General features: G+C 70.6%; 196 protein-coding genes and 2 pseudogenes (2 of these 198 only partly in view). 102 read left to right on the top strand and 96 right to left on the bottom strand.

Annotated elements, in window-relative coordinates:
* Positions 1-3,241: the 5' portion of a M28 family peptidase gene (locus OG707_RS01390; RefSeq protein WP_329113408.1), read on the bottom strand. 257 nt of this gene lie to the left of the window's left edge; 3,241 of the gene's 3,498 nt are visible here — the first part of the coding sequence; its start codon is at positions 3,239-3,241; its stop codon lies off the left edge, out of view.
* A gap of 73 nt (positions 3,242-3,314) precedes the next feature.
* Here OG707_RS01390 and OG707_RS01385 point away from each other — a divergent pair, with 73 nt between their 5' ends.
* Positions 3,315-4,355, top strand: coding sequence for a LysR family transcriptional regulator (locus OG707_RS01385; protein ID WP_329113406.1), 1,041 nt, complete (start codon positions 3,315-3,317; stop codon positions 4,353-4,355).
* Between the two features lie 25 nt (positions 4,356-4,380).
* Here the strand turns inward: OG707_RS01385 and pgm are convergent, their stop codons facing one another.
* From pgm to OG707_RS01350, 7 genes are all read right to left on the bottom strand, one after another.
* Positions 4,381-6,021: a phosphoglucomutase (alpha-D-glucose-1,6-bisphosphate-dependent) gene (gene pgm / locus OG707_RS01380; protein WP_329113404.1), complete on the bottom strand. Its 1,641-nt coding sequence runs from the start codon at positions 6,019-6,021 to the stop codon at positions 4,381-4,383.
* A gap of 121 nt (positions 6,022-6,142) precedes the next feature.
* Positions 6,143-7,891, bottom strand: a complete 1,749-nt coding sequence (locus OG707_RS01375) for a glycosyl hydrolase family 18 protein (protein WP_329113401.1) — start codon at positions 7,889-7,891, stop codon at positions 6,143-6,145.
* Positions 7,892-8,027: 136 nt separating this feature from the next.
* On the bottom strand, positions 8,028-10,043 hold the full coding sequence (locus tag OG707_RS01370) for an ATP-binding protein (protein ID WP_329113399.1): 2,016 nt from the start codon (positions 10,041-10,043) through the stop codon (positions 8,028-8,030).
* Positions 10,044-10,159: 116 nt separating this feature from the next.
* On the bottom strand, positions 10,160-11,185 hold the full coding sequence (locus tag OG707_RS01365) for a cobalamin B12-binding domain-containing protein (RefSeq protein WP_329113397.1): 1,026 nt from the start codon (positions 11,183-11,185) through the stop codon (positions 10,160-10,162).
* Positions 11,182-12,801: a PP2C family protein-serine/threonine phosphatase gene (locus OG707_RS01360; RefSeq protein ID WP_329113394.1), complete on the bottom strand. Its 1,620-nt coding sequence runs from the start codon at positions 12,799-12,801 to the stop codon at positions 11,182-11,184. Before OG707_RS01360 ends, OG707_RS01365 begins: the two co-directional genes overlap by 4 nt.
* Positions 12,802-12,982: 181 nt before the next feature.
* Positions 12,983-13,312 (bottom strand): branched-chain amino acid transporter permease, encoded by a 330-nt coding sequence (locus OG707_RS01355; protein WP_329113392.1) that lies wholly within the window; start codon positions 13,310-13,312, stop codon positions 12,983-12,985.
* Entirely contained in the window at positions 13,305-14,015 is a 711-nt protein-coding gene (locus OG707_RS01350) for an AzlC family ABC transporter permease (RefSeq protein WP_329113389.1), read from the bottom strand. Before OG707_RS01350 ends, OG707_RS01355 begins: the two co-directional genes overlap by 8 nt.
* 63 nt (positions 14,016-14,078) lie before the next feature.
* Between OG707_RS01350 and OG707_RS01345 the strand changes: the two genes are divergently transcribed.
* The 3 genes from OG707_RS01345 to OG707_RS01335 are packed head-to-tail and all read left to right on the top strand — an operon-like array spanning position 14,079 to position 15,886.
* Positions 14,079-14,537: an Lrp/AsnC family transcriptional regulator gene (locus tag OG707_RS01345; RefSeq protein WP_329113387.1), complete on the top strand. Its 459-nt coding sequence runs from the start codon at positions 14,079-14,081 to the stop codon at positions 14,535-14,537.
* Positions 14,538-14,562: 25 nt separating this feature from the next.
* On the top strand, positions 14,563-15,171 hold the full coding sequence (locus OG707_RS01340) for a phosphoribosylanthranilate isomerase (RefSeq protein WP_329113384.1): 609 nt from the start codon (positions 14,563-14,565) through the stop codon (positions 15,169-15,171).
* Between the two features lie 40 nt (positions 15,172-15,211).
* The gene (locus tag OG707_RS01335) at positions 15,212-15,886 is read left to right on the top strand and encodes a YoaK family protein (protein WP_329113382.1); all 675 of its coding nucleotides are present in this window, start codon (positions 15,212-15,214) and stop codon (positions 15,884-15,886) included.
* A 3-nt stretch (positions 15,887-15,889) separates the two neighbouring features.
* On the opposite strand, the gene OG707_RS01330 is transcribed toward OG707_RS01335, so the two are convergent.
* The 9 genes from OG707_RS01330 to OG707_RS01290 form a co-directional block, all read right to left on the bottom strand.
* Entirely contained in the window at positions 15,890-16,087 is a 198-nt protein-coding gene (locus OG707_RS01330; protein WP_329113380.1) for a DUF4236 domain-containing protein, read from the bottom strand.
* 97 nt (positions 16,088-16,184) lie between these two features.
* Positions 16,185-17,468, bottom strand: a complete 1,284-nt coding sequence (locus OG707_RS01325) for a CAP domain-containing protein (RefSeq protein WP_329113379.1) — start codon at positions 17,466-17,468, stop codon at positions 16,185-16,187.
* A 35-nt stretch (positions 17,469-17,503) separates the two neighbouring features.
* On the bottom strand, positions 17,504-19,441 hold the full coding sequence (locus OG707_RS01320) for an ABC transporter permease (RefSeq protein WP_329113377.1): 1,938 nt from the start codon (positions 19,439-19,441) through the stop codon (positions 17,504-17,506).
* Positions 19,442-19,531: 90 nt separating this feature from the next.
* Positions 19,532-20,329 (bottom strand): molybdate ABC transporter substrate-binding protein, encoded by a 798-nt coding sequence (modA, locus tag OG707_RS01315; protein WP_329113375.1) that lies wholly within the window; start codon positions 20,327-20,329, stop codon positions 19,532-19,534.
* Between the two features lie 78 nt (positions 20,330-20,407).
* Positions 20,408-20,803, bottom strand: coding sequence for a TOBE domain-containing protein (locus OG707_RS01310; protein WP_329113373.1), 396 nt, complete (start codon positions 20,801-20,803; stop codon positions 20,408-20,410).
* Between the two features lie 98 nt (positions 20,804-20,901).
* On the bottom strand, positions 20,902-21,363 hold the full coding sequence (locus OG707_RS01305; protein ID WP_329113371.1) for a molybdopterin-dependent oxidoreductase: 462 nt from the start codon (positions 21,361-21,363) through the stop codon (positions 20,902-20,904).
* Between the two features lie 155 nt (positions 21,364-21,518).
* On the bottom strand, positions 21,519-22,685 hold the full coding sequence (locus tag OG707_RS01300) for an NAD-dependent formate dehydrogenase (RefSeq protein ID WP_329113369.1): 1,167 nt from the start codon (positions 22,683-22,685) through the stop codon (positions 21,519-21,521).
* A gap of 112 nt (positions 22,686-22,797) precedes the next feature.
* On the bottom strand, positions 22,798-23,739 hold the full coding sequence (locus tag OG707_RS01295; protein ID WP_329113367.1) for a LysR family transcriptional regulator: 942 nt from the start codon (positions 23,737-23,739) through the stop codon (positions 22,798-22,800).
* 53 nt (positions 23,740-23,792) lie between these two features.
* Entirely contained in the window at positions 23,793-25,763 is a 1,971-nt protein-coding gene (locus OG707_RS01290; protein ID WP_329113365.1) for an amino acid transporter, read from the bottom strand.
* 403 nt (positions 25,764-26,166) lie between these two features.
* Between OG707_RS01290 and OG707_RS01285 the strand changes: the two genes are divergently transcribed.
* A complete protein-coding gene (locus OG707_RS01285; RefSeq protein WP_329113363.1) occupies positions 26,167-26,787 on the top strand; it encodes an LAETG motif-containing sortase-dependent surface protein in 621 nt (206 codons plus the stop codon).
* A 69-nt stretch (positions 26,788-26,856) separates the two neighbouring features.
* On the opposite strand, the gene OG707_RS01280 is transcribed toward OG707_RS01285, so the two are convergent.
* From OG707_RS01280 to OG707_RS01260, 5 genes are all read right to left on the bottom strand, one after another.
* Positions 26,857-27,606 carry an SDR family NAD(P)-dependent oxidoreductase gene (locus OG707_RS01280; protein WP_329113362.1) on the bottom strand — a complete coding sequence of 250 codons (750 nt, stop codon included), beginning with the start codon at positions 27,604-27,606 and terminating at the stop codon, positions 26,857-26,859.
* Positions 27,607-27,705: 99 nt separating this feature from the next.
* Positions 27,706-28,116 carry a PTS-dependent dihydroxyacetone kinase phosphotransferase subunit DhaM gene (locus OG707_RS01275; RefSeq protein ID WP_329113361.1) on the bottom strand — a complete coding sequence of 137 codons (411 nt, stop codon included), beginning with the start codon at positions 28,114-28,116 and terminating at the stop codon, positions 27,706-27,708.
* Positions 28,113-28,709: a dihydroxyacetone kinase subunit DhaL gene (gene dhaL, locus OG707_RS01270; protein WP_329127571.1), complete on the bottom strand. Its 597-nt coding sequence runs from the start codon at positions 28,707-28,709 to the stop codon at positions 28,113-28,115. The genes OG707_RS01275 and dhaL overlap by 4 nt, the downstream gene beginning before the upstream one ends.
* 46 nt (positions 28,710-28,755) lie before the next feature.
* Positions 28,756-29,748, bottom strand: a complete 993-nt coding sequence (dhaK, locus tag OG707_RS01265) for a dihydroxyacetone kinase subunit DhaK (protein WP_329113360.1) — start codon at positions 29,746-29,748, stop codon at positions 28,756-28,758.
* Between the two features lie 107 nt (positions 29,749-29,855).
* Entirely contained in the window at positions 29,856-31,613 is a 1,758-nt protein-coding gene (locus OG707_RS01260) for a histidinol-phosphate transaminase (protein ID WP_329113358.1), read from the bottom strand.
* A 209-nt stretch (positions 31,614-31,822) separates the two neighbouring features.
* Here OG707_RS01260 and OG707_RS01255 point away from each other — a divergent pair, with 209 nt between their 5' ends.
* Entirely contained in the window at positions 31,823-33,085 is a 1,263-nt protein-coding gene (locus OG707_RS01255; RefSeq protein WP_329113356.1) for a cytochrome P450, read from the top strand.
* Positions 33,086-33,094: 9 nt separating this feature from the next.
* Here OG707_RS01255 and OG707_RS01250 read toward each other — a convergent pair whose 3' ends face one another.
* Both OG707_RS01250 and OG707_RS01245 read right to left on the bottom strand, forming a co-directional pair.
* Entirely contained in the window at positions 33,095-33,652 is a 558-nt protein-coding gene (locus OG707_RS01250; protein WP_329113355.1) for a DUF421 domain-containing protein, read from the bottom strand.
* Positions 33,653-33,718: 66 nt separating this feature from the next.
* Positions 33,719-34,813: a phosphatidylinositol-specific phospholipase C domain-containing protein gene (locus OG707_RS01245; RefSeq protein WP_329113354.1), complete on the bottom strand. Its 1,095-nt coding sequence runs from the start codon at positions 34,811-34,813 to the stop codon at positions 33,719-33,721.
* Positions 34,814-34,991: 178 nt separating this feature from the next.
* On the opposite strand from OG707_RS01245, the gene OG707_RS01240 reads away from it, so the two are divergent.
* The 3 genes from OG707_RS01240 to OG707_RS01230 are packed head-to-tail and all read left to right on the top strand — an operon-like array spanning position 34,992 to position 38,183.
* Positions 34,992-35,891, top strand: coding sequence for an alkaline phosphatase family protein (locus OG707_RS01240; protein WP_329113353.1), 900 nt, complete (start codon positions 34,992-34,994; stop codon positions 35,889-35,891).
* Between the two features lies 1 nt (position 35,892).
* Complete coding sequence (locus OG707_RS01235) at positions 35,893-37,164, top strand: MFS transporter (protein ID WP_329113351.1); 1,272 nt, start codon at positions 35,893-35,895, stop codon at positions 37,162-37,164.
* On the top strand, positions 37,161-38,183 hold the full coding sequence (locus tag OG707_RS01230) for a TolB family protein (protein ID WP_329127569.1): 1,023 nt from the start codon (positions 37,161-37,163) through the stop codon (positions 38,181-38,183). Before OG707_RS01235 ends, OG707_RS01230 begins: the two co-directional genes overlap by 4 nt.
* A gap of 2 nt (positions 38,184-38,185) precedes the next feature.
* Here OG707_RS01230 and OG707_RS01225 read toward each other — a convergent pair whose 3' ends face one another.
* On the bottom strand, positions 38,186-38,833 hold the full coding sequence (locus OG707_RS01225; RefSeq protein ID WP_329113349.1) for a fasciclin domain-containing protein: 648 nt from the start codon (positions 38,831-38,833) through the stop codon (positions 38,186-38,188).
* Between the two features lie 150 nt (positions 38,834-38,983).
* Here OG707_RS01225 and OG707_RS01220 point away from each other — a divergent pair, with 150 nt between their 5' ends.
* The 3 genes from OG707_RS01220 (at position 38,984) to OG707_RS01210 (ending at position 41,677) form a co-directional block, all read left to right on the top strand.
* Positions 38,984-39,460 carry a peroxiredoxin gene (locus OG707_RS01220; RefSeq protein WP_329113346.1) on the top strand — a complete coding sequence of 159 codons (477 nt, stop codon included), beginning with the start codon at positions 38,984-38,986 and terminating at the stop codon, positions 39,458-39,460.
* Positions 39,461-39,508: 48 nt separating this feature from the next.
* Complete coding sequence (locus OG707_RS01215; RefSeq protein WP_329113344.1) at positions 39,509-41,095, top strand: molybdopterin-dependent oxidoreductase; 1,587 nt, start codon at positions 39,509-39,511, stop codon at positions 41,093-41,095.
* 72 nt (positions 41,096-41,167) lie between these two features.
* Positions 41,168-41,677, top strand: a complete 510-nt coding sequence (locus tag OG707_RS01210; protein WP_329113342.1) for an SRPBCC family protein — start codon at positions 41,168-41,170, stop codon at positions 41,675-41,677.
* A gap of 4 nt (positions 41,678-41,681) precedes the next feature.
* Here OG707_RS01210 and OG707_RS01205 read toward each other — a convergent pair whose 3' ends face one another.
* Positions 41,682-43,478, bottom strand: a complete 1,797-nt coding sequence (locus tag OG707_RS01205; protein ID WP_329113340.1) for a coagulation factor 5/8 type domain-containing protein — start codon at positions 43,476-43,478, stop codon at positions 41,682-41,684.
* Between the two features lie 352 nt (positions 43,479-43,830).
* Between OG707_RS01205 and OG707_RS01200 the strand changes: the two genes are divergently transcribed.
* The 4 genes from OG707_RS01200 to OG707_RS01185 all read left to right on the top strand — a co-directional run bounded on the left by OG707_RS01200 (position 43,831) and on the right by OG707_RS01185 (position 50,447).
* Entirely contained in the window at positions 43,831-44,928 is a 1,098-nt protein-coding gene (locus OG707_RS01200; RefSeq protein WP_329113338.1) for a DUF1996 domain-containing protein, read from the top strand.
* Between the two features lie 106 nt (positions 44,929-45,034).
* Positions 45,035-46,783, top strand: a complete 1,749-nt coding sequence (locus OG707_RS01195) for a discoidin domain-containing protein (protein WP_329113336.1) — start codon at positions 45,035-45,037, stop codon at positions 46,781-46,783.
* Between the two features lie 191 nt (positions 46,784-46,974).
* A complete protein-coding gene (locus OG707_RS01190; RefSeq protein ID WP_329113334.1) occupies positions 46,975-49,410 on the top strand; it encodes a glycoside hydrolase family 3 C-terminal domain-containing protein in 2,436 nt (811 codons plus the stop codon).
* The gene (locus OG707_RS01185; RefSeq protein WP_329113332.1) at positions 49,407-50,447 is read left to right on the top strand and encodes a LacI family DNA-binding transcriptional regulator; all 1,041 of its coding nucleotides are present in this window, start codon (positions 49,407-49,409) and stop codon (positions 50,445-50,447) included. The genes OG707_RS01190 and OG707_RS01185 overlap by 4 nt, the downstream gene beginning before the upstream one ends.
* Positions 50,448-50,454: 7 nt before the next feature.
* On the opposite strand, the gene OG707_RS01180 is transcribed toward OG707_RS01185, so the two are convergent.
* The 3 genes from OG707_RS01180 to OG707_RS01170 all read right to left on the bottom strand — a co-directional run bounded on the left by OG707_RS01180 (position 50,455) and on the right by OG707_RS01170 (position 51,902).
* Positions 50,455-50,817, bottom strand: coding sequence for a (2Fe-2S) ferredoxin domain-containing protein (locus OG707_RS01180; protein ID WP_329113330.1), 363 nt, complete (start codon positions 50,815-50,817; stop codon positions 50,455-50,457).
* A gap of 82 nt (positions 50,818-50,899) precedes the next feature.
* A complete protein-coding gene (locus OG707_RS01175) occupies positions 50,900-51,664 on the bottom strand; it encodes a CbtA family protein (protein ID WP_329113328.1) in 765 nt (254 codons plus the stop codon).
* A 19-nt stretch (positions 51,665-51,683) separates the two neighbouring features.
* On the bottom strand, positions 51,684-51,902 hold the full coding sequence (locus tag OG707_RS01170; RefSeq protein WP_329113326.1) for a CbtB domain-containing protein: 219 nt from the start codon (positions 51,900-51,902) through the stop codon (positions 51,684-51,686).
* Between the two features lie 263 nt (positions 51,903-52,165).
* Here OG707_RS01170 and OG707_RS01165 point away from each other — a divergent pair, with 263 nt between their 5' ends.
* The 5 genes from OG707_RS01165 (at position 52,166) to OG707_RS01145 (ending at position 57,259) form a co-directional block, all read left to right on the top strand.
* A complete protein-coding gene (locus OG707_RS01165) occupies positions 52,166-52,744 on the top strand; it encodes a histidine phosphatase family protein (protein WP_329113324.1) in 579 nt (192 codons plus the stop codon).
* Positions 52,745-52,850: 106 nt separating this feature from the next.
* Positions 52,851-54,494 carry a GMC oxidoreductase gene (locus OG707_RS01160; protein ID WP_329113322.1) on the top strand — a complete coding sequence of 548 codons (1,644 nt, stop codon included), beginning with the start codon at positions 52,851-52,853 and terminating at the stop codon, positions 54,492-54,494.
* A gap of 226 nt (positions 54,495-54,720) precedes the next feature.
* A complete protein-coding gene (locus OG707_RS01155; RefSeq protein WP_329113320.1) occupies positions 54,721-55,806 on the top strand; it encodes a ferredoxin reductase in 1,086 nt (361 codons plus the stop codon).
* Between the two features lie 16 nt (positions 55,807-55,822).
* Complete coding sequence (locus OG707_RS01150) at positions 55,823-56,905, top strand: fatty acid desaturase family protein (protein WP_329113318.1); 1,083 nt, start codon at positions 55,823-55,825, stop codon at positions 56,903-56,905.
* A 102-nt stretch (positions 56,906-57,007) separates the two neighbouring features.
* Entirely contained in the window at positions 57,008-57,259 is a 252-nt protein-coding gene (locus OG707_RS01145; RefSeq protein WP_329113316.1) for a hypothetical protein, read from the top strand.
* 13 nt (positions 57,260-57,272) lie between these two features.
* Here OG707_RS01145 and OG707_RS01140 read toward each other — a convergent pair whose 3' ends face one another.
* The gene (locus tag OG707_RS01140) at positions 57,273-58,571 is read right to left on the bottom strand and encodes a diacylglycerol/lipid kinase family protein (RefSeq protein ID WP_329113314.1); all 1,299 of its coding nucleotides are present in this window, start codon (positions 58,569-58,571) and stop codon (positions 57,273-57,275) included.
* Between the two features lie 64 nt (positions 58,572-58,635).
* Between OG707_RS01140 and OG707_RS01135 the strand changes: the two genes are divergently transcribed.
* Positions 58,636-59,145: a mycothiol transferase gene (locus tag OG707_RS01135; RefSeq protein ID WP_329113311.1), complete on the top strand. Its 510-nt coding sequence runs from the start codon at positions 58,636-58,638 to the stop codon at positions 59,143-59,145.
* 113 nt (positions 59,146-59,258) lie between these two features.
* Positions 59,259-60,437, top strand: coding sequence for an acyl-CoA dehydrogenase family protein (locus tag OG707_RS01130; RefSeq protein ID WP_329113309.1), 1,179 nt, complete (start codon positions 59,259-59,261; stop codon positions 60,435-60,437).
* 4 nt (positions 60,438-60,441) lie between these two features.
* On the opposite strand, the gene OG707_RS01125 is transcribed toward OG707_RS01130, so the two are convergent.
* From OG707_RS01125 to OG707_RS01090, 8 genes and pseudogenes are all read right to left on the bottom strand, one after another.
* The gene (locus OG707_RS01125) at positions 60,442-60,876 is read right to left on the bottom strand and encodes a YdeI/OmpD-associated family protein (protein ID WP_329113307.1); all 435 of its coding nucleotides are present in this window, start codon (positions 60,874-60,876) and stop codon (positions 60,442-60,444) included.
* A 42-nt stretch (positions 60,877-60,918) separates the two neighbouring features.
* The gene (locus OG707_RS01120; protein ID WP_329113305.1) at positions 60,919-61,332 is read right to left on the bottom strand and encodes a VOC family protein; all 414 of its coding nucleotides are present in this window, start codon (positions 61,330-61,332) and stop codon (positions 60,919-60,921) included.
* 89 nt (positions 61,333-61,421) lie between these two features.
* A pseudogene (locus tag OG707_RS01115) lies at positions 61,422-61,652 on the bottom strand (AraC family transcriptional regulator); the annotation flags it as partial.
* A gap of 24 nt (positions 61,653-61,676) precedes the next feature.
* A complete protein-coding gene (locus OG707_RS01110) occupies positions 61,677-62,087 on the bottom strand; it encodes a VOC family protein (protein ID WP_329113303.1) in 411 nt (136 codons plus the stop codon).
* A 52-nt stretch (positions 62,088-62,139) separates the two neighbouring features.
* The gene (locus OG707_RS01105; protein ID WP_329113301.1) at positions 62,140-62,625 is read right to left on the bottom strand and encodes an NUDIX hydrolase; all 486 of its coding nucleotides are present in this window, start codon (positions 62,623-62,625) and stop codon (positions 62,140-62,142) included.
* A 7-nt stretch (positions 62,626-62,632) separates the two neighbouring features.
* A complete protein-coding gene (locus OG707_RS01100; RefSeq protein WP_329113300.1) occupies positions 62,633-62,899 on the bottom strand; it encodes a metal-sensitive transcriptional regulator in 267 nt (88 codons plus the stop codon).
* A gap of 17 nt (positions 62,900-62,916) precedes the next feature.
* Positions 62,917-63,483: a rhodanese-like domain-containing protein gene (locus OG707_RS01095; protein WP_329113298.1), complete on the bottom strand. Its 567-nt coding sequence runs from the start codon at positions 63,481-63,483 to the stop codon at positions 62,917-62,919.
* 38 nt (positions 63,484-63,521) lie between these two features.
* Positions 63,522-65,141 carry an FAD-dependent oxidoreductase gene (locus OG707_RS01090; protein ID WP_329113296.1) on the bottom strand — a complete coding sequence of 540 codons (1,620 nt, stop codon included), beginning with the start codon at positions 65,139-65,141 and terminating at the stop codon, positions 63,522-63,524.
* 128 nt (positions 65,142-65,269) lie between these two features.
* On the opposite strand from OG707_RS01090, the gene OG707_RS01085 reads away from it, so the two are divergent.
* From OG707_RS01085 to OG707_RS01075, 3 genes are read left to right on the top strand one after another with little or no spacing between them, the layout of a single operon-like run.
* On the top strand, positions 65,270-66,196 hold the full coding sequence (locus OG707_RS01085; protein ID WP_329113294.1) for an oxygenase MpaB family protein: 927 nt from the start codon (positions 65,270-65,272) through the stop codon (positions 66,194-66,196).
* Entirely contained in the window at positions 66,178-68,454 is a 2,277-nt protein-coding gene (locus OG707_RS01080) for a serine/threonine-protein kinase (protein WP_329113291.1), read from the top strand. The genes OG707_RS01085 and OG707_RS01080 overlap by 19 nt, the downstream gene beginning before the upstream one ends.
* 39 nt (positions 68,455-68,493) lie before the next feature.
* Positions 68,494-70,056 carry a phytoene desaturase family protein gene (locus OG707_RS01075; protein WP_329113289.1) on the top strand — a complete coding sequence of 521 codons (1,563 nt, stop codon included), beginning with the start codon at positions 68,494-68,496 and terminating at the stop codon, positions 70,054-70,056.
* On the opposite strand, the gene OG707_RS01070 is transcribed toward OG707_RS01075, so the two are convergent.
* The 11 genes from OG707_RS01070 to OG707_RS01020 are packed head-to-tail and all read right to left on the bottom strand — an operon-like array spanning position 70,053 to position 83,885.
* Positions 70,053-71,024, bottom strand: a complete 972-nt coding sequence (locus tag OG707_RS01070; protein WP_329113287.1) for an acetylxylan esterase — start codon at positions 71,022-71,024, stop codon at positions 70,053-70,055. The two genes, OG707_RS01075 and OG707_RS01070, sit on opposite strands and share 4 nt — an antisense overlap.
* Before the next feature lie 2 nt (positions 71,025-71,026).
* The gene (locus OG707_RS01065; protein WP_329113285.1) at positions 71,027-73,408 is read right to left on the bottom strand and encodes a polysaccharide lyase 8 family protein; all 2,382 of its coding nucleotides are present in this window, start codon (positions 73,406-73,408) and stop codon (positions 71,027-71,029) included.
* Positions 73,409-73,418: 10 nt separating this feature from the next.
* Positions 73,419-74,549 carry an SGNH/GDSL hydrolase family protein gene (locus OG707_RS01060; RefSeq protein WP_329113283.1) on the bottom strand — a complete coding sequence of 377 codons (1,131 nt, stop codon included), beginning with the start codon at positions 74,547-74,549 and terminating at the stop codon, positions 73,419-73,421.
* Entirely contained in the window at positions 74,546-75,622 is a 1,077-nt protein-coding gene (locus OG707_RS01055; protein ID WP_329113281.1) for a right-handed parallel beta-helix repeat-containing protein, read from the bottom strand. The genes OG707_RS01060 and OG707_RS01055 overlap by 4 nt, the downstream gene beginning before the upstream one ends.
* Positions 75,619-76,203, bottom strand: coding sequence for a DUF624 domain-containing protein (locus OG707_RS01050; RefSeq protein ID WP_329113279.1), 585 nt, complete (start codon positions 76,201-76,203; stop codon positions 75,619-75,621). The genes OG707_RS01055 and OG707_RS01050 overlap by 4 nt, the downstream gene beginning before the upstream one ends.
* A 1-nt stretch (position 76,204) precedes the next feature.
* Entirely contained in the window at positions 76,205-78,175 is a 1,971-nt protein-coding gene (locus tag OG707_RS01045) for a hypothetical protein (RefSeq protein WP_329113277.1), read from the bottom strand.
* A 1-nt stretch (position 78,176) separates the two neighbouring features.
* A complete protein-coding gene (locus OG707_RS01040) occupies positions 78,177-79,961 on the bottom strand; it encodes a heparinase II/III domain-containing protein (RefSeq protein ID WP_329113275.1) in 1,785 nt (594 codons plus the stop codon).
* Positions 79,949-80,713 (bottom strand): SDR family NAD(P)-dependent oxidoreductase, encoded by a 765-nt coding sequence (locus tag OG707_RS01035; RefSeq protein WP_329113273.1) that lies wholly within the window; start codon positions 80,711-80,713, stop codon positions 79,949-79,951. Before OG707_RS01035 ends, OG707_RS01040 begins: the two co-directional genes overlap by 13 nt.
* 27 nt (positions 80,714-80,740) lie before the next feature.
* Entirely contained in the window at positions 80,741-81,649 is a 909-nt protein-coding gene (locus OG707_RS01030; protein ID WP_329113271.1) for a carbohydrate ABC transporter permease, read from the bottom strand.
* The gene (locus tag OG707_RS01025; protein ID WP_329113269.1) at positions 81,636-82,598 is read right to left on the bottom strand and encodes a carbohydrate ABC transporter permease; all 963 of its coding nucleotides are present in this window, start codon (positions 82,596-82,598) and stop codon (positions 81,636-81,638) included. Before OG707_RS01025 ends, OG707_RS01030 begins: the two co-directional genes overlap by 14 nt.
* A 12-nt stretch (positions 82,599-82,610) precedes the next feature.
* The gene (locus OG707_RS01020) at positions 82,611-83,885 is read right to left on the bottom strand and encodes an ABC transporter substrate-binding protein (protein WP_329113267.1); all 1,275 of its coding nucleotides are present in this window, start codon (positions 83,883-83,885) and stop codon (positions 82,611-82,613) included.
* A 239-nt stretch (positions 83,886-84,124) separates the two neighbouring features.
* On the opposite strand from OG707_RS01020, the gene OG707_RS01015 reads away from it, so the two are divergent.
* Complete coding sequence (locus OG707_RS01015; RefSeq protein WP_329113265.1) at positions 84,125-85,177, top strand: LacI family DNA-binding transcriptional regulator; 1,053 nt, start codon at positions 84,125-84,127, stop codon at positions 85,175-85,177.
* A gap of 5 nt (positions 85,178-85,182) precedes the next feature.
* Here OG707_RS01015 and OG707_RS01010 read toward each other — a convergent pair whose 3' ends face one another.
* Positions 85,183-86,982: a serine hydrolase gene (locus tag OG707_RS01010; protein ID WP_329113263.1), complete on the bottom strand. Its 1,800-nt coding sequence runs from the start codon at positions 86,980-86,982 to the stop codon at positions 85,183-85,185.
* A gap of 156 nt (positions 86,983-87,138) precedes the next feature.
* Here OG707_RS01010 and OG707_RS01005 point away from each other — a divergent pair, with 156 nt between their 5' ends.
* The 4 genes from OG707_RS01005 (at position 87,139) to OG707_RS00990 (ending at position 92,542) form a co-directional block, all read left to right on the top strand.
* Positions 87,139-88,245: a nitronate monooxygenase gene (locus tag OG707_RS01005; RefSeq protein WP_329113261.1), complete on the top strand. Its 1,107-nt coding sequence runs from the start codon at positions 87,139-87,141 to the stop codon at positions 88,243-88,245.
* A 2-nt stretch (positions 88,246-88,247) separates the two neighbouring features.
* Complete coding sequence (locus OG707_RS01000) at positions 88,248-89,798, top strand: acyl-CoA synthetase (protein WP_329113260.1); 1,551 nt, start codon at positions 88,248-88,250, stop codon at positions 89,796-89,798.
* A 76-nt stretch (positions 89,799-89,874) separates the two neighbouring features.
* Positions 89,875-90,981, top strand: coding sequence for a calcium:proton antiporter (locus OG707_RS00995; RefSeq protein WP_329113257.1), 1,107 nt, complete (start codon positions 89,875-89,877; stop codon positions 90,979-90,981).
* A gap of 46 nt (positions 90,982-91,027) precedes the next feature.
* Positions 91,028-92,542: an acyl-CoA synthetase gene (locus tag OG707_RS00990; RefSeq protein ID WP_329113255.1), complete on the top strand. Its 1,515-nt coding sequence runs from the start codon at positions 91,028-91,030 to the stop codon at positions 92,540-92,542.
* Here OG707_RS00990 and paaK read toward each other — a convergent pair.
* Entirely contained in the window at positions 92,496-93,797 is a 1,302-nt protein-coding gene (gene paaK / locus OG707_RS00985; protein ID WP_329113253.1) for a phenylacetate--CoA ligase PaaK, read from the bottom strand. The genes OG707_RS00990 and paaK overlap by 47 nt on opposite strands.
* A gap of 165 nt (positions 93,798-93,962) precedes the next feature.
* Between paaK and OG707_RS00980 the strand changes: the two genes are divergently transcribed.
* A complete protein-coding gene (locus OG707_RS00980; RefSeq protein ID WP_329113251.1) occupies positions 93,963-95,486 on the top strand; it encodes an alpha/beta fold hydrolase in 1,524 nt (507 codons plus the stop codon).
* Positions 95,487-95,501: 15 nt separating this feature from the next.
* Here OG707_RS00980 and OG707_RS00975 read toward each other — a convergent pair whose 3' ends face one another.
* Positions 95,502-97,127: an acyl-CoA synthetase gene (locus tag OG707_RS00975; protein ID WP_329127568.1), complete on the bottom strand. Its 1,626-nt coding sequence runs from the start codon at positions 97,125-97,127 to the stop codon at positions 95,502-95,504.
* 165 nt (positions 97,128-97,292) lie between these two features.
* Between OG707_RS00975 and OG707_RS00970 the strand changes: the two genes are divergently transcribed.
* The 10 genes from OG707_RS00970 to OG707_RS00925 all read left to right on the top strand — a co-directional run bounded on the left by OG707_RS00970 (position 97,293) and on the right by OG707_RS00925 (position 107,880).
* Complete coding sequence (locus OG707_RS00970; RefSeq protein ID WP_329113249.1) at positions 97,293-98,093, top strand: crotonase/enoyl-CoA hydratase family protein; 801 nt, start codon at positions 97,293-97,295, stop codon at positions 98,091-98,093.
* Between the two features lie 18 nt (positions 98,094-98,111).
* The gene (locus tag OG707_RS00965) at positions 98,112-99,053 is read left to right on the top strand and encodes a Zn-ribbon domain-containing OB-fold protein (RefSeq protein WP_329113246.1); all 942 of its coding nucleotides are present in this window, start codon (positions 98,112-98,114) and stop codon (positions 99,051-99,053) included.
* A complete protein-coding gene (locus tag OG707_RS00960; protein WP_329113243.1) occupies positions 99,053-100,108 on the top strand; it encodes a thiolase domain-containing protein in 1,056 nt (351 codons plus the stop codon). The genes OG707_RS00965 and OG707_RS00960 overlap by 1 nt, the downstream gene beginning before the upstream one ends.
* Positions 100,105-101,271, top strand: a complete 1,167-nt coding sequence (locus tag OG707_RS00955) for a thiolase domain-containing protein (protein WP_329113241.1) — start codon at positions 100,105-100,107, stop codon at positions 101,269-101,271. Before OG707_RS00960 ends, OG707_RS00955 begins: the two co-directional genes overlap by 4 nt.
* Before the next feature lie 153 nt (positions 101,272-101,424).
* Positions 101,425-101,667 (top strand): DUF397 domain-containing protein, encoded by a 243-nt coding sequence (locus OG707_RS00950; protein ID WP_329113239.1) that lies wholly within the window; start codon positions 101,425-101,427, stop codon positions 101,665-101,667.
* 110 nt (positions 101,668-101,777) lie between these two features.
* Complete coding sequence (locus tag OG707_RS00945) at positions 101,778-102,371, top strand: CGNR zinc finger domain-containing protein (protein ID WP_329113235.1); 594 nt, start codon at positions 101,778-101,780, stop codon at positions 102,369-102,371.
* Positions 102,372-102,380: 9 nt separating this feature from the next.
* Entirely contained in the window at positions 102,381-102,779 is a 399-nt protein-coding gene (locus OG707_RS00940) for an ACT domain-containing protein (RefSeq protein ID WP_329113233.1), read from the top strand.
* Between the two features lie 117 nt (positions 102,780-102,896).
* Positions 102,897-105,758, top strand: coding sequence for an ATP-binding protein (locus OG707_RS00935; protein ID WP_329113231.1), 2,862 nt, complete (start codon positions 102,897-102,899; stop codon positions 105,756-105,758).
* Positions 105,759-105,825: 67 nt separating this feature from the next.
* Positions 105,826-106,326, top strand: a complete 501-nt coding sequence (locus OG707_RS00930; protein WP_329113229.1) for a hypothetical protein — start codon at positions 105,826-105,828, stop codon at positions 106,324-106,326.
* Between the two features lie 216 nt (positions 106,327-106,542).
* On the top strand, positions 106,543-107,880 hold the full coding sequence (locus OG707_RS00925; protein WP_329113227.1) for an N-acetylmuramoyl-L-alanine amidase: 1,338 nt from the start codon (positions 106,543-106,545) through the stop codon (positions 107,878-107,880).
* A gap of 90 nt (positions 107,881-107,970) precedes the next feature.
* Here the strand turns inward: OG707_RS00925 and OG707_RS00920 are convergent, their stop codons facing one another.
* Positions 107,971-109,113: an aminoglycoside phosphotransferase family protein gene (locus tag OG707_RS00920; RefSeq protein ID WP_329113225.1), complete on the bottom strand. Its 1,143-nt coding sequence runs from the start codon at positions 109,111-109,113 to the stop codon at positions 107,971-107,973.
* A gap of 233 nt (positions 109,114-109,346) precedes the next feature.
* Between OG707_RS00920 and OG707_RS00915 the strand changes: the two genes are divergently transcribed.
* Positions 109,347-110,837, top strand: coding sequence for a DNA-binding protein NsdB (locus OG707_RS00915; protein WP_329113223.1), 1,491 nt, complete (start codon positions 109,347-109,349; stop codon positions 110,835-110,837).
* A gap of 26 nt (positions 110,838-110,863) precedes the next feature.
* Here the strand turns inward: OG707_RS00915 and OG707_RS00910 are convergent, their stop codons facing one another.
* Positions 110,864-112,315, bottom strand: a complete 1,452-nt coding sequence (locus tag OG707_RS00910) for a PP2C family protein-serine/threonine phosphatase (RefSeq protein WP_329113221.1) — start codon at positions 112,313-112,315, stop codon at positions 110,864-110,866.
* A 183-nt stretch (positions 112,316-112,498) separates the two neighbouring features.
* Between OG707_RS00910 and OG707_RS00905 the strand changes: the two genes are divergently transcribed.
* The 4 genes and pseudogenes from OG707_RS00905 to OG707_RS00890 all read left to right on the top strand — a co-directional run bounded on the left by OG707_RS00905 (position 112,499) and on the right by OG707_RS00890 (position 113,664).
* Positions 112,499-112,768 (top strand): hypothetical protein, encoded by a 270-nt coding sequence (locus OG707_RS00905; protein WP_329113219.1) that lies wholly within the window; start codon positions 112,499-112,501, stop codon positions 112,766-112,768.
* Positions 112,769-112,792: 24 nt separating this feature from the next.
* Positions 112,793-112,972, top strand: a pseudogene (locus OG707_RS00900) (GNAT family N-acetyltransferase); the annotation flags it as partial.
* A 158-nt stretch (positions 112,973-113,130) separates the two neighbouring features.
* Complete coding sequence (locus OG707_RS00895; protein WP_329113217.1) at positions 113,131-113,361, top strand: hypothetical protein; 231 nt, start codon at positions 113,131-113,133, stop codon at positions 113,359-113,361.
* A gap of 33 nt (positions 113,362-113,394) precedes the next feature.
* A complete protein-coding gene (locus OG707_RS00890) occupies positions 113,395-113,664 on the top strand; it encodes a hypothetical protein (RefSeq protein ID WP_329113215.1) in 270 nt (89 codons plus the stop codon).
* Here OG707_RS00890 and OG707_RS00885 read toward each other — a convergent pair.
* Together OG707_RS00885 and cynR are read right to left on the bottom strand one after the other, a co-directional pair.
* Positions 113,661-114,830 (bottom strand): alanine--tRNA ligase-related protein, encoded by a 1,170-nt coding sequence (locus tag OG707_RS00885; protein ID WP_329113214.1) that lies wholly within the window; start codon positions 114,828-114,830, stop codon positions 113,661-113,663. The two genes, OG707_RS00890 and OG707_RS00885, sit on opposite strands and share 4 nt — an antisense overlap.
* Positions 114,831-115,094: 264 nt before the next feature.
* Positions 115,095-116,000: a transcriptional regulator CynR gene (gene cynR / locus OG707_RS00880; protein ID WP_329113212.1), complete on the bottom strand. Its 906-nt coding sequence runs from the start codon at positions 115,998-116,000 to the stop codon at positions 115,095-115,097.
* A gap of 124 nt (positions 116,001-116,124) precedes the next feature.
* On the opposite strand from cynR, the gene OG707_RS00875 reads away from it, so the two are divergent.
* From OG707_RS00875 to OG707_RS00865, 3 genes are read left to right on the top strand one after another with little or no spacing between them, the layout of a single operon-like run.
* Positions 116,125-116,694 carry a carbonic anhydrase gene (locus OG707_RS00875; protein WP_329113210.1) on the top strand — a complete coding sequence of 190 codons (570 nt, stop codon included), beginning with the start codon at positions 116,125-116,127 and terminating at the stop codon, positions 116,692-116,694.
* Positions 116,695-116,721: 27 nt separating this feature from the next.
* Positions 116,722-117,192, top strand: coding sequence for a cyanase (gene cynS, locus OG707_RS00870; protein ID WP_329113208.1), 471 nt, complete (start codon positions 116,722-116,724; stop codon positions 117,190-117,192).
* Positions 117,193-117,220: 28 nt separating this feature from the next.
* The gene (locus OG707_RS00865; protein WP_329113205.1) at positions 117,221-117,718 is read left to right on the top strand and encodes a nucleoside deaminase; all 498 of its coding nucleotides are present in this window, start codon (positions 117,221-117,223) and stop codon (positions 117,716-117,718) included.
* A gap of 68 nt (positions 117,719-117,786) precedes the next feature.
* Here OG707_RS00865 and OG707_RS00860 read toward each other — a convergent pair whose 3' ends face one another.
* Positions 117,787-118,143 (bottom strand): hypothetical protein, encoded by a 357-nt coding sequence (locus tag OG707_RS00860; RefSeq protein ID WP_329113204.1) that lies wholly within the window; start codon positions 118,141-118,143, stop codon positions 117,787-117,789.
* A 155-nt stretch (positions 118,144-118,298) separates the two neighbouring features.
* On the opposite strand from OG707_RS00860, the gene ligA reads away from it, so the two are divergent.
* The gene (ligA, locus tag OG707_RS00855) at positions 118,299-120,386 is read left to right on the top strand and encodes an NAD-dependent DNA ligase LigA (protein WP_329113201.1); all 2,088 of its coding nucleotides are present in this window, start codon (positions 118,299-118,301) and stop codon (positions 120,384-120,386) included.
* Here the strand turns inward: ligA and OG707_RS00850 are convergent.
* Genes OG707_RS00850 through rhaI form a run of 6 tightly spaced genes read right to left on the bottom strand, consistent with a single transcriptional unit; the run spans position 120,358 to position 127,946 of the window.
* Positions 120,358-121,011 carry a LutC/YkgG family protein gene (locus OG707_RS00850; RefSeq protein WP_329113199.1) on the bottom strand — a complete coding sequence of 218 codons (654 nt, stop codon included), beginning with the start codon at positions 121,009-121,011 and terminating at the stop codon, positions 120,358-120,360. The two genes, ligA and OG707_RS00850, sit on opposite strands and share 29 nt — an antisense overlap.
* Positions 121,008-122,426, bottom strand: a complete 1,419-nt coding sequence (locus tag OG707_RS00845; RefSeq protein WP_329113197.1) for a LutB/LldF family L-lactate oxidation iron-sulfur protein — start codon at positions 122,424-122,426, stop codon at positions 121,008-121,010. Before OG707_RS00845 ends, OG707_RS00850 begins: the two co-directional genes overlap by 4 nt.
* A complete protein-coding gene (locus OG707_RS00840) occupies positions 122,423-123,178 on the bottom strand; it encodes a (Fe-S)-binding protein (RefSeq protein ID WP_329113194.1) in 756 nt (251 codons plus the stop codon). The genes OG707_RS00845 and OG707_RS00840 overlap by 4 nt, the downstream gene beginning before the upstream one ends.
* Positions 123,179-123,218: 40 nt before the next feature.
* Complete coding sequence (locus OG707_RS00835) at positions 123,219-124,685, bottom strand: rhamnulokinase (RefSeq protein ID WP_329113192.1); 1,467 nt, start codon at positions 124,683-124,685, stop codon at positions 123,219-123,221.
* Positions 124,682-126,727, bottom strand: a complete 2,046-nt coding sequence (locus OG707_RS00830; protein WP_329113190.1) for a bifunctional aldolase/short-chain dehydrogenase — start codon at positions 126,725-126,727, stop codon at positions 124,682-124,684. Before OG707_RS00830 ends, OG707_RS00835 begins: the two co-directional genes overlap by 4 nt.
* Positions 126,728-126,785: 58 nt before the next feature.
* Positions 126,786-127,946, bottom strand: a complete 1,161-nt coding sequence (rhaI, locus tag OG707_RS00825) for an L-rhamnose isomerase (protein WP_329113188.1) — start codon at positions 127,944-127,946, stop codon at positions 126,786-126,788.
* Between the two features lie 265 nt (positions 127,947-128,211).
* On the opposite strand from rhaI, the gene OG707_RS00820 reads away from it, so the two are divergent.
* From OG707_RS00820 to surE, 7 genes are all read left to right on the top strand, one after another.
* Complete coding sequence (locus OG707_RS00820; protein ID WP_329113186.1) at positions 128,212-129,729, top strand: sugar ABC transporter ATP-binding protein; 1,518 nt, start codon at positions 128,212-128,214, stop codon at positions 129,727-129,729.
* The gene (locus OG707_RS00815; protein ID WP_329113184.1) at positions 129,726-130,784 is read left to right on the top strand and encodes an ABC transporter permease; all 1,059 of its coding nucleotides are present in this window, start codon (positions 129,726-129,728) and stop codon (positions 130,782-130,784) included. The genes OG707_RS00820 and OG707_RS00815 overlap by 4 nt, the downstream gene beginning before the upstream one ends.
* On the top strand, positions 130,777-131,772 hold the full coding sequence (locus OG707_RS00810; protein WP_329113182.1) for an ABC transporter permease: 996 nt from the start codon (positions 130,777-130,779) through the stop codon (positions 131,770-131,772). Before OG707_RS00815 ends, OG707_RS00810 begins: the two co-directional genes overlap by 8 nt.
* 28 nt (positions 131,773-131,800) lie before the next feature.
* Positions 131,801-132,883: a rhamnose ABC transporter substrate-binding protein gene (gene rhaS / locus OG707_RS00805; RefSeq protein WP_329113180.1), complete on the top strand. Its 1,083-nt coding sequence runs from the start codon at positions 131,801-131,803 to the stop codon at positions 132,881-132,883.
* 34 nt (positions 132,884-132,917) lie between these two features.
* Entirely contained in the window at positions 132,918-133,940 is a 1,023-nt protein-coding gene (locus OG707_RS00800; RefSeq protein WP_329113178.1) for a LacI family DNA-binding transcriptional regulator, read from the top strand.
* 133 nt (positions 133,941-134,073) lie between these two features.
* The gene (locus OG707_RS00795) at positions 134,074-137,283 is read left to right on the top strand and encodes an alpha-L-rhamnosidase (protein WP_329113176.1); all 3,210 of its coding nucleotides are present in this window, start codon (positions 134,074-134,076) and stop codon (positions 137,281-137,283) included.
* A gap of 165 nt (positions 137,284-137,448) precedes the next feature.
* Positions 137,449-138,498: a 5'/3'-nucleotidase SurE gene (gene surE / locus OG707_RS00790; protein ID WP_329113174.1), complete on the top strand. Its 1,050-nt coding sequence runs from the start codon at positions 137,449-137,451 to the stop codon at positions 138,496-138,498.
* Positions 138,499-138,541: 43 nt separating this feature from the next.
* Here the strand turns inward: surE and OG707_RS00785 are convergent, their stop codons facing one another.
* On the bottom strand, positions 138,542-141,166 hold the full coding sequence (locus OG707_RS00785; RefSeq protein WP_329113172.1) for an alpha-L-rhamnosidase-related protein: 2,625 nt from the start codon (positions 141,164-141,166) through the stop codon (positions 138,542-138,544).
* A 150-nt stretch (positions 141,167-141,316) separates the two neighbouring features.
* Here OG707_RS00785 and OG707_RS00780 point away from each other — a divergent pair, with 150 nt between their 5' ends.
* The 3 genes from OG707_RS00780 (at position 141,317) to OG707_RS00770 (ending at position 143,682) form a co-directional block, all read left to right on the top strand.
* Complete coding sequence (locus tag OG707_RS00780; RefSeq protein WP_329113171.1) at positions 141,317-141,694, top strand: VOC family protein; 378 nt, start codon at positions 141,317-141,319, stop codon at positions 141,692-141,694.
* A 123-nt stretch (positions 141,695-141,817) separates the two neighbouring features.
* Positions 141,818-142,879, top strand: a complete 1,062-nt coding sequence (locus tag OG707_RS00775; protein ID WP_329113169.1) for a Dyp-type peroxidase — start codon at positions 141,818-141,820, stop codon at positions 142,877-142,879.
* A 5-nt stretch (positions 142,880-142,884) separates the two neighbouring features.
* Complete coding sequence (locus tag OG707_RS00770; RefSeq protein ID WP_329113167.1) at positions 142,885-143,682, top strand: family 1 encapsulin nanocompartment shell protein; 798 nt, start codon at positions 142,885-142,887, stop codon at positions 143,680-143,682.
* 54 nt (positions 143,683-143,736) lie between these two features.
* Here the strand turns inward: OG707_RS00770 and OG707_RS00765 are convergent, their stop codons facing one another.
* Positions 143,737-144,234 carry a peptidylprolyl isomerase gene (locus tag OG707_RS00765; protein WP_329113165.1) on the bottom strand — a complete coding sequence of 166 codons (498 nt, stop codon included), beginning with the start codon at positions 144,232-144,234 and terminating at the stop codon, positions 143,737-143,739.
* 235 nt (positions 144,235-144,469) lie between these two features.
* On the opposite strand from OG707_RS00765, the gene OG707_RS00760 reads away from it, so the two are divergent.
* Positions 144,470-144,823, top strand: a complete 354-nt coding sequence (locus tag OG707_RS00760; protein WP_329113163.1) for a DUF6355 family natural product biosynthesis protein — start codon at positions 144,470-144,472, stop codon at positions 144,821-144,823.
* 47 nt (positions 144,824-144,870) lie between these two features.
* Here OG707_RS00760 and OG707_RS00755 read toward each other — a convergent pair whose 3' ends face one another.
* Entirely contained in the window at positions 144,871-147,195 is a 2,325-nt protein-coding gene (locus tag OG707_RS00755) for a discoidin domain-containing protein (RefSeq protein ID WP_329127566.1), read from the bottom strand.
* A gap of 395 nt (positions 147,196-147,590) precedes the next feature.
* On the opposite strand from OG707_RS00755, the gene OG707_RS00750 reads away from it, so the two are divergent.
* The 3 genes from OG707_RS00750 to OG707_RS00740 all read left to right on the top strand — a co-directional run bounded on the left by OG707_RS00750 (position 147,591) and on the right by OG707_RS00740 (position 153,474).
* On the top strand, positions 147,591-151,886 hold the full coding sequence (locus OG707_RS00750) for a discoidin domain-containing protein (protein WP_329113160.1): 4,296 nt from the start codon (positions 147,591-147,593) through the stop codon (positions 151,884-151,886).
* 76 nt (positions 151,887-151,962) lie between these two features.
* Positions 151,963-152,424: a DUF5990 family protein gene (locus tag OG707_RS00745; RefSeq protein ID WP_329113159.1), complete on the top strand. Its 462-nt coding sequence runs from the start codon at positions 151,963-151,965 to the stop codon at positions 152,422-152,424.
* A 54-nt stretch (positions 152,425-152,478) separates the two neighbouring features.
* The gene (locus OG707_RS00740) at positions 152,479-153,474 is read left to right on the top strand and encodes a GNAT family N-acetyltransferase (RefSeq protein ID WP_329113156.1); all 996 of its coding nucleotides are present in this window, start codon (positions 152,479-152,481) and stop codon (positions 153,472-153,474) included.
* A gap of 18 nt (positions 153,475-153,492) precedes the next feature.
* On the opposite strand, the gene OG707_RS00735 is transcribed toward OG707_RS00740, so the two are convergent.
* The 4 genes from OG707_RS00735 to OG707_RS00720 form a co-directional block, all read right to left on the bottom strand.
* Positions 153,493-154,644: a D-alanyl-D-alanine carboxypeptidase family protein gene (locus tag OG707_RS00735; protein WP_329113154.1), complete on the bottom strand. Its 1,152-nt coding sequence runs from the start codon at positions 154,642-154,644 to the stop codon at positions 153,493-153,495.
* Between the two features lie 58 nt (positions 154,645-154,702).
* Positions 154,703-156,883 carry an FUSC family protein gene (locus OG707_RS00730; RefSeq protein WP_329127564.1) on the bottom strand — a complete coding sequence of 727 codons (2,181 nt, stop codon included), beginning with the start codon at positions 156,881-156,883 and terminating at the stop codon, positions 154,703-154,705.
* Positions 156,884-157,051: 168 nt separating this feature from the next.
* Entirely contained in the window at positions 157,052-157,585 is a 534-nt protein-coding gene (locus OG707_RS00725; protein ID WP_329113152.1) for a GNAT family N-acetyltransferase, read from the bottom strand.
* A 43-nt stretch (positions 157,586-157,628) separates the two neighbouring features.
* Positions 157,629-157,820: a hypothetical protein gene (locus tag OG707_RS00720; RefSeq protein WP_329113150.1), complete on the bottom strand. Its 192-nt coding sequence runs from the start codon at positions 157,818-157,820 to the stop codon at positions 157,629-157,631.
* Between the two features lie 212 nt (positions 157,821-158,032).
* Between OG707_RS00720 and OG707_RS00715 the strand changes: the two genes are divergently transcribed.
* On the top strand, positions 158,033-160,801 hold the full coding sequence (locus OG707_RS00715; RefSeq protein ID WP_329113147.1) for a helix-turn-helix transcriptional regulator: 2,769 nt from the start codon (positions 158,033-158,035) through the stop codon (positions 160,799-160,801).
* 75 nt (positions 160,802-160,876) lie between these two features.
* Here OG707_RS00715 and OG707_RS00710 read toward each other — a convergent pair whose 3' ends face one another.
* The 4 genes from OG707_RS00710 to OG707_RS00695 all read right to left on the bottom strand — a co-directional run bounded on the left by OG707_RS00710 (position 160,877) and on the right by OG707_RS00695 (position 164,998).
* On the bottom strand, positions 160,877-162,634 hold the full coding sequence (locus OG707_RS00710) for a putative Ig domain-containing protein (protein WP_329113145.1): 1,758 nt from the start codon (positions 162,632-162,634) through the stop codon (positions 160,877-160,879).
* A 109-nt stretch (positions 162,635-162,743) separates the two neighbouring features.
* Positions 162,744-164,090 (bottom strand): serine/threonine-protein kinase, encoded by a 1,347-nt coding sequence (locus OG707_RS00705; protein WP_329113143.1) that lies wholly within the window; start codon positions 164,088-164,090, stop codon positions 162,744-162,746.
* A gap of 64 nt (positions 164,091-164,154) precedes the next feature.
* On the bottom strand, positions 164,155-164,361 hold the full coding sequence (locus tag OG707_RS00700; protein ID WP_329113140.1) for a cold shock domain-containing protein: 207 nt from the start codon (positions 164,359-164,361) through the stop codon (positions 164,155-164,157).
* Positions 164,362-164,542: 181 nt separating this feature from the next.
* Positions 164,543-164,998, bottom strand: coding sequence for a MarR family winged helix-turn-helix transcriptional regulator (locus OG707_RS00695; protein WP_329113138.1), 456 nt, complete (start codon positions 164,996-164,998; stop codon positions 164,543-164,545).
* A gap of 106 nt (positions 164,999-165,104) precedes the next feature.
* Between OG707_RS00695 and OG707_RS00690 the strand changes: the two genes are divergently transcribed.
* On the top strand, positions 165,105-166,562 hold the full coding sequence (locus OG707_RS00690; protein WP_329113136.1) for an MFS transporter: 1,458 nt from the start codon (positions 165,105-165,107) through the stop codon (positions 166,560-166,562).
* A gap of 72 nt (positions 166,563-166,634) precedes the next feature.
* Here the strand turns inward: OG707_RS00690 and OG707_RS00685 are convergent, their stop codons facing one another.
* The 3 genes from OG707_RS00685 to OG707_RS00675 all read right to left on the bottom strand — a co-directional run bounded on the left by OG707_RS00685 (position 166,635) and on the right by OG707_RS00675 (position 172,824).
* The gene (locus OG707_RS00685; protein ID WP_329127562.1) at positions 166,635-168,728 is read right to left on the bottom strand and encodes a galactose-binding domain-containing protein; all 2,094 of its coding nucleotides are present in this window, start codon (positions 168,726-168,728) and stop codon (positions 166,635-166,637) included.
* Between the two features lie 159 nt (positions 168,729-168,887).
* A complete protein-coding gene (locus OG707_RS00680; protein WP_329113134.1) occupies positions 168,888-171,086 on the bottom strand; it encodes a discoidin domain-containing protein in 2,199 nt (732 codons plus the stop codon).
* Between the two features lie 226 nt (positions 171,087-171,312).
* Positions 171,313-172,824: an MFS transporter gene (locus OG707_RS00675; RefSeq protein WP_329113132.1), complete on the bottom strand. Its 1,512-nt coding sequence runs from the start codon at positions 172,822-172,824 to the stop codon at positions 171,313-171,315.
* A 67-nt stretch (positions 172,825-172,891) separates the two neighbouring features.
* Here OG707_RS00675 and OG707_RS00670 point away from each other — a divergent pair, with 67 nt between their 5' ends.
* Positions 172,892-173,686 carry an AraC family transcriptional regulator gene (locus tag OG707_RS00670; RefSeq protein ID WP_329113129.1) on the top strand — a complete coding sequence of 265 codons (795 nt, stop codon included), beginning with the start codon at positions 172,892-172,894 and terminating at the stop codon, positions 173,684-173,686.
* Here OG707_RS00670 and OG707_RS00665 read toward each other — a convergent pair.
* Entirely contained in the window at positions 173,676-174,428 is a 753-nt protein-coding gene (locus OG707_RS00665; protein WP_329113127.1) for a DeoR/GlpR family DNA-binding transcription regulator, read from the bottom strand. The genes OG707_RS00670 and OG707_RS00665 overlap by 11 nt on opposite strands.
* A 221-nt stretch (positions 174,429-174,649) precedes the next feature.
* Here OG707_RS00665 and OG707_RS00660 point away from each other — a divergent pair, with 221 nt between their 5' ends.
* The 8 genes from OG707_RS00660 to OG707_RS00625 all read left to right on the top strand — a co-directional run bounded on the left by OG707_RS00660 (position 174,650) and on the right by OG707_RS00625 (position 183,187).
* Complete coding sequence (locus OG707_RS00660) at positions 174,650-175,486, top strand: endo alpha-1,4 polygalactosaminidase (protein WP_443071251.1); 837 nt, start codon at positions 174,650-174,652, stop codon at positions 175,484-175,486.
* Between the two features lie 66 nt (positions 175,487-175,552).
* Positions 175,553-176,887: an ABC transporter substrate-binding protein gene (locus OG707_RS00655; protein WP_329113125.1), complete on the top strand. Its 1,335-nt coding sequence runs from the start codon at positions 175,553-175,555 to the stop codon at positions 176,885-176,887.
* An 11-nt stretch (positions 176,888-176,898) separates the two neighbouring features.
* Complete coding sequence (locus tag OG707_RS00650) at positions 176,899-177,858, top strand: carbohydrate ABC transporter permease (RefSeq protein ID WP_329113123.1); 960 nt, start codon at positions 176,899-176,901, stop codon at positions 177,856-177,858.
* Positions 177,855-178,742 carry a carbohydrate ABC transporter permease gene (locus tag OG707_RS00645; RefSeq protein WP_329113121.1) on the top strand — a complete coding sequence of 296 codons (888 nt, stop codon included), beginning with the start codon at positions 177,855-177,857 and terminating at the stop codon, positions 178,740-178,742. Before OG707_RS00650 ends, OG707_RS00645 begins: the two co-directional genes overlap by 4 nt.
* 49 nt (positions 178,743-178,791) lie before the next feature.
* Positions 178,792-179,745 carry a carbohydrate kinase family protein gene (locus tag OG707_RS00640; RefSeq protein WP_329113119.1) on the top strand — a complete coding sequence of 318 codons (954 nt, stop codon included), beginning with the start codon at positions 178,792-178,794 and terminating at the stop codon, positions 179,743-179,745.
* Positions 179,742-181,079 carry an alpha-glucosidase/alpha-galactosidase gene (locus OG707_RS00635; protein WP_329113117.1) on the top strand — a complete coding sequence of 446 codons (1,338 nt, stop codon included), beginning with the start codon at positions 179,742-179,744 and terminating at the stop codon, positions 181,077-181,079. The genes OG707_RS00640 and OG707_RS00635 overlap by 4 nt, the downstream gene beginning before the upstream one ends.
* A 66-nt stretch (positions 181,080-181,145) precedes the next feature.
* Positions 181,146-182,303 carry a hypothetical protein gene (locus OG707_RS00630; protein ID WP_329113115.1) on the top strand — a complete coding sequence of 386 codons (1,158 nt, stop codon included), beginning with the start codon at positions 181,146-181,148 and terminating at the stop codon, positions 182,301-182,303.
* 311 nt (positions 182,304-182,614) lie between these two features.
* Complete coding sequence (locus OG707_RS00625; protein WP_329113113.1) at positions 182,615-183,187, top strand: transcriptional regulator; 573 nt, start codon at positions 182,615-182,617, stop codon at positions 183,185-183,187.
* A gap of 140 nt (positions 183,188-183,327) precedes the next feature.
* Here the strand turns inward: OG707_RS00625 and OG707_RS00620 are convergent, their stop codons facing one another.
* On the bottom strand, positions 183,328-183,732 hold the full coding sequence (locus tag OG707_RS00620; protein ID WP_329113111.1) for a DUF6009 family protein: 405 nt from the start codon (positions 183,730-183,732) through the stop codon (positions 183,328-183,330).
* A 282-nt stretch (positions 183,733-184,014) separates the two neighbouring features.
* On the opposite strand from OG707_RS00620, the gene OG707_RS00615 reads away from it, so the two are divergent.
* Positions 184,015-185,217 carry a ParB/RepB/Spo0J family partition protein gene (locus OG707_RS00615; protein WP_329113109.1) on the top strand — a complete coding sequence of 401 codons (1,203 nt, stop codon included), beginning with the start codon at positions 184,015-184,017 and terminating at the stop codon, positions 185,215-185,217.
* Positions 185,214-186,107 (top strand): ParA family protein, encoded by an 894-nt coding sequence (locus OG707_RS00610; protein ID WP_329113107.1) that lies wholly within the window; start codon positions 185,214-185,216, stop codon positions 186,105-186,107. Before OG707_RS00615 ends, OG707_RS00610 begins: the two co-directional genes overlap by 4 nt.
* A gap of 28 nt (positions 186,108-186,135) precedes the next feature.
* On the opposite strand, the gene thpR is transcribed toward OG707_RS00610, so the two are convergent.
* Genes thpR through OG707_RS00595 form a run of 3 tightly spaced genes read right to left on the bottom strand, consistent with a single transcriptional unit; the run spans position 186,136 to position 188,185 of the window.
* Positions 186,136-186,720: an RNA 2',3'-cyclic phosphodiesterase gene (gene thpR, locus OG707_RS00605; protein ID WP_329113105.1), complete on the bottom strand. Its 585-nt coding sequence runs from the start codon at positions 186,718-186,720 to the stop codon at positions 186,136-186,138.
* Positions 186,721-186,723: 3 nt separating this feature from the next.
* Positions 186,724-187,059 (bottom strand): cystatin domain-containing protein, encoded by a 336-nt coding sequence (locus OG707_RS00600; RefSeq protein ID WP_329113103.1) that lies wholly within the window; start codon positions 187,057-187,059, stop codon positions 186,724-186,726.
* A gap of 31 nt (positions 187,060-187,090) precedes the next feature.
* The gene (locus OG707_RS00595; RefSeq protein WP_329113101.1) at positions 187,091-188,185 is read right to left on the bottom strand and encodes an NAD(P)/FAD-dependent oxidoreductase; all 1,095 of its coding nucleotides are present in this window, start codon (positions 188,183-188,185) and stop codon (positions 187,091-187,093) included.
* 535 nt (positions 188,186-188,720) lie between these two features.
* Between OG707_RS00595 and OG707_RS00590 the strand changes: the two genes are divergently transcribed.
* The 4 genes from OG707_RS00590 to OG707_RS00575 all read left to right on the top strand — a co-directional run bounded on the left by OG707_RS00590 (position 188,721) and on the right by OG707_RS00575 (position 192,203).
* Complete coding sequence (locus tag OG707_RS00590; RefSeq protein WP_329113099.1) at positions 188,721-189,824, top strand: bifunctional DNA primase/polymerase; 1,104 nt, start codon at positions 188,721-188,723, stop codon at positions 189,822-189,824.
* Entirely contained in the window at positions 189,821-191,350 is a 1,530-nt protein-coding gene (locus tag OG707_RS00585) for a DNA primase family protein (protein ID WP_329113097.1), read from the top strand. The genes OG707_RS00590 and OG707_RS00585 overlap by 4 nt, the downstream gene beginning before the upstream one ends.
* Positions 191,347-191,748 (top strand): DUF6009 family protein, encoded by a 402-nt coding sequence (locus OG707_RS00580; RefSeq protein WP_329113095.1) that lies wholly within the window; start codon positions 191,347-191,349, stop codon positions 191,746-191,748. The genes OG707_RS00585 and OG707_RS00580 overlap by 4 nt, the downstream gene beginning before the upstream one ends.
* A gap of 131 nt (positions 191,749-191,879) precedes the next feature.
* A complete protein-coding gene (locus tag OG707_RS00575; protein ID WP_329113093.1) occupies positions 191,880-192,203 on the top strand; it encodes an acyl carrier protein in 324 nt (107 codons plus the stop codon).
* Positions 192,204-192,273: 70 nt separating this feature from the next.
* Here the strand turns inward: OG707_RS00575 and OG707_RS00570 are convergent, their stop codons facing one another.
* The gene (locus tag OG707_RS00570; protein ID WP_329113090.1) at positions 192,274-192,399 is read right to left on the bottom strand and encodes a hypothetical protein; all 126 of its coding nucleotides are present in this window, start codon (positions 192,397-192,399) and stop codon (positions 192,274-192,276) included.
* Between the two features lie 183 nt (positions 192,400-192,582).
* Between OG707_RS00570 and OG707_RS00565 the strand changes: the two genes are divergently transcribed.
* A complete protein-coding gene (locus OG707_RS00565) occupies positions 192,583-193,824 on the top strand; it encodes an ATP-binding protein (RefSeq protein ID WP_329113087.1) in 1,242 nt (413 codons plus the stop codon).
* On the opposite strand, the gene OG707_RS00560 is transcribed toward OG707_RS00565, so the two are convergent.
* Positions 193,816-194,820, bottom strand: coding sequence for a ScbA/BarX family gamma-butyrolactone biosynthesis protein (locus OG707_RS00560; RefSeq protein WP_329113085.1), 1,005 nt, complete (start codon positions 194,818-194,820; stop codon positions 193,816-193,818). The two genes, OG707_RS00565 and OG707_RS00560, sit on opposite strands and share 9 nt — an antisense overlap.
* 365 nt (positions 194,821-195,185) lie before the next feature.
* Here OG707_RS00560 and OG707_RS00555 point away from each other — a divergent pair, with 365 nt between their 5' ends.
* The 14 genes from OG707_RS00555 (at position 195,186) to OG707_RS00490 (ending at position 210,953) form a co-directional block, all read left to right on the top strand.
* Positions 195,186-196,430 (top strand): cytochrome P450 family protein, encoded by a 1,245-nt coding sequence (locus tag OG707_RS00555; protein WP_329113083.1) that lies wholly within the window; start codon positions 195,186-195,188, stop codon positions 196,428-196,430.
* Positions 196,431-196,676: 246 nt separating this feature from the next.
* The gene (locus OG707_RS00550; RefSeq protein WP_329113081.1) at positions 196,677-197,354 is read left to right on the top strand and encodes a ScbR family autoregulator-binding transcription factor; all 678 of its coding nucleotides are present in this window, start codon (positions 196,677-196,679) and stop codon (positions 197,352-197,354) included.
* A gap of 441 nt (positions 197,355-197,795) precedes the next feature.
* Entirely contained in the window at positions 197,796-198,428 is a 633-nt protein-coding gene (locus OG707_RS00545; protein WP_329113079.1) for a ScbR family autoregulator-binding transcription factor, read from the top strand.
* Between the two features lie 198 nt (positions 198,429-198,626).
* Positions 198,627-199,466, top strand: a complete 840-nt coding sequence (locus OG707_RS00540) for an AfsR/SARP family transcriptional regulator (protein ID WP_329113077.1) — start codon at positions 198,627-198,629, stop codon at positions 199,464-199,466.
* Between the two features lie 97 nt (positions 199,467-199,563).
* A complete protein-coding gene (locus tag OG707_RS00535) occupies positions 199,564-200,520 on the top strand; it encodes an SRPBCC family protein (protein WP_329113074.1) in 957 nt (318 codons plus the stop codon).
* A complete protein-coding gene (locus OG707_RS00530; RefSeq protein WP_329113072.1) occupies positions 200,517-201,884 on the top strand; it encodes a hypothetical protein in 1,368 nt (455 codons plus the stop codon). Before OG707_RS00535 ends, OG707_RS00530 begins: the two co-directional genes overlap by 4 nt.
* 28 nt (positions 201,885-201,912) lie before the next feature.
* Positions 201,913-202,755, top strand: a complete 843-nt coding sequence (locus OG707_RS00525; protein ID WP_329113070.1) for a 4'-phosphopantetheinyl transferase family protein — start codon at positions 201,913-201,915, stop codon at positions 202,753-202,755.
* Entirely contained in the window at positions 202,752-204,803 is a 2,052-nt protein-coding gene (locus OG707_RS00520) for a condensation domain-containing protein (protein ID WP_329113068.1), read from the top strand. Before OG707_RS00525 ends, OG707_RS00520 begins: the two co-directional genes overlap by 4 nt.
* Before the next feature lie 82 nt (positions 204,804-204,885).
* On the top strand, positions 204,886-205,086 hold the full coding sequence (locus OG707_RS00515; RefSeq protein ID WP_329113066.1) for an acyl-CoA carboxylase subunit epsilon: 201 nt from the start codon (positions 204,886-204,888) through the stop codon (positions 205,084-205,086).
* A 29-nt stretch (positions 205,087-205,115) separates the two neighbouring features.
* Positions 205,116-205,769, top strand: coding sequence for a phosphopantetheine-binding protein (locus OG707_RS00510; protein ID WP_329113064.1), 654 nt, complete (start codon positions 205,116-205,118; stop codon positions 205,767-205,769).
* Between the two features lie 21 nt (positions 205,770-205,790).
* Positions 205,791-207,479, top strand: a complete 1,689-nt coding sequence (locus OG707_RS00505) for a beta-ketoacyl synthase N-terminal-like domain-containing protein (protein WP_329113062.1) — start codon at positions 205,791-205,793, stop codon at positions 207,477-207,479.
* Positions 207,476-208,321 carry a 4'-phosphopantetheinyl transferase family protein gene (locus tag OG707_RS00500; RefSeq protein ID WP_329113059.1) on the top strand — a complete coding sequence of 282 codons (846 nt, stop codon included), beginning with the start codon at positions 207,476-207,478 and terminating at the stop codon, positions 208,319-208,321. Before OG707_RS00505 ends, OG707_RS00500 begins: the two co-directional genes overlap by 4 nt.
* A gap of 151 nt (positions 208,322-208,472) precedes the next feature.
* Positions 208,473-209,294, top strand: a complete 822-nt coding sequence (locus OG707_RS00495; RefSeq protein ID WP_329113057.1) for an AfsR/SARP family transcriptional regulator — start codon at positions 208,473-208,475, stop codon at positions 209,292-209,294.
* Positions 209,295-209,708: 414 nt separating this feature from the next.
* On the top strand, positions 209,709-210,953 hold the full coding sequence (locus OG707_RS00490) for a helix-turn-helix domain-containing protein (protein ID WP_329113055.1): 1,245 nt from the start codon (positions 209,709-209,711) through the stop codon (positions 210,951-210,953).
* A gap of 20 nt (positions 210,954-210,973) precedes the next feature.
* Here OG707_RS00490 and OG707_RS00485 read toward each other — a convergent pair whose 3' ends face one another.
* Entirely contained in the window at positions 210,974-215,035 is a 4,062-nt protein-coding gene (locus tag OG707_RS00485; protein ID WP_329113053.1) for an AMP-binding protein, read from the bottom strand.
* 67 nt (positions 215,036-215,102) lie between these two features.
* Positions 215,103-215,570, bottom strand: a complete 468-nt coding sequence (locus OG707_RS00480) for a hypothetical protein (protein ID WP_329113051.1) — start codon at positions 215,568-215,570, stop codon at positions 215,103-215,105.
* Positions 215,571-215,982: 412 nt separating this feature from the next.
* Here OG707_RS00480 and OG707_RS00475 point away from each other — a divergent pair, with 412 nt between their 5' ends.
* On the top strand, positions 215,983-217,140 hold the full coding sequence (locus OG707_RS00475) for an aminotransferase class V-fold PLP-dependent enzyme (protein ID WP_329113049.1): 1,158 nt from the start codon (positions 215,983-215,985) through the stop codon (positions 217,138-217,140).
* Between the two features lie 112 nt (positions 217,141-217,252).
* Positions 217,253-217,873: a ScbR family autoregulator-binding transcription factor gene (locus tag OG707_RS00470; RefSeq protein ID WP_329113047.1), complete on the top strand. Its 621-nt coding sequence runs from the start codon at positions 217,253-217,255 to the stop codon at positions 217,871-217,873.
* Here the strand turns inward: OG707_RS00470 and OG707_RS00465 are convergent.
* From OG707_RS00465 to OG707_RS00450, 4 genes are all read right to left on the bottom strand, one after another.
* Entirely contained in the window at positions 217,805-218,143 is a 339-nt protein-coding gene (locus OG707_RS00465) for a hypothetical protein (protein ID WP_329113045.1), read from the bottom strand. The two genes, OG707_RS00470 and OG707_RS00465, sit on opposite strands and share 69 nt — an antisense overlap.
* Before the next feature lie 48 nt (positions 218,144-218,191).
* Entirely contained in the window at positions 218,192-220,246 is a 2,055-nt protein-coding gene (locus OG707_RS00460) for a condensation domain-containing protein (RefSeq protein ID WP_329113043.1), read from the bottom strand.
* 135 nt (positions 220,247-220,381) lie between these two features.
* Positions 220,382-220,843 (bottom strand): nuclear transport factor 2 family protein, encoded by a 462-nt coding sequence (locus tag OG707_RS00455; protein WP_329113041.1) that lies wholly within the window; start codon positions 220,841-220,843, stop codon positions 220,382-220,384.
* A gap of 96 nt (positions 220,844-220,939) precedes the next feature.
* Entirely contained in the window at positions 220,940-221,761 is an 822-nt protein-coding gene (locus OG707_RS00450; RefSeq protein WP_329113039.1) for an AfsR/SARP family transcriptional regulator, read from the bottom strand.
* Between the two features lie 268 nt (positions 221,762-222,029).
* Between OG707_RS00450 and OG707_RS00445 the strand changes: the two genes are divergently transcribed.
* Together OG707_RS00445 and OG707_RS00440 are read left to right on the top strand one after the other, a co-directional pair.
* Positions 222,030-222,785, top strand: a complete 756-nt coding sequence (locus tag OG707_RS00445; RefSeq protein WP_329113037.1) for a thioesterase II family protein — start codon at positions 222,030-222,032, stop codon at positions 222,783-222,785.
* Positions 222,782-223,705: an AfsR/SARP family transcriptional regulator gene (locus tag OG707_RS00440; protein ID WP_329113035.1), complete on the top strand. Its 924-nt coding sequence runs from the start codon at positions 222,782-222,784 to the stop codon at positions 223,703-223,705. The genes OG707_RS00445 and OG707_RS00440 overlap by 4 nt, the downstream gene beginning before the upstream one ends.
* A 19-nt stretch (positions 223,706-223,724) precedes the next feature.
* Here the strand turns inward: OG707_RS00440 and argB are convergent, their stop codons facing one another.
* The gene (gene argB / locus OG707_RS00435) at positions 223,725-224,636 is read right to left on the bottom strand and encodes an acetylglutamate kinase (protein WP_329113034.1); all 912 of its coding nucleotides are present in this window, start codon (positions 224,634-224,636) and stop codon (positions 223,725-223,727) included.
* A gap of 70 nt (positions 224,637-224,706) precedes the next feature.
* Positions 224,707-226,053: a lysine N(6)-hydroxylase/L-ornithine N(5)-oxygenase family protein gene (locus OG707_RS00430; protein ID WP_329113031.1), complete on the bottom strand. Its 1,347-nt coding sequence runs from the start codon at positions 226,051-226,053 to the stop codon at positions 224,707-224,709.
* A gap of 240 nt (positions 226,054-226,293) precedes the next feature.
* On the opposite strand from OG707_RS00430, the gene OG707_RS00425 reads away from it, so the two are divergent.
* Positions 226,294-226,938, top strand: a complete 645-nt coding sequence (locus OG707_RS00425; RefSeq protein ID WP_329113030.1) for an FMN-binding negative transcriptional regulator — start codon at positions 226,294-226,296, stop codon at positions 226,936-226,938.
* 28 nt (positions 226,939-226,966) lie between these two features.
* Here OG707_RS00425 and OG707_RS00420 read toward each other — a convergent pair whose 3' ends face one another.
* The 4 genes from OG707_RS00420 to argJ all read right to left on the bottom strand — a co-directional run.
* Positions 226,967-227,719, bottom strand: coding sequence for an LmbU family transcriptional regulator (locus OG707_RS00420; RefSeq protein ID WP_329113028.1), 753 nt, complete (start codon positions 227,717-227,719; stop codon positions 226,967-226,969).
* Positions 227,720-227,870: 151 nt separating this feature from the next.
* The gene (locus tag OG707_RS00415; protein WP_329113026.1) at positions 227,871-228,560 is read right to left on the bottom strand and encodes a DUF4097 family beta strand repeat-containing protein; all 690 of its coding nucleotides are present in this window, start codon (positions 228,558-228,560) and stop codon (positions 227,871-227,873) included.
* A 155-nt stretch (positions 228,561-228,715) separates the two neighbouring features.
* Positions 228,716-229,948, bottom strand: a complete 1,233-nt coding sequence (locus tag OG707_RS00410) for an acetylornithine transaminase (RefSeq protein ID WP_329113024.1) — start codon at positions 229,946-229,948, stop codon at positions 228,716-228,718.
* Positions 229,945-230,686: the 3' portion of a bifunctional glutamate N-acetyltransferase/amino-acid acetyltransferase ArgJ gene (gene argJ, locus OG707_RS00405; RefSeq protein ID WP_329113021.1), read on the bottom strand. It continues 410 nt past the right edge of the window; only the last 742 of its 1,152 coding nucleotides appear in the window; its start codon lies off the right edge, out of view — the gene reads right to left on this strand; the stop codon is at positions 229,945-229,947. The genes OG707_RS00410 and argJ overlap by 4 nt, the downstream gene beginning before the upstream one ends.

The raw sequence follows: 230,686 nt of genomic DNA, 5'->3' as shown, positions 1-230,686 counted from the left end.
AGGCGCACCCGGACGGCAGGGTCAGCGACTGCGAGACGCTGTCCGTGCGCGGCGAGCCCCAGCCGTTCAGCCAGGCCATGTAGGCGCCGCTGCGCGGCGACTCCCCGGCCTGGTTGGTGATCACGCCCGAGGTGCTCGACCACGGGGAAGTGCCGCTCTCGAAGCCGCCGTTGACGACCAGCTGGCGCGCCGTGCAGGTCGACGTCCCGCCGACGGTCAGCGTGTACGTGGTGCTGTGGCTGACCGTGCCGGAGCCGGTGACCGTCAGGGTGTACGTGCCCGGCGTCGCGCTCGCACCCGCCTGCACGGTGAGCGTCGAGGAGTTCCCCGACTGTACGGACGTCGGGCTGAGGCTCGCGGTCACGCCGCTGGGTGCGCCGGAGACCGACAGGGACACGGTCTGCGCTCCACCGCTCACCGTTGCCGTGTTCACCGTACTGGTCACGCTGGAACCCGCGTTGACGCTGCCCGAGGACGGGCTGGTGCTCACGGAGAAGTCCTGCGCGGGCGTCGTGCCTCCGACGGCCGTCTTCCACACCGCGTACGCGACACCGTCCGCGCTGCGGTCCAGGACCGTGGCGCTGATGTTGTTCGTGGTGTCGCAGGCGCTGTGGTAGCAGGAGTCGTACGAGGCGTTGGCGGTGCCGCCCCACTTGGTGGCCTGCGCCGCCGTCTTGCGGGCGTCTGCCCCGGCCGCGTAGCCGGAGGTCGGGATTCCGGCCGACTGGAAGGAGGCGTCGTCGCTGCGGCCCTGGCCCTCGACGTTCTCCTCGGGGGCGAGGTTCAGCGATGTCCAGTACGCCTTGAGGGGTGCGGCCGTGGTGGAGTTGACGTTGTTGATGAAGTAGCCGGCGTTGGTGGAGCCGACCATGTCGAAGTTGTAATAGCCCTTGATGGCCGAACGCTGGGTGCTGGACAGCTGGTTGACGTAGAACTTCGAGCCGTTGAGGCCCTGCTCCTCGTCCGTCCACCAGGCGAACCGCACGTGCTTGGTCATGGTCGGGTTCTTCTGCGCCAGTACCAGGGCGTTCTCCAGCAGCGTCGCCGAACCGGAGCCGTTGTCGTTGATGCCGGGGCCGGCCGAGACGCTGTCGAGGTGCGCGCCGAACATGACGGTCTGGTCGGCGGGTCCGCCCGGCCAGTCGGCGATCAGGTTGTTGGACGGGTAGGTGCAACTGGTGCAGGGCTGCTCGGTGACGGTGTAACCGGCGGCCTGCAGCTTGCCCTTCACATACGCCACCGACTGCGTGTAACCGGCGCTGCCCGCACGGCGGTTGCCGCCGTTCTGCGAGGCGATGGTGTTGAGCTGCGTCAGGTGCGCCTGGATGTTGGAGACGCTGACGTCCGGCGGGTCGGTGCCGGGCGTGGTGGAGCCGACGTTCAGCGCGTAGTCGACGGTGTGCGAGAGCGTGGTGCCCTGGCCCTTCACCGTGACGGTCGAGCTGCCGGGTGCCGCGTTGGCGGTCGCCGAGAGCGTCAGCACCGAGGACTGACCGGACTGCACGGTGGCCGGGTTGAAGGACGCCGTCACCCCGGACGGCAGACCCGTGGCGGTGAGCGTCACCGACTGGGCCGTCCCCGTGGTGGTGTTGGTGGACACCGTCGTGGTGACCGAACCGCCCTGCTGGACGGTCCCCGACGCCGGGCTCAGCGCCAGCGAGAAGTCGCTGTTCTGGCCGCTGGGCGTACAGGTGGGGTCGGCGCTCTGGGCGGGCACGCTGATCGCGTCCCAGGCCGCCTTGGTCTTGGTGTAGAGACCGCAGGTGGCATCGAGCGACTTCGCCGAACTGAGCGTCGCCGTACGGTACTTCTTGTACGACATGGAGCTGGTCTTGAGCAGCATCCCGCCGTAGAAGATCTTCCCGGCGGTCTGGACCCCGGCACCCGTCAGGGTGGTCTGGTTGCAGGTGCTGCTGTTCGGCTTTCCGCCGCCCGGGTTCGTGCCCTCGGCCAGCAGATAGAACCAGTGGTTGAGCGGGCCTGCCGCCGCGTGCACCTCGGTGTTGGGGATGGAGGAGCTGTAGCAGGCCGGGTCGTTGTTGACGGCAGGCGGGTTGTACATGTTGCGGATCGGGCCCTGGCCCTGGAGGTTGATCTTCTCGCCGACCGTGTAGTCCGGAGTGTCGTACGGCGAGGGCTCGTTGATGTACGCCTCGGTCAGCGCGCCGAAGATGTCCCCGGTGCCCTCACCCAGCCCCGACTCCTGCCCGCTGGTGCCGCCGGGCGTGTTGGAGTCGATGGCGTGCCCGTACTCGTGGGCCACCACGTCGACGCCCGCGATCCACTCGTTGGCGCTGTTGTGCCCGATGGTGACCGAGCTGCCGTCCCAGTACGCGTTGAGGTCGCTCAGTCCGACCTTGCCGGGGAAGCTGCGCCCGTTGCCGTTGACGCCGTTGCGGCCGAGCCAGCTGCCGAGCATGTCCCACTGCTTCTGCGCGGCGAACATCAGGTCGACGCAGCCGGTCTCCCTGGACGTCGGGTTGCCCGTGCCCCAGGAGTCCGTGGACTTCGAGAGGACGGATCCGGTGCTGTAGTCGGCGCAGCTCAGACCGGTCCTGCTGGGGTCGCGGAGGCTGTACGTACCACCGGAGTTGGTGGTGTCGATGGTGAGCGGGTTGGGGCCGTTCCACTTGCTGGTGCCGCTGCCCGCCGCGACCTCGTCGTAGCTGTCGATCACCTTGCCGGTGCGCGCGTCGACGAAGACGTGCAGCTTGCTGGGCGCGGTGCTCGTCCGTCCCGAGAGCACGGTCTCCCACGCCAGGTTCTGCCGGTCGTCCCTGAGCCGGACGACGAGCCGGCTGCTCACGACCTTGTCGACCGCCTTCAGCTTCGCCCGTGAGACGTTCTCGGCCCGCTTCGCGGTGACCGAGGGCTCGGTCGCGACGTCGATGCGCCGCGACGAGGCGGACTGGAGGGCGCGTACGTCTCCGTCGCCGTCCGCGAGGACGACAGCGTCGCCGCCGACGACCGGCAGACCGCGGTAGCTCCGCTCGTACGCGACCGAGTAGAGCCCCTTCAGCCAGGGGGTGACCTGGTGCCGTTCGTACTGCTCCTGCGAGGAGTTGACCAGCGTGTCGAGTCCGCTGCGTACGGCCTGGTCGGCCGCGGCGACGGCCCGCGAGAGCGGGGTGGCCGGCTGTTCGGCGGCGGTGCGGTTCTGCGGCTGCTGTGCGGCCGATGCCTGGCCGGCAGCGGTGCCGGCCAGGCTCGCGGTCAGCGCGAGGGCTGCCACGGCGGCCATCGATCTTATGGGGTGCAAGGTCCACTCCGATCGTGGTGGGGGGTGGTTCGTCGGGCCGAGTATGGGCGTGGACATGGCAATACGGGGCATCTCGGCGGGCATAGGGCGGGAGTTATGGTGCGCCGGTGAACGGCTGCGTACGCTGCGGAAGATGCAGCTGGAGTTGAGGCATCTACAGGCGGTCTGCCGGATAGCCGAAGCAGGCAGTCTGGGGCGTGCGGCACGGCGGCTCGGCGTGTCCCAGCCCGCGCTCTCGGCGCAGCTGCGCCGCATCGAACGCGCCACCGGCGGCGATCTCTTCGTCCGTACGCAGCACGGGATGGAGCCCACCGCGCTGGGCCAGTTCGTCCTCGACAGGGCGCGCCGGGTGCTCAGTGAGATGGACGCGCTGGGCTCGGAGGCCCGCGCCATGACGGCCGGTGCGCCCCTGCGGCTCGGCTGCATCATGCTCGTCCTGCTCGACGGCCTCCTGGAGCAGACCGACCTGACGATGACCGAGGAGATCACGGTCGATCTCCAGCACTCGGTGACCGCGCTGGCACGGATGCTCGGAGCCGGTCGCTACGACGCGATCGTGTACGGCGAGGTGAACGACCACGAGGTGGCCCTGCCCGAAGGGGCGACGGCCAGGACCCTCATCCCCATGGAGCCGTTCGCCGTACGGATGTCGGCGCGGCACGCCCTCGCGGACCGCGCCGCCATCGAACTCGCCGACCTGGCAGGGGAGTTGTGGATGACGCTGGTGGAGGACGACGACGGGGGACCCGAGGCGCTCGTCGAGGCCTGCGCGAAGGCGGGGTTCGTCCCTTCGCTCCGCTACCGGATCACGGACCGCAAGATGTACTACGGCCTGATCGCGAGAGGCCGCGCGGTCGGGCTGACCCAGCCCACCGCCCAGGGGGCCGAGGGCACGGTCGTACGGCCCCTCGTCGGATCCCCGATCACCGGCCGGATCCGGCTGGCGTGGAACCGTTCGGCGGTCTCGGCCCGGCAGGCGGAACTGCTCTACCGGGCCGCGGCACGCGCCTATCTGGCCAACGTCGACAACAACGCGTTCCACCGCGTCTGGTGGGACGCCCACCCGGAGCTGCACCCCGTCTCCGCGCCGGTGTGAGGCGGGGTACGGCCCGGGCAGTACGTCAGGCGGAGAGGGCGGCGGAGACCACGGCCTTGGCCTCTTCCTGGACGCGGGCCAGGTGGTCGGCGCCCTGGAAGGACTCCCCGTAGATCTTGTACACGTCCTCGGTGCCGGAGGGGCGGGCCGCGAACCAGGCGCTCTCCGTCGTGACCTTGATGCCGCCGACGGCCGCGCCGTTGCCGGGCGCCTCGGTGAGCACGGAGGTCACCGGCTCCCCGGCCAGGGTGTCCGCGGTGACCTGCTGCGGGGAGAGCCGCGCGAGCACCGCCTTCTCCTCGCGGCTGGCGGGTGCGTCAATGCGCGCGTACGCCGGTGCGCCGAAGCGCCCGGTGAGCTCCGCGTAGTGCTGCGAGGGCGAACTGCCGGTGACGGCGAGGATCTCCGAGGCGAGCAGGGCGAGGAGGATGCCGTCCTTGTCGGTGGTCCACACCGATCCGTCGCGGCGCAGGAACGACGCCCCGGCGGACTCCTCGCCGCCGAAGCCCAGCGAACCGTCGGACAGGCCGTCCACGAACCACTTGAAGCCGACGGGTACTTCGACGAGCCTGCGGCCCAGGTCCGAGGCCACCCGGTCGATCATCGAGGAGGAGACCAGGGTCTTGCCGATGCCCGCCGCGGCCGGCCAACGGTCGCGGTGCCCGTACAGGTACTGGATGGCGACCGCGAGGTAGTGGTTGGGGTTCATCAGCCCACCGTCGGGGGTGACGATGCCGTGCCGGTCGGCGTCCGCGTCGTTGCCGGTGGCGATCTGGAAGCGGTCGCGCTGCTCGATGAGCGAGGCCATCGCGTACGGCGACGAGCAGTCCATGCGGATCTTGCCGTCCCAGTCCAGCGTCATGAACCGCCAGGTCGGATCCGCGAGGGGATTGACCACGGTCAGGTCCAGGCGGTGCTGCTCGGCGATCCTGCCCCAGTACGCCACCGACGCACCGCCCAGCGGATCGGCGCCGATCCGCACACCCGCGTCCCGGACGGCGTCCAGGTCGAGGACCGAGGGCAGATCGGCGACGTACGCGCTCAGGAAGTCGTGGCGGCCGGTCGTCGGTGCGGCGAGCGCGCGGGCGTACGGGATGCGGCGGACGTCCTTGAGGCCGCTCGCGATGATCTCGTTCGCCCGGTCCTGGATCCACCCCGTCGCGTCCGACCCCGCGGGGCCGCCGCTGGGCGGGTTGTACTTGAAGCCGCCGTCGGCGGGCGGATTGTGCGACGGGGTCACGACAACACCGTCGGCGAGCGCGGAGGTGCGGCCGCGGTTGTGCGCGAGGATCGCGTGCGACACCACCGGGGTCGGCGTGTACCCGTCCGCGCTGTCGATGAGCAGCGTCACGTCGTTGGCGGCGAACACCTCGATCGCCGTCACCCGGGCCGGCTCCGACAGCGCATGGGTGTCGGCCCCCAGGAAGAGGGGCCCGTCGGTGCCCTGACGGGCCCGGTACTCGCAGATGGCCTGGCTGGTCGCGGCGATGTGGTCGTCGTTGAACGCGGTGTTCAGCGCCGAGCCGCGGTGCCCCGACGTCCCGAAGGCGACGCGCTGGTCCGGCACGGAAGGGTCCGGGCGCAGCGCGTAGTACGCGGTCACCAGTCGGGCCACGTCGATGAGATCCCCGGGACCCGCGGGCTGTCCCGCTCGTTCGTGCGGCATCTGCCCACTCCTCCAGATTGTGTGTCACGGTCGGCCCGACCATTATCTGTGCCGCCCGAGGGGGAGAGTGCCGCACCGTCCGCCGGTGGGGCCGCACCCGGCGGGTACGGCCCCTGCGCTGTCAGCCGACGGCGAGGTCGTCGCCGTACACCGCGCCCTGCCCGTACCAGCCGTGCAGATAGACGGTGACCGCACCGGACGCGCCCGTGGTGAACGGGACCGAGAGCTTCGACCAGCCCGCGGAACTGGTCCAGGCGCTGGCGGTCGCACCGCCCCGTACGCCGAGGTAGGCGTAGTTGCCCTGCACCCAACCGCTCAGCGTGTACTTGGTGTTGGGGGCCAGGGTGAGGGTCTGGGTGCACTCACCGGTCTGCGAGGACGTCGGGTTGGTCTTGAGCGCGTGTGTCCCGCCGTGCACCGGGGTGGCCACCACCGCGCCGCCGCTCTCGCAGCTCCACGGCGCGAGGGCGCCGCTCTCCAGGTCGCCGTTGACCAGCGCGCCCGTGCCGCCGCCGGGACCGGAGACGGTGAGGGTGTACGTCGAGGAGTGGCTCGTCGTGCCTGCCGTTCCCTTGACGGTGATCGGGTACGTCCCGGGTGCGGCCGAGGCCGATGCGGTGACCTTGAGCTGCGAGGAGGCGCCCGCCGTGACCGAGGAGGGGGTGAGCGTGGCCGTCACACCGGAAGGCGCGCCCGAGGCGGTGAGAGCCACGGTCTGCGCGGTGCCGGATGCGACCGCCGTGCTCACGGTCGCGGTGGCCGAGCCGCCGGGGGCGACCGCCGCCGAACCGGGCGCAACGGAGAGCGAGAAGTCGTCCGCCACCGGACCGCCGCCGCCGGTGAAGGGCGCGAAGGTGTGGGTGAAGTACCACTGGTCCTGGGCGATGCCGGAGCAGGTGTCCGAGCCGCCGGTGCCCGGGCAGCCGCCGTTGTCGCGCTGCAGGGCCCAGAAGGAGAGGGTGTTGACCCCCTTGGAGACGGCCCAGTTGTAGACGGTGGTCGCGTTCGCCGTGGTGAAGGTCTCGGCGGCGCCGAAGTCGTCGATGCCGGGCATCTCGATGATGCCGGTCATTCCCCACAGCTGGGCGGAGGTCTTCGACGGGTAGAGGGAGCCCAGCTGGCCGACCAGTCCGGTGATCGCGGTCTGGGTGTCGGTGGCCATGTTGTGCGAGGCGCCGTCGTAGTAGTCGAACGTCATGAGGTTCACGACGTCGACGCGGGCGCCGTTGGTGACGGCGTTCCGCAGGACCGCGAGTCCGCTGTCCGCGAGGCCGCTGGTGGTGGTCGGCAGGGTGTACGAGATCTGCACCGTACGGCCGTTGGCGGCGGCCCAGTCCTGCAGCTTCTTGATGGCCTTGTTGCGGCGGTCGATCCCGGCCGAGTTGGTCAGCGAGTTGTCCTCGATGTCCATGTCGAGGCGGGTGACGTCGTACGTGGTGACGAGCTTCTCGTACGCGGCGGCGATCGAGTCGACACTGGTGCAGCTGTCCGCGATCTCGGTGGCGCCGTTGTCGGCCGCGTACCCCCCGAAGGACGGGATCACGTCCCCGCCGCGCGAGCGGATGGTGGTGAAGTCCGCGCCGAACACGGAGGAGGACACGGGCTGGCCCGTGTCACCGTTCCAGTAGGGGGTGCAGGACCCCTTCGCCTCGGTCTGGACGAACGCCATCGTCAGGTACTTGGCGCCGGACTGCTGGGCGAGGGCCGCCGGGCTGTCGCCGTTGTACGCCTCGAAGTACGGCGCGAAGACATGGGCGGGCAGGGGGGTGGCCGCGTGGGCGGCGCCGGTCCCGCCCAGGACCAGACCGGCCGAGGCGAGCGTGGTCGTCAGGGCGGTCAGAAGGGCGCGCAGGGGTCTGTTCCGTCTCATGGGGGCTCCCGATGGGTGAGACAAGGAGGTGATCGCGCCCCATGATTGGTCTGGACCATGTCCACGTCAAGGGTCCAGACCACTTCATGCCCCAGTGTTTGCCGAGCACCTTCAACTGCCCGGCGGGAGCGGCCTGTTACGGGGAGTGGTGGCCCTGCAGCGCGTGGGCGAGGCCGCGTTCGGCGTCGTCGGACACGGCACGGCGGTACGCGGTCTCGTAGGCGGCCTCGCCCGCCGACGTACGGGCCCTCTGCTCCCAGTCGTCACGCAGCGCGCCGAGCTCGGGGGATCCGCGGTTGGGATCACCGAGCATGCGCCAGTACGCGTCCCCCGTGCCGGAGGTGCGAGCGGCCTCGACTCCGTCGCCCTGGACCGCGATCGCCCCGGCGAGCAGATCGAGACCGAGGGCGAGCCCCAGCCTGTCGTGCAGGACCTGCTTGCTCGCGAGCATGGCCCGGGCGTGCTTCTCGGCCGTGTCGGGGCGTCCCTGCAGGAGGTGTATGAAGGCGAGATGGTAGTCCGCGTACGCACGGGCCCAGTGCTCGCCGTAGCGCACACTGATCCGGTGCAGGCTGGAGGCGTCCTCGTACGCCTCCTCCAGCTCGCCCAGGGCCGTGAGGGCGAAGATCTTGACCACCATGCAGGCGAGGTAGCCGGGACCCGTCGTGGGTCCTTCCTCGCAGGCCTTCAGCGCGCGGTCGCAGACGGTGCGCGTCATCTGCGGGTGGCCCGTCATCAAATGTGTGAGGCCGACGGTGTGCGCCGCGAGGAGCGCGGATCCGGGATCGTGGTCCTGCCAGGCGGCCTGGGTGCACTCCTCCCCGACCTGCAGGGCCGCCTCGTGATCACCCTGGAAGATGAGCGTGACACCCAGCGCCCAGAGCGCCTGGGTGCGCTCGGGCCCCTTCTCCGTGTCGAGCGCCAGGGCGCGCTCCAGATAGTCGCGGGACTCGTGGAGATGTGCGCAGGAGGGCCAGAACACACCGGTGCGCCCTGCCATTTCCACGGCGGTCTCCGGCTCCTCGGCGAGGAGGTGGTCGAGTGCGGCGCACAGGTCGGCGTGGCTCTCGGAGATCCTGTCGAACCAGCCGGCCTGCTGCGGACTGAGCCAGTCGGTCTGCGCCTGGGCCAGCATGTCGGCGAAGTGCGCGGCGTGGCGCCCCGCGACGGTGCGGTCCTCGCCGAGCTCGGTGAGCCACATCGCTCCGTACTCGCGGAGGGTGTCGAGCATGCGGTAGCGGGTGCCGTGCCGCTGGAGCACGGACCGGGCCGCGAGCCGCTCCAGGAGCGGGGGGATCGTGTCGGCGGTCAACGGGCCGCCGCTGCAGACGGATGTGGCATCCGCCGCATGGACGGGGCCGCGGAAGACCGAGAGCCTGGCCCACAGGAGCCGCTCGAGCGGAGTGCAGAGTTCGTGGCTCCAGCCGATGGCGGTGCGCAGCGCGCGATGGCGTGCCGGCCACAGGGAGTCGTCGACGAGGGTGTCGAGCCGTGACGTCAGGCGTTCGGAGATGTCCGCGACGCTGTTCTCGTGCAGCCGCGCACAGGCCAGCTCGAGAGCGAGGGGAATCCCTTCCAGACGGCGGCAGATGTCGGACACCGCGGCGGCCGTCTCCGGGGCGTCGAGCGACAGATCGGGAGCGCTGGTGGCACACCGCTCGCGGAAGAGGAGCACCGCCTCGTCCCCCTCGGCGCCCAGGGACAGCGGCGGCACCTCCAGACAGAACTCGCCGGACACACCGAGGGGTTCGCGGCTGGTGGCGAGAATCGTCAGCCCCGGGGCCGCGGTGAGCAGTTCGGCCACCAGCGTGCGGCAGGCCCCGATGACCCGCTCGCAGCAGTCGAGGACCAGCAGTATCCGCCGGTCGGCGAGCCAGTCGCAGAGGGCCTCGGCGGGCTTGCGCAGGCTGTGGTCGAGAAGTCCTACGGCGTCGCAGACCATGGCGGTGAACAGACGGTCGTCGTAGAGGTGGGAGAGATCCGCCCACCACACCCCGTCGCTGTATCCGTCACGCGCCTGCTCGGCGGTGCGTAACGCGAGTCTGCTCTTGCCGACGCCGCCGGTGCCTGTGAGGGTGACCAGACGGTGATCCGTCAATGCCCGCCCGGTAGCTACCAGTTCGCTTCTGCGGCCGACGAAACTGGTCGTCATGACGGGGAGGTTGCCTACCACGGGCCCATCCTGCCGCCTGGGGGACCGCAGCCGTACGGCATCCCGGAAAACGGTCGGAAACGTCCGTATTTGAGCGCCGGATGATCAAGGTGAGGTCAGTCGGCGGCCGCGTGCAGGACGGCCGCGGCCAGCGGGAAGTCCCTGAGCCGCGCGGTCATGCGCTCCAGGGCGGTTTCCAGGAACGCCGGCGAGAGCCGACGGGGGCGGCCGATGGCGGCCAGCCAGGAGACCGCATCGGCGAAGATGCTCCGGTCGGCCATGTACACGGACGAGGCGAGGGACTCCGCGAGCAGCCCCAAGTGGTCCGTGAGGTGCGTGTGATGCAGGGGATGGGCCGGATCCGGGTGTCCGAGACCGGTGGCCAGGTCGTGCACCAGGCGGGCGCGGGTGGAGGTGAGGAGCCTGAACTCCTCCAGGTTCTCCGGGCCCGGTGTGTACGGAGGTGCCCCGGTGGGGCCGACGGCGCCCTTCGCAAGAAGGTCCGCGGCGTCCGTGGCGTCCTTGCACCAGTGTTCCGCGCCCACCTCGCGCGCCCGCTTTCCGGAGGGTCCGAACGCGGCGCCGCCCGCCAGTACGGGAATGCCGGCGGTCCGTCCGGCCTCGACCGCCGCGTGGGCGAAGGGCAGACGCGAGGCCATGGAGCAGCTCAGCGCGAGGACCTGCGGCCGGTCGGTGCGCAGATGGGTGCGCAGATGGTGCGTGGGGACATGGGCGCCGAGGAAAGTGACCCGCTGCCCGTGCAGACGCAGGACATCGGCGACCAGCCGTGCGGGCAGCGCGTGCCATTCCCCCTCCACGCAGGTGACGGTGGCCCGGACGGGGTCGGCCCGGAGTTCGGGGACGTCGTGCGGAGAAGCGAGCACGAGGGTGATGGCCCGGTCGCTGAGGGCCGTCGCGGCGTGCTCCTGCGCGACGCCGATCGCGCCGCTCGCCCAGGCTTCGCCGATCCGCAGCTGGGCCGGTGCCACCACGTCGAGCAGGAAGGCCTGCCGGGTGACCCCTTTGTCGAGGGCCCGGCGGACCAGTGCCGTGATCATCCCCTCGTTCTGCCGGAGCAGGCTGTTGTGGAACTGCACCGACAACTGCGCGGTGAACGAGCTGTCCGCGGGGCTTCCGCTCATGGGCTTCCTCTCCTCCTGCTGGTACGTGTGTGCGTCAGGCCGCCGGGGAGGGGAGGCGCCTGGATGGCGACCAGCGTGATGTCGTCGTGGTCGCGTCCGTCGAGCCACTGCGCGGTGGTCATGAGCATGCGCTCGACCACGGCCTCGGGCGGCAGTCCGTAACAGGTGGCGAGCGCCTCCGAGAAGCGGTCCTCGCCCAGCAGCTCCGCGTGCGGGCCCCCGCGCGCCTCGGTCAGCCCGTCGCTGTACAGCAGACAGGTCTCGCCCGGGCGCAGCCTGACCAACCGGCTCCGGCCGCTCACCCGGGGCGCCACCCCGATCAGCGAACCCCCGGAGGCGACGGACGCGACCTTCCCCCCGCGCCGCAGGATCAGGGCCGGCGGGTGGCCCGCCGTGGAGATGCGCAGTGCCAGCCCGCCCCGGACGCCGGAGGAGACCGTGGCGAGGACGAGTGAGGCGAAGGCGCAGTCGTCGTCGTGGTGCTGAAGGGCGTCGAGGCGGCCGAGGAGTTCCCGGTGGGAGGTGTCGTGGCCGGCGAGGGCGGCGAGCTGTTCGCGCATGGCGCTCGCCCGCAGCGCGGAGCGCGTGTTGTTGCCGCAGATGTCGCCCAGCACCACGGTGCTGGGGTTCCCGCGCGGAAGGAAGTCGTAGAAATCACCTCCGGCACCGAGCCCGGTGTGCGACGGGCGCCAGGCTCCGGCGACGTCGGCTCCCTTGAACCGGGCGGCGGGAGGCGGCCTCAGCTGTTCCGCCAGGCCCTCGGCCACGCCGTCGACGATGCGCTGAAGTCCAGCCGCGTGCAGGGCGATCGCGGCCTGCCGTGCGAACGTCTGGAGGGTGCCGCCCTCCGCGACCGGCTCCTGCACGCCCTGCCCCCGGCGGAGCAGCACCAGGGCGCCGGGGGCTGTGCCGTCACCGGGGAGCGGCACGACCAGCAGCGAGTCGAACCCGGCGGCGTCGGGCCCGGTGAGCCACAACGGGAGCTCCGGGGGCGCGGGTTGCCAGTACGGCTCGGGTGCGGGTACGCCGTCCAGCGCGTCCGCCAGGCCGGGCACCGCATCCCCCTCGATCCGTACCCGCTCGTACCGCTCGCTCAGGCACCGGAGGGCGCCGTCGGGACGGGTGGCCCGGGCCACCTCGGCCGAACCGCGGCGGATGGGCGTGACCACCGCCGCACTGTCCGCCCACCGGTCCACGAGACGGTGCGCGACAGCGAGGGTGCACTGTTCCCAGGAGACTCCGGGGCCCCAGAGGCTCTGCGGGCGGCTCGTGCGATGTCCGTCGTCCGGGTGAATGTCCTGGGTGGGCGGAGTTGACCGGTCCGGGGCAACCGCGGTGTGCACGGCCGCAGTCGGGCGCCCGCTGTAGCCGTGCAACTGCACATCCCGGCAGACGAGCCAGCCGGGCAGCGCGTCCGGATCCAGGGGATCGCCCGCCCGGAGTTCCGGCAGCAGGACGGCGGCGGGCTGGCTGAGGGAGACGATGCGGTTGCCCGCATCCACGAACACGGCGGCCTCGGGCGTGCTGAGGAGCAGAGCCACCCAGGACAGGGCTCTGCTGCTGTCCTGCTGAGCCTGATCGCTGTCCGGGGCGGGCTGTTGGTGTGTTCGCGACATGATCAATCCGGGGCGGGGTGCCGTGGGACCCTCGCTCCGGAGCCTCCGTATTCGTCGGTGCTGACAACCGATAGAACACCGTGCCTCAACTGCCGTGGTCAAACCGGGTACTTGACGGCATTGGCGCACGATCATGGGCCGGTGTGAAAGCATGGGAACCGGCGCTGATGTGGAAAAACGTTCAGCTGAACAGGGTGCTGACCAGGGCGACATGGGCGGCGGTTCCGCCGAGGACCGACAGCAGCACGTTCCGCCGCCACAGATGCAGGGCCGCGGTCAGGGCGAGTGCGATGAGGGTCGGCCAGGTCCGGTCGGGGACGTACGGACCGAGGTCGCGCAGGGTGTAGACGGTGAGGATCGTCATCACGCCCAGTGGCATCGACCTGCCCAGGCGTGCGACCAGCGGACTGGAACGCAGCGGCGCCAGGGCGGCGAACGGCAGGGCCCGCAAGGACCAGGTGACCACGACGGCGGTGGCGACCGCGGCGAGCAGATAGCGGGTGTCAGGCATCGTGCGCGCTCCTGTGCGTGAGGGCGTGGCGGGTCACCAGCACGGCGGTGAACATCAGGAAGGCGGCCGGGAGCAGTTGGCCGGGCAGCGCGATGCGCGCCAGGAGCGCGCACGCCAGCGCGAGAGCGGCAGTCGCCGCGGAGCGCCTGGCCCGGTACGCGTCGATGGCCAGCACGGTGAACAGCGCGGTCACCGCGAACTCCAGGCCGGTGACCCGGGCGGGTACGAGCGAGCCGGACAGGGCGCCGGCCGTCGCGCCGCCGGCCCAGTAGAGGTGGATGAACACCTGGAGCCACAGGATGCGGCGCCGGGGATAGGACTGCGCGGCCTCGCCCGTGGTGACCGCGTACGCCTCGTCCGAGAGCGCGAAGGTGCTGTACGACTTCGCCACCAGGCCGTTGACCCGGTGCAGCGGGAAGGACAGGGCGTAGAACACATGCCGCAGGTTCACCAGGAACGCGGTGAGCGCGATCTGCATCAGCGGGGCGGTGGCCACGACCAGGCCGATCAGCAGGAACTCGAGCGACCCGGCGTAGATGAGGGTGGAGAAGACGCTCGCCCACCACCACGCCAGACCGGAGTGGACGACGAGGACTCCGAAGGCGACTCCCATCGGGAAGGCGCCGAGTCCGACCGCTCCGGAGTCCTTGAGCGCCTGCCCGATGTCCGACCGCAGCCCGTGTCCGGGCGGAGGTGTTCCCATGTGGGCAATTCTAGGAAGGAATCGGACTTATATGGTTGCGAAATATGACTCTAGAATTGCCGGATGGGCAATGAACGCGAACTGGATCAGATTGATCGCGACATTTTGTTCCACCTTCAGCAGGACGGGCGGCTGACCAACGTGGAGCTGGCCCGACGCGTCGGGCTCACCCCTCCGCCGTGTCTGCGGCGCGTCAAGCGGCTGGAGGAGTCCGGGATCATCACCGGCTACCGGGCCCGCATCAACCCCGAGGCGGCCGGGCGGGGTCTTGAGGTCATCGTCTCCATCGAGGTCTCGGTGAGTGACCTCAAGACGCTGGAGGGACTGGAGACCACCATCGCGGCCTATGAGGAAGTCGTCGAATTCCGCCGCCTGTTCGGCACCCCCGACTACCACCTGCGGGTTCTGGTCGCCGACTACGCCGCGTACGAGGCGTTCCAGACCGGCAAGATCATCGGTATCCCCGGTGTCGCCCGCGTGATCTCGCAGCCCACCATGAAGAAGATCAAAGTTACGGATTGAGCCGGGTGTTTGCTTGAATCGGGGCATGAGTGATCTCTTCGTCAAGATCTGCGGTCTGAGAACCGGACAGGACGTCGACACGGCCGTCGAGGCCGGTGCCGACGCCATCGGTTTTGTCTTCGCGTCCGGTGCGCGCACGGTCGACGGCGCCACGGCCCGACGTCTCGCGGAACGGGTACCGGCCCACGTTCTGACGGTCGGGGTCTTCCGCGGGCAGTCCGTGGAAGAGGTGCGGCGGCTGACCGAGGAGAGCGGCATCCGTGCCGTACAGCTGCACGGCGACGAGGGCATCGAGTACTACGAGGCCCTGCGCGCCGAGGGCCGTACTCTGATCCGGGCGACGTCCGCCGCCGAAGAGCCGGTCCGGTACGGGGAGTTGGGCGAGGACCTGCTGCTCCTCGACGCCCCGGACCCCGGATCGGGCAAGCCGTGGAACTGGTCCTCGCCGGAGTTCGCCGCCCCCGCCGGCCACTGGCTGCTCGCCGGCGGACTGCATCCGGGCAATGTCCGCCGGGCCACCGAGGCCACCGGCGCGTGGGGTGTGGACGTGTCCAGCGGAGTGGAGGGCGAACGCGGTGTGAAGTCACCGCAGTTGATCAAGGACTTCCTGGCCGCGGCCCGGCGACCGCTCTAGGGTCGCTTCAAGGGCGGAGTCTTTCTGCCGAAGGGATCATGTGGACACTCTCCTTCGCCGGGCCGCCGCCCGCCTCTTCCCCGACCATGCGGGTCACCACGGTGTGCTGCCGCCCCTGCTGGTGGTGCTCACCGTCGTCACGGGCCTGGTGGACGCCGTCAGTTATCTGGGGCTCGGCCGGGTCTTCGTCGCCAACATGACCGGCAACGTGGTCTTTCTCGGCTTCGCGCTCGCCGGTGACCATCAACTCTCCGCCACCGCATCCCTGTTGGCGGGAGGGGTCTTCGTCGTCGGCGCGCTGGCCGGCGGACGGATCTCCCCGCGGGTCCCCGACCGGTTGCGGCTCTTCGCCGCGCTGGTCGGGATCCACGCGGCGCTGGTCGCCGCGGCGCTGGCCGCAGAGCTCGCGGGAGTCTCCCCGTACGTACTGATCGCGCTCCTCGCGCTGGGCATGGGCCTGCAGAACGCGGTCGTACGGGGGCTCGCGGTGCCCGACTTCACCACCACCGTGCTCACGCTCACCCTGACCGGACTGGCGGCGGACCGGCCGGGACCGGCCACGGTCCGCCGGCTGGTCTCGGTCGCCGCCATGTTCTGCGGCGCGCTCGCGGGCGGCCTTCTCCAGATCAACGAGGGGACGGCCTGGGCGCTGGCACCGGCGGTGGCCCTGCTCGCGGCCGTCGCCCTGATGGCCGCCCGCTCCGTAAAGGCCTAGCGGTCAGCCGCGTCGGCGGCGGGTGGTGCGACGCCAGCCGAACGGGCCGGGCAGGTCCATGGAGGTGGTGCGGCGGCCCGTGCTGCTCGACGTGTGGTGCGGGCCGTTCCGGCCGCCGGTGGTGATGGACCAGGAGTGGCGGTTGATGTTCAGCCGCACTCCGGGCAGGATCCGGAAGCTCTTGCGGAACGTGATCGGCATCAGCTGCTCCTTCGGCTCGCCGAGGTGTGGTTCCGGCGGGGGTACGGGTATCCGTTAACTCCCCGCACATGCGCGGCAGTTGTTCGCCCCGCGTGAACTACCCGGACTGCCCGAAGAGCTGGGTCCAGTACGTTCCCGCCAGACCGCCGCCCGCGAAGCCGATGCCGATGTGTGTGAAGTCAGGTTTCAGGATGTTGGCGCGGTGCCCCGGGCTGTTCATCCACCCCAGCACCACCTCGGGGCCGGTGCGCTGGCCGCAGGCGATGTTCTCGCCGATGCCCCGGTGGGCCGCTCCGGCCGCGGCCGCCCGGTCCCACGGCTGGAGCCCCTCGGGGGAGGTGTGCGAGTAGAAGCCGCGGGCCGCCATGTCGGTGCTGTACGCCTGCGCGGCCGCGGTCAGCCGGGGATCGGTGGCCAGCGGCCGCAGTCCGTCCCTGGAGCGCTCGGTGTTGGTCAGGGCGACCACCTCCGACGCCGTACGCACCAGACCCTCCGCCGTGAAGGGCCTGGCCCACAGCGCTGTCCAGTACTCGCCGACGTGCGCGAAGCCGGCGTCCGTGAGATCCGGGTTCCGCAGCGCACGCCGGGTCTGGGCGTCACTCCGGCAGTACTCGACGAACTCGGCCGGCGTGCGCGGCCCGGAGACGAGGTGCTCGGCGATGGTGAGGTACGCGTACCCGCAGGCCGAGACCCGTTGGTAGACGGAGATGCCGTCCGGGCCCTCCACACTCAGCCGGTCCTGCCCCGCCATGCCGGTGGCGTGCGCCTGCGCCGCGGAGGCCAGTCGCGGGTCCAGGCGCACGGGCGGGGCGCCCGCACCGGCGCGGTCCGCGTTGACGAGACCGAGCAGACCGTCGGGGGCGGAGGCCGTCGCGAGGGTGTCGCCGGAGCCCCCGGCCGTGTCCTCCGCGACGTCGACGTCGAAGTCGCGGGCGATCCCGGCCAGCCCGTCCGCGTAACCCTGGCCGATGGCGCGGATCTTCCAGCCGGTGCCGCGGCGGTAGACCTCGGCGAGCAGCAGTACGGTCTCGTGCGTCGGGCGCGGCGGGGTGAACGTGACGAGCGTCTGCCCGCCGGAGCCGCTGAGGCGCAGGGCGGGCGCGGGCAGCCGGCCCAGCGCGGTGCCGGGGTCCGCGGGGCTCACGACCACGGTGACCCTGCTCGCCCCGGCGCGCAGCCGCCCCGGGTCCACGCTCACCGTGCCGTCGCCCAGGCGGGCCCCGGGCGCCGTCGGCTGGTTGTAGAAGACGAAGTCGGCGTCGCCGCCGACCTTTCCGCTGTCGTCGGTGATCAGCACCGACAGATCGAAAGGCCCCGGCACATGGAACGTCAGCACACCGCCGGGGAGGGCCAGATTGCCGCCGGGGACCAACTCGCTCATGCCTGGAGAACGCAGTTCGGACGGGTGCCGGTTCCCTACAGCGCGACCAGGGTGACTTCGGTCGCCTTGACGCTGGTCCAGACGTCGGCTCCGTCCGCGAGGCCGAGCTCGGCCGCCGCCGCCGCGGTGATCTCGGCGACCAGGTCCGGGGCCTGGTCGGAGGTGATGACGATACGGAGACGGCTGCCGGCGGCGGTGATCTCGCGGACGGTGCCGGGCCAGACGTTGCGCGGGCTGCCGCCCGGCTTGTCGCGGTGTACGGAGACGGCTTCCGGGGCGATGACGGCCAGCGCCGTGGCCCCCTCGTCGAGCGGGTCGGCGACGACGAGCCGCCCGCCGTCGGCGAGTTCGAGGGTGCCGTCCGCGGCGGCGGAGCCCGTCCAGGCGTTGCGGCCGAGCATCCGCGCCACCCACGGCGAGCGCGGATGGCGGGAGACCTCGGCGGGCGGCGCGTACTGCAGCGTGCGCCCCTCGTCGAGTACGAGCACCCGGTCGGCCAGCGACACCGCCTCCACCGGGTCGTGCGTGACGATCAGACAGACGCCGCCGAACCCGGCGAGGTGGGTGCGCAGGGTGTGGCGTACGTGGGCGCGGGTGGTCTGGTCGAGGGCGGCGAGGGGCTCGTCCAGCAGGAGCAGACGGGGGCGCGCCGCCAACGCCCGTGCCAGCGCGACCCGTTGGGCCTGCCCGCCGGAGAGCTGCCCCGGCTTGCGGTGGCCGAGATGGCCCACGCCGAGCCGCTCCAGCCACTGGAGTGCCTCGCGCCGGGCCTCGGCGCGGCCGGTCCCCTGGGCGCGCAGTCCGTACGCCGTGTTGGCGAGGGCCGTCAGATGCGGGAAGAGCGCACCCTCCTGGGGGACCCAGGCGACGCCGCGGCGGTGCGGCGGGAGGGCGGTGACGTCGGTGGTGCCGAGGCGCAGGGCGGCGTGGGCGCGCGGAGTGAGGCCGAGGAGGGCCCGCAGCAGGGTGGTCTTGCCCGCACCGTTCTCGCCGACGACGGCGATGGTGGTGCCCGGATCGGCGTCCAGGGTCAGCTGGTTGAAGCCGCTGACCTCGGCGTGAAGCGGCCAGAGCTCCTTCGGGGACGGCGGCTCGACGGGAGCGAAGTCGTCGGCGGCCGCAGGCACTTCGTCCACCGGGCGCTTGTCCGTCGCACGGTCGGCGCGGGTGCCGGCACCCGTCCAGCGGCCGCGCAGCGCGATCAGTACGGCCATGGCGATGGCGAGCAGCAGCAGGGAGACGGAGGTCGCGGCCTCGGGGGAGTCCTGGAGGAGGAGGTAGACCTGTAGGGGGAGGGTCTGGGTGGAGCCGGGCAGGTTGCCGGCGAAGGTGATCGTGGCGCCGAACTCGCCCAGCGCCCGCGCCCAGGTGAGGGCGGCGCCCGCGGCCAGTCCGGGCGCGACCATGGGGAGCGTGACGGTGAAGAAGACGCGCACCGGTGACGCTCCGAGGGAGGCCGCGGTCTCCTCATAACTCGGGCGCATTCCGGCCAGGGTGCCTTCGAGGCTGATGACCAGGAACGGCATCGCGACGAAGGTCGCGGCGACGACGGCGCCGGACGTGCTGAACGGCAGCGTGATGCCGAAGGTGTTCTCCAGCCAGGGGCCGAGCAGCCCGCGCCGCCCGAAGCCGAGGAGCAGGGCGACTCCGCCGACCGTGGGCGGCAGCACCATGGGGAGCAGCACGAGGGAGCGGACGAGGGTCTTGCCGGGGAAGTCGACGCGTGCAAGCAGCCAGGCCAGCGGTACGCCCAGGACGAGCGAGAGGCCGAGCGCCCAGAAGGAGACGACGAGCGAGAGCCGCAGCGCCTGGGTGACGCCCGGACTCGAAAGATGAGTGCCGAGATCGCTCCAGGTGGTGCGGGCGAGGATGCCGATGAGGGGCATCAGCAGAAACGCGATCGCGAGCAGCGCGGGCACGACCAGGGCGACGGGGGCGCGGGTGGTGCCGCTGCGGGGGCGGAGGCGTTTCATGAAGATTCCTGAATTCGGGCCGGTGCTGACCCCGGCGGCGGCTACCGCCGAGCGGGCCGCCCGACTCCTGCCCGGGCGGCCCCTGCGCGGTTACGGCTGCTGGAAGCCCGCGTCCTGGAGAATCTTCTGCGCCTCGGCCCCGGAGAGCCACTTGACGAAGGCCGCAGCGGCATCGGCGTTCTTCGACGTCTTCAGCGTCGCGGCCGGGTAGGAGGCCACGGCGTTCTGAGCGTCGGGAATGGTGATGGCGTCGACCTTGCCGGTCGCGGTGGCCGCGTCCGTCTTGTAGACGAGACCGGCGTCGGCCTCGCCCAGCTCCACCTTGGAGAGCACGGCGCGCACGTTGGGCTCCTGCGAGACCGGCTTCACCGTGATCTTCTGTGCGTCCAGGACCTTCTGGCTGTACTTGCCGACCGGCACCTCGGGGGCGGCGAGCACGACCTTCAGCTTGGTGTCGGCGAGGTCCTTGAGCGAGGCGACCTTCTCGGGGTTGCCCTTGCCGACCGCGATGACCAGACGGTTCTTGGCGATCACCGTCGGGGTGCCCGCGTCGGACGCCACCCCGTCCATGGTCTTGGTGTCGGCGGTGACCAGCGCGTCGGCGGGCGCACCCTGCTTCACCTGGGCGGCCAACTCCTGGGAACCGGCGAAGGAGAACTTGATCTTCGTGCCCGGGTGCTCCTTCTCGTACGCGGCGCCCGCCGTCTTGAAGACGTCGGTCAGCGAGGAGGCGGCGAGGACGGTCAGATCGGCCTTGGCGTCGGAGGCCCCGGTGGCCTTGGCCCCGCTGTCCTTCTTGTCGTCGCTGCCGCAGGCGGCCAGCGAGAGAAGCAGAGCGGCCGACAGAACCGCGGCGGCGGACCGGCGCCGGGTGATGACGAGAGACATGAGGGTGGGACTCCTAGGTGGAATGAAGCGGCGGGGGCCGTGGGACGGACGGCCCCCGCAGGAGGGTGAGCGGTGACGTCAGACGCGGTCGATGTGCACGCTGGTGGACTTCACGCGGGCGGTGGCCTGCATGCCGACCTCGAGACCCAGCTCCTCGACCGCCTCACGGGTGAGGAGCGAGACGAGCCGGTGCGGGCCCGCCTGGATCTCCACCTGTGCCGCCACGTCGCCGAGCTTGACCGCGGTGACGATCCCCGGGAAGGCGTTGCGGGCGGAGGTGTACGAGGTCTCGTCCTCGTCGGTGCCGTTCTGGGCGACCTCCACGGAGAAGGCGGCCAGATCACGTCCGTCGATCAGACGGCGGCCGCTCTCGTCGCGGTGGGTCGCGACCTTCCCCGCGTCCGCCCAGCGACGAGCGGTGTCGGGGCTGACGCCGAGCAGACGCGCTGCCTGGCCGATGGTGTAGGACTGCATAAGCGGAAAACTAGGCCTTGAGACCTGGCATCTGCAATCCCTGACGCCGATTTGTGGGGCATCTGCCAACCCACTTGGAGGAAGCCCCAAAGAACGGATCACTCCGGAACGGTGCAGGGTCCGAACCACACCCGGGTGATCGCGCTGACGTAACGGGCCCCGCAACGGTCGGAGGGGACCACCAGCTGGCTGCCCTGCCCGTCGAGCCCCTCGCCGTCCAGGTGCGTGGCCAGCAGGACCGGCGTATTGCCGAAGTCGGCGTCGATCTCCGCCCAGGACAGCACCGTGTGGTGGCCGTCCCCGCCGGAGACCGCCAGTACGAAACGGGAGCGGTCCTTCCGGCGCCGTACGTCGAAGGCGGGGCCCGCGGAGGCGACGACCTCCCGCAGGAGCGGCCCCTCGAAGGTGTGCCGCTGCGGGCCGGCGGTGGCGCAGTCGAAGACCACGTCGGCCCGGTGCTGATCCCATCCCTCCCGCAGCTCCGCGACGGTCAGCCTCGCCGGCCGGTGCAGTTCCCCGTCGAGGACGAACGGCCTGGTGCGTGTACCGAGCCGGGTCATCGGCTGCCCCCTGTGAGCGATCCGCTGTGACGCATGCCTGAAAGTCCTGCCCGGCATGCGTCACGGCGAACCTCAGAAGCAAGCAAAAGGCTTGATTCTCCTGGCAGTTGTCGGCCCGATGCGCCAACTGGCCCAGCAGGTGCGGATCTGCCGCCTCAGCCGCGGCCGCCGACCGCGTAGGAGTGCGCACCGGTTCCGGCCAGCCCGCCGCCCTGGACGATCAGGTACTCGTCCCGGATCGGTGTGCCGTCCAGCCAGCACTCCAGGATCTCCCGCGTGCCCGCCGCGTACCGGGCCTGGGCGGAGAGCGAGGAGCCCGAGATGTGCGGGGTCATCCCGTGGTGCGGCATGGTGCGCCACGGGTGGTCCGCCGGTGCGGGCTGCGGATACCAGACGTCACCCGCGTACCCCGCCAACTGACCGCTCTCCAGGGCCCGTTGGACGGCGTCCTGGTCGACGATCTTCGCCCGCGCGGTGTTGATGAGATACGTGCCGCGCTTCATGGAGCCGAGCAGCTTGTCGCCGAAGAGCCCCTCCGTCTCCGGGTGCAGCGGTGCGTTGATGGTCACCACGTCGCAGTACGGCACCATCTCCTCGGCCGAGGCGTGGAAGGTCAGCCCCAGTTCCTCCTCGACCTCCTTCGGCAGCCGGTGGCGGTCGGTGTAGTGCAGCTTCACGTCGAAGGGGGCGAGCCGGCGCAGGACGGCGAGGCCGATGCGCCCGGCCGCGACCGTACCGACGTGCATCCCCTCCAGGTCGTAACTGCGCGCCACGCAGTCCGCGATGTCCCAGCCGCCGTCGAGCACCGTCCGGTGCGACGGCAGGTAGTTGCGTACGAGCGAGAGCGTCATCATCACCACGTGCTCGGCGACGCTGATGCTGTTGCAGTACGTCACCTCGGCGACGGTGACACCGTGCGCGATGGCGGCGTCCAGATCGACATGGTCCGAGCCGATGCCCGCCGTCACGGCCAGCTTCAGGTTCTTGGCGGCGGCGATCCGCTCCGGAGTCAGATAGGCCGGCCAGAACGGCTGCGATATGACGACGTCCGCGTCCGCCAGCTCACGGTCGAAGGCGGAGCCGGCCGCGTCCTTGTCGGAGGTGACGACCAGGGTGTGGCCCCGGCTCTCCAGGAAGGTGCGCAGGCCGAGTTCACCGGAGACGCTGCCGAGGAGATGGCCGGGGGTGAAGTCGGTGGACTTCGGGGTGGGAGCGGTCTGCCCGCCGGGGTAGTGGTCGATGACGGGCAGATCGTCCCGGGCGTACGACGTCGGGTATCCGTCCTTGGGGTCGTCGTACAGCACACAGAGAACCTTGGCCATGGTGCGGCTCCTCGTCGTCGAGGGGTGTGAGGTGCGGGAATGCCCCCACGCTCCTCGCGGCGGGACGGAGCCGTCAAAGCGAACGTTGCTATGCCGTCATAGCCCACACCTATCAACTCCCGCCTGCGGAAGGGCCGGTGTGCGCCGCGAGCAGCTCCTCCAGGGTGTCGCGCACCCGGGCTCCCCGGGCGACCTCCCACAGCGCCCGGCCCAGTACCGACTCCGGCTTGTGGTCACCGATGACGAGGCCCACCCGGGGACCGTGCGCCGGACCCTCCAGAGGGAGGACGCGCATGCCCTTCGGCACCCCGAACATGTGCAGCCAGGCGTGCGAGATGACGCTCGACCAGCTGCCGCCGGACAGATGCGCGTACAGCCCGGCGACGGTGTCCGACTCGAGCGCGGGGGTCGCGGTGACACCGTCGGCGGCGAAGCACTCGTCCATGATCTGCCGGTTGCGCATCCTCGGGGAGAGCAGGCACAGCGGCAGGCTCGCGGCCTGCGCCCAGCGTGCTCGGCGCTGACCGGAGAGGGGGCCGTCCAGCGGGGTGAGCAGCAGATAGCGCTCCTCGTACAGGGGCATCTTGCGGACGTGGCGCAGCGTGTCGTCGTCGACGTACGTCATCGCGGCATCCAGTTCGAACTCGCCAAGACCGTCCAGGATCTGACGGGACGACAGTGATTCCAGGGCGATCCGCACCCTCGGGTGCGTCGCACAGAACGGGGTGGTGAGCAGCGAGGCCGAGGTGAGTGCCGTCGGGATCGCACCGAGGCGCAGTGTGCCGGTCAGCCCGCCCCGCATCACGGACAGTTCCTGCTCCAGGGCGTCCCGCTCGGCGAGGATGCGGTGCGCCCACGCCAGGACACGCTCGCCCTCCGGTGTCAGCCCCTCGAAGCGGCGGCCGCGCCGCACGATCGGCACGTCCAGCTCGTGTTCGAGCTTGCGTATCCCCGCCGAGAGGGACGGCTGGGAGACGAAGCAGGCGTCGGCGGCGCGGCTGAAGTGCCGCTCGCGGGCCAGGGCGACGAGGTACTCGAGTTGGCGAAGCAGCATGGCTCATGCTGTACGGCGCAACGGATCACCGTCCAGGGGCCGTGCCGCCCCGGTCAGCCGACGTGGATGCGCGGGCGCCGTGCCGGATCCGGTTCGGCGCGCCGCAGCACCTCGCGGGTGACCGGGGCGACCTCGCCGTCGCCGAAGACCAGGAAGCGCAGCAGATGGCTGAGCGGGTGTCCCTCGGTCCAGTTGAAGTACGCGTGCGGAACCTTGCCCGTACGGTCGCGCAGCTCCAGGAGCACGGCGGCGATGGTGTTGGGCACCACGGGACCCTCGACGCGCAGGATGCGCACCGCGTGGTGCTGGACGCCCCGGACGGTGACGTCGCCGGTGAAGTCGGAGGAGTTCGGGACGGTCACCTCCACGAACAGCACGGGTCCGCCGCCGGGGATGTGGGTCGCCTCGCGCTGGCTGTACTCCTTGGCGCGGTACTCCGCCATGTCCCGCTCCTGCGGCTCATTGGCGATGACCCGGATCGGCCCGGCCTGCGCGCACTCGTCGATGAGCCGGAGCGCCTTCTTGTCGAAGGTCATCTCGGCGGCCCGCAGTTCGAAGGCGCGGTGGACGCGCGAGGCGAAGGAGGTCACCAGGATGCCGATGATGAACAGCAGGGCGATCTTGATGCCGTCCGGCCGCTCGATGACATTGGTGACCAGGGTGTACGCGAAGATCGCGGTGATGACCCCGAAGCCGATCGCGGCACCCCGGCGGCCCTTCCGGTGCACGGCGACGGTCGAGGCGAAGGACGCCGAGAGCATCAGCACCAGCACGCCGGTCGCGTACGCACCGCTCTGCGCGTCCACGTTCGCGTTGAACCACGCGGTGATGAAGAAGGCGATCGCCATGAAGATCAGCACCAACGGCCGCACCGCACGCGTCCACTCGGGCGCCATGCCGTACCGCGGCAGATAGCGCGGTACGAGATTGAGCAGACCGGCGGTGGCCGAGGCTCCGGCGAACCACAGGATGGCGATGGTCGAGACGTCGTACACCGTGCCGAAAGCCTCGCCCAGATTCTGATGGGCGAGATAGGCGAGCGCGCGCCCATTGGCCTGCCCGCCCGCCTTGAACGCGTCCTCGGGAATCAGGATGGTCGTCGCGAGGCTGGAGACCAGCAGAAAACAACTCATGATCAGCGCGGCGGTGGTGAGCAGTTTGCGGGTGTCGCGGATGCGCCCGGCGGGATTCTCGTACGTGTCCGACGCGTCGCCGCGCACCTGCGGCATCACCGCGACGCCCGTCTCGAATCCGGACATGCCGAGCGCGAGCTTGGGGAAGACGAGCAGCGCCACACCGATCATGGCGAGCGGCGAGGAGTGTTCGGCCGTCATCGCGTCCCACCAGTTGCCCACTACAACCGGCTCGGTCACCACATGCCAGACGGCGTCGGCGAGCACCACCAGATTGAGCGCCAGATAGACGCCGACGAGAACCACGGCGATGCCGATGGCTTCCCGGAATCCTTTGAGGAACACCGCTCCGAGGGCGGCGATCAGGGCGAGGGTGATCCAGAGGTTCTCTCCGTGCAACCAGCCCGGTGCGAAGGGGTTCTCCACGACGTGCGCGGAGGCGTCCGCCGCCGACAGCGTGATGGTGATCATGAAGTCGGTCGCCGCGAACCCGAGCAGCACGAGGACGAAGAGCTTCCCCGCCCACCACGGCAGCAGCCGCTCCAGCATCGCGATGGAACCCTCGCCGTGCGGGCTCTCCTTCGCGACGCGCCGGTACACGGGAAGCGCACCGCCGAGGGTGAGGGCCAGGAGCACGAGCGTGGCCAGGGGTGAGAGGAGACCTGCGGCCAGGGCGGCGATGCCCGGTTGGTACCCGAGGGTGGAGAAGTAGTCCACCCCGGTCAGGCACATGACGCGCCACCAGGTGTGGCCCTTGTGCTCGGCCGGGGGAGTGCCGTGCGGGCCGGGGTGACGGGCGGACTGGTCGCTCAGCCCCTCCAGCAGCCAGGCGCGCCACGGGCGGACCGATGCCTTGGGCTCGGCTGTCGTCTCGGCCTGAGTGCCGGTCATGCGGGTGTCTCCCTGGGCGGTCGGGCGGTCGGGTGAGGGGTGACGGGCGGGTATCCAGCACATCGTCGCCCGACACCCGGCCGGGAGCGATTTCATCGCAGGTCACGGCGTGCCGCGGTTGGAGCGGAGATAAGGGGAATTGGGCTGCCTGGGGTATTTGGGAGCCCTGTGGGCGAATTGGACGGCCCTCTTTCTGTCCCCGCTTCCTTCTTTGGTGCTGCGCCCGCCCGATTACGGAAAGGTTCGATCACGAGGTAGCCGGGACGGTTGCCAACTGCTCGGGTCTGTGGGTGTATTGGGCGCACCTGAGCTATGTGGGGCCTGTGTAAAGGCCTGTGCGGCCAGGCGATAATCTGCGCGCGTGCCGCCAGTCGGGCGGCGCAGCAATTCCGGAGGAATTTTAGTGACCGTGACCAGAGGATCGTGGCGACGCCGGGGGGCGCTCATAGCGGCCGCGACTGCAGGCGTTGTCGGCGTCGGACTGAGCGCCACACCGGCGCAGGCGCACAACCCGAATTGGACCGTGACGTGCGATTCGGTCAGCGTTGACCTGACCGCGTACGGCGATGGCGACAACACGGTGCGTGTCACCGTGGACGGGAAGGACCTTCTTCCCCTCAAGCACTTCCAGAACGACTTCAACTGGTCGGAGAAGCTGGGCGCGCACGACAAGCCGCTTGCTCTCCAGCTCATCATCGATGCGCACGACAACGGCTACGACAAGACGTTGGACAAGACCGCGCCGGTCTGCGAGAAGCCCTCGTCCCCGCCGCCGTCGACCCCGCCGGCGTCGGCCACCCCGACCCCGAGCGCTACTCCGAGCACCGAGGCCCCGGCCCCGAGCACCTCGGCGAGTGTTGTTCCCACCTCCGCGGCCCCCGCTCCGAGCAAGTCCTCGGACAACCTGGCCGAGACGGGATCCTCCAGCTCCACGCCGCTCATCGCGGGCACGGCTGCCGTGGTCCTCGTGGCCGGTGGCGGCATCGTGTGGGCCACGCGCAAGCGTCGCTCCGCGCAGCACTGACCTAGACACTGAAGCGGCCGGCACCCCTCGGGGCGCCGGCCGCTTTGGTGTGCACAGTCGCCGGGGCCGTCAACGGCCCAGCGCGGCACCGCCGTTCACATGGATGATCTGGGCGGTCGTGTACGCGGCCTCGGGCGAGGCCACATGGCGTACGGCCGCGGCGATCTCGCTCGGCAGACCGGGCTTCCCGGTCAGCGACTGCGCCACCCGGGCGGCCACGAACTCGGGTGTCGCACGGTCCCCGAAGAACTCGGTGTCCGCGACGAAACCGGGGGCGATCGCGTTGACGGTGATGCCGTCCTTGCCGAGCCGCTGGGCGAGTTCGAAGGTGTACGTGTTGACCATCGCCTTCGACCCGCCGTACGAGCCGGGCCCGCGCAGCGCCGCGATCGACGACAGATGGATGATGCGGCCGCCCGGCCGGCTGATGTGGGGCAGCAGACCCTCGGTCAGCAGGACGGCGGTCAGTACATTCGCGGCGAAATTGGCCTGGTACCCCCGGGCGATCGACTCCAGGGTGCCGTCGTTGCCGGACGACACATTGCCGCCCGCGTTGGTCACCAAAACGTCCACCGCACCGCCGTCCGCGGTGATGAACCCGACGGCGGCACGCACCTGTTCGGGCTCGCTCAGGTCGGCGGTCGTCCAGGTGACCGCACCCTCGCCGTGCACGGCGTTGATCTCGTCCGCGGCCTTGCGCAGGACCTCCTCACGTCGTCCGACGATGACGACCCGGTCGCCGTCGGCGGCGAAGGCCTCCGCCGTCGCGCGACCGATTCCCGTACCGCCGCCGGACACCACTACGCGTCGCTGACTCACGACTCACCCCATCGTCCTGGTATGTGAACATCAATCATGTCCATGTATGGCGACGCTAAGGCGGTGCGAGAGCCGAGTCAAGGAAACGGCCAAGGCCTCCTATGCCTTCCGGTAGTCGTAGGCCTCCGCCGCCGCGGCCTCCACCGCAGCAAGGTCCGCACCGGCGGATGCGGTGACCAGTGCGGCCACCGCGCCCTCCACGAAGGGTGCGTCCACCAGCCGGGTGCCGTCGGGCAGTTCGTCGCCCTCGGCCAGCAGCGCCTTCACCGTCAGTACGGCACTGCCCAGATCGACCAGCACCGCGACACCCGCGCCCCGGTCGACCTCCCGGGCGGCCGCGCAGATCAGCTCCGCGCTCGTACCGAGACCACCGTCGGGCGTACCGCCGGCAGCGGCGACCGGGGCGGTGTCGCCCCCGCCTGCCAGGCCCTTGGCGAGCTCGGCGACGGCGCCTGCGACGGCGGCACTGTGCGAGACGAGCACGATCCCGACCGCCTTCCCCGCGCTCACCCGGCCACCTCCGCGAGCGCGCCCACGAGCAGCGCGGCCGAGGTCGCCCCCGGATCCTGGTGTCCGACGCTGCGCTCGCCGAGATAACTGGCCCTGCCCTTGCGGGCCTGCAGCGGCACGGTGGCCAGGGCCCCGGCGTCGGCCGCGTCCCGCGCCGCACCGAACGAAGAGCCGAGCGCCTCCACCGCGGGCAACAGTGCGTCGAGCATGGTCTTGTCCCCGGCCTGCGCACCGCCGAGCTGGGCCACCGCACCCACTCCCGTACCGAGCGCCGAGGCCAGCTCCTCCCGGCTCACCGAGGCCGCATCGCCCAGCTCCTTGCCGGTACGCCGCAGCAAAGTCCCGTACAGCGGCCCCGACGCACCCCCCACCGTGGAGATCAACTGCCGTCCGGCCAGGGTGAGTACGCCGCCGGGCGTGGCAGGCTCCTCCTTCTCCAGCACTGCCGCGACGGCAGCGAATCCGCGCTGCAGATTGCTGCCGTGGTCGGCGTCGCCGATCGCCGAGTCCAGTTCCGTCAACCGCCCCGCCTCACGGTCGACGGCGGCGGCCATCGCGTACATCCAGCGGCGGAAGAGTGCGGCGTCGAGCATGTCGGGCACGGAGGCTCCTTGGTGAGAGGGCGGTGTACGGAACGGATCAGCAGCCCCAGCGCAGGGCCGCGGTCTTCACCGGCGCGTCCCACAGGCGCAGCAGCTCCTCGTCGATCTGACAGAGCGTCACCGAACAGCCCGCCATGTCGAGCGAGGTCACATAGTTCCCCACGAGGGTCCGGGCGACGACCACCCCGCGCTGGGCGAGCACGCGCTGCACCTCCGCGTTGAACCCGTACAGCTCGAGCAGCGGCGTCGACCCCATGCCGTTGACCAGCACCAGCACGGGCCCCGTCGGCCGCCGGTCGTCGAGGATCGCGTCCACCGAGAAGTCCGCGATCTCCCTCGAGGTCATCATGGCCCGCCGCTCACGCCCCGGCTCACCATGGATGCCGACGCCCAACTCCAGCTGCCCGGACGGCAGATCGAAGGTCGGGCTGCCCTTGGCCGGCGTCGTACAGGCGCTGAGCGCGACCCCGAAGGACCGAGAGTGGTCGTTGACCCGCTTGGCGATCTCCGCCACGCGCTCCAGCGGGGTGCCCTCCTCGGCGGCTGCTCCCGCGATCTTCTCCACGAAGAGCGTCGCCCCGGTCCCGCGCCGCCCCGCCGTGTACAGACTGTCGGTCACCGCGACGTCGTCATTGACGAGCACCTTGGCGATCCGGATGTCCTCTTCCTCCAAGAGCTCCGCGGCCATGTCGAAGTTGAGGACGTCGCCCGTGTAGTTCTTCACGACGAACAGCACGCCGGCACCGCTGTCGACGGCCGCGGCGGCGCGCACCATCTGATCGGGCACGGGCGAGGTGAACACCTCACCGGGGCAGGCGGCGTCGAGCATGCCGCGCCCCACGAACGAACCGTGCAACGGCTCGTGGCCACTGCCGCCGCCGGAGACCAGGCCCACCTTGCCGGAGACGGGGGCGTCCCTCCGTACGAGCACACGGTTCTCGACGTCCACATTGAGTTCGGGGTGCGCGGCGGCCATGCCGCGAAGGGCATCGGCGACCACGGTCTCCGGGACGTTGATCAGCATCCTCATAGGTGCCTCCAAGTGAGCCTGGTGGACGGGCAAGGGAGCCTGAGGGAAGTATCGGCCTTGTGGCAGTGAAGGTCACGGGGTCGGACGTCCGCGGCATCCCCGGTCGATCACCGGATGTGTCCGGCGGGCTGCCGGGCGAGTCTGCCGGGGTGCAGCCTCTCCAGCGCAGACTCGTACGCCGCCACGATGCGTGCGTTCTCCGCCGCGTCCCTGACCGCGACGCGGACGGTGCGCCCCTCGTACTGCGGCGAGAGGGGCGACAGGTCGCGCAGATAGACGTCGTGCCGGCGGCACTCCCGCACCAGGCGGGCAGCGCTCGGTCCGTCGTGCGGCAGGGTGACGTTGAGGAAGTTCGCCACGCCCTCCTCGACCACGGCCGTGTCGTCCACCAGAGCCAGATCCGCGGCCAGTTGGCGGCGCAGGGTGTGGGTGCGCTGCCAGCGTGCGCGGTAGTACTCCGGGTCCTGCAGGGCTGCCACGGCGGCGAGTTGGGCCGGGAGGCTCACCGCCCAGGGCGGTGTCCACCGGCGCAGCAGGGCCGCGGTGGCGGGTTCGGCCACCAGGAAAGCCGCCCGTACGCCGGACAGCGCGTACATCTTGGAGAGCGAGGTGCAGACCACGACCCGCGGGTCCACCGCGGCCAGCGGGGCGAGCGACTCCGCCAGGTCCACGTAGCCGAGGTAGGCCTCGTCGATCCACCAGCGCGTCCCGGCCGGGGCGGCCGCGATCAGGGCGCGCAGTTCGGCGGCCGGAGCGTGGCGTCCGGTCGGGTTGTTCGGGTTGACCACGACCACCAGGTCGTATCGGCCCGCCTCGACGACCGGGGCCAGCCGGGCGAAGTCGATCCGCCAGCCGTCCCTCCGGTGCAGGCGGAAGCGGTCCACGCGGCACCCGATCACGCGCTCGGTGACATGGGCGTACTCGCCGTACCCCGGGTCCAGCAGAAGCACTCTGCTCTCCGGGGTCAGCCACCGGCCGAACGCCCTGAAGATCAGGTCCGAGGAGCCTGCCCCCGCCACGAGTGTCTCCACCGGCAGCGCACGGGATGTGGCGAGTTCCGACAGGAGGCCTTCGGCGCCGGTGGGAGGGGAGGTTCTGGCGGACCAGGCGGGGTCTTCCACGAGTGCGTCCCGCACCCCCGGAGCCGGCGGGAACCAGGCGTCGAGCACGTCGGCGGCGACAATCTCGTGACGCCGGTGCAAGGTGCGGAAATCCGTGCCGATGGCGGAGAAGGAAGCGCCGCCGTGTTCACAGCCGTCCGGCCCCGGCGCCCACTCCATGTCCAACTGCCAGTCGACCACGGAGCCGAACCGCTCCAGGACCGTGCGGTACCGGCTGGTGGCCACCTGCGTCAGGGAGGCCACCTCGCCCGTCAGCACCTCGAAACTCACCGCACCGCTGCGGACGGTGCGGCCGACGGGCCGCAGACCGGCCGCGAGGTACATGTCGAGCAGTTCGGTGCGGCCCATCGCCACCACCGCACGCCCTCCCCGGGAGGAGATCCAGCGCAGGGCCGCGTACATCAGAAGGGGTGCCACCGCGGTGGAGCGCCAGCGCGGCTCCACGGTGAGGATGCGGACCTCGAAGACGCCTCCCTCGGACAGCAGCGGCAGTTCGTCGCGGGTCAGGTACTTGTCCAGGCCGTAGCTGCCGAGCCACGGCGGGGTCAGGCTGACGAAGCCGATACGGACCGGCCCCCGGGCGGCGACGAGATAGACGTTGTCACCGTCCAGCGCGTCGTACAGCCGCCGGTCCGGTCGCGGCGCGTGCTGACCGAGCTCCTGGGCGTACACACGGTGCCTCAACTCGTGGATCCAGACCAGGTCCTCGGGGGTGGCAGTGCGTATCTGCAGGTCGCGACGCATGCATGTCTCTTTCGGCATGAGCACATCCTTGGGGGTGCGCCGGCGCCGCAGCATGAGTACGCGTACCTGAGTACCGGCGGGGAGGCCGCGGACAGATGCGCCGACGGCACTGTGTACCGTCGGCGGACACCCGTTCGCCGTCTCTGACCATGTCCGCGCCTTCTGCCCAGCCCTTGGAGTGCACGTTGAGGACGACGATCCGTTCTCGTATGACCGCCCGTATCGGGCGTGCCTTTCTGTCCAGGATCCAGCAGCGAGGGCTGGGGCCCTCGACCATCCGGCTGCTGCCCGCGGATCTGCTGATGCTGATGCGCCGGGACGGTATGGACCCCGTCGACCGGCTGATCAAGGCGCAGGCGAGTACGCCCGTGTCCAAGGTGACGCTGCCGTTCGGCATGGACGCCTGGATCGTCACCGGCTACGAGGAGTCGAAGGCGGTCCTCGGTGAGGGCGACGCCTTCTCCACCGACTTCGCCCGGCTCGCCGTGAACGCCGGGGCGGATGCGGAACAGGCGCCCGGCGGGCTCGGGTTCAGCGATCCTCCCGTACACACCCGGCTGCGCCGCATCCTCACCCCCGAGTTCACCATGCGCCGGCTGCGACGCCTGGGCCCCCGGATCGATGCCATCGTGGAGGAGCGCCTGGACGCGATGGAGGCCCGGCAGGGCCCCGTCGACCTGGTGCAGGAGTTCGCGCTGCCGATCCCGTCGCTGACCATCTGCGAACTGCTCGGCGTCCCCTACGAGGACCGCCACGACTTCCAGCAGCTCGCCATGGACCGGTTCGACATCGCCGCCGGATCCACCGCACCCTTCGGCGCCATGTCGGCCTCGCTCGCCTACTTCCGTGACGTCGTCAAGAAGCAGCGCGCGGACCCGGGCGACGGTCTGCTCGGCATGATCGTGCGCGAACACGGCGACAGCGTCGACGACGAGGAACTCGCAGGCCTAGCCGACGGCGTCCTCACCGGCGGCTTCGAGACGACCGCCAGCACGCTCGCGCTGGGCTCGCTCGTCCTGCTGCAGGACGAGGAACTCGCCGGGCGCGTACGGACCGAGGAGGCGATGACCGCACCCTTCGTCGAGGAGGTACTGCGCTACCTCACGGCCGTCCAGATCGCCTTCCCGCGCTTCGCCCGTCAGGACATCGAGATAGGCGGACAGCTCATACCGCAGGGCGACATGGTGCTCTGCTCCCTGAGCGGCGCCAACCGCGATCCCGCGTACACCGAGGACGGCAGCCGCTTCGACCCGCATCGCGACACCACCGGGCATCTCGCCTTCGGCTACGGAATCCACCGCTGCATCGGCGCCGAACTGGCCCGGATGGAACTGCGCGCCGCCTACCCGGCCCTGCTCCGCAGATTTCCCGGGATGCGCCTCGCCGCCCCGCCCCAGGACCTCAACTTCCGCAAGCTGTCCATCGTGTACGGCATCGAAGCGCTGCCCGTGCATCTGCGCCGGAACGGCTGACCCCCGGGCTCACCGCAGTGGCGGCCGCTGCTCCAGGGTGCGCCGCAGCTCGTCGATCGCGGCGGCGAGGGCGGCGACGTCGCCCTTGTCCGCCGCCTGGTCCTGCGGCTTCAGCTCGACGACCAGGCTGCCGCCCGGCTCCAGGGTCACCTGGCTCGTCTCGGCGACACCGTCACCGCCCTGGCGGCGGACGGCGACGGACAGGGCGGCGGGGCGCAGGCCGGTCTGTTTGACGGCGCTGGGGATCCACCGGCCGTCCCGCGCCAGCAGCGTGGGGGTGCCCTCGAAGAGCCGCTCCACCCAGGGGATCCGTGAGGAGACCCGCACCATCAGCGCGTTGACCGCGATCAGCACCGCCGCCCCGAACGCCGCCCCGGTGACCGAGTTGTCGGGACCGATGATGGCGTTCTGGACGACGTTGGAGAGGAGGAGCATGACGACCAGGTCGAAGGAGTTGATCTGGGCCAGCTCCCGCTTCCCCGCCACGCGGAGCAGGATCAGGATCAGCGCGTAGACGGCGACGGTGCGGATCGCCTTCTCGCCGTACGGAATACCGGAGTTCAGCATGTCGTGCCACATCTCCCCAGTACGGCACACTCACGCGGCGCCTCCCAACAGGCGCGTGCGACGGATTCAGCCCGTTCCGCGCGGGAGGGCGAGCGACTGGACCTCGGGGAGCGCCTTCCAGTCGTTCGAGGCGATCGTGGCGTGGGCGGCCGCCAGCTGGGTCACACGCGCTTTGGCGTCCGCCGCCGAAGGGTTGGCGGGGTCGAGGGCCGGGGGGACGTTCTGGGCGTCGGTCATCACCAGCAGATAGTGGCGGGTGTCGTACCAACCGGTGTCGATCGTGCCGCCCAGGTACGTGGCCGCGTCGCCGTCGAAGACCACGAACCACGGGCGCAGTGAGGTGTCCGCGTAGCGCGTACGGGGATCGCCGGCGGTCGCACCGTGGACCGCGGGGAAGATCTGGGCGCTGTCGACGGAGCCGGAGGCCTGCAGGTCGCGCAGGTGCCTCGCGTACTCCACGTCCGTCCACAGCGAGTCCGTCGGATTGCTCTCCTCGACCGTGCCGGGGATGACCTCCAGGATCACCTTTCCGGCCAACTGCGCCCGGGTGGGCCAGTTTCCGGCGGCCGCCGCCTCGTCGAGCGTGGCGTACCGGCCGCCGCCGGGCCGGGTCAGCAGGTCCGCGGGGCGGAAGACCGTACTGCCGAGATGGTCGGCGACGGTCTTGTCGAGCTGCGCCGGGCCGAGGCCGAAGGTGGACTGGAATCCGGCCTTCATCTCGAGCTTGATCATCAGGGGTGCGTGTCCGGGGTGGGAGGAGAGCCAGACGCGCACGTCGTCCAGGCAGCTCTCCAGGTTCTTGTTCGCGCCTCCCGTGTAGAGCTGTTCGGGGGTGGAGGCGTTGACGCAGTTGTTGCTGTTGCCCAGGGGGTTGGAGTGGCTGACCTTCCACTCCTTGGTGATGAAGTCGTCCCACACGTCCAGCTCGATCATCGACGTGCCGGTGTCCAGCGCCTGGGCCAGATAGGGGAACGCGGCCGGGTCGTAGGTGTTGTGCAGGCCCGACGTCGTGGCCCCGGAGAGCGGCAGGGTCTCGGTGCCGGCCGCATGGGCACCTCCTGCGGTGAGACCGAACGAGGCGAGCGCCGCGGCCGCTGCGGCGACGAGCGCCGTACGCAGCCTCGGGAGCCGGAACCGGAGTCTGTGGCGAGAAGGCGACATGGGTCCTCCTGGGTGTGGGGGGTTCTGCGCAGGGACCCTGGCAGATTCGGGTGAACCGACGTAGACATGTCAACTGCTGTACGTTCCCCGAGACTTCACCCAGTGGCACTTCCAGCACAAGACCACCGTGTCTAACGTCGCGGTGCACCGCCCCCGTTCCCCTCACCGGAGGTAAGCCGTGTTCGGCAGGTCCCCACGCCGCTCCCTTCAGCGCCGTACCCGTCTCGCAGTCGCCGCGTCCGCAGCCGTCGCGGCCGCCCTCGCCGGTCTGTGGACCGGCCTCGGCACCGCGTCGTCCGCCCAGGCGGCGGCCGGGCTCCCCACCCCCGACCATGTCGTCGTCGTGGTCTTCGAGAACCACGCCTACAACCAGGTCATCGGCAGCTCCAGCGCCCCCTACATCAACTCCCTGAAGACAGGCGGCGCCAACCTCTCCGCTTCGTACGCGGAAACCCACCCCAGCCAGCCCAACTACTACGCGATGTTCTCCGGCTCCACCCAGGGCATCACGGACGACAGCTGCGTCACCCCCGGCTTCTCCTCGGCGCCCAACCTCGCCTCCGAGCTCATAGCCGCCGGCAAGACCTGGGGGAGCTACAACGAGACGCTGCCCAGCCAGGGTTCGACCACCTGCAGCAGCGGCAAGTACGCCCAGAAGCACAACCCGTGGTTCGGCTTCTCCAACGTCCCGACCTCGTCGGCGCACACCTTCGCGCAGTTCCCCACCGACTACACGACGCTGCCCCAGGTCTCCTACGTCGTCCCGAACCTCTGCAGCGACATGCACGACTGCTCGGTGTCCTCCGGCGACACCTGGCTGAAGAACAACCTGGGTGCGTACGCCACCTGGGCCAAGACCCACAACAGCCTCCTCGTCGTCACCTTCGACGAGGACAACAGGCTCGCGGGCAACAAGATCGCGACCGTGTTCTACGGGCAGCCGGTGACACCGGGCTCCTCGTCGTCCACCACGTACAACCACTACAACGTGCTCCGCACCATCGAGGACATGTACGGCACCGCGCACGCCGGCCAGGCCGCCTCCGCCTCCGACATCACGGGCATCTGGGCTTCCTGACGTGTACGTAAGCGACAGCCGCGCCACACCGGCGGCGTCCGCCTCCCGGACAGGTTCCGGGCGGCGGGCCGCCGTGGCGCCCACCGTCCTCGCCCTCGGGTCCGTCAGCCTCATCACCGACATCTCCTCCGAGATGGTCACCGCCGTCCTCCCGCTCTACCTGGTGGCCGGACTCGGACTCTCCCCCCTCGGCTTCGGGCTGCTCGACGGCCTCTACAACGGATTCAGCGGACTGGTCCGGCTCGTCGGCGGGCACCTCGCCGACCGCGGCGGACGGCACAAGGCCGTCGCCGTCTTCGGCTACGGGCTCTCCGCCGTGTGCAAACCCCTTCTCCTGCTGGCCGGTTCACTGCCCCTCATCGGCGCGGTGCTCGCCGCCGACCGCACAGGAAAGGGCCTGCGCACCGCACCGCGCGACGCCCTCATCTCGCTCGCCGCACCTCCGGAAGCCCGCGGACGGGCCTTCGGGATCCACCGGGCCATGGACACAACAGGCGCACTGTTGGGGCCACTTGCCGCCTTCCTGATCCTGCACTTCGCCGCCGACGGGTACGACGCCGTCTTCACCGTGAGCTTCTGCGTGGCGGCGCTCGGTGTTCTCGTACTGGTCCTGTTCGTGCCCTCCTCGCGCCCCGAAAAGCCGGCGCCCCGCACCGCGAGCAACCCCGCCTCGCTCCGCGCGGCCGTCGGTCTCCTGCGCAGCCGGGACGTGCGCCGACTGGCCCTGTGTGCCCTGCTCCTGGGCCTGGCCACGGTCAGCGACTCCTTCGTCTATCTGCTCCTCCAGCGCCGGCTCGGCGTTCCCGACCGCTGGTTCGCCCTCCTCCCGCTCGGCACTGCGGCCGCCTTCCTGCTGCTGGCCGTGCCGCTCGGGCGGCTCGCCGACCGGGTGGGCCGCGGGCGCGTCTTCGTCGGCGGACACCTGGTGCTGCTCGCCGCGTACGGAGTGCTTCTCTCCTCCTGGCACTCCGCCGCCCTGCCGTACGCGGTCCTCGCCCTGCACGGCTGCTTCTACGCGGCCACCGACGGCGTCCTGATGGCGGCCGCCGCCGAAGCCGTACCCGCCGAACTCCGCTCCAGCGGCATGGCGTTGATCCAGACCGGCCAGGCCTTCGCCCGCTTCGCCTGCTCCTTCGCCTTCGGTGCCGCGTGGAGCGCCTGGGGCGACCGGTCGGCGCTGCTCGCCGCCGCCGGACTCCTCGCCGTGTGCGCGGCGCTCTCCGCCGCGCTGGGAATGACGACCACAGGAAAGGCCGCAGCATGCCCGCGCTGACCCTGCGCAACAAGTTCCTCGTCCTGCTCGCCGCGGTCCTCGTCCTGTCGGCCGTCGCGGCCACCACCCTGCTCCACGCGAGCGACCGGGCGGCGCGCAAGGACCGGGCGCAGCCCGGAGGCCCCCGGGTGGTCGCCGGACCCGTGGCGCTCGTCCCGGCCGCGACCGGGCGGCGCATCGTCTTCCGGAACATGGCATGGGGGCCGCACCGGGACGAACTCGCCGGCGTCCCGGCCACGGCCCCGGCCGGGACACGTACCGCCTCAGGGGTGAAGTGCCTGCGCTTCTACGCCGCCGCAGGCACCGGAATCTGCCTCCAGGCCGAACACGGCGCGGTCCAGGACAGCTACCGCGCCGTACTCCTGGACGCGTCGCTCCACGAACGCGCCCACTACGCGCTGCCCGGCATCCCGACCCGTGCCCGCGTCTCACCCAGCGGCCGCCTCGTGGCATGGACCGTGTTCGTCGGCGGCGACAGCTACGCGGGCACCAACTTCTCCACCCGCACCGCCGTGCTCGACACCCGCACCGGCCGGTTCGACGCCTCCCTGGAGGACTTCCGGGCCGTACGGGACGGGCACCGCCTGCGCGCCGCCGACCTCAACTACTGGGGCGTCACCTTCGCCGACGACCGGCACTTCTACGCCACGATGGCGACCGGCGGAAAGACCTACCTCGTCCGGGGCGACCTGACCACGCGCACCCTCACCACCCTGCGCACCAACGTCGAATGCCCGTCCCTGTCGCCCGACGGCACCCGGATCGTCTTCAAGAAGCGCGTCCCCGGGCTGTCCGCCGACGCCCCCTGGCGGCTGTACGTCCTCGACCTGCGGACCCTGCGCGAGAAGCCGCTCGGCGAGACCCGCAGCGTCGACGACCAGGTCGTCTGGCCCGACAACCACACGGTCGTCTACTCACTGCCCGGCGACTACGGCGCGGACCTGTACTCCGTACCGGCCGACGGCTCCGGCGGCCCCCACCGGTTGCTGGGGGCCGCGCTCTCGCCCGCGTACCTCTGACGTCAGCTCTTGGGCATCAGAACGGTGTCGACGATGTAGACAGTGGCATTGGCGGTCGGGACGTTGCCGCAGACGACATTGGACGTGTCGTTGACCTTGTACGAGGTCCCCGAACCCGACGTCGTGAGCTTGCTCTTCTCCAGGGTGTCGAACGAACCGTTCTCCAGCTGCTGCGGTGCGAGCTTCTGGCCCACGACGTGGTACGTGAGGATCTTGGTGAGCTGGTCCTTGTCGGCCAGGACCTTGTCGAGGTCGGCCTTCGGGATCTTCGCGAAGGCGTCGTTGGTCGGCGCGAACACCGTGATGTTCTGCGCGCTGTTGAGGGTGTCGACCAGACCCGCCTTCTTCACCGCGGTGACCAGGGTGGACAGGGCCGGGTTGTTCGAAGCGGCGGTCGCGACCGGGTCCTTCGCCATGCCGTCGAAGCTGCCCGCACCGTCCTTCGGTACCGACGCGCACGCCGTGCCGAACGGCTTGTCCATGGAGGCCGCGTCGCCCGAGGCGGTCGCCGCCGGCGTGTCCGACTTCGCGGTCTCGCTGCTCGAAGCGCTGTCCTTGCTGTCGCTGGAACAGGCGGCCAGAGCGAGAGGCAGGACCGCGGCTGCGGTCAGGGCGACGGCGGCGCGGCGGACACGAATGGTGGTGCTCATGGTTCTCTCCTTGCGGGAGTGGACTTTGGGAGGCATTCGGAGCCGCGCCCCGGACGGTTTGGTCCGTCACCCGATCGGGTCGGTGCCCCTGCCCGGCCCGTACGATCGCTCGGGCCGATTGCGCCACCCCGAACGAACTGGAGCCCTCCCATGACGCCGTCCACCGCGCTCGGACGACCCGTGCCCGATTTCACCCTCCCCGGCGGCCGGCTCACGGACGGAGAGTTCGTACGGAGCGAGTACGCACTCTCCGCCCAGCGGGGCCGCCCGCTGGTCCTGGCCTTCTACCCCGGCGACAACACCCCTGTCTGCACCAAGCAGTTGTGCTCCTACTCCAGTGGGTTCGAGGCCTTTGAGAAGCTGGGCGCCGACGTGTGGGGGATCAGCCCCCAGGACGTCGACAGCCACGAGGCGTTCGCGCGGACCCACGGGCTGCGGATGCCGCTGCTCGCGGACACGGACCGCGCCGTGGCCCGGATGTTCGGCATCGCCGTACCCGGTCTCGGACTGCGGCGGTCGGTGTTCCTGATCGACGGGGACGGCACGCTCAACTGGAAGCACGTCGCCCTCCTCGGAGCCACGTACCAGTCGCTCGACAAGCTGACGGAGCGACTCGCGGCGCTCTGAACGGGTGAGCCGACCAATCCGCGCGGGCCGCTGACACGGATAGCCCGTGTGAGCAACGAACGGAAGTCATCGCGGACCTGGAGCAGACTGCGGCTTGGCGGACTGGGCGCACTGAGCGGGCTGCTGGCGGGATACGCGGCGCTGGCGGTGGCCGAACTGGTCTCCGCCGCCGTGCGTCCCGAGTCGGGGCCGGTCGTGGCGGTGGGCGGTGCCGCCATCGACCGGACCCCTCCGGCGGTCAAGGACTGGGCGATCCGGCACTTCGGGACGAACGACAAACTCGTCCTCCAGTTGGGCATCCTCGCCGTACTCACCCTTCTTGCGCTGGTCCTCGGTGTGCTGGCGGCCCGCTACCAGCGCATCGGATCGGCCGGAGTACTGCTCTTCGGCGTCGTCGGCGCACTCGCGGCCACCAGCCGTCCCGACTCCACGAGCGCCGCGGACGGACTGCCCTCGATGGCCGGGGCCGTGGTGGGAGCGGGCCTGCTCTACTGGCTGGCCGGACGTCTGCGCCCCCGAGAACACCCGGAGGGCGCCGCACCCGACTGGGACCGCCGGGGATTCGTCATCGCCGCCACGGCCGCCGCCGTCGCCTCGACCGGGGCCGGAGTTCTGGGGCGCTCGCTGAACAGCTCCAAGGGCCGGAGCGCCGTCGCCTCCCGCAGCCGCGTCGTCCTTCCCGCTCCCGTCTCGGCCGCCGCTCCGGTGCCCAGGGGAGCGGAGCTGCGGATCAAGGACATCAGCCCGTTCATCACGCCCAACGGCGACTTCTACCGGGTCGACACCGCCCTCGTGGTCCCGAAGGTGGACGCCACTGCCTGGAGCCTGCGCATCCACGGCAAGGGTGTCACCCGTGAGTTGAAGGTGACCTTCGCCGATCTGCTCGCCATGCCGCTGATCGAACGCGACATCACCCTGACCTGCGTCTCCAACGAGGTCGGCGGCCCGTATGTGGGCAACGCGCGCTGGATCGGCGTACGGCTGGCCGATCTGCTGTCCGGTTGCGGTGTGCGACCGCCGTCCAAGGGCGGCCCCGCCGACCAGCTGGTGGCACGCTCCGTGGACGGGATGACGATCGGCAGCCCGGTCGAGGACGTGATGGACGGCCGTGACGCGATGCTCGCGCTCGGGATGAACGGACGGCCCTTGCCGTTCGAACACGGCTTCCCCGTAAGGATGTTGGTCCCCGGGCTCTACGGGTACGTGTCCGCCTGCAAGTGGATCAAGGACATCGAACTGACCACCTTCGACGCCTACGACCCGTACTGGGTGCGGCGCGACTGGGCCCGCCGGGCGCCGATCAAGACCGAGTCCCGTATCGACACCCCCAGGCCCTTCGCGCGGCCGAAGGAAGGAACCGTGATGGTCGCCGGTGTCGCCTGGGCCCAGCACCGCGGCATCGACAAGGTCGAGATCCAGGTGGACGACGGGCCGTGGGAGCAGGCGGATCTGGCCGCCGAGGACACGCGCGACACCTGGCGCCAGTGGTCCTTCCCGTGGCGGGCCACCCCCGGCGGACACACGCTCACCGTCCGGGCCACCGACCGCACGGGCGAGACGCAGACGGAGAAGCGGACCCGGACCATCCCCGACGGCGCCAGCGGCCGGCACTCGGTGTTCGTCACGGTCGGCTGATCCGGCGACCCAGTGCCCATGACAAGTTACTTACTGGCAAGTAAGGTCAGGGGCCGAGGATCGGAGTTCTTCATGGCCCGCACGTTCACTGTCTCGCGCAGCATCCTGGTCGAGGCATCACCCTCGGCGGTGTACGAGCAGATCAGCCGGCCCGCGCAGATGGGGCGCTGGAGCCCGGAGAATCTCGGGGCGACCCTCCCCGGACCCGATGCCCCGGCCCAGGTGGGCCTGGTCTTCGAAGGCCACAACAAACGCGGTGTGTTCCGCTGGACCACCCGCTGCACCGTGACCGAGGCCGAGCCGGGCAAGGTCTTCGCCTTCCGGGTCCATGCGATCGGGCTGAAGCACCCGCGCCTCAAGGCCCCCATCGCCACCTGGGAGTACCGCTTCGAGGAGGCCGGGGGAGCGACGCGGGTGACGGAGACCTGGACCGACGACCGCCGCTCCTGGCCCACGGTGGTGGCCAACACGTTCGACCGGATCGCCACCGGGGGCCGGACCTTCGCCGCGTTCCAGGTCGGCAACATCGACCGGACGCTGCGCGGCATCAAGCGGGAGCTCGACGCCGCGCCGCGTCCGTGACGGCTCAGGGGTAGGAGACCACCGTGGACGGCACGGTCGACGTGCCCGACGTGGCGGAGCCGATGTCATTGATGACGTGCTCGTACTGGCCCATGCCGCCGAGCGAGACGACCAGCAGGCCGTGGAACTTCACGCCCGGGGTGTTCGGCGCCGCGAACCCGTGGTCCTGACGGATCGTCGAGTCGGCGGTGAAGTTGCAGTAGCTTCCCAGACCCCAACCCTCATGGGCGGTCACCGAGTCGGCGACCTTGTACGCGGCGAATCCCTTCACGCTTCCGTCCTGGACCGCGGCCTGGTTGGGGGCGTCGTACGCCTTCTCGTTCTGGAAGAAGACCGTGCGCCCGCGCTGGCCCAGCCAGTGGACGTCGTACTTGTTGAAGTGCTCGACGAACAGACCGGTGGCCAGGACGTCGTCGCCGTTGACGACGAGTCCGTAGTCCGCCCGGTTGGTCTCCCAGCCGACGCCCGCGCCGTGGTCCGCACGCCAGATCCAGGTGTGGTCGATGATCGTGTGGCGGCTGTTGACGACGATGCTGGTGGTCGCTTTCCCTGCGCCCGCACCGCCGATCCTGACGAAGACGTCCTGCACGGTGATCGGGTCGGCCGAGTGGTCGGCGGCGGCGCCCTGGGGGCCGATCTCCAGCAGGGTCGGGGAGTTGACGGGGCCCGCGTCGATGAGGAATCCGGCGAGCCTGACCCCGTTGACGTCCGCCACCTTCACCGCGGTGACACCGTTGTCGGGGATCAGCGTGGCGTAGCCGAGCCCGAGGACCACGGTGCCCGCGCGGTCGACCTGGACGGGTGCGTCGAGGTGGTAAATGCCGGGCGTCAGAAGGAGGTTGAGGCCCTGGGACAGTGCGGCGTTGAGGGTCGCGGCGCTGTCGCCGGGCTTGGCCACGTAGAACTGGCTCAGCGGCAGCGAGGTGCCGCGCGGGGTGCCCGCGCCCCAGGTCGTGCCGCGTGCGTTGGTCCGCTGCTCGGGCAGGAACACCTTGTAGTCGGCGCCGTCGAGGTAGAGGAACGGCTTCTCACGTGAGACGGGTGTGGTGTCGAGCGTGGTGTACGGCGGGTTGGGGAAGCTCTGGGCGGGTGCGCCTTCGACGCCCGAGAACACCATGTTCCAGACGGCGTTGATCCAGCCGCCCACCGTGCTGTCGCGGGTGTACCACTGCTGCTGGGAGTACGGCCCGACCTGCCCGTCGATCCGGGAGTCGGCGATGTAGCCGCCGCTGGCCCAGCCGTAGCCGTTGGGCGCGAGGTTGAGATCGCCCTTGATGTGCATACGGCGGAACGGGGCAGCCTGCGCGACCGCCCACCGGTTGGTGCCGCTGACCGGCTTCAGGGCGAGGTTCTCCGCGGAGCGCCAGAAGTTCTGGGTGGCGTTGCCGTTGAACCAGCCGGCGTCGACCGTCACATCACCGTTGATCGTCGTGTCGTCGGGGGAGAGGCCCAGACCCGCGATCGAGGTGTAGAAGCCCAGTTGGGCGTTGAGCCCGTTGTACGTGCCCGGCTTGAACAGGAACGCATAGCGTCCCGTGCCGAACTGCGCGGACTCCTGCTGGGCGAAGACCTCGTCGAGCCTGGCCTGGATGCCCGCGGTGGAGGGGTCGAAGACGATCACGTTCGGGCCGAGGTCGCCGCCGCCGGGGAGGTCTGCGGCGGCGACCCGTACGGAGGATTCCGCGGAATCCGCCGAAGCGGGGCCCGCGAGGGATATGAGGGCCGGCGCGGCGGCCGTCGCCGCGATCGCGCCGAGCACCGCCCTGCGGGAGGTCGAGCTGTCCGTGGGGGGAGTGGACATGAAGGTTCTCTCCTGGTTCAGGACTTGAACGGATGGCATGTGGGGGAGCGCTCTCCTGGGGTCGAATGCTTCATCCGTGTGAACGATGCGTCAAGAGTTGGGTCCGGAGTCGCTGAATTTTTACGGGAGTTGGCGACAGCGTGCATCGCACGGCTCGTAATGAGACGTTCATCGACTCTTGACACGGTCGCGTCATCGCCGGAACACTCCGGAACCAGGGAGAGCGCTCTCCCATTCGCCTCGCTGCATGAGAGCGCGCATTCCGTACGGCGGTCCCCGGGCGCTGGAGCAGCTTCCTGGGACCGCCTCCAACCCCCCTCGAGGTTCCGTACTGACATGGCAGGAGGTCTCCATGGCACGGAGATCGAAGATCGTCTCAGGGTTCCTGATATCCGGCGCGCTCTTGCTGACCTCGCTCGGCGTGGGCGGCATGGCGATGAACGCCAACGCGGCCCAGGGATCGAAGAGTTCGGCCGAGCAGCCCGCGGCCGTATCGCATGCGGGTCATGTGATGGCGGCGTCCACGGTCGCCTCCGGGGACGACCCGGACGGCGACGGCTACATCCCCGCCAACCCGCCGGTCACCGGCGTCGACCCCTCGACGAAGGAGCCGCCCCACGCCTACTTCCACGAGTTCCAGGCGCACTGCACGGTGACGCACACCAAGCCGGACGACCCGATCGTCTACCCGGGGCAGCCCGGCAAGTCCCACGACCACACGTTTATGGGGAACACGACCACGGACGCCAACAGCACCACGGCCTCCCTGGACTCGGGCCCCACCACGTGTCTGGCACCCGGCGACAAGTCGGGGTACTGGATGCCCACCCTGCTCAACGGCAACACGCCGGTGCTCCCCGTGGGCGAGCAGACCATCTACTACAAGGCGGGCGTCACCGACTACACGAGCGTCAGGCCCTTCCCCAAGGGGCTGCGGTTCGTCGTCGGCAGTCCGATGCAGACCGCGGACGAGTTCCGTCACCACCCCGGATTCGTCGAGGGATGGGAGTGCGGCACCAGCTACTTCAACACCGAATTCCCCGCGAGCTGCCCCACGACCCCGGACACCCAGCTCAACATCCGCTTCCAGGCGCCGAGTTGCTGGGACGGAAAGTATCTGGACACGCCGGACCACAAGAGCCACATGGCGTACCCGATCGTGGTGCCCGGCACGAACAACAACGCATGCCCGGCGGACCACCCGGTGGCCCTGCCGATGATCGAGTTCAAGATGGCCTTCCCCGTCAACGGCGACATGTCGCAGCTCAGGCTGGCGAGCGGTACGGGCCACTCCTTCCACTACGACTTCTTCAACGCGTGGGACGACCGCACGCTGAAGGCGATGGTGGACCACTGCGTCGTCGGAGGACTGCAGTGCGACCCGCGTGGCTACGACCAGAACCACCCCGAGGCCGGAGCCGCGCTCAACGAGAACTACGAACTCCCCTGACCGGGAGCGGTATCTGACAGGGCGTGTCCCCGGGCCTGTTCGGGCCCGGGGAGCGCTCTCCCCACCCCCACTTTGTTCACCCCTCCCCCCCACAAGGAGACCAGGCATGTACAGACCCCACGCATCCCGCCGCCGCATCGCGGCGCCCCTCACCGCGGGACTGCTCGCGGCGGGCGCGCTCGCCCTGCCCGCCCAGCACGCGCACGCCGCGGGCACCGTGGTCAAGGTGACGGGATCCCAGGGCAACTGGGAGCTGAGCGTCGACGGCGCCCCGTACCAGATCAAGGGCCTGACCTGGGGGCCGTCCGTCGCCGACGCCGAGAAGTACATGCCCGATCTGCAGTCGATGGGCGTCAACACGATCCGGACCTGGGGCACCGACGCCACCAGCAAGCCGCTCTTCGACTCGGCCGCGAGCCATGGTGTGAAGGTGATCGCCGGCTTCTGGCTGCAGCCGGGCGGAGGTCCGGGCAGCGGCGGCTGCGTCAATTACCTGACGGACACCGACTACAAGAACCAGATGCTCGCCGAGTTCCCCAAGTGGGTGGACACCTACAAGGACAACCCGGGCGTGCTGATGTGGAACGTCGGCAACGAGTCGGTGCTCGGTCTGCAGAACTGTTACAGCGGCGACGAGCTGGAGAAGCAGCGCGACGCCTACACCACCCTCGTCAACGACATCACCAAGAAGATCCACGCCGTCGACCCGAACCACCCGGTCACCTCGACCGACGCATGGGTCGGCGCCTGGCCCTACTACAAGAAGAACGCCCCCGACCTCGACCTGTACGCGGTCAACTCCTACAACGCGGTCTGTGACGTCAAGTCGGCCTGGGAGCAGGGCGGTTACACCAAGCCGTACATCGTCACCGAGACCGGACCGGCGGGCGAGTGGGAGGTCCCCGACGACGCGAACGGCGTTCCCGACGAGCCCACCGACCAGGCCAAGGCCGCCGGCTACACCAAGGCCTGGAACTGCATCACCGGGCACAAGGGCGTCGCGCTCGGCGCCACGATGTTCCACTACGGCACCGAGTACGACTTCGGCGGCATCTGGTTCAACCTCCTCCCCGCGGGCCAGAAGCGGCTCTCGTACTACGCCGTGAAGAAGGCGTACGGCGCCGACACCAGCCACGACAACACCCCGCCCGTCATCGCGTCGATGAGCGTCGACGGCGACGCGTCCAAGGTCCCCGCCGGCGGCGACCTCACCCTCAACACGCAGGTGAGCGACCCCGACGGCGACCAGATCTCCTACGAGGTCCTGGTCAACAGCAACTACATCGACCAGAACAAGGCACTCACCTCCGTGCCGGTCACCGACCTCGGCGGAGGAAAGCTCAAGGTCACCGCACCCGACAAGCCCGGGGTGTGGAAGGTCTACGTCAAGGCCACCGACGGCAAGGGCAACGTGGGCGTGGAGACGCGGTCCGTACGGGTCGTGCCGCCGCCGGTGGACGGGACCAACATCGCGGTGGGCAAGACGGCGACGTCCTCCACGTACCAGCCCGGCAGCGGCGACTGCCCGTGCCCCGCGGCCAACGCCGTCGACGGAAAGAACGAGACGCGCTGGGCCAGTGACTGGAGCGACCCGCAGTGGCTCCAGGTCGACCTCGGCACGAGCCAGTCCTTCAAGCACGTGCAGCTCAACTGGGAGACGTCGTACGCGAAGGCGTACACGATCCAGACCTCCGACGACGGCCAGAACTGGAAGACCGTCCACGAGGAGGCCAACGGCAACGGAGGTGTCGACGACTTCGACGTCAGCGGCACGGGCCGCTACGTCCGGGTCAACGGCACGGCGCGCGGCACCGGATACGGCTACTCCCTCTACGAGTTCGGTATCTACAGCTGATCCGCTTCCCCCGAGGCTGCCCAGGGACCCGGCGTCCCTGGGCAGCCTCGGCTGCTCGCGCGCGGGCGGACGCCGGCCGCCGGCCGCCGACGATGATCTGCGGGATTCCGTGAGCGCATTGACACGGATCACTGCTGTTCCCGATCCTGTGGAGAGCGCTCTCCGGAAGCGCGACAGGGGAGGGAGCGAGGATGACCGACGAAGAGATCGCACGCCTGGCCGAGAAGCTGAGCCTGGTGCAGAAGGTCCGGCTGCTGACCGGGGCCGCCACATGGCGCACCCATCCGGAACCGGCCGTGGGTCTGGGGGAGTTGGTGACCTCGGACGGTCCCGCAGGTGTACGGGGACAGGCCTGGGACGAGCGCAGGACCTCGGCCCTGCTGCCCTCGGCGTCCGCACTCGGCGCGATGTGGGACGAGACGATGCTCGAGCGGCTCGGCGGGCTGCTCGCCCAGGAGGCCCGGCGCAAAGGCGTGCACGTCGTCCTCGCACCCACCCTCAACCTCCACCGCTCGCCGCTCGGCGGCCGCCACTTCGAGTGCCTGGCGGAGGACCCGGAACTGGCCGGGCGTACGGGAGCCGCGCTCATCCGCGGGATGCAGGCGCACGGCGTGGCCGCCACCGCCAAGCACTACGTCGCCAACGACTCCGAGACCGACCGGCTGACGGTCGACGTCCGGGTCGGCGAACGCGCCCTGCGCGAGGTGTACCTGGCCCCCTTCGAGGCGGCCGTCGAGGCCGGTGTCTGGGCCGTGATGTCCGGCTACAACAGCGTCAACGGCGCCACGATGACCGCCAACCCGCTCCTCGCCGAACCGCTCAAGGGGGAGTGGGGCTTCGACGGACTCGTGGTGTCGGACTGGGGGGCCGTGCGCACCACCGTCGAGACCGCGCTCGCCGCCCAGGACCTGGCGATGCCGGGACCCGACGGCGTCTGGGGCGAGCGCCTCGTGGAGGCCGTGGAATCCGGCGAAGTCCCCGTGGAGGCCGTCGACGACAAGGTCCGCAGACTGCTGCGCCTCGCGGAGCGCGTCGGCGCCCTGGGCGACTCCCGCCCCGCACCGCCGCCCGGCTCCGCACGCCCGCGCAGACTGCTGCGCGAAGCCGTCGCCGCGGGCTCCGTCCTGCTGCGCAACAACGGCGTACTGCCCCTCGACGCCGACGAGTTGAGGACCGTCGCCGTCATCGGCGTACATGCCTCGCAGCCCAGGTCCCAGGGCGGGGGCAGCGCCGGCGTCTTCCCGACGCGCGTGGTCACCCCTCTGGAGGGCATACGGGCGAAACTGCGCGGCCGCGCCCGCGTCGTCCACATCCCCGGCCCCTCCGCAGGCACCGAACCGCTGCCCCTGGACGTGGACCGGTGCGTCGATCCGCGGTCCGGCGACCGCGGCGTACTCCTGCGCATGCTCGACCAGAGCGGTCGCGAACTCTACGCCGAACACCGCCTGTCCGGGCGCCTGTTGGAGCCCGCCCTGGTCCCCGGCGCGCACACCGTGGAGATCAGTGCGCTGCTGCGGCCCGACACCGGCGGCGAGTGGACGTTCGGGATCGGCGGCTTCGGGAAGCTGTGGCTCGCGGTCGACGGCCGGACCCTCGTCGACGACACCTTCCCCCGCCTGACCGACGATCCGGCCGTCGTCCATGTCGCACCCCCCTGCCAGTACGGACGGACGCACCTGACCCGCGGGCACGCGGTGCACGTCGTGGCCCGCCGCGAACTGGCCCCGGACACCGGGCGCGCCACCGTGGTGACCGCCGCACCACCCGCCCCCGACCCGGCAGCCGCCCTCGCCGAAGCCGTGACCGCCGCCCGGGACGCGGATGCCGTCGTCGTCGTGGTCGGCACCACCGAGGGCAGCGAGTCCGAGGGGTACGACCGCATCTCCCTCGCCCTCCCCGGCCACCAGGACGCCCTCGTCGCCGCCGTCGCCGCCGCGAACCCGCGCACCGTGGCCGTCGTGAACACCGGCGGCCCGGTGGAACTCCCCTGGCGCGACGAGGCGGGCGCCGTGCTCCTGACCTGGTTCCCGGGACAGGAGGCGGGCGCCGGCCTCGCCGACATGCTGTTCGGGCAGACGGAGCCCGGCGGGCGGCTCCCGACCACGTGGGGAGCACGCCTCGACGACGTACCCGTGAGCCGTACGCACCCCGAGAACGGAGTCCTCGCGTACGAGGAAGGCCTGCACATCGGCCACCGCGCCTGGCTGCGCTCCGGACGGCAGCCCGCCTACTGGTTCGGCCACGGCCTCGCCTACACGATCTGGGAGTACGAGGCGATCGACGTCCCCCGCACGGCCCCGGCCGGAGAGCCGTTCCAGGTCCGTGTCCGACTGCGCAACACCGGGCGCCGGACCGGAAAGGAAGTGGTGCAGGTCTATCTGGCCAGGCCCGCCTCGCAGGTGGAGCGCCCCGTGCGCTGGCTGGCCGGATACACCTCGGTGGAGTGCGCCCCGGGCGAGACGGTGACCGCAGTGGTGTCCGTTCCCGGACGGGCAGTGCGGCACTGGTCGCCGGAGGAGCACGGCTGGGTCACGGAGACGGGCCCGTACCAGGTCGCGGCGGGCAGATCCGCGGGCGACCTGCCCCTCGCAGCCGTCGTCGACATCGAAGTTAAGGTGCGGGAATGAACAGACAGCTGCCGACCCTGGAGGACGTGGCGCGGGAGGCGGGCGTCTCGCGTGCCACGGTGTCCAGGGTCATCAACGGCGTACGGAATGTGGACCCGGTCATCCAGGACCAGGTGCGCCAGGCGATCGAGCGGACCGGTTACGCCCCCAACCGGGCGGCCAGGGCCCTGGTGACCCGGCGGGCGGAGACCATAGCCCTCGTCGTGTCCGGCGCGGGCGACGAGGGGGGCGGCGGCCAGAACGCCTTCGCCGCCCGGGTGTTCGCCGACCCGTTCTTCGGGAGGGTCGTGAGCGGCGTGGTCGGCTATCTGCGACCGCGCTCGATGCACCCGGTGCTGATGTTCGCCGAGACGGAGAGCGCACGGAAGCAGGTCGTGAACTACCTGCGCCAGGGCAGCGCCGACGGCGCGCTCGTGGTCTCCACCCACGCCGAGGACCCGTTGCCCGCACTGCTCGCCGCCGAGCGGCTGCCCACGGTGTGCTTCGCCCGGCCCGCCCTGCCCGCGCCGGTCAGCTACGTCGACCTGGCGCACCGCAACGGCGGCCGGATCGCCGCCGACTACCTGCTGCAGCGAGGCCGGCGCCGCGTCGCCACGGTGTCGGGACCGCTGGACCTCCCCGCGGGCCAGGAGCGGCTGGCCGGGTTCCGCGACGGGATGGAGCGCGGCGGCATCCCGTACGTACCGATCGCCGAAGGCGGCTTCACGCTCGACAGCGGGGCGCGGGCGATGGCCCGGCTGCTCGGTGAACACCCGGACATCGACGGGGTGTTCGCGGCCAACGACCTCATGGCCCAGGGGGTCTGCCAGGTCCTCAGGGAACAGGGCAGACGTGTGCCGGAGGACGTCGCCGTCGTCGGCTTCGACGACTCCAGCGTCGCGGTCACCTGCACGCCCCGGCTGACCACGGTCCGTCAGCCGGTGGAGGAGATGGCCGCGACGATGGCGCAGCTGCTCCAGGAGTGCGTCGAGGGAGTCCGTACCGAACCCACCTCGGTGATCTTCGAACCGGAGCTGGTGGTACGGGAATCGGCGTAGCGGGTGGTCAGCGGTCGAGCTCGCGCTGGATACGGCGCGAGGGCTTGAAGACGTAGAAGTCGAGGATCTCGGGCGGCTCCGCCAGGCCGGGGCCGCCGCTCCTGACCCAGGTGACGATGTCCTCGGCGGCGCCGGGGTCGTTCACCAGGCCGAGCCAGACGGGGCGGCCCCCGGCCTTGCGGCCTTCGGGCGAGGGCTGGACGACGATGACATTGGCGCGTTCGCACGCGTCGAGGCAGTCGGCCCGCCGGACCTTCGCGACGCCCGCCAACGAGGCGCGCAGATCGGTCAGTTGGGCCTCGTGGTCCAGGTAGGGGACTTTGACAGCGGAGCCGCAGCAGCAGTCGCGGCACACGGTGACCGTGGGCATGGGGGAGGGGACCCTTCGGAGGGTTGGACATGCGGAACCCGCCGGTGGTGTTCCGGCGGGTTCCGCATGGGGGTGCGCGCGGTCAGTTCACGGGAGCCGCGGCCCGTGCGACGGCCTGGTTCTCCCGGGTCGCCGCGGTGGCCTTCGGGACGAGCAGACGCTCGGCGAGGTGGCCGAAGAGCAGGCCGAAGCCGGTCCACAGGGTCAGCTGGATCCCCAGGGCCGCCAGCCTGAACTGCCAGAGCAGCGTGGCCGGGAACTCCTTCGGGACCTCGTTGACCGAGGGCAGGAAGGCGTAGGAGAGACCGACGGCGACGAGGAAAGCCGCACCGGCGACGACACTCGCGTTCCAGTTGCCGAGACGGGGCGCCAGACGCTTGCCGAGGATGACCGCCCCGACGGTGAGGAGCACGCTGAGCGCGATCATCAGGAAGTACAGGGTGGTGCGTTTGCCGATGGTGTCGGCATCGCCAACGGCCGGCGGATTGGCCGGGTACTTCAGGAACGGTACGACGTACACGCTCACCAGCGCGCCGACGGAGACCAGCGCGGCAGTGGCCCGCGGGCCGAACCGGCCGATGCGCCCCAGTGCGAAGCAGAACGCCAGCGCGGCGATCCCGCCGAGAGCGACTCCGAAGAGGAGTACACCCGTGGCGAGTCCGGCCGTGGACTGCAGCGAGCGGCTGACCAGTTCCTCGCCGTGTTCATGGTGGTGGCTTTCGAGGGCGATGGCCGAGTCCACCCGGGGCTCACCGAGCAGATAGGCCACGACCAGGGCCAGAACGCCGGCCACGAGACCGGCGAGCATGCCGCGCACCAGGAGGGCGCGGACCGATATGGAGTTCACGCGTGGGTACCCCCGGTTCTCAGTGGCAGGGGAAGCCGAGCAGGTGGCGTCCGTCGTGGACCCACTCGTGGACGTTCTCGCCGGAGATCAGCGAAGTGGCGCCCTGTTCGGCGCCGACGAAGTACAGCAGGACGAGCATGAGGATGCCGAAGAAGACCGCCCAAGGGGCAATGGCCTTCAGGGAGATGGGTGTGATGGCCGGGGTGTCGACGGCGCTGGGCGCAGCAGTCTGTGCCATGGCAGAACCTCCTGGGGGAACACGCGTCCCGATCGTGGTGCCTGAGACGAAGGTGCCGGGTCTGACTTCCCGTACGGATACGGGTACACAGTGGCGCGACCGTGCCGGGATCTCACCGGACTTCCGTCACACCTTCGTCATGTCCTCGGGACCGTACCGCCTTACCGAGGTGCTCCGCTACAGCGCAAGGGGGGCGTGCCGGTGCATGCCAACAGCCGTGATGTGCTGGGGGACATGGGCGGTACGGAGCGGAAGGCACCGAAGTGACAGTGCGAGTGATCTTGGTCTCACCGGCGCTCCGTGCGGTCTCGAGCGAGGCTCGGTTCGACGGCGGCGAGGGCTCGGAGGGGCAGGACGACGAGGCCGTACGGAGCGTCGTCCGCTTCGCGGGATCCCTGCCGGCCGCGGACCGGCAGCTGTGCGGCCCCTCGCGGCTCTGCCGTGCGACGGCCGACGCCCTCGGGCTGCGGGCGCGTACCGAACCGGCCCTCGGCGACTGGGACATGGGGCGGTGGCGCGGCCGGCGGCTGGACGAGGTGAGCACGGAGGAGCCGGACGCGGTGGCCCAGTGGCTGACGGTTGCGGGCGCGGCCCCGCACGGAGGCGAGTCGCTGCTCGATCTCTGCGGCCGTGCGGGCGCCTGGCTGGAGGGGCTGTCCGGCGAAGGCGGGCGGGTGGTGGCCGTCGCAGGACCCGCGGTGGTGCGGGCCGTGGTCGTACGGGCGCTGGCGCTTCCCGCGGAGGCGTTCTGGCGGCTCGACGTCGTGCCGCTCACCGCAACGGAACTCAGCGGACGTTCCGGTCGGTGGAATCTGCGCTGCGGCAGCCCACTCGCTTCCTGAGGTCTGTGACAGCAGGGGGTCGAAAGTTACCTTGAGGTATGTAGTGACTTCGTATGCCAGCGGCAGTAGAACCTGTTCTCACTCTAGCGAGAGTGAGGAACGTCACATGAGTGACAATACCTTGCATGGTACAGGTTCCAGAGGAGTCTCGCGCCGAAGATTCTTAGCTGGAACGGGTTCTATTCTTGGGGCTCTGACCCTCTCCGCCCGCGTCACCCCGGCCTGGGCGGACAGCACGGCCGCAACCGCCCCCATCGACTCCGGGGCCCATGTTCCGGTTCTGGTGATCGGCACCGGATACGGCGGCTCGGTCGCCGCACTGCGACTCGCCCAGGCGGGCGTCGACGTGCAGATGATCGAGATGGGAATGGCCTGGGACACCCCGGGTTCGGACGGCAAGATCTTCTGCAACACGACCACGCCGGACAACCGCTCGTACTGGCTGCGCACCAAGACCAAGCAGCCCCTGAGCAACTTCTTCGGCATCCCGATCGACAAGAGCATCCCCAAGTACACCGGGATCCTGGACGCCGAGGACTTCGCGGGCATCACCGTCTACCAGGGCCGCGGCGTCGGCGGCGGTTCGCTGGTCAACGGGGGCATGGCCGTGACCCCCAAGCGCGAGAACTTCGCCGCCATCCTCCCGTCGGTGAACGCCGACGAGATGTACAACACCTACTATCCCCGCGCCAACACGAACCTCGGGGTCGGCACCATCGACCCGGCGTGGTTCGACACGGTCGACTGCTACCAGTTCGCCCGGGTCGGCCGGAAGCACGCCCAGCGGTCCGGATTCCCCTTCGTCTTCGTGCCCGACGTCTACGACTGGGACTACATGAAGCAGGAGTCGGCGGGCACCGTCCCCAAGTCGGCCGTCGCCGGCGAGATCCTCTACGGCAACAACTACGGCAAGAAGTCGCTGCAGAAGACCTACATCGCCCAGGCGAAGGCGACCGGCAAGGTCACCATCTCGCCTCTGCACAAGGTCACTTCGGTCGCCCCGGCGGCCGGCGGCGGCTACACCGTGGTCATCGATCAGATCAACACCACGGGCGACACAACGGTCACCAAGACCGTGACCGCCGACCGGGTGTTCTTCGGGGCGGGCAGCGTCGGAACCAGCAAGCTGCTGGTGAAGCTGAAGGCCACCGGCAAGCTGCCGAACCTGAACGACGAGATCGGCAAGGGCTGGGGCGACAACGGCAACGTCATGTGCGGCCGCGCCAACCACCTCTGGGACCCCACCGGCAAGATCCAGGCGTCGATCCCGTGCGGCGGCATCGACAACTGGACGGCGGGCGGAGCCTTCGCCGAGGTCGCACCGCTGCCGACCGGGATCGAGACGTACGCCTCGTTCTACCTGTCGATCACCAACACCCCCCACCGCGCCTCGTTCTCCTGGAACGCGGCCGCGGGCAAGGTCGATCTGGACTGGCAGCAGGCCTGGAAGCAGACGTCCATCGACATGGCCAAGACGATCTTCGACAAGATCAACGCCAAGGAAGGGACGATCTACCGGACGGACCTCTTCGGGGTCTACAAGATCTGGAACGACACCCTCACGTACCACCCGCTGGGCGGTGCGGTGCTGAACAAGGCGACCGACAACTACGGCCGCCTGCACGGCTACACGGGCCTGTACGTGATCGACGGCTCGCTGATCCCCGGCAACACCAGCGTCAACCCGTTCGTCACCATCACGGCCCTCGCCGAACGCAACATCGAGAAGATCATCGCCACCGACCTGTAGCGATGAGCTGAACCGGCCATATCCGCCACGGCCGTCCGGCCTCGTCCCCGCAGACCACGGTGGACGGCGGCCGGGCGCGCCACGGACTCCGCAGCCCCGCCCATGGCGGAATAGTCCCCCTCGGCACGCGCACATCCCCACAAGCGTGGTTACGTGGGCGGAGCCGGGCCCGGGACGACTCGACGTACGCAGCGCATCAGCGCTGCGCCACGAGAGGATGCTGCGGATGCCCGCGACACCGGCCCTGGTCGGCAGGCTGCTGACCGCAGCCTCCTGGCTGACCAGCCCGCTCGCCCCGGACGACTACCTCGGTCTGATCGACCCGCTGCTCGACGCCCGCCACCCGGCGGCGCGTGTGGCGGCCGTACGCGCGGAGACCCCGGACACCACCACGCTCACGCTGAGGCCCGGCCGGGGCTGGTCGGGGCACCGCCCCGGGCAGTACCTTCCGGTCGGCGTCGAGTTGGACGGCGTACGGCACTGGCGTACGTACTCCCTCACCTCCTCCCCGGACCGGCCCGACCGTCTGCTGACCATCACCGTCAAAGCGGCTCCCGGCGGCAGGGTCTCACCGCGGCTGGCCCACCGGACCCGGCCCGGGGCGGTGCTCCGCATCGGGCCCGCCCAGGGGGAGTTCGCCCTCCCCGCCGTCCTGCCGCCCCGCATGCTGATGTTCACCGCGGGCAGCGGCATCACCCCGGTCATGGGCATGCTCCGTACGCTCATGAGCCGCCGGCCCCCGCACCCCGACGTCGTACTGGTGCACAGCGCGCCGACCGCCCGCGACAGCATCTTCAGTTACGAACTCCGGGTCGCACGGAGGCAGTTGAACTGGCTCCGCTACCACGAGCACCACACCCGCCCGCACGGCAGGCTCACCCCGGACGCCCTGGCCCGCCTGTGCCCCGACTGGCGCGAGCGCGAGACCTGGGCGTGCGGCCCGGCCCCGCTGCTCGACGCGGTCGAGGGGCACTGGGCGCGGTCGGGCCGGGGCGACCGCCTGCACCTGGAGCACTTCGCACTCTCCCCGGTCCTGCCGGCGGGCGCGGACGCCACCGGCGGCCGCGTGCGGTTCACCCGTACCGGCGTCGAAGCCGACGCGGACCCGGCGGCGCCCCTTCTCGAAGTGGGCGAGGCGGCGGGGGTGCCGATGCCGTACGGATGCCGGCGCGGGATCTGCTTCGGCTGTCTGACCCCACTGACACACGGCCGGGTGCGCGACCTGCGCACCGGTGAACTCCACGACCGTACAGGTCAGTTGATCCAGACCTGCGTGACCGCGGCCGCTGGTCCGCTCGCCCTCGATGCCTGAGCGCACAAGGAGCCCCGTGACACTCACCGAGCACACAGAGACCACCGAATACGCCGAACTCACCCCGACCACCGAGGAGGCCCTCGGCCACGAACTCGACCGGATCCGCGCCGAGATCATCGCCGCGCGCGGCGCCGAGGACACCCGCTACATCCACACCGTGATCGCAACCCAGCGCGCTCTGGAGGCGGGAGGACGGGCCGCACTCGCCGTCTCCCTCTTCCCTCCCTCCTGGTTCGCGGGCACCGCCCTGCTCGCCACCGCCAAGATCCTGGAGAACATGGAACTGGGCCACAACATCCTCCACGGTCAGTGGGACTGGATGGGTGACCCCGCGGTCCACTCCACCACCTGGGAATGGGACTTCCTCACACCCGCCGAGGCCTGGAAGCACACCCACAACCATCTGCACCACACCTGGACGAACGTCGTGGGCCGCGACCGCGACCTCGGCTACGTCGTCTTCCGGATGAGTGCCGACCAGCGCTGGCAGCCGCGCCATCTCGCCCAGCCCCTCTACAACTTCCTCCTCGCGCCCCTCTTCGAGTGGGGCATCGCCCTCTACGACCTGGAGCCCGATGCCGTCGCCGCGGGCCGCAAATCCCTGCGTGCCCTGTTCGGCGACCTGACCGGACTCCTCGCCAAGGCCGGCCGCCAACTCGCCAAGGACTACGTCCTCTTCCCGCTCCTCGCCGGCCCCTCCGCACTGCCCTGCCTGCTCGGCAACCTCACCGCCAACACCGTGCGCAACCTGTGGACCCACACGATCATCTTCTGCGGCCACTTCCCCCAGGGCGTCCAGACGTTCACCGAGGAACACATCGACGGCGAGTCGCGCGGCGCCTGGTACCTGCGGCAGATCCAGGGCTCGGCCAACATCGAGGGCGGCCCCCTGTTCCACATCCTGAGCGGCAACCTCGGCCACCAGATCGAGCACCACGCCTTCCCCGATCTGCCGAGCAATCGCTACGCTGAGATCGCCCCGCAGGTGCGTGAGCTCTGCGAGCGCAGCGGCATCCCCTATGTCACCGGTCCGCTGTGGAAGCAGTACGGATCGACCTGGGTACGCATCCTGCGCTTCGCCGTGCCCTCCCGCTGAAGGACAGGGAGCGTATCGGCAACCTCTGAGCAGGACTACGCTGTTGAGTGAGGCTCCAGCCCCCGGCCGCGCCACTCAGCTCCGGCCCCCGGGAGGCCCGCCGTGTTCGTCCTGCTGCTCATCCTTCTCGTCATCCTCTTCGGCTTCGGCTTCGCCAACCCCATCTGGTGGATCGCCGCAGCCGTCGTCGTCTTCGGGCTCGTCCGGTCCGGCCGGGGCCGGGGGAGCGATTCCGAGTACGGCGAGTACCGCGACTACCGGGACCGTCAGGACCGGTGGGACCGCAGGTACCGTCGTCAGCGCCGCGGCCGGTGGAACCGGCAGGACCGCCGGGACAGCGAGAGCCGCCGGTGACCGCAGCGGCCGGTCACCGCGGCACGGGCAGATAGACGGTCAGCGCGCGGACCAGCTTGTCCACGACCAGCGTGTCGGGGGCGGGGCTCACCTCTCCGTCGCGGGAGTAGTCCTCCTCATCGCCCACTCCGCCGATGCGTATCCGGGTCGCGGTGGTCGCCTGGTACACACGGGAGCGGGTGAGGGTGCCGGTGAGGAAGGCCGTGACGAGCCGCGTACGGGCGAAGGGATGGCTGCCGTCCACGAAGCGGAGGTCGAGCAGCCCGTCGTCGAGGCTGCGGCGGTAGGTGGGGGCGAAACCCGGCGGGTCGTAACGGCTGTTGCCGGCGAACAGCAGCCACAGCAGGCGCCGCCTCCCGTCGACGGTGACCTCGCTGGGTGTGCCGTCGGCGAGCACCCGGAGCAGACCCAGGCAGAGCGCGGGCCATTTGCCCAGGCGCGTTTCGCGGGCCTCGCGGGCCCGGACGAGTTCGGGGTAGACGCCGATGCTGAAGGTGTTGAGGAAGTACGTGCGCGAGCCTGCCCCGGAGACCCGGCCGAGGTCGACCGCTCCGCCGCAGCCCGCCTCGACGGCTTCGGCGGCGGACGCGAGGGTGGGCAGCCCGAGGTCGGCGGCGAAGTGGTTGAGCGTACCGGCGGGGAACACCGCCAGCGGCAGCCCGTTCTCGGCGGCCCGTACGGCTGCCGCGTTGACCGTCCCGTCCCCACCGGCCACGCCCAGCGCGCCGCCGCCGTCGAGAACGTCCTTCACCGCCCGGTCGAGTACGGCGTCCAGACCGTCGCCGGCGGCGCAGAGGCGCAGCTCCGCCTCCGGGAGCAGCGACCGCAACTCGACCTCGGCGGGGGCTTCACCGCCCGCGTCACCGTTGACCACCACGATCAGCCCCCGCCCCGCGGGCAGCGCGGGGACGGCGACGCCCGGCCGCGCGGTGTCCGCGGGCGCGTCCCGGTACAGCGGCCACCAGCGGCAGGTCGCCGCGGCGACACCGGCGCCGATGGCGACGCCTGCGAGGACCTGGCCGACACCGTGTACGCCGTGACGTGCACGGGCCACGGTGACCGCCGCGACGACAGGAGCCAGGGTGGCCCCCAGTCGCGACGACTCCAGGGCGACGCCCGCGGTGAACGCGGCAGCGGAGGCGGCGGACCCGGACGGTGACGCCCCGGTGACGGCACAGGCGGCGGAGGCCAGCACCATCGACCCGGCGCCCCGCAGAGCGGCCCGGCGCGCACGGCGGTTGCCCGACATCCCCATTGCGGCGGCCCCGGCCGGCCACAACAGGCCGTAGGCGGTTGTGCGGAGGTCTCCCATGCCGGGCGCGTACCCCCGGCGCTGGTGAACACTCCGCGGACGGCGCATGGGTGAGTATGGGCGGATGAACACTGCAGAGTTTTTGGCGGACGCGTTCGGACGCGTCCAGGAGGAAGTGCACGGCGCGATCGACGGCCTCTCGCCCGAGGAACTGGAGTTCCGGCCGGACGAGGGCGCGAACTCGATCGGCTGGCTGGTGTGGCACCTCACCCGCGTACAGGACGACCATGTCGCCGACGCGGCCGGTCTCGACCAGGTGTGGACCGCGCAGGGCTGGGCCGGCCGGTTCCAACTGGCCCTCGACGACGGAGAGACGGGGTACGGGCACACGGCCAAGGAGGTCGCGGCGGTCCGGGCCGTCTCCGCCGACCAGTTGCGCGGGTACTACGACGCCGTGCACGAGCAGACCCTGTCCTTCGTACGGAGCCTCGACGACGGTGCGCTCGACCGGATCGTCGACGAACGGTGGACACCGCACGTCACCCTGGGCGTGCGGCTGATCAGCGTCATCTCCGACGATCTGCAGCACGCGGGCCAGGCGGCGTACGTACGGGGCCTGCTGCAACGCCGCTGACGATCGGTCACCCCCGCAGGTGAGGAGCCCGCGCCCCTTCCGGATTCTTGGAACACGTTCTACTGTGTGCGCCGCCGCAGGGACGGACGGACAGCGAGACGCCTGGAGGGGCCGTGCACCTCGAATACACGCCTGAGCAGCAGCAGTTGCGGACCGAACTGCGCGCCTACTTCGCGGAGTTGGTTCCCGACAACGCCTATGCGCGCTACGGCGACCCCGCGGCCCAGAAGCAGTTCTACCGCGAGACCGTCCGGCGTCTGGGCACCGACGGCTGGCTCGGCGTCGGCTGGCCCAAGGAGTACGGCGGCCGCGGGCTCTCCCCGATGGAACAGTTCATCTTCTTCGACGAGGCCGCCCAGGCCGGCGTTCCGCTGCCGCTCATGGCGCTCAACACCGTCGGCCCCACGATCATGCAGTTCGGCACCGACGAGCAGAAGGCGTACTTCCTGCCGAAGATCCTCAAGGGCGAGATCGACTTCGCCATCGGCTACAGCGAGCCGGACGCGGGCACCGACCTCGCGGCGCTGAAGACCCGGGCCGTGCGCGAGGGCGACGAGTACATCGTCAACGGCCAGAAGATCTGGACCACCAACGGCGACACGGCCGACTGGGTCTGGCTCGCGGTACGCACCGACCCCGACGCCCCGGCCCACAAGGGCATCACCATGCTCCTGGTCCCGACCTCGGACCCCGGCTACACCTGCACCCTCATCAACACCCTGGCCTCGCACGACACCACGGCCAGCTACTACGAGAACATCCGCGTCCCCGTCACCCGCCGCGTCGGCGAGGAGAACAAGGGCTGGCGGCTGATCACCAACCAGCTCAATCACGAGCGCGTCACCCTCGCCGCCCACGGCACCATGGCCATCCGCGCGCTCCACAACGTCCAGCGCTGGGCCGCCGACACCAAGCTCGCCGACGGCCGGCGCGTCATCGACCTCGGCTGGGTCCGCGGCCGCCTCGCGAAGACCCACACCAAGCTCGACGCGATGAAGCTCCTCAACTGGCAGATGGTCAACGCCGTCCAGAACGGCACCCTCACTCCCCAGGACGCCTCCGCCGTCAAGGTCTACGGATCGGAGGCGCGCCGGGACGCGTACGCCTGGCTGATGGAGGTCGTCGGTGCGGCGGGCGCACTGAAGGAGGGCTCGGCGGGAACCGTGCTCCACGGTGAGCTGGAGCGCGGCTACCGGTCCGCCGTCATCTTCACCTTCGGCGGAGGCAACAACGAGATCCAGCGCGAGATCATCTCCTGGATCGGCCTGGGAATGCCGCGCGTACGCCGCTGACGCATCAGCTTCCCAGGGTGGCGATGGCCTTCTCGATGCGCCGTTGGCGCGTCTCGGGCTTCTTCGCGCTCTCGATGGCGCGCACGTGCTCGCGCTTGCGGCTGTACGAGAGGTGGTCGTAGGCGGCGCGGGCAGCCGGGTCGTCGTCCAGGGCCTGCGTGAAGTCCGCAGGTTCGACGACGACGCGCGGCTCGGTGTCGAGCTCCACCTCGACCTCGATCTCCTCGCCGATCTCCACCTCCGCGGCCTCCCTGTTGGCATGGCTGAGGCCGATCAGGTGGCGGCCGCGCAGGTGGGCGAGCCGGCTCTTCCAGGAGTGCCCGTTGATCGTGATCGTCACGGGCGGCCGGGAGCCCTCGCCGAGCGCTGCTACGACCTCGGGCGGAACTTCCAGCCCCCGCATGGGCTCGGGCGGCTCGACAATGGACTGAAACTTCATGGTCTTCTCCTGTCCTGGAAGGCGGTGAGGCAGAGCTCGTGGCTACTCCGCGTAGGGCTGGTCGGCGCCCTGGGCGCTGTAGCCGAGACTCCAGATGTAGCCCTCGGGGTCGGCGAAGGTGCCGCCGTACCCGCCCCACGGCAGAGCGCCGGCGGGCTTGAGGACCGTGGCGCCGGCCTTCTGGGCCTCCGCCATGATCTCGTCGACCCGCGCCTCGCTGCGGACGACATAGGTCATGACCAGTCCGCTGAAGCCGCTGCCCTCCTGGTCCGTGCCCACCTGGCCGGCGAGGCCCTCGCGGCTGTAGAAGCCGACCGGCGAGGCGCCGTCCGACGCGAAGAACACCGAGATGCCGAAGTCGCTCTGGATCTTCCAGCCGAGCCCCTCGGTGTAGAACTGCTTGGCCCGGTCCATGTCCCGGACGCCAAGAAGGATCGAGCTGACGTGCGCCTTCATGTCCTGCTCCTTGTACTGGGGTTGTGTGTGACCATCACGCTAGAGGCCGCACTGCGGCCGGGGCTTCTCGATTCCTGACCGGTCCTGGCCGCCCGCTCGATGCGGCGCGCCGTCAGGTACGCGTACGGCGACTGGCCGTAGGCGGCCCGGAACTGCCGGCTCAGCTGTCCGGCGGGCATGTTCGCATCACGGGCGAGCGCCTCCACGTTCAGCGGCTGTGCGTATTCCCTGTCGATCCGGTCGCGGACCCGGCGCAGCCGCGCGAACTCGGCCAGGCGCTGCGCCTGGACGCGTGCGCGCCGCCATTCGGACTGGCACATGTGAACCCTCCCCCTCGTCGCGGCTCAGCGCAGCTCTTGGATGCGGACCAGGTTGCCCGCGGGGTCGCGGAACGCGCAGTCGCGGATGCCGTACGGCTGCTCGGTCGGCTCCTGGACGACTTCGGTGTCGCCGGCCTGCACCTTGTCGAACGTGGCGTTGAGGTCCGGGGTGGCCAGCAGGATCCAGCCGTAGGTGCCCTTGGCCATCATCTCGGTGATGGTGTTGCGCTCGTCCTCGGTGATGCCGGGATCGGCGGCGGGCGGCGCCAGAAGGATCGACGTGCCCGGCTGGCCGGGCGGGCCGACCGTGATCCAGCGCATCCTGCCCTGCCCGACATCGCTGCGGACCTCGAAGCCGAGGACGTCGCGGTAGAAGGCGAGCGACGCGTCCGGGTCGTCGTGGGGCAGCGCCGTCGTGTGAATGGTGATGTCCATGGTCAGCAGGCTAGAGCGGCTGCGTGCACCGCGCTTCTTGATTCCTGATCGGTCAGGTCACGACTCGGGCGACGAGGTCGTGGATCAAGAACTCCCCGGGGCTGCGGTTCTCCTTGAGGCGGGCGAGGTTGCCGGCGTCGAACCAGTCGTGGGCGGAGTGCTTGGACCACTCCAGCGTGGGGTGGTCCAAGTCGCCGTCGACCTCGACGAGATAGTCGGCCTCGTGACGGAGTCCACCGCCGTCGTCGCCCGTCCAGGTGGTGGTGCCGAGGAACTGCCGCACGTGGGTCAGGCGCCAGCCCGTCTCCTCCTCGACTTCGCGCGCAAGGGCCTCCAGCAATGTCTCGCCGGCCTCGACGTGTCCGCCCACGATGTCCCAGGTGTCGGGAAACAGACGGCGGTCGGGGCTGCGCTTCTGGGCGAAGGCCCGGCCGTGCCGGTCGAGGATGACGGCGCCGACGGTCCAGATCTCGTCCGGCGCAGGATCGGGCACTTCGACGCCGCGGTGGACTGTGTACGACGGGTTGTGGGCGGGCATCGCGCGCTCAGGCCAGTGCCAGGAAGAGCTTCTCCAACTCGGCCTCGGTGAGCGGTGGTTGCTCGCCGTCTGCCGTGTTGATGCAGTCCCGCATGCCGGAGGCGATGATCTTGAATCCGGCGCGGTCCAGGGCGCGGGAGACGGCGGCCAGCTGAGTGACCACGTCCTTGCAGTCCCTGCCCGCCTCGATCATGGTGATCACCGCGGCCAACTGCCCCTGGGCGCGGCGCAGCCGGTTGAGGACGGGAGTCATCGCTTCCTGGTTGCCGCTCATGATCTCTCCTTCGGGGCTCAGTCGCGCAGTGCGCGCCGGGTGGAGTCCAGCGTCGCGGACGAGGGGCGGTTGAAAGGCAGTTTGCCGAGGACCGCAGCCATGCCGCAGGTGTTGCTCAGTCCCGAGTAGACCAGGCCCGAAGCCACCCCGGCAGAGATGAGCCGTGCCCTCGGTGCGCGCAGGCCGACGGCGAGGCCGGTCAGCACCAACATCCCTGCGGTGAAACGGACTTGGCGGTCCATCGCCCAGACGGCGCGTCCCTCGTGCGGGGCGGTGTCGACGGGAAGGCCGGCCGCCTGCCAGGCCTGGGTTCCGCCCGTCAGGCCGGTGGCCCTGACGTCGGCGGCCGCCAGTCGTTCGCAGGCGGTGGCGGACCGGCTGCCCGCGGCGCAGACGACCACGAGTTCACGGCGGGCCGAGGCCTCGCGCAGGTCGGGCACGAGCTCGCCAAGGCTGTCCAGGGGGACGTTGATCGCGCCGGGGATGTGTCCGGCGGCGTACTCGCCGGGGGCCCGGACGTCGAGGACGTACGTCTTGTCCAGGTCGCGCAGGTTCAGCTCGGCGGGGGAGATGGTCTCGATCACAGTGGTGCTCTCCGGGTGTTGCGGGCGGGCGGGGGAGGTCAGACGGTGGTGTGGGCGGCGGCCCAGGTGGCGTAGCCGCCGTCGAGGTTGGCGGCGTCACGGCCGAGACCGGCGAGGAGCCGCTGGGCGTTGTGGCCGCGCAGGCCCACCTGACAGTGAACGATCAGTTCGCCCTCCGGCAACTCGGCCGCGCGGTCGCGCAGTTCGTCGAGGGGGATGTTGACCGCGCCGGGGATCGCACCCTGGGCGTGCTCGTCGCGTGTGCGTACGTCCAGGACTGTCGCCCCGTCACCGGCGTCGAGTTCGTGCCACTGCACGGTGCGGACCGTGCCGGTGGTGAGGTTGTCCGCGATCAGGCCTGCCATGTTCACGGGGTCCTTGGCCGATCCGTACGGCGGGGCGTACGCCAGCTCCAGATCGGCGAGATCGGGTGCGGTGAGGCCGCCCGCCATCGCGGTGGCGATGACGTCGATCCGCTTGTCGACGCCGTCGGTGCCGACCGCCTGGGCGCCGAGAATCCGCTGGTCGCGCGGGTCGAAGAGCAGCTTCAGCGCGATGGGGGAGGCGCCGGGGTAGTACCCGGCGTGCGAGCCCGGGTGCAGATGGACCGCCTGGTACGGGTGGCCGGCGGCGCGCAGCCGCTTCTCGTTCCACCCTGTCGCGGCGGCCGTCAGGTCGAAGACCTTGACCACGGCGGTCGATGTGGCGGGCCGGGCGGTCACCTTGCGCCCCGCGATGGCGTCCGCGACGAGCCGGCCGTGCCGGTTCGCGAGATTGGCCAGCGGTACGAGTACGGAATCACCGGTGAGGGCGTCGCGCTTCTCGGCGGCGTCGCCGACCGCGTAGATCTCCGGGTCGCTGGTGCGCCCGGAAGCGTCCACCGCGATGCCGCCGCGCGGCCCGATCTCCAGGCCGGCCTCCACCGCCAGAGCGGTCTCGGGCCGTACGCCGATGGAGAGCAGGACCAGATCGGCCGGCAGCGTCCGGCCGTCGGCGAGGACGACGGAGTCCGGCAGGACCTTGTCGAGCTGTGCGCCCAGCTCGACCCGCACGCCGTGCTCGCGCAGCCGGGCGGCGACCGGTGCCGCCATCTCGGGGTCGAGCGGGGCGAGGACCTGGTCGGCGAGCTCGACGAGGGTGACGTCAAGACCGCGCTCGCGCAGGTTCTCCGCGGCCTCGACCCCGATGAAACCGCCGCCCACGACGACCGCGGTGCGGGCGCCCGCGCCGAGGTCCCCGGCGATCCGGTCGGCGTCCGTCACGTCCCGCAGCGTCCGGGCGCGCTCGATGCCGGGCAGGTCAGGGACGAAGGGGCGGGCGCCGGGGCTGAGGACGAGGCGGTCGTACGACTCCTCGTACGTGCGGCCGCCCGCCACCTCGCGCACGCGGACGGTACGGGAGGCGCGGTCGACGGCGACGGCCTCGTGCCGTACGCGCACGTCGATGCGGAAGCGGGCGTCGAGCGACTCGGGGGTCTGCAGGAGCAGCGCGTCACGTTCCTCGATCGCGCCGCCGAGAAAGTACGGAAGGCCACAGTTGGCGTAGCTGACGTGGGCGCCGCGCTCCAGCACGACGATCTCGGCCTGCTCGTCGAGACGGCGCAGACGCGTCGCGGCGGACATACCGCCGGCCACGCCTCCGATCACGATGACCTTCATGTGCTTCTCCTGGCTCAGCTGCTCGTGCCCCCTGGTGTGTATACCCCCCAGGGTATCAGAAGATGCCCCGGGGGGTATCTGAGCGGGGCTGGAGTCGGCCGGGATAGCCTGCGGTCAGGAGGTGCGGCATGAGCGACGCGGACCCGGGACTCTTCGGCCCCGACTCGGTGACCTGGCAGGTGCACGCGGACCCGGTCATGTGGATCGGCGGAATCCGGGCCCTGTACCTCCAGGCGCTTCATCCCCGGGCCGTGCGCGGGGTCATGGAGAACTCGGACTTCCGGCGCGACGCCTGGGGGCGGCTGATGCGTACCGCCGGGTTCGTCGGGACCATCACCTACGGCACCACCGACGCCGCCGAGAAGGCCGGCGCCCGCATCCGGAAGATCCACAGCAGGCTCGGGGCCACCGACTCGCGGACGGGAGAGCGGTACGGCGTCGACGAACCCGACCTGCTCCTGTGGGTGCACTGCGCGGAAGTCGACTCCTACCTCCAGGTCCTGCGCCGCTCCGGCTACCCGATCAGCAGGGCGCAGGCCGACCGCTACGTCGACGAACACCGCCAGGGCGCACGCCTCGTCGGCCTCGACCCGGACGGGGTTCCCTCCAGCACCGCCGAACTGGCCGCGTACTTCGAGAAAGTACGGCCCGAACTCGCCGCCGGTGCGGACGCCCGCGAAGTCGACGACTTTCTGCGGCGGCCCCCGATCCATGCCCTGCTCGTCCCGGCGCGTGAAGTGATCTGGCGGCGCGTGGCAGCCCTCGCGTACGCCTCCCTGCCCCCTTACGCCCATGAGCTGTACGGCAGGAGCGCGCCCGCCCCAGAAGCCGTCAGCCGTCAACTCACCGTCACGGGAAACCTCCTGCGCTGCATCCCCGGGCGTATGCGCTGGCAGCTGCCCCCAGGTCACATTCTGAAAGCAATGACGCGCCTGGGCCCCGACGCGCGGCCTGCCCCGTACAAACTCCCGGGCCGGGCAGCCATACTGGACGAGCCGGGGAGGGCGAAGCGACACAACGGGGGCGACAGCACGAGATGGCGGACACCAGGCTGATCCACGGCCGGTACCGGCTGCTCGATCTGATCGGGCGCGGCGGCATGGGCGAGGTGTGGCGGGCGACGGACGAGTCGCTGGGCCGGCGCGTCGCGGTCAAATGCCTCAAGCCACTGGGACCGCAGCAGGACCAGTCGTTCACCAGAGTGCTGCGCGAACGTTTCCGGCGCGAGGCACGGGTGGCGGCCGCGCTCCAGCACCGCGGGGTCACCGTCGTCCATGACTTCGGCGAGGACGACGGCGTCCTCTATCTGGTCATGGAGCTGCTCGACGGCCGCAACCTCAGCCAGCTCCTGGAGGCCAACAAACAGCACCCGCTGCCCGTGGCCGACGTCGTCGACATCGCGCAGCAGGTCTCCGCGGCCCTCGCGTACACGCACGAACAGGGCATCGTCCACCGGGACCTGAAGCCCGCGAACATCATGCGACTCACCGACGGCACGGTGAAGATCTGCGACTTCGGCATCGCCCGCCTCGGCCACGACATCGGCTTCACCTCGCGGCTCACCGGCACCGGCATCGCCATGGGCACCCCGCACTACATGTCGCCCGAGCAGATCAGCGGCGGCCATGTCGACCACCGCAGCGACCTCTACTCCTTCGGCTGCGTCCTGTACGAGATCTCCACCGGCGTCCCGCCCTTCGACCTCGACGACGCCTGGGCGGTCCTCGTCGGCCACCGCGACACGATCCCCGAGCCGCCGCGCACCCACCGTGCCGAACTGCCGGAGTACTTCAACCGAGCCGTCCTCGACCTCCTCGCCAAGTCCCCGGAGGAGCGGCCCGAGGACGCCAGGGACCTGGGCCGCAGGCTCGCCGCCGGGTACCACGCCGGGAACACCCCCGGCCACACCCTCCCCGCCCAGCAGCTGCCCGCCCTGCCCGCCCTGCGCGCCCCCGAGCAGCGCCCCGAACAGCCGCCGTCGCGCGCCCCGCGCCTGCCGTCCTGGACCCGCGGCATGACCACCGGGCACAAGGCGACCGGCACCCGGACGCTCACCCCCACCCCGCCCGACCACGCGGCGGCCCTCACCGGCGAGTGGACGACGCCCGCTTCGCCCCGGTCCGGCACACCCGTACAGCCTCCCAGGACCGAGCACCCCACCCCGTCGCCCGAACGGCTCGCCGTCCTCGCCAGCCAGCACAACGCCGGACTCAGCCTCAGCCGGCTCGGCCGCTGGAACGAGGCGGGCGAGGTGCACCGCACCGTCGCCGCCGAGCGCGAGCAACTGCTCGGCCCCGACCATCCGGACACGCTCTCCAGTCACTACGAGGTCGGGTTCACCCTCAGCCGCACGGGACTTGCCGCCGACGCGCTGCGCGAGTTCTCCCGGGTCGCCGACGGCCGCGAGCGTTCGCTCGGCGCCGACCACCCCGAAACGCTGGGCGCGCGGCAGGAGATGGCGTACGTCCTGGGGCAGCTCGGCCGCCACTTCGAGGCGCATCAGGTGTACGTGGCAGTTCTCGCCGCCCGCGAGCGGACGGTCGGTCCGGACCACGCGGACACCCTGCGCTGCCGGCACAACCTCGCGTTCAACCTCAGCAGGCTGGGGCGCCTGGAGGACTCGTACCGGATGGCGCACGAAGTGGCCTCCGCGCGCGCCCGCGTCCTCGGCGCAACCCACCCGGACACGCTGGTCACGCGTTATGAAGTCGCCTACGCGCTAGGTCAGTTGGGGCGCTGGCCGGAGGCGCTGCAGACCTACCGCGAGGTCGCGGCGGCCCGCGAGCGGGCGCTGGGTCCCGACCACCCCGACACCCTTGCCGCCCGCTACGAGGTCGGCATCAGCCTGGGCCGCCTGGGCCGCAGCGCGGAGGCCCTGGAGCTCTACCGCACCCTGGTCGACGACCGCACCCGCGTGCACGGCCCGAACCACCCCGAGACGCTGCGCGCCCGCCACGGCCTGGGCGTCAACCTGGGCCGCCTGGCGCGCTGGGAGGAGGCGCTGACCGAGGCCCGTGACGTGTGCGCGATCCGCGAGCGGGTCCTGGGCGCGGACCACCCCGACACCCTCGTCAGCCGCCGCGAGGTCGCGGTCGGTCTGGGCTGGCTGGGCCGCTGGGGAGACGCGCTCGCCGTGTACCGCACGGTCGCGGAATCCCGCGAGCGGGTCCTGGGCGCGGACCATCCCGACGCCCTGGCCAGCCGCAACGACGAAGCACACTGTCTGGAACAGCTCGGCAGGGGCCCCGAGGCGGTGGAGCTGTACCGCCGCGTCGCAGCCCTGCGCCAGCAGCGCGGGTCCGGAGCGCACTGAGGTCTGGCCGCCGGTGATCACCACGTGTTACGAAGAGACATGCACGCACCCACTCGTGACGCGTACGACGTCGTGATCGTCGGCGGTGGCCACAACGGTCTGGTCGCCGCCGCCTACCTGGCCCGCGCAGGACGCTCCGTCCTCGTCCTGGAGCGCCTCGGCCGGACCGGCGGAGCCGCCGTCTCCACCCGGCCCTTCGCCGGGGTCGACGCACGCCTCTCCCGCTACTCGTACCTCGTCAGCCTCCTGCCGCAGAAGATCGTCCGCGAGCTCGGGCTCGACTTCGCGGTACGGGAGCGCACCGTCTCCTCGTACACCCCGGCCCTGCGCGACGGCCGCCCCACCGGCCTGCTCGTCGGCGGGGGAGAGGACCGCACCCGCGCCTCCTTCGCCGCGCTCACCGGCAGCGACCGCGAGTACGCCTCCTGGCAGCGGTTCTACGGAACGATGCGCCACGTCGCCGAACGGGTCTTCCCCACCCTGACAGGGCCGCTTCCCACCCGCGCCGCACTCCGGTCGCGCATCGGTGACGACGACGCCTGGCGGATGCTCTTCGAGGAGCCCCTTGGGGTTGCCGTCGAGCGCGAGTTCGCCGACGACCTGGTCCGCGGCGTCGTCCTCACGGACGCCCTCATCGGCACCTTCGCCGACGCCCACGACCCGTCACTCGCCCAGAACCGCTGCTTCCTCTACCACGTCATCGGCAACAGCACCGGCGACTGGAACGTCCCCGTCGGCGGCATGGGCGCCCTCACCGACGCCCTCGCCGCGGCCGCGCGCGACGCGGGCGCGGAGATCGTCACGGGCCGCGAGGCCACCCGTATCGAGACCGACGGGACCCGCGCCGAGGTCACCTTCCGCGACGACAGCACCGAGACGGCGGTCGCCGCCCGGCACGTCCTGGTGAACGCCTCGCCGCAGGCCCTGGCCGAGCTCGTCGGCGACGAACCCGCCGACCCGGCCGAGGGCGCCCAGCTCAAGGTCAACATGCTGCTGCGCCGGCTGCCCCGACTCCGCGACCGCTCCGTCGACCCGCGCGAGGCCTTCGCGGGAACCTTCCACATCGCCGAGGGATACGGGCAGTTGGGGACCGCGTACGAGGAGGCCGCCTCCGGCCGGCTCCCGAGCGCGCCGCCCTCGGAGATCTACTGCCACTCCCTGACCGACCCCTCGATCCTGGGCCCCGAACTCGCCGCCGAGGGCTACCAGACCCTCACTCTCTTCGGCCTGCACACCCCCGCACGCCTCTTCGCGCAGGACAACGACACGGCCCGCGACGAGCTCCTGAAGTCCACCCTCGCGCAGCTCGACGCCCACCTCGACGAGCCCATCGCCGACTGCCTGGCCCTCGACGAGGACGGCCGCCCCTGCATCGAGGCGAAGACCCCGCTCGACCTGGAGCGCGATCTGCGGCTGCCCGGCGGAAACATCTTCCACCGGGCCCTCGCCTTCCCGTACGCGGACGAGTCGACCGGCCGCTGGGGCGTCGAGACCGCGCACGCGAACGTCCTGCTCTGCGGTGCGGGCGCGGTCCGCGGCGGCGGCGTCAGCGGCATCCCCGGCCACAACGCCGCCATGGCCGTACTGGAGGGGACCCCCTAACCGAAGACCCCCCGCAGCGCGGCCAGTTTGCGCGGCAGGTCGTACTCGGCGCCGCCCTCGTGCCCGTTGTACGGAAAGACCTCGATCTCCGCGGGGCCCGCATAGCGGTGGTAGGCGGCGAAGACCGTCGAGGACGGGCAGACCTTGTCCATCAGGCCCACCGAGAACCAGGCCGGACAGGTCGCGCGGGCGGCGAAGTTGACCGCGTCGAAGTACGACAGGGTCTCCATCGCCCGCTCCACCGAGAAGCGGTGGCCCGAGAGCCAGCGGGCGATCTCCGCGTAGGGGCCGCTGTCGGTGATCTGCGAGGCGCGCCGGTAGTGGGAGAGGAACGGTACGTCGGCGACGGCCGCCACCACGTCGTCCCGCAGTCCGGCGACGGCCAGCGTCAGCCCGCCGCCCTGGCTGCCGCCGAGTACCGCGACGCGCGAGGAGTCCACCTCGGGGTGGGCCTTGACCGCGTCGACGGCCCGCACGGCGTCGGTGATCAACCGACGGTAGTAGTGCCGGTAGGGGTCCTCGATGCCGCTGGTGAGGAAGCCGGGGGACGAGGAGCCGTGCCCCTCGGGGGCGATGTCGGGGGTGTCGGCGGTGTTCTTGCCGCCGCCGCCCTGGCCCCGGTTGTCCATCACCAGATGGGCGTAGCCCAGCGCGCTCCAGGTCAGCCAGGAGTACGGGATGCCCCGGCCCCCGTTGTAGCCGATGTACTGGACGACGGCAGGCAGCGGCCCGCTGCGGACGCGCGGCAGCATCAGCCACGCCTTCACAGGCTGCCCGCCCCAGCCGCTGAACGTCACGTCGAAGACGTCGACGGTCGCCAACCCGCTCTCGTGCCGGGCGAATTGGGCGTCCAGCGGGTGGCGCTGCGTCTCAGTAAGGGTCTTCTCCCAGAACGCGTCGAAGTCCGCGGGCTCCTCCGGCTCCGGCCGGTAGTCGCGCAGCCGGTCCAGGGGCATGTCGAACAGCAAGGTCAGCTCCTTGTCAGAGTGAGGGTGAGGGTCGCGCCGCGCAGGCCGGCCGTGTCGGCGGTGACGCGGATGCCGTCGGGGGTGGGCTCGGTCCGTACGCCCGGATCGGCCGAGAGAACCTTGAGGCCGCGCAGCGCCAGGTCGACGACCACCTGCGCGCGCAGCTGTGTGGGGTCGGAGAGGGAGACGGTCACCGTCTTGCCCTGCGGCCGCAGCAGGACCGATGCCGGTCCGTCGGCGGTCAGTTCCTGCGCCCGGCCCGCCGCCCAGAAGTTCGCCGCGAGCAGCCCGTCGGCGCAGCGGCGCACCGCGTGCACGGCGGTCGTCGTGGCGACGGCACGCACCGGCGGGGCGGCGGCCAGCTGCCCGGTGCGGGCGGCGGAGGCGGCGGGCGCCTGGAGCCAGAAGTAGCCGGCGTCGGACGGGGCCGTGCCGTGGTCGTGCCAGAGCGTCAGGTACGGGCGGGTGACAGGGGTGTCTGTCCCGTACTTGAGGTTGATCTCCCGCCAGGTCGCGGTGCGTTGCTCGCGCAGCGTCCGGACGCGGGCCGGCTGCGGGAAGACGTAACCGCCCGTGCCCTCCACGTGCAGCCAGCGCACCGCGTCGAGGTCGGCGGTGCCGGGGGCGGTGGACGCGGGGGAGCCGTTGACGGTGAGGGGCGCGGCCGGGTCCCGCAGCTTGCGGTTCTCCACGATCGTCTCGACCGTGCCCGCGTCCGCGGTGATCCCCGAGCCCACGCACGCGATCACGTCGTCCAGACAGAACCAGCTCTTCAGCGCGCGGAGTGAACTCCCGTACGCGCGCAGCTCCATGCCGTACGCACCGAGCGTCGTCCCCGGCAGCGCGGTGCCGCCCGCCCAGTCCGCGGTCGACGTGGTGCGCTGCCCGTCCGCGTCGGCGGGGCGCCCGGCGACCACCGTGATGCCGGGCAGGCGCGTCGGGTCGACGGTCGGCCAGTAGTCCTCGCTGTAGTGGCCGAGGTCGTCGGTGTAGAGGAGCACCATGCCGTCGGAGAGGTGCCAGGCGTGGAGGTTCTCGTTCTGGATCGACTCGTAGTTGTAGATACGGGTCGAGTACGCGGAGATGCCGAGCGCGAAGGCGGGGCGGTGGTGCGCCGCTTTGTCCATCAGCGGGTGCTGCTTGTGCGTGACCAGCGGGCCGCGTGCGGGGACGGGACCCGCGAGGACCTGCTGCGCTGCCACCAGCGAGGCCAGGTCGGTGGCGGCCAGGAAGTCGCGGTAGGTGTCCTCGGTGATCCACTGCTTGACCAGCGCGGTGAAGCGGTCCGCGGTCTCCCCGGGGAAGCCGGGGATCAGCCGCAGCACCGCCTCGATGACCGTCTGCGCGGAGACATGGCCCTGCTTGCTGGGGCGGGCGATCTCCCGTCCGCACACCGAGGCCATCACGTCACCGCGCGCGATCAGCGGGTCGAAGCCGTCGTCGACCCAGCGGCGGACGTTGTCGAGGTCCGGGTCGGTGACGGTCCACTCGGAGGAGGCGAGCAGATTCAACAGCCGGGAGAGGTTGTTGAGGAGCTCCTTGCCGTAGCCGCCGTTGTAGGGGTGCTTGTAGTGCTGGAGGAAGGAGCCGTCGGAGTAGAAGCCCTCGCCGGTCCCGTCGGCGCCGCCCGTACGGTCGTTGAAGGCCAGGACGCTGTTGGCTCCGCCGCCCTCCACGTCCGAGAGCGCGTCACGGACCCGGGTCAGCGCGGCGCCGTCGTCGCTCAGGACGGCGTTGACGGCGACGACCGTGGAGATCCACACCCGGTTGGCGCCGGTCGCGATCTGGCGGTCGACGCGCCAGAGGTTCGGGTCGGGCGTGTACGAGCGGACGGCGTCGGTGATACGGGTCAGCCGTTCCGTACCGAGGGCGTCGTACAGCAGGACGGCGGCATCGTTGAGGGCGAGCGCCGAGCCGATCTCCCAGTCCCAGTCGTTGTCGAACCGCGTCATGCCGGGCCCGTAGCGGTGCGTCAGCATCCAGTCCAGCGAGGCCAGGAGCAGCTGAGCGGTGGCCGCGTCCCCGTACTGGGGGGTGCCGGGCACGGCCCAGGCGGTGGCGATCGTGGCGATGCGCTTGAAGGAGGTGGTGACGTGGTTGGAGAGCGTGGTGCTCGTCAGATCCGGCCACAGACCGTCGGTGCGCGTCGGGTCGAGCCCCTTCGCCGTGGTGGTCGCCGTCTTGCCGATCCGGGCCACGGCGGCGGCGATCCGGGGGTCGGTCAGGTCGAGTCCGGGGCCTCCGGTGAGGAGGGTGTGCCAGCGGGTGCGGAGGGCCGCGGCGTCACCGGTGGCGGCGAGGGCCGGTATCGCGGGCAGGGCGAGGGCGGTGGAGAGTGCGGCCGCGCCCACGAGGACGGTGCGTCTGGTGGTGCCTGATGTCATGGTCCTGGCCTCACAGAAGGTGTCGGCGGTCCACGGCCGCGGCGAGAGCGGTGTGTCCGGCGGGGTTGGGGTGCAGATGGTCGCCGCTGTCGTACGCGGGCAGCAGACGCGCGGGGTGTACGGGATCGCGCAGGGCGGCGTCGAAGTCGGCGAGTCGGTCGAAGACCTTCCCGTCCCTCAGGACGGCATTGATCTCCTCGCGTACGACGTCGAGTCCGGGCGTCCAGCGCACCCACCCCTCGAACGGGGTGATCGTGCCGCCGACCACCCGCAGCCCGGCGTCGTGGGCGCGGACCACCAGCTGGCGGAAGCCCGCGAGGACGAGCGTCGGATCGGTCTGACTCGGCGGCTGCTGAAGGTCGTTGACGCCCAGGTGGACGAGGAGGGTGCGCAGCCCGGGCAGTCCGAGGACGTCGCGGTCGAAGCGCGCCTGGCCGCCGTGGCCGAACCGGGCGTCGTCCAGGAGCAGCCGGTTGCCGCTGATCCCGAGGTTGGCGACGGCTCCGCCGGGCAGCCGGCGGGCCAGCTGGTCGGGCCAGCGGAGGTTGGCGTCGTCGGGGGTGCCGACGCCTTCGGCGATCGAGTCGCCGAGCACGGCGACCGACGGGCCGCGCGCGTCCGACACGTCGACACCGGTGAGCAGGAACACCGAGGTGGTGCGGACGCCGTCGACCCAGTGCGAGGCGTGCGTATTGCGGTGGAAGGACAACGGCCCTGTGGGGCCCGGGAGTCGGGTCTCCACGGTCAGGTCGTATCCGCTCTGCACGCGCAGTCCGCCGACCGGATCGCTCGTCAGCGAGGCGCCCGCCGCCAGCCAGGCCTGCGGCTCGCCGCCGAAGGTCACGGGGCGGCCGCCCGCGGTGACGGGGCCGACCAGCACGGGCCGAGTGCCGAAGGCGTGCCCGTACCGCAGTCGCACGCGGCCTCCCGCGGACAGGCGCACCGTGGCCCGGAAGGTGGCATTGGTCAGGCCTGCGGACGCCACGGGGTCGGCGGCCGTCGGTGCGGTCTGGGCCGTCGACCAGGAGGCGGTCCACGGGGCGTCGTGACGCGTAGCCGCCTGTGCGTCCGCCGGGGCGGCGGCCACGGCCACGATCCCGGCGGCCGCGCCGAGCACTCCTCTTCGGGTGGGCGCGCTCACTGGGGGCACGGCCCGGTCGGGTCGTACGCGCTGCCGTAGGTGCCCACCGCGTCGCCACCGGTGTTGCCGCTCATGGTGTTGGTGCACACCGGGCCCTGCGGGGTGCGCATGAACTTGATGCCGCCGCCTGCGTTCCCGGTGATGGTGTTGCCGTAGATGCCCGTGTTGATGCCGTCGGTCGCGGTGTCGCCGCCGAGCCGGATGCCGGCGCCGAGGTTGTCGTGGACGGTGTTGTACCGGAAGGTGTTGCCGCTGCCGCGTGCGTCGAGCCCGGCGGAGCTGGGGTCGCTCTGGGCGCTGCAGTCGTTGTACTCGACGTAGTTCGCCGTCGAGTTCTCCTTCACGTCGACGCACTCGTTGCCGTGCGTGGCGATGGTGTTGTTGCGGATGTGGTTGCCGCGGCTGATGTCGGCCGCCGCGTCCGGCGCCCCGTTGGCGCCCTGCTGCTCGGGTGCCGTACCGAGGTAGATGCCCTCGCCGTTCTTGCCCCCGCCGCCGAAGCGGAAGTCCGCGACCCCGCAGTTGGTGATGGTGTTCTCCGACACCTCCGCGCTCGTGACGAGATAGCGCAGGCGTACGCATTCGTCGGCGGCGTTCTTGAGCGTCATGCCAGTGATGCGGAGTCCGGCGACACCGTTGCCGGGAGTCGTGCTCATGACATAGATGAGCTTGAGGCGGTAGCCCGAGACGTCCGACGAGGAGCCGAACAGCCCGTCGACGGTGAACCCGTCCAGCACGGTCCCGTCGTGCTGCACCTGGAAGATCCGGGAGTTCCCCGCCCCCTTCAGTACGGCGGTCGACGGACCGGTGACGGTCACATCGGGCCGCCGCGTCACGACGTCCTGCAGATAGGTGCCCGCCGCCAGGTGCACCACCGATCCGGACGGCGCCAGGTCCAGCGCGTGCTGGACCGTCGAGAACGGACTCCCCGACGACGTACCGGAGTTGGCGTCGCTGCCCGACGGGCTGACGTAGTACGCGCCCGCCGCCGCAGCAGCGGGCGGCGCGGGCAGGGCGAGGGGCGCTCCCGCGGCCAGCGCGGCGAGGAGAGCGGCGGTCAGTGCACGGCTCATGCGGTGTTCCTCCTGGGATCGGCGAACGACAGAGCGAGGACTACGGGAATGCTCGGACCCAGCAGCAGCGGCCCGAGCGGCACGACGGCGGAGAGCAGGACGGCCGAGACGACGGCGCCGAGGATCGCGGTGCCCCGGGCGGGCGAACCGAAGCCGAGGGCGAGCGCCCCGCGCGTCCACGCGGCGACCGAGCCGTTCGGCGACTGCCCCGCCTGGGCGGCGAGCGCCACATGGTGGATGACCAGCGCGGCGGCGATCCCCGCCTGGGCGGCGAGCGCGACAAAGGCGATCGGGTGCGAACGGCCCAGCAGATAAACGATGTTGGCGACGAGAACGGCGGCGGCCGCAGTGGACAGCAGGCTGTGCTTCCACAGCGCCCGCCAGTACCGGGGGAAGGCCTCGAAGACCCCGGCGAAACACCGGCTGTCGCCATCGGCCCGCCACCGCTGCAGCGCGCACGCCATCGCCGCGAGCGCCGGCAGCCAGGTCACCACACCCAGCGCCAGCACGGTGAACGCGGCGCCGGCCGCCGCCGGGTACGCGAAGAACTCAAGACGCCTCAGCAGCGGATACGACCGCATTTCAGCCGACCTTTCCTGTGTACGGTTCCTCGGCGTCCAGGACCAGGCGCCCGCGCACTTCCACGCGCCGGGCGGCCACCACGGCGATCGCATCGCCGTCGATCAGCACGGCCGCCGCGTCCGCGGTGACGCCGGCGGTACGGATGCGCCGAGTGCCGGGGGAGAGGAGCACGGTCTCGCTGCCGAAGGCCACGCCGAAGCCCTCTTCGCACGCCACCTCCTGCGCGACGGACGTCTCACCCGGCTCGATCGCCGTGAAGAACACGGCAGTTGGAGTCGGCGACGTCGTCGTGCTCAGGGTGTGCAGCGTCCGGGTGATCCGCAGCTCCGGAGTGCTGGAGGTGGGGTTCGCCTCGACCGTCACCGCGGCTGACCCGGTACGGGCGCGGGCCGGGGCGAAGCGGCGTACGACGGCACAGGCCGCACCCGACCGGATCCGGTGCACGTCGTCGGCGGCCCGTTCCGTCGGCGCGTCGGTCTGCACCAGGAACGACCACTCCCGCGCGGCGTCCGCTTCCGCCACGTCCAGCAGCACGAGGCGCCCCGACGGGGTGAACACCAGCGTGCGGTCGAGGCGTTCGACGCCGAGCGCGGAGTCGTACATCGCGGCGATCTCCGCCGTCGCGTGCGCCCACCCGCCCTCGGCGAGCACATCGCGCTGGCGGGCCTGCCGCTCGTAGGGGATGTCCCGGTACACGTGGTACCGGTCCTCGTCGGCGTACCCCTGCCCGTCCACGAGCAGCAGATTGTGGTGGGCAGCACGCTTGCGGTTGCTGTAGCCCTCGTCCACGGCGAGATGGGCGCCCTGCGAGATGAGGACGAACGAGCCCGAATCGGGGTGGTGGTGACCGGTGTTGAGCGTCTCCCAGCCGAGCTCGGCACGGTGCTTCGCCGACGTCTCCCACGCCTTGTGCCCGCCGCCGGGGCTCGCCTTGAAGGAGACCAGGGTGGCGTCCGCGTCCCATCCCGTACGGGAGGCGAGCAGCCCGAGATCGGGGAAGTACGCCTGCGTGCGCGACGGTGCGACGGGCGCCACCGCCGGGTCGTACCAGAGGTGCTCCAGATACGCCTCGGGCAGGATCCCCGGCCGCACCCCGCTCAACTCGGCCTCCTGCGCGAGCAGTTCGCCGCTCACCAGATCGCCGAGCCACTGCGCCTCGCCGATGCCGTAGCGGGACGCCAGCCGGTAGTAGAGCGCGGCGCTGTGTCCGCTGTGCCGGTCGTGGCAGTCGCCGTGGTCCACGATGCGGGCGAAGCCGGGCGCCGACTGATGGAGCCGGTAGTCGAAGGTGTTCGCCATGAAGCCGCCGCGCTCCCACCAGTCGATGCCCTCCGCCTCCTGGAGCAGATCGAGGTGCATGGCCAGCCAGGGCACGCCGTAGCGCCAGTAGACGACCCCTTCGGCGTGCGAACCGTCCTCGGGCAGTGCGTCGAGCACCCGGCCGAGATTGTCCTTGGCGCGCTCGGTCCACTCCTCGCGGCCCAGTACGTATCCGGCGGTCGCCAGGCCCGCGTAGCAGATCCAGTTGTGGTTCTGCCAGTACGAGGACGACCACCAGCGGCCCTCCGAGGCCACCGCGAACTCGTACAACCGCCGCCCCTGGAGCAGCAGTTTGTAGCGCACCAGCGCTTCGACCTCCGGCGGGAGCGAGTCCCTCAGCCAGTGGTACGCGAGCGAGACGCCGTGCAGCAGCCAGCCCGCGTCCAGGTCGTGGTCGGGCATGTGGGCGCTGCCCCAGTGAGGGAGGCGCACCGCGGCCTCCATCCAGCGGCTGCTCTCCGCCAGGTGGGCGGGGTCGCCGGTGAGCCGGTGGGCGAGTGCCGGGTTGGCGGCGGCCGGGCCCAGCCAGGTGATGCTGGCCTGCGGATGGACGGCGGGCGGGGTGCGGTCCAGGTTGCGTACGGCCTCCAGGAGGAGCCGTTGCTCCTGGGCGGGCCTGGGCCCGGCCGGCGGGGTCGCGGAGAGGAGCATGTCAGGCCTCCGCCCCGTGGACGGCCGTGGTGCCGTCGGCCAGTTCGACGATCAGGCCGCCCTGTTCGGTGAGCGTGATGTCGACGACGGCGGGGCCCGCGTCCCCGGCCTGGTAGACCGAGGCGAAGGTGACGCACTCGGCCTGCGCGGTGAAGTCCACCCAGGTGCGGGTGCGGCCCGGGTCGTCCGCGGGGCCCGGCCCCGGACGGGTGAAGGGGCGTACCGGAGTGGTGGCCGTGTGCCAGCCGTGGAGGTTCTCCGTGCCGTACCAGGTGGTCCGCACCGCGCCGGACGCCCGGACCTGGACGTCGAGCGCCGTGCCGGGCCGCAACTGGGCGGTGACGGCACGGGATTCGGGCGCGGTGACGGTGAGCAGGTCCACGAGATAGCAGGACCCGGCCTCCATGCGGCGGACCGCGCGCACCCCTGGATAGGCGGAGGTCACCTCGGCCGTCACGGACGAGGCGTCCGCCGAGAGCAGCCGGCCGGCGCACTCGGCCTGCTCGGCGCCGTCGACCCGGAAGGCGGGATGCGCGGCGGTCGAGGTGTAGAGCTCTCGGAACTCGGCGTGCGCGTACGGCACTTGGCCGTAATCGGGCTGCCAGGGAGTGTGCGCCCCGTAGAGATACAGCGCCAGCTTGTCCCGGTGCCCGTGCGAACCGCCGTGCGGACCGAAGTCCAACAGCGCCTGGACGCCGCCCGCGCGGAGCACCGCGTACCCCGTGTCCGCGAAGACGGTGGCCGCACCGGTCTCGGGCAGCACGCCCAGAGGCGCCCCGGCGAACCAGCCGCCCAGCTCGCGGTCGAGTCCGTCGTCGGCGGCTCCGAGTTCGGTGCGCGCCTGCCCGGCCACCGCGTCCAGCCGCGCCGACGGTGCGAACTGCCCTGTCAGCGCCACGAGTTCGAGCCACTCCAGCGCCAGCGGTGCGCGCAGGTAGGGCCCGTCGTGCAGCGCGGGCAGCAGCCCGCCGTCCGTGGCGATCGACGCCAGTACGCCGGTCATGCCCGCCAGTACGGCGGTCACGTCGGCCGGGACCGCAGCCGGGTCCGTCCCGCGCAGCGCGAGCAGCGCCGCCCGCAGCACGAAGCCGTGGTAGTACGTGGAGCCCTCCCACTCCCAGCCGTCACCGGCGACCGCGGCCCGCAGATGCGCGTACAGCCCGCTCTCGCCGTCCCGCCACTGCTTGGCGCCCTCCCACGGAATCCCGCGCACCGCCGACGCGGCCCGGCTCGCCGCCGTACCCGCGGCGTTCAGCCACGCCGTGTAGTTGGACGCCAGGTCGCCGCGGCCCACCAGCACCTCGCGGGCGTCCAGCGCGGCACGCTCCAGGTCGTCGAGGAGCGGCAGCACCGCCGCCAGACCCTCCGCGCCCCGGTCGGCCAGGGTCCACACCGCATGACCGATGTTGACCGCCCAGATGGCGTCGGTCAGCGCCTGGTGGAAGAGGCATCCGCGCAGCATCCACGACTGGGCCTCGTCGTGCCGCCCGCCCGCCAACTCCGCGTACAGACCGGCGTATTCGACGAGCCGGGCGACCGCCTCCGCGCTCTCGCCCCGGTGCGCGAGCAGGCGAATGTGACGCGCCCACGCCTGGTGGGAGAGGACCAGCCAGGCGCCGCGCACCACCTCGGTGTCGACCCGGCAGCCGTACGAGCAGCGTGCGCCGCCCTCGGGGAAAACCCCGATCAGCGGGTCGCCGTGGTCGAGCTCGACCCCATGGGCGGGGCACACGTACGCGTGCCACCAGCCGCCCCGCTCGCGCGGGATGCTCCTCAACGCGGCCATACGCCACCGTCGATGTCCACGGTCGTCCCGTTGAGGAAGCCGGAGGCGGGCGAGGCCAGGTGGACGACCGCGGCCGCCACGTCCTCGGGGGTGCCGGCGCGGCCCACCGGGATGCCCGCCACCATCGCGGTCTGTGCCTCGGGGGCGGTGAACGTGTTGTGGAACGCGGTGCCGCCGATGAAACCGGGCGCGACCGCGTTCACGGTGATCCCGGCCCCGCCGACCTCCTTCGCGAGCCCCTTCGTGAAGCCGCGGATCCCGGCCTTGGCGGCCGCGTAGGCGACCGATCCGGGGCCGCCGCCGTTGTGCGCGGCCAGCGAGGACATGGTGATGATGCGCCCGGCGGACGAGGAGCGCAGATGGGGGAGCGCGGCCCGGCAGGTGCGGAACGTGGAGGTGAGATTGACGTCGACGACCCGGCCGAAGTGCTCGTCCGACATCTCCTCGACCGAGGCCCGCCCGATGAGATGACCCGCGTTGCAGACCAGTACGTCGAGCCCGCCGAGGAATCCCGTCGCCTCGTCCACCAGGCGGTCCACCTCGGCGGTCACGGTGACATCGGCCCGGAACGCCTTCGCACGCCGCCCCAGCGTCTCGATCGCGGAGACCGTCTCCCCGGCCTCCTCGGCGGAGCTGTTGAAGTGCACGGCGACATCGGCTCCCGCTGCGGCGAGCGCGATCGCGACGGCCCGTCCTATGCCGTGGGCCGCGCCCGTGACCAGTGCGCGGGAACCGTTGAGATCAGCAGACATGGTGGATCAGAACCCTTTCAGGGGTGGTTACTTGAGGCCCGCGGTGGCGAAGCCCTGCACGAAGTAGCGCTGGCCGAGGAGGAAGAGGACGACCATCGGCAGGGTGGCGAGCGTGGTGCCCGCCATCAGGTAGTGCCACTGGGTGCCGTTCTCGGTCTTGAAGACGGAGAGCCCGACCTGGATCACGCGGAGGCTGTCCGTGTGCGTGACCAGCAGGGGCCACAGGAAGTTGTTCCACGACGACTCGAAGGTCAGCAGGGCGACCGTGGTCAGCGCCGGCTTCACCTGGGGCGTCATGATCTGTGCGTAGATACGGAATTCGCCGAGCCCGTCGAGCCGGGCTGCCTCTTCCAGCTCCACCGGGAGGTCCAGATAGAACTGGCGGAAGAGGAAGACGGCGAAGGGGGTGACCGCGCCGGGCACGATCAGGGCCCACCAGGTGTCGAGCCAGCCGCTGCCGCCCTGGCCCAGCAGGTCGTTGCCGCCGGCCAGGGGCATGAAGCGGACGATCAGGAACTCGGGGAGCACCTTGGTGTACGTGGGGATCATCAGCGCGGCGACAAAGCAGTAGAAGATGAGGTCGCTGCCGCGGAATTTGATCCGGGCCAGTGCGTACCCCGCCATCGACGCCACGACGACATTGATGAGGGTGTGGCTCATCGCGATGATGAAGCTGTTGCGGGCGTACGTGGCGAACGGCGCGGCCTTGAAGGCCTCCGCGTAATTGCTGAACTCCCAGTGGGCGGGCAGCAGTCCGGCGTCCGGCGAGGCGATCTCGGCCGGGGTCTTCAGCGAGGTGAGGACCATCCAGACGAACGGCACCACCATGAGCAGCGAGACCACGGTCAGGACGGCGTAGAGCGCGATCCGCCCCCAGTTCACCGGCTTGCGTGTGCGCGGCAGGAGCTCGCCCTTGTTGAGCTCAGCTGTGGCCACGGGTGCCTCCCATGATCCGCCGGTTGACCAGGGTGAAGGCCAGCAGCAGTGCGAAGAGCACCAGCGACTGGGCGCAGGCGTAGCCGACGCGGAACTCCCGGAAGGCGGACTTGTAGATCTCGAACGTCATCATCGTGGTGCTGTTCGCCGGACCGCCGTCGGTGAGGACGTAGATCTGGTCGAAGGACTGGAAGGCGTTGATCATCGAGGTGATCAGGACGAAGAAGGTCGCGGGCTTGAGCAGCGGCAGTGTGATGGAGAAGAACTGCCGTACGCGCGAGGCCCCGTCGACGGAGGCGGCCTCGTACAGCTCCTTCGGCAGCGACTGCAGGGCGGCGAGGTAGATGAGCATCTTCATGCCGATGCCCTGCCAGATGCCGACCAGGATCACCGACGGCATCGACCAGGACGTGGAGAGCAGCCAGGCCGGACCGTGGATCCCGAAGATGCTGAGCACGGAGTTGAAGAGGCCGTTGGTCGGGTTGTAGATCCAGAACCAGACCAGGGCGATGGCCACGGTCGCCGTCACCTGCGGAAGGAAGACCGCGGTGCGGAAGATGCCGCGCGCCTTGAGGCCTGTGTGCAGGGCCATGGCGATGAGCAGGCCCAGCAGCATCCCGAACGGCACGGTGAAGAAGGTGTAGACGACGGTGTTCCAGATCGACTTGCGGAAGACCGCGTCGTCGAGCATCTCCCGGAAGTTGTCGAGACCGACGAACTGCGGGGCGCTGAGCACGTCGTACTTGGTGAAGGCGAGCGCGACCGACGCGACGACCGGCAGCCCGATCCAGAGCGCCGCGTGCAGCAGCGCGGGCGCCACCATCAGCCAGCCGGCCCTGCGGCGCCTGCGGCCGGGCCCGCCCGCCCGCGGGGTGCGCCGCGGGGGAGCGGAGTCAGGTGCGGAGGGCGGTGCGAGCGGCCGCGATTTCAGTGCGGATACGGTTCCCACGGTGTGCGGCCCTCACATCCGCGCGATGGCGGCTTCGGCGAGCTTGCCGAGCTCGGCGATGGCGTCCGCGGCGGACTGGCCGCCCACGATCGCGGGCTCCAGCGTGGGCTTGATCTTCTCGCGGATCTCCATCCACGCGGCGGTTCCGCCCTCGGAGCACGCCGCACCCAGGTTCTTCAGGGAGAGATCGACGAACTCGTTCTCCTTGGTGTACGCGGTTCCCGCCGCACCCAGGTCACGCATGCCGGGCACCGATCCGCGCTGCTTGGCCGCACCGAGGATGGACTCCGGGCTCGCCAGGTACTCCACGAGAGCACGGGCCGCGGCGGGGTGCTTGCTGCGTGCGGACTGGGTGACCAGGGTGCCGCCCTGCAGCATGGCCGGCTTGCGGTTGGCGAGGACGAAGGCACCGAGGGTGTCGCTCTCCAGCAACTCGGGCTTCTGGTCCTGCAGCTGCTTCCAGAGCCCGCTCGTCGTGACCATCATCGAGGCCTTGCCCGTCTGGACGTTCGTGGGGGCGCCGAGCTCGGTCTTCGTCGTGTAGTCGGCGCTGCCGTCGGCCATGAGGTCCTTGAAGAACTGCAGTGCCTCGACCCCGCGCGCGTCGGAGAACAGCACCTTCTTGCCGTCCTCGCTGAACAGCGAGCCGCCGTTGGCGAAGAGGAAGGTCTCCCACACCTGTCGCAGTTCGGCGGAGAAGGGGTCGAATCCCACCCGGCCCTTCTTCGTCAACTGCTTGGCCATGGCCCGGAGTTCGGTCCAGTTGGCGGGGGTGTTCTTGATGCCCGCCTCGGCGAAGTGGTCCTTGCGGTACACGACGATCCGGGTGTCCAGGACGACCGGCAGGGCGTAGAGCTTCCCGTCGTACCGGGACGGTTCCAGGACCCGCTTCTCGTAGTCGTGCGCGGCGGCCAGGGACTCCGGCAGCTCCGCGATCGCCTTCTTGGCGGCGAACGGGGGGATCCAGCCGACGCCCATCATCATCACGTCGGGCAGCAGTCCGCCCGCCATCGCGGTGGTGATCTTCTCGTTGAGCTGAGTGTACGTCGTGTAGTCGACGCTCACCTTCACATCCGGATACTTCTTCCGGAAGCCGCCGAGGATGTCCTGCTCGAGGAGCTTCTTCCCGTCCGCCTTCTCGTAGATGGGGGTGAGCAGCGTGATCTCACCCTTCGCGGGACCGTCCGCCGAGCCGCCGGCAGTCGAGGTACCGCTGCCGCAGCCGGTGAGGGCGGCGGCGGTACCTGCGCCGAGGGCGGCGAGTACGGATCGCCTGTTGAGTTCCATGGGTCAGCCCTTTGGGAAGGTGGAGTGATGGTGGAGTGGTGGATCGATCCAGCGATGAAGTCCCGGCCATGGATGGGAAGTGCTGGTAAATCGATGCACTGAAGCTAAGTGAGCCCCGGAACAGCCGTCAACAGGTGATGCATAAGAATTTTTCGGGGAAGTTAACTGGTGTACGGGTAGAGCAAGTTCAGTAAATCGGTACACTGATCGGCGTACGAGCAGGTCGAACCGGAGGTGGCATGAGCGGGGTAACGATCCATCAGGTCGCGGAGGCCGCAGGGGTTTCCGCGAGCACCGTCTCCAACGTCCTCAACGGGCGCGTCGAGCGGATGCAGCCGACCACGCTCGCCCGTGTGGAACAGGCGATAGAGAACCTCAGCTACCGGCCCAACCGGGCCGCCCGGATGCTGCGCACCGGCCGGATCCAGGTCATCGGCCTCATCGTGCCGTCCGTCGCCAACCCCTTCTGGGGCGCTCTGGCGCGGGAGTTGGAGGCCATCGCGCTGGCCGAGGGCTATCACGTACTGCTGTGCAACAGCGAGCGCGATCCGGCCAGGGAACTGAAGTACGGCGAGGAGCTCCTGGCCGACGGTGTCAGCGGCGTGGTGCTCTGCTCCTCGCTGCCCTCGCTCGACCATGTCGCGCCGCTGCTCAAGCGGGGGCTGAAGATGGTCGCCTTCGACCGCACCGCCCAGTCCGGCGACCCGTCCTCGCTGGCCAGCATCAGCGTGGACAACGCGATGGGCGCGGAGCTCGCGACCCGTCATCTCCTCGAACTGGGCCACCGCAGGCTGGCGTTCGTCTCCGGGTCGGTCAGCAGCGTCAACCGCAGGGAGCGGCTGCGCGGCTTCCGGGCCGCGCTGGAGGAGGCCGGGATCGACCCGGCCGAGGGGATCGTCTGGCCCGGGGCGTCGACCAGCGAGTTCGGCGACAAGGAGTCCGCGGAGCTCGGCCGCAGCGCGGCGCGCGAGCTCCTTGCCGTACCGGACCCGCCCACCGGGTTCGTCGCGATCAACGACATGTGCGCGATCGGGATCTGCCGCGGTGTCAGGGACGCGGGCCTGGTCGCGGGGCGCGACGTGTCGGTGGTGGGTTTCGACGACATCCTGCTGGCCGACCTGTTCGAGCCGCCGCTCACCACGGTGCGCCAGCCGCTGCCGGAGATGGCCGCCGAGACGTTCCAGCAGCTCAGATCCAGTATCGAATCGGCGCCCGCGGCCGGAAGGTCACTGCTCATCCGGCCGCGGCTGGTCGTGCGCGCGTCGACCGCGCCTCCTCAACTGCCCGGCTGAGGGGCTCAGTCGGCCGAAGGGGCCCAGCCCGTTGCCTGGATGCGGGCCGCGTCGGCTGCCCGGGACTCGTCGAAGACCGTACGGTGGCCGTCCGTGACCCGGATCCCGTCGACGTACGCGCCGCGCCCGACGTACAGCTGATCGGTGGCGTACCGCCAGCGCAGCGCCACCTCCTTGCCGCGCCAGGCCGCCAGATCGGCGTCGAGCCGGTGCCAGACCCGGCCGGACCACCCGCTGGCCGAACCGGCCGGGTGCGTCCGGGCCTCCTCGCCCTTCGCCGTGGTGGTGAAGGGCGCCGGCTGCCAGCTGGTGCCGCCGTCGGCCGACGCCTCCAGGAAGAGGAAGTCCGAGCCGGGTTCCGTGTCCCACCACAGAGCGCACTGGAGCCGGGGCCGATCAGAGGACATGGCCAGGGCGGGCAGGGTGAGGGTGGCGGTCGTCGCGCTCGCCATTCCGGAGAACCACGCGGTGCGGCCATGGGCGGGGCGTACGGGAACGGCGCGGGCCAGATCGGTGGCCGTGGCCACGCGCGGGGCGCTGCCCGAGCGCCAATTGCGTACGGGATGGACCGAGTTGCCCAGCACGATCAGGAAGGTGTCGGTCGTCGGGTCGAGGACGAGGCTGGTCCCGGTGAAACCGGTGTGGCCCGCGGTGTGGGGTGTCGCCATCGCGCCCATGTACCAGTGCTGGTAGAGCTCGAAGCCCAGGCCGTGCTCGTCGCCGGGGAAGGCGGTGTTGAAGTCGGTGAACATCAGCTCCACCGACTCGGGGCGCAGGATCCGAGCCTTGCCGTACGCGCCTCCGTTGAGCAGCGTCCTGGCCAGTACCGCCAGGTCCCAGGCGGTGGAGAAGACGCCCGCGTGGCCCGCGATCCCGCCGAATCCGAAGGCGTTCTCGTCGTGCACCTGACCCCAAATGAGCCCGCGTTCAAGCCCGGACCAGGGCAGCCGGGCATCCTCGGTGGCGGCGATCTTCGGCTTCCAGGAGGCGGGCGGGTTGTAGCGAGTGCGGTGCATCCCGAGCGGAGCGGTGATCTCGTCGTGGAGCAGGGCATCCAAGGTGCGACCGGTGATCTTCTCGAGGACCAGCTGCAGTGAGATCAGATTGAGGTCGGAGTAGAGGTACTTGGTCCCCGGCGGGTTCAGCAGCGGCTGGTTCCACAGCAGTTGGAGCTGATCGTCCCGAGTCGTCCCCTTGTACAGCGCGATCCAGGCCACGAACCCCGAAGTGTGGGTGAGCAGTTGCCGTACCGTCACGTCCTGCTTGCCCGCGCCCGCGAATTCCGGCAGATACGAGGCGACCGTAGCCTCCAGCTCCAGCGCACCCCGCTCGATCTGCTGCACGGCGAGGAGCGAGGTGAAGAGCTTGGAGACGGACGCCAGGTCGTAGACCGTGTCCCGCTCCGCGTCGATCTGCTGTTCGGCAGGGAACTCGACCCCGGTGTCGGTCTTCTCGTCGTACGCGGAATAGCGCACCGCCTTGCCGATCGGCTGATGCAGCGCCACCGTCGAGCCCCGCCCGGCCAGCAGCACCGCGCCCGCGTACCAGGGGTGCTTGGGCGAGGGGCCGAGATAGCGTTCCGCGTCCGCCACGAGCAGCTTGAGGTGTTCGGGCAGCAGCCCGGCGCGCTCGGCGCTCCCGTACCGCAGCGTCGTACGCCCGCCCGCACCGGACTGCGCCACCGCAGGACCCGCCGGCAGAGAGGCGAAGGCGACTGCCCCGCCCAGCGCCAGCATTGACCGGCCGAGCCCGCGCCGGCTGATGCCCCCGCCCGTCGCGCTGTCCGTCGCGTCGCCCTCGCCCATGAGCCACCCCACATCCTGTGAAAGTAATTTCCTGCATCACCAGCAACAGGTGAAACTTTCTTGCAGCGCCTGTTCCGTGTCAACCACGGCAAAGAATCTGACACTGCATCAGAAAATCTCTTCCCTCGGCCGTCCCGCTGCGGCATCCTGCGGGCCATGGAGACGGAGCTGAGCAAGAAACTGGGGATCGAGCACGCCATCTTCGGCTTCACGCCCTTCCCGGCGGTCGCCGCGGCCATCACCAGAGCCGGCGGATTCGGTGTGCTCGGAGCGGTCCGCTACACCGCCCCCGACGATCTGAAACGCGACCTCGACTGGATGCAGGAGCACACGGACGGACTGCCGTACGGCCTCGATGTCGTCATGCCGGCCAAGAAGGTCGAGGGCGTGACCGAGGCCCAGGTCGAGGCGATGATCCCCGAAGGGCACCGCCAGTTCGTCCAGGAGACCCTCGCCAAGTACGAGGTCCCCTCACTCGCGGAGGGCGAGGCATCGGGCTGGCGCATCACGGGGTGGATGGAGCAGGTCGCCCGCAACCAGCTCGACGTCGCCTTCGACTACCCGATCAAACTGCTCGCCAACGCGCTCGGTTCGCCGCCCGCCGACGTCATCGAGCGCGCCCACCGCAACAACGTGCTGGTCGCCGCCCTCGCCGGTAGCGCCAAGCACGCCAGGCACCACGCCGACGCGGGCATCGACATCGTCGTCGCCCAGGGGTACGAGGCCGGCGGCCACACCGGCGAGATCGCCTCCATGGTCCTCACTCCCGAAGTAGTCGACGCGGTCGGCCCGTTGCCCGTACTGGCCGCGGGCGGCATCGGCAGCGGCGAGCAGATCGCCGCCGGAATAGCCCTCGGCGCCCAGGGCGTCTGGCTAGGCTCGCTCTGGCTCACCACCACCGAGGCCGAGATGCACTCCCGCGCCCTCACCGCCAAACTCCTCGCCGCAGGCTCCGGCGACACCGTCCGCTCGCGCGCGCTGACCGGCAAGCCCGCCCGCCAGCTCCGCACCGAGTGGACGGACGCCTGGGACGATCCGTCAGGGCCAGGCACCCTGCCCATGCCGCTGCAGGGACTCCTCGTGGCCGAGGCGGTCTCTCGCATTCAGAAGTACGAAGTCGCCCCGCTTCTCGGTACCCCGGTCGGCCAGATCGTCGGCCGGATGAACTCCGAACGCAGCGTCCAGGCGGTCTTCGACGACCTGACCCGCGGCTTCGAACGCGCGGTGACCCGCATCAACCGCATCGCCGGAAGGAGCCAGTGACCATGAACCAGCCTCCCAACGGATTCTGGGCGCAGGCCACCGCCGACCCCGACCGCACCGTTCTCGTCGCCCCCGACGGCGAGGAGTGGACGGCCGGACGTCTTCACGCGGCGGTCAACCAACTCGTCCACGGACTGCGCGCCGCAGGTCTGGAGCGCGGCGACGCCTTCGCCGTCGTCCTGCCCAACAGCGTCGAATTCTTCACCGCCTACCTCGCCGCCTCCCAGGCCGGCTTCTATCTCGTCCCGGTCAACCACCACTTCGTCGGCCCCGAGATCGCCTGGATCGTCGCCGACTCGGGCGCCAAGGTCCTCATCGCCCACGAGCGCTTCGCGGAGGCGGCCACCCACGCGGCCGACGAGGCGAAACTCCCTGCGAGCCACCGCTTCGCCGTGGGGACGCTGCCCGGCTTCCGCCCGTACGCCCAACTCCTCGACGGACAGCCCGAGTCCGCGCCCGCCGACCGCACCCTCGGCTGGGTCATGAACTACACCTCGGGCACCACGGGCCGCCCGCGCGGCATCCGCCGCCCGCTCTCCGGCAAGCTCCCCGAGGAGTCCTACCTCGGCGGCTTCCTCGGGATCTTCGGGGTAAAACCCTTCGACGACAACGTCCACCTGGTCTGCTCCCCGCTCTACCACACGGCCGTCCTGCAGTTCGCGGGTGCGTCCCTGCACATCGGCCACCCGGTCGTCCTGATGGACAAGTGGGCGCCGGAGGAGATGCTGCGCGTCATCGACGCCCACCGCTGCACGCACACGCACATGGTCCCGACCCAGTTCCACCGCCTCCTCGCGCTGCCCGACGCGACCAAGGAGCGGTACGACGTCTCCTCGATGCGGCACGCCATCCACGGTGCCGCGCCCTGCCCCGACCACGTCAAGCGGGCGATGATCGACTGGTGGGGGACCTGCGTCGAGGAGTACTACGCGGCCAGCGAGGGCGGCGGCGCCTTCGCGACCGCCGAGGACTGGCTGAAGAAGCCCGGGACCGTCGGCAAGGCCTGGCCCATCAGCGAACTCGCCGTCTTCGACGACGACGGCAACCGTCTGCCGGCGGGGGAGCTCGGCACCGTCTACATGAAGATGTCCACGGGTGGCTTCAGCTACCACAAGGACGAGTCCAAGACGAAGAAGAACCGGATCGGCGACTTCTTCACCGTCGGCGACCTCGGCCTGCTCGACGAGGACGGCTATCTCTTCCTCCGCGACCGCAAGATCGACATGATCATCTCGGGCGGGGTCAACATCTACCCCGCCGAGATCGAGTCCGCCCTGCTCACCCACCCCGCCGTCGCGGACGCCGCCGCCTTCGGCATTCCGCACCCGGAGTGGGGCGAGGAGGTCAAGGCGGTCATCGAACCCGCCGAGGGCCAGCTGGCAGGGGACGCGCTCGCCGCCGCGATCCTCTCCCACTGCGAACAGCAGCTGGCGGGCTACAAGCGCCCCAAGAGCGTGGACTTCATCGAGACGATGCCGCGCGACCCCAATGGCAAGCTCTACAAGCGCCGGCTGCGCGACCCGTACTGGGAGGGCCGCGAGCGGGCCGTATAGCGCCGGGCGGCTCCGGGGCCCACCGTTGGCGCACCAGCCCGCGCGCCCCGGCGCCCGCTCTGGCAGCGTGATCCGCATGAGTACGGGCACCGGCACGGCATCGCTGACACGGCAGTGGACCACCTGGGTGCCGGTCCTGGCGGTGATCGCACTCGTCTTCGCGTGGGGCCGCGACCTGCCGGCCGTCGCCGTCGTCCTGGTCTCGCTCTGCCTGGCGGGCGCCGTGATGGCCGCCGTCCACCACGCCGAGGTGATCGCCCACAAGGTCGGTGAACCCTTCGGCTCACTGGTCCTCGCCGTCGCCGTCACGGTCATCGAGGTGGCGCTCATCGTCACTCTGATGGCCGACGGCGGATCCAAGTACTCCTCGCTCGCCCGCGACACCGTCTTCGCCGCCGTCATGATCACCTGCAACGGCATTGTCGGCCTCTCGCTCCTGGTGGGCGCGCTGCGCAGTGGGGTGGCGGTCTTCAACCCCGAGGGATCGGGCACACTGCTCGCCTGTGTCGCGACCCTCGCCACGCTCACGCTCGTCCTGCCGACGTTCACGACCACCAAGCCGGGACCGGAGTTCACCGGCCCCCAGCTCGCCTTCGCGGCGGTCGCCTCGCTCTGTGTGTACGGGCTGTTCGTCGCCGTACAGACCGTGCGCCACCGCGACTACTTCCTCCCGGTCACGCAGGAGGGCGAGATCCAGGATCCCGACGAGCACGCCGAGCCGCCCACCAAGGGCGCCGCCCTCGCCAGCCTCGCCCTGCTCTTGATCGCGCTCATCGCCGTCGTCGGCAACGCCAAGGCGGTCTCCCCGACGATCGAGCGGGGCGTCGAGTCGGCCGGACTGCCCCACGCGGTCGTCGGCGTCATCATCGCCCTGCTCGTCCTGGCGCCCGAAACCCTTGCCGCGGTACGGGCGGCCCGCCGCGAACGCGTCCAGACCAGCATCAACCTCGGTTTCGGCTCGGCGATGGCGAGCATCGGACTCACGATCCCCGCCATCGCCCTGGCCACCATCTGGCTCTCCGGGCCCCTCACGATGGGCCTCGACGCCACGCACATGGTGCTGCTCGCGCTCACCGTCGTGGTCGGCGCTCTGACGGTCGTGCCGGGCCGGGCCACCCTCGTGCAGGGCGGCGTGCACCTGGCGATCTTCGCCTCGTTCGTGTTCTTCGCCGTCAGCCCCTGACGAACAGCCCCTTGACCGGCTCCGTGAGGGGCCGCAGGATCACGCCATGACAGGCGTACGCAGCAGCACCGTCGACTCCGTCCTGCGCCGCAGCGCGCGCCGCAACCCCGCGCGCACCGCCCTGCGGTACGCGGACCGCTCCTGGACGTACGCCGCCCTCGACGAGGCGGTCACCACCGCGGCGGCGGTCCTCACCGACGGGCACGGGCTGCGCCCGGGCGACCGGGTCGCCTCCTACGGCCACAACTCCGACGCGTACCTGATCGGCTTCCTCGCCTGCGCACGGGCGGGTCTCGTCCACGTCCCCGTGAACCAGAACCTCACCGGCGACGACCTGGCGTACATCGTCGGCCAGTCGGGCAGCACCCTGGTCCTCAGCGACCCCGACCTCGCCGGGCGCCTTCCCGCCGGATGCGCCGTACGGCTCCTGCGCGACGCCGAGGGCTCGCTGCTGGCGGAGCTGTCGACACCCCGGGACTTCACCGCGGTCGTCGAACCCGGAGCCGAAGACCTGGTGCAACTGCTCTACACCTCGGGCACCACGGCGCTGCCGAAGGGCGCCATGATGACCAACCGGGCCCTGGTCCACGAGTACGTCAGTGCCATCACGGCCCTCGACCTGCGCGAGAGCGACCGCCCCGTCCACTCCCTGCCGCTCTACCACTCCGCCCAGATGCATGTCTTCCTGCTGCCCTACCTGGCCGTCGGCGCGGAGAACACCCTCCTCGACGCGCCCGACGCCACCCAGATCTTCGACCTCGTCGAGTCGGGCCGCGCCGACAGCCTCTTCGCACCGCCCACCGTCTGGATCGGCCTGTCGCTCCGCCCCGACTTCGCGAGCCGCGATCTGACGGGTCTGCGCAAGGCGTACTACGGGGCGTCGATCATGCCCGTACCGGTACTGGAGCGTCTGCGCGAACACCTGCCGTCGCTCGCCTTCTACAACTGCTTCGGGCAGAGCGAGATCGGCCCGCTCGCCACCGTCCTCGGACCCGACGAGCACGAGGGCCGGATGGACTCCTGCGGGCGCCCCGTCCTGTTCGTCGAGGCGAAGGTCGTCGACGAGAGCGGGAAGGACGCACCCGACGGAACGGCCGGCGAAGTGGTCTACCGCTCGCCGCAGTTGTGCGAGGGCTACTGGGACAAGCCGCAGGAGACGGAGGAAGCCTTCCGCGACGGCTGGTTCCACTCCGGCGACCTCGCGGTCCGTGACAGCGAGGGGTACTTCACCGTCGTCGACCGGGTGAAGGACGTCATCAACTCCGGGGGAGTGCTGGTCGCGTCCCGCCAGGTCGAGGACGCGCTCTACACCCATCCCGCGGTCGCGGAAGTCGCGGTGATCGGACTGCCCGACCCCCGGTGGATCGAGGCCGTCACCGCCGTCGTGGTCACCGGCGAGACCGTCACCGAGCAGCAACTCCTCGACCACGCACGCGAGAAGCTCGCCCACTTCAAGGCCCCGAAGCGGATCCTGTTCGTGGACGAGCTGCCGCGCAACGCGAGCGGAAAGATCCTCAAGCGCGAGCTGCGGGACCGTTTCGCAGGTCCACGATCCGCCTGAACTTGCCCACGGACCGCTCCAGGGTCTCGGGGTCGACCACGTCGACCGAGGCCGTGACCCCGATCGACTCCTTCACGGCCGCGGCGACCGAGCGGGCCGCCGCCTCCCGCTCGTCGGTGGTGGCCTCGGGCCGCGCCTCGGCCCGTACGGTCAGTTCGTCCATCCGGCCCTCGCGCGTGAGGCGCAGTTGGAAGTGCGGGGAGAGCGCGGGCGTGCGCAGCACGATCTCCTCGACCTGTGTGGGGAAGAGGTTCACCCCGCGCACGATCACCAGGTCGTCGCTGCGCCCGGTGATCTTCTCCATCCGCCGGAACGCGCGCGCCGTGCCCGGGAGCAGCCGCGTCAAGTCCCTTGTCCGGTAACGGATCACGGGCATGGCCTCCTTGGTGAGCGAGGTGAACACCAGCTCGCCCCGCTCCCCGCCCGGCAGCACCTCGCCCGTCAGCGGATCGACGATCTCCGGGTAGAAGTGGTCCTCCCAGATGTGCAGCCCGTCCTTCGTCTCCACGCACTCCTGGGCGACGCCCGGGCCCATCACCTCGGAGAGCCCGTAGATGTCCACGGCGTCGATGGCGAAGCGCTCCTCGATCTCCGTGCGCATCGCCTCGGTCCACGGCTCCGCGCCGAAGATGCCCACCTTGAGGGAGGTCGTACGGGGGTCGATGCCCTGGCGTTCGAACTCGTCGAGCAGCGTGAGCATGTACGTCGGCGTGACCATGATGATCTCGGGCCTGAAGTCCTGGATCAACTGCACCTGGCGCACCGTCATACCGCCGGAGGCGGGGATGACGGTGCACCCGAGCCGCTCCGCCCCGTAGTGCGCCCCGAGCCCGCCGGTGAACAGCCCGTACCCGTACGCCACATGGACCTTGTCGCCGGGCCGTCCGCCCGCCGCGCGGATGGAACGGGCGACGACGTCCGCCCAGGTGTCGATGTCGCGCTCGGTGTAGCCGACGACGGTCGGACGTCCCGTGGTCCCGCTGGAGGCGTGGATCCGGCGGACGTCGCTCTGCGGTACGGCGAACATCCCGAAGGGGTAGTTGTCGCGCAGATCGGCCTTCACGGTGAACGGGAACCGTGCGAGATCGGCGAGCGTACGGCAGTCGTCGGGGCGCACTCCCGCCTTGTCGAAGGCGTCGCGGTAGAAGGCGACGTGGTCGTACGCATGCTGCAACGAGGTGCGCAGCCGCTCGATCTGGAGCGACTCGAGCTCCTCGCGGCTCAGCCGTTCCACCGCGTCCAGCAGAGGTTCCATGGGGGGTTACTCCCGCCTGAATCGGACGACCGATCATTCGGTCGTGGTGCTGGAGATCAGTAATTCAGGGCGAGCGGGCGCAGGTCAAGACATGTGCGGGGTCGGGTGTTCACCCGGCGCGGAACGCATTGCGGGGAGCAGCTGCGGGCTGTGAGGATCCTGTACATGCCGAAGTTCAGCGCGTACGACGGGACCGAGCTCGCCTACCACCTCAAGGGTGAGGGCCCACTCCTGGTGTGCCTGCCGGGCGGTCCCCTGCGCGCCTCCGCCTACTTCGGCGACCTGGGCGGCCTCACCGCGCACCGGCAGCTGGTGCTCCTGGATCTGCGCGGCTCGGGCGACTCCTCGGCCCCGGACGACCCGTCGTCGTACCGCTGCGACCGTCTCGTCGACGACGTCGAGGCGCTGCGCGAGCATCTGGGGCTGGACCGGATCGATCTGCTCGCGCACTCCGCGGCCGGGGACCTCGCCCTGCTGTACGCGGCCCGCCACCCCGGCCGGCTGAACTCGCTCACGCTTCTCACCCCGGTCGCGCAGGCGGCCGGCATCGTGATCACCGACCAGGAGCGGCGCGATGCGGCGGAGCTGCGCCGCGACGAGCCCTGGTACGCCCAGGCGCGGGCCGCGCTCGACAAGCTCCTGGACGGGGACGACTCGCCGGAGCTCTACGCCGCCATCAGGCCCTTCGCGTACGGGAGATGGGACGCGGCGGCGCAGGAGCTGGCCGCGCGGTCGGCCACGGAACGGGCCGGGGCCGAGGCAGCGGCGCAGTACTGGGCGGAGGGTGCGTTCGACCCGCCGGCCACCGCGGCCGCCCTCGCGGCGGTGGACGTCCCGGTCCTGGTGCTCGCCGGTGAACTCGACTCGGAGCCGGGCGCCGACCGAGCACGGGAGCTGGCCGCGCTCTTCCCGTACGGCGAGGTGGCCGTCCAGCGCGGCGCGGCGCACTTCCCCTGGCTGGACGACGCGGACGCGTTCGTCCGTACGGTCACAGCCTTCCTCGACCCCGAGATCCGCACGCTTCACGCGAACGGGGTCCGCTTCGCCCACCGCACCTGGGGCGACCCCGAAGCGCCGCCCGTCGTCCTGCTCCACTGCCTCGGCGAGGATGGCACGGACTGGCGCGAGGTGGCCGGCCAGCTCGCGTCCGACTATCGCGTGCACGCCTTCGACCTGCGAGGACACGGACTCAGCGACTGGCCGGGGGAGTACGGTCTCGAAGCGGTGCGCGACGACGTACTGGCCTGCCTGGATGCCCTCGGCCTCGACCGTGTCACCCTGATCGGCCACTCGCTGGGCGGAGCGGCGGCCCAGCTCGTCGCCTCGCTCCGGCCCGGCCTGGTGGCGCGGCTGGTCCTGGAGGACCCGCCGCCGCTGCTTCCCGCGGACCCGCCCCAGGTGCCGTTCGAGCGGCCCGACGACGCGACGGGATTCGACTGGGAGTTCAAGCTCCAGTCGATCGTCTACCGCAACGCGCCCGACCCCGTGTGGTGGGACGACCTGGGCCGCATCACCGCGCCGACGCTCGTCGTGGCGGGCGGCCCGCAGAGCCATCTGCCGCAGGACCTCCTCGCCGAGATGGCCGAGCGCATCCCCGACGGTCACCTGGTCACCATCGACGCGGGGCACCTCGTCCACGCGGCGCGCCCCGCCGAATTCCTGGCCGCGCTGCGGGAGTTCGGCATCTGAGGCGACGCGCCGGGCTCAGCCCTCCGCGTCCGCCGCGACCGTACGCGCCCACCGGTAGTCCGCCTTGCCGCTCGGCGAGCGCTGGATCTCCTGCGTGATCACCAGCTGGCGCGGGATCTTGTAGCCCGCGAGCCGGGTGCGGCAGTGCGTCTGGATCTCGTCCAGGGACGGCTGCGGCGCGCCCTCGCGCACCTGCACGACCGCCGCCACATGGTTGCCCCACTTGGCGTCCGGGACCCCGGCGACGAGCGCGTCGTACACATCGGGATGCGACTTCAGCGCCTGCTCGACCTCCTCCGGATACACCTTCTCGCCACCGGTGTTGATGCACTGGGAGCCGCGGCCGAGCACGGTGACGATGCCGTCCTCGTCGACGGTGGCCATGTCGCCGAGCAGCACCCACCGTTCCTCGCCCTTCTGGAAGAAGGTCTCGGCGGTCTTCGCGGGGTCGTTGTAGTAGCCGAGGGGTACGTGACCGCGCTGCGCGAGCCGCCCCGGCTCGCCCACGGCGACGGGCTCGTGCGTCACGACGTCGACCACCTGGGTGCGCTCGTTGACCTCGAGGCGGAAGCCCTTCTCGGGGCCCGAGTCCGCGGTGGCCTTGCCGTTGGAACCCGACTCCGAGGACCCGAAGTTGTTGAGGAGCATCACATTGGGGGCGAGCGCCTGGAACTGGGCGCGCACGGTGTCGGACATGATCGCGCCGGACGAGGAGACGCTGAACAGGGAGGAGAGGTCCGTTCCCTTCAGTGGTCCGTGCAGCGCGTCGACGAGGGGCCTGAGCATCGCGTCGCCCACCAGCGACACACTCGACACCTTCTCCTTCGCGATCGTACGGAGCACCTCTTCGGGCGCGTACTTGCGGTGGATGACGATCCTCTGCCCGTAGTTGAAGGCGACGAACGAGGTCAGGGTCGAGGTGCCGTGCATCAGCGGGGGCGTGGGGAAGAAGGTGATCCCGGCGCCGCCCTTGGCGACCCGCTCGGCCAGCTCCTCGGGGCGCTTCACCGGCTCGCCCGACGGTTCGCCGCCGAAGAGCCCGGCGAAGAACAGGTCCTCCTGGCGCCACATGACACCCTTGGGCATCCCCGTGGTGCCGCCGGTGTAGATGATGAACTGGTCGTCGGGCGAGCGCGGTCCGAAGCCGCGCGCGTCCGATCCCGCCGCCTCGGCGTCGGCGTACGCGACCGGTGCGATCGAGGGCTCGGTGACGCCCTCGGGAGCCGCTCCCACCCGCAGGAGATGGCGGAGCTTCGCCGTCTGCGGCAGTGCGGCCGCGACCCGCTCGGTGAACTCCGCGTCGAAGACGAGGGCCACGAGATCCGCGTCGTTGTAGAGGTAGACCAACTCTTCTTCGACGTAGCGGTAGTTGACGTTGACCGGGACGATGCGCGCCTTGAGGCAGGCGAGGACGGTCTGCAGGTACTCGATGCCGTTGTAGAGATGCAGGCCCAGGTGTTCGCCGGGCCGTATCCCGCTCTCGACCAGGTGGTGGGCGATCCGGTTGGCCGCCGTGTCCAGCTGTGCGTAGGTGAGCCGGCGCTCCGCGCCCGTACCGGGATGGTCGATGTACACGAGCGCCTCGCGGTCGGGGACCACGTCGACGACCGACTCGAAAAGGTCGGCAAGGTTGTACTCCACCATTCCTCCTGACCCAGACAATCACTGACCCGGCGGTCATTACAGCGCCGCCCGGCGCAAGTGGGAAGGGTCCCCGCCAAGAAATCTGACGAGCTGTCAGAAAACTATTGAACTGGACCCCCACCTACTGCAACCTGTTCTAGGTCTTGAGACGGGAGAACGGCAATGGGTGGAACAGAACACCTCACCGTGCAGCGCGAAGGCGCCACACTGGTGCTCACCTTGAACAGGCCCGAGGCGAAGAACGCGCTCTCGCTGCCGATGCTGGTGGGCCTGTACGACGGCTGGCTGGAAGCCGACGCGGACGACAGGATCCGCTCGGTGGTGCTCACCGGCGCGGGCGGCGCGTTCTGCGCCGGCATGGACCTCAAGGCCCTCGCGGGCAAGGGGATGGAGGGCGACCAGTACCGGGACCGTATGAAGGCGGACCCGGACCTGCACTGGAAGGCGATGCTCCGCCACCACCGCCCCCGCAAACCGGTGATCGCCGCCGTCGAGGGCTACTGCGTCGCGGGCGGTACGGAGATCCTGCAGGGCACCGACATCCGCGTCGCGGGCGCATCGGCCACCTTCGGCCTCTTCGAGGTCAAGCGCGGACTGTTCCCGATCGGCGGCTCCACGGTCCGCCTCCCGCGCCAGATCCCGCGCACCCACGCGCTGGAGATGCTGCTCACCGGGCGCCCGTACACGGCGGAGGAAGCCGCGCGCATCGGACTGATCGGCCATGTCGTGCCCGACGGCACGGCCATCGAGAAGGCCCTGGAGATCGCCGAGCAGATCAACGCCTGCGGCCCGCTCGCCGTGGAAGCCGTCAAGGCGTCGGTCTACGAGACGTCCGAACAGACCGAGACCGAGGGCCTCAAGTCCGAACTCGCCCGCGGCTGGCCGGTGTTCGACACCGCCGACGCCAAGGAAGGCGCCCGCGCCTTCGCCGAGAAACGCCCCCCGGTCTACCGCCGCGCCTGACCCTCCTTGGAGACCCCCGTGCCCGAACTCCTCAGTGCACCCCTGGTCGTAGAGTTCCCCTTCACCCGCTCCCTCGGCCCCGTCCAGAGCGCCTTCCTCACCGGCCTGCGCGAACGCACCCTGCTCGGCGTCAGGACCACCGACGGCAAGGTCCTCGTCCCTCCCGTCGAGTACGACCCGGTCACCGCCGACGAGCTGCGCGACCTGGTCGAGGTCGCCCCCACCGGCACCGTCACCACCTGGGCCTGGAACCCGACGCCGCGCCGCGACCAGCCCCTGGACACCCCCTTCGCCTGGGTCCTGGTGAAGCTCGACGGCGCCGACACCGCCCTCCTCCACGCGCTCGACGCACCGGACGCCGACTCCGTGCACACCGGCCAGCGCGTCCGCGTCCGCTGGTCGGAGGAGCGCACCGGCGCGATCACCGACATCGCCTGCTTCGAGCCGTACGAAGGCGAGACGGGCGAAGTCACGCCCCACGAGGGCCGCTTCACCGACATGGTGACCGGCATCGTCGCCCCCGCGCGCCTCGACTACACCTACAGCCCGGGCCGTGCTCAGACCCGCTACATCAACGCCCTCGCCGACCAGAAGACCGTCGGCGAACGCTGCCCCTCCTGCAGGAAGGTGTATGTCCCGCCGCGCGGCGCCTGCCCCACCTGCGGAGTCGCCACCACCGACCAGGTCGAGGTGGGCCCCGCCGGCACGGTCACCACGTACTGCATCGTCAACATCAAGGCCCGCAACCTCGACATCGAAGTGCCGTACGTCTACGCGCACATCGCCCTCGACGGCGCCGGACTCGCCCTGCACGGCCGGATCGGCGGCATCCCCTACGACGAGGTCCGCATGGGCCTGCGCGTCGAACCCGTCTGGACGGAGGGCGGCCGCTACCCCGACCACTACCGGCCGACCGGCGAGCCCGACGCCGCGTACGACACCTACAAGGAGCTGATCTGATGGCGCCCGTACGGGACGTGGCGATCGTCGCCTTCGCACAGTCCGACCACCTCCGCCGCACCGACGAGGTCTCCGAAGTCGAGATGGTGATGCCGGTCCTCCACCAGGTCCTGTCCCGGACAGGCCTCAAGACCAGCGACATCGACTTCACCTGCTCGGGGTCGTCCGACTACCTCGCGGGCCGCGCCTTCTCCTTCACCATGGCGCTGGACGGGGTCGGCGCCTGGCCGCCCATCTCCGAATCCCATGTCGAGATGGACGGGGCCTGGGCGCTCTACGAGGCCTGGGTCAAGATCCTGACCGGCGAGGCCGACACCGCGCTCGTCTACTCGTACGGGAAGTCCTCGCCCGGTCAGGTACGGGACGTCCTCACCCGCCAGCTCGACCCCTACTACCTGGCCCCGCTCTGGCCCGACTCCGTAGCCCTCGCGGCCCTCCAGGCGCAGGCTTTGATCGACGCCGGGGACACCGACGAGCCCGCGCTCGCCGGGATCGCGGCCCGCAGCCGTACCTCCGCGTCGGACAACCCGCACGCCCAGCTCCGGGGCGCCCGCGCCCAGGGCGACTACCAGGTCCGGCCGCTGCGCACCGGCGACTGCCCGCCCGTCGGCGACGGCGCGGCCGCCGTGATCCTCGCGGCCGGGGACCGGGCGCGCGAACTCTGCGCACGGCCCGCCTGGATCCGCGGCATGGACCACCGCATCGAGGCGCACAGCCTCGGCGTACGCGACCTCACCGACTCCCCGTCGACCCGCCTCGCGGCGGAGCGCGCCGGAGCTTTCGACCGCCCGGTCGACACGGCGGAACTGCACGCGCCCTTCACCTCCCAGGAGGTCGTGCTGCGCAAGGCGCTGAAGCTCGACGACACCGTCGCCGTCAACCCGTCGGGCGGCGCCCTGGCCGCCAACCCCGTCATGGCGGCAGGTCTGATCCGCCTCGGCGAGGCGGCGGCCCGCATCCACGACGGCACCTCCCACCGGGCCCTGGCCCACGCCACCTCCGGCCCCTGCCTCCAGCAGAACCTGGTCGCCGTACTCGAAGGAGAGGCCCAGTGACCAAAGAACCCGTGGCCGTCGTCGGCATCGGCCAGACGCACCATGTCGCGGCCCGCCACGACGTCTCGATCGCAGGCCTGGTCCGCGAGGCGGCCATGCGCGCGCTCGCCGACGCCCAGTTGACCTGGCAGGACATCGACGCCGTCGTCATCGGCAAGGCCCCCGACTTCTTCGAGGGCGTGATGATGCCGGAGCTCTACCTCGCGGACGCCCTCGGCGCCGTCGGCAAACCGATGCTGCGCGTCCACACGGCGGGCTCGGTGGGCGGCTCCACCGCCCTCGTGGCCTCCAACCTGGTCTCCTCGCGCGTCCACAAGACGGTCCTCACCCTGGCCTTCGAGAAACAGTCGGAGTCCAACGCCATGTGGGGCCTCTCCCTCCCCGTCCCCTTCCAGCAGCCGCTGCTCGCGGGCGCGGGCGGCTTCTTCGCACCGCACATCAGGGCGTACATGCGCCGTACGGGAGCCCCGGACCACATAGGTTCCCTGGTCGCGTACAAGGACCGCCGCAACGCCTTGAAGAACCCGTACGCGCACCTCCACGAGAAGGACATCACCCTGGAGAAGGTCCAGGCGTCCCCGATGCTCTGGGACCCGGTCCGCTACTCCGAGACCTGCCCGTCCTCCGACGGCGCGTGCGCGATGATCCTCACCGACCGGGAGGGCGCGGCCCGTTCGCCCCAGCCGCCCGCGTGGGTCCACGGCGGCGCGATGCGCAGCGAACCGACGCTCTTCGCCGGCAAGGACTTCGTCTCGCCCCAGGCGGGCAAGGACTGCGCGGCGGACGTGTACCGGCAGGCGGGCATCACGGACCCGCGCCGGGAGATCGACACGGTCGAGATGTACGTGCCGTTCTCCTGGTACGAACCGATGTGGCTGGAGAACCTGGGCTTCGCCGAGGAGGGCGAGGGCTGGAAGATGACGGAGGCGGGCGCCACGGAACTCGACGGCGACCTCCCCGTGAACGCCTCCGGCGGAGTCCTCTCCACCAACCCCATCGGCGCCTCGGGCATGATCCGCTTCGCGGAGGCGGCGCTCCAGGTCCGCGGCCAGGCGGGCGACCACCAGGTGGAGGGCGCCCGCAAGGCACTGGGCCACGCGTACGGGGGCGGGGCGCAGTTCTTCTCCATGTGGCTGGTCGGTGCGGACAACCCCGCCGGCTGAAGAAGGCTCTTGCCGGTGCGGCACCGGCCCAGCGATGCTTGGCCGGTGCCGTACGGGCGTCCGACGCATCCCACCACCTACCGTTTGAGCCTGTTCGTGCCAGGCGGCGATGGCTAGTCTGGCGGCGGACGACAAACCGGGAGGAGCACGGACGTGGCCGAGCGCACCACAACTCAGCGAACCCTTGCGGGCTGGGGCAAGCCGGAGCTCGATCTCAGCAATGCGGACTGGCAGTCGGGGAGTCAGGGGAGGGGCGACGTCCAGATCGCCTTCGTGGAGGGATTCATCGCGATGCGCAACGGCAGCAGGCCGGGCAGCCCGTCGCTGATCTTCAACCCGGGGGAGTGGCGGGCCTTCGTGCTCGGTGCGCGCGACGGCGAGTTCGATCTCACCTGACGTACGGAGGCCGACCCCCGCCACGGCAGCGCGACCGCCGGGGCGGGGCCTGGCCATGGGCAGGGAGGCCGCTCTTCATTAATGCCTCTCGCGGTGGCTACCATTAGGTCATGGCTGCCTCCGATCTGGCTCTCGATCTCGCCCTCACCATCCGGCACGACGGACACGGAGGCGTGGCGGACGACCTCGCCGCCCCCGACGGGCTGACCCGTTGGGTGCACGACCACGCAGCCGACCTCGGAGTCGACGCCTTCGCCGCGGACCAGGACGCACTCGACGCTGTACGCGAGCTGCGCGCCGCCGTCCGCGCGCTCTTCGCCCGTGCCGTACGCCCCGGCGAGCCCAGCCCCGCGGACGCCCGCCGTCTGCTGCCCGTGGAAGAGGCGCTCACCCGCCTCAACTCCGCCGCGGCCGCCGTCCCCACCGTCCAGCAGCTCACCTGGGCGCAGGACGAGGACCCCGCCTCGCACACCCTGCCCTCAGCACCCGCGACCCAGCAGCAGATCCTCACCGCGGCGCTCGCCCGCGCCGCCGTCGCCTTCCTCGCCGGACCCGACCGGACACGCCTCCGCGCCTGCCACGCCCCGCGCTGCGTGCGCTACTTCCTCAAGGAGCACCCCCGCCAGGAGTGGTGCAAACCCTCCTGCGGCAACCGCGCCAGAGTCGCCCGCCACCACGAGCGCCACCGCGCCGAATCCGCATAGCCTGAGGCCATGAGCGGCGAGAGCGACCTCCGAAAACTCCTCAGCGGCATGCGCCCGGAACTCAACCCCGGCCGCTACGTCTACACCACGGCCCCCGACGGACCCCCGCCCGGCGTCAACCCCGTCGTGGGCGTCGCCGAGCAGGAGGGACTCACCCTCGTCGTCCCCCAGGACGAAGCAGACGCTGCAGGCCTTCCGTACGAGTACGTCGCGGGCTGGATCACCCTGCGCGTCCACTCCGCCCTGGAAGCCGTCGGCCTCACCGCCGCCGTGGCCCAGGAGCTGGCCGCAGCGGGTCTGAGCTGCAATGTTGTCGCCGCCCTCCACCACGACCACCTCTTCGTCCCGTACGACCGGGCAACGGAGGCGGTCGCCCTCCTCCAGGCCCTCGCGGACCGCTCCGGCTGAACACGTCGCATCCGGTCCCACGGAGTCCGTACAGGCGTACGCTGAGGTGCCTCACGGACGTACGAGGCCCGGCCCCGCCCTGCGCGCCGGGGCGCACGCCCGAGCAGGGGGTGCACCATGACCAGGCGCCGGCTCCTGGAGCGGGAGGCCGAACTGGCCGCCGCCGACGAGGCGTTGAGCGAGCTGACCGGACTGCGCCACGGTGTCGTCGGCGCCCCGCTCCGCCCCCGCGGCGCGCTCCTCGCCTTCGCGGGTCACGCCGGCCTCGGCAAGACCACACTCCTCGCCGAAGTCCGCCGCCGCGCGGCGGAACAGGGCTGCACCGTCCTGTCCGCACGCGGCAGCGACCAGGAGCAGAAGGTCGCCTTCCACGTCGCCCGCCAGCTCATCCAGCCCCAGCTCGCCGGCTCGTCCGACGCCGAAGTCCGCTCCACCCTGGGCAGTTGGTACTCCATCGTCGGCCCCGCCCTGGGCCTCGGCGTCGCGGAGACCGGCGCACCCCCCGACCCCCAGGGTCTGCGCGACGGCCTCGACTGGGTCCTCACCCACCTCGCCGTCCAGCGCGCCCCCCTCGTCCTCGTACTCGACGACGCGCACTGGGCCGACCCCGAGTCCCTCAGCTGGCTCTCCGCCTTCGCGCCCCGCGCCGAAGACCTCCCCATGCTCCTCGTGGTCGCCTACCGGCCCGAGGAACTCCCCGAACACGCACAGGAGTTCAGGGGGCTGCCCGGCCGCTCCGGCACCCGGCCCATCGGCCTGGAACCGCTCACCGCCACCGCCATATCCCGTCTCGTACGCGACAACATCGGCACCCACGCCGACGACGCCTTCTGCCGCGAATGCTGGGCGGTCACCGCGGGCAACCCCTTCGAGGCGGTGGAGCTGACCGCCAAGGTCAGGGACCGCAACCTCAACCCCAGCGAATCCAGCGCCCACCTCCTGCGCGACCTGGCCGCCGCCGTCAAGGGCAGCGGACTCATCGCCCGCCTCGAGCGTCTGGGCACCTCCACGGTCCGCCTCGCCTGGGCCTGTGCCGTCCTCGGCACCGAGATCTCCCCGTCCCTCGCCGCGGACATCGCCGGCCTCGGCCGCGAGGAGGCCTCCGACGCGGCCGACCGGCTGCGCGACGCCCGCATCATCACCGGCTCGGACACGCTGGAATTCGTCCACCCGCTGATCGCCACCGCCGTCTACCGCGCCATACCCGACGGCGTACGCGTCGCCCTGCACGGCAAGGCCGCCTGGTCCGTCGTCGACGCGGGCCTCGGCTCCCCGGCCGCCGCCCGCCACCTCCTGGAGACCCACCCCGAGGGCGACCCCTGGGTCGTGAACCATCTGCGCGCCGCCGCCGGCGAGACGCTGCGCGCGGGCGCCCCCGACGCCGCCCGCCGCTATCTGGCCCGCGCCCTGCGCGAACCCCCGGCCTTCGAGGAGCGGGCCGCCGTCCTCTACGAACTCGGCTGCTCCTCCCTCCTCACCGAACCGGCGACCACCGTCAACCACCTCCGCGCCGCCCTGGAGGAGCCCATCGCCGACCCGGTCCTGCGCCAGGGCATCGTCTACCGCCTCTCCCAGGTCCTGGCCCACAGCGACCGTCTGGCCGAGGCCTCCGAGCTGCTCGGCCGCGAGGGACGGCTCACCACCGACGCCCGCACCAAACTCCGGATGCAGGCGGAGAAGTTCATGTGGGACGCCTTCCGTTCCGACGAACCCGACTCGCCCGCCCGCTCCCGCAGGCTGTCGCGGCTCGCCGACCGCCTCACCGGCCGCGACCTCACCGAGCGCTACATCATCGGCCTGCGCGCCTGGGACGCCACCCTGCGCGGCGAGTCCGCCGCGATCGGCCTGCACCACGCCGAGCGCGCCCTGGAAGGCGGCCTCAGCTGGGCCGACGAGAGCCGGGGCTTCGAGGTGCCCGTCCTGACCGCCCTCGTCTTCATGTACGCGGACCGGCCGGGCCGCGCCGAGGAGCTCTTCGCCTCGGGCACCGCCGAATTCGAGCGCCAGGGCTGGCGCGGGGCGCACCTGTCCTTCGCGTACACGCTCCTCGCCTACATCCGCTACCGGCGCGGCCGCCTCGTCGAGGCCGAGGACTTCGCCAAGGCCGGCATCCGCCTCGCCGAGCGCGTCGGCGCCCGCACTCCCGTCTGGTGGTACGCCACCGGCGTCCTCGTGGAGGTCCTGCTCGCCCGCGGGCGTACCGCCGAGGCCGCAGAGGTCGCCCGGGACCACGACTTCACCGCCCCCTTCCCCGCCGCCGTGACGTTCCCGGACTCGCAGACCGTGTACGGGCAGCTCCTGCTGGCCCGCGGCCGGACCGGAGAAGCAGCGGTCGAGCTGGCCGCGGCGGGCCGCCGCCTCGACCCCCGCGGCATGCGCAATCCCGCCTGGTGCCCCTGGCGGCTTCACCTCGCCGTCGCCGAAGCGCACGACGCCCCCGACCTGGCCCGCGAGACAGCACTCGAAGCGGTGAGCCGCGCCCGCCAGTACGGCACCGAATCGGCGGTCGGCCAGGCCCTGCGCGTCGCCGCCGAGGTCGGCGGCGGACCCGACCGCGCCAAGCTCCTGGAGGAGTCGGTCGCCCACCTGGAGCGCTCGCCCGCCGCCTACGAACTGGCCCGCGCCCTCGTCGCCCTCGGAGCGGAGCAGCGCCGCACCGGCCGCCCCCAGGAAGCCGCCGAACACCTCTACCGGGGTCTGGAGGCGGCCGTGCAGTGCGGCGCCGACAGCCTCGCGGAAGCGGCCCGCGACGAACTCGCCGCAGCCGGGCTCCGCCCCAGCCGGCTCCGCTCCACGGAGACCGACACCCTCACCGCCCGCGAGCGCACCGCGGCGGCCATGACGGTACGAGGAGACGACGCGGCCACCGTCGCGGCCGCACTCCGCACCGACGAGCCCACCGTCGCCCGCCTCCTCTCGGCGGTCTACCGGAAAGTAGGCACCGACCGAACGGGTCTCGCCGCGGCCCTCGGAACCTGAGAAGGGCTGCGAAAGGAGCGGGCCGCCCCGGCTTCGGCAGCGTGCCCGGGCCACGTACCATGGCTCCATGTCCTTCCTCCGCCGCCGCAGCGCCGCCACTCCCGCGGGCCCGGACTTCGACGTCCTGGCCATGGACCCGGGTGACTGGCCCGGGAACCTCGGCGCCGGCCTGCTGCCCGCGCCCGACGGCAGCTGTCAGGGCGTCTTCCTGCGCTACGACCTGTTCGGCGGCCGCGGACCCGCGATGATCATCGGCAACCTGCCCGACGGCTCTCCGGCCCGCGAGCTCGCCGAGGGCCAGATCCCCTTCGAGGTCGCACAGCTGCTGGCCGCACTGGAGAACGACGAGCCGGTCGAGGTCCTGGACACCGAGGACATGCCGGTGATGCAGGGCGACAACCTCCTCATCGTGCGCCGCCTCAAGCTCTCCGAAAGCCGTATCTCCTGCGTGCAGTTCGACCGCAGCGACGGCGTGCTGGTCACCATCGCCAGCTGGGACCGGCCGATCACCGACGACCTGTACGCACTGCTCAAGCCGCTCCCCGCGGAGATGTTCCAGCAGGGCTGAGCGCACCACTCAAGTAAAAGTCGCGTAACGGGCCCCTTCCGAGGGCCCGTTGCTGCTTTCTTGTCGCAGGTCAAACACCCTTCCAGTGGTTTGGACCACTGTCTCGTCCTTCGGCCCGCGCGGCACTCTTGACGCGCGTTCACCTCACGTCACAGAGTGTGCGCCCATACCGTACGGCGAGATCGCCACGCGCAACTCCCGGCAAGAAGGGCCGACATGACGTCGAAGCACTCCCAGAGGACCAGACTCGCGCTCGCGCTCACCGCCGCGAGCGCTTTCAGTTTCGCCCTGACCGGACCTGTCGCGCAGGCGAGCGCCGACGGCACCCGCCCGGAGTGCCCGCGCATCCTCGACTGCGACTGGGTCCCTGCCGCGTACCAGCAGACCGGTGACCCCGCCGACAAGGAGACGTACGGCAACTACGACACCTCGAACCGGCCGCAGACCAACAAGATCAAATTCATCGTCCTGCACGACACCGAAGAGGACTTCGCCACCACGCTGAGGATCTTCCAGGACCCGACACGGGCCGCCTCCGCCCACTACGTCGTGCGCTCGGCCGACGGCCATGTCACGCAGATGGTGAAGGACAAGGACATCGCCTGGCAGGCGGGCAACTGGTCCATCAACTCGCAGTCCATCGGCATCGAGCAGGAGGGTGTCGCGACCGAGGGCGCCCAGTGGTACACCCCCGAGATGTACCGCTCCACGGCCACCCTGGTCCGCTACCTCGCCGCCAAGTACGACATCCCCCTGGACCGCCAGCACATCATCGGCCACGACAACGTCCCGCCCACCAGCGCGGCCGGGACCAAGGCCATGCACTGGGACCCCGGCACCTACTGGGACTGGAACTACTTCATGACCCTGCTCGGCAGGCCGACCGTGCCCACGGCCTTCCCCGGCAGCCAACTCGTCACCGTCAACCCGGTGTTCAAGAAGAACCTCCAGGCCTTCCGCGACTGCGAGAAGGGTGTGGACCTCCCCGTGCAGGCGAGCAGCGCGGTCCCGCTCCACACCGAACCCTCCGCCACCGCCCCGCTCTTCTCCGACCCGGGCCTGCACACCGACGGCTCGGCGGGCACCAACTGCGCCGCGGACTGGGGCAGCAAGATCAGCGCCACCCAGCAGGCCGTCGTCGCCGAGCGCAAGCCCGGCTGGACCGCGATCTGGTGGTACGGACAGAAGGCCTGGTTCGAGTCCCCGAAGGGCACCCGCACCACCACACCCACCGGCGGCTACGTCGTGAAGCCGAAGGCCGGCAGGACGGACGTGCCGGTGTACGGGGTGACCTATCCGGAGAAGTCCGAGTACCCCGCGGACTTCACCGGGGCGCGCCTCGGGACCCCGCTCCCGTACACGATCAAGACGGGCCAGTCCTACCCGGGCGGCGGCGTGGCGCCCACCGGCTACTACTACGCGCCGACGATCGACTCGTCCTTCCCGTACGACCACACCTGGTTCCCCGGGGCGACGAAGTACGTGACGGTCCAGATCGGCCACCGCGTCGCGTTCGTCAAGGCCGACGACGTGGACATCGTCCGCGCGCACTGACGGCGCCACCGACAGCGCAGTGCGATGCGGGCCCAGTGTGTCGGCGCTGGACCCGCATCGCACTTCCCCCTCTTCACCCGGCGAGGCGCCTCAGCGAGTGCCCACCGCGGCTCGGACGGCCCTGCGCGCCAGCGCGCAGTCGTCGTGCAGCCGCCGCAGCAGCAGGCGCTGCTCCTCGCCGTGCGACAGGACACCGGGCTGCTGGGACTGGCCCGCGGCTCCTGCCGGTGCCGTCTCGCGCATGGTGCGCTGGACGGCCGTCTCGTAGTGACGGATCTCCCGGGTCAGCACCAGCATCAGGTTCACCAGGAACGCGTCACGCGCCGCCGGTCCTGCCGCCTGCGCCAGCTGGCTGATCTGCCGGCGCGCCACCGGGGCATCGCCCAGTACCGCCCAGAGCGTCGCCAGGTCGTACCCCGGCAGATACCAGCCCGCCAGCTCCCAGTCCACGAGCACCGGACCGGCAGGCGAGAGAAGGATGTTGGAGAGCAGGGCGTCACCGTGGCAGAACTGCCCCATCCCCTGCTTCCCGCCCGCATGGGCGAGACCGTGCAGCAGCTTCTGCAGATCGCCCAGGTCGCGGTCGGTGAACAGCCCCAGCTCGTGATAGCGGGCGATCCGGGACGCGTAGTCCAGCGGGGCGTCGAACATCCCGGCCGGCGGCCGCCAGGCGTTGACCCGGGCGATCGCCCCGAGCGCGGCCCGCACGTCCGCGCGCGGCGGGGCCTCGACCGGGTGGCGCTGCAGAGCCGCGGCCCGTCCGGCCATCCGCTCGATCACCAGGGTGCAGTTCTCGGGGTCGGCGGCGATCAGCCGGGGCACCCGCACCGGCGGGCGGTGCCGTACGAAGGAGCGGTATGCGGCTATCTCGTGGCGGAACCGCTCGGTCCACACTGGGGAGTTGTCGAGCAGACACTTGGCAACCGCGGTCGTCCGTCCTGTCGTTCCGACAAGAAGGACGGACCGGCCGCTCCGGCGCAGTATCTGCACCGGGTTGAACTCCGGGCAGATGCGGTGCACCGACGCGATCGCCATGCGCAGCTGCGAGCCCTGGGGACCTGACAAGTCGAGTCTCCCGCTGAGCGGTTGGGCCCCCGTCCCCGCCGCACGCCGGATCCGACCGGTGCCGAGTGCCGCTGCGGCGTGGGAGGGGTCGAGATACGGTCCGCCGCCCGCGGCAAGCGGACGGAGCGGCCGGGGAGGGGCAGACACGGAGGACGATGCTGTGTACATGGGGGAGACAGATCCCTTCGTGTGCCGACGAGTTACGTGCGCTGCCCGCCCCGGTGCCCGGGACGCACCCTGGGGAGTGCGGTCCGGCCACCGGGTCGGGGTGGCGCTTTCCTACCTGACACCGGCCCGTGGGTGGCACACCATGTGGCGCACCCTGGCGAACCCTGGCGAATATCCCCACCGCATCTGACAGGGGGTTACTGTCAACTCAGCCGAGAACCTGGGGGCTTGACGTGACCGGAGAACCCAACACCCGCCTTGCAGATCTGTTCGGCCTGGCCGGCTGGTCCAAGGGCGAACTGGCGAGACTAGTGAACCGGCAGGCGGCGGCCATGGGCCACCCGCAGCTGGCGACCGACACCTCGCGCGTACGGCGCTGGATCGACATGGGCGAGAGCCCGCGCGAACCGGTGCCCAAGGTGCTGGCAGCACTGTTCACCGAGCGTCTCGGTCGTGTCGTGACCATCGAGGACCTCGGGTTCGCACGGCCCGGGCGCGCGGGGAAACGGCAGGACGTCGGCAATGCAGATCGCACCAGTCCCGACGGCCTCCCGTGGGCGCCCGAACGTACGGCAGCGGTCCTCACCGAATTCACGGGAATGGACCTCATGCTCAACCGACGCGGCATGGTGGGCGCGGGCGCCGCGCTCGCCGCAGGCTCAGCGCTCAGCAGCGCCATGCACGACTGGCTCCACACCGATCCGGCCCTCGCGTCGGACGCCCCCCGTTTCGATGATCCCCTGCACGCCGACCCCGCTGGGTTCGACCGCTACGAGGCCGCCCCCATCGGGTCGCAGGAGATCGAGGCACTGGAGCGTTCCGTAGAGGTCTTCCGCGCCTGGGACGCCGCCCGCGGCGGCGGTCTCCAGCGCAAGGCGGTCGTGGGACAGCTCAACGAGGTGGGCGGCATGCTCGCCTACCGCCACCCCGATCATCTGCAGCGGCGCCTCTGGGGCGTCGCCGCCAACCTCGCCGTCCTCGCAGGCTGGATGTCGCACGACATCGGTCTCGAACCGACGGCCCAGAAGTACTTCGTCATCGCGGCCCACGCGGCCCGCGAAGGCGGCGACCGGCCACGGGCCGGCGAAGCCCTCTCCCGCGCGGCCCGTCAGATGGTGCACCTCGGCCGTCCCGACGACGCGCTGGACCTGATGAAGCTCGCCAAGTCGGGATCGGGCGAACAGACCCTGCCCCGTACGAGGGCCATGCTGCACACCATCGAGGCCTGGGCACAGGCCGCCATGGGGCACGGCCAGGCGATGCGCCGCACCCTCGGCGAGGCCGAGGACCTGTTCGTCTCCGACAAGGGGGACGTACCACCGCCGAGCTGGATGCAGATGTTCGACGAGGCGGACCTGCACGGAATGCAGGCCCTCGCCTTCCGTACGCTCGCCGATCACGACCCGTCGGCAGCGGCGACCGCACAGCGGCACGCCCGGCAGGCCCTCGATCTGCGGGTGAACGGACGGCAGCGCTCGAAGATCTTCGACTACATCTCGCTCGCCTCGGCGTGCTTCATCGCCGACGACCCGGAGCAGGCCGACCGGTACGCCCGTCTCGCGCTCGTGTCGATGGGGGAGACCTCCTCGCACCGGACCTGGGACAGGCTGCGCGAGATGTACCGGCTCACCGGCCAGTACTCGGGACACGGAAAGATCCAGGACCTGCGCGAGGAGATCCAGCTCTCCCTGCCCCGGAGCCGGCCGAGGAGCAAGGACATCTAGAAGAGGGGTCCGGAAGAAAGCACGTACTACTGGAAACCGATCCTCGCGACCAGCACGCAGGCGTCGTCCTCACGCTCCGCCTCGCCGCACTCCTCGACGATGATCCGCACACACTCCTGCGATGTGCGGGCCTCGGCGAACCGTGGTGCGAGCGCGAGCAGTCGGTCCGAGTCGGGCCCGTCCGCCACATTGCGCCGGGTGAGCCCGTCGGTGTGCAGTACCAGCAGATCGCCGGGCAGGAGCCCGACCTCGGTCTGTTCGTACACGGCACCCGTCGTCGCACCGAGCAGTACGCCGTCCGGCCGCGGAAGCGCACGCCCCGTCCCCTCGCGGAACAGCAAGGGGGCGGGGTGTCCCGCCTGCGCCCACGCCAGCGTCCGCGTCCCGGGGTCGTACCGGCAGCACACCGCACTTCCCAACGCGGGCTGGGCGGAGGTCTCGAGCAGCTGATTGAGATGGCCCATCAGAGGGCCGGGGCCGATGCCGGCGAGCGTCATGCCGCGCAGCGCCCCCAGGACCATGGCCATGCCGGACGCCGCCGTCACTCCGTGGCCCGTCAGGTCACCCACGCTCAGGAGGGTCTGTCCGTCCGCGAGTTCCAGTGCGTCGTACCAGTCGCCGCCGATCAGCGCGCTGCTCGCCGACGGCAGATAGTGTGCCGCGAGATCCAGCGCCGCGGGCCCCGTCTGGGGCAGGCGCAGGGAGCCGCGCCACGGTGGCAGTACGGTCTCCTGGAGTTCGACCGCGAGCCGGTGCTCGGTCTCGGCGATCTGCCGACTGCGCTGCAGCGTGTCCCGCGATTCCCGTACGGTGCGCTGACTGCGCCGCAGTTCGCTGACGTCCCGCAGGACCGCCCACATGGAGGCGGTGCAGCCGTCCTCGTCGAGCACGGGCTCGCCCATCATGTGGAGCGTCCGCACACAGCCGTCCGGCCGTACGATCCGGAACTCCCCGTCGATGGTCCGCCCGTCCACCAGACAGTCCGTGACCATCGCGGTCAGCAGCGACTGGTCCTCGGCGAAGAGCACGGAGGGCAGCTCGTCCAGCGACAGCGCACCGCTCTCGGGGGAGCGCCCGAAGATCTGGAAGAGCTCCTCGGACCAACTCGCCTCGTCCGTCAGCAGGTTCCACTCGGCGCTGCCGACCCGGCTCAGCAGGGAGGCGGCCGGGGCGTCGTCCGTCGCACCGTCCTGGGCCCCGTATCCGGCGAGTTCGGCGGCGAGTTCCTCCGCGGCCTCGGCGGGGAAACCCTCCTTGAGCTGTCCCAGATGCGCGCCCAGGTCGTCGAGGTGGTGGACCGCCAGATCGCACAGTGCCCGGTGCCAGCGTCCCTGCACCTCGTCGTCGTCCATCACCGATTCCCGGCGCACCGCGTCCACGTCCCCGCGCAGCCGGCGCGTGCGGGTGATCAGCGCGTCGACTGTTTCCCGCTGGGGCGGCTGTGGGGCGGGGCGGTCCGCGAAGAGATGGGACGGCATGACGTACTCCGATACAGGCGCGGCACGGCCAGGTCACTGACGGATGGACCGGTAACGACTGTTGCACAGGGAGCGAGGGCCCGTAAGGGATTTGGCAACACTCGAGGCGGTGGTGCTCCTGGCATATGCCATGGGCTTCGCGGTGGAAGACGGACTGTCAGTGGTGCCTGCGATGCTGCACTCATGGACGAGCAGATCATGAGGGGACGCGTGTACGGAGCGGATCACGACGATCCCGATCCGGGTCCACGACCGGGGCGCGCCTACGCCGAGTTGGTCGGAGGCCCGCTGGACGGCCTCCTGCTGGACGTGACGGGCCGCAGCGCGCGCCAACTGCGCGACGGCGCCGCGCTCCGCACGGAGATCGGCCGGTACGGACCCGGCGGGCACGCGGCGTACGGACCCAGGGCCGGGGACCCCAAGCGCTGGGACTGGCAGGGCGATACGCCCTGACGGTCCGATCGGAGCGATCTCGCCGTCGACGCGTCGTTCCAGAGCGGGGGTGTGGGGAAGGCGCTCGTACGGGCCACCCAGGAAGCGGCGCCCGAGGCGAAGCTGATCCTTCTCGCGGCCCCCGCGGCGGTCGGCTACTACCCGCACATCGGATTCACACGGCACGACTCCGCCTGGACGCTGGACGGCCCCCTGCCCGCCTGACCCGGCGCTCGACCGTGTCCCGGCAACAGGCTGACGGGACCAGCGTGGTGCTGCGGAACGAGGGTGCGGGTGCGCAAGCCTGAGGGCGGGCGCCCGCCGGAATGCGGCCGGGCGTCCGTCACCCGCACCCGTTTCCCCGCCCCAGGAGGCGTTCCCGTATGGTCCTCACCCGTTTCGCTCTGCCCGCCGCTGCGGCGGTCGCCGGCATCGTCCTGCTCGCCCCGGTCGCGTCGGCGGCCGATGCCGCCCGTGCGGCGTGCCCGCCGTGTGTCGAACTGCAGAGCGCCGTCGACGCGTACCGCAGCGGCGAGATCCAGTACTTCGTGGATCCGGTTCCCGCCTGGAGGGCGGAAGCCGAGCGGAACGGGTGCGTCATCCGCGGTCTGTGACCGCGGCGCGTGAGGGTGCGGGAGACTGGGGAGGTGACAGCATCCTCACGCGAAGTACCCGGTGTGGGCCGCGGCGTTCATGCGCTGATTCCGTCGGGCCCCACCGGGCCGAGACCAACTGCCGGGCAACAGGCCTCGGTTGCGCTCGCCGCCCTGCGCACGGTGCCCGTACGGGCGGCCGTGGTGCAGGCGGCGGTGGCACTCCTGACCGACCTCGCCGAGACCGCCCTGGTGCAGGGCGACCGGGACGCGGCCGCCGCGACGGTGACCCTGCTGCTGGAGGCGCTCGACACGGCCCCCTAGAGGTCGGTCCTGAGGAGCACGACGAGGTCGCGCGGCAGACCGTGGGTGTCGTGCAGATAGCTGTAGTCGGTGTCCGTGAGCGTGCTGGTGAAGCGCGGCTTGGACAGGACCCGTCGACCCCGTTCGAGCAGGCCGGTGAAGCGGCGCTCCTCGTCGAGGAGGACCTCGTGCACCGTTCGTACGTCCGTCACCTGCTGGAAGTGGTCCAGGGTGTGCTCCAGCAGTTCGAGAGGCACGTCCTGGAGCGAGCGTGACGGGTCCTCCCGCCACAGTGTGGTGAGTACGCGGCGGACGAGCCTGCGAAGTACGTATCCGCGACCGGTGTTGGAGGGCAGGACGCCGTCGCCGATGACGACGACCGACGAGCGCAGATGGTCGCAGACGATGCGCAGGGACAGCTCGTCCAGGTGCCACAGCGGTGGCACGAGCCGCATCCACGGTTCGAACAGATCGCAGTCGTAGACCGACTTCTTGCCCTGCAGCAGTGTGGTGAGGCGCTCAAGACCCAGCCCGGTGTCGACATTGGCGCGCGGGAGCGGGTGCAGGCTGCCGTCCTCGTGGCGGCGGTGGCGCATCATGACGTGGTTCCAGACCTCCACCCACCGGTCGTCCTGCGTCGGTGTGGAGTGCGGTGGTGTGTCGCCGGTCCAGAGAAAGATCTCCGAGTCGGGACCGCAGGGCCCGGTGGGGCCGTTGGACCACCAGTTCTCGTCGCGGGTGAGTTCCACGGGGACTCCGCGTTCCTGCCAGATCCGCAGGGACTCGGTGTCGGGGCCCACCTGGTCGTCGCCGCCGAAGACAGTGGCATGCAGTCGGCCCGGGTCGATCCCGAAGCCGTTCACCAGCAGGTCGTGGCCCCACTCCAGGCTGAGCGAGCCCTCGTAGTCGCCGAGCGACCACGTGCCGAGCATTTCGAAGACGGTGAGATGCGTGTCGTCGCCCACCTCGTCCAGGTCGGTGGTGCGCAGACAGCGCTGCACGTTCACCAGGCGGCTGCCGAGGGGGTGCGGTCTGCCCTCGAGGTACGGGGTGAGGGGGTGCATGCCGGACGTCGTGTAGAGAACCGGGTCGCCGGTCGGTGGGAGGAGTGACGAGCCCGTGATGCGTCGGTGCCCGCGCTCCTCGAAGTACTCGATGAAGGTTCGGACGACAAGGTCGGTGTTCATGGTGGCGGATCCTTCGCCTTGGGGCGTGCCCGGAAAGGCCGCGGCACAGGAAGGCGGGACAGGAGTCCGTCAGAGCACCGGCGGGCCGTTTCCGGTCGCCGGTGGAAAGAGGGGGTGACTGAGGTCAGTCGGCGGCAACCGGGGAGCTGGTCGCTCGCGCGGTCGCGGTGGTGCCGGTGGTGTGGACGTTGACCTTCATGGGATCAACGGTAAGTGATGGTGCGGGGGTCGTGCACGCAATTTTCCGTACGGCGTGCGCGGGCCTCAGGCGGGCGCGTATCCGCGGGTGCGGACGACGTCCTGCGTGAGGCGGGTGAAGGCGAGGGCGGCCGCGCTCCGGTAGGCGTTCTCGCGGTGGAGGAGGGCGACGGTGCGCGTCGGCAGGGGCGGATCGAGCGGGACGGGCTCGAGGCGGGGGTGGTCGTGGGTGATGGCGTCGGGCAGGACGGTGGAGAGTGTGGTGCGCTGGACGATCTCGGTGAGGGCCTGGATGGAGTTGGCCTCCACGGCGATGTGCGGCTGCACCTGGTGGGCGGCGAAGTAGGCGTCGATATGGCCGCGGGTGGCGAAATCCCCGCTGAGCAGGGCGAGTTGGTGGTCGGCCAGATCGCGTACGGAGAGCGGTCCTGATCCGTGCGCCCGGGACCGGCCCGGGCCGCGCACCAGCCCGAGGACTTCGGTGAACAAGGGGGTTGCGGCGATGCCCGGCAGGTGGGGGCCGTGGAAGGCGATCCCGAGGTCGATGTCGTCGGACAGCAGGCCGGCCTCGATGCGGTCCTGGGGCATCTCCTTGACGTCCAGGCTGATGCCGGGGTGGCGGGTGTGCAGCTCGGCGGTGAGCGGGCCGACGAGGTAGGCGGTGAACGTGGGGGTGAGGGCCAGGCGGAGATGGCCGCGGCCGAGGTCTGCGACGTCCAGGACGGCACGTTCGGCCGCTGCCAGGTCGTGCAGGGCGCGGCGGGCGTAGTGGACGTACACCTCACCCGCGTCGGTGAGGCGCACCGTGCGCCCCGTGCGGTCGAGCAGCTGGGCGCCGACGGTCCGCTCCAGCTGCTTGATCTGCTGCGAGAGCGTGGGTTGCGAGATGCGCAGGTCCTCGGCGGCACGGGTGAAATTGGCGTGCTCGGCGACTGCGAGCAGATAGCGCAGATGACGGAGTTCCGGGGCCATGCGCACAACTATAGATGAGGTCGATAGGAGCCATCGAAATTGCGTCTTGGACACTATAGATGCAGGTCGTGCAGGGTGGATCTCGTCAACCCCACGGGGTCGGCAACCACCGAAGGAAGTGACCATGCAGGACCTCATCGACGGCGTCGCGCGTTTCCGGCGGGACGTCTACCCGGCCCGGGCGGAGCTCTTCGCACACCTGGCGGCGACCCATAGGCCGACGACGCTGTTCATCAGCTGCTCCGACGCCCGCGTGGTGCCGGAGCTGATCACGCAGAGCGAACCGGGTGAGCTGTTCGTCATCCGTACGGCGGGCAATCTTGTCCCCGCCCACGGTCCGGGAGCGGACGGTGTGGCCGCGAGCATCGAGTACGCGGTGGCCGTCCTCGGCGTGACCGATGTGGTCGTGTGCGGGCACTCCGCCTGCGGCGCGATGACCGCCCTCGCCGAGCGCCACGACCTGAGCGCCGCACCGGCGATCGCGGAGTGGCTGCGTCACGCGGATGCCGCCCGGGCCCGTACTGCCGGCGAGGACGGTGCGCAGAACGTGGACGCGCTCGTACGCGAGAACGTGCGCGCCCAGCTGGCGAACCTCGCCACACATCCCTCGGTGGCCCGCGCCCTGGCCGCGGACGCGGTCACCCTGCACGGCTGGGTCTACGACATCCCCACCGGCACCGTCACCTCCGTCTGAACCTCCCACGCAAAGGAACCACCCCTCATGACGCACGCCCAGTTCGACCCCGCAGCCCGTCAGATCCTGGCCGCCAAGGCCGTCGAGGCCAAGGTGCGCAAGGACCTGACCTGGCAGCAGATCGCCGATGCGGCGGGCCTCTCCGTCGCCTACGTCACCGCGGCCGTACTCGGCCAGCACCCGCTGCCCGAGGGCTCCTCCCGGGCCGTCGCCGAACTCCTGGGCCTGGACCAGGACGACGCGACGCTGCTGCAGACCATCCCCTCCCGGGGATCCATCCCCGGCGGCATCCCCACCGACCCGACGATCTACCGCTTCTACGAAATGCTCCAGGTCTACGGCACCACGCTCAAGGCCCTGGTCCACGAGCAGTTCGGCGACGGCATCATCAGCGCGATCAACTTCAAGCTGGACGTGCGGAAGGTCGCCGATCCGGAGGGTGGCGAGCGTGCTGTGATCACGCTCGACGGCAAGTACCTGCCGACCAAGCCCTTCTGACCCATCCCCCCACGCGTAAGGAACCTTCATGGACTTCGCACAGCGCACCGTCGACCTTGCCCGCAGGAACGTCGAGGAGGGGGGACGCCCGTTCGCGACCGTGATCGTCAAGGACGGCGAGATTCTCGCCGAGTCCGCGAACAAGGTCGCCCAGACCAATGACCCCACGGCCCACGCCGAGATCCTCGCCATCCGCGAGGCGTGCGTGAAGCTGGGCACGGAGCACCTGACCGGCACGACCATCTACGTACTGGCCCACCCGTGCCCGATGTGCCTGGGCTCTCTGTACTACTGCTCGCCCGACGAGGTCGTCTTCCTCACCACGCGCGACGCGTACGAGCCGCACTACGTCGACGACCGCAAGTACTTCGAACTCGACACCTTTTACGGCGAGTTCGCCAAGGACTGGACGGAGCGGCGCCTGCCGATGCGTCACGACGCACGCGAGGAAGCGGTCGAGGTCTACAAGCTCTGGCAGCAGCGCAACGGCGGAGAACGACGGGTGGCCGGGACGCCCACCGCCTGATCGCCACGCCGGGACGAGCCGCGTGACCACGATGGAGTGGTCACGCGGCTCGTCCCGTGTCGGCAAGGTCAGCAGTGAACGGCGTTCTTGTTCGAGAGGTAGTACTCGGAGATCCATCCGTCGGTGGTCGTCGGCGTGCAGTCCATGCACTGCTTGGGGGTGACGACGTGCACCTTGTCCCAATAGGGGTTGCCGAAGACGGTGGTGCCGACGTTGTAACAGATGCTGGTCACTGTGCTGTAGGTGTAGCAGTAGCCCTTGATGGTGGCCGAAGTGCTGGCCGAGGCGCGGATCTTGACGGTCTCGGTGCACTTGTTGCTCACCGACGCGGGCGAGGCGGTGGAGGCCTCGGCAGTGCCGTTGAAGACCAGGGTGGTGGCGGCGGTCAGCGAGGCGACGGCGAGAATCTGGGCAAGCTTGCGCATGACACTCCTGAGGTGTGGGGTCAAGGATGCGCTCCGAGGGGAGCGGGCTTCATCGTACTGATGTGCGAGTAACGTGCGTACTGATTAACGAAGTTGGATCTCGCGGACCACGGCTCCCAGCGGCATTGTCAGTGGTGGGAGGCAGGATGAGGGTCATGACGACAACTCCTGCTGGTCTTGCCGATGCCGCCGCCTACGCCGCCGCCGTCGAGTCCGCCGTACAGGCGGCGGCCGCGTACTACACCTCGGGCGAGAGCCCGCTCGACGACGACGCGTACGACCGCATGGTGCGCGCCATCGCCGCGTACGAGACCGAGCACCCCGAGGACACCCTGGCGGTCTCGCCGACCGGGAAGGTCGCGGGTGGCGCGACGGTCGGCGATGTGCCGCACACGGTGCCCATGCTGTCGCTGGACAACGTGTTCTCGGCGGAGGGCTTCACCGACTGGACCGCTTCGTTGGAGCGAAGAATCGGGCGCCCCGTCACGGCGTGGAGCGTCGAGCCCAAACTGGACGGCCTGGCGATCGCCGCCCGCTACCGCGACGGGCGCCTCGTTCAGCTGATCACACGCGGCGACGGCACCGCGGGCGAGGACGTCTCGCACGCGATCGACACGGTCACCGGCCTGCCCGCCGCGCTCAAGGAGCCGCTCACCCTCGAGGTGCGCGGCGAAGTCCTCATGACCACCGACCAGTTCGAGGCGGCCAACACCGTCCGGACCGCCCACGGCGGGACCCCGTTCGCCAACCCGCGCAACGGGGCGGCCGGCACGCTGCGCGCGAAGGACCGTCCCTACCGCGTGGAAACCACGTTCTTCTGCTACGGGGTTCTCGCGCTGGACGCCACCGGAGAGCCCGCCGACTCCCTCGGCGAGTGGCCGCACAGCCGGATCCTGGAGTTCGCCGCCGGGCTCGGCGTCCACACGGCAGCCACCAGCGCGGTCGCGCCGCGCACCGCGTCCACGGTGGAGGAAGTACTGGCGCGGGTGGAGGAAGTGGCCGCCGCGCGGGCCGAGTTGCCCTTCGGGATCGACGGCATCGTCATCAAGGCCGACCTCGCCGACGACCAGAGGGACGCCGGATCCGGATCGCGGGCACCGCACTGGGCGATCGCGTACAAACTGCCCGCAGTCGAAAAGGTCACCCGGCTCCTGGAGGTGGAGTGGAACGTGGGCCGCACCGGCATCATCGCGCCGCGCGCCGTCCTCGAACCGGTCGAGATCGACGGGAGCACCGTCACCTACGCGACCCTCCACAACCCAGCCGACATCACGCGCCGCGACCTGCGCCTGGGCGACCAGGTGATGGTCTACAAGGCCGGCGACATCATTCCGCGTATCGAAGCGCCGCTGGTGCAGTTGCGGGCCGGTGACGAACAGCCCATCGTCTTCCCGGAGTTGTGCCCGCAGTGCGGCTCCGAAATCGACACCAGTGAGCAGCGCTGGCGCTGTGTCCGGGGCCGCAACTGCCGGGTCGTCGCCTCCATCGCGTACGCGGTGGGACGCGATCAGCTCGACATCGAGGGCCTCGGGACCACGCGCGTCGTCCAACTGGTCGACGCCGGTCTGGTCGGCGACTTCGCGGACCTCTTCGCCCTGACCCGCGAACAGCTTCTCGCGCTGGACCGGATGGGGGAGACCAGCACGGACAATCTCCTCGCCGCCATCGCATCGGCCAAGGGGCAGCCGCTGGCCCGGGTGCTGGCCGCGCTCGGTGTGCGGGGTACGGGCCGCTCCATGTCCCGCCGTATCGCCAGGCATTTCGCGACGATGGACCTCCTGTGCGCCGCTGACGCGGCGGCGATCCAGGAGGTCGAAGGCATTGGTGTGGAGAAGGCCCCCGTGATCGTGGCGGAACTGGCCGAACTCGCCCCGCTCATCGGCAAACTCGCGGCGGCGGGCGTGAACCTCGTCGAACCCGGTGCCGTTCCGCCCGCCCCGCAGGAAGAGGGCGCCGAGGAGGAGGCGGAGCTGGAGACGGCCGCGGGTCCCTTGGCCGGGATGACGGTGGTGGTCACCGGCGCCATGACCGGACCGCTGGAGAAGCTCTCCCGCAATGAGATGAACGAGCTCATCGAGCGAGCCGGCGGCAAGTCCTCGTCCAGCGTCTCCAAGCGCACCTCGCTCCTGGTGGCGGGCGACGGTGCAGGATCCAAGCGGACCAAGGCCGAAGCGCTCGGCACTCGCATTGCCACCCCGGCGGAATTCGCGGAGCTTATCGCTGGTCACCTGGCTGAGGCGTAGCGCTGAGGAGGATGACTTCGAGGGTGCGGGGGCCGTGGACGCCTTCGACGCGGTCGAGTTCGATGTCGCTGGTGGCGGAGGGTCCTGAGATCCAGGTGAGGGGGCGGGTGGGGTCGAGGCGGGGCATGGCCTGGGGGAGGGAGGCGATGATCTGGTCGGGGGTGCGGACGATGCAGATGTGGTGGTCGGGGATGAGGGTGATGCGGCGTCTTCCTTGGTCGGGGCTTGCGTCCAGGACGAGGGTGCCGGTCTCGGCGATCGCCAGCGCGCAGCCCGTCACCACACTGTCGACCGTATCCAGGTCGTGGGGGGTGTGCGTTGAACTGTCCTCGATTTGTTGGGCGTTGGATGCTTGCAGCCAGTGCTCCGGCAGGCCGGGCGGGACGAGGACGGTTTGCGATCCGTGGGCGGACAGGAGTTGGTTGAGGAGGTCCGGGAGGTTGTCTTCGTGAGTGTGGTGGACGATGGCCCGGTAGTCGGTGAGGTTCTCCGCCAACAGGTCCAGGAGGATCTGCGGGTTGTTCGGGGTGTGGCTGGGCAGGTAGTCGCGGGCCGGTTCGGGCACCTCCGGTGCCTGGGCCACGGCTGTGCGGATGCGGGTGAGGATGGTCTCGCGAGTGTTCATGTGCGGTTCTTCTTCCACCAGTCGCGGAACGGTTGCTCGGGCAGGGCGGGCAGGTCACGGCTGTCCGTCCACGCCGATGCACCCGGCACCTTGTGCGGGTGCAGCTTGCGGGTCTTGGACGCCAGGCGCTCACCTGCCCCCAACGCGGCGGGGTGGTTGAGGATCCACCCAGCTGCTTTCATTGCGGTCTTCTCCAGGCGGTGGCCCTTGCCGCCCTTCTCCGCGACCTGCTCCCGCAAGTGGACCAGGACCTCGGGAATGTCGATCGCGACCGGGCACACCTCGTAACACGCCCCGCACAACGACGACGCATACGGCAAAGAGGCATCGATGTCGCTCTGGGTGCCGCGCAGTTGAGGGGAGAGGATCGCACCGATCGGGCCCGGATAGACCGAGCCGTAGGCGTGACCGCCGGCCCGCTCGTAGACCGGGCACACATTCAGACACGCCGAGCAGCGGATGCACCGCAATGCTTGTCGCCCCACCTCGTCCGCCAGGGTATTCGTGCGCCCGTTGTCCAGGAGCACCAGGTGGAAGGCCTTGGGGCCGTCGGAGTCGGTGGTGCCGGTCCAGGTGCTGGTGTAGGGGTTCATCCGCTCGGCTGTGGAGGAGCGGGGCAGGGTCTGCAGGAACACCTCCAGATCCCGCCAGCTGGGGATGACCTTCTCGATCCCCACCACCGAGATCAGGGTCTCCGGCAGGGTCAGGCACATGCGTCCGTTGCCCTCCGATTCCAGGACCACCAGCGTCCCGGTCTCGGCGACCATGAAGTTCGCCCCCGAGATGCCGACCTTCGCCCGCAGGAACTTCTCCCGCAGATGCAACCGGGCCGCCTCCGCCAACGCAGCGGGGCTGTCGGTGAGATCGTCGGGGGCCGGGCGCCCCCACTCGCCCATCGTGGTGGCGAAGATGTCGCGGATCTCGCCCCGGTTGCGGTGGATCGCGGGCACCAGGATGTGCGAAGGGCGGTCCTGGCCCAGTTGCACGATCAGCTCCGCCAGATCCGTCTCGTAGGCGGCGATCCCGGCAGCTTCCAGGGCTTCGTTGAGGCCGATCTCCTGGGTCGCCATCGACTTGACCTTCACCACCTCCCGCTCCCCGGTCGCCACCACCAGCTCGGTGACGATCCGGTTCGCCTCCTCCGCATCCGCCGCCCAGTGCACCACCCCACCCGCCGCGGTGACCTTCTCCTCCAGCTCCACCAGCAGCGTGTCCAGATGCCGCAGCGTGCGGTCCTTGATCTGCTTCCCGGCCTCCCGCAACAACGCCCAGTCCGCGAGCTCCGCCACCGCCACCGCCCGCTTCGCGCGGATCGTGTGCGTGGCATGGCGCAGATTCGCCCGCAGCGTCGGGTTGTTCACCGCCTCACGCGCCGCCACCGGAAACGACGGCATCCCCAGATACGTCCCACTCATACCAGCGGCTCCTCTTCCGTACTCGCCAAAATCTCCGCGATGTGCACCGGACGCATCCCGACCTTCAGCCGGCTCATGGTGCCGTCGATGTGCATCAGACACGAGTTGTCGGCCGCGCACAGAGCATCCGCCCCGGTCGACACGGCGTTGCGGACCTTGTCGGCACCCATCGCCGCCGAGACGTCCGCGTTTTTCACGGCGAAGGTCCCTCCGAAGCCGCAGCACTCCTCCGCCCCCGGCAGCTCCCGCAGCTCCAGCCCCTTGACCGCTCGCAGGAGTTGGAGCGGCCGATCGCCAAGCCCCAGGCTGCGCAGTCCGTGACACGTCGGGTGGTACGTCACGGTCTGCGGGTAGTACGCACCCACATCCGTCACCCCCAGCACATCCACCAGGAACTCCGTCAGCTCGTACGTCTTCGGCACCACCCCCGCCACCGTCCGCGCCAGCACATCGCCGCGCCCCTCCGCCCGCGCCCGCTCGCCCATGCGCGGATAGAGCTCGCGGACCATCGCCCCGCACGACCCGGAGGGGGTGACGATCGCGTCGTACGCACCGAAGACCTCGGCGAAGCGCGTGGCCAGCGGTTCGGCCGTCCGTCGATACCCCGTGTTGTAGTGGGCCTGGCCGCAGCACGTCTGGCCCATCGGGAAGTCGACGTCGACGCCGAGCCGGTCGAGCAGCTTCACCACTGCGCGGCCGGTGTCCGGGTAGAGCGCGTCGTTGACGCAGGTGAGGAACAGTGCGACTCGCACCGCGGCTCCTTGGTGTTCGATCAGGATGGAGGTCGGTCGGTCAGCGTGCGGCGAAACGTGCGGCGGCCGCGTCCCACGAAGCCCGCTTCGGCTCCGGCTCGTACCGTACGAGCGGCTGCGTCCGTGACAGCAGGGCGCGCATCTCGGAGCGGTCGCCGGCCAGCCCCTGGGCGCGTGCCTGCACCAGGATGTTGCCGAGCGCCGAGGCCTCCGCCGGGCCGGCCACCACCGGGAGTCCGCAGGCGTCGGCGGTCAGTTGGCACAGCAGCTCGTTGCGCGCGCCGCCGCCCACGATGTGCACCGTGTCCACCGTCTGCCCGGAGAGCCGCTGGGCGTCCTCGATCGCACTGCGATGGGCCAGTGCGAGGGAGTCGAGGATGCAGCGAGTGGTCTCGGCGGGTGTCGCGGGTACGGGCTGCCCGGTGGAACGGCACGCCTCCGCGATGCGCTGCACCATCCCCCCGGGCGCGAGGAAGGCGGGGTCCGAGGCGTCCACGACCGAACGGAGGCCGGGGACCGCGGCCGCCGCGGCGAGCAGCGCGGGCACGTCGGGGTCGCCCCATTCCCGTACGCACTCCTGCAGCAGCCACAGGCCCATGATGTTGCGCAGATAGCGGACCGTGCCGTCGATGCCCAGCTCGTTGGTGAAGTTCGCGGCCCGGCTGTCCTCGCTGAGCACCGGCGCGTCGAGCTCGAGCCCGGCGAGCGACCAGGTGCCCGTGCAGACGTACGCGAACCGCTCGCCGTGCGCCGCGGGTACGGCGGCCACCGCCGAAGCCGTGTCGTGCGAGGCGACCGCGGTGACCGGGACGGGTCCGGTGAGGCCGGTGGCCTCCAGGACGTCGGGACGCAGCAGTCCCGCCGGGTCGCCGGGCCGGCGCAGTGGCCCGAAGAGGCCGAGGTCGATGCCGAGGGTGTCGGCCAGGGAGTGCGCCCAGTCGCGCGTGCGCGGGTCGACGAGCTGCGTGGTCGAGGCGTTGGTGAGTTCGGTGCCCGCCACGTCGGTCAGCCAGTACGAGAGAAGATCCGGAACCAGCAACAGCCTTGTCGCTGCCGCCAGTTGGGGTGTTCCGCGGGCTGCCGTGAGCTGGTAGAGGGTGTTGAACGGCGCGTACTGGATGCCCGTGGCCGCGTACAGGCGGTCGGCGGGGACGGTCGCCCACACCTTCTCGGCCGCGCCGTCCGTACGGTTGTCCCGGTAGTGGACGGGATTGCCGAGCAGGGCCCCGTCGGCGTCCAGCAGTCCGTAGTCCACGGCCCAGCTGTCCACGCCGACCGAGGCCAGCCGGCCGCCGGCCGAAGTGCCCGCGGCGCGCAGACCGTCGAGCACGCCCGCGTAGAGCGAGAGGATGTCCCAGCGCAGGCCCTCGGGCAGGTGGACCGGGCGGTTGGGGAAGCGGTGGGCCTCGGTGAGTTCGAGGGTGTTCCGTCCGACGCGGCCGACCATGACGCGTCCGCTGGACGCGCCGAGGTCGACCGCGGCGAAGGCCGTGAGGTGCTCGCTCATCGCAGGAAGGCCGCCGCGACGCCCGCGTCGACCGGGATGTGCAGCCCGGTGGTGTGGGTCAGGTCGCCGCCGGTGAGCGCGAAGACCGCGTTCGCGACGTGCTCGGGGAGCACCTCGCGCTTGAGGAGCGTGCGCTGGGCGTAGTACTCGCCGAGCTTCTCCTCCTCGACCCCGTACACCGCCGCCCTCTTCGCTCCCCAGCCGCCCGCGAAGATGCCGGAGCCGCGCACCACACCGTCCGGGTTGATGCCGTTGACCCGGATGCCGTGCTCGCCCAACTCGGCGGCCAGGAGGCGTACTTGGTGAGCCTGGTCTGCCTTCGTCGCCGAGTAGGCGATGTTGTTGGGGCCGGCGAAGACCGCGTTCTTGGAGGCGATGTAGACGATGTCGCCGCCCAGGCCCTGGGCGGTCATGACACGGGCCGCCTCGCGGGAGACCAGGAAGGAGCCGCGCGCCATGATGTCGTGCTGGAGGTCCCAGTCCTTCGCGGTCGTCTCCAGGAGCGGCTTGGAGATGGAGATGCCCGCGTTGTTGACCACGAGGTCCACGCCGCCGAAGGCGAGCGAGGCGGCCCGGAAAGCGGCCGCGATCTGCTCCTCGGAGGTCACGTCGACCGTGACGGCAACTGCCTTGTCATCGCCGCCGAGTTCGGCCGCGACCGCCTCCGCGCCGGCGGTGTTCAGGTCGGCGACGACCACGCAGGCTCCCTCGGCGGCGAGCCGGTGCGCGATCGCCTTGCCGATGCCACTGCCCGCACCCGTCACCAGCGCGACCCGCGTGGCCAAAGGCTTCGGCTTCGGCATCCGCTGGAGCTTCGCCTCCTCCAGCGCCCAGTACTCGATGCGGAACTTCTCGCTCTCCTCGATGGGCGCATACGTGGAGACCGCTTCGGCGCCGCGCATCACATTGATGGCGTTGACATAGAACTCGCCGGCCACGCGCGCCGTCTGCTTGTCCTTGCCGAAGCTGAACATCCCGATCCCCGGCACCAGGACGATCGCCGGGTCGGCGCCGCGCATGGCGGGGGAGTCGGCGTCCGCGTGCCGCCCGTAGTAGGCCGCGTACTCCTCCCGGTACTCGGCGTGCAGCTCCTTGAGCCGGGCGATCGCCTGCTCCAGGTCCGCGGTCGGCGGCAGGTCGAGGACCAGGGGCCGGACCTTCGTACGGAGGAAGTGGTCGGGGCAGGACGTGCCGAGCGCCGCGAGACGCGGGTGCTCGCCGCGGGAGGTGAAGTCGAGTACGGCGTCGGAGTCGGTGAAGTGCCCGATCTGCGGCCTGTCCTGCGAGGCGATCGCCCGGAGGTGCGGGGCAAGAGCCGCCGCCCGCTCGCGGCGCTCGGCCTCCGGCAGCGGCTCGTAGCCGGTGAGTACGGGACCGAAGGGCTCGGGCCTGCCGCGCTCGGCCAGGAATGCCTCTGCGGTGCGGATGATGTGCAGCGAGTTGGCCTCGCACTCCGCCGAGGTCGCGCCCCACGCGGTGATGCCGTGCCCGCCGAGGACACAGCCGATCGCCTGCGGGTTGGCCTCCTTCACGGCGGCGATGTCCAGTCCGAGCTGGAACCCGGGGCGGCGCCAGGGCACCCACAGCACGGAGTCGCCGAAGCAGTCGGCGGTCAGCTTCTCGCCGTCGGCGGCGCAGGCCAGCGCGATGCCCGAGTCGGGGTGAAGGTGGTCCACGTGCGCCGCGTCGACCAGCCCGTGCATCGCCGTGTCGATGGACGGAGCGGCGCCGCCCCTGCCGTGCAGGCAGTAGTCGAACGCGGCGACCATCTCGTCCTCGCGCTCCACCCCCGGGTACACGTCCCTGAGCGCCCGCAGCCGGTCCAGACGCAGCGCGGCCAGCCCTTCGGGCGTGAGCGTTCCGAGGTCGCCGCCGGATCCCTTGACCCACATCAGCTCTACGTCGCGGCCCGTCGCGGGGTCGGGCGCGGTGCCCTGCGCGGACGTGTTGCCGCCCGCGTAGTTGGTGTTGCGCGGGTCGGCGCCCAGACGGTGCGAGCGCTCGATCAGTGCGGCCGCTTCGGGGTGGAGAGGGGCAGGCATGAGTGTCCTTGCTGGTGAGTGGGGTGACAGGTACGGGCCGTGCCGGGGGTGGCTGGGATCAGGCGCCCCAGCCCGCCTGCTGTCCGCCGACGCGTGCCTCGGCGGACAGCACGGCCAGGCCGGAGCGGTGGTACGCCGCGACCGGGTCGGGGTCCAGGCCGAGCTCTTCGCGTACCTCGGCGAGCAGCGGGCGGACATCGGTGTTGTACGCGTCCATGAGGACCGCGTTGGCGGCCAGCACGTCGCCCGACCGCTGGGCGGAGGCGAGTGCCTCACGGTCGACGAGCAGCGCCTTCGCCGTGGCCTCCTGGACGTTCATCACGGAGCGGATGATCGCGGGGATCTTGGCCTCGATGTTGTGGCACTGGTCGAGCATGAACGCCACGTCGGGTGTGAAGCCCCCGCCGCGCACCACCTCGTACATGATGCGGAACAGCTGGAAGGGGTCGGCGGCGCCCGCCATCAGGTCGTCGTCCGCGTAGAAGCGGGAGTTGAAGTCGAAGGCGCCGAGCTTTCCCTCGCGCAGCAGGGTCGCGACGATGAACTCGATGTTGGTGCCGGGCGCATGGTGGCCCGTGTCGACCACGACCTGCGCCTTCGGGCCGAGCTTGAGGCAGTGCGCGTAGGCGGTTCCCCAGTCGGGGACGTCGGTCGCGTAGAAGGCCGGCTCGAAGAACTTGTACTCCAGCAGCATCCGCTGGTCGTCGCCCAGCCGCGCGTAGACGGCCTGCAGCGCTTCGGCCAGGCGGTCCTGGCGGTCGCGGATGTCGTCCTGGCCGGGGTAGTTGGTGCCGTCGGCGAACCACAGCTTGAGGTTCTTCGACCCCGTCGCGTCCAGGACGTCGACGCAGGCGAGCAGATGGTCCAGGGCCTTGCGGCGCACTGCCGCCTCCGGGTGGCAGATGCTCCCCAGCGCGTACGCGTCGTCCTGGAAGGTGTTGGAGTTGATCGCGCCCACTCGCAGGCCGCGCTTCTCGGCGTACGCGGCCAGCTCCGTGTAGTCGTCGACGCGGTCCCACGGGATGTGCAGCGACACGCTCGGTGTCACACCGGTGAAGGCGTGCACGGTGGCCGCGTCGTCCACCTTCTCGAAGGGGGTACGGGGGACCCCCGCCTGCGCGAACACCTTGAAGCGCGTTCCCGAATTCCCGTACCCCCAGGACGGTGTCTCGACGGCCTGCGTCTTGAGAGCGGCCTTGACTGCGGGGAGGTCGGACACGGTGGGGCTCCTACGGCATCGGGCTGAACAACTGGTCGCTCCATGACATGAAACGATTCAAGTCGGAACGTAGGGGTCCCCGTCGAGCCTGTCAACCCCTCTCGCAACAGCCTTCCACCGTGATCCTGTTGTGACCTCGGGGCGGCGAGATTTTCGAACGGCACCCGTTGACGTGACACCGTTGTCATGAATAACGTCCCGGCAACCCAGTTGAAACCTTTCACGACGCAGTGAGGGCTACCCGCCGCGTCGCTGAGGAGTCCTCATGAACCACCGGTCCGACACGGATCCGGCCCCCGTCCTGGCGCTCAGGGACATCTCGAAGTCCTTCGGCGCCGTACGCGCGCTGCGGGACGTCTCCCTGGAGCTGTTCCCCGGCGAGGTGCACGCCCTGGCAGGCGAGAACGGTGCGGGCAAGTCGACCCTCATCAAGACACTCGCGGGCGTCAACCAACCCGATGCGGGGCACCTCCTGCTCGACGGCGAGCCGACCGTCTTCCACGGTCCCGCCGACGCACGGGACGCGGGCATCGCCGTCATCTACCAGGAGCCCACGCTCTTCCCCGACCTCTCGATCACCGAGAACATCTTCATGGGACGCCAGCCGCGGCGCTCCCTCGGCCGCATCGACCACAAGGCCGCGCACTCCGCGACCCTGGCCCTGATGAAGCGCCTCGGCGTCGAGCTCGACCCCGACCGTCCGGCCCGCGGTCTGTCCATCGCCGACCAGCAGATCGTGGAGATCGCCAAGGCGCTCTCCTTCGACGCCCGCGTCCTGATCATGGACGAGCCGACCGCGGCCCTCACGGGCAGCGAGGTGGCGCGCCTGTTCGGCGTCGTCCGGGCCCTGCGCGACCAGGGCGCCGCGGTGCTGTTCATCTCGCACCGCCTCGAGGAGATCTTCCAGATCTGCCGGCGCGTCACGACCCTGCGCGACGGCGCCTGGATCGCCAGCGAGCCCATCGAGGGCATGACCGAGGAAGACCTCGTGCGCCGTATGGTCGGCCGCGACCTCGAAGACCTCTATCCCAAGCAGGACGTACGGGCCGGCGACATCGCCCTGAGCGTCCGCAGGCTGACCCGCGAGGGCGTCTTCACCGACGTCTCCTTCGACGTCCGCCAGGGCGAGATCGTCGGCCTCGCCGGACTCGTCGGCGCCGGACGCACCGAGGTCGCCCGCGCCGTCTTCGGCATCGACCGGTGGGACGCCGGCGAAGTCGCGGTCGACGGCCGGACGCTCGCCAACGGCGCACCCTCCACCGCGATGGCCGCGGGCCTCGCCCTCGTCCCCGAGGACCGGCGCGCCCAGGGCCTGGTGATGGGCATGTCCATCGAACGCAACATCGGGCTCACCGGACTGCGTACGACGACGAAGGCCGGGTTCATGGACCGGGGCGCCGAGCGCAGCCGCTCCCTGGACTGGGCCCTCAAGCTCCAGGTGAAGTACGCACGGATCGCCGACGCCGTCTCCACGCTCTCCGGCGGCAACCAGCAGAAGGTCGTCCTCGCCAAATGGCTCGCCACCGGGCCCAAGGTGCTGATCGTCGACGAGCCCACCCGCGGCATCGACGTCGGCACCAAGGCCGAAGTGCACCGGCTGCTCAGCGAGTTGGCCGCCGACGGGGTCGCCGTTCTGATGATCTCCTCCGACCTGCCCGAGATCCTCGGCATGGCCGACCGCGTGCTGGTGATGCACGAGGGCCGGCTCACCGCCGAGATACCGCGCTCCGAAGCCACCGAGGAAGCCGTGATGGCCGCAGCCACCGGGAGGGCCGCCGCATGACGGTGACCGCACCCAACCCCGTACCCGCAGCCGAAGTGCCCAAGTCGAGCGGCACCCGGCTCGTCGACCGCGTCTTCAAGATGCGCGAACTCGCCATCCTGGCCGTCTTCCTGGTGATGATCGTCATCACCCAGATGGGCAACAGCGAGTTCCTCTCCGAGCAGGGCATCAAGGACCTCCTGCTGAACGCGACCATCCTCGTGCTCGTCGCCACCGGCCAGTCGCTGGTCGTGATCACCCGCAACGTCGACCTGTCCGTCGGCTCGACCATGGGCATCACCGCCTTCGCAGCCGGCACCTACCTCCAGGGCGGCGGCAACCCCGTCGTGGCGATCCTCCTCGCCATGCTGCTCGGCATCGGCTGCGGCCTCCTGAACGGCCTGCTGGTCAGCCTCGGCCAGGTGCCCGCGCTCGTCGTCACACTCGGCATGCTCTACATCATCCGCGGCGTCGACTCGATCTGGGTCGGCGCACGGCAGATCACGGCGGCCGATCTCCCCGGCGGATTCGTGGACTTCGGCTCCGGCGGCATCTCGGCGGTGCCGTGGCTGGCACTGATCGCGCTGGTGGTGCTGGTGGCCACCGCGTACTACCTCAAGCAGTTCCGCAGCGGCCGCGAGCTGTACGCACTCGGCTCCAACCCGGAGGCCGCAGGGCTCGCGGGCATCCCCGTACGCAAACGCATCCTGGCCGCGTACATCTTCTGCGGGGGCCTCGCCGGACTTGCCGGCGCGCTGTACCTCGCCCGGTTCGGCAACGTCGACTCCGGCACCGGAACCGGCTACGAACTGACTGTCGTCAGCGCGGTCGTGGTCGGCGGCGTCGTCTTCACCGGGGGCTCCGGCAGCGTCTACGGCGCCGCGCTCGGCGCCCTGCTGCTCACCTCCATCAACAGCGTGCTGCCCGCGCTCGGCGTCAGCTCCGTCTGGGTGCTCGCCATCAACGGCATCCTGCTCATCCTCGCCATCGCGGTCGACCGGATCGTCGCCCTGCGGGTGGCCGCAGCCCTGAAGAAGAGGGCTGCCTCGATTGAAAGGAATGGGCGTCATGGCTGATTCCGCACTCTCCCGCGCCATCCGCTGGGACACGGTGGTCGGCGCGCTTCTGATCGTCCTCCTGCTGTTCTCGTTCGGCTTCGTGGACGGCTTCGGCAACGCACTCAACCTCTCCTTCCTCATCGGCAACACCCTCCCCATCGCCCTCGTCGCCCTGCCGATGACCCTGCTCGTGGTCGCCGGCGAGATCGACCTCTCGGTCGCCTCCACGGCAGGTCTTTCGGGTTCGGTGATGGGCGCCCTGTGGAACCAGGGCATGGCGATCGAGACGATCATCCCGATCTGTCTGCTGCTCGGCGTGGCCTGCGGACTGGTCAACGGCCTGCTCGTGACCCGGCTCGGCCTGCCGTCCCTCGCCGTCACCATCGGTACGCTCGCCGCCTACCGCGGCATCGCGCAGATCGTGCTCGGCTCGGACGCGGTGACCGACTTCCCCACCCAGTACCAGGACTTCGCGGCCGGGCGCATCGGAGAGACCTTCCTCCCGCAGGCGTTCCTCCCCTTCCTCGTCCTGCTGGCGATCGCGGCCGTCGTGCTGCACGCCACCCCGTTCGGACGCTCGCTCTTCGCCGTCGGCGCGAGCGAGGAAGCCGCGCGGTTCGCCGGCATCCGCGTCAAGCGCCAGAAGCTGATCCTGTTCGTCGCCACCGGTTTCATGGCCTCGCTCACCGGCATCTTCTGGGCCCTGCACTACGCCAGCGCCCGCTACGACAACGCCACGGGCCTCGAACTCTCCGTCGTGGCAGCCGTGTTGCTCGGCGGCATCGACTTCGACGGCGGCAAGGGCACCCTCGGCGGCGCGATCGCGGGAGTCTTCCTGCTCGGCGCCGCCCAGAACGTCATGAGCCTTCTCAACGTCTCCGCGCAGTCGCAGATCGTCGTCACCGGCGTCCTGCTCGTCGTCTCCGTGCTCGGCCCCCGGGTCGCACGCCAGCTCGCCGTCGCACGGGCGGGCCGGCTGGCCGCCGCCTCCACCCCGACCTCGTAACACCCCTTCACCGCAAAGGACCTCCCTCATGCGCAAGTCATCGATCCGCCGTGCCTGCGCGGCCCTCGTGGCCGTCACCTCCCTCTCCCTCGCCGCCACCGCCTGCGGCGGCACCACCAAGGACGACGTGAAGGACAGCGGCGGCTCGGGCGCCGCCGAGGGCAAGGCCGACCCGGGCGCGCCCACCAAGAAGGGCCTCACCGTCGGCTTCCTGCCCAAGCAGGTCAACAACCCGTACTTCACCTCCGCGGACAAGGGCGGCGAGAAGGCGCTCAAGGAGCTCGGCTCCAGCTACAAGGAGACCGGCCCCAGCACCGCCACCGACACCAGCGGGCAGGTCAGTTACGTCAACACGCTCACCCAGCAGCAGGTCGACGCGATGGCCGTGTCCGCGCAGGACCCGGGCGCCCTGTGCACCGCGCTCAAGCAGGCGATGAAGAACAAGATCAAGGTCGTCACGTACGACTCGGACACCAAGACCGACTGCCGCAACGCCTTCGTCTCGCAGGCCAGCTCCGAGGACCTCGGCCGCACCGAGGTGCAGCTGCTCGCCGAACAGATCGGCTACAAGGGCGAGATCGCGATCCTGTCCGCCGCGCAGACCGCGACGAACCAGAACGCCTGGATCGACTTCATGAAGGAGGAGCTGAAGGACCCGAAGTACAAGAACATCAAGCTGGTGAAGGTCGCGTACGGCAACGACGACGCCCAGCAGTCCTTCCAGCAGACGCAGGGGCTCCTCCAGGAGCACCCCAAGCTGGCCGGGATCATCTCCCCGACGACCGTCGGCATCAAGGCCGCAGCCCAGTACCTGTCGGGTTCCAAGTACAAGGGCAAGGTCAAGCTGACCGGCCTCGGCACCCCCAACGACATGCGCAAGTACGTCAAGAACGGCACCGTCGAGGCCTTCGAGCTGTGGGACCCGGCGAAGCTCGGCGAGCTGGCCGCGCGCACGGCCGTGGCGCTGTCCTCGGGCCAGATCACCGGCAAGGAGGGCGAGACCTTCACGGCCGGCTCCATGGGCAGCTTCACCATCGGCAAGGACGGCGTGATCAACCTCGGCAAGCCGACCGTCTTCAACGCGAAGAACATCGACCAGTTCAACTTCTAGTCGCTCTCTTCGCACCTCGGGAGGATTCCGTCCGATGGCACAGTCGGTGGGTATCAAGGACGTCGCCCGCGCGGCAGGAGTCTCCGTCGGCACGGTCTCCAACGTCATCAACCGGCCCGAGGCGGTGGCCGCCAGAACCCGTGCGCGGGTCCTGGCGGCGATCGACCGGCTCGGCTACGTCCGCAGTGAGTCCGCGCGCCAGCTGCGGGCCGGCCACAGCCGGATCATGGGCCTGCTCGTCCTCGACATGGGCAACCCGTTCTTCGTGGACGTGGCGCGCGGCGCCGAGCGCGCCGCGCGCGAGGCCGGGCTCGGCGTGATGGTCTGCAACAGCGCGCAGAGCCCGGACGAGGAGGCCGAGTACCTGGCGCACTTCGCCGAGCTGCGGGTACGCGGAGTCCTGCTGACGCCCGCCGATGCGACGGGGCGCAACATCGCGGCCTTCCGGCGGCACGGCATCCCGTTCGTCCTCGTCGACCGGGTCGCCGAGGGCGCCACCGAGTGCTCGGTCTCCGTCGACGACGTCCTGGGCGGGGCGCTGGCGGTACGTCATCTCGTCGACGCCGGGCACCGCTCGATCGCGTACGTGAGCGGGCCGCCCAGCCTCAACCAGGTCAGGGACCGCCGGACGGGCGCCCTGACCGCGCTCGCCGACGCGGGGCTCGGCCCCGACGCGCTGCGCGAGCTGCCGACCGAGCGTCTCGACGTGGCGTCAGGGCGCGATGCCGGGGCCCGGCTGCTGGGGCTCTCCAAGCGGCCGACCGCGGTGTTCTGCGCCAACGACCTGCTCGCCCTCGGCGTACTGCAGGCCATGTTCGCGGCGGGTGTCGACGTGCCCGGCGACCTGGCGATCGTCGGATACGACGACATCGAGTTCGCGGCCGCCGCGGCCATCCCGCTCACCTCGGTGCGGCAGCCCGCCGTCACGCTGGGTGCACTGGCCGCCGAACTCCTCCTGGGGGAGACGGAAGCGGCGGAGGGCCAGCCCCACGAGCACCGCAGGGTCATCCTGCAGCCGGAGCTCGTCGTCCGCCGGTCCAGCCTCTCCCGGCCCTGAAAGGGTTCAACTCCAGTGCATGTATGGGGAGTTGGTCGGAGAAAAGCTGCGCACGCACATTGACTCACGCCTCGTGCGCCACCTACGTTCACCGCTGTGAATCGATTCACCTTCTCTCTCACCAGGAGCCGTAGTGATCAGTAGAAGGAACATCCTGGCGAGCGCCGCCGTCACGGTGGGCGCCGTGACCGCAGGCGCCGGACAGGCCGTCGCCGCCCCCGCGTCCGCCGCCGCCAAGGGGCAGACGGGCGCGAGCGCCCTGCGCGTCGCCACACCCACCGTCGAGTACGTACAGCAACCGCTCGGACTGGACGCGGCACGTCCGCGGCTGAGCTGGCCGATGGTCTCGGAGACCCCGGGGCAGCTCCAGAGCGCCTACCAGGTGCGCGTCGCCACGAGCTCCGCCGGCCTCTCGCACCCCGATGTGTGGGACAGCGGCAAGGTCGCCTCCGCGGACTCCGTCCTCGTCCCGTACGCAGGGCCGCAACTCGCGCCGCGTACCAGCTACTTCTGGTCGGTCCGGGTCTGGGACACCGCCGGGGGCGTGTCCCCGTGGTCCGCGCCGACCTGGTGGGAGACGGGCCTGATGGGCCAGGACGGGTGGACGGCGGAGTGGATCGCCGCCCCAGCGGTCCTCACCGACGCGCCGTCGCTGGAGGGCAGTTCGTGGATCTGGTTCCCCGAAGGCGACCCGGCGAGCAGCGCCCCCGCCGCCACCCGCTGGTTCCGCCGTACCGTCGATCTCCCCGAGGGCATCACCGCGGCCGTCCTCGCGATCAGCGCGGACAACGTCTACACCCTCTCCCTCAACGGCGCCGAGGTGGCGCGCACCGACCTGGAGACGGACAACGACAGCTGGCGCCGCCCCGCCGTCATCGACGTGGTCGGCCAACTGCGCTCCGGCGCCAACGTCCTGGCCGTCTCCGCGACCAACGCCACGGTCGGCGCCGCAGGGCTGATCGCCGTCCTCACCGTCACCACGGCGTCCGGCGAGCAGAAGATCTTCACCGACGGATCGTGGAAGTCGACCGACACCGAACCGTCCGACGGCTGGCGCGAGCAGGACTTCGACGACTCCTCCTGGCCGGCCGCGAAGGTCGCCGCGGCGTGGGGCGCCGGACCGTGGGGCCGCCTCGTCGCCGCCTCGTTCGCCGCCAACCAACTGCGCCACGAGTTCCGGCTCCCGGGCAAGAAGGTGGCCAGGGCCAGGCTGTACGCGACGGCTCTCGGCCTGTACGAGACCCACATCAACGGCCGCCGCGTGGGCCGCGACCAGCTCGCCCCCGGCTGGACCGACTACCGCAAGCGCGTGCAGTACCAGACCTACGACGTCACCGGACTCCTCCGCTCCGGCGCCAACGCCCTGGGCGCCTATGTGGCACCCGGCTGGTACGCGGGCAACGTCGGTATGTTCGGCCCGCACCAGTACGGTGAACGCCCGTCGTTCCTCGCCCAGTTGGAGATCGACTACACCGACGGCACGAGCGAGCGCATCACCTCGGGCAAGGACTGGCGGGCCGCCTCCGGGCCCATCGTCTCCGCGGACCTGATGTCCGGCGAGACTTACGACGCCCGCAAGGAGACGGCCGGGTGGACCTCGCCGGGCTTCGACGACCGTTCCTGGCTCGCGGTCCGCAGCTCTGACAACGATGTCCCCGGCGAGATCGTCGCCCAGGTCGACGGCCCCGTGCGGGTCGCGAAAGAGCTCCCCGTACAGAAGATCACCCAGCCGAAGCCGGGCGTCTTCGTCCTCGACCTCGGGCAGAACATGGTCGGCACGGTACGGCTCCGCGTCTCGGGCAAGGCCGGAACCGCCGTACGCCTGCGCCATGCGGAGGTCCTCAACCCCGACGGCACGCTCTACACCACGAACCTGCGCTCGGCCGCCGCGACCGACTCGTACACGCTCAAGGGCGGGGGAGAGGAGACGTACGAACCGCGCTTCACCTCCCACGGATTCCGCTACGTCGAGCTGACCGGCTTCCCCGGGACGCCGACCGCGCGCGCCGTGACGGGGCGCGTCTGGCACACCTCCGCACCCTTCACCTTCGAGTTCGAGACCAACGTCCCGATGCTCAACAAGCTGCACAGCAACATCACTTGGGGCCAGCGCGGCAACTTCGTCTCCGTCCCGACCGACACGCCCGCCCGCGACGAGCGCCTCGGCTGGACCGGCGACATCAACGTCTTCGCGCCCACCGCCTCCTACACGATGGAGTCGGCCCGCTTCCTCACCAAGTGGCTCGTCGACCTGCGCGACGGCCAGACCGCGGACGGCGCGTTCACCGACGTCGCCCCCATGGTCGGCACCGTCGGCAACGGCGTCGCGGGCTGGGGCGACGCGGGCGTCACCGTCCCCTGGGCACTGCACCAGGCGTACGGCGACACCAAGGTCCTCGCCGACGCCTGGCCTTCCGTCCAGGCCTGGCTGCGCTACCTGGAGAAGAACAGCGACGGACTGCTGCGCCCGGCCGGCGGATACGGCGACTGGCTCAACGTGTCGGACGAGACGCCCAAGGACGTCATCGCGACGGCGTACTTCGCGCACAGCGCCGACCTCGCCGCACAGATGGCCACCGCCCTGGGAGAGGACCCCGCACCGTACAGCGGACTCTTCGACCGGGTGCGCCAGGCCTTCCAGGGCGCGTACGTCACGCCCGACGGAAAGGTGAAGGGCGACACCCAGAGCGCCTACGTCCTCGCGCTCTCCATGAACCTGGTCCCCGACGCCCTGCGGAAGGCGGCGGCCGACCGCCTCGTCGCCCTCATCGAGGCCAAGGACTGGCACCTGTCGACCGGCTTCCTCGGCACCCCGCGCCTGCTGCCCGTCCTCACCGACACCGGCCACACCGATGTCGCGTACCGGCTGCTGCACCAGCGGACCTTCCCCAGCTGGGGCTACCAGATCGACCGGGGCGCGACCACGATGTGGGAGCGCTGGGACTCCATCAAGCCCGACGGCACGTTCCAGGACGCGGGCATGAACTCCTTCAACCACTATGCGTACGGCTCGGTGGGCGAGTGGATGTACACCAACATCGCCGGGATCGCCGCGGGCAGCGCGGGCTACCGGCGGATCGTCGTCCGCCCTCGCCCCGGCGGTGAAGTCACCTCCGCGAGCGCCCGGTTCGCCTCCCTGTACGGTCCCGTGACCACACAGTGGCAGCAGAAGTCCGGCGGCTTCGTCCTGGAGTGCACCGTGCCGCCCAACACCACCGCCGAAGTGTGGGTGCCCACGGCTCGGCCCGACCGGGTGAAGAGCGGCCGGGCGAAGTTCGTACGGGCCGAGGACGGCTGCGCCGTGTTCGAGGCCGGATCGGGAAGCCACCGCTTCACCGCGTGACACACCGGCTGCCGGGCCGCCTCCCGTGACGGGGGCGGCCCGGCAGCCGCGCTCGGCCAGAAGACAGCGGTGCAATCCCTTCCTTTGTTGACACGTGTCATCTAGGCTCCGCCGACGCGAGACCGGGACACGCCCCTGAACCCCGCGAAGAGGAGAACGAGTCCGTTGAAACCACGTGCCAGCCGAAGAGCCACCGCCCTTGCGGCCGCGGCGAGTTCACTCCTGCTCGCCATCCCCGCCTCCGCGCAGACGCAGCCCGCCCGCTCCGGGGGAACACCGCCGCTCGCAGGCTTCCGCGTACTGCTCAGCAACGACGACTCGATGCAGATGGCCCGCCCCAACGGCGCCGACGGCAAGGGCCTGTACGAGGTGCGCCGCGCGCTGTGCGCGGCAGGCGCGGACGTCGTCGTCATCGCGCCCTGGGCCAACCAGAGCGGCGCGGGCACCGGCTCCACCACCAGCGGTCAACTGACCGTCGAGCAGCGGAACGCGCTGCCGCCGGAGTACGCACACGACTGTTCCGGTGCGCCCGCCCGAGGCGCGGTGTACGGAGTGTGCAAGGGGGCGACCCCCTGCGGCCCCGCCTCCCTGAGCGCCACGCCCGCCGACACCGTACGCCTCGCCCTCGGCGGTGGCCTGGCCGCCAAGGCGGGCTGGACCGACGGCCCCGACCTCGTCGTCTCCGGCACCAACTACGGGCAGAACGTGGCCTCTGTGGTCAACGACTCGGGCACGGTCGGAGCCGCCCTCGCCGCGATCGAGGAGGGGGTCCCGGCGGTCGCGCTCAGCAGTTCGTACGACCCGACCGTCACGACGTCCCTGGAGGTCGCTGACCGCACGTACCGGGAGACGGGGGAGTACGCCGCCGGCTTCATCGGGCAGCTGCGCCGGCACGACCTGCTGCGGCCCGACTTCGTCGTGAACGTCAACTACCCCTATCTGCCCGTGGGTCAGCGCCCCCGCGGCACCGCATGGACGGCCGTGGGCACGCAGAAGCTCGTCAGAAACGTCTACACGGCCAGTGGCGACACCTTCACCGTCGGAGCCGCGGCCTGTACCCCGGCGACGGAGAACTGCCGCCCCGAGACGAAGCGCGACGCCGACTTCGCGACGCTCCAGCGCGGGTACGTCACCGTGACGCCGCTCGGTCCCGACCGCACGTACACGGGAGCGAAGGACGCCCGGCTCGCCGCGTACGTACGGTCCCACCGCTGACGGTGGCGGGGGAGCGGCCGGTCCGCTTCCGCTCCCCCGGCACCTATCCGACGCGGACCACGGTCAGTGTGTGCGTCCCCGGTCCCAGGTCCGGGACGACGACACGGTCGCCGTCCCGGCGAACCCCGGCCCTGCCCCGCTCGCCGTCCCACAGGGTGCGGTGGCCGTCGCGTACGACCACACGCTGCCCGCCGGTCGGCAGCGCCGCCGTGCCCGCGGTGGACCGGGGGACCCGGACCGTCACCGTGAGCGACTCCTTCCCGTTCGTCCACTCCACCCCCAACGGGCCGTGGGGAGTGGGCAGTTGACCCTGCGCCCAGGCGACGGACGCGGGATTGGGGCGGACCTCCCACGTCGCGTACCCGGGCGAGGTCGGCGTGGCGCCCAGGAGCTGGTGCGTCAGCGCGGGCAGGACGCCGGTCGACCAGCCGTGCGCCATGCTCGTGTAGGCGTCCTCGTACAGCGAGCCGTTCGGACCGATGCCCTCCCAGTTGGTGATGCCGGGGTCGTGGCTGTCCATCCACCCGTACGTGCGCCGGATCTGGTCGAGTGCCGACTCCGCGCGGCCGCTGTCGAAGCGGGCCACGATCTCCGGGTACGAGGTGAAGGCGTAGACCCGCTGGGAGGCGCCGCCGAAGATCGTGTCGTTGTCCATGAAGGCGTTGCCGTACCGGAGTTGCGTCGACCGGTCGCGGTGGTCGAGCGCGGCGGCGGCCCGCTCGGCGCCCGCGATGCCCGCGGTGATGGCGATGGAGTTGCCGTCCTGCGCATGGCGGACCGGTCCGGTGGCGGAGTCCAGATAGGCGCCGGCGGCCTCGTCCCACAGATGGGTGTCGACGGCCTTGGCAACGTTGTCAGCCCGTGCCGACCAGCGCGCGGCGTCCGCGCTGTTGCCCAGCCAAGTGGCAAGCGAGGCAGCGTCGTTGAGCGCCTGGACATAGTTGGCGTTGTAGTACGTGATGCGGCCCGTACGGTCGAGGAAGGCGTAGTCGCCGTACCCGCCCGTGCCGTTGAGCCCCTTGCTGAGCAGGCCCGCGTCGTCGGTGACGCTCGGGTACCAGGTGTCGAGGACCTTGAGGAGCTGCGGGTAGTAGCGGGTCGCGTAGGCGCGGTCGCCGGTGTAGAGGACGTAGTCCCAGCTGCACGTCACCCACCACAGCGGATAGTCGAAGAGCGGCAGCGTGTAGTTGTTGATGGATGCCGGAGGGATCCAGCCGTCCGCGCGCTGGTGGTCGGCGAGATCGGCGAGGACGTTGCGGGCGGCCTCGGCGGCGTCGTCGTGGGTCAGATAGAGGGTGCGGGCCGAGACCGCGAGGTCGCCGACGTACGGATCGCGGTCGCGCTTGGCGCCGTCCTGGAGCACCAGCTTGCCCTCCAGGGAGGCGCTCCAGGCGTTGCGTGGATCGACGTCGTCGCGGCGGAAGGTGTCGGTCACCAGCTCATTGGTGTACGCCGCCCCGTACCAGTAGCGGTTCAAGTCGTCGTCGGAGCAGAGGAACCAGCCCCGGTAGGTGTCCGGGGTGCCGAGGTAGGCGGTGAACTCGAGCGACACCGAGTCGATGGAGACCGTGCCCCAGGGCAGGGCGGCCGGTGCGTCGGTGTCGAGCGCGTCGAGTGTGATCTTCAGGTACCGGAAGCCGTGCAGGCCGTCCGCGAACACCTTGTCCCCGAACTGGAAGCCCTTCACGTCCTTCCAGTCGGCGCCCTTGGCCGGCACCGCGAACTGGTCCGTGCCTCTGCCGGCGCCGCCCGCCTGGTCGGCGCGGGTGAAGTCGGATCGGTCGGTGAGGAACTGCCGCGTCTCGGAGAACGCGAGCCGCACCCCGGGGCTGTTGTCCGAGGCCGAGGTGAACTTCACGCGCGGATAGCCGACGACGACCTTGCCGAAGTCGATGGTCACGCTCGGCGCCTCGACGGGCGCCACCGGCTCGGGCCACACCTCGTTGACGCGGGTGAACGCGCCCTTCGGCGAATCCTGGTCGGCGGTGACGGTGATGCGCACCTTGTCGGTGGTGCGCGGGGCGTCGAACGGAACGGCGCGCTGGACGACGCCGTTCTTGGTGACCGAGGCCGCCTGTGTCCACGCCCCGTCCTGCCAGGTCTCCACGGTGAAGTCCTGCGGTACGCCGTCGCTGTTGGAGATCAGCGTCAGCCCCGGCAGGGCGCGCACCTCGGGGAGGGTGATGGTGAGGGTGTCGGGGAAGGCGGCCGAGGTGTCGTCGTTCCAGAAGGTGTCAGGGTCGCCGTCGATGGCATTGGCGGCGACGTACGTACGCGGCTTGCCGTCGTTGCCCTGGTTTCCCGCGTGCTCGGAGGAGGCTACGGCGGTCGTGCCCTCGGGCCACTTGGGGGCGGCGGGCGGCTGCGGGCGACTGAGCACGGTGACACCGCCGCCCGGCTTCAACAGGGCGTCGGGGCGTGTCACTTGACCGGTGGTGCCCAGCGTCTTCACCGGCCGGACGGTCGTGGAGGCGGGCGCCTGTACGTACCGGTGCCAGGCGTCCTTCCCGAGCCGCGGCGCCGTGTTCGCCGCAGCCGCGGCGGACCCCGCACCGAGGAGCGAGAGCCCGGACGCGGACAGCGCGGCCGTCCCCAGCCCCGCCGCCACCACGGCACGCCGATTCGGCCCGGACTCCGGTCCCTGCCCCTTGTTCCCGCTCGACGGCATAGCGCGTTCTCCCCTTCGTCGGAAGCTGCTGAAACAGTCAGTGAAACGTTTCAGGCGTGTGAACGGAGGCGACGCTACACGAGCGGCGAGAGGCCGTACAGAGATCGCACAACGACTCCGGATGCGGAGTGCGAGGCTAGCCTCGGGCCCATGGGACTTGAATGGGAACAGCTCGTCATCGACGCCGCCGACCCGGTGGCCCTGGGCCGCTGGTGGCGCGAGGCGCTCGACTGGATCGTGGTGAACGACTCGCCCGAGGAGTACGAGATCAGAGCGGAGCCCGACCGGCTGCCCGGCCTGCTCTTCGGGCCCGCTCCGGAGGGAAAGACCATCAAGAACCGCCTCCATCTCGACTTCCGCCCCGACGACCGGGACGCGGAGGTCGAGCGCTTCCTGGCCCTCGGCGCCCGCCGCGCAGATGTCGGGCAGCGGGGAGACGAACCATGGGTGGTGCTTGCGGACCCCGAGGGGAACGAGTTCTGCGTGCTGGGGGAGCGGCGAGGACATCGACCGGCCGGGGACTTGTAAGCCGATCGGAGCACACGCAGTCCCTCTCAGGGGGCGGTGTGCAGGGAGGCGCGGGCACGCTGGGACCAGCCCACGGCGCACCCGAGCCGGCCGTGGCATCCGTTCCCGGAGGGAGGATTCCGCGTGGGCAGCACACAACCGCCGCACACCCCCCAGCCGGTCCTGGCCGGCACGAGCCGGGCCGCTGTGTTCCTGGTGTTCACCGTCGACCACGGCGGAGCGGACGCCGCCCGCGAACTCCTCGGCGACCTTTCGGGGCTGGTGCGCGCGGTCGGCTTCCGGCTGCCCGACGACCGTCTCTCCTGCGTGGCCGGCATCGGCTCGCTCGCCTGGGACCGCCTCTTCGACGGCCCGCGTCCCGCCGATCTCCACCCCTTCGAACCGCTGCAGGGCGCACGCCACCGCGCCCCCTCCACCCCCGGTGACCTGCTGTTCCACATCCGGGCCCGGCACACCGACCTCTGCTTCGAACTGGCGGCACAGATCACCCGGCGGCTGACGGGCCACGCCCGCATCGTCGACGAGACGCACGGCTTCAGCTACTTCGACCAGCGCGACCTGCTCGGCTTCGTCGACGGCACGGAGAACCCCGAGGGCACCCGCGCGGGGCAGGCCGCGTTCGTGGGGGAGGAGGACGCCGCGTTCGCCGGGGGAAGTTACGCGATCGTCCAGAAGTACCTGCACAACCTGCCCCAGTGGGACGCGCTCCCCGCGGAGGAGCAGGAACGCGTGGTCGGCCGTACGAAAGCGGACGACATCGAACTGCCGGAGGACACCCAGCCCGCCGACTCCCACGTCGCCCTGAACAAGGTCGAGGACGCCGACGGCGAGGAGCAGCCGATCGTCCGCGCCAACATGCCCTTCGGGTCCCTCGCGCGCGCCGAGTACGGCACGTACTTCATCGGGTACTGCCGCACCCCCGCCGTCACCGAGCAGATGCTCCGCAACATGTTCCTGGGCGCGGGGGACGCGACCCACGACCGGATCCTGGAGTTCTCCACCGCGACCACGGGATCCCTGTTCTACGTCCCCACCACGGAATTCCTGGACGATCCGCCGGCCCCGTCCGCCCCGTCCGCCGCGACCTCTCCCGCCCCTGTGGTCACGCAGGCGGTCGACACCTCGCTGGGCATCGGCAGCCTCGAACTCCCCGCCGTGAACACCACTTCACCGAAGGCGTTTTGATACCCATGGACAATCTGCACCGCGACCTGGCACCCATCAGCACGAGCGCCTGGAACGAGATCGAGGACGAGGTCCGCCGTACGTTCGTCCTGCACCTCGCGGGCCGCCGCGTCGTCGATCTGGACGATCCGGGCGGCCCCGCCCTCGCGGCGATCGGCTCCGGCCACCTCAAGCGGATCGCGGCACCGACCCCGAGCGTCGAGGCCCGCGCACACCAGTCGCATCCGACCATCGAGCTGCGCGTGCCGTTCACTCTGGAGCGCGAGGCCGTCGACAACGTGGAGTACGGCGCCAAGGACAGCGACTGGCACCCCGCGCAGGAGGCCGCCAGGACCATGGCCCTCACCGAGGACCGGATCATCTTCGAGGGCTGGGCCGAAGCCGGGATCGAGGGGATCAGGAGCGATTCCAGCAACGAGGCACTGCCGCTGGCCGCGGACGTGGCCGAATACGCGGACAGCGTGAGCCGTGCCATGACCGCCCTGCGCCTCGCCGGCGTGGACGGCCCGTACGCACTGCTGCTGGGCGCCGACGCGTACACCGCGGTGAACGAGACCTCCGACCACGGATATCCCGTACGCGAACACCTCGCCCGCGTCCTGTCCGGGCCCATCGTGTGGGCCCCGGCCCTCACGGGCGGTGCCGTCGTGTCCACCCGGGGCGGCGACTTCGAACTCCACCTGGGACAGGACCTCTCGATCGGCTATCTCACGCACGACGCCACGACGATCCAGCTCTACCTGCAGCAGAGCCTCACCTTCAGCCTTCACACACCCGAGGCCGGGATCGCCCTCACCGTGTGAACGACAGAGCGGGCTGCCGCCCGGCCGGACGGCAACCCGCTCATGGTGTGTCGGTCAGGCCTGGACGACGCCGGACTCCGAGACGACGACCTGCGCCTTGGTCGCGCCGGAACGCGAGCCGAGGGCCTCGATCTGCTGGACCAGGTCGAAGCCTTCGACGACCTCGCCGAAGACGACGTGCTTGCCGTCGAGCCACGGCGTCACCACGGTGGTGATGAAGAACTGCGAGCCGTTGCTGTTCGGGCCGGCGTTGGCCATGGACAGCAGGCCCGGCCGGGTGTGCTTGTGGGTGAAGTTCTCGTCCGGGAACTTCTCGCCGTAGATGCTCTTGCCGCCGGTGCCGTTGCCCCGGGTGAAGTCGCCGCCCTGGAGCATGAACTCCGGGATGACGCGGTGGAACGGCGAACCGGCGTAGCCGTAGCCGTGCTCGCCGGTGGCCAGCTCGCGGAAGTTCTTGGCGGTCTTGGGCACGACGTCGTCGTACAGCTTGAAGACGATCTTCCCGGCGGGCTTCTCGTCGATGGTGATGTTGAAGAAAACGTTGCTCGTCATGGGTGCCATCTTGCCGGACCGGGATCGGCCCGCATGCCAGGGGGGCCGTCCAGTGGTGACGATCTGTGCCGAATGGGGTGCGGGTGCGCTACGGGGAGTGCCTGTTTCCCTCGTACGAGTGAGGGCTGATCGTTTCCTCACCGCTCCGGAGGAATGCCGCTCGGCGCGTCCAGACAGGAGTTCCTCGACGCACAGCACCAGTGGACCTGTGCGCACCGCAGAGAGGAACACCCCCATGCGAACAGACGAAAAGACCCCGGCCCGGCGGCGGCCCAGGGTCCTCGCCCTGGCCACGGTCGCCCTGGCCGGAGCGCTCCTCTGCTCGGTCGCGGCGCCGGTGGAGGCGTCGACCGGGCAGCGGATCTCGGGCTGCGGCTGGAACGAGGGCACCACCAGCGACCATCCCTTCTACGAACACTGCGCCACGGACACCAATGTGTGGATCCAGGTGACACGGACCTGGCGGTCCGACTACCACCGGTGCGTGGGCCCGGGGCGGACCGTCCTCGACTCCGATGCGAACGGTGCCTGGTACGACAGCAACTACCAGGGCGGAACCTGCAGCCACCCCGGGGACACCGGGCCGTAGGCGGGACGGATGCGCGGCAGGTGGCCCGGGCCACCCGCCGCGCGTTGTCAGCTGGAGTACACCTCCAGTTCCGAGAGCTGCGCCGCCGGCCAGCCCGTGTTGCCCGTGAAGTTCAGCCGCAGGTACCGGGTCTGCGCACCGCTCAGGTCGACCGTGGCCGTATTGCCGCTCGCCGGATTGAAGACATAGCCGGCGGATGCCTTGAGCGAGGTGTACGTGGAGTTGTCGGTGCTGCCGGACACGCTCAGCGTCTGGGTGCGCGTGGCCCAGGCCGCGGCCGGAGGGAGCTTTAGCACCAGGCGCTTCGCCGCTTTCGCGGAGCCCAGGTCCACGGTGATCGTCTGGGGGAAGGCATTGTTCGTGCTCTCCCAGTAGGTGTTCGCGTTGCCGTCCACCGCGTTCGACGCCTGATAGACGTCCGCGTGCCCGGAGTCCGTGACCGGGCGGCCCTGGGCCAGGTTCCCGGGGTCGGACGGCGGAGTGGTGGGCGGGTCGGTCGGAGTGGTCGGCGGGTCCGTCGGCGTCGTGGGCGGGTCGGTCGGCTGGCCCGGGTCCTGCGGGACGCCGCCGTTGGTCCAGACGGGATCCGGCCAGGTGCCGGTGCAGACCGGCGGGTCCGCGTACCAGCCCGTGTTGGTGCCCGTCCGGGTGATCTGGAAGCCGCTGCCGATGCAGTTGTGGATCGGGTTGCTCTGCGCGATGTGGGTGGCGGTCACGTTCTCGAAGGTGGCGGTGCCCGGTGCCTGGATCTGCAGGGCGTACGTTCCCGCGCCGTCGATGCGGATGTTCTTGAAGTGCAGGCCGTTGGTCGCGCCCTCGATGAGATGGATCGCCGCGTACGAGCTGTCCAGGACCTCGCTGTCGGTGATGTTGAGGGTGGCGTTGATGGGCTCGTTGAGGCCGCTGAACCAGATGGCGCCGACGCCGAAGCGCCAGTTGTAGTCGTTGTTGCCGGTACGGATCAGCGTGTTGCGTGCCGCGGTGATGGTGCCCGAAACTGCCGTCCCCTGACCGGAGTTGACCCCCGGATAGCGGTTGGCGATGTGCAGGCCGCCGCCGTTGGTCAGGGTGTCGGACATGACGTTGTCCGCGATGGTGATGTCCTTGCCGCCGTAGGTGACGATGTTGTTCGCCAGGATGGGCAGGACCACGGTGTTGAACGTGAACTTGTTGTTGACGTTGGGCTTGGCCTCCGCCCACATGGCGAGTCCGTCGTCGCCGGAGTTGCGGACGAAGGTGTTCGTGACGGTGGAGTTGGTGACGCCGTAGTGGAAGTTCACACCGTCGGCGGTCTGGTCCAGGATGCGGCTGTTCTTGATGGTGAGGTTGTCCATCGGGCCGTCCATCCAGGCACCGCACTTGGTGTGCTGCATCCAGATGTTGTCGACGGTCGAGTTGGACAGTGCACCGCCGATGGCGTTGACCTGGTCGTCGTCGACGCGCTCGCGGATGTCACCGATGATGGCGAAGTCCTTGAGGGTGACGTTGCTGCTGCCGCCCTGCGCCGCGTACTTCCCGTAGACGCCGACCGCCTTGCTGCGGTTGCTGGGGTCGCGTCCGGTCAGGACGCTGTACCAGGGGCCGGCCCCGCGCAGTGTCACCTTGTCCACCACGATGTGGTCGCGGACCTGGAAGGTGCCCTGCGGGATGTAGACCTCCTTGCCTTGTGCCGCGCCGGCGTCGACCGCCGCCTGGATCTTGGCCGTCGAGTCCGCCGCACCGGTCGGGTCGGCCCCGAAGTCGCTCACCACGTCGAGCGCGCCCGAGGGCTTGGCAGTGGGCGCACCCACCTGCTCGAAGTCGGCGAGGTCGATGGTGAACGAGGGGGAGGCCGAGACCGAGGAGACCTGGAGCCTGATCTTCGTCCCTGCGGGGAGCGTTGATCCGAGCATGGTGCGGGTCTCGTCGTAGAAGTGGTGGGGGTTGGTGTCGCCGGGGTTGTTGTTGAAGGGGTAGCCGCCGTAGTACCAGCCGTAGACCGAGGTGACCGGGACGCTCTTGAGCTGACTGCCGTTCACCTTGAGATCGATCGCCGCGTCGCGGCCGGTGCCGGCCGCGCTGTCGGGGAGGGAGTAGCGGAACGACATCGCGTTCGCCGGGCTGGTGAGGGTGAACTCGACGTACTCGCCGACGCCGTCCAGCGTGACGGCCTGTCGGCCCGAGGCTTCGGAGGGCAGCGTCCCGTAGGTGCGGTCGGGGCCTATGAGCGTGCCGTTGGTCGCCGCGTACTCGGCCTCCTGCTCCTTGAACGGAACGCTCGCGCCGCGGCCCTTGACGTCAAGTGGTGAAGGGGCCTGAACTGCCGCCGCCTGGGCCGAGGTTCCGGTCGACAGCACGACCGCGGCGGCTGTCCCTGCCACCGCGAGGGCCATCGAGAGGGAGGCGGCCAGGCCGCGTTTGAGCAGGTGACTTCTTGGGGGGAATGCCACAGAAGGGGTCCTTGTCGCTCGTGGGGGCTCTGCGAACGCTCAGGAGGCTAGGACGCTTTCGACGTGACGTCCATGATTCTGCGCAAGATTTCGATGGACTCATGAAAATGATCGACTCACCATGGGAAGAACTGAGCGTACAGGCGACTTGATCGCCCCCAGCCCTGCCTGTCCTCTGGATCGAACGGACCCCATGGGATGGAAGGGGTGATTTTGTCCCTTGAATTGACATGGACTCGGCGATTGCCTCTGTCCGGGCGGTAGACCTCTCTACATCTCTCTGCAATATTCCAACAATTGAACGCAAGAACACGAACTTCGAGAGACTAGGGACACGTATGCCACATATCAGGCACAGATGGCGAGCCGTCACGGCCGCTCTCGCGACGGCCCTGTTACTGCTCGGCCTTCCCGCACTGTCCGCCGAAGCCGCCGGCGGCCCCAACCTCGCGGTGGGCAAGCCCACCCGGGCCAGCGACTCCAACGCGTCGTACGCCGCCGGGAACATCACCGACGGCAACCAGGCCACCTACTGGGAGAGTTCGTCCACCACCTTCCCCCAGTGGGTCGAGACGGACCTCGGCTCCACCGCCCGGGTCGACCAGGTCGTCCTCAAGCTCCCCGCGGGCTGGGAGAGCCGCAACGAGACCCTCGCCGTGCAGGGGAGTGCGGACGGCACCAGTTACAACACCCTCTCCACCGCGGCCTCGTACACCTTCGGCCCCGGCAACGGGAACACGGTGACGGTCAACTTCCCGGCCGCCCAGACCCGTTACGTACGGATCAACATCACCGCCAACTCCGGCTGGCCCAAGGCCCAGCTCTCCGAACTGGCGGTCTACGCGGCGGACGCGTCCGGCACCTCGGGCAACCTGGCGCTCGGCAAGACCCTCACCGCCAGCAGCTACACCGAGGTGTATTCCGCGCCCAACGCCAACGACGGCAACCGGGCCACCTACTGGGAGAGCCAGAACAACGCGCTCCCGCAGTGGATCCAGGCCGACCTCGGCTCTTCGGTACAGGTGAACCAGGTCGTCCTGCGGCTGCCGTCCGGCTGGGGCGCCAGAACGCAGACGCTGAAGATCCAAGGCAGCACCAACAACACGGCCTTCACCGACCTCACCGCCTCCAAGGGATACGCGTTCAACGCGGCCGGGGACCAGTCGGTGACGATCTCCTTCGACCCCACCACCACCCGCTACGTCCGCGTGCTGATCACCGCCAACACCGAACAGCCCGCGGGACAGCTCTCGGAGCTCGAGGTCTACGGTCCGACGTCCGGTGACGTCACGCCCCCCTCCACACCGCAGAACCTCGCGTACACCGAACCGGCGACCGGCCAGATCAAGCTCACCTGGTCCGCCTCGACCGACGCGGTGGGTGTGACCGGCTACGACGTCTACGCCAACGGCGAGCTGCGCACCACCGTCGCGGGCAATGTGACGACGTACACCGACAACCAGCCCGGCAGCGCCACGGTCGCGTACTACGTCCGCGCCCACGACGCCGCGGGCAACCAGTCGGGCAACAGCAACACTGTGACCCGCGCGGGCGACACGGGCGACACGCAGGCACCCACGGCGCCGTCGAACCTCGCGTTCACCCAGCCGTCCGGCACCGACATCAAGCTGACCTGGGGCGCCTCCGCGGACAACGTGAAGGTCACGGGCTACGACATCTACGCCAACGGCAGCCTGCGCAAGTCGGTCGCCGGTGACGTCACGACGTACACCGACTCCCAGCCGGCCGACACCACCGTCACGTACTACGTACGGGCCAAGGACGCGGCGGGCAACACCTCGGGCAACAGCAACACCGTCACCCGCTCCGGGACGACGGGCCCCGGCTCGAACCTGGCCCAGGGGAAGCCGATCAGCGCCTCCTCCACTGTCTTCACCTTCCTCGCCGAGAACGCCAACGACGGCCAGACCAGCACCTATTGGGAGGGCGCGGGCGGCAGCTACCCGAACACACTGACCGTGAAGCTCGGGGCCAACGCCGATGTGAACTCGGTCGTACTGAAGCTGAATCCGGACAGCGCCTGGTCCACCCGTACGCAGAACATCGAGGTCCTGGGTCGCGAGCAGTCCGCGAGCTCGTTCACCAGCCTGGTGGCGGGCAAGGACTACACCTTCAACCCGGCGAGCCAGAACACCGTCACCATCCCGGTGAGCGGCCGCATCGCCGACGTCCAGCTGAAGATCACCTCCAACACCGGCTCGTCCGCGGGCCAGATCGCGGAGTTCCAGGTGGTCGGCGTACCGGCCCCCAACCCGGACCTCCAGGTCACCGGCATCACGGCCTCCCCGGCCGCGCCCGTCGAGTCGGACACCATCAGCCTCTCGGCCACCGTCACCAACAGCGGCCCCCAGGCATCGGCGGCCACCGCCCTCGACTTCAGCCTCGGCTCCACGAAGGCAGGCACCGCACAGGTGCCGGCGCTCGCGGCGGGCGAGACGAAGACCGTCACCGCCTCCATCGGCGCACGCGACGCGGGCAGTTACCCGCTGAGCGCGACAGTGGACCCGGCAAATAACGTGATCGAGCAGAACGAGGCCAACAACACCTACACCAGCCCCTCTCCGCTCGTCGTCAAGCCGGTCTCCAGCTCCGACCTGGTCGCATTCCCCGTCAGCTGGTCGCCGAGTTCGGCGAGTGCGGGCGACGTCGTCAGGTTCTCGGTGGCGATCAAGAACCAGGGCACCGTGGCCTCGGCCGGCGGTGCGCACTCCGTCACCCTGACCGTCACCGACTCCAAGGGCGCCACGCTCACCACCCTGACCGGCGCCTACAACGGGGCCATCGCTGCGGGCGCCACCGCCACCCCGGTGGACCTCGGCACCTGGACGGCGGCCAACGGCAACTACCAGGTGAAGACCGTGATCGCGGCCGACACCAATGAACTCCCGGTCAAGCGCGACAACAACACCACCACCCAGTCGCTGTTCATCGGACGCGGCGCGGACATGCCCTACGACACCTACGAGGCGGAGGACGGAGTCGTCGCGGGCGGCGCCAAGGTCGTCGGCCCCAACCGCACCGTCGGTGACCTCGCGGGCGAGGCGTCGGGCCGCAAGGCCGTGACGCTCAACAACACAGGCGAATCGGTCGAGTTCACCACGAAGGCCAGCACGAACACGCTGGTCACCCGCTTCTCCATCCCCGACGCCCCGAGCGGCGGCGGCACCAGTGCGACGCTGAACATCTACGTCGACGGCACGTTCCTCAAGGCGATCGACCTCACCTCGAAGTACGCCTGGCTGTACGGCGCCGAGACCGGCCCGGGCAACGACCCGGGATCCGGCACCCCGCGCCACATCTACGACGAGGCGAACGTCCTTCTCGGCAAGACGGTCCCCGCAGGCAGCAGGATCAAGCTGCAGAAGGACGCCGCCAACACCTCGAAGTACGCGATCGACTTCGTCGACACCGAGCTGGCCACGGCGGCGGCCAACCCCGACCCGGCCACGTACACCGTGCCGGCCGGATTCTCCCAGCAGGACGTCCAGAACGCTCTGGACAAGGTCCGCATGGACACCACCGGCAAGCTCGTCGGCGTCTATCTGCCGGCCGGTGACTACGAGACGTCCAGCAAGTTCCAGGTCTACGGCAAGGCGGTCAAGGTCGTCGGTGCGGGCCCCTGGTTCACCCGCTTCCACGCCCCGTCGTCGCAGGACAACACCGACGCGGGGTTCCGTGCCGAAGCGACCGCCAACGGCTCGTCGTTCGCGAACTTCGCGTTCTTCGGGAACTACACCTCACGCATCGACGGCCCCGGAAAGGTCTTCGACTTCTCAGGCGTCGCCAACATCACCATCGACAACGTCTGGAACGAACACACCGTCTGCCTCTACTGGGGCGCCAACACCGACAACATCACCATCAAGAACTCGCGCATCCGTGACACCTACGCCGACGGCATCAACATGACCAACGGCAGCACGGACAACCATGTCGTCAACAACGAGTCGCGCGCCACGGGCGACGACAGCTTCGCCCTGTTCTCGGCGATCGACGCCGGCGGCGCCGACGAGAAGAACAACGTCTTCGAGAACCTGACCTCACTCCTGACCTGGCGTGCCGCGGGGGTGGCCGTCTACGGCGGCTACAGCAACACCTTCCGCAACATCCGCATCGCGGACACCCTCGTCTACTCCGGGATCACGGTCAGCTCGCTGGACTTCGGCTACCCGATGAACGGCTTCGGCACCGATCCGACGACCCTGGAGAACATCACCATCGAACGGTCCGGCGGCCACTTCTGGGGCGGACAGACCTTCCCCGGCATCTGGCTGTTCTCCGCCTCGAAGGTGTTCCAGGGCATCCGCATCAACGATGTGGACATCGTCGATCCGACGTACAGCGGAATCATGTTCCAGACCAACTACGTAGGAGGACAGCCGCAGTTCCCGATCAAGGACACGATCCTCACGGACATCACGATCACCGGCGCGAAGAAGAGCGGCGACGCCTTTGACGCCAAGTCCGGCTTCGGCCTCTGGGCGAACGAGATGCCCGAGTCCGGCCAGGGCCCTGCGGTCGGCGAGGTGACGTTCCACAACCTGAAGATGAGCGGCAACGCTCAGGACATCAAGAACACCACGTCCACCTTCAAGATCAACAACCTGCCGTAGCGGCGGGCGCACCGACGAACGGTGGCATCCGGGCACGACACCGGATGCCACCGTTCCGTACGGGATGATGGCCGGCATGCACATCCGAATCGACGCCGTCGACCTGCCCGGTCTCATCTGCACGGCCACCACCGAGGGCCCCGCGTACCGCAACGTGCACGTCGCCGTGCAGCGCCGCGACCGCCCCGCCGAGCTCCTGGAACCGCACCCCGGCGACGCCGCGTCCGCGACCTGGACCCTGGAGTGCACGGCGACCACCTCGCCGGAGGGCACCGAAGTGAAGGGCCCGTACGTACAGGACCGCCTGGGCCGCCGGTTCATCTACCTCTCGTGGGGCACCGTCGACGAAAAGGGCCTCTTCACCATGTTCCGCCGCGCCAAACTCATGCTCGACGTCGTCCCCGAGGAGACCCTCGCGGCCGCCGCCCGCGAAGGCGTCCTGGCCGGGCGGCTCGGTCTCACCGACGACAGCGGAAACCCCCTGTGCGCCCGGGTCGAGCCCCCGCGCATCGTCTGGACCGCCGAAGCCGCGGCATAGCCGCCGCACCCGCCTCGAAAGGCGGGGATTCCTCCCCCGTACGACCATGGAGCGGTGGACACTACGCCGACAGAGAGCGGCGGCGGCCTCCTGGCCCGGCCGCTCAGCCCCGACGACGTCCCCGCGTGGCTGGACCTCCGCCAGGCCGTGGAACGGGTCGACCGCACCGGACACCACGTCGACGCGGACGATCTCGCGGAAGCGCTCGCCGACCCCAAGCTCGACCTCCGGCAGGACTCGCTGACGCTCTGGGACGGGCCGGGCATGGTCGCGTACGCCCTGCTCCACACCCCCGACGGCGCCGTCGACGCGGCCCGCTTCGGCGGCGAAGGCGCGGTCCACCCCGACTGGCGGCGGCGCGGCATCGGGGACCGGCTCGTCGCCTGGATGGCCCCCCGCGCACGGACCCTGCACTCCGAGCGCTTCGCCTCACTGCCCGGCGAGCTCATGATCACCGGAAAGTCCGACGACAAGGACCTCATCGCGCTCACCGAGAAGCAGGGCTTCGCGCCCGCCCGCTGGTGGTTCGAGATGACACACCCCCTGCAGCGCGACAGGCCGTCGCCCGGCCGCGTCCCCGAAGGGCTGCGCCTGGTCGCCCTGGAGCCGGAGTACGACGAGGCGACCCGGCTCGCCCACAACGACGCGTTCCGCGACCACTGGAACTTCTGCGAGATGGACGAGGCCGACTGGCGCACCGAGGTGTCGGGAGCGCGCTCGCTGCGCCGCCCCATGTCCCGCCTCCTCCTCGACGGCGACATCGTCGCGGCGTATCTCATCGCGGAGGAGTACGAGGCCGACACCGCGGCCGACGGCACCAGGGACTGCCACATCGGCTACCTCGCCACCCGCCGCTCGCACCGTGGCATCGGCGCGGCCCCCGCGCTGATGGCCGCCACTCTGGAAGCGGCGCTGGCCGACGGGTACGACACGGCGTCGCTCACCGTCGACACGGCCAATCCTTCGGGCGCGCTGGGACTGTACGAGCGGCTCGGTTTCACCACGGACAGCGAGTTCGTCACGTACGCGCGGCCGATCACCGACGCCTGACGGTTCCGAGCGCCCGCCTCAACCCTTGGGACGTCTGCGCAGGAGCCAGAGGGAAATCCCCAGAGGCACCAGAAGCGCAGCCGCGATCGCGATGCCCGGCACCGGATCGTCCGTCTCCGCGGGACGCGCCGCCACGGGGTGCGCCGCGGCCTCGTGCGCGGGCGCCGGTGCGGGTGCCGGCCGGTGTGCCGCACCCGCGGCGGAGACGCTCCTCGCTCTCACCGGAGGCAGGGAGGCGACCGGTCTGACGCGCCCGACGGCGGTGAATCCCCAGTCGAGCAGGGCACGTGCCTCCTCGTACACACTGCCCGCCTGCGGGTTCATCACGGAGACGATCAGGGTGCGGCCCTTGCGGTGCGCGGCCGTGACCAGGGTGTTCCCGGCGTTCGTGGTGTAGCCGTTCTTCACCCCGATCAGCCCGGGGTAGGGGGCGACGTCCGGGGTTCCGGTGAGGAGGCGGTTCGTGTTCTGGATCTCGAAGGAAGGTCCGGAGTGGCCGCGGCTGTCCGTTCCGGAAGGGAACTGGGCCACGGAGGTGGCGCAGTACTTGGCGAACGCCGGGTTGGTCAGGCCCGCCCTGGCGAACACCACAAGATCCCGGGCCGAGGAGACCTGCCCCTCCGCGTCGTAACCGTCGGGGGACACCACATGGGTGTCGCTCGCGCCCAGCCGCTCCGCCGTGGTCTGCATCTGCCGGGTGGTGCGCTCCCAGCCGCCGTTCATCGCGGCCAGTACGTGGACCGCGTCGTTGCCCGAGCGCAGGAAGACACCGCGCCACAGGTCACCGGCCGAGTACCGGAGCCCGGGGACCACACCGACCTGGCTGCTGCCCTCGCCCATCCCGTACAGGTCGCTCTCCTTGACCAGGTGCACCTTGCGCGCCGGCACCCGGGGCAGGACCGTCACGGCGAACAGGGTCTTGAGCGTGCTGGCGGGCGGCAGCCTGCGATGCGCGTTGTGCTCGGCCAGGACCTGCCCGGTCGCCGCGTCCGCCACCAGCCACGACAGGGCTGACAGGGAGTCAGGTGCCGCGGGGGCGGAGTGGGCGGGGTCGTGCGCGCCGGTCGGTGGCGATGCGGCCCACGCCGCGCCGGGAGCCGGCACGGCCAGAGCGACCGTCAGCGCGGCGGTGAGGGAGCAGATATGACGAAGTGTCGGCAGATGTCGCATGTCGTCACGCTAAAAGCCATGGAGCAGGCCTGCAGGTCTACGTCTGCCAAACGGATCGTCACCCGCTCAGCACCGGGCGCTCGGCGACCGGCACATCGAGCGGACGGGCGAGCCCGACCACTCCTTCGTCGAGCCGCTGCAGATGACGCAGGACACGCGGGGTGACCGTCGCGGAGGGCCGCATCCCGGGCCCGTCGGCCTTGAGCAGGGAGGCGATGCTCGCCCCGGACTCGATCTGGCCGGTCCTCTCGTCCCTGACGTACGAGGAGAGAACCGCGATGTTGCCCGCGATGCGCCGGCCGGCCCGCTCCAGCCGGGGATCGGCGGCGATCGTCTTGCTGTACGGCAGGAGCTCGGCGGTCGCCGCCAGCGACCGTGCGTGGTACGCACAGGTCTCCAGGAGCGCCACCAGATAGCGGGCCGTCTGCCTGCGTCCCCGCAGCGGGGTGATGGGGTGCGTCAGCGGCTGGACCGAGGCGCGCAGATCCTCCAGCGCAGTGTCCAACTCCCTTGCCCTGCCCAGCAGATCGGCGGCGGGACCGCCGCTGAGCTGGTCCACGGACGCGGACACGACCTCGTCCAGCTTCTCCAGGACCGTGCCAAGGAGTTCGTCGGTACGGCGGTCGGTGTGCACGGGCAGGACCAGCACGGCCGCGATGATCCCGCAGGCCGCGCCGAGCGCCGTCTCCTCGATGCGCAGCACCAGGACGTCGACGCTGTACGTGTGGAGCAGGGTGTAGAGCAGGCCCAGCATCGCGGTCACGAAGAACGACATCAGCGCGTACGACAGCGGGGCGCTGAAGAACATCGCGAAGATGAGGACGAGGACCAGGGTGAAGGCCAGCCAGGTGTGATTCCCCACCGCGCCGGCCAGCAGGACACCGGCGAACACGCCGAGAACCGTCCCGAGCAGCCTGCGGTAGCCCTTGACCAGGATCTCGCCCGTGGACGCGGTGTTGAGGAAGACCACCCAGCAGGTGAGGACCGCCCAGTACCAGCGCTGGGAGGAGAGGAACTCCCCGCCGACGATGGCCAGGACCGAACCGACCGCGACCTGGAAGGCGGCCCGGGTGGTGGGACGGTGCAGGCCCGCCGGCTTCTCCTCTTCGCTCTCCTCGCTCGCGTCGGCCGAGGAGAGCGCGATGCTCTCGGCGTCGAACTCCTCCCGGGAACGGGTCGTGGCCGGCGAGTCGTTGGACTCGTCCTGCGGCCCGTCGAGGGCGAGCCGCAGACCGAGCACCGCACGCGCGGCCTCGCCGATCCCGCGGAAGACGTCCCGGACCGGTTCGGAGGCGCGCGGGAGCTTCTCCTCGTCGCGGTAGCCGAGCAGCCGGTTGCGGAGGTGGGCCACCGCGGTGCGGTCGTCGGGACCGGTCCTGGAGACCAGCAGATGCAGCGCGCCCAGTTCCCTGCGCAGGGTGGCCGTCGTGGGGTCCTCGGCCGGGATCAGGTTTCCTGTGGACGGCAGGGGCGCGTTCGGGAGATGGAGCGTCAGGGTGTTGGCGCCCTCGGCGCTGCGGGCGTTGAGCAGCAGCATGCCGAGGCGCTCGGTGGCGATCTCCGCGTCCGCGACGCGGCGTTGCAGCAGATCACCCGTGGCCGCGTCGGGCGTGCCCTCCTCCAGACGGCCCTGGATCATCAGCGCGGCCTCGTGCAGCCGTGCGGTGCCCGAGCGCAGATCGTCCAGAACCCTGTCCAACTGCTGCGCGGGCGTGTCCAGAAGCGCGATCTGGCTGGTCACCAGTTGCGCGAGCCGTGCCCGGAACGCGTCGCGCAGGCGCGTCAGGACGCGCTCGGGCGTCTCGGGGACGACGGCGAATCTGACCACCGCGCTGCACACGAACGCGACGGCGAGCACCAGATACAGCTGGGGCAGGCCCGACGTCGTGGCGCGCACGAACAGTGAGACGAAGTAGATCTGGAAACCGATCAGCCCCAGCGCCGTACCGCGGTCGCCGAACCGCCTGCTGTAGACGGCACCGAAGATCAGCACGACGAAGAAGGCGTCGCCCACGACGACCCTCTCGTTGAGGAGGGCCCCCAGGGAAATGGCCGCCAGGGCGACCGGCAGCCCCAGCGCGAGCGTCACCGCCTGCCCCCGGACCTGCTTCTCCTTGATCGCGAAGGTGGAGACCATCGCGGTCATGGCGCCCGTGACCAGGTGAGTGACATCGGTGCCCAGGAGCGCGAGGACGAGGAGCGTGAGCCCGATCGACGCCACCGTCCGCAGCCCCGCCATCAGCCGCAGGAGTCCCGGATCCGACGCCGCGAAACGATCCCAGACACCCGTTCCGTCGTGCCGTGCCACTGCCCTCACGCTGCCGTACTCTCCTGACGCCCGTCATGATCCGCGGTCGGCTTCAGCATGGCACGGGCGGTCACCGGCAGGGGAGAACGGGGGTGTTGATCACATGGGGAAGGAGTGCAGACGCACCTCTCCGGAAGGCCACTGCGCACCGTCGTGCAGCGGTGTCCACATCGTGCGCAGCGGCATGGTCACGGTTCCCTGCGGCTGCTCGACGTGGACCTCCTGGTCGAGTTCCTGCCAGCCGAGCCGCCCGTACAGAGGGACAAGAGGCGGCCTGCAGAAGAGAATTCCGTACGGCGGCCCCATCGTCCGAGCGTGTTCGAGTGCCGCTCCCACTACCACCCGGGCCAGTCCGTGCCCTCGCAGTTCGGGCGCGACCGCCACGCCGCCGACACCCACGGCCGCCGTATCGATGCCGCCTGCCGACAACGACAGTCGCAGCAGACCGGTGTGTGCGACGAGACGGCCCTCGTGACGGACACCGAAATGGATTTCCTTGGGCAGCCATGTCATGCCGGCATCCGCGACGCCGAAAGGATCGGCGCCGTCACCCAGGATCTCGCTCTGGTCGGCCGGTGTGTAGTGATCCAGCCGGACCGCGGCGGGCGACGGGTCGGAGAAGTGATCAGTCATGCCGACATGATCGCGCCACGGCCCTGCGGTCGGTCGGCGGGGGTCAGCCCGCGATGTGCAGTGCGGTCATGGCACTGCTGACCACGGAGTGGACCGACGCGGAGGCAGAGGTGTCGGCGAGGAAGAAGCCGAAGGCCGCGCAGACGAGGACGTGGGAGATCTTCACGCCCCCTTTGCGGCCCAGGAACCAGATGCCGAAACCGAGTATCAGCAGCAGTGGCAGATGCAGGGGCATGGTCGCCTCGATCCCCTTGAAGGGTGTGCGCTGGCGTCGGTGTCGTACGCCGGCCCGTCGGGGACGGAGAGCGGCACCGCAGACAACAGTAGACGCGTCCGTCACTCCACGCGCGCCGGAGAGTTGCGCACAGTGACGGACGGGGCCACGGCTTCAGCCCCTCGGGAGGACGCGGTCTTGAACACCCGCACGTCACTTCGTACGGTCGTCGCGTGACGTCCGACAGATCAACTCCCGCTCTGTACGAGGGCGGGCGCGGCGCGCTGTGGCCGGCCTTCGATGCCAGGATCCGGGCGGGGCGGGAGGCCCTGGAGCACCGCCACGGCGTACTCGTCGCCGGCGTGTGGGGCAGCGGGCGCACCACGCTCCTGCGCGCACTGGTGTGCGGGGAGGAAGCGGACGGGGCCTCGGTCCTCCGGCTGGCGCCCGGGCAGGGGGACGAGCGCCGGGCCTTCAGCGGCCTGGCGCACCTGCTGGCCGCCGTGCCGCCGGACCTGCTGACCTCACTGCCCCCGGCGCAGCAGTCGGTACTGCGGCAGGTGATGCACCACGTCCCTGCGCCCGCACCCCCGTGCGACGCCCTGGCCGTCCGGCTCGCCGTCACCGCGCTGCTCGCCGCCGCGGGCGAAGTCCGCTGGCTGCTGGCCGTGGACGACGAGCAGTGGCTGGACGCCGCGAGCGCCGACGTCGTCCGGCACGTCGCGCGCGCACTGGCACCGGGGCGGATCCGTACGGCCGTCACCGTACGGACCGCCCTCCAACCGGCCCTCGGCCACCGGGTGTTGTCCGAGCACGCGCCGCGGATCGTGCTCGACCCGCTCACGCTCGAGGAGACGGTCCTGTATCTGGAGAGCCGGGGCGAGCGTGCGGCGACGGCCGTCGCCGTCCATCGCGACAGCGGCGGACACCCTCTGCTCGTCCAGGCACTGGCCGCCGGACTGTCTTCCGCGGCGACGGACGCGGACTGCGGCGCAGTCCGTACGGCCCGGGAGCTCGCCGCCGCCTGGATCGCCACCGTGGACGCCGGCGTACGCGACACCCTGGCCCGTCTCGCGCTCGCCCACGACCCCACCCGACTCCAGGTGCGCCGCACCTGGCCGACCGCCACCGACGCGCACCTGTCGGCCGCCCTGGAGGCGGGCATCCTCAAGCCGCTCACCGGCGACCGCATCGCCTTCGCGGCCCGGGCGCTTCAGGCCGAAGTGGCCGACAGCAGTACGGAGAGCACCACCGCGCACGCCCACCGGGCCCTGGCCGCGACCGCCCCCGACCCCGTCCACGCCGCCCGCCATCAACTCCTCGGCGAGGACCGGCCGTCGGACGACGTACTGAACACGGCGGACGAGGCGGCGGCCCTGGCACGGGCCGGAGGCGACCGGGCCCTGTCCGCCGACATCCTCCTCGCGGCCGCCGCCCGCACCCCGAACGCCCAGCGGCACGCACAGCTGCGCCGGCTGGTCGCCGCCGCCGAGGACGCGGGCGCGGCAGGCCGGGCCGACCTGGCGTTGCGGGCGGCCGACGCCCTGGCCGCCGCCCGCGCGGGCGCGGCCGAGGCGGTCGCCCTCCTGGCCGTCGTCGATGCCAGCGGGCAGGAACTCGCCGACCTGGACGAACTCCTGCTGCGCGCACGCCGGCTCGCCCGCGACGACCCCGCTCTGCTCGCGGCCGTCGACATGCGCAGCGCGATCCGGCACAACCTCGGCGGGCGTCCCGAGGAAGCGCGGCAGGCGGCCCTCGGCGCGGTACGGCACGCATCCGCCGCGCGGCTCCCCGACCTCAGGGCCGCGGCACTGACCATGCAGGCACGCATCGAGCGGATCACAGGACACCCCGGCGCGCGCCGCACCCTCGAACTCGCCCTTGCCGTACCCCACTCGGACCGTCAGCTGCCGCTGCGCGACACCCCCCAGTACCTGGCCACCCGGCACGCGCTCTTCGACGACCGGCTGGAGGAGGCGGGCACGGCCCTGAGCGGACTGCTTCCCCTGGCCGAGGAGTCGGGTTCGGCCGAGGACCTCCAAGAGGTACTGCGCAGCCTTGCGGAGCTGGAGGTCCGCCGCGGATCCTGTATGCGCGCCCTGCACTGGAGCGCGCGTGCTCTGGCAGTCGGTCGCGCCGCGGGCCTGTCGCTCGGTCCCGCCTGGTACACGTGCGCGACGGCGGCCGCGGCGGGCAGCTCGTTCGACGAGGCCGCCCGGTTCGCACGCCTGGGTGTGCTGGTGTCCCGCGAGGCGGGGGACCTCGTCTTCACCTCGCGCAATCTGCTGGCCCTGGCCACCGTGGAGCTGGTCACGGGGGAGCCCGACCGGGCCGTGGCGAACCTGGGCAGGGTCGCGGAGCTCGAACAGACGCAAGCCGTCCGCGATGTGACAATGCTGCGCTGGCAGCCCGAGCGCGTGGAAGCGCTCGCCGTCACCGGACAGCAGGAGCCGGCCGCGCGCCTGCTGACCGCACTGCGCAACAGTGCTTCGCCGTCGGCGCTGGCCACCGGCTGGGGCGCGGCCCTCGACCGGGCCGAGGCCGTCCACCTCGCTCACGCGAACCGGAGAAACGAGGCGGTCGCCCTCCTGGAACGCGCGGGCGAGCACTTCGCCGGACTGGGCCTCCGGATCGAGGAGGGACGTACGCATCTGATGCGCGGACGTGTCGAGCGCGGCCGCCGCAGAGGGGCGTCGGCCCGCCGCGCCGGTGACCGGGCGATGGCCCTGTTCGAGGAAGCCGGGGCTCGTCCCTGGGCCGCGCTCGCCCACACTTTTCTGTACGCCGCCGAGGAGGCCGGCGCATCCCCGCGCGGTCCCGCCATGCTGACGGTCACCGAACGCAGGGTCGCGGACGTGGTCGTCTCCGGCGCCTCCAACAAGGAGGCCGCGCAGCGTCTCTTCCTGTCGGTCAAGACCGTCGAGGCCACCCTCAGCCGCGTCTACCGCAAACTCGACGTCCGCTCCAGGAACCAGCTGGCCGCAGCGCTCCGGCCGTCCTGAGGGGCAGGCGGAGCGCGCCGAGAGGGAGGGGGCCGTTCTCCGGCCGCCCTCCCCGCTGTCATGCCGTACAGGGCGTCAGCTGAACACGCTCCAGGTGATGGAGACCGACGCGTTCTTGCCGGCGCTGTCCGTCACGGTGACGCGGCTGTTGGCCAGACCCCAGGTCGTCGGCTTGCCGGCGATCACGCCGGTCGCGCGGTCGACGGTCAGCCCTGCGGGCAGGCCCGTGGCAGTGAACGTACGCGCGCCTGTTCCTCCGGTGGCCTTGAGCGCCAGGCTGAAGGGGCGGCCGATGTAGACGGTCTGCCCTCCGGGGTTGGTCAGGGACAACGTGCCGCCGCCGCTGTCGCCGACGGTCCAGGTGAAGGTGGTGGAGCCGGTCTTTCCGGCGGCATCGGTCGCCGTGACGGTCACCGAACCGGTTCCCGCGGCGGCCGTCGTACCGCTCACCGTGCCCGAGGCGCCGTCGATGGAGAGCCCCGAAGGCAGGCCCGTCGCACTCCACTTGTAGGGGGCCGTTCCGCCCTGTGCGCTGTTGGGAAGCGTGATCTTCTGCCCCACGGTGCTGCTCTGCGCGCCGACAGCGGTGACCGTCACCTCACCGGGCTGCGGCGAGCTCGTCGCCAGGGTGAGCCCCCACTTCTGCAGCGCCTCGCCGACGGGCTGGAAGATGGTGTTCGTCTCGCCGCTCTGCCCGCAGATCACGCTGCCGCCCCCGGAGTGGAGGCCGACCGCCTTGCCGCCGGTCGCGGAGACGTAGGAGCCGCCCGAATCCCCGCCGGCGGAACAGGTGTTGGTCCATGACAGCCCGTCGATGACCACGTTGCCGTAGTCGACGGTCTGGTTGACCTTGGTGATCTCACCGCAGTGCCAGCCGCTCGTCTGGCCGGAGCGGCAGACCGTCTGGCCCACCAGGCCTTCGGCCGAGCCTGTCACGGTCACGTCGCCGCTGCCGTACCCGGAGACCCTGGGCGCCACGTTCCAGCCGGCCTGATCGACGGAGACGAGGCCGAAGTCGCCCTCGCGGGCGTTGATGCTGTGGGTGCCGCCCTGGTTGGAGGTGCCCAGGCGGGTCCCGTCCTTCCCGTACGCGGCCTGGTCCACGTCATTGGTGCAGTGCCCCGCGGTGAGGAACCCCTTCGCGCCGCCGGACGCGTTGACGGAGAAGCCGACGGAGCAGGGGCTCTCGCTGCCTGGGGTCCACTTCTCGCCGCCGACCACGTCGCCCTGCTGCTGCACCGGGGCGTCGGACGTGTTCGTGACGACGACCCGGTCGCCCAACTCGCCGATGCGGCGCACGAACGCGGTGGTGGCAGTGGTGCGGCGCTCCTGGTCGACGACCACCTCGACACGGCTCGTACGCGCCTGGATCCCCCATCCCACGACCCCCGGCACGGCGTGCGCCTGCGCACCCACCGTCCGTGCGACACCTTCGAGATCGGATCTGCTGTACGGCACCCGGTGCGCCTCGCCGCCCGCGGCCTCGACAGCACGGGCGTCGGCCGCCGTGGTCACCGCGGCGTTGAGACGCCCGGTCACGGCGTCGAACCACATGCTGGTGACGCGGGGTCCGAGGGAACCGTCCAGCGCGGTGGCGACACGCGTCGCCCTGTCCTCGTTCACGAGCCGGTCTTGCGCCTGCCGATAGGTCAGGTGCATGTCAACCTGCATGGCGGCGACGAGCGGGGCCGGAGCGGGAGCGGGGTCGGCCTGGTTCTGTGAGGCGCCTGCCGTGGACGCCGCAGGACCGCCGAGCACCAGTGCAGCGGCAGCGCCTGCGGCCAACGGGCGCCATCGCAGCCATGGGGAGCGGGAGCTGACTTTTCGGATCATGGGGAAGGGACCCTTTCGCGGGGGTGCGCCGGAGGAGGACCGGCGTGCCCGAAAGAGTGGCCCTCACGCGCTGTGCGCGGCATCGGGGAAAACCCTTGTCCGCGACGGTTCACGGGCTCGCGCACAGCGCGACGAGCCGCTGTTCGGCCTCCGAAAGGCGGGGCGCGGCCGTGCTGTTGCCTGTAGAAGACCTGCGCTGCTCGGCCTTCTTGCACGCCGACGCCTGGGTGGCGAGCTCATCGATCTTCGCGCGCGCCGCGGCCGGGCCGTCCACCGAGATGGTGTTGCCGACCTGCTGCCGCTGATACAGGGGCAAGTACTTGAGCTCGATCTCGGGGTGGTCCTTCTTCACCTTCGAGAGGGAGACCCCGGCCACGTTCTGCTTGATGCCGCCGAACAGTGCGACGTGTCCGTTGTTGGCGCCGACGTAGTACTGGGCCTGCGTCCACCGGTAGCCGCCGTACAGACCGCCGATCACCACAAGGGCCGCTGCGAGCGACACCACCCACACCCGACGGGACAGGGGGTGCCGATGCCTGCGGGCCGGCGCGGGCGGCCGAGGGACGGGGAGCGGGGCCGGTTGCTCCGGGGCCGGTCGCGCGGCCGTCGGCGCCGGCGCGAACCGGGGCATCGGCGGGGGAGGTGCGAGAAGCTCCACCGCCCGGGGAATCGTCAGCCTGTTCCCCGGCTCCTTCTCCAGCAGCCCGCTGATCAGAGCCGCCAGCCGGCCTGCGCGGAGCATCGGCGGGGCCGGCTCGTGCACCACGGCGTACTGCGATCCGGCCTGGCTCGCCCGGAGGAAGGGCGAGACGCCTTCGACGGCCTCGTACAGCGTCGCTCCGAGGGAGAACAGATCGCTAGAGGCGTCGCCCTTCAGTCCACGAGCCCGCTCCGGCGCCAGATACGAAGGCGAGCCAATGACGACCCCGGCTTCGGTCAGCCCTCTGTCCGCCGAGTTGACGGCGATCCCGAAATCGCTGAGCAGGACTCGGCGGTCGTCGGTCACCAGCACATTCGCCGGTTTGACGTCACGGTGCACGATCCCCTCCGCGTGCGCTGCCCGAAGCGCCCGCAGGAGCGCCGTCGCGACCTCCGCCGTGGCGTCCACCGAAAGCGGCCCGTGCTTGCGCAGGTGCTCCTGCAGAGTGGCTCCGGGGACGAGCTGCATCACGATCCACGGGATCCCGTCCACGGTCAGCACGTCATGGACGGTGACGATATGGGGATGGTCGCGCAGCCTGGCCGCGTTGCGGGCCTCCCGTACGGCGCGCTCCAGCCGGTCCGCCCGGTCGGCGGGCGACATCACCGCGGGCAGGAACAGTTCCTTGATCGCGACGTGGGTGTCGAGCTGCTCGTCGTGAGCTCTCCATACGCGCCCCATGCCCCCGGATCCCAGGGTGTGCACGAGCCGATAGCGGCCGCCGATGAGCTGGCCCTTTTGCGCTTCCGGCGCCATGGTGCCCCCACTCAACGTCTCATTCGACCTCAAGTAGCAAGCAGAATAGCCGTGTTGCCCGCATTCAAGGGCGTACGGTGCGCGCTTCGCAGCGCCCCTGGCCGAGTTCGACGGTGAACGACACGTGCTGGCCCTCGGACAGGGTTTTGGTGGGTCCCTCGATGTCCGCGCGTCGCACATACAGCCTGTCGTTCTGCTCGAAGGGAACGATGAATCCGTAGCCCTCCTTGCGGTTGAAGTACTCCACGACACCCTCGCATCGTTCGCTCATGGCTCTGCTCCTTGCCGAGTTCCTCAGGAGGCGCATGACCGGCGCTGTGGCAGGTATGGGGCAAACCACCTCTTCGTGCCGTCCGGGAGCGCGTACGGCGCACGGCGGAGGCGTGGCCGGAGCGCGTCTCTCCTTCGGCCATCGCAACGCAAGAACCCCGGCTCCGCACCTTCGCGCAGGGCTAAGGGCGCGGCCAGGGACGGCCGCCGAGCCGTTCGATGTCGGTGTTGAAGCGCCGCAGGTACGAGGCGAATCCGGCGATGTCCTCGTCCGACCAGTCGGCCATGACCTGTTCCAGTGAGTGGACGAGGCCCTCGCGCTCCTCGTCGAGCATGCGTGCGCCCTCGTCGGTGATCCGGAACTTCCGTGCCATGCCGCCCCCGGGGTCGGCGATGCGCTCCACGAGCCCGGCGCGCATCGCCGCCGCGGTCTGCCGGTTGAGCGTGGAGGCGTCGAGTCCGAAGGCGTCGCTCAACTCGCCGATCGACATCGGCCCCTGGACGCGGACGCGGCTGAGCAGGATGTAGGCGCTGCGGTCCATCAGGCCGTCCTTGCGGCGGCCGCCCTTGTTCTGCAGGAGGCCGTGGCGGCTGAGGAGCATCTGTTCGTACTCGACCTCATGCGTGGGCCTGATCATGGGGCCGATCCTCTCACAGGCCTGTGCAGGGGACATGTGATGTGCACAGTGCACATGGCATGTACGATGCACGAGCTCGCCCCGACGAACACCCGAGGAGTCCCGGATGGGTGCCCCCCAGCCATCAGACCGCGCAGGCGCGATAGTCGCCACGCTGGCTTTCGCCGGCACGACGGCGGCCATCATGCAGACCCTGGTCACCCCGCTCATCGCGGAGCTGCCGCAGATCCTGAACACGACGCCGTCGAACGCCGCGTGGGTGATCACCGCGACCCTGCTGGTGTCGGCCGTCTGCGTGCCGGTCTCGGGGCGACTGGGCGACATGCTCGGCAAGCGCCGGATGCTTCTGGTGTGCGCCGTGCCGCTGGTGGCCGGCTCCGTGGTGTGCGCGCTCTCCTCGTCCGTCGTCCCGATGATCGTCGGGCGCGGTCTGCAGGGGATGGGCATGGGCATGCTGCCGCTGGGCATCGCGCTCCTGCGTGACGTGGTCCCCGCGGAGAAGCTCAGCTCCTCCATCGCACTGGTCAGCGCCTCGATGGGAATCGGCGGTGCCCTCGGCCTGCCGATCGCCGCCGCGGTCGCCCAGTACGCGAGCTGGCGCGTCCTCTTCTGGGGCTCCGCCGGTCTGGCCACGGTGGTCGCCCTGCTGATCTGGTTCCTGATCCCCGACGTGCCGGCCGGCGCCAAGGGCCAGCGCTTCGACGTGCTCGGCGCACTCGGCCTCGGTGCCGGTCTGGTCTGTCTGCTGCTCGCCGTCTCCAAGGGCGCCGACTGGGGCTGGGGTTCGGCCACCACGCTCGGTCTGTTCGCCGCCGCCGTCGTGGTGCTGGTCGCCTGGGGCCTGTGGGAGCTGCGGACCAGGGACCCGCTGGTCGACCTGCGCACCACCGCCCGCCCGCGCGTTCTGATGACCAATCTCGCCTCGGTCTTCGTCGGCTTCGGCATGTACGCCAGCATGCTGATCACGCCTCAGCTGCTGCAGTTCCCTTCGGCCACCGGCTACGGCCTGGGTCAGTCGATGCTCGCGTCCGGCCTCTGGATGGCGCCCGGCGGCCTCATGATGATGATCGTCTCCCCGCTCGGCGGAAAACTCACCGACGCCCGCGGCCCGAAGTTCACCCTGGTCTCCGGCGTCCTGGTCGTCGCGGGCGGCTACGGTCTCTCGCTGGCGCTGATGGGCTCCGCCTGGGGGCTGATGCTGGTGTCCATGGTGACCAGCAGTGGCGTGGGCCTTGCGTACGGTGCGATGCCCGCACTCATCATGAGCTCGGTCCCGCTCACCGAGACCGCCGCCGCCAACGGGTTCAACACGCTGATGCGCGCGCTCGGCACCTCGGTCGGTGCCGCTGTCATCGGTGTGGTCCTCTCGCACATGACCGTCACCGTCGGCGGCCACAGCTTCACCTCCGAGAACGGCTTCCGTACGGGGCTGATGCTCGGCTGCGGCGTCGCCCTGGTCGCCGCGGCGATCGCGGCGCTCATCCCGGCCGTACGGAACGCGGCGGCCGACAGCGAGAAGGACGGCACCAGCCCCGCCCCGGAACAGGCCACGGTCCAGGCCTGACCTGCGCGGGAGAAGAACGCGGAGCCGTCGCCGCCGGGCGACGGCTCCGCCTGCGCACCGGAGACCGGTGCGTCAGCTGTAGACGCCGAACTGGTAGAGCGAGTATCCCCAACCCGTGCCGCGTGCGGTCAGGTTCAGCCGCACGTACCGCCCCGACGCGTTGACGGCGATCGAGTCGACGTCACCGTTGCCGGTCGTGGTGGAGTACGCGGACCGCCAGTTGGTGCCGTCGTCCGAGACCTGCACCTCGTACGACTTGCCGTAGGCCGGATCCCAGACCAGCTGGAGCTGGCGGATCGTCTTTGACGAACCGAGGTCCACCTGGATCCACTGCGGGTCGCTCCAGTCGCTGGCCCAGCGCGAGGAACCGTTGCCGTCCGTGGCCATCGCCGGGGTGCACGGGCAGCCGCCCGTCGGGTCCGTCTGGTACGAGGACGCGGTGGTCGGCCGGCCGAGCGCCAGATCGGTGCCGGAGACGGGCGGTGCCACGACCTTCACGGACTTGGTCTCGATGCCCGCGTTGCCGTGCCCGTCCTCCGACTGGATGTAGACCTTCCAGACTCCCAGCTTCTCCGGCGCGGTGACGGCGAAGGTGCCGTTGCCGGTGGAGCGCCAGGTTGCCGGTACCAAGGCCTTCTCGCCGTTGGCGTAGTTGCCGCTGAGGAAGATCTTGTTGGTGATCGTGTCGTTGTCCGGGTCGCTGATGTTCGCCTGGACGGTGAACTCCTTTCCGGCCGGGGCCGAAGTCGCGGGCGTGACCGTCATGTTGGAGATCACCGGAGGGGTGTTGTCCCCGGCCGTCGAACCTGCATAGGCCTTCTTCACGGCGTAGTAAGACAGCCGGCGCAGGTCTCCGGAGATCAGGTTGAACCACACGCCGCCGAAGTCGTGCTCGGTGCCGTAGTGGAAGAGCGTCCCGCCCAGCGCGACGCCCGCGTGCCCGGTGATGCAGTTCCACGCCTTGGTGTAACCGGCGGCCTTCTGGACGTCGGTCGGCTCGTCGGGGACGCCGTTCACGTCGTTCGGCACCTCCCACTCACCGGCGGGACCCGTCTCGGTGATGATGTACGGCTTGGTGTAGCCGCCGGCCTGCCAGTCGGTGCGTACGTCGCAGACCTTGTTGTAGGAGTTCATCGAGTACAGGTCGAGGTCGGGGGCGTTGCGCTTGTAGTAGGGCCAGGCGCCGGTCCAGGCGTCGGTCGAGGTGACCGGGTGGTCGGGGTCGATCGAGTGGATCTTCTTGGCGACGTCGTTCACGAAGGACGTGTAGGCGTTGCGCTGGTTCTCCAGCTCGGCGCCGCTGTAGCAGTTCTGCAGACCGAGGACCGACTCGTTGCCGACGTTCCACATCAGCGTCGCGGGGTGGCTCTTGTAGGCGTCGACCCACTTGGCGAACTCGGTCAGCGAGTTGTTCTTGTACGTGGTGTCGGTGACGTAGTTGACGCATCCGCCGCTGCCGGGACCGCCGCCGGGCTGCAGCCAGAAACCGTTGATGACCTTGATGCCGTTGGCGGCCGCCGAGTCGAGCAGCGGCTTGGTGGTGCCGTCGGTGCCCCAGGTGCGGATGGTGTTGGCGCCCATCGACTTCACGTCGGGCATGTACTTGGGTGCGTCGGCGACCGAGGGACCCCAGGTCAACCCCTTGACGGTGTACGGCTGCCCGCCGACCTTGAGCTGCCAGTTCCCCTGCGTGCCGGTCACCGCGACCGCTCCGGTGGGCGGGGGAGTGGTGCCGCCGCCCGATCCGTACACCTGGAACTCCCAGAGGGAGTAGCCGTATCCGCCGGGGCGGACGGTTCCGTACATCCGTACGTACCGTCCGGAGCCGGAGAGCGCGAGGTCGTCGGTGCCGCCGTCGCCGTTGGTCACAGTGCTGACGGTGCGCCAGTCCGTGCCGTTGTCGGAGGCCTGGATCTGGTAGCCCTTGCCGTAGGCGCCCTCCCAAGTGAGCACGGCACGGCTGAGGTTGTAGCTCTGGCCGAGGTCGACCTGGAGCCACTGCGGGTCGGACCAGGCGCTCGCCCAGCGGGTGCCGGTCAGATCGCCGTCGACGGCGAGGGACGCCGCGTAACCCGCGCCTTCGGTCGAGGAGGCGGTGGCGGGCTTGCCCTGGGAGAGCAGGGAGTCGGCCGCTGCCGCGCGAGGGGCGGACATGAAGGTGAGCATCGACGCGAGCAGGGCGCCGAGGGTGAGGATCAGAGGAAGGGTCCGGGGTCTTCCGGACACCACTGCGGGTGGTCTGTGCACAGGGGCTCCTGGCGGAGAAGTGGGGGAGGGGCGCTCTCCCGCCCAGCGGCGGGAGAGCGCTCTGCCTGGGGAGGGTGATCAGGGGAACGAGACCACGTTGGACGGGGTCGTCCCGGTGCCCGAGGTGGGCGAACCGGTGTTGTTGATGACGTGCGCGTACTGCCCGTTGCCGCCGAGGGAGACCACGAGCAGGTCGTGGAACTTCACGCCCGCCTTGACCGGGGCCTCGAAGCCGTGGTCCTGGATGATGCCGGGCGCCACGTTGTAGTAGCAGTAACTGCCCAGGCCCCAGCCCTCGTGGGTGTTCACGGAGTCGGCGACCTTGTAGGCGGCGAAGCCCCGGGTGCTGCCGTTCTGCACGGCGGCCTGGTTGGGGGCGTCGTACGACTTCTCGTTCTGGAAGAAGATCGTCCGGCCGCGTTCGCCGTTCCACTGGACGTCGTACTTGTTGAAGTGCTCGACGAACAGCCCTGTGGCCAGGACGTCGTTGCCGTTCACGGTGAGCCCGTAGTCGGCGCGGTTGGTGTCCCAGCCGACCCCGGTGCCGTGGTCGGCGCGCCACAGCCAGGTGTGGTCGATGATCGTGTTGTTGCTGTTGATCTCCATGCTGGTGGTGGCCTTGCCGGCGCCCGCGCCGCCGATGCGGACGAAGACGTCCTGCACGGTGGTCGGGTTGTCCGCGTGGCTCGCGGACGAACCGGCCGGGCCGACCTGCAGCAGCGTCGGGGAGTTGACCGGGCCGGCGTCGATGAGGAATCCGGCCAGCTTCACGCCGTCCACGTCGGCGACCTTCATCGCCGTCACACCGTTGTCGGGGATGATCGTCGCGAGGCCGAGGCCCAGGACGACCGTGTTGGCGCGGTTGACGGTGATCGTCTGGTCGACGTGGTAAACGCCGGGTGTGAAGAGCAGGTTGAGACCCTGGGCCAGCGCGGCGTTGATGGTGGCCGCGGTGGCGCCCGCCTTCACGACGTAGAACTGGCTCAGCGGGATCGACGTGCCCTGCGGGGTGCCGCCCCACGAAACGCCGCGCGCATTGGTGCGCTTGGCGGGGACGAACACCTTGTAGTCGTTGCCGTCCAGGTAGAGGAAGGGCTTCTCGCGGGAGACCGGGGTGGAGTCGAGCGTCGTGTACGGCGGGTTCGGGAAGGCCTGCGCGGGCGCGCCCTGGACGCCGGAGAACACCTGGTTCCAGACGCCGTTGGAGAAGCCGCCGATCGAACTGTCGCGGGTGTACCACTGCTGCTGCGAGTAGTTGCCGACGGAACCGTCGATCTTGCTGTCGGCGATGTAGCCGCCGCTCGCCCAGCCGTAGCCGGACGGCGCCAGGTTCAGTCCGCCCTTGACGTGCATCCTGCGGAACGGTGCGGCCTGCGAGACGGCCCAGCGGTCGGTCCCGCTGACCGGGTTGAGGGCCAGGTTCTCCGCGGAGCGCCAGAAGTTCTGGGTGGCGTTGCCGTTGAACCAGCCCGCGTCGACGGTCACATCACCGTTGAAGGTCGTGTCGTCGGGGTTGAGGCCGAGACCCGCGATCGAGGTGTAGAAGCCGATCTGGGCGTTGATGTTGTTGTACGTGCCCGGCTTGAAGAGCAGCGCCTTGCGGGCCGTGCCGAACTGCGCCGACTCCTGCTGGTGGAAGACATCGTCCACCGTGGCCTGGATGTTGGGGGTCGAGGGGTCGAAGACCAGCACGTTCGGGCCGAGGTCGCCCCCGCCGGGGATGGTGGGGCCGCCGCCGTCACCGGCGGTCCCGTACACCTGGAACTCCCAGAGGGAGTAGCCGTATCCGGTGGCGCGGGTCGTGCCGTACATCCGGACGTAGCGTGCCGAGCCCGAGACATTGAGCGTCTCGGTGCCGCCTGCACCCGTGGTCGTCGAGTACGCCGTCGTCCATGAACCGGCGTCGGTGGAGAACTCGATGCGGTACGCCTTCGCGTACGCGGCCTCCCACTTCAGCACGACCTGGCTGACGGATGCGCTGGCGCCGAGGTCGATCTGGATCCACTGCGGGTCGGAGAAGGCGCTGGCCCAGCGGGTGCCCGTCGTATTGCCGTCGACGGCCGCGGAGGCGGGGTAGCCCGCGCCCTCCAGCGACGACGCGGTGGCGGGCTTCCCCTGGGAGAGGAGTACGGGAGCGGCCGCGTGCGACGCGGCGGCGGGGACGAAGAGCAGCAGGGCTGCGACCAGGGCGGTGACCACGGCGCCGGCGAGCCCCCGGCGCGGGGCGGAGGCGGGTCTGTGGGGAGGGGGCGCGAACTGTGCGGGAGTTGTGCGCATGGGGCTGTTCTCCTCGATTGGGGGAGGAACACATCTGGAGAGCGCTCTCCAGTGGCCAGATGCTGGCCCGCGCGCACTGCCGGGGTCAAGAGTCGTGCAGGGACTGCTTTAAGGTCCTGTAGAGGTACGTGGCCGGATTGCATCGCTGCACGTCATGAATCCCCCCTTCCCTTCAACTCTTCAACGAAGAAAGGGGGGTTGGGCCGGTTCTTGGCGGTTCCTTCGTTCAGGGCGTGTGGGTGTCGCGGGGTGCGCGGGCCGTGACCAGGACCATGGCGACCACCGATCCGGCGAGCATGATCAGGGCGGCCCATCCGGTGGCGACCGTGAAGCCGTGCACCACACCGGTGTCGGTGATCTCGGCCTTCAGGGCCGGTGTCAGCTGCCCCGTGCGCGCCGCCGCTCCCAGATGGCTGGTGAGGTAGGTGGCCGTGGTCGTCGTCGCGATGGTGTTGAGCAGCGCCGTTCCGACCGAACCGCCCACCTGTTGCGCGGTGTTGACGCTCGCCGACGTGACCCCCGAGTCCTGCGGGGCGACGCCCGCGGTGGCCGTCGCCATCACGGGCATGAACGTGAGGCCCATGCCGAGGCCCAGCATCAGCATCCCCGGCAGGATGTGCGCGGCGTAGCTCGAGTGCGTGTCGAGGAACGTCAGCGTGAAGAGTCCGGCCGCGGCGAGCAGCAGGCCCGGCCCCATCAGGAGCCGCGGCGGTACGTGATGGAGCAGCCGGGCGGAGATCTGCGTCGACCCGATGATGATCGCGATCGACACCGGGAGGAACGCGAAGCCGGTCTTCAGGGGCGAGTAGCCGAGGATGTTCTGGAGGTAGTACGTCATGAACAGGAACAGGCCGAACATGCCGATGGTCGCCAGCCCCATGGTGAGCATGGAGCCGCCGCGGTTGCGGTTCTTGATGATGTGCAGAGGCAACAGGGGGTTCGCCGCCCGGGACTGCCACCAGGTGAACGCGGCGAGCAGCACCACGCCGCCGATGAGGAGGCCGAGCACCGTGGCCGACGTCCAGCCCTTCGACTCCGCCTCGCTCAGTCCGTAGACGACGGCGACGAGCCCGCCGCAGCCGAGGATCGCGCCGGGGATGTCCAGGCGGGCCTCCTTGTGGCCCGCGCGGTCGTGCAGCAGTGAGAGGGCGCCGAAGACGGCGAGTGCGGCGATGGGCACGTTGACGTACAGGCACCAGCGCCAGTCGAGGTACTGGGTGAGGATGCCGCCGAGCAGCAGGCCGAGCGCGCCGCCCGCGCCCGCGATCGCCCCGTAGATCCCGAAGGCCTTTGCTCGCTCCTTTCCGTCCGTGAAGGTCGTGGTGAGGAGCGAGAGGGCGGAGGGCGCGAGTACGGCGGCGAAGACGCCCTGGAGGGCCCGGGCAGCGAACAGCATGCCCGGTCCGGTGGCGGCGCCGCCGATCGCGGAGGCGCCCGCGAAGCCGATGAGCCCGATGATGAAGGTCCGCTTGCGGCCGACCATGTCGGCGACGCGGCCGCCGAGCAGCAGCAGTCCGCCGAAGGCCAGGGTGTACGCGGTGATGACCCACTGGCGGTTGCCGTTGGTGAGGCCGAGCTCGCGCTGGGCGGAGGGCAGGGCGATGTTCACGATGGTCGCGTCGAGGACGACCATGAGCTGTGCGAGGGCGATGACGGAGAGCCCCCACCACCGGCGGCTGTCAGGCTCTCCGTCCTGACCTGCGGAAACTGCGCCTGCCGGCTCTCGGGCTTCACTCATAGGTAACAGAACACCATGAATGGGTTGATATCGCCCTCCCGTCGGAGCGGGTGCGTACGATTCCACGATGACAGGACCCACTGCGGCCGACGGCCTCGTCCGGATCTGCCTGGACCGGCCGCCGCGCGTGGCGAGCGTGGGCGTCGGCGTGCACGGTACGTCGGCCCTGCGCGAGGTGTTCCGGCTGCCGGACCTGTGGCAGCTGCACCTCTACCGGTACGAGGGCGAGCTCACCGTCGACGGCGCCGTGTACGCGATCCGGCCGGGGCATGTCAGCCTGGCGCCGCCCGGAGCCCTGGTGGAGTACCGCTACCGGGGCCGGTCCGAGCATCTGTACGCGCACCTCGAAATCCCTGACTCCGGCCCGCGGTCGATCGTCCCCGTCATGCAGAACGCGGGCGCCCGCGCGCCGGTGCTCGCCGACCTCCTGCAGCAGGCCGTCGCGGTCGCGCCGCGCAACCACGCCCGGGCCTGCGCCGAAGTCTGGGCGGCGCTGTGGCGGGTCGCCGAACTCGCCGCGCCCGGCGGGGGAGCCGAGCGCGGGTCGGGACCCGTCGCCTCGGCCGTCGCCCATGTCGAGGCGCACCTGGCGGAGCCGTTGACCGTGCCCGAAGTGGCACTCGCCGCGGGGGTCTCGCACAACCACCTCATCCGGCTGTTCCGGGCCGAGCTGGGTGTCACGGTGGTCGCGTACATCAGGCGCCGCAGGATGGAGCAGGCCAGGCATCTCCTGCGCGCGTCGACGCTCTCGATCCCGGCCGTCGCGGCCTCGGTCGGCATCGCGGACCTGCAGGCCTTCAACAAGGCGTGCCGACGGGAGCTGGGCGCGTCCCCGCGCGCGATCCGCGCCGTCACACGGTGAGGACCTCGATGCCCATCGCCCGGACGGCATCGAGCTCCGCGCCGTCCGCGCCGCTGTCGGTCACCACCGCGCTGATGTCCGCGAGCGGACAGATCTTGGCGAATGTCGTCCTGCCGATCTTCGTACCGTCCGCGACCACGACCGCACGGGTGCTGTTGCGCAGGAACGCCCGGTCCGTGTGCGCCTCCATCTGGTCGTGCGTACTGCAGCCCTGACCGGTCGTGAGGCCGTCGACCCCGATGAAACTGATGTCCAGGTGGTACTCGTCCAGCATCCGCTCGGCGGCAGGACCCACCAGTTCGTAACTCTCGGAGCGGGCATTGCCTCCGACGACGACGAGCTGGATGTCGGGCCGTACCACCAGATCCGCCGCGATGTTGACCGCATTGGTCACCACGGTGAGACCGCTGCGCCCCGCCAGCACCCGTGCGACCTCGGTGACCGTGGTGCCTCCGGTCAGTCCGACCACGGCGCCGTCGGGCACGAGTGCGGCCGCCGCCACGGCGATGCGCTGCTTCTCGGCCTGCTGCCTGCCGGCGCGATGGCGCAGCGGCAGTTCCGACTCGGCCGTCACGGCGCCGCCGTGAGTGCGCTGCACGAGCCCCTGTTCATGCAGCGTCTGCAGGTCACGGCGGACCGTGGCGCCGGAGACACCGAGGAGTTCCACCAGCACATGGACGTCCGCGCTGCCCGCGGCGGAGACGTGATCGATGATGCGGTTCAGCCGCTCCGTCTTGAGCATGAGTGCAGCGTATCCCTGCGCAGTTCTGCGCAGAACTGCTCATTCGGCAGGGCTTGAGGCCTTGACGCGAGCATTCCTACGCGCTTTGATCCTGCCAAGTGCCCTGGGCGTGCAGCCCGGCACCCAGAGGTGCGCCCAGCCGGTAGCGGGACCGAGTCCCAAGCCCGGCCAAAGTCGCCAGGATCGCAGAAGCGTCCGAGGCGGGGTCGTACCCGCGATTGATGGAGCTCACCGTGCCCGTCAATACCGTTTCGCGTTTCCGGCGCCCCTGGGCCGCCGCAGCCCTGGCCGGCGCCACAGCCGCCGCCGCGCTCTCCGCCGCCACCGCCTCCCCGGCAGACGCCGCCACCGTGCCCCTGCCTCCGGTTCACGCCGGGTTCGACTACCAGATCGGCGGCGCCTACACCCCGCCCGCCGGTGTCCAGGTCGTCAGCCGCGACCGTACGGCGGCCCTCGCGCCAGGCCTCTACAACATCTGTTACGTCAACGCCTTCCAGGTCCAGCCGGGCGAACAGAGCCAGTGGCCCGCCGACCTGCTCCTGCGGGACGCGAACGGCGACGTCGTCATGGACCCGGACTGGGGCGAGGCGCTCCTCGACATCGGCACCGCCGCCAAGCGCGACCGGGTCGCCGCACAGGTCGACCAGTGGATCGACGGCTGCGCCGACAAGGGCTTCAACGCCGTCGAGCCCGACAACTACGACAGCTACACCCGCTCCCAGGGCCTGCTCACGGCCAACAACGCCAAGGCCTTCATCACCCTGCTCTCCGCACACGCACACTCCAGGAACCTGGCCATCGGCCAGAAGAACACCGCGGAACTCGCCGGCAGCAGGACCCAGACCGGCCTCGACTTCGCGGTCGCCGAGGAGTGCGGACAGTACGACGAGTGCGGCGACTACACGGCCGCCTTCGGCGATCACGTGATCGTCATCGAATACACGGCCGGCGGGCTCAAAAAGGCCTGCGCGGGCTGGGGCAGCAAGCTCAGCATCGTGCGCCGGGACGTGGACGTGACCACCCCGGGCAGCTCCGGATACGTGCGCAAGACCTGCTGACGCACCCCCCACCGGCACCCGCGCCGCTCGTACGCCCCCCTCCCGCACGTCTGCAAGGAGTACGTCATGACCCGTATCCGCGGTGCACCGACACCACTCGACCGCCGCCGACTCCTGCGCGGCGGGGCGGCGTTCGCCGCGGGCACCGCGGGTGCGGCGCTCGTCAGCGGCTGCGCGGGCTCGGGGGCCGGCGGCGTCGCAGCGGACGGCACGGTCACCGTCGAGCTCTGGCACGGCCAGACCGACACCGCCAGGAAGGCCGTCGAGTCGCTGGTCGCGGAGTTCAACCGCACCCACCCCCGGATCCGGGTGGACCCGGGCGGCGGCGGGGTGCTCGCCGACGCCATGCTGCAGAAGGTGACGGCCGCGCTGGCCTCCGGCTCGTACCCGGACATCGCCTACGTCTTCGGCTCGGACCTGGCCAGCATCGCCCGCAGCCCCCGCGTCGTCGACCTGACGTCGGCACTGCGCGGCGGCGCGACGCCCTGGACGGACTACTGGGCTCCGGTACGGGAGGCCGTCACCCTCAACGGAAAAGTGCGGGCCGCCCCCGCGGTGCTCGACGCGCTGGCCGTCGTCTACAACAAGGCGCTGTTCCGCCGGGCCGGGATCCCGTACCCCGAGGAGGGCTGGACCTGGGACGAATTCCTCGACACCGCCGGGAAGTTGACCGACTCCGGCCGCGGCGTCTTCGGAACGGGCTGGCCCGGCGTCGGCGACGAGGACACCACCTGGCGGATGTGGCCGATGATCTGGGACCTGGGCGGCGACGTCGTCGCGGACGACGGGCACAGCATCGGCTTCGCGGACCAGGGCGAACGGGCGCTCGCCACGCTGGCTCGACTGGCCGACGACAAGAGCGTCTACATCGACCCCAAGCCCGGCAGCGAGCAGATGTACAAGGTCTTCCTGAGCGGGCGGATGGGGATGGTGGCGACCGGCCCCTGGCAGCTCCCCGACATCATCGACGCGAAGATCGACTACGGCGTGGTGCCGCTGCCCACCTACACCGGGCGCCCTGTCACCATCTCGGGCCCCGACACCTGGACCGTGTTCGACAACGGCTCCGCGCGCTCCCGCGCCGCCATCGAATTCGTCAGCTGGATGAACCGGCCCGAGCAGGACGTCCGCTGGGACATCCAGGCCGGAAGCCTCCCGCTGACCACCGCCACCGCGCGACGCCCGGAGTGGAAACAGCACTCGGCACGGACGACGGGCCTCCAGGTGTTCACCGACGCCCTCGCATCCGCCCGGGTCAGACCCATCCACGCGGCGTACCCGCAGATCTCGATGGCGCTGGGCGAGGCCGTCGTCTCCGTACTCCTGGGCCGGAGGTCTCCGTCCCAGGCCCTGCGCACCTGTGCCGACACGGCCAACGCGGCCCTGCTGATACCCCGATGAGGAAGGCCGTCATGTCACCACTGCCCCGCGCGGTCACCCTCGCGCCCGCCCGGCACAGCACCGTCGCCCGCCCCACGGCGAGCCGCCGCCGGGCGCGCCGGGAATCCGCCACCGCCTGGGGATTCCTCAGCCCCTCGGTGATCGTCATCCTCGGCCTGAGCATCGTCCCCGTCATCTGGTCCCTGCTGCTGTCGTTCCGGGCCGACGACCTCGTCACCCCGGGCCGCTGGGTGGGCCTCGACAACTACCGCGCCCTCGTGCAGGACCCCAACTTCCACACCGCCGTGGGCAATACGCTCCTGTACGCGGCGCTCTACGTACCGCTGAGCCTGGTGGGCGGCCTCGCCCTGGCCCTGGCGCTGAACCGCAGAATCAGGTTCATCGGCATCTACCGCACCCTGATCTTCATCCCGTTCGTCGTCTCCGCGGCGGCCCAGGGCGTGCTCTTCTCCTTCATCCTCGACCCCGAATTCGGCGTCGCCAACTCCCTTCTGCACACACTCGGCATCTCCCCGCAGGGCTTCCTCTCCGACCCCGGCCAGGCGCTGTACCTGCTCGTGATCATCTCGCTGTGGAGCGGCGTCGGATTCTGCGTCATCGTCTACCTCGCCGCCCTGCAGGACGTACCGCCCGAACTCGTGGAGTCCGCCCGCCTCGACGGCGCGGGCCGCTGGACCGTACTGCGCCACATCACCCTGCCGACGCTCACCCCGGTCACCGTCTTCCTGCTGCTGTGGCAGCTGATCGCCGCCCTGCAGGTCTTCGACCTGGTCTACGTCACCACCAAGGGCGGACCCCTCGGATCGACGACCGTCATCGTCTACTTCGTCTGGGAACAGGCCTTCCAGATGTTCACCGCCGGATACGGGGCGTCCGCCGCCTACGTACTCGCGCTCGCCCTGCTCCTCGCGGGCGCCGCACTCCACCTCCACCGGCGCCGCCAGAACCGTACGGAAGGAGCCGTCCGATGACCACGACCGCAGCGGTACGAGAACCACGCCGGGCCGTCGCCCCGGCCGCGGTGGGCGGCGTACGGCGCCGGCGACTGCCCTTCAGCGCCTGGCACCTGCTGCTCGCGCCCCTGTCGCTGGGATTCGCGCTGCCCCTGGTCTGGCTGCTGCTCAGCTCGGTGATGAGCAACGCCGAGATCAACCGGTTCCCGCCCGCGCTGTGGCCGCACGGCATCGACCTCGGCGGATACCGGTACGTCCTCGGCAACGCCATGTTCCCGCGCTGGTTCGCCAACTCCTTCATCGTGGCGGGCACCGCGGTGGTGTCGAACCTGCTGCTGGGCGCGCTCGGCGGCTATGCCTTCGCCCGGATGCGCTTCGCCGGGTCGAGGCTGCTGCTCGGGCTGATGCTGGCGACGATGGTCATCCCGTTCCAGCTGACCATGATCCCGACCTTCCTCGTGATGAAGGAACTGGGGCTCATCGACACACTGGGCGCGCTGATCGTGCCCTCGCTGGTCACGCCGTTCGCCGTCTTCCTGTTCCGGCAGTTCTTCCTCGCACTGCCCAGGGAGATCGAGGAAGCCGCCTGGATCGACGGGTGTTCACGCCTCCGCGTCCTCTTCTCGATCGTCATGCCGCTGGCGCGCCCCGCGCTCGCCACCGTCGCGGTCCTGACCTTCCTGGCCACCTGGAACGACCTGTCGTGGCCGCTCATCGCCATCAACCACGACACCCAGTACACGCTCCAGCTGGGACTCACCACCTTCCAGGGCCTGCACCACACGAGGTGGTCCGCGGTCATGGCGGGCAATTTCATCACCGTACTGCCGGTCCTGGTGGCCTTCCTCCTCGCCCAGAAGACCTTCATCCAGTCACTGACATCGAGCGGCATCAAGGGCTGACCGCCGCCTTGCCGTCTCGTCCGCATCCGAGCAAGCACAAGGAACCGCCATGTCTCCCCCCTTCGACCTGCTCGTGATCGGCGACGCCAATCCCGACGTGGTCCTCGGCCCCGTGCCGCACACCCTCGCCTTCGGCCAGCGCGAACAACTCGTCGACCACGCAGGGTTGGTACTCGGCGGCTCCGCCGCGATCATGGCCTGCGGGGCCGCACGCCTAGGACTGCGCGTGGCGTTCGCCGGCCGGGTCGGCGACGACCCCGCGGGCGCCTTCGTCCGCGCCGCACTCGCCGGGCGCGGCGTCGACGTCACGCACCTGCACACCGATCCCCGACTGCCCACGCCCCTCACCACGATCCTCACCACCGACGACGGGGACCGGGCCATCCTCACCTCGCCCGGATGCCTCGCCGCCACCGGTCCCGCCGACGTGCCCGAGGCGCTGCTGGCATCCGTACGGCACGTCCACGCGGCGTCGTTCTTCCTGATGCCGCACCTCGCACGGTCACTCCACCAGGTGTTCGCCACAGCCCGCTCCCACGGCGCGAGCACCTCCCTCGACACGAACGACGATCCGAGCGGGCGCTGGGACCGCGAACTGCTCCGCCCGGTCCTCGGGGCCACGGACATCCTGTTGCCGAACGCGGCCGAGGCCCGCGCACTCGCCGGCGAGCCCGAACTGCCAGACGCCGCCGCCGCGTTGGCCTGCCGCGGCCCGCTCGTCGTCGTCAAGAACGGGGCCGAAGGGGCCCTCGCCCACAGCGACGCACAACCACCCGTACACGCCGCGGCAGTGCCGGTCGATCCGCTCGACACCGTCGGCGCGGGCGACAGCTTCGACGCCGGATTCATCACCGCGACCCTGCGCGGCCTGGACACCGCGGCCGCCCTGGCCGTCGCCGCCGCCTGCGGGTCACTGTCCGCCCGCGGCCACGGCGGCACCGCGACCCAGCCCACCTGGGCCGAGGCCGTTGCCGCCACCTTGAACCAGGAGGTTCCCTCATGACCGGCAAGACCCGTACCGCCCACGCCCGCAGAGTGAAGATCGTCTTCATGGGCGCGGGCAGCGTCGTCTTCACCCAGGGGCTCCTCGCCGACCTGTTCGCCTTCCCCGAGCTCACCGACATCCATGTCGCCCTGCACGACATCGACGCCGAACGGCTGGCGACCGCCGAGGGCGCCGCCCACCGGATCGCCGACGAGCGCGGGGCCAAGCCGACGATCACCGCGCACGCCGACCGGCGCAGTGCACTCGACGGCGCGACGTTCGTCATCAACATGGTCCAGGTCGGCATGAACGAGGCCACCCGTACCGACTTCGCCGTACCCGCCCGGTACGGACTGCGCCAGACCATCGGCGACACCCTCGGCATCGGAGGCATCTTCCGCGCGCTGCGCACCTTCCCCGTACTGCGCTCACTCGCCGCCGACATGGCCGAACTCTGCCCGGACGCCTGGCTGTTGAACTACACCAACCCGATGGCGATGAACGTCCTCTACCTGAACCGGATCGCGCCGCAGCTGCGCACCGTCGGCCTGTGCCACTCGGTCCACTGGACCATGCACGACCTCGCCGAGCTGGTCGGCGTCCCCTTCGAAGAGGTCTCGTACCTCGCGGCCGGAGTCAACCACCAGGCCTGGGTGCTCCGGTTCGAGCACGAGGGCAAGAACCTCTACCCGCTCCTCGACGAGACCATCGCCAAGGACCCCGGACTGTTGCGCCGCGTACGCGTGGACATGTACCGCAGACTCGGGCACTACCCCACCGAGACCAGCGAGCACTCCTCCGAGTACGTCCCCTGGTATCTGCACCACGACAGCGAGATCGAGCGCCTGCGCCTGCCGGTCGGTGCCTACCTGGACATCATCGAGGAGAACACGGCCAGTTACGAACAGACCCGCCAGGCCCTCGCCTCGGGGGCCCCGCTCCCTGTCGACGCCAGCATGGAGTACGCCCCGCAGATCATCCACAGCCTCGTCACGGGCACCCCGCGCACGGTCTACGGCAACGTCCCCAACCGCGGCCTGATCGACAACCTGCCCGCCGACTCCGTGGTCGAAGTGCCCTGCCTGGCCGACTCCCAGGGCGTCCAGCCCACCCGGATCGGCGCCCTGCCCCCGCAGTGCGCCGCCCTCAACCGTACGTACACGAGCGTCAACGACCTGGTGGTCCGCGCGGCCACGGACGGCGAGCCGCGCCACATCCGGCACGCCGCGATGACGGACCCGGCGACAGCCGCCGCACTCCCGGTGGAGCGGATCTGGGACCTGTGCGACGACCTCGTACGCGCTCACGCGGACCTTCTGCCGCCCGAACTGCGGGCCGAACTGGGGCACTGAGAATTCGTCATGCAAATAACGTGATCCTGCCCCACGCCGCACAGCAAGGCCTGACATGCTGACGGCATGCACCGGTACGAAGCAGCGTCGGTACGGCAGTTGGCCACGGTCGTGGAGCGCGTGGCGCCCCGGGGGACGGGCGACTGGGAGGACCGGGAGCCGGTCGCAGGAGCGGCCGGGATCCCGGCGAAGGTGTCACAGGGCCGGGCCCGTCAGCTCTGGATGGTCGTCGGGATGTGGGACCGGGCGACGGGCCGTTCCGAGATCCCGGACCGGGCACGGCGTTCCGCGCCGCAGTTGTTCACCCCGCCCGCGCTCCGGGCCTTCTGGGAACTGGCGCAGGCGGGGGAGCTGCGGGCACTGACGCCCGAGCGCGGCCGGGACCCCGAACTGCCGGATGCGACGCTGCGGATCGTACGGGACTGCCTGGCGATCCTCGCCTCTCTGGTGCTGCCGCCGGGCACCCGCGTGCGGCTCCCCTCCGTGGAGCAGCCCGAGCCCAAGACACCTGTACGGTCCGCATCGCTGGGAGTTCTGTACCGGCGACTGGCGGAGCTGGCGACGACGGGACCGCTGGAGCGGGACGGCACGGCCCTTTCGTACGAGGACAGGACCCGGCTGCTGGCCATGGTGTCGATCGTGCTCGACGCCGCCCCGCGCTCCGGCGAGCTCGCGGCGCTGCAGCTGGCCGATCTGGCAGCGGGGGAGCGGGCGGTGGGCCTGCGCCGCCGGCAGCAGAAGGCACCTCCGAACCGGGCGGAGGAGATCGCCGCACTGGCCGAGGTCGATCCGTCGTCCGCGCGGGCGGTGCTGTGGGGGCAGCGCCATCAGGTGTCCGAGGCCACCTACCAGCGCATCGTGGCAGCACGCGAAGAGCTGGAGCCGCTTCCCGAAGTCGAGTGGTACCAGCTGCGCCAGGGCACACGGGTGGCCCTGCGGCGCTGGCTCACGGTCCGCGAGCAACTGGTCGAACCCCTCACCGGCGGCCGGTCGGCGCTGTGGGTGACGCTGGTGCCGACCAAGGCGGGCCCGCCGGGGATCTCCCTGCGCCCGCAGGGCCTGACCCAGGCCTTCGCGCGCGGAATGACGGCGCTCAACTGGCTGATGGCCGGCCAGTACGGATGGGAGCCGATGCCGGTCCGGATGGAACAGCTGCGCCGCGCGATCACCGCAGAACCCATGGCGGCTCCGCCCGCGCCGTCCGACGATTCCCCCGGCAAATAACATGACCCAGCTCGTCGTTGCGCGCCCCTGTTCTCACCGGTTTTTGTCCTGCGCGCGGTCTGCTCCGCAGACACGACGCGCCGCCGCTACGCGGCGGTCGAGCACTGGAGCGCTCCGCGCTCACACCCACCGGACCGGAACGCTCCGCGTCCCGCTCGGTGTTGGTGAGGGGGAGCGCTCCGCGCTCCGACTTCCCATGCGGCGCTACCGGGCTCAAGGTCAACGACACCTAGACTGACGCACGCAACTGACGCACACACACGGTGCCCAGTAACAGTGACAGTGAAGGTGACAAGGGAGGTGCAGGAGTAGTGCCGGAGAGGACCATCAACCCCGGGCAGTTCGGCGCTCGAGGGATCAGAGGCAGTGACGCGGTCGCCCGCCGGCTCGACGACCTCGCCGGAGGGATCGCCACACCGGTGACCGTCAAGAGGGGGCTCATGGCCCGTCTCAACTACCTCACGCGTACCCCTCACGCCCGTGCGGCAGCGAAGGCCGCGGGCCTCGCCGTCACCGACCGCACCCTCAATGCCTGGCTGAAGGGGAAGCGCCGCCCCAACAGGGCCAGCCTGGAGAAGATCGAGCGGGCGTACCTGACGGTGCGTCGGCAGAACGTCGCCCAGCACCTGCTCAAGCGGCTCAACTCCGGGGGCGGTACACGGGTGGAGATCCATCCGCTGAACCAGTCCCAGGTGGCCCGCCCCCACCAGCGGGTCGTGGAGTACCGGCAGATGAACGTCCGGCGCTGGGACAGCATCGTCCGCGCCTGGGCGGCCGGCGACGAGCAGGGCCTGGACGACGCGTGGACCGGTGACGTTCTCCCCGACCTGGGCAGCCAGTGGGGGCAGTACGAGATGGTCACGAACGTCGGCTTCGCGGCCTGACACGGGGCCCACGGCCGGCGCTCCACCCCGTCAGCGACTCGAAGCGACCGGGTCGCTGACGGGGGATCATGCCAAACGCACAGGTCGGCGCAGTCCCGGATGCCCGACAGCGACTGAAGCGACTGAATGCTCCTCCTCTGTCAGGACTTCGGGAGACTGATGCCGAGTTCGCGCATCGCCTCCGAGGCGGGGCCGCCTTCGGAGCGCTGCGTCTTGTAGCCCTTGACGCGCGGCGCCACGGTCCTGGGGTCGACCGCCTCGGACGGTGCGCCCGAGGAGTACAGGCCGGCGGGCTGTACGTCGCGGTCGTGCGGGAGCAACCAGAAGACCCGCCGCAGAAAGGTGCCGGAGGCACGGGACGACCTGGCTTCGCCGCTGAGGGTCGCGTAGCCGACCATGCGGCCGGCACGGTGGTAGGCGGGTTTCCCGCGGCGCGTCGGCAGCCGGTCCAGGCTCTGCCGTACGTAGTCCAGGGCGGCGGTGTCCTCGAGCCACACGAGATCGGTCTCGTGGGCGAGCTGTTCGGTCTCCATGAGGGCACTCATCCGCTCTCACTCCCTGTCGGCGTCAAGTCCGAAGTCTCTCCCACCGGGGACACGAAGGTCTGGGAGGAGACAGGGTTGGCCCCTGAAGCTGATCACATCTGCGGCAGTTGCTGTACGGACGTCTGCCCGGACCGCATCAATCCAGCCATCCGGACCCCTCGAGAACTGATCCATTCTCCAGGCAGGGACGTTGGCGTTTCCGACGGAAACGCTAGGGTCGGCCGTACGTTCTGATGCCGTCCTGGAGAACTGATGCCCCCGAGGCCCAAGCGGAAGAGCACCGTGGCACGGCCCGTCGTGGCCCCCGAGGAAGTGCTCTACACGGACAAGGATTACAGCGGCGACACTCTCGACCTGGACCCCGGGAGCCTGTGCCCCAACCCCTTCAACAGGCGTGAGATGAAAGGGGTGCCCGAGCTCGCCGCCACGATCAAGGAGGTGGGGCTCCTGCAGAACATCGCCCACATCCGTGCCGAGGTCTGGATCGCGGCCTACCCGGAGACGGCCGACCGGATCACGGCGCCTCATGTCATCCTCTTCGGCGAGCACCGGTGGCGCGCCGTCCGACTGCTCGGCTGGAAAACGATCCCCAGCGTGCTGCAGGACGACAAGGTCGAATCGGCCCGACTCATCGCGCTGGTCGAGAACCTCCGCCGCTCGCAGCTGAGCCCGCTCGAGGAGGCCGAGCACTATCAGGAGCTCCGGGCGACCGGACTCTCCTACGAGCAGATCGCCGAGAAGGTGGGGGAGACCGTCGACGGCGCACTCTCCAAGGGAACCGTCTGGAAACGGGTCCAACTCCTCAGCCTCGCCCCGGAAGTTCAGGACGCACTGCGCACGGGCCGCCTGAAGGTGAGCGCCGCCCAGAACCTCAACGGGATGGAGGACCACGACCAGCGCGCGTACGTCGCACTCGTCCAGGACGGCATGCGTCCTGCGGAAGCACGGACGCAGATCCTCGCCCGCCACGTTTCCGCCGGAAACGCCGGGCCGTCGAAGACGGCGGAACCCGACACCGCCCCGTACCCGAGGGACCAGGACGAGACGGATCGCCGCGCCGCGGCCGCGGCGCGCGACACCGCCTGCCAGCTGCTGCTGCGGACCGTGGATCCGATGTCCGACGACAGCAGCGAGCTGCTGCTGCGTGTCCTCACCTCCGCCGTCCTGGCGCCGCCCCAGCAGTCCGCGGCCCAGCAGCGGGCCCTGGTGTGGCTGCGCCGCATCGACCGCAACGGTCCGGACGAGACAAGCGCGGGCGCCTACTTCACCGCCGTACAGAACTCCGGCGACGCAGGCCGGCAACGCCTCGCCGCCTTCGCGAGCGGGCTGGCCGCGGCGGAACTGCGGACGGCGGCCCGGCGCCAGTCGTGGGGAAGCCGCGAGATCGGCTATCTGCGGGTGCTCCAGGAGTACGCCCAGTACATACCCGAGACCGAGTGGGAGCAGAAGGAGCTCGGGCTCGTCACGGCAGGGGAGGGGCGATGACCCGCGTCGTGGAACCCCGCTTCCGCCCCAAGTCGCGCCGGTGGCCGCTGATGTACGCGTACCTGGTCGAGTGCGGCGGATCCAGCAAGACCACGAGCGCCACGTCCAAGGCGGTCATCGCCGCCGAGCGCGGATACCCCTCGACGATCTTCGACCTCGACAGCAACATGTCGACGACGAAGGTGCTCGGCTACGACGAGACGTCCCTCAAGGGCAAGAAGACCGTGCTCGATCTGATCCACTGCACCGCGTCGCTCGACGAGGTGGCACTGCCCGCGCGCTACCGGATCGCCGACGGGTACGGCGACGAGGCGTTTCAGACGATCCCGAACCTCCGGGTCGTACCGAGCTGCGCCGCGATGTCCAGCGCGGACACCGCCATCACCGAGGACATCGACCGCTACGACTGGTTCGCCGACGTCCTGCGTTCGTACGACGGCGACGACGACATGTTCTTCATCGACTTTCCCGCCGGCTACGGGCGGATGGTGTACTCCGTGATCCGGATGCTCGACGAGGACGACGCCGTCATCCCCTCGGTCCGTGCCGACCCGAAGGACATCAACATGATCCCGGGGCTCATCCAGGAACTGGAGCGGGTACGGGAGAAGAACCGCGGCCGCCGCTCGGTGCCCGGGCGGCCCACCCTCAAGCACATGCTGCTCACCGGGACGCCGACCGCCAGCTACAAGGAAGCCGCGGCCCGGCGCGCCACCGAACTGGCGGAGGCGAAGTACGGATCGGTCCTGCTGCCGTACGTCCGCTACTCGGCCGACGCGAAGAAGCTCTACGAGGACGCCTGCCCGCTGCCGGTCCTGCTGCCCAACTCCGTCCCCGCCGTCGACTACCGGAAGGTGATGACGCACCTCGGCTTCACCGGCCGGACGTGAGCGCACCGTTTCCGGTGGAAACGCGGGCTCAGGTCCGGCCGATGAAGTCCCAGGCCTCGATGTCGCGGTAGTGGATGGGTCCGGGTCCTCGGCCGAAGTTGCTGCCGACCAGATGAAGGCGCTCCGCCGGCCAGCGGCGCCCCGCGAAACCGTCGAGTCCGGCGGCGGCCTCCACCGCGAAGGCCGGGGCATCCCGGCGGGCACGGGCCAGCGTGAGATGAGGGCGCAGCGGCCGGTCCTCGAACACGACCCCACAGGCCTTGACCGCGGCACGCACCTCGGCGGCCAGCAGCTGCAGTGCCTCCACGTCTCCGTCGACGCCGCTCCACAGCACGCGCTCGTCGAAGTGCCCGCCCCCGCGCAACTGCAGCTCCACGGACCGCCGGTCGGCGGCGAGTTCGGCCAGCGGCGGCCGCAGCAGCGGAACGGTCGCGACCGGAAGTTCCCCGAGGAACGCCAGGGTGATGTGCCAGTCCTCGATCCGGTTCCACCGCATGCGCGGGTACGCGTCGTACGCCGGGCGAAGCGCCTGCGCCAGTTCCTGCTTCGCGTCGTCGGGCGGGGCGAGGGCGATGAAGACGCGCGTGGTCGCGGGCCTGATCTGTTCGTTCACGGATCAATTCGTACCGCACCCGCCGAGCGCCCCGACAGTCAGCGAGGTGACCTCCGTACGGTCCAGCCAGGGCTGCTCCCAGACGGTCGCCTCCACGAGCTGGGCGGACGGACCCGGATCGATGGTGAAGGACACCCGGTAGTTGCTGCCTGCCACGATCTGGTGAGAGGCACTCACCACCCGTCCCATGCGGTGGACACCTCCCGCGGCGGACGCCGAGTTGAGGTGCGCCAGGACGAAGCCGGCCACACGTACCGCATCCTTGTGGTTCGGCGCCAGGGCCGACCACCCGCCTGCCGCAGCAGCTCCCATGTTCCGCCCGTCCCTCTCGTCCGGCATGCACGTTTTGTGCGTTCTCCAGATACTGCCCTCAGACGGTGGGGCCGAACTTCTCGATGAAGCGTCCGGTGAACAGATCCGCGCCCTTGTAGGCGGAGACCATCGCCGGCTCGGCGAGGACCGGGCCATCGGGAGAGGGCAGCTGTCCCACACCGCCACCCGTTCCGAGCGGGAGAAGGATCACGGGAAAGGGCGTCGGCCGGTAGGTGGCGGTGGGCTTCCCGCCCTTCAACTGGGCGGTGATGTTCTCGACCACCACCTCGGCGTGCTGCATCGCGTAGCCGGCCATCTTGGCCTCCGCGACGTCCGTGATGTCACCGACCGCGTAAATGTGGTCGTGCCCCTCGACGTTGAGCGTCCCGGTCACCGGCACCTGGCCCTGCGCGTTGAGCGGGGTGAGCCTTCCGTCGGCGAGGTAGCCGCTGTTGGTCCGCACACCATGGGCGCGGAACCAGATGTCGGCACCGATCTCACCGCCGTCCGCAGTCGTGACGGTGAAGGGGCCGAACGTGCCTGCCCGGGTGCCCGGCTGCGTTTCCAGGCCGGCGCCCAGGAGCACCTCGACACCCAGCGCGTCGAGCTGACGGCGGAGCTCCTCGGCGAGATCCGGCCGGAAACCGGGGAGGAGTTCGCCGGCGGGATCGACGACGGTCACCCTCTTGCCGGGCCAGACCTCCTTGATCTCCCCGGCCAGTTCGAGCCCGACCGGCCCCGCACCGAGAATCAGCACCCGGTCCGACTGGAGCAGCTCCTTGTGGGTGAGGCGCAGGTCCTCCAGCGCGTCACCGGTCGCGTCGGAACCGGGCTTGGCCGGGTAGGCGTAGCTCGATCCGGTGGCCAGGACCACGTAGTCCGCCGCGACGTGTTCGCCCGAGGCGAGCGTGACGCCACTGGGGTCCACCGAGGCCGCACGGTCGCGGATCACCCTGCCCCGGGAGAGCAGCGTCTCGAAGGGGAAGAACATGTTGCCCGCCCAGTCGGGGCGGGTCAGTGCCCGCAGGGACGCGGCCGCGTTCACGAACGCGTCCCGGGGGTCGATGAGGACGACGTCGGCCTCGGCTTCCAGCGCCTTGGCCACCGCGACGCCTCCGTAGCCTCCACCGATGACTGCGACTGTACGGTTCATGATCTTTCGCTCCCACGGACGACGAGTTGAGTTCGTACTACGAACCATAATGGTTCGTAGTACGAACTGCAATCCGGTGTCGGTGGCGCCCGGAGTCGCTGTACGAGCACTCAAGTCCCGCTTGAACGCGGCCTGTTGGGGAGCGACCGAAGCCGAGCGACCGAAGGAATGTGTGGCCGTTCCATGGGTCTTGGGAAAAGCGGCTGGTCAGGTGCTTGTTCCTGGAGGGGCAGCGACCGAAGCGACTGAAGGTCCGGGTATGCGGAGACATTCGCGTGTGCGTGTATGCGCGTGTGCTTCATATAGGGGCGAGTTGGGTCGCTTGAGTCGCTGATCACTGTTGCGTACCCTGCCTGAGCTGCGCTTTCCCGCTCGGTGTCCGGCAGCGACCGAAGGTGGTCCCGGTCGCTGGGGTGAGGGCCGGGACGCCCGGACCGGCGATCGTCCCACCGGCCCCAACCGCACGAATTTTCATACCAGTTTCGCTAACCTGTTTCTGTCATTGAGTCGCTTCAGTCGCTAACGGGAGAAATGCATGGCTGCTGAGCTGCGGGTTTCACGCAGCGAACAGTCGGTCGGTGGTCGGTCGTTGGCGACGGCCAAGTGGTGTGCGGGCAAGGGGTGGCCGGTCCATCCCCTGGCCGCCGGGCGCAAGACTCCTGCGGGCAACTGCGACACCTGCCGTGCCGCGGGACACACCTACGAGGGCTGTTCCTGCCTGGAGGACGGCCGTTGGTGCCACGGCTTCCGTGCCGCCACCCTCGATCCGGCCCGGATCGAGCGCTGGTGGGGAACCGGTCCAGGCCCCGGCCTGGGCGTGGGCGTCGCCTGCGGGCTCTCCGGACTGGTCGTCATCGACATCGACGCGCACGCGCAGCCGTTGCCCGACCGTTCGCGGCTCCTGCCGGGCATCCCCATCGCCGAAGGCGTCGATCTCACGGGACTCGCCGACGGCTTCCACACCCTCGGGGTGCTGGCTGCCCTGCGCGGCGTCAGGAGCCCCGCCGAGGACACCTCCACCCTGCGCGTACGCACCCCTTCCGGCGGCCTGCACGTCTGGTACCGGTCCCTGCCCGGACACCGCTGGCAGTCCTCCACCGGCTCCAGCAGCGGCCGTGCCCTCGCCTGGCAGGTCGACATCCGGGCACACGGCGGCTACATCGTCGCGCCCGGAACCCGTACCACCGACGGTGCCTACACCCCGGTCGGCGCGGCCCGTGACCCCGGATTACTCCCCGACTGGCTCGCGGCCGAGCTGGAGCGCACCGGGCACCTCGCCCCGGCCCGCCGCACGCCGGTGCACCGCGTCGTTCCCCCGCCCCGGGCCCGCCAGGCCGTCGCGGCCGCGGGCGGCGGCCGCACCGCCGCCTCGAAGGCACTGGACAAGGTCCTGTCCGAAGTAGCAGCGTGCGCCGCCCTGCCGGAGGGCGCCGCCTTCTCCGAGAAGCTCAACCGGGCCGCCTACACGGCGGGCGGACTCGTCGCCGCGGGCCATCTCTCTTGGGCCGACGCCGAACGGACCCTCACCGAGCTCGCCGCCGGCGTACGCCCCGGGCAGGAACGCCGCTGCGAAGCCATCATCCGCAGCGGCCTGCACGCCGGCGAACGGCGCCCCCTCGCCCTCGGGGGCCGGTCTTGAACACCCACGACGACAACGCCCTGTTCAACTTCGATGCCGAGAAAGTGGCCGCTCAGATCCTCGCCGGCGCCCAGCCCCCGCCGCCCTCGCTGCAGGTGCCGCTGCCGCGCAGTGAAGTGCAGCCCGAAGTGGCCGTTGCCCAGGGCCTGTTACCCGACACGCTCACCGACCGCGGCAACGCCAAACTGTTCGTGAAGCTGTACGCGGGCGACTACCGGCACGTCCCCGGACTGGGCTGGTACCGCTGGGACGGCAACCGCTGGCGCATCGACGAGGACGACACCGTGCTGTGGGCCGCCGGCGACCTGGCCGAGGCCATCGCCCCCGACGACCCCCGCGGCATCCACTCCGCGGCCGCCCTGCTGCAGCACCGACGGCGCGCCCTGTCCACCAGCGGGATGAACGCCATGCTCACGCAGGCGAAATCGGCCCCCGGAATGGTGCTCAACGCCGCGCTCCTGGACGCCGACCCCTACGCCCTGTGCACCCCGGCAGGCATCGTCGACCTCCGTACCGGAATCCTCCGCAGGGCCGAACCGGACAGGGACTTCCACTCCCGCGCCACCTCGCTGCCGCCACGGCCCATGCCCACCCCGCGCTGGATGCGGTTCCTCGCCGACACCTTCGGCGACGGAACCGAGGGCGCAGAGATGATCGACTTCCTGCACCTGATGCTCGGCTACTCGGTCACCGGCGACGTCGGCGGACAGGTCATGCCCTTCCTGTTCGGCTCCGGCAAGAACGGGAAGTCGGTCCTCCTCGACGTCCTCATGAAGCTGCTCGGCGACTACGCGGACGCCGCGCCGCCCGGCTTCCTGATGGCCCGCCCCTACGAGGGCCACCCCACCGACCTCGCCGAACTCCACGGCCGCCGCGTCATCGTGTGCAGCGAGGTCAAGCCGGGCGACAAGTTCGACGAGGCCCGGGTCAAGCTGCTGACGGGCGGCGACCGGATCAAGGCGCGGCGGATGCGCCAGGATTTCTTCTCGTTCGGGCCCACCCACAAACTCTGGCTTCTCGGCAACCACCGGCCCGAAGTCGGCAGCGGCGGCTTCGCGTTCTGGCGCAGGATGCGCCTCATCCCGTTCGAGCGGGTCGTCTCCGACGAACGCAAGGTGGACAACCTCGCCGACATCCTGGTGACCGAGGAGGGCCCCGGCATCCTCAACTGGCTGATCGAAGGCGCCCGTCGCTATCTGCGGGGCGAGAAGGACCTCACCGGCCCCGAGCGGGTGCGCATCGCGACGACGGCGTACGCGGAGACGGAGGACCACACCGGGCGGTTCATCGGCGAGTCCTGTGCGCTCCACCCCGAACTGCGGGCGGAACAGGCGCAGTTGTACGCCGCCTACCGGGCATGGTGCCACCATGAGGGTGCTCCCGCCGCATCTTCCAGAGCCTTCGCCGCCCGGATCCGCGAGGTGGTGGGCCTCGAGTCACCGAAAGAGATGATCCTTTCCAACCAGCGCAAGTACTACCCGGGCATCGGACTGCTCACCATGCTTGCCGACGAGGAGACAGCATGAGCGCCCTCATCGAGGAGGACGAGATCTCCCAGGAAGCCGAACTGGTCTGGCTCGAGGACGTGGGCACCCTGGACTACGTACGGCAGAGCCTGGACCGGCTGCCCACGCGGCGCGGCAGACCCGCCTACCACCGCGACGGACGCATGGTCGGCTACGCGGTGCTCGGCCCGCAGGCCAAGGCGTCCCGCTCCTCGGGGACGTTCCGCCGCAGAGTGTTCTGGCTGCTGCCGCACGACAGGGACGCCGATCCCGCAGGCCTGTACGCGAGTTCGGCGCCGGCGGAGGCGATCGACCCGCGAACGCTGACGCCCTGCGCCAAGGGCTACAAGACGGAGCGCTCGGAAGGCGGGCCGCCGTCGCGGGCGATGCGCGAGATGGGCATCACGCTGCCGCTGTGACGCCGGCGGAGGGAGAGGTTCCCGGCAGCGGCCAAGTCGGCTTCTAGGCTCCGTCGAGTGGCACACGGCACCGTCGGAACAGCACGCGGACCCTGCGTGGACTGTTCACCTGGCGGAAGGAAGTCGGCCCCATGGTTGCCACTCCGTGGAACGCGAGGTTCGAGGCGATCCTCAGGCAGAGCCTGCCCGGCCTGGGCGCCGATGCGGTACCGGCCGCCGATGTGCCCATGGTGGCGTACGGGCTGGACTCCATCGCGCTCATGGGCATGGTCGGCGCACTCGAGTCGGGATTCGGCATCAGCCTCGCCGGTCAACTCGCCGTCCCCGTACGGACGCTCACCGCCGGCCATCTCTGGGGCATTGTCTCCGCCGTGACGAACCCGGTGTGGGACAACGGCAGGCCGCCGTCGGCCGGAAGCGCGGGACTCGGAACGGCCCCCTGGGCCGTGGCCTGAGCCGTGGTCGGCCCGGTACGGCAGCCGGTGCCGGGCGGGATGTTGAGCATCTCCCGCCCGGGGCTCGGGTTCAGGCCGTCTTCGGGGTGTCGAGCAGCGTGGTGTCGAGGAGCTCGGTCTCCGTCTCCAGGACTGCCGTCCGAGCCAGCTCCTCGGGGTTCTCGGCGTTGTCCAGGGTGGTCGTGGTGTCAGCCATATCAGCCTCCAGGGTCTCGTTGCCACCGCGGTGTGCGGTGGGCTGAGTAGAGCGTGGAGACCTGCCCTCGCGCCCCTCTGGAGTCTCTTTGGACCCGCTTCGTCGACCTGGGCTCCAGCCTTCGACGAGTGCCGCCCGTCATCCTGACGCGTACGAGGAGGCCGACCGACGAGGGGGGACACGATGTCACCGGCACAGGGAACGGCACAGGCGGATGTCCAGGGCATGGTGCTCACTTCCTGCCGGACGGGTCGGCCCCGGGTCCTGCTGGTGCAGGGCGGTCCGGGCTGCGGCAAGACCGCGCTGCTCGACCTTGTGGCGGAACGGGCACGTACTGCCGGGGCGCAGGTGCTCACCGCGGGCGCGGGCCGGCCCGGCGAGCCGTGGGGCGTCATCCGTGAACTGACCGCAGGACGACCGGACTTCGCCCGCAGCCGTACCCTGCAGGAGGACAGCGCCTGCCACCCGGACAGTGCGGCCGCGGCCTTCCGGGCCGACCTGCGGGCACTCGCGGCCACCGGCCCTGTGGTGTTGTGTGTCGACGACGTCCAGCGGGCGGATCCGGCGTCCGTCCGGCATCTGCGCAATCTCGCACGCCACATGCCCTTCGCGCCGATCGTCATGGTCCTCACTGCTCCGGCACACGGCACGCGAGAGGAGGACTTGCTCACGGAGAAGGTGCTGCGCCGCCCGCATGTGCACCGTCTGAGGCTGAGTCTGCTCACCTCTGAGGACGTCGAGCGGACACTTGAGGCCGAGACCGCGGCGCACGGGCCGGATCTGCGCCGGACAGCAGCCCGCCTGCACCGCCTCAGCGGAGGCAATCCCCTGCTCCTGCGAGCCCTGATCGAGGAGAACGCGGTTCTCCAACAGCCCGCCTGTGACGGCTTGTTCGCACGCGCGGTCACCGACTGCCTGCGGCGCAGCGGCCCGGAAGCGGTCGCCACCGCCCGCGCACTCGCCGTCCTCGGCGACCATCCGATCGGCGGGAACCTCGTCGACGGCCTGGTGGACGGAGGTACGCCCGAGGTGCTGACGGGACTGGCCGCACTGCGTGAGTGCGGCCTCCTCGACGGTCTGGTACGCCGGGAGCCGGCGGTGCGTGCCGCTGCCCTCGGCGACAGCGACGTACCGACCCGGGCCCGGCTGCGGTTGCGTGCCGCGCACGCCCTGCGTGCGGCCCAGGCTTCACCGGCGGCGGTCGCCGCACCGCTGCTCGCCCTGGTGGCGGACGGCGCGCACGGCGGCCTGCGCACCACGGACCGGGAACTTCTGGCCGACACGGCACGGGATCTGTTCGAGGAGGCGCACGTACTGCGTGAGCGGGGGCAGGCGGCCCGCGGAGTCTCGCTTCTTCAGGCCGCCCGTCGTCTGGCGCCGCGCGCAACGCTGGTTTCTACCGCATGGTCGGTTTCTTCATCGTAGGAGCGGGGGAGCGGCCGGCTCTCCCAAGGATCCGCAGACCTGTGCGGTGAAGACACAATTGCCGTCCTGTGTGCCCGTGACCAGGACGTCGGCCGTGCCCTCGGCGGAGGGCACCCACGACGCTTCGACCCAGCACGGGGAGTCGAACTCGGCGTACCGCAGGAACTCGGCATGCAAGTACGACGGCGTCAGTGTGTCCGGCCGGGCGAGGCTGCAGGCGGCCTGACGTGCGGCCTCGAGGAGGACCATGCCCGGGATGTGGTCGGCGTTGTGATCGAACAGGATCGGGTGCCGCGGGTCGGGGTCGAGGAGCCAGCGGCCGGGCCGGTCGCCCGGTGCGAGCACCACGTCGAAGGGGAGGATCCTGCCGAGCGCCGTCGGCGCGTCCGCACCGACGGGGTGGAGCCTGCGGGCGCATCTGGCGCCGGCGGCCGCGCCGCGCAATCGCCGGTAGGCCGCGGGGGCGATGCAGGAAAAGCGGCCTCCGCCGGCGGCGCAGCGCACTCCGTCGCGCTCGACGGTGATGTGCATGGTGAACTCTGCGAGACGTTTGCCTTTCCATTTCATGTCGGTGCATGACGCGATCAGGCTCAGCTCGCTGGGCACCGGCCCTATGAACAGGTGCTCCGAGTTCGTTGTCACTGTCATGTCCCACATGAGGAACTGGTGGCCGAGCGGCACGCCGAACTCCGCGTGGGCCAGGTAGAGCCCCACCTGACGAATCGTTTCCACCGCCTGCATCGGGTCGTGCCGGGCGCCGTCCGCGCTGGTGAAGAACGTGTGGGCGCGGGGCCACTGACCCGTCAGCGAGAAGTGGGTCTCGTCCAGCCTTTCGCAGCCGCTCAGGAAGACTTCGGCAAGGCTGGACCGGTGCACATACTCGCGCGGCACTGTCGTCGTGAGCCGCGGCATGGTGGAGATATCGGGGGAAGCGGGCATTTCGTCCGGTGGAGTGGGCGCTGAGCTGTTTTGTCTGGGGGACGCCAGCAGGGTCACTTTGGTCTCCGTCTCGCAGCCGGTGGATCGGGAAAGACCGTGCAGATAAGTAAGATACGAACCTACCGGTTTTCTTTTCAAGGCCTACAGCGATGCGCCGCGTCTTGGGCACCGTGTGAGACCGAAGTGATCTCAAGTGCCAAGCGGACAGGTGCATTCCGCTCCTGGCAATCGGGTCGGAGGGGGTCGCGGTTGTACCCGATCCGGATCAAGAACGCCCGAGGATGCCTCTCGTGGACACCCTTTGCCGCGGCTATAGTAAACCGGTCTTGCGGTTTTTATTTTTCTGGAGCATCTTGCTGTGAACATCTGCGCCCGTGCAGCGGCGCACGATCCGACCGGCCCACGTCACCTGGGAGACACTGATGGCCGCAACACAGTGCCCGTACGCGATCGACCCGTCCGGAAGTGATGTCCACGGTGAAGCCGATCTGCTGCGGCAGCGAGGCGCGGTCACCCAGGTGGAACTGCCGGGAGGCGTGGCGGCGTGGGCCGTCACCGACCCGGACGTGATCAGGCAGCTGCTCACGGATCCCCGGGTCTCCAAGGACGCCTACCGTCACTGGCCCGCGTGGATCAACGGTGAGATAGCGCAGACCTGGCCGCTGTCCATATGGGTCTCCGTGCAGAACATGTTCACCGCCTACGGCCCGGACCACCGGCGTCTGCGCAGGATCGTCGCCTCGGCGTTCACGGCGCGGCGTATCGCGCAGATGCGCACCCGGATCGAGGAGCTCGCGGCCGACCTGCTCGACGAGCTGGCCGCCAAGGAGGCGCCCGACGTACCGCTGGATCTGCGCAGCAAGTTCGCCGAGCAGCTGCCGCGGCAGGTGATGGTCGAACTGTTCGGCGTTCCCAGCGCTTTCCGGGCGCCGCTGAATCGGATCATCAACGGCTTCTTCGACACGGGGATGTCCCTGGAGGCGGCGCAGCAGAACTACCGGGATCTGTACCGGACCATGGGCGAGCTCATCGCCTTCAAGCGGCGCGACCCCGGCGACGACCTCACCAGTGTTCTCCTCGAGGCGGGCGACGAGGAGAGCGGGACGCGGCTGACCGACAAGGAGGTGATCGACAACATGATCATGATGCTCAGCGCGGGGGACGAGGCCATGGTCAATCTCCTCGGCAACACGATCGCCCTGCTGCTGGACCATCCCGACCAGCTTGCTCTGATCCGTGCGGGGAAGGCGAGTTGGAGCGACGCGGCCGAGGAGTCGGTGCGGGTCAAGGCGCCGGGCGCGAACGGAATCCTGCGCTACGCGGTCGAGGACCTCCAGGTGGGGGACACCGTGATCCCGCAGGGCGACCCGCTGGTCATCTCCTTCGTGTCGGCCGGCCGCGACCCCTCCGTCCACGGAGACACGGCGGACCGGTTCGACATCACCCGCGAGGCACGCCGCGATCACCTCTCCTACGGGCACGGCACGCACTTCTGCATCGGCTCTTCGCTCGCCCGGCTCCAGGCGGAGGTGGTCCTCGACGCCCTGTTCACGCGCTTTCCCGACATCTCCTTGGCGGTGCCGTTCGACGAGCTCCGCCCCGTGGAGTCGTTCATCTCCAACGGGCACCGCGAACTGCCGGTGACGCTCGGGCGGTCCGCGTCCTAGTCCGCGCGACAGGGGGCCCGCTCCCACGCCCTCTTCAGGGGCGTGGGAGCGGGCCCTTTGCATGTTCAGGAGCGTGCCGATTCGGGGACTCCGGTTTCATGCGGCGCCGGAGGTGACACACCGACCGGGTCTACGGAGCACTTAAGGTGGCAGACCGGGCTTGTGAATATACGGACTACCTGGTTTGGTTCTAGATGTTGCAGAACATTTTGCGACACAATAACGATCTCTGGAGGGATTCTAGTGGTGCGACAGGAGCGGGCGACGCGCACCCGGCGAGCCATCCTGGAAGCAGCGGCGGAGGTCTTCGACGAGCGGGGCTACCAAGCGGCCACGATCGGTGAGGTGTTGAGCCGCGCCGGCGTGACCAAGGGAGCCCTGTACTTCCATTTCCCGTCCAAGCAGGCGCTGGCGCAGGGTGTCCTCGACGAACAGTTCCGGGGCGGGGCCCTGTTGCCCAGAGCGATCAAGCTGCAGGAGCTCGTGGACATGGGACTCGCCCTGGCCTACCGCCACCGGCACGATCCCATGGTCAGTGCCTCGGCCAGGCTCGGTCTTGAAGTTCAGATGACGGAGATCTTCGGCACCGGGAACATCGCGGCCTGGCTCGAGATCACGGAGAACGTGTTCCGTGAGGCCGCCGCTCAGGGGGAGTTGCTCCCCCACATCGACCCGGCCGAATCCGCCTGGACCTTCTCCGCGGCCTGGACCGGAGTTCAGATCTACTCCCACACGCTGTCGAACCGGGCAGATCTGGAGACCCGCGTTTCGTCGCTCTTCGCGCACCTGTTGCCGAGCGTTGCGGTGCCCGCGGTCCTGGGCAAGCTGGAGTACGGGCCCGAGCGGGCCGCGGTCCTTGCCGAAGAGGGCAGACGCATCGCCGCGGAGGCGCATTCGAAGGACCAGGCCGAGGCTTCTGCCTGACGTGGGTTCTCGAGCGGAACTCAAGCCTCCCTGGCCGCACGAATAGCGTTCACTCCTCATTCATTGCAATGCATGAGGCGATATTCGTTGCGTTAGATTCAAAGCAGTGCAACGATTTTACGACGTTCACCTGTGAAGATGGCGCATTGGCGCAACGAAGCGGTTGATTGCTCCATGAATGCAACGTAGCGTTTCCGTCACCAGAAACGCTGAGTCCGGCGCCCCGCATCGGTGAGCGCCGCTCTCGGCATCCCCATGAGGCGCAGGCGTGCTAACAAACCATCCATGCGGTTTAATGATCCTCGCGGATGAGCGTGCATCTCCGGGGCCCTCCCAGCTTGAGCTGAAAATTCTCCGAATCCCGCGCTTGCCCGTTGGGGTCCGAGCAGTCGAGGCACTTGGAAAGATACCGCGTGCGCGGTCTGTTTGGAGGAAATCGTGATGGTCAAGCAGCTCCGGGCGGTGCGTACGCGCGAGGCTCTGATCCGCGCGGCGGCAGAGGTGTTCGCCGATGACGGTTACGCCCTGGCCTCGCTGCCCGCCATCAGCAAGCGGGCGGGCGTCAGTACGGGGGCTCTGCACTTCCACTTCGCCAGCAAGGACGTTCTGGCCGCGGCGGTGGAAAATGCGGCCGCCGAGCGAGTCGCGCGGCTGGCCGACCGTTGCCGGGCGACGGGGGAGACGTCGCTGCAGGTGCTCGTGGACACCAACTCCGGTCTGCTGCAGGCCCTCGCCGACGATCCTGTGGTCCGTGCCGGCTTCCGGCTCAGCGGGGATCCCTCGCGCAAGAACGACTCGGCGTTCCTGCGCCGGTGGCACGAGAGTGTGCGCGATCTCGTCGCCGACGCGCAGGGTGCGGGGGAGCTTGAGCGCACCGTGTCGGCGGATGCTGCCACGACGGTGATCGTGGCCTCCATGGTGGGCCTCGGCGCGCTCGGTGCGGCGGACGGCAACTGGCTCTCGTCCGGACGCCTCGCCCTCTTCTGGTCCTTTCTGATGCCCTGTATGGCGGCCTCGCCGCATCGCGTGCTGGTGCCGACTGCGTCTGCCGGCGGGCAGGGCGAGGGTAGGTAAAACAGCGGTTCCGGTCTGTTAGTGGACGGGCCGAGTTAGGTCATCGATGGGGGTGACCTGCCGTTTTGGGTGATTTGCGAACGCGGGGCGGGTTGATCTGCACCATCCGGCTTTGATTGACAAACCATCCGCGCTGTTTTTTACTGTGAGTGCTAGAAGACCGCTTCTCAATGCGGCAGTAGCTGACGGGGAGACAGAGTGGACATCGACGTACTCGGCCCACTGGCCGTGCGGGAACAGGGTGTCTCGGTCACACCGACCGCCCCGAAGCCGCGGCAGGTGCTCGCCCTGCTCGCTCTCCACGCGGACCAGGTGGTGCCCGTCGCCACACTGACCGAGGAACTGTGGGGCAGTCAGCCCCCGCGCAGCGCCCGCCCCACGCTGCAGACCTACATCCTGCAGCTGCGCGAGCTGATCGGCGCGGCCCTCGAGCAGGGCGGCGAGCCGCAGCGCAGCGCCAAGGACGTCCTCATGACGGTCCCCGGCGGCTACCTGCTCAAAAGCGGCCAAGGCGCCAACGACGTCCAGGAGTTCGACCGGCTGGCCGGAGCCGGGTACCGGGCCATGGACGCCGAGGACTACCGCGAGGCGGCGGCCAGACTGCGCGAGGCCCTCGACCTGTGGACCGGACCGGCCCTCGCGGACATCCAGGCCGGACTGCATCTGGAACCTCAGGTCAAGCGGCTCGAAGAGAGCCGGCTGTGCGCCCTCGACCAGCGGATCGAGGCCGATCTGCGGCTCGGCCGGCACCGTGAGCTGCTCGCCGAACTCACCGTGATCGTCAGCAAGTACCCCACGCACGAGAGCCTTTACGGCCAGTACATGCTCGCCCTGTACCGCTCGGGGCGCCGCGGCGAGGCGCTCAACGCCTACCAGCGACTGCGTACCACGCTGGTGCAGACCCTCGGCCTGGAACCGTCGGCGGCGCTCGCCAAGCTGCAGCGCGCCATCCTCGTCTCCGGCCCGATCGGTGCCCCCACTCCCGGCACCGGGCTCAACGGAGCACCCACCGGCCCGGGGCTGACCCGCACCGGCTGACCACCCGGACTGCCTCTCCGCCCGGATTCGAGCGTCGCTCAAGGCGTGCGGGGCATCCTTGGCGCACCTGCGCACACTGGGAGGAGAGGGGCCGCTCATGTCGTCGCAGACTGCGCGCTCCACCCTGCACACCGTCTCCGTGGACGCACCCGCCTCGGTCGTCTACGGCATGCTCGCCGACGCTCCCCGCTGGCCGCTGTTCCTGCCCTCGTGCATCCACGTCGAACGCATGGAATTCGACGGAACCGAGGAGCAGTTGTGGGTGTGGGACGTCGAGGACGACCGCGTCCGCTTCTCGCGGGTCAGGCGTGTGCTGCACCCCCGTACGCGGTCCGTCGACTTCGAGGAGTTCGCCGGAGAAGACAGCTCCTGGCCGGGCGCCGTGGCGTCCGGGACCTGGAGCGTCGCGCCCGAGGACGGCGGGCGGTCCGCGCTGACCCTGCGCTACGAGGAGCTCGTCCCCGGCGGGACGCCGGCCCGGGGCGCTCTCGAGGCGGATGTCCTCGGGCGGCTCGACGGGATCCGGCAGATGGCCGAACGCTGGGACAGTCTGGACGAGTTGCTCCTGTCCTTCGAGGACAGCACGCGCGTCGACGGACCCTCCGAGCTCGTCTACGACTTCCTCTACCGCGTGGAGGACTGGGCCGACCTGCTCCCGCGCGTCGACTCGGCCCACGTCACCGAGGACCTGCCCGGCGTCCAGATCGCCGCACTCGACACCTGCTCCGTGCACACCGGACTGACGGTCACCGCCGAGGCCGTACGGCTCTGCTTCCCGGCCGCGGGACGCATCGTCTACAAGGAGACGGTGACCCCCGACCTGATCGCGGCGCACACCGGCGAGTGGTCCATCCTGCCGGACGAGTCGGGACTGACCGTGGTGTCCGCCCACCGCGTGCTGCTCCGCCCGGAGGCCTTCGCCGAGGTCCTGGGGGACGACGCCTGCCCGGCGGACGCCCGGCTGTACGTGCGCGAATGGCTCGGCCGTGCGGACCAGGAGGCGCTCGGTCTGGCCAAGTGGCATGCGGAAAGTCCCGTACGCCGACTGCGATGACGACGATCGAGGACGAGGGGAGGCGGACGGTGACCCTCAAGCCGTCGGGCGCGCTCGCACCGTGGAAGGACACACGGACGGACGATGCCACCGTGCGGCCGCCGGTGGACGTGGCGCTGCGCGCGATGCGTCTGGAGGCGCTGCTCGGCGACCCCGAGGACCCCGCAAATCCCTACGGCCGTACGGCACTTGCGAGTACTGCGGGCGCGGAGATCGCGGCCCCCGACGACGTACTCGCCGAGATCGTCCCCCGGGCCGACGACCTGCGCGGTGCCGGGGCCGACCGGTTCGTCCGCGTGCTCCGCCCGTTGCTGCGCAGGGACCTCGGGCTGGGGCACGCCTGGGCGATCCGGCCGATGCTCGCTGCCCGGGCCGCGTCGGATCAGGCCGGGGGGATCGCAGGTCTGCTCGGTCCCGCGGCTCTGATCGCGGCGACGGGCGACGTCCTGCACACCGCCGCCCGCATCGTGGACGGACTCGCCTCGCACACGCCGAGCGCACGACAGTGGCGGCCCACCCTGGCCGCGGCCTTTGCGGACCTGCTGGCCTGCGAGTGCCTGACCGCGGTCGCGCTGCGGTGCGCCCGCCCCGCCGGCGAAGGGGAGTCCGTGCCGGTCGCCGCCGTCGGGTACCTCGTACCGCATCTGGTCGGCGGACTGCTGGCCGACCTCGAACTGGTCCTGAACGAGAGCGGGTTCGGCCCGGAGACCACCGAACGCAAGACCCTGGCCGCCCTGGAGGCGCACCGCGCGGCCGCCGGTGTCGACTGGACGGCCGCCGCGCTCCGGCAGGCGGAGCTGGTCCGTGCGCTGCCCGAGCTGGACGGCTTCGCGCGACGGGTGCGGGGACAAGGAGAGGACGAACAGGCCGCGGCTGCAAGGCTGTTCACTCTGTCCCTGCCTGCGCCGGACGGTGACGGGGCGTGCCTCGACGCCCTAGCCGGAGCGCTGCCCGGCGGAGCCGCGTCCCTGGCTGCGGCCGACGGCGGGAATGCGGCCACGGGCGCGCTCGCCCGGACGGCCCGCCGGCTCGCGACCGAGCAGCGTGCGGTCGGCCGTGCCTGCCGGGCCGCAACTCCCGCCGACCCGGCGGACCCCGCGGCGCGGGCGCTGGCCGACCGGTTCGCCCTCGTACTGCTCGCCGCGGCCGCCCTGGGGGTGGCCCGGGCCGTCTCCGACACGGGTGCGGGCTTTCTCGGCGGCCCCGACTGGGTCCTGCTCGCACTGGAACGCGCCGGGCAGCGGCTCGGCGTGCCGCTCCCCGGCCATGAAACCGATCCGCGCGCCGCGGTCTGGGAGGAACTGGCCGAGCGCACCCGGCAGGGCGTCGACTGCGACGTGTACGCCACACAGTTGTTCTGGTGAGTGCGGGAGTGAGGGGGAGGTGGGGGACATGACAGCGCCGCAGCCCGGTGCGCCGCCCGTCCATGTGGCCGGGCCCGACACCCTGTGGGACGAGGTGTGCGAGCGGGCCGAGGACACGGGACGGGTCGTGGTGCACACCACGTGGGGCGAGTGGCTGGGCGCCGCCCTGCTCGACCCGGACCTGCGCACCTTGCTCGGGCAGGACTGGCCGCGCTACCGGAAGGCGCCCGATCCGGCCGGCCGGTTCGTCTTCGCGGCGTCGCGGCTGCTCATGAAGCACACGGCCGCGGCGGTTCTCGGCGCGGACCCGGCGGACCTCGACATCGCCTACCAGCCCGGCGGCCGGCCCACGCTGCGCGGGTTCGGGGAGGAACTGCACCTGAGCCTTGCCCACACGGAGGAGCTGATCGTCGCCGCCGTCAGCCGTAGCGGCCCCGTCGGCGTGGACACCGAATCGGGCACGCGGGAGATCTCGTACGACCTGCTGCGGTCGCATGTGTGCACCCCGGCGGAGGCCGAGGTGCTCGACGTGCTGCCCGACGGCGAGCGGACGGCGCGCTTCCTGCGGCTGTGGACCCTCAAGGAGGCCTACACCAAGGCCCTCGGGCAGGGAATGCGGCGCCGGTTCACCGCCGTGGGATTCCACTGGGACGCCAACGGCCGCCCGGTCCTCGCCGAGGACTCCGCCCGGGCCCGCTCCTGGTCCTTCGCCACCCACCTCGTGCAGGACCGGTTCCTGGTGAGCGAGGCGCACCATCGTGTCGAGGTCGAGCCCCGCTCGCCGAGCGTTCCGCAGAAGCCCGTGGACGACGGGGTCCCGCTCGCGCGCACCTTGCTGTTCCCGGGGCCGGGACGCCCCGGCGGACGATGAGCGGCCGGCACGCGTACGCGGACACCACTCTCGCCGTGGTCCACGAACCGGACGGCGGCGCGGCGCCCGGCGCCCCTCTCGTCTTCGCGCTGTGCGGACCGCTCGGCACCCCGCAGGCGGAAGCCGTTGCCGCCCGGCTCGCGCAACGCCACCGCGCCTGGTCGGTGTCCCTCGACAGCGAGGGCTCCACCGGCCGGCACCTGTTGCGGCTGACCCCTGCCGTCACGGCCCACCCTGCGCCGGAGCCACCGGTCACCGCAGAGCTGCTGGCCGATCTGCTGGCGCCGCCCACCGCCGACACGGTCCCGGTGACGGGGCATCAGCGCGACATCCTGCTCGCGGCCGTCACCCGGCAGGGCGGACCCGGCCGCCACACCGAGCAGCTCTTCTGGAACTGGTCGGGTCCCCTGGACACCGGCACGTTCACCGCGGCCTGGCAGTCCGTGGCCGACCGGGAGGCCGTGCTGCGCGTCTCCTTCGACTGGAGCGCCGCGCCCCGGCTCGTGCTGCACGAACGGGCCGCCGTGGAGGTGGTACGCCATGAACCCTCGACGGTCAGCTGGAGCGATCTGCTGCGGCGTGACCGGATGCGCGGCTTCGTACTGCACCGTCCCGGCCTGCTGCGGGTGGCCCTGCTCGACGGACCTTCGCCCCCCGCCCGGGCGGACCGGGAGGCGACCCGCGTGCTGCTGAGCTACCACCGTGCCCTGCTCGACGAACGGAGCGCGCACTTACTGGTGCGCGAGTTCTACCGGGCCTACCTGGCAGGCGGCGTCGTCCCCGGCGGCGAGCGGCGCCCCGACGTCCGGGACCACGCCGCCTGGCTCGCGGGTCACGGTACGGAAGCCGCACGGCAGTTCTGGGCCCGCGCCGCGCCGCCCCGGGACGCCGCAGTGAGCCCCGGCCGTCCCGCCGGACCGACCCACCAAGTGGGACCGGGACGCATCCAGCGCCGGCTGAGGCCCCACCAGACCGCGCGGCTCAGGTCATGGGCTGCGCTCCAGGGGGCCGGTGAGAGCAGTGCGCTGCACGTGGTCTGGGCGCTGCTGCTGTACCGGGCGGCGGGCGTGCGCGGCCCGGCCCCGGTCAGCTTCGGCGTGCACTTCTCCGGCCGCGACCTGTCGCTGCGGGACGCCGCCGCCGCACCGGGTCTGCTGGGCAGCGCCCTGCCGATGACCGTGATCGTCGAACCCGCCGCCCCCGTCGAGGAGTTGTTGCGCCAGGTGCGCGACGCCGCGCTCGATCTGACGTCCTACGCGTGGGTTCCGGGGGACCGGGTCCGTGAGTGGAGCGGCCGCGACGACGGCAAGCGGCTCACCGACACCCTCGTACGGTTCGACAGCCGGCCCGAGTTCCCGCAGGCGCTGCTGTCCGAACTCGCCGCCCAGGACATCGAGGTGGACCATCCGCACAGTGCGAGCGGGGACACAAGTCTGCCCGTGACACTCGTCGCCCAGCACGAAGCCTCGGACGTGCTGCTGCTGACCGCCGCGTACGACCGCGCCGAAATGTCCGACGCCGACGCGTCCCGGACGCTCTCGCAGTGCATGCAGCTGCTGCGCCGGCTGTCCGACCGGCAGAGCGAGGGCAGCACCGTGGAACAGGTGCTCGCCCTGCTGGAGAACTCCGAAGTCCCCCGTGCGGCACGGCACGTGCGCACGGTCCGCAGTACCACCCTCGCGGTGCTGCGCCCCGGCGAACCGTGGGCGGACGTCATCTGCCTGATCACGGTCCCCGGCGTACCCCCGGGCGCGTACGAAGCGCTGGTCCGCGAGTACGAGGGGCCGGAACGCATCGTGTCCCTGGGGCGACTCGGCGACCCGCAGGGCCCGCCCCCGTCCGCCCCGCGGGAACTGCTGCGCGAGGCACGCCGACTGGTGCTGTGCGGATGCGGTCCCGCCGGCCCCGTCGCGTACGAGATCGGCCGTGGCCTGACCGCAAGGGCCGCCGCCGCGACGACCGTGATCATGACGGGGATCGGCGACGCCGAGGAGAGCGCGCGTGCGCTCGCCCGGGCGCTGCGCCGCGTCCGCGCCGACAGCGGCTGAGCGCACCAGTGGCGCTCCAGTGGCGCGAGAGCGTGAGTCGAGCCGGATGTCCGACGGTGTCCGGGAGGCTGGAGGAGGAGTCATGGGCGAAACGCGCCAAGGCGAGCTCGGCCTGCGCGTGGTGCGGGGCCGGGCCGACGCCGACGAACTGGCCGCGCTCACCGTCGTACTGCTCGCGCTGCGCGCGCGGGACGAGGCGCGGAGCGGGCACGAGCAACAGGCGGGCGGGTCCCGCTGGTGGAGGCCGCCGTCCGCCTACCGGGCGCCGCGCAACCGGCAGTGATCCGACACACGACCAAGGAGGCGTTCACCATGACCAGCGAGCCGCTGACCGATGTCCTTGCCGGGCTGATGCAGGAGCTCGCCGCCGTGCTGCGCGTCGAACCCGAGCGGATCGAACCGCAGCAGCGCTTCCAGGCCCTGGGCCTGGACTCCATCCGCACCGCCGAGCTGATGGCAGCGCTCAACTCCCGCTTCGGGACCGGCATCGTGCCCGACGCGCTCTACGACCACCCGACGCCGGAAGCCCTCGCCCGCCACGTACGGGCGGAGACCGCCACGGCACCGGGACCCGGTCCCTCTGCTCCCGCCGACTCTGCCGAAGCCGACATCTGTGACGCGCTGCGCGGGCAGCTGGCCGGCATCGTGCGCTGCGACCCCGCGAAGATCGACCCCGGCGTGCCCTTCCGCCTCCTCGGCGTGGACTCCATCCTCGCTGCCGAGTTCGTGGCCGCCATCAACGACACCTACGGCCTGACCGAGCGGCCCGTCACGCTCTACGACCACCCCGACCTCGCGACGATGGCGGCCCACATCGCCTCCACCGCGGGCGCCGTCCGGCCCGCGCCCGCCCCGGCGCGCCCGGCGCTGACGACGGGAGAGGTGAACGCGCTGCTGGATGCGGTACGCGCCGACATGCTCACCGTCGACGAGGCCACCGCGCTGCTGGCATCCCGGCCCGCCTGACGAAGGACTCCAAGGACCCGCATGGACACCAGGGAGATCCTGACCCGATTCAAGAGCGGCACACTCGCCAGGGACCAGGCGGCCGCTCTGCTCACCGGATTCCCCGTCGACGCCCCCGCATCCGACGCGGCGGCGCCCGGGCCGGACCCGACGCCGGAGGTTCCGCAGGCCCCTGCACCGGCCACCGGGCCCGAGAGCCGGGGGGTGCGCGGACCTGCCGCCGGCCGGTACGCGATCACGGCCGTGCACGGGCGCTTTCCGTACGCGGACGGGCTCGACGCCTTCTGGCGCACCGCCGTCGGCGGGACGGGAAACGGGCGGCGCATCGAGGGTGCCGACGAGTTCGACGCGGAGTTCTTCGGCCTCGAACCGGCAGCGGCCGCCCTGCTCGACCCCCAGGAACGCCTGCTCCTGGAGACTGTCTGGCAGACGCTGGAGCACGCCGGACACACCGGAGCCCGGCTCGACGCGCTCACCGCGGCGGACGGCGAGCCCCGGGCCGTCGGTGTCTACGTCGCCCACGGCCCCACGGCGTACGCCGCCTGCCGCGGCGCGCTGCCCGGACGGCTCTCCGCCCTGCTCGACCTGCGCGGCCCCAGCCAGTGCGTCGACAGCGGCGCATCCTCCTTCCTCGGTGCCCTGCACCTCGCACTCGGCGCGCTCCGAGACGGCGAGTGCGCGGCCGCCCTGGTCGCGGCCGTCGACCTCCGGCAGCGCGACGCCGACGCTGCGGACTGCGTGGGAGCCGTACTGGTCAGGCCACTTGAGGCGGCGCGGGCCGCCGGTGACAGCGTCCACGCGGTCATTCGCGCCAGTGCCGTCGCACACGCCGGGCGCGCCGCACCGGCCGACGCGGACGCCCGGCTCGCCCGGCGCGCGCAGCGTGCGGCAGGTCTCGATGCGTTGGACATCTCCCTGTGCGAAAGCTCCGCCAGTGCCGGCGACGCGGGAGCGGCCACCGGATTCACGGTCCTCGTCCGCGCCGTACTGCAGCTGACGCACGGCACACTGCTGCCCCTGCCGGACGGCCCGGACACCACCCCCTGGCCCCGGCCCCGTGACCTGCAGGGCCGCGAACTGCCGCGCCGCGCCTCCGTGACCGTCCGCGGCGAGTGCGGAACCGCCGCGCACCTGATCCTGGAGGAGCACCTGGCCGGCCGGACCGGTCCGCGCGACTCCGACGAGCGGACCGGACCGGCCTCGTGCCCTGCCGAGCTCGTCCTGCTGTCGGCGCCCACGCCGCACCATCTGGCCGCCACCGCGCGGCTGCTCGCCGAACGGCTTTCCGGCGACGCGGACGCACCGGTCGACACGCCCCAACTCGGCGTACTCGCACGTGAGTTACGGATCGGGCGCGCGACGATGGACTGCCGGCTGGCCGTGATCGCGCACCGCGGCGACGAACTGGCCGACGCGCTCAGGAAGTTCGCCGACGACCCGGCCGAACACCTCGGCCATGCCGATCTGCGGCAGCGTGGCGGGGCACCCCTCGTCGAGGAGCTCGACGAGACCGCCGCGTATCTGACCGCCCTCTGGCACGGGCGGCACCTGGACGCGCTCGCCCGGCTGTGGCTGGCCGGCGTCGATGTGACGCGCGGAGATGTGCCCGGCGCCGACGGCGCCCGCCCGCGGCCGGCGCTGCCCGGCACCGCGATGCTGCGCCGACCGCTTGCACCGGGTACTGCGGCGACTGGCGGCCCCGGCAGATGACCCTGACCACGCTGGAGGAGTCGTACGACCTCGAGGCCGCAGCATCCGCGGATGCTGCGGCACCGGTGAAACTGTGGCTCTGCCCCAACGACGACCTCGCGCCCGACCTGGCGAGCGTGCTGGCGGCGCACTGGCTCGACGAGGAGGAGCAGGAGACCGCGGGCCGGTTCCTCTTCGAACGCGACCGCAGGCAGTACCTCGTCGCCCACACGCTCGTACGGCGGGCCCTCGCCCTGGAGGCAGGCCTCGTCGAGGCGGAGCTGGCCATCTGGCGCTCACCGCGCGGACGACCCTTCCTCCAGCCGATGCCCGGCGGACTGCCCAGGGGCGGGGCGCATCTGGACTTCAACCTGTCGCACGCCAGCGGCTACAACCTGCTCGGCATCGTCCGCAGGCACCGTATCGGCGTGGACGTCGAACCGCTCGAACGCGACGCGCAGGCCATCGAGACCATCACGACCACCTTCGCACCGGAGGAGCAGAGGTGGATCGCACGCGCCGCGCCCGGCCGCTCGCGCACCCGGCGGGTGCTGCGGATGTGGACGCTGAAGGAGGCCTACTCCAAGGCGCGCGGTCTCGGACTCGGCCTGCCCTTCGACGAGTTCGTCTTCACCCTGGCCGACGACGGCGGGGTGACGGGATTCCGCCCACCCGAGAACGATCCGTTCGCCCGGTGGCGGTTCGTGGAGCTGGAGCCGATGCCCGATGTGCTGGTCGCGGTCGCCGTACCGGCCGACGACCGGCCGCCGCCCGTGCTCCAGCTGCACTACGGATTTCCCTGGGGGCGGGCGACGCCGCAGCACATCACCCTGCCCGATCCGGTGGGTGCGGCCGAGCCGTAGGGGAGTACCGGACGGGACTGCCCGCACACGCTCTACAGAGCTTCTACAGAAACACGCCAGGGCGAACCGCCTTGGCTAGCGTGCAGAGTTGGTGCTTCTTCTGGCCAACGAAAGGTATCCGGACCAGAAACTCTACGAGGGTGGGGACGCCGTGCAGATCAACGTTCTGGGTCCATTGAGCGCAGAGGTCAACGGGCAGTCGATCGTACCGACGGCCGGAAAGCCGAGACAGGTGCTGGCTCTCATGGCCCTGTATCCGGGACGGGTCATGCCGGTGCCCACCCTCATGGAAGAACTGTGGGACACCGCGCCCCCGGTGAGTGCGCTCACGACGCTGCAGACCTACATCCTGCAGCTGCGCAGGAAGCTCGGCACGGCGATGGGGCCCGGCTCCCCGGCGGGCGCACGGGACGTTCTGGTGACCCGGCACGGCGGCTATCTGCTGCAGATCGACGACGACAGCGTCGACGTGTTCCAGTACGAGAAGCTGGTGCGGGAGGGCGGCAGTGCCTTCGAGGCCGGTCGGAACGAGGTGTCCGCCGCCCGCTTCCGTGCCGCACTGAACCTCTGGACCGGGTCGCCCCTGGTCGACGTGAAGGCGGGACCGATCCTCGACATCGAGGTCAGACGCCTGCAGGAGAGCCGACTTGTCGCCGTGGAGCGGCGTATCGACGCCGATCTGCGTCTGGGCCGGCACGGCGAACTCATCGCGGAACTCGCTGATCTGACGGTCCGTCACCCCTATCACGAGGGCCTTCACGCGCAGGCCATGCTGGCCCTGTACCGCTCGGGACGGCAGGCCTCCGCCCTCGAGAGCTACCGCAGGCTGCAGCGCGGCCTGGTCGAGGAACTCGGCGTCGAGCCCTCCCCGCGCCTGCAGCGCATGCACCAGGCGATGCTCGCGGTCGACCCTCAGCTGGACGTACTGTCCGGCCCCCGCAACACCTCGACCTTCGACCTGTTCGCGGCGTGATCAGCGGCCTCCGGGCCGACTGAACCGGGCACCGTCAAGGCCATTCGAGGTCCTTGTCGTCGGAGGATGCGCGGAGGGCGACCCTCCATGACCTGCGCCAGATCTGGAGCGCAGCACGACGTACAGGAACCACGTACTTCATGGGCGACTCCCGGGCCAGGCTGGACAGCACACAGGCGCCAGCGACTTGGTACTGGAGATGCTGCCCGGATTCACTGGAGAGTCACTAGAGGATCGCGTGAGAAACGCGTGAGATCGATCAGAGATCCAGGTCATGGGGCCTGGCAAACGTTTGCCCGGGTGTTGCCCACGGGCCTACGCTCGACGCGGCCACGGTGATCCTCTCCGTCTGCGGCCATGCCCGTCCGCTCCTGTCCCCGCGTCCGATCGAGGGAGCCCGAGGGAAAGGCTCACATGCTCCGACAGCCCGCGTTCGGTCAGCGCCTCAAGAAGATGCGTATCGCCCAGGGGCTCTCCCAGACGGCGCTCGCCGGGGACGGCATGTCCACGGGGTATCTCTCCCGACTGGAATCGGGTGCGCGACAGCCGACCGAGCGAGCCGTCGCCCATCTCGCCGAGCGGCTGGGCGTGCAGCCCGAGGACTTCGAGGAGCCCGCGGGCGGTTCTCTGGCCCACGCCCTCAGTCTCGCCGCCTCCACGGGGGCGGGCGATGCCATCGAGACGTTGCGCGACGCGCTGGCCGCCGAGGGGCACGAGTCCCCGGTTCTCCGCTGGCAGGCGCTGTGGCAACTGGCCGAACACCGGCGCCAGCAGGTCGACTTCGTGGGGGAGCGGGCGTACCTGGAGGAGCTCATACCGCTCGGGGACGAGGTGGGTCTCGTGGAGCTGCGGGTACGGGGACTGAGCCGGCTCGCGCGGTGTGTGCGCGCCCAGGGCGAGGTCCCTTACGCCCTGGAGACCGCCATGACCGCCCATCAGCTCGCCCGTGCGAGCTCCCTGAGCGTCGAGGATCAGGTCGCGGTGCTTCTCGCGCTGATCTCGGCGGAGGGCGAGTCGGGCCGGCTCTCGGACGCCCGGGCCCACGCAGGTGAACTCACCGCGCTCGTCGAGGGCCGTACCGACGCCCTGTGGGCCGAGGCACTGTGGGGTGCCGCCGCCATCCATGCCCGGCAGGGCGACTACCAGGGCACTCAGCAGCTGCTCGAACAGGTCCTCGACAGGTACTCCAGCCAGGAGAACCTGCTGCTCTGGCTGCGTCTTCGGGTTCCCGCGGCCCGTATGTACATGCAGAAGACCCCGCCCGACCCCGAGCGCGCACGGCGGTGCATCACGGAGGCCGAACAGGCCCTTGTCTTCGTCGGCGCCGACGGCCTGCGCCAGCAGGTGAGCGCACTTCGGGTCGAGCTCGACTTCCTGACCGGCGACTACGACGAGGCCGCCGTCCTGCTGGACGAACTCGCCCACGAGCAGCTGAGGATGACCCACCGCGACCAGGTCCGGCTCGACATCTTCCGGTACCAGCTGAGCATCCTGAACGGCGACGACAGCGGAGTGGACGGACTGCGCACGCTCGCCGAGCAGGCGCACGCCGACGCCAACCTCGACCTCGCCGCGCACATCTGGCGCCTCCTCGCCAAGACGCTCACCGAGATCCAGCAGCGGGGCACCGCTGCCGCCGTCACGGAAAGCAGCGCCTGACGAGCCGGTGGGGGCGGCGGTCACGGGGTGTCGCTCACACGGGTGTTGATGTGGTCGAGGCAGAGCTCGTAGAGATCCTCTGCGTGGCTCTCGCGCCAGCCCATCGGGGCGGCCACCGCGGCGGGCCACAGCGCGTGGTGCCCCTCGGTGTCCGCGAGGACGACGAAGGTGGCGCACGCGTCGGCGAACGGATCGTCGTCGGCGGCGTGGTCGAGCACCCGGAGGGCGCCGCCGGCGTCCAGGCGGGCGGCACGCCCGGTGCGCCACATCCGCGCGGTGGCGCCCGCTGCGGCGAACGGGTCGGGCACGAACCGCTCCCCGGTCGCCGCGGGCGCCCCGGCGTACCCCTGCGCCACGCCCACGCCCGCGATGTAGAGGGCTCCCACTTCGCCGCGGCCCACCGGCCGCAGCTCGGCGTCGAGGACATAGGCGCGGTAGCCGGGGGCGGGCCGGGCGGATCCCGGGCCGGTCTGCTCGACGACCAGGCGCCCCTCGGCCCAGCCTCCGCTCACCGACAGTTCGACGCCCTCGCAGCGGGCCAGGGCGAGCAGTGCGCACAGGGTCTCGTCCGCGCCGCCCAGCACCGTACGCGCCTGCTTCTGCCGCAGCCAGCCGAGCAGTTCGTGCGGTACGGCCTTGGTGAGTGAGCCGTCCGGAACATGCACCCGGGCACCGGACACCAGCGTGCCGAGCAGCCCGATCGCGGCATCCCCGTCCGGGTAACCCTGCACCAGCCAGGCGGTGTCCGCGGGTCGGGCCAGGGTGGTGGCGGCGACGGCGGCGGCGCCGACGACGACCGTGCCGTCCTCGGTGGGCACCAGCAGCACCGGGGCGTCCGCGGCGAGCGGGCGGATCCGGTCGGCGTCGGTGACCGGCCAGGACCCCGCGACAGGCGGAAGATCGGTGTCGTCGCGCACCAGGCGGGCCGCGCCGGGCACGGCGGTGAGCAGCAGGTCGGCCATCTCGTCCAGGAGCAGCACCGCCGGACGCAGGTTCCCCGGCAGGGCGAGCGAGGGGTCGACCGGCAGGAGCACCGCGCCCGTCTTGGCGACTGCGAGTGCGGCCACCGCGAAGGCGGTGGGGGAGGAGAGCGCGGTCAGGACCGAGGTGCCCGGACCCGCCCGGTGGCCGATCAGCACATGCGCCAACAGGTCGGCGCGGGCGTCGAGTTCGCCGTAGGCCAGGCCGGGCACCGCCGGTGCCTGAGGGGCGCGGGAGACCTGCGCGGCGAACAGCGCGGCCACGTTCTCCGCGGGCAGTGCGGCGTCCGTGCCGGGCAGCGCCTCCCACGTACCGCCTTGGACGGCCGGTCCGGACAGCGGGCACAGACGGTCGAGGGGGAGCGTCGGGTCGTCGATGGCCGCTTCCAGTACGGCGACGAGTCGGCCGGCCAGCTCGGTCGCGGTCCCTTCACCGACCGACTCCTGGCGGTAGGCGGCGGCGAGGCGGATCCCCGCGCAGTCGCCCGCAGGTGTCTGCCGTTCGGTGAGTGTGATTCCCAAGTCGGCGTCCGCCAGGGGGAGTTGAGGGTGCTCGGGCCACACTGTGAGCCCGGCCGCCTCGAACCGGCCCGCCGGCTCCTGCAGCACCGTGAGGGCGACTCCGCCCGGCAAGGCCAGTGCGCTCGCGCCGTCCCGGTAGGCGGCCAGGTCCGTCGTACGTACCCGGTGCAGCAGTTCACCGAAGGTCGGCTCTGCCGCATCCCCTGATGTGTCCACCGACAGGGCCAGCGTGCGCCCGTAGGGGCCGACCGCACCGCACAGCCCGGCGCTGTGACGGGCCGGCACCTGCGCGGCGACCGTGACGTGGCCGTCGGCGTCGCCCGCGCCGAGCCGGCTCAGCAGGGCGGCGAGTGCCGCGTGCGCCACCATGAACAGGGTGGTGCCGTGCGCGGCCGCGAACTCGGCCAGCCGTGTGTGCAGTTGATCGTCCAGCTCGACTTCTACGGTGCCGCAGGAATCGTGGGGCAGCGGGACGGAGCCGCCCGGCAGCAGGGTGGGCGGCGTGTCGCCGAAGAGCGCGCGCGGCGCCGCGTCGAGACCGGCCGGCGCGCGGTGCGGGGTGCCGCCGGTCGCGCGGGCACCGTAGGCCCGGGCCAGCTCGGCGGCCAGCGGCAGATGCGACCAGAGGTCGACCGAGGTGGCGGGGAGCGCCAGGTCCAGGAGGTGGTCGTCCGGGGAGAGGGTACGCAGCCGGGTGCCGGCCGATCCGATCCTCGAGTTGCGCAGCGCCTCGTGACGGTTGCCCAGATCCTCGAGGGCCTCGTCGAGAGCCCGCTGGTTCAGTGCGCCCCGCAGCCGCAGGGGGAGTACGGCGCTGTCCGCGCCCGAGCGGACGGGCCCGGCGGCCGCGACCGGGCCGTCGCCGAGCAGTGCGGCGAACGCGGCCGGGGTCGGCGCCTCGTACAGCGCCCGGCTGCCCGGGTCGGCGCCCAGCGTCGCGCGGACCCGGGACAGCAGCCGGGCCGCGGCCGGCGCATGGCCGCCGGTGCGGAAGAAGTCGGAGTCGGCGAACACCTGACTGCGCGGCACCTCCAGCACCTCGGCGAAGAGATCGCGGACGATCTCCTGGATCGGGCTGCCCGGCTGGGTGCCTGTCCGTTCGGCGACGGCCGCGGCCGCGTACACACCGGTCAGCGGTCCCGCCGGCACCTGGTCCGGGTCGACGTAGACGATGTCGAGCAGTGCGGCGCCCTGCGCCGACCAGGTCGGCAGCGCCAGGTACCCCACGATTTCACCGGCCGCGCACAGTTCCTCAGGGTCGGTTCCCTCCAGGTCCTGGAGGCGGGGGTTGGGAACTGCGGAGAGACGCAGTACGGCGGGGCGTGCTGCTTCGAGGAGGGCGGTCGCCCCGGCTGCCGAGGAAACGTCCTGCCCCCAGCGCAGCACGGGCGCGCCGGAGAGATCGGCCACCGGCTCGGCGGTGTGGAGCACGGCTTCGTACCGGTAGCGCGTCGGCTCGTCGGGGTGGACGTCCCGTTTGGCGCGTACGTCCACGGCGCGCACGGCCGGCAGTTCACGGACGAGCTCGTCGAACAGGGCGGGGGAGAGGAGGAGTCCGGGCTCCGGCTCCCCCCGGCCGCCGAGGTCGAGGTTGCGCAGATCGCCCAGGAGCAGTGCACCGCCCGGCGCGAGCAGAGGCAGAGCCCGCTCGACGAGGGTCCGCAGGTGGGCGAGGCTCGGCAGGGACTGAAGCATCGAGTCGACCACGATCGTGTCGAAGTGGTCCGTGGGAAGGCCGGTGGTGTCCTCGGCGCCCCAGCACTCCTCGCACTCCGGGGCGTGGGCCAGGTGCCCCGGCAGCAGTCCGTTGCCCTCACCGATCTCCAGGACCCGGCGCCGGGAGAGCTCCCGGATCTGCTCCGGGGCGCCGCCCCGGCCGTGGCGCAGCTCCTCGTCTCCCAGGATCTCCTTGACGAGGCCCACGCGTCGGGCCCCGGCGGCGAGCGTCGTCCAGACCTCGAAGGTGCCGGCGTCGGCGGGGCCCGTGTCCGGGGCCCCGGCGTCGGACGCGGGCAGGTGCAAGTAGCCGTTGGAGCGGGCGAAGTCGAGGACGGCCCGGTGCGGTACGACGACGCGCTCGGGGGCGGCGCCGGGCTCGGAGGCGTAGGTGATGTAGCAGGCGTCGTCCGGTCCGGCCGTCGTCTCGGGGAGCGTGGCGGGGCGCGCGGCGATCTCGTCGGAGTCGGCGTCGAGGTCCACGACCGTCGTGTCGAGGCCCTGGTAGTCGTCCCGGCCCCCGGCCCGGGTGAGAACCGCCCGGGCGGTGCTGTCGAGGACGATCGGGCGGCGGCGCTCGGCGGGGCCTGCGGGGTCGACGGGTACGGAGGCCGCACCGGTTCGTACGACGGCGAGCAGCGCGATCACGGTGTCCGGTCCGGGGCGCAGCGCGGTCACGACCCGGTCGCCGGGCCTTACACCGCGGGCCCGCAGGTGGGCGGCGAGGCGATTGGCGGCCGCGCTCAACTCCCGGTACGTGAGGGAGAGGGGGGCGCCTGCATCGCTCGGGCAGGTGAGCGCGGTCGCGTCGGGCCGCGTACGGACGTACTGCTCGACGAGGTCGGAGACCGACAGGACCGACATCACTGGCTCCTCATGAGGCGTCTGCTGCTGGTTCGGCAAGGTCCGGCGGGGGCTTCTGGGGTGCGGATCAGACGGCGGCGGTGGCCGGGGCGGGCGCCGGGTCGCTGATGTCGGCCGGGGAGATCGGGTCCGAGATGTCGGCCGGGGTGACCTTGATCGGCGCGATCGGGTCGGAGATGTCGGCGGGGACGACCGGGGCCGGCGCCGGGTCGCTGATGTCCGCGGGGGAAACCGGGTCGGAGATGTCTGCCGGCGTGGCCTTGCCCGGGGCGATCGGGTCCGAGATGTCGGCGGGGGTGGCCTTGCCCGGGGCGATCGGGTCCGAGATGTCGGCCGGGGTGACCGGGGCCGGCGCCGGGTCGCTGATGTCCGCCGGGGCGATCGGGTCGGAGATGTCCGAGGGCGAGGCCTGCGCCGAGGTGCTCGACGTCGTCACCTTGATCGCGTGGCCGGCGGCCTCTGCGGTGGCGACCCCGGTGAGGGCGGTGGCGGCGACGGCGGCGACGGTGGTGGCGATGCGGGCGATGCGGTTCATGGTGACTCCTCTGTGGCAACTTCTCGATTGCCGTTTGGCAACCTTCTGCCAAGAAGATTGGCAAGGACATCTCGGGTATCTCTCGCGAATTGGTGGATATTCAATCGAGAAAGGCGCCATAAGTGATCCAGGGGGGCGGAAAGGCCTCTGGGAATTCATCCATGCACGCCTCCGACCTGCATAGATGTCGTTTCTTGGCAGAATATTGGATCACTTGGCAAAATTGGCAAATGCTGGAGAACTCATCTGGGCCGAACCGGGGTCCGATGGAGCAAGGGGCCTTTTAGGGCCGTCCGAAAGCCCTTACTAGAGCGCCGCCGGAGCGGGTGTTGCCAATTCTCCAATTGTCTTGGCAAGATGTTGCCAAGACACAGGCAATGAATTGCCACATGGAGTGGGAGGAGGCCCGGACATGATCACGACGACTGACGGCGAACCTCGGGTTCACCTGGACGCGGCCGGTCTGGGCCCCATGCCGGCTGCCGCCCGCGCGGCCCTCACGGAGTGGACCCGGCACGACGACCTGCATGGTGCGTACGAGCTGGAGGAGTACCTCGACGACGTCGTGCTCGACGAGCTCGGCGCACGTCTGGCCGGCCTGCTGCACGCACCGGCCGGTGACACCGGGCTGTTCACCGGTGCGGCCGACGCGTTCGCCACCCTGGTCGGACGACTCCCGCTCGGCCCCGGCGACCGCATCTGGACGACCCCGTACGAGGGCTTCGCGCAGCTGACCGCCCTCTATGCCCTGCGCGACCGCACGCACTGCGGGCTGGACGTCATTCCGCTGCGCCCGGACGGCGACCTGGACCTCGAGTGGATGGCCGCGCACATCGGCGACGACGTCGCGCTCGTCTCCGTGACCCACGTTCCGGCAAGCTGCGGCATCGTCAACCCGGTCGAGGACATCGGCCGCATCCTCGCCCCGCACCGCTGCCTGTACGCGGTCGATGCCTCGTACTCCGTGGGCCAGCTCCCCGTGGACGTCTCCCGCATCGGCTGCGACCTGCTGACCGGCGACGGCTGGCGATTCCTGGGCGGCCCGCAGTCGATCGGATTCGCCTGCACCACACCGAAGTTGCGGGATGCCCTGCCTCCGCGCGGCGCGGAGCCGCAGACGACTCCGCACGGGGCGGCCGTCGTCGCGCTGAACGCGGCCCTGGCCGAACACCGGGCGAGCGCCCCGGACATGGAGCTCGCCGACAGCCTGCGCGCCGCCGTCGGGAAGGAGCCCGGGATCGAACTCATCGCCCCCGGCCGGCAGCAGTCCGCCGTTCTCACCTTCCGGCACGACCGGCTGCCCGCTGCGCGGATCCGCCGGGAGCTCGCGGACCGCGGTGTCGTCGTATGGAAGACGGTCGGCCAGGAGACCCCGCTGCATCTGCCCGGGTGCGATGTCACCACTGCGGTGCGCGTCTCGCTGCACCACGACAGTTCGTCGCAGGACGTCGACCGCTTTGTCGAGGCGCTGCGGGAAGTGCTGGCGCCGGCGGCGGAGCCCTGCACGCCGCTCAGGGCCGTACGTCATCTGACGCCGGTGGGCGGCAGGCTCCTCCAGTTCCCCGCGTAGAAGCGGGAAGTAAGGGCTGTCCGAGCTTTGAGATCATGACTAGAAACCGCACAGGCGGTTTGTTAGCCTGCCCTTCTCCAGTGAGAACCGCAACGAACGGCGGAGCGTGCGCATGATGGTGAAGCAGGAGCGAGCAGCCCGTACCAGGCAGGCGCTGATCCGCGCGGCCGCCGAGGCGTTTGCCGGGGAAGGGTTCACGCTCGCTTCGCTCACCACGATCAGCCGCACCGCGGGGGTGAGCAACGGCGCGCTCCACTTCCACTTCGAGAGCAAGGCGGTGCTGGCTGACGCCGTGGAGGACGCGGCAGCTGTCGCCGTGGCCCGGATCGTCGAGTCGGCAGAGGCCTCGGACGACCCGCTGCAGGCGCTGGTGGACGCCACGTACGGTCTGCTGGGCCTGATCGCGGACGACGTCGTCGTGCGCGCCGGCTTCGGGCTGTGCGGCGATCCGGCCAGGGGCCGGGGCGATGCAGGCCTGCGGCAGCAGTGGCAGCACTGGGTGGAGCGCCAGCTGGAGCGGGCCGAGCGGGAGGGGAAGCTCGCCGACGGGACGTCCCATGAACAGGTGGCGCCGATCGTCGTGGCGGCCACCGTGGGCTTCGAGGTGCTCGGTTCGTGGAACCCGGAGTGGCTCGACCGCTCGAGGATCGACCGCTTCTGGGAGTTACTGCTGCCGCGGCTGGCCGGTCGTGCGGAGGCGGCCTCGAGCGGGCCCGAGGGGCGGTCCGTCTAGCGACCCGTCCTGCTGGGCCGCGTACACCGCCACGAAGGCTGCGAGCCCTCGTACGCCGCCGTCCGGCCCGAAGGCCGTGACCGGCACGCCCTGTTTGAGCCCCCGCGACAGCGCCCGGTGGACCTTGAGGGCGGCGGCCACCAGTTCGCCCGGCGGGCGTCCGGCGTGGTCGGAGTCCCCGCAGGCCATCGCCAGCGCCTCGGCCCAGGCCCGGGAGACGATCTCGTCCTTGCGCGCCGGCCGTACGGGCCGCGGGGCGGGTTCCTCCATGGCTGCCTCCTCGGCATCTCGCTGAATTGGGTGCGTACGGGGGGCAGTTCAGGGCCGGAGTGCCACGGCCGCCGTGAGCATGCGCGCCAGTTCGTCGGGTGCGGTGCCGGACGCGTCGAGGACGACGGCGAGCGGCCGGTGGCCGTCCGCCGCCGCGAGGCGGGCGATCGCGCAGGCGGAGACGCCGTCACCGGAGAACGCGGCGAGCGCCAGCACGCCGCCGTGCCGGATGCGGGAGCCGAGCGCGTCGTACACGGCGCGTGCGGCGGCTTCGGCCTGGGCGCCGCCCACCGGGACGGGGTCGATGAGCAGAAGTTCTCCGGGTCCCTCGTAGGCGTGGGCGAGTTGGTCGTAGAAGGCGCGCGAGATGCCGGGGGCCCGCAGCAGGCCGACGGTGCCGGAGTTCTCGGGTACGGCGTGGCGCAGTACGGCCGGCGGTGTGTCGGGCGCCTGTGGTGCGGGCTCCGCGGGACCGGCGGCGGTGCCCATCCCGGACAGCAGGGCGAGGGCCTCGGCGACGGTGGTGTGCTGACCGGCACCCCGCGGGAGTTCGCGCAGCAGCAGCGCGGCATGCGCGAGCAGATCGGTGATCTCCGCGAGCCGCACCTGGTCGTAGGAGGCGGTGAGGACCAGACGGCCGCCCCCGTCGTGGTGCGCGATCAGCGTGACCGGGTAGGCGGTGCGGGCGCCGAGGGTCTGCGGCGGCTCCACCTCGATGCCGGACGCGGCGAGTTCGGCCTCCAGCTCGCTCGGGACGCGCGGCGGCGTCTCGAAGGTGAGCAGGGTGTCGGCGGGCGGTTGCGGCCGACGGGTCCAGGCATGGATCTGCTGCGCCGACACCCACTCGTACGCGGCCTGGTCCAGGCACCGGTCGCGCAGGTCGGCGATGAGCCCCGGCACCGTGGCGTCCGGGTCGACGAGTACGGACTGCGGTACGGGCCCGGCCAGCGCGCCCGGGGTCCGCTCCACCCCGTCGAAGAGGATGCTCCGGCCCGCGGCAGTGGTCGCGAAGCGCACCTGCGACGGGCCCTCGGCCCGGCCGGCGCGATACAGCAGCAGTGCCCACACGGCCTGCAGGGCGGTGGACTCGCTGCCGCCCCAGAGGGCGGCCCAGTGGACGAGCCGCGCGGTCTCCTGCTCGGTCAGGCGCAGCCGCGAGCGGCCCTCCGCGTGGCTGCCCGAACCGGTGAACAGCGGTGGTACGGGCGCGAATTCACCGGTCTCGGCCCTGGTGAAGAAGTCCTCGGCGGCCGCCGTGCTCTGTACGGCGAGCCAGGCCAGATAGTCGCTCATGTCCGGCCGGCGCTCCCCGCCCGGCAGTTCGCCGCCGGCGAGATAGGCACGGTAGAACTCGCGGATCAGGAGCCGGATCGACCAGCTGTCGAGCAGCGCGTGGTGGTACGTGAGCAGGACGCGGGCCGGCGGGGTGAAAGCGGGGCTCGCCGGGCCGCCGCCGAGCAGGGTGATGCGCAGGGGCGCCGGGCGGCGCGGGTCGATGCCCCGGCGCCGGTCGGCCTCGACCAGGGAGTGCCACTCGGCACTGCCGTGCGGCATCCGTACGAACGGCGGCTCGGCCTCGTCGTGCACGACAAGTCCGGCTTCCGCCCGGTCGTCGAAGGTGGTGCGCAGCACGGACTCGCGGGCGAACACCGAGTGCCAGGCCGCCTTGAACCGGGCCACGTCGAGAGGCCCGCGCCAGTCCCAGGCCGTCTGCTCGACCTGCCGGTCAGGACCTGGATGGGCGTCGGCGTCCGCCAGTAGTTCGCGCTGCAGCGGCGTCGCGGCCAGCCGGCGCGTCCTGAAGGAGCCGCGGCCGCTGTGGGTGAGCAGGTCCGCGAGGGCGCCGAGGGGGACGTCGCTCTCCGCCCCGTTCGCCCCGTCCTTGAAACGCAGGGTGTGGAGACCGGGCTCCCGTCCCTCGACGTCGACGGTCCAGGAGGCCGCGTCCGGGCGGTGTACGGCGATGCTCTCGAGCGCGGCCTCGACACGGGCGGCCTCGATCGGCCCGTGCACCTCGAGCACGGGCAGTGCGCCGCCGCCAAGGTCCACGACGACGGTGATCGGCTCGTCCTGCGGCAGACGTGCGAAGCGGCTAGTGGTCATCGGCAGTCCGGGGCACGCGCCGGCGAAGACCCCTCCCCTTTCCCAAGAGGCATCGTTCCAGCATGCACAAGGGCATCTGCAAAGTCCTGACACAATCCTGACGCCCCGCTCGACCGTCCCGCGCGGCACACCGGCTCAGGACAGGTCGTCGCGCGTCACCCGGCGGTGCGCGATGCGCCAATCGCCGCGGTGCTCGACCAGGACGTCCTCCATGACGCACACGTACAGGACGTTGGCGCCGCCCTCGCTCGGCGGCGCGTACACCAGCGCCGAACAGCGGGTGCGCAGGGAGCCGTCATCCTGGGGCCGCGCGTCGAGCATGCCGACCCAGTGGCTGAGGCGGCCGCCCGCCGTCCGCTGCCGTGCGGCGCCGGCGCGTACGTAGCGGGCGAGCCCGGTGCGGGCCCGCACCGGGCCCGGCAGGGAGGGCAGTTCGAGGACGGCGTCCTCGGTGAACGTGTGCGCCCAGCGCCCGGTGTCGTGCGTGTCGAGGAGCTGCATCTGGTGCGCGTAGAACTCCTGCACCCGCCCATACAGAGCGGCGAACTCCCGGCTCCGGAGGGTGTGTTGGGCCGTGCCCAGCAGCTCGACGGTCATGATCTCAGCCTCCGCTTCCGTCCCTCGGTCTGGACAGTCTCTGAGGGCCGGATCGGGCATCCTTCGAATACGCCTCAAGCGAGGCTGCAGGCCCCGTCAGGCTGCGTAGAGATCGAACGTCGAGGTGCGCCGCTCGCTCGCCACCACGTCGAGCGCGGGGTCGACGGTGAGCATCATCTGGTGCAGACGCTGAAGCTGCGGCGACGGCTCCACGCCGAGCTCGTCGATGAGCCGTTTGCGCAGCCTGCGGTACACGTCGAGCGCCGTCGCCTGCCGTCCGGAGCGGTACAGCGCGATCATCGCCTGGGAGTAGAGGCCCTCGTGCTGCGGGTGACGGGCGATCAGATCCGTGAGCTCGGCGATGAGTTCACCGTGCCGGCCGAGGCGCAGATCGGCGTCGATGCGCCGCTCGATGGTGACCAGCCGGGATTCCCTGAGCCGGATGATCTCGATGGAGAGGACCGATCCCGCGCGTACGTCGACGAGGGCGGGCCCGTCCCACATGTCCAGGGCGCTCTTCAGGAGTTTGGCGGCCATCGCGTCGTCGCCCTGCTCGAAGGCCTGCTGGCCGCCTGCGATCAGCTGCTCGTACCGGTGCAGGTCCACGGAGTCGGGCGGCAGCTGCAGCAGATAGCCGCCGTGCCGGGTGGCCAGGATCTCCTTGGCGTTGCCGGGGGCGTCGGGGCCCATGGCGGTGCCGAGGCGGCGGCGGAGCTGGAGGACGTATGTCTGAAGCGTGGTCATGGCGCTCTGCGGCAGCGCCGTGCCCCACAGCTCCTCCATGAGCGTGGACACCGGCACGATCCGCCCCGGGGAGAACGCGAACAGGGCGAGAAGCTGGCGCGGCTTGCTCGCCGTGGGCACGATCGAGACACCGTTGAGGGTCGCGGTCAGCGGCCCCAGGACCTGAATCTCCACGGTTTCCTCCCGTACCTCATCGTGCGGCGGCCGTGCCATCGACCCATCGTGCGACTCCCTTGATCCGTCGCACGATAGACCCGATCCCGGGGGCCGCCCGCCCTGCTTGATCAGCACTCAAGCGGTCCTGTACGGGGGGTCGTTCGCCTCTGGGAGAGCCGGACTCGAGAGGCTCTCCAGAACCCCTCGAAGCCCGCTCGGGCAGGCGTCCGCAGTGCTCTCGGCGCGGCTATCGTCGGAACTCCCTGCCCATGTCGAGGGAGTCACCATGCGGAAGCCCGGAGCACCTCGGCTGCGTCTGTTCGTCTTCCACCACTCCGGTGGATCGCATCTGATGTACCGCGACTGGCCGTCCCACTTCCCTGCCGACTGGGATGTACAGATCCCCGACGCACCGGGCCGCGGGCCCCGCGACGAACGTGAGGCGCTGGGCGACACGGGCGAACTGCTCGAGTACTTCCTGGACGAGCTGGACAGCCGGCTGACGGGTCCCTTCGCGTTCTTCGGGCACAGCATGGGCGGACTCGTCGTGTACGAACTGACCCGCCGGCTCATCGATCTGGGGCGCACACCCCCGGTCTGGCTCGGTGTGTCGGCCCGCGGCACGCTGCACCCCGACGGCGACCCCGCGCGCCGGCATCTGCTGTCCGACGCGGAACTGCGCCGGGAGCTGGCGTCGATGGGCGGCACCTCGGCCGCGGTCATGGAACACCAGGAGCTGTGGGACCTGTTCGCGCCGACCATCCGCGCGGACCTCAGGATCAGCGAGACCTGGCGTACGGAACCCCTCGCCGCGCCGCTGCCGGTCCCCCTCTCGGTGTTCGGCGGCACCCGGGACCTGGTGGCGCCGCCGGACCGACTGGAGGGCTGGGCTGCCGCGTCCGAGCACTTCCTGGGCCAACACCAGTTCGAGGGCGGCCACTTCTACTTCCAGGACCGCCTTCCCGAGGTCGCCCAGCGGATACAGGACGACGTGCGGCGTGCCCTGCTTCTGGCCAGGGCGCCTTCCGAGGCGGTGCGATGACCGTTCTCGGCCTCGCCGCACCGGCTCAGGTACGCGGCGAGTCGACCGAGTTCCGGCTCCTTGGCCCGGTGGTCGTGCACGACGGGGCGACCGGGACGGGCATCGTGCCCTCCGGTCCCAAACAGCGTGCCCTCCTCGCCGCCCTGGTCATCCACGCCGGTGAACGCCTGCCGGTGGACAGGCTGGTGGAGGAGCTGTGGGGCGACCGGCCCCCGGCCAACGCGCCGAACGCCCTTCAGGCCCATGTCGCCCGGCTGCGGCGGCTGTTGCCCGCGCCGGGCCACACCTGGATCAGCACACTGCCCACGGGCTATCTGCTGACCCTCGGCCGTGCGTCGACCGACGTGGCCCGCTTCACCCGCCTGTCGGCGCAGGGCAGGGCGGCGGTCCCCGACGACCCCCGGTACGCGACGGAACTCCTGGGGAACGCCCTGTCGTTGTGGCAAGGCCCTGCTCTTCAGGACAGCCGTCAGGGCCCCATCTGCACGGCCGAGGCGGACCGCCTCGAGGAGCAGCGCCTCACCACCCTTGAATGCCTGTACGAGGCGAGTCTGAACTGCGGGAAGAACGCAGAGATCACCTCGGAGCTGGAGCGGCTCACCGCCGACCACCCGCTCCGCGAACGCTTCTACGACCTGCTGATGGTCGCCCTGTACCGGGGCGGCCGGCAGGCGGAGGCGCTCGGCGTGTACGAACGCGCGCGCCGCCGTCTGGTCACCACCCTCGGCATCGAACCGGGGCCGGCGCTGCGCTGCCGCATAGAGGCGATCCTCAACCACTCACCCGCACTCAGGGCGCCGCGCACGCGTCATCCGGACCTGGCGACCGAGATGGCACATCTCCAGACCCGCATCGATCAACTCGTTCACGATCAGGAGGACTTGATCCGCAGGGTCCGGGAAGCGCGCGAGAGACGGTAGCCTCCGCGCCGCCGCTCGTTCACGGCAGTTCCTCCGGCTCGTCCGCGTCCGGCACGATCACCGTGCCGACCCCGTCGTCCGTGAACATCTCCAGCAGTACCGAGTGCGGGATCCGTCCGTCGATCACGCGGGCCGCGCCCACGCCGCCCCGCACCGCGTTCAGGCACCCGTTCATCTTGGGCACCATGCCGTCGCTCAGCTCCGGCAGGAGCTTCTCCAGTTCGCGGACGGTGAGCCGCTCGATGACGTCTTCACTGTGGGGCCAGCCCGCGTACAGACCAGCTACATCCGTCAGCATGACGAGCGTCTCGGCGCGCAGCGCGGTCGCGATCGCCGCCGCCACGGTGTCGGCGTTGACGTTGTAGACCAGGCCGTCCTCGGCGCTGCGGGCGAGCGGCGAGACCACCGGGATCCGGCCGTCCGCGAGCAGGCTGTCGAGGGCACCGGTGTTCACGCCGACGATGTCGCCGACCCTCCCCACGTCGACCGGTTCCCCGTCGATCCACGGCATGTGGCGCACCGCGGTGAGGGTGTCCGCGTCCTCGCCCGTCATCCCGACGGCGAGCGGGCCCGACCGGTTGATCAGCCCGACCAGTTCGCGCTGCACCTGTCCCGCGAGGGTCATCCGCACCACGTTCATCGCTTCCGGGGACGTGACCCTGAGCCCGGCCCTGAACTCGCGCTCCAGGCCGCGCCGTTCGAGCTCGGCATCGATCTGCGGTCCACCGCCGTGCACCACCACGGGCCGCAGCCCGGCGTAGCGCAGGAAGACGATGTCGCGGGCGAAGGCCGCAGTGAGGGCCTCGTCGACCATGGCATGCCCGCCCAGCTTCACGACGACCGTCCTGCCCTGGTGACGGGCGAGCCACGGAAGGGCCTCGACGACGGACTGGGCCTTGGCCAGGGCAGGGTGCACGCTGACGGCGCTCATGGGCACGATCCTTCTGTGGAGGAGCCCGCCCGGAGCCGGACCCGACAAACAGGACAGTTGGCGACGTACTTCAGTGGAGCGCGACCTCTACGGAACCGGACGGGGCCATCTCCTGTTCCGTGCGCCGCAGCACGATCGAATCGGCGATCTCGCCGCTGCGCACCGCGATGTTGGAGAGCAGGGCCGACGTCAGACCGTGGGTGTGCTCGGTGCCGCCCTGGAGATAGACGCCGCACGTCAGGTCGGAGGCGGTGACGAGGCGGTAGTCGCGCGTCACCTGGTGCCGGCCCGTCGCGTCGCGCAGGAAGTTCCGGTCGAACTCGCCGAGCAGACGGGCCGGGTCGAGACCGTCGTAGCCGGTGGCGAACACCAGCGCGTCGACGGCCAGTTCCTCCGTCCGGTCGTCGAGCAGCGTGTGCAGGACCACCCGCGTCGCGTCGGGGACGTGCTCGATCTCCGTGACCCGGGTGAGGTTGCGGAAGTGGAGTCGCTGGCTGCCGCGCACCTGCTCGTCGTACGACCGCTGGTACAGGGCCCGGATGACATCGGCGTCCACCACCGAGTAGTTGGTGTTGCGGTGGTAGCGCCAGAACGAGTCCCGCGCCCGCTCGGTGCCGAAGTAGTACTCGTCGACCGCGCTGGGGTCGAAGATCTGGTTGGCGAAGGGGGTGTCGTCGGCGACGGAGTAGCCGTACGACGGGAGGACCGCGGAGACCTCGGCGTGCGGGAGCGAGTCGTAGAGGAAGCGGGTGATCTCGGCCGCGCTCTGGCCGGCTCCGACCACTGCGACCCTCTTGAGATCGGCCGGGGAGTGCGCGTTGAACCTGCTCAGGAACTCCGAGCTGTGCCACACGCGTTCGCCGGCCGTCATGCCGTCCGGCAGACGCGGCACCAGGCCCGTCGAGATGGCCACGTTGCGGGCGGTGACGACGTCGGTGGTGCCGTCGCTGCCGCGCACCGTGATCTCGAGCAGGCCGGGCGTCGAGGCCCCGGCCTCGGTGACGGGCCGGATCGAGGTGACCTCGGCGCCGTACGTGACCCGGTCGTTCAGGCCGGAGGCCGCCCACTCCAGGTACTGGTGGAATTCCTGGCGGGTCGGGTAGAAGTCCTGGTTGTTCACGAACTGCACCAGCCGGTTCGAGGCGTGCAGAAACGAGATGAAGCTGTACCGGGACACCGGATTCCTGAAGGTCACCAGGTCCTTGAGGAAGGAAATCTGCATGGTCGTCGAGGGCAGCAGCATGTTCCGGTGCCAGCCGAACATCGGCTGCCGCTCGAAGAAATGGGACCTGATCGGTTGCTCAGGAGAGCTCGCTTCGTGTTCCTGCAAGGCGATCGCGATCGACATGTTGGACGGGCCGAACCCGATTCCGACCACGTCGTAGATCTCCTGGCTGGGCCTACCCGTTACGTCCATAGAAAATTCTCCCGCTTGCGTCTGGAAAACTCGACCGTTGGCTCGAGAGACCGTCGTGCAGTGTTCTCCGGAGAGTGTCCAAAAGGCAACTAGAGCGCGGCATGAAGGCCGTTCGACACCCGCACCGGCTGCTGGAGATCGGAAAGTGTTGTCCCGTCGACGAGACGGGCGGTACGGTCGGCGCGGATTTCCTGTGTCGGTTTACGGAGTAATGCATTGCTTTCCGAGAGGTGAATGCGGATGTTCGTGCCCAGCTTTTATCGCGAACCGGACAGTTCGTGGATGGTGGACCTGATCCGTGGTAATCCTTTGGCGCTCGCTGTGGCCAACGGCAGCCCCGAAGCCGGTCCGTTCGCCACGCACCTGCCGGTCATCTTCGACCCCGAGACCTCCCAGGACTGGTCCGGCGAGCTGCCGGGGGCCACGCTGCTCGGCCACCTGAACCGGGCCAATCCGCACTGGGCGGCGCTGGAGACGGGCAGCGTCCTGCTGCTGACCTTCACAGGGCCGCATTCCTATGTGTCGCCCACGGTCTACGAGAAGACTCCGGCCGCACCGACCTGGAATTTCACCTCGGTGCACGTCCGCGGTGTGGTGGAGAAGATCGACTCGACGGAGGAGACGCTGGACGTGGTGCAGTCCACCGTCCGCGCCTTCGAGGGAGCGTTCGGCAACGGCTGGGACATGACCGAGTCGCTCGGCTACTTCCGCAAGATCGTGCCTGCCGTGGGAGCCTTCCGCTTCACCGTGACCGGGGCCGAGGGCATGTTCAAGCTCAGCCAGGAACAACCGGACGAAGTGCGCGGCCGCGTACGGGAGTCGTTCGGACAGAGCGCGTGCACGTACAAGCGCGAGACCGCCGGACTGATGAGCCGGCTGCCGTGATGCACCGGTGGCCATCAGCGTCTGTGACTCAGGCGCTGATGGCCACGGGCCGGGACCGTTCCGGGATGATCTGCGGGCCGGGGAGCTCGGCGATCTCGGAGCTCACCACCGGCTTGCCGAGGGCGTCCAGAGCGTTCGCGGCCGCACTGTCCAGGGTGGCCATCACCCACTGCTCGAAGTCGATTCCCTGCTGCTCCGCGGCCTTGTGCCACCACTCGAGACGGCTGCCGGGGACCTCCAGACGACGGCTCGGCTCCGCAGGAACGGCCGGCTGCTGCTCGCCCCGGCGAGCGGCACGGATGGCACTGCGCAGCTGCTTGGTGGTCCACTGCTGCTGCTCGGCGCGGTCGAGCCAGACGTCCTGGTCCGGGACCGGCATGGAGGCCAGTTCGGCGTGGTGCTGGAAACTCAGGGCGGGGCGGCGCCGGGTGAGGTCGAAGCGCCGTGAGACCCATGCGTAGTTGCGCAGGGTCTGGTACGAGAGGCCGGCCGCGCGGATCCCGCGCTGGTACCGGTCGGTGTAGTGGTCCTTGCCGTACTTGAGCCAGTCGCCCAGCCACCAGGACGACGAGTCGAGTACGTCGGCGAGCTGGCGCCCGGCCCGCTCCCACTCGTCGTAGGCCATCTTGGCCGGCATCTGCAGGCCCACCCTGGTCGTCAGCACCTGGCCCCGGCGCGGCGGGGCCGCCGGGACGCGCGGCTGTCGTGACGGGGGCTGCGGAAGAGAGGTTGCCGTGCCACCGAGCGACCCTGCGGCCTGTTCGGCCTGATGCGCCATCATGCCTCCATGAGAAGGGTGCACTTAACCGTCGAGGAGCGTCGCAGGGCGGGCTGGGGCGGGAACGGAGCGGCACCGGAGCGACGCTCGAACGACTGCGCGACGGGTTTCGGCCGATGGCACCGGGTGGAGGCGGTACACCGCTTCGGGCCGGTCAGAGGCTGCGGGCGGTGATGTCGCCGTAGGACGTCGTCGCGTGGATGAGCAGGGTGCCGATCCCGTCGGAGTTCTTGAGCGTATTGGTGATCCGGCCGTAGGTGGCGCCCGCGTTCAGGGCGGCGGAGACTCCGCGGGCGGCGTCGACCGACACGTCTCCGTGCTCGGTGTTCAGCGTCACGGTGCCGCGCACGGCCTCGGCGATGCGGATGTCGCCCTTCTGGGTGCTGATCTCCGCGGGGCCGCCGAGGCGTCCGACCGAGATGCTGCCGTCGAGGACCGTGAGACGGGCGTTCCGGGTCTCGTCGAGCTTGACCGCGGCCTGCGCAGCCTTGAGGGTGACGTCGCCGAGACGCCCGACACCCCGGAACTCGGCGGCGGACACCGTCGCCTCGACCTGGGAGCCGGCGGGCAGTTGGACGGTCACCTCGACGGACCCTGAGTGGCCGAGGAGCCGGCGCTTCGGCTCCGGGGCCTCGATCCGCAGAACGCCGTCGCGGTAGGCGACCCGGACCTGCTGCGCCGCGTCCACGTCACGGCTCTTCGAGGCGTTCGCGGGGAGGATCTCGACCACGGTGTCGGCCCGGTCGGCCGCGATGAACCGGATGTGTCCTGCCGGGATGTCGAGGACGGCGGAGATGGGGGCGGGAGTCTCGAACTTCTGCGTCGCGTGCTCGGTCTTCTGCATCGTGCGCTCCTTCGGCGTGTATTTCTCGATGAAGAAAACGCTACGTTGCGTTCAGTAAAGTGGCAACACGTCTGTTGCGTATGGGCATTGTATGTGCAGGTCAGGGCCGCTAATTCATTGCAATGGATTTGACTTCAATGCAATGAATCAATCGCCTAGTGTTGCAATGAAGTGAGATGAACGCTATGCGCGGCTGCTGTCAGGGCCGCCCCGAAGCCGTCGAGGAAGCTGTCCACCTCGCGGTCCGTCACGATCAGCGGCGGGGCCAGCCGGACGACGTCCGGCAACACCGCATTCACCAGGAGCCCCCGGTCCTGAGCCGACTGCTGTACGAGCGCCGCGTGCTCCCCGTGGAGCGCGACGCCCCACAGCAGCCCGGCGCCGCGGACTTCGCGCACGAGCGGGTGGGCCAGTGCCTCAAGACCGCGCCGCAGCCGCTGCCCGGCCCGGGTCACGTGGGCGAGGACGCCGGCCTGCTCGATGGTGTCCAGGACGGCGAGCGCGGCCGCGCAGGCCACCGGGTTCCCGCTGAAGGTCGAGCCGTGAGTACCGGGCGTCAGCAGCTCGGCCGCGGCGCCGAAGGCAAGCGTCGCGCCGATGGGCAGTCCGCCGCCCAGTCCCTTGGCGAGCGTGACCACATCGGCCTCGACGCCTTCCCGCTGTGCCGCGAACCAGTGGCCCGTGCGCCCGATGCCGGTCTGGATCTCGTCCAGGACGAGGAGGGTTCCGGTCGCCGCGGTGATCTCGCGTGCCGCCCGCAGATAGCCGGGCGGCGGGACGACCACGCCGTACTCCCCTTGTACGGGTTCGAGCACCAGGAGCGCCGTGTCCCGGGTCACGGCGGATCGCAGGGCCTCGGCGTCCCCGTACGGGACATGGCTGACCTCACCCGGCAGCGGTTCGAAGGGGCGCTGCTTGGCGGGCTGCCCGGTGAGGGCCAGGGCCCCCATGGTGCGGCCGTGGAATCCTCCGACGGCCGACACCATGTGCGTACGGCCGGTGAGCCTGCCGATCTTGACGGCTGCTTCGACGGCCTCGGCGCCCGAGTTGGAGAAGTAGACCCGGCCCCGGCGTCCGGCGAGCTCGAGCAGGCGCTCGGCGAGCCGCACGGTCGGTTCGGCGATGAACAGGTTGGAGACGTGTCCCATCCGGGCGATCTGCTCGGTGACCGCCCGTACGACCGCGGGATGCGCGTGTCCGAGCGCGTTGACCGCGATGCCGCCGACGAAGTCGAGGTACTCGTTGCCCTCGGCGTCCCGGACCCGGGTGCCGAGGCCTTCGGTCAACGGCAGCCTAGGGGTGCCGAAGTTGTCCATCATGACGTTCTGCCAGCGGCTGGTCAGCGCCGCGTTGCTGCCGGCAGGGCGGGCGGTCGGAGAAGCGCTCATGAGGAGTACTCGCTGTTCTCGTGGACGTAGTCGGCGGTGAGGTCGTTGGTCCAGATGACGGCGGAGTCCGGGCCGGCGGCCAGGTTGACGGTGATTCCGACGTCGCGGGCGGTCATGTCGACCAGTGCGCGGTCCTCGCCCACCGCCCCGTTCCTGCAGACCCACACGCCGTTGATGGCGACGTCGAGCCGGTCGGGGTCGAAGGCGGCCGAGGTGGTGCCGATGGCGGACAGGACGCGGCCCCAGTTGGGGTCCTCGCCGTGGAGGGCGCACTTGAGGAGGTTGTTGCGGGCGATGGACCGGCCGACCTCGACGGCGTCGTCCTCGTTCGCGGCGCCGAGGACCTCGATGCGGATCTCCTTGCTCGCACCCTCGGCGTCGTGGACGAGCTGCCGGGCCAGGTCGGCGCAGACCGTACGGACGGCCTCGGCGAACTCCTCGTACGCGGGGGCGACTTCGGATGCCCCGGAGGCGAGCAGCAGCACGGTGTCGTTGGTGGACATGCAGCCGTCGGAGTCGATCCGGTCGAAGGTGACACGGGTCGCGTCCCGCAGCGCCCGGTCCAGGGCGGTGGTGTCCAGGGCGGCGTCCGTGGTGAGCACGACGAGCATGGTGGCGAGCCCGGGGGCGAGCATGCCCGCGCCCTTGGCCATCCCGCCGACAGCCCAGTCGCCACGGGTGACGGACGCCGTCTTGGGCACTGTGTCCGTCGTCATGACGGCGAACGCCGCGTCCTTC

Source organism: Streptomyces sp. NBC_01465 (assembly GCF_036227325.1).
In the GTDB taxonomy this organism is placed as follows: domain Bacteria; phylum Actinomycetota; class Actinomycetes; order Streptomycetales; family Streptomycetaceae; genus Streptomyces.
Note: the sequence above shows the minus strand (reverse complement) of the source record. Positions and strands in the feature narration are given on the sequence as shown.

Excerpts from the sequence above, each read along its gene's own strand:
- OG707_RS00445 (WP_329113037.1), top strand. The coding sequence starts at position 222,030 with ATGCGGAAGCCCGGAGCACCTCGGCTGCGTCTGTTCGTCTTCCACCAC.
- OG707_RS01250 (WP_329113355.1), bottom strand. The coding sequence starts at position 33,652 with ATGCTGAACTCCGGTATTCCGTACGGCGAGAAGGCGATCCGCACCGTC.
- OG707_RS00425 (WP_329113030.1), top strand. The coding sequence starts at position 226,294 with ATGTTCGTGCCCAGCTTTTATCGCGAACCGGACAGTTCGTGGATGGTG.
- OG707_RS00695 (WP_329113138.1), bottom strand. The coding sequence starts at position 164,998 with ATGATCAGGCCCACGCATGAGGTCGAGTACGAACAGATGCTCCTCAGC.
- OG707_RS00905 (WP_329113219.1), top strand. The coding sequence starts at position 112,499 with ATGGACGAGCAGATCATGAGGGGACGCGTGTACGGAGCGGATCACGAC.
- OG707_RS00545 (WP_329113079.1), top strand. The coding sequence starts at position 197,796 with ATGGTCAAGCAGCTCCGGGCGGTGCGTACGCGCGAGGCTCTGATCCGC.
- OG707_RS00710 (WP_329113145.1), bottom strand. The coding sequence starts at position 162,634 with ATGATCCGAAAAGTCAGCTCCCGCTCCCCATGGCTGCGATGGCGCCCG.
- OG707_RS00765 (WP_329113165.1), bottom strand. The coding sequence starts at position 144,234 with ATGACGAGCAACGTTTTCTTCAACATCACCATCGACGAGAAGCCCGCC.
- OG707_RS01385 (WP_329113406.1), top strand. The coding sequence starts at position 3,315 with ATGGCAATACGGGGCATCTCGGCGGGCATAGGGCGGGAGTTATGGTGC.
- OG707_RS00600 (WP_329113103.1), bottom strand. The coding sequence starts at position 187,059 with ATGCCGGACGAGAGGGACGGGCGGAACATGGGAGCTGCTGCGGCAGGC.
- rhaS (WP_329113180.1), top strand. The coding sequence starts at position 131,801 with ATGCGCAAGTCATCGATCCGCCGTGCCTGCGCGGCCCTCGTGGCCGTC.
- OG707_RS00455 (WP_329113041.1), bottom strand. The coding sequence starts at position 220,843 with ATGACCGTCGAGCTGCTGGGCACGGCCCAACACACCCTCCGGAGCCGG.
- pgm (WP_329113404.1), bottom strand. The coding sequence starts at position 6,021 with ATGCCGCACGAACGAGCGGGACAGCCCGCGGGTCCCGGGGATCTCATC.
- OG707_RS00735 (WP_329113154.1), bottom strand. The coding sequence starts at position 154,644 with ATGCGACATCTGCCGACACTTCGTCATATCTGCTCCCTCACCGCCGCG.
- OG707_RS00995 (WP_329113257.1), top strand. The coding sequence starts at position 89,875 with ATGAGTACGGGCACCGGCACGGCATCGCTGACACGGCAGTGGACCACC.
- OG707_RS00720 (WP_329113150.1), bottom strand. The coding sequence starts at position 157,820 with ATGCCCCTGCATCTGCCACTGCTGCTGATACTCGGTTTCGGCATCTGG.
- OG707_RS01260 (WP_329113358.1), bottom strand. The coding sequence starts at position 31,613 with ATGCGTCGCGACCTGCAGATACGCACTGCCACCCCCGAGGACCTGGTC.
- OG707_RS01120 (WP_329113305.1), bottom strand. The coding sequence starts at position 61,332 with ATGAAGGCGCACGTCAGCTCGATCCTTCTTGGCGTCCGGGACATGGAC.
- dhaL (WP_329127571.1), bottom strand. The coding sequence starts at position 28,709 with ATGCTCGACGCCGCACTCTTCCGCCGCTGGATGTACGCGATGGCCGCC.
- OG707_RS00810 (WP_329113182.1), top strand. The coding sequence starts at position 130,777 with ATGGCTGATTCCGCACTCTCCCGCGCCATCCGCTGGGACACGGTGGTC.
- OG707_RS00640 (WP_329113119.1), top strand. The coding sequence starts at position 178,792 with ATGTCTCCCCCCTTCGACCTGCTCGTGATCGGCGACGCCAATCCCGAC.
- OG707_RS01000 (WP_329113260.1), top strand. The coding sequence starts at position 88,248 with ATGAACCAGCCTCCCAACGGATTCTGGGCGCAGGCCACCGCCGACCCC.
- OG707_RS00755 (WP_329127566.1), bottom strand. The coding sequence starts at position 147,195 with ATGGCCCTCGCGGTGGCAGGGACAGCCGCCGCGGTCGTGCTGTCGACC.
- OG707_RS00830 (WP_329113190.1), bottom strand. The coding sequence starts at position 126,727 with ATGCCTGCCCCTCTCCACCCCGAAGCGGCCGCACTGATCGAGCGCTCG.
- OG707_RS00865 (WP_329113205.1), top strand. The coding sequence starts at position 117,221 with ATGGACTTCGCACAGCGCACCGTCGACCTTGCCCGCAGGAACGTCGAG.
- OG707_RS00860 (WP_329113204.1), bottom strand. The coding sequence starts at position 118,143 with ATGCGCAAGCTTGCCCAGATTCTCGCCGTCGCCTCGCTGACCGCCGCC.
- OG707_RS00630 (WP_329113115.1), top strand. The coding sequence starts at position 181,146 with ATGCACCGGTACGAAGCAGCGTCGGTACGGCAGTTGGCCACGGTCGTG.
- OG707_RS01290 (WP_329113365.1), bottom strand. The coding sequence starts at position 25,763 with ATGACCGGCACTCAGGCCGAGACGACAGCCGAGCCCAAGGCATCGGTC.
- OG707_RS00575 (WP_329113093.1), top strand. The coding sequence starts at position 191,880 with ATGGTTGCCACTCCGTGGAACGCGAGGTTCGAGGCGATCCTCAGGCAG.
- OG707_RS01100 (WP_329113300.1), bottom strand. The coding sequence starts at position 62,899 with ATGAGCGGCAACCAGGAAGCGATGACTCCCGTCCTCAACCGGCTGCGC.
- OG707_RS00920 (WP_329113225.1), bottom strand. The coding sequence starts at position 109,113 with ATGTACACAGCATCGTCCTCCGTGTCTGCCCCTCCCCGGCCGCTCCGT.
- OG707_RS00505 (WP_329113062.1), top strand. The coding sequence starts at position 205,791 with ATGGACACCAGGGAGATCCTGACCCGATTCAAGAGCGGCACACTCGCC.
- OG707_RS01370 (WP_329113399.1), bottom strand. The coding sequence starts at position 10,043 with ATGACGACCAGTTTCGTCGGCCGCAGAAGCGAACTGGTAGCTACCGGG.
- OG707_RS01305 (WP_329113371.1), bottom strand. The coding sequence starts at position 21,363 with ATGACCCGGCTCGGTACACGCACCAGGCCGTTCGTCCTCGACGGGGAA.
- OG707_RS01300 (WP_329113369.1), bottom strand. The coding sequence starts at position 22,685 with ATGGCCAAGGTTCTCTGTGTGCTGTACGACGACCCCAAGGACGGATAC.
- OG707_RS01320 (WP_329113377.1), bottom strand. The coding sequence starts at position 19,441 with ATGAAACGCCTCCGCCCCCGCAGCGGCACCACCCGCGCCCCCGTCGCC.
- OG707_RS00460 (WP_329113043.1), bottom strand. The coding sequence starts at position 220,246 with ATGACCACTAGCCGCTTCGCACGTCTGCCGCAGGACGAGCCGATCACC.
- OG707_RS00935 (WP_329113231.1), top strand. The coding sequence starts at position 102,897 with ATGACCAGGCGCCGGCTCCTGGAGCGGGAGGCCGAACTGGCCGCCGCC.
- OG707_RS00850 (WP_329113199.1), bottom strand. The coding sequence starts at position 121,011 with ATGAACACTCGCGAGACCATCCTCACCCGCATCCGCACAGCCGTGGCC.
- OG707_RS00875 (WP_329113210.1), top strand. The coding sequence starts at position 116,125 with ATGCAGGACCTCATCGACGGCGTCGCGCGTTTCCGGCGGGACGTCTAC.
- OG707_RS00580 (WP_329113095.1), top strand. The coding sequence starts at position 191,347 with ATGAGCGCCCTCATCGAGGAGGACGAGATCTCCCAGGAAGCCGAACTG.
- OG707_RS01080 (WP_329113291.1), top strand. The coding sequence starts at position 66,178 with ATGGCGGACACCAGGCTGATCCACGGCCGGTACCGGCTGCTCGATCTG.
- OG707_RS00665 (WP_329113127.1), bottom strand. The coding sequence starts at position 174,428 with ATGCTCAAGACGGAGCGGCTGAACCGCATCATCGATCACGTCTCCGCC.
- OG707_RS00525 (WP_329113070.1), top strand. The coding sequence starts at position 201,913 with ATGACAGCGCCGCAGCCCGGTGCGCCGCCCGTCCATGTGGCCGGGCCC.
- OG707_RS00705 (WP_329113143.1), bottom strand. The coding sequence starts at position 164,090 with ATGGCGCCGGAAGCGCAAAAGGGCCAGCTCATCGGCGGCCGCTATCGG.
- OG707_RS00500 (WP_329113059.1), top strand. The coding sequence starts at position 207,476 with ATGACCCTGACCACGCTGGAGGAGTCGTACGACCTCGAGGCCGCAGCA.
- OG707_RS01225 (WP_329113349.1), bottom strand. The coding sequence starts at position 38,833 with ATGAGCACCACCATTCGTGTCCGCCGCGCCGCCGTCGCCCTGACCGCA.
- OG707_RS01015 (WP_329113265.1), top strand. The coding sequence starts at position 84,125 with ATGAGCGGGGTAACGATCCATCAGGTCGCGGAGGCCGCAGGGGTTTCC.
- ligA (WP_329113201.1), top strand. The coding sequence starts at position 118,299 with ATGACGACAACTCCTGCTGGTCTTGCCGATGCCGCCGCCTACGCCGCC.
- OG707_RS01125 (WP_329113307.1), bottom strand. The coding sequence starts at position 60,876 with ATGAAGTTTCAGTCCATTGTCGAGCCGCCCGAGCCCATGCGGGGGCTG.
- OG707_RS00480 (WP_329113051.1), bottom strand. The coding sequence starts at position 215,570 with ATGAACCGCATCGCCCGCATCGCCACCACCGTCGCCGCCGTCGCCGCC.
- OG707_RS00700 (WP_329113140.1), bottom strand. The coding sequence starts at position 164,361 with ATGAGCGAACGATGCGAGGGTGTCGTGGAGTACTTCAACCGCAAGGAG.
- OG707_RS00570 (WP_329113090.1), bottom strand. The coding sequence starts at position 192,399 with ATGGCTGACACCACGACCACCCTGGACAACGCCGAGAACCCCGAGGAG.
- OG707_RS00490 (WP_329113055.1), top strand. The coding sequence starts at position 209,709 with ATGCTCCGACAGCCCGCGTTCGGTCAGCGCCTCAAGAAGATGCGTATC.
- OG707_RS01160 (WP_329113322.1), top strand. The coding sequence starts at position 52,851 with ATGAGTGACAATACCTTGCATGGTACAGGTTCCAGAGGAGTCTCGCGC.
- OG707_RS01135 (WP_329113311.1), top strand. The coding sequence starts at position 58,636 with ATGAACACTGCAGAGTTTTTGGCGGACGCGTTCGGACGCGTCCAGGAG.
- OG707_RS01255 (WP_329113356.1), top strand. The coding sequence starts at position 31,823 with ATGACCGCCCGTATCGGGCGTGCCTTTCTGTCCAGGATCCAGCAGCGA.
- OG707_RS00510 (WP_329113064.1), top strand. The coding sequence starts at position 205,116 with ATGACCAGCGAGCCGCTGACCGATGTCCTTGCCGGGCTGATGCAGGAG.
- OG707_RS00945 (WP_329113235.1), top strand. The coding sequence starts at position 101,778 with ATGGCTGCCTCCGATCTGGCTCTCGATCTCGCCCTCACCATCCGGCAC.
- OG707_RS00730 (WP_329127564.1), bottom strand. The coding sequence starts at position 156,883 with ATGGCGGGGCTGCGGACGGTGGCGTCGATCGGGCTCACGCTCCTCGTC.
- OG707_RS00770 (WP_329113167.1), top strand. The coding sequence starts at position 142,885 with ATGGACAATCTGCACCGCGACCTGGCACCCATCAGCACGAGCGCCTGG.
- OG707_RS01340 (WP_329113384.1), top strand. The coding sequence starts at position 14,563 with ATGAGTGATCTCTTCGTCAAGATCTGCGGTCTGAGAACCGGACAGGAC.
- OG707_RS00970 (WP_329113249.1), top strand. The coding sequence starts at position 97,293 with ATGGGTGGAACAGAACACCTCACCGTGCAGCGCGAAGGCGCCACACTG.
- OG707_RS01185 (WP_329113332.1), top strand. The coding sequence starts at position 49,407 with ATGAACAGACAGCTGCCGACCCTGGAGGACGTGGCGCGGGAGGCGGGC.
- OG707_RS01360 (WP_329113394.1), bottom strand. The coding sequence starts at position 12,801 with ATGTCGCGAACACACCAACAGCCCGCCCCGGACAGCGATCAGGCTCAG.
- OG707_RS00685 (WP_329127562.1), bottom strand. The coding sequence starts at position 168,728 with ATGCTCACCTTCATGTCCGCCCCTCGCGCGGCAGCGGCCGACTCCCTG.
- paaK (WP_329113253.1), bottom strand. The coding sequence starts at position 93,797 with ATGGAACCTCTGCTGGACGCGGTGGAACGGCTGAGCCGCGAGGAGCTC.
- OG707_RS01180 (WP_329113330.1), bottom strand. The coding sequence starts at position 50,817 with ATGCCCACGGTCACCGTGTGCCGCGACTGCTGCTGCGGCTCCGCTGTC.
- OG707_RS00960 (WP_329113243.1), top strand. The coding sequence starts at position 99,053 with ATGGCGCCCGTACGGGACGTGGCGATCGTCGCCTTCGCACAGTCCGAC.
- OG707_RS00885 (WP_329113214.1), bottom strand. The coding sequence starts at position 114,830 with ATGAACACCGACCTTGTCGTCCGAACCTTCATCGAGTACTTCGAGGAG.
- OG707_RS01065 (WP_329113285.1), bottom strand. The coding sequence starts at position 73,408 with ATGACATCAGGCACCACCAGACGCACCGTCCTCGTGGGCGCGGCCGCA.
- OG707_RS00465 (WP_329113045.1), bottom strand. The coding sequence starts at position 218,143 with ATGGAGGAACCCGCCCCGCGGCCCGTACGGCCGGCGCGCAAGGACGAG.
- OG707_RS01050 (WP_329113279.1), bottom strand. The coding sequence starts at position 76,203 with ATGCGGTCGTATCCGCTGCTGAGGCGTCTTGAGTTCTTCGCGTACCCG.
- OG707_RS00930 (WP_329113229.1), top strand. The coding sequence starts at position 105,826 with ATGTCCTTCCTCCGCCGCCGCAGCGCCGCCACTCCCGCGGGCCCGGAC.
- OG707_RS01035 (WP_329113273.1), bottom strand. The coding sequence starts at position 80,713 with ATGTCTGCTGATCTCAACGGTTCCCGCGCACTGGTCACGGGCGCGGCC.
- OG707_RS00745 (WP_329113159.1), top strand. The coding sequence starts at position 151,963 with ATGCACATCCGAATCGACGCCGTCGACCTGCCCGGTCTCATCTGCACG.
- OG707_RS01020 (WP_329113267.1), bottom strand. The coding sequence starts at position 83,885 with ATGGAACTCAACAGGCGATCCGTACTCGCCGCCCTCGGCGCAGGTACC.
- OG707_RS01110 (WP_329113303.1), bottom strand. The coding sequence starts at position 62,087 with ATGGACATCACCATTCACACGACGGCGCTGCCCCACGACGACCCGGAC.
- OG707_RS00750 (WP_329113160.1), top strand. The coding sequence starts at position 147,591 with ATGCCACATATCAGGCACAGATGGCGAGCCGTCACGGCCGCTCTCGCG.
- OG707_RS01075 (WP_329113289.1), top strand. The coding sequence starts at position 68,494 with ATGCACGCACCCACTCGTGACGCGTACGACGTCGTGATCGTCGGCGGT.
- OG707_RS00925 (WP_329113227.1), top strand. The coding sequence starts at position 106,543 with ATGACGTCGAAGCACTCCCAGAGGACCAGACTCGCGCTCGCGCTCACC.
- OG707_RS00410 (WP_329113024.1), bottom strand. The coding sequence starts at position 229,948 with ATGAGCGCTTCTCCGACCGCCCGCCCTGCCGGCAGCAACGCGGCGCTG.
- OG707_RS00680 (WP_329113134.1), bottom strand. The coding sequence starts at position 171,086 with ATGCGCACAACTCCCGCACAGTTCGCGCCCCCTCCCCACAGACCCGCC.
- OG707_RS01375 (WP_329113401.1), bottom strand. The coding sequence starts at position 7,891 with ATGAGACGGAACAGACCCCTGCGCGCCCTTCTGACCGCCCTGACGACC.
- OG707_RS00820 (WP_329113186.1), top strand. The coding sequence starts at position 128,212 with ATGAACCACCGGTCCGACACGGATCCGGCCCCCGTCCTGGCGCTCAGG.
- OG707_RS00895 (WP_329113217.1), top strand. The coding sequence starts at position 113,131 with ATGGTCCTCACCCGTTTCGCTCTGCCCGCCGCTGCGGCGGTCGCCGGC.
- OG707_RS00940 (WP_329113233.1), top strand. The coding sequence starts at position 102,381 with ATGAGCGGCGAGAGCGACCTCCGAAAACTCCTCAGCGGCATGCGCCCG.
- OG707_RS01190 (WP_329113334.1), top strand. The coding sequence starts at position 46,975 with ATGACCGACGAAGAGATCGCACGCCTGGCCGAGAAGCTGAGCCTGGTG.
- OG707_RS01205 (WP_329113340.1), bottom strand. The coding sequence starts at position 43,478 with ATGTCCACTCCCCCCACGGACAGCTCGACCTCCCGCAGGGCGGTGCTC.
- OG707_RS01330 (WP_329113380.1), bottom strand. The coding sequence starts at position 16,087 with ATGCCGATCACGTTCCGCAAGAGCTTCCGGATCCTGCCCGGAGTGCGG.
- OG707_RS00595 (WP_329113101.1), bottom strand. The coding sequence starts at position 188,185 with ATGAACCGTACAGTCGCAGTCATCGGTGGAGGCTACGGAGGCGTCGCG.
- OG707_RS01295 (WP_329113367.1), bottom strand. The coding sequence starts at position 23,739 with ATGCTGCTTCGCCAACTCGAGTACCTCGTCGCCCTGGCCCGCGAGCGG.
- OG707_RS01010 (WP_329113263.1), bottom strand. The coding sequence starts at position 86,982 with ATGGGCGAGGGCGACGCGACGGACAGCGCGACGGGCGGGGGCATCAGC.
- OG707_RS00760 (WP_329113163.1), top strand. The coding sequence starts at position 144,470 with ATGCGAACAGACGAAAAGACCCCGGCCCGGCGGCGGCCCAGGGTCCTC.
- OG707_RS01090 (WP_329113296.1), bottom strand. The coding sequence starts at position 65,141 with ATGAAGGTCATCGTGATCGGAGGCGTGGCCGGCGGTATGTCCGCCGCG.
- OG707_RS01350 (WP_329113389.1), bottom strand. The coding sequence starts at position 14,015 with ATGGGAACACCTCCGCCCGGACACGGGCTGCGGTCGGACATCGGGCAG.
- OG707_RS01220 (WP_329113346.1), top strand. The coding sequence starts at position 38,984 with ATGACGCCGTCCACCGCGCTCGGACGACCCGTGCCCGATTTCACCCTC.
- OG707_RS00725 (WP_329113152.1), bottom strand. The coding sequence starts at position 157,585 with ATGACTGATCACTTCTCCGACCCGTCGCCCGCCGCGGTCCGGCTGGAT.
- OG707_RS00515 (WP_329113066.1), top strand. The coding sequence starts at position 204,886 with ATGGGCGAAACGCGCCAAGGCGAGCTCGGCCTGCGCGTGGTGCGGGGC.
- OG707_RS01085 (WP_329113294.1), top strand. The coding sequence starts at position 65,270 with ATGAGCGACGCGGACCCGGGACTCTTCGGCCCCGACTCGGTGACCTGG.
- OG707_RS00520 (WP_329113068.1), top strand. The coding sequence starts at position 202,752 with ATGAGCGGCCGGCACGCGTACGCGGACACCACTCTCGCCGTGGTCCAC.
- OG707_RS01310 (WP_329113373.1), bottom strand. The coding sequence starts at position 20,803 with ATGCAGTCCTACACCATCGGCCAGGCAGCGCGTCTGCTCGGCGTCAGC.
- OG707_RS00485 (WP_329113053.1), bottom strand. The coding sequence starts at position 215,035 with ATGTCGGTCCTGTCGGTCTCCGACCTCGTCGAGCAGTACGTCCGTACG.
- OG707_RS01345 (WP_329113387.1), top strand. The coding sequence starts at position 14,079 with ATGGGCAATGAACGCGAACTGGATCAGATTGATCGCGACATTTTGTTC.
- OG707_RS00430 (WP_329113031.1), bottom strand. The coding sequence starts at position 226,053 with ATGGACGTAACGGGTAGGCCCAGCCAGGAGATCTACGACGTGGTCGGA.
- modA (WP_329113375.1), bottom strand. The coding sequence starts at position 20,329 with ATGTCTCTCGTCATCACCCGGCGCCGGTCCGCCGCCGCGGTTCTGTCG.
- OG707_RS01040 (WP_329113275.1), bottom strand. The coding sequence starts at position 79,961 with ATGGCCGCGTTGAGGAGCATCCCGCGCGAGCGGGGCGGCTGGTGGCAC.
- OG707_RS00530 (WP_329113072.1), top strand. The coding sequence starts at position 200,517 with ATGACGACGATCGAGGACGAGGGGAGGCGGACGGTGACCCTCAAGCCG.
- OG707_RS00835 (WP_329113192.1), bottom strand. The coding sequence starts at position 124,685 with ATGAGCGAGCACCTCACGGCCTTCGCCGCGGTCGACCTCGGCGCGTCC.
- OG707_RS01155 (WP_329113320.1), top strand. The coding sequence starts at position 54,721 with ATGCCCGCGACACCGGCCCTGGTCGGCAGGCTGCTGACCGCAGCCTCC.
- OG707_RS00990 (WP_329113255.1), top strand. The coding sequence starts at position 91,028 with ATGACAGGCGTACGCAGCAGCACCGTCGACTCCGTCCTGCGCCGCAGC.
- OG707_RS00590 (WP_329113099.1), top strand. The coding sequence starts at position 188,721 with ATGGCTGCTGAGCTGCGGGTTTCACGCAGCGAACAGTCGGTCGGTGGT.
- OG707_RS01055 (WP_329113281.1), bottom strand. The coding sequence starts at position 75,622 with ATGAGCCGTGCACTGACCGCCGCTCTCCTCGCCGCGCTGGCCGCGGGA.
- cynS (WP_329113208.1), top strand. The coding sequence starts at position 116,722 with ATGACGCACGCCCAGTTCGACCCCGCAGCCCGTCAGATCCTGGCCGCC.
- OG707_RS01140 (WP_329113314.1), bottom strand. The coding sequence starts at position 58,571 with ATGGGAGACCTCCGCACAACCGCCTACGGCCTGTTGTGGCCGGCCGGG.
- OG707_RS01210 (WP_329113342.1), top strand. The coding sequence starts at position 41,168 with ATGGCCCGCACGTTCACTGTCTCGCGCAGCATCCTGGTCGAGGCATCA.
- OG707_RS00475 (WP_329113049.1), top strand. The coding sequence starts at position 215,983 with ATGATCACGACGACTGACGGCGAACCTCGGGTTCACCTGGACGCGGCC.
- OG707_RS00440 (WP_329113035.1), top strand. The coding sequence starts at position 222,782 with ATGACCGTTCTCGGCCTCGCCGCACCGGCTCAGGTACGCGGCGAGTCG.
- OG707_RS01325 (WP_329113379.1), bottom strand. The coding sequence starts at position 17,468 with ATGAGCGAGTTGGTCCCCGGCGGCAATCTGGCCCTCCCCGGCGGTGTG.
- OG707_RS00650 (WP_329113123.1), top strand. The coding sequence starts at position 176,899 with ATGTCACCACTGCCCCGCGCGGTCACCCTCGCGCCCGCCCGGCACAGC.
- OG707_RS00660 (WP_443071251.1), top strand. The coding sequence starts at position 174,650 with ATGGAGCTCACCGTGCCCGTCAATACCGTTTCGCGTTTCCGGCGCCCC.
- OG707_RS00800 (WP_329113178.1), top strand. The coding sequence starts at position 132,918 with ATGGCACAGTCGGTGGGTATCAAGGACGTCGCCCGCGCGGCAGGAGTC.
- dhaK (WP_329113360.1), bottom strand. The coding sequence starts at position 29,748 with ATGAGGATGCTGATCAACGTCCCGGAGACCGTGGTCGCCGATGCCCTT.
- OG707_RS00645 (WP_329113121.1), top strand. The coding sequence starts at position 177,855 with ATGACCACGACCGCAGCGGTACGAGAACCACGCCGGGCCGTCGCCCCG.
- OG707_RS01005 (WP_329113261.1), top strand. The coding sequence starts at position 87,139 with ATGGAGACGGAGCTGAGCAAGAAACTGGGGATCGAGCACGCCATCTTC.
- OG707_RS01200 (WP_329113338.1), top strand. The coding sequence starts at position 43,831 with ATGGCACGGAGATCGAAGATCGTCTCAGGGTTCCTGATATCCGGCGCG.
- OG707_RS00620 (WP_329113111.1), bottom strand. The coding sequence starts at position 183,732 with ATGAGTGCCCTCATGGAGACCGAACAGCTCGCCCACGAGACCGATCTC.
- OG707_RS01195 (WP_329113336.1), top strand. The coding sequence starts at position 45,035 with ATGTACAGACCCCACGCATCCCGCCGCCGCATCGCGGCGCCCCTCACC.
- OG707_RS01105 (WP_329113301.1), bottom strand. The coding sequence starts at position 62,625 with ATGCCCGCCCACAACCCGTCGTACACAGTCCACCGCGGCGTCGAAGTG.
- OG707_RS01170 (WP_329113326.1), bottom strand. The coding sequence starts at position 51,902 with ATGGCACAGACTGCTGCGCCCAGCGCCGTCGACACCCCGGCCATCACA.
- OG707_RS00635 (WP_329113117.1), top strand. The coding sequence starts at position 179,742 with ATGACCGGCAAGACCCGTACCGCCCACGCCCGCAGAGTGAAGATCGTC.
- OG707_RS00555 (WP_329113083.1), top strand. The coding sequence starts at position 195,186 with ATGGCCGCAACACAGTGCCCGTACGCGATCGACCCGTCCGGAAGTGAT.
- OG707_RS00415 (WP_329113026.1), bottom strand. The coding sequence starts at position 228,560 with ATGCAGAAGACCGAGCACGCGACGCAGAAGTTCGAGACTCCCGCCCCC.
- OG707_RS01245 (WP_329113354.1), bottom strand. The coding sequence starts at position 34,813 with ATGTCGCCTTCTCGCCACAGACTCCGGTTCCGGCTCCCGAGGCTGCGT.
- OG707_RS00675 (WP_329113132.1), bottom strand. The coding sequence starts at position 172,824 with ATGAGTGAAGCCCGAGAGCCGGCAGGCGCAGTTTCCGCAGGTCAGGAC.
- OG707_RS00670 (WP_329113129.1), top strand. The coding sequence starts at position 172,892 with ATGACAGGACCCACTGCGGCCGACGGCCTCGTCCGGATCTGCCTGGAC.
- OG707_RS00420 (WP_329113028.1), bottom strand. The coding sequence starts at position 227,719 with ATGATGGCGCATCAGGCCGAACAGGCCGCAGGGTCGCTCGGTGGCACG.
- OG707_RS00910 (WP_329113221.1), bottom strand. The coding sequence starts at position 112,315 with ATGCCGTCCCATCTCTTCGCGGACCGCCCCGCCCCACAGCCGCCCCAG.
- cynR (WP_329113212.1), bottom strand. The coding sequence starts at position 116,000 with ATGGCCCCGGAACTCCGTCATCTGCGCTATCTGCTCGCAGTCGCCGAG.
- OG707_RS00610 (WP_329113107.1), top strand. The coding sequence starts at position 185,214 with ATGACCCGCGTCGTGGAACCCCGCTTCCGCCCCAAGTCGCGCCGGTGG.
- OG707_RS00980 (WP_329113251.1), top strand. The coding sequence starts at position 93,963 with ATGCCGAAGTTCAGCGCGTACGACGGGACCGAGCTCGCCTACCACCTC.
- OG707_RS00655 (WP_329113125.1), top strand. The coding sequence starts at position 175,553 with ATGACCCGTATCCGCGGTGCACCGACACCACTCGACCGCCGCCGACTC.
- OG707_RS00535 (WP_329113074.1), top strand. The coding sequence starts at position 199,564 with ATGTCGTCGCAGACTGCGCGCTCCACCCTGCACACCGTCTCCGTGGAC.
- OG707_RS00785 (WP_329113172.1), bottom strand. The coding sequence starts at position 141,166 with ATGCCGTCGAGCGGGAACAAGGGGCAGGGACCGGAGTCCGGGCCGAAT.
- OG707_RS00690 (WP_329113136.1), top strand. The coding sequence starts at position 165,105 with ATGGGTGCCCCCCAGCCATCAGACCGCGCAGGCGCGATAGTCGCCACG.
- OG707_RS01045 (WP_329113277.1), bottom strand. The coding sequence starts at position 78,175 with ATGCTCCTCTCCGCGACCCCGCCGGCCGGGCCCAGGCCCGCCCAGGAG.
- argB (WP_329113034.1), bottom strand. The coding sequence starts at position 224,636 with ATGAGCGCCGTCAGCGTGCACCCTGCCCTGGCCAAGGCCCAGTCCGTC.
- OG707_RS00565 (WP_329113087.1), top strand. The coding sequence starts at position 192,583 with ATGTCACCGGCACAGGGAACGGCACAGGCGGATGTCCAGGGCATGGTG.
- OG707_RS00845 (WP_329113197.1), bottom strand. The coding sequence starts at position 122,426 with ATGAGTGGGACGTATCTGGGGATGCCGTCGTTTCCGGTGGCGGCGCGT.
- OG707_RS00780 (WP_329113171.1), top strand. The coding sequence starts at position 141,317 with ATGGGACTTGAATGGGAACAGCTCGTCATCGACGCCGCCGACCCGGTG.
- OG707_RS01355 (WP_329113392.1), bottom strand. The coding sequence starts at position 13,312 with ATGCCTGACACCCGCTATCTGCTCGCCGCGGTCGCCACCGCCGTCGTG.
- OG707_RS00470 (WP_329113047.1), top strand. The coding sequence starts at position 217,253 with ATGATGGTGAAGCAGGAGCGAGCAGCCCGTACCAGGCAGGCGCTGATC.
- OG707_RS00815 (WP_329113184.1), top strand. The coding sequence starts at position 129,726 with ATGACGGTGACCGCACCCAACCCCGTACCCGCAGCCGAAGTGCCCAAG.
- OG707_RS01365 (WP_329113397.1), bottom strand. The coding sequence starts at position 11,185 with ATGAGCGGAAGCCCCGCGGACAGCTCGTTCACCGCGCAGTTGTCGGTG.